The organism is Pseudomonas songnenensis, from assembly GCF_003696315.1.
Classification (GTDB): domain Bacteria; phylum Pseudomonadota; class Gammaproteobacteria; order Pseudomonadales; family Pseudomonadaceae; genus Stutzerimonas; species Stutzerimonas songnenensis.
In genome coordinates, this window is the sequence record NZ_RFFN01000004.1 from 115344 (window position 1) to 345391 (window position 230048).

Genomic DNA, 230048 nt, shown 5'->3' on the forward strand with positions numbered 1-230048 from the left:
GTCGGCCGCATGCCCTGCAGGAAGGTCTCGATGCGCTGCTCGGCTGTCTTGTTGCGATACTTCTTCCAGAAGCGCTGCAGGAACACCGATCCCTCACGGTCGGCGAAGCGGGTCAGGTATTCCTGGCGACGCGGGTCCTTGTCATCGTTCAGCAATTCGGCACTGTTGATGGTTTCATGGGTGCTGTAGCTGACCAGGTCACGCATCAGGCGCACGAACGGCAGGTTGATCGACTCGCGCAGGGACTCGCGCACCGTGGGAATGCGACCATCGTCCTCGCGGCGGAAGTTGCCGAAACGGTGCATGCCGGCGCCGGTGAAGAAGCGTTCGGCAGGGCTGGCCGAATAGCGGCGCTCCAGCGCCGCGTCGAGCATCCGATCCAGGCTGCGGTCGCTGTGCGTGGCCAGGTAATCGATGGCCCAGCGGCTGAGGTTGGCCTTGGCGTCGATCTTGCGCAGCTCGGCCGGGGTGAGGTCCGAGTAGCGCTGATGCAGCTCGGCGATGACTTCAAGGTAGGTCGTCAGCACGCGCAACTTGGCGGTCGAGCCCAGCTCCAGCTTGCTGCCCTCGTTGATGTCGAATGGCTGGTTGGTGTTGTCGGTCTGCACGCGCACGCGGAAGCCTTCTTCGCCACGCTCGAACAGCGTAAAGCTGTAGCGCACATCGGCGGTTTTCTCCGGCGACAGCATGCGGTCGCCGAACAGCCCCACCGTTTCGGCAAATGCGGGATCGGCCAGACGCACCAGGTATTCGCTGATCTGCGCCTGCAGATCGCCCTGCAGCGGGGTGCTGGCGGTCAGATCCAGCCGGTCCAGGTCGTATAGCGGCAGGCCCAGCAACCCGGCCAGGCGCATGCGTGCCACGGTGATGCCCTTGGTGGCGTCCACGGTTTGAATCGCCGAATCGCGATTCGGGCTGCGCGCGACGATACGTTGATTCAGCGCTGCATCGCGCAGGTTCGCATCGATGATGCCGCCGTTGGCCAACAGGCGGATGTGGCTGTCGGTCAGCGCTGCCATTTCCTCGCGGCCGGCGCCCAGGTAGTAGGACGGCCGCCGCTGGGCGATCAGCAGGGACAGCACCTGACGCAGCGCCAGGCCTCGGGCCTGCGGGTCGACATCATCGCCGCTGCGTGGATCGAGCAGGCGATTGAACTCGCGGAAATCGGCGCCGAACCACAGGCGCAGGCCGTCGGCAATGCCGTGCACTTCGCCATGCCCCGGCGCGGCCGACAGTGGCACGCTGTTGAGATAATCGCGCACGATGCGCTGGCGCGTGGCAAGCGTCTGAGGGCCTTCACGGTAGGTACGCACACTGGCGGAAACCATCTGCCGGATCTTCTCCTGCGGGTCGCCGGTGCGACCTTCCGGGGAGTGCCGGTATTTTTCCACCTGCGTGGCCAGGGTGCTGCCGCCAGCCGCCTGGCCGCCCAGGCCGAGACGTTTTTCCAGCTGGCTGATCGCCGCCTTGGTAAAACGCGGCCAGTCCACCGCCGGGTTGGCGTTGGGGCGGTCGGTATCCAGCAGCCCGCGGTCCTCGATGAACAACAGGCTCATCACCACCAGCGGCGGGATGTCCTCGAAGCGCTCGTAGTACTGCCGCGGGTAGCTGTTGGTGTACAGCGGTGCACCGCGGCAATCATTGATCGTCAGCCCGGCCTTGGACTCTTCAGGGTAGGGCGGGAAAAATCCACGGCTTGTGTAATCCAGCAACGCTCGCGAAAAGCGCGCCTGTTCCTCGACGCGGAAGTTGCGCTGCGACAGCTGCTCGATGAAGCGCGGCAGGTCCACGTAACCTAGCCGGCGATCGAACGGGCCGTCTTCGGGAAACTGGATGCGCGGGCTCGGCCCCGGCATGACGGTGTAATCCAGGTCAGCCGCATAGCGACTTAACCAATGGGATTGCCACCGGGAGCTTTCCAGCTCCTGCCAGCCAAGGTAACCGCCGCCAGCGAGCAGTGAAACGCCGACAAGCAGCGCCAACCGGCGCGCCACCTTGCGGCGACCTTTAGCTGTTTTGCGGGATGGTTTAGGGGTGGGGGCGCGCTTGTTACGCCCATCCTGGGATGTCTTGTCGGACCGCCATACTGCGCCCATGTGTGCCTGGCTTCCTAGCAGTTCTCTGCGACAAGCATAGTCGGCGCGCAAGGCTTAAGCGATGCCCGTTTGACGAACGGAACGGCTCAAGAATGCGATTGCTCGGGCTGTGGTTGCCTGCCATTGCCATCGCTCGCTACCGTAGCGCGGGTCAGCAACGAACCGATGGACGCCGGACGATGGCGCAACGCACATGAGCGACAAGGATTGGGTCAGGCGCCCGTACGAACCGGGGCGGCTCGAGCGGCTGGAGGCCTATTTCGCCGGTTACGGATTCGCCCCTCACCGCCACGACACCTATGCCATCGGCTGTACGCTGGCGGGCCTGCATCGTTTCAACTACCGCAAGTGCGCGCGCCACAGCCTGCCGGGCGACACTTTCGTGCTGCATCCGGACGAGCTGCACGACGGCGAGGCCGGCAACGAGGCAGGGTTCCGCTACCGCATCGTCTACATCGAGCCCGCCTTGTTGCAGGGCCCGCTGGGCGGCCAGCCGCTGCCTTTCATTGACGAAGGCGTATCCCGCGATCCGCGCCTGCAACGAGCCGTAGGTAGCCTGCTGCAGTGTCTGGACAGGCCACTCGAGGTGCTGGAGGAGCAGGACGCGCTATACGATCTCGCTCAGGTAATGGCTGCGATCGCCGGGACAAAGGGCCGGCGACGCAGCGTCGATTTCCGCGCGGCCGAGCGGGCCCGGGATTACATCCACGACTTACTGACGCAGCCCATCAGTCTCGCTGAGCTGGAGCGTATCTCAGGCCGCGATCGCTGGAGCCTGTCACGGGACTTTCGGGCACTGTTCGGCACCAGCCCCTATCGCTATCTGACGCTGCGTCGGCTCGATCTGGTCCGCCGCCTGCTGCTAGGAGCAATCTCGCCCAGCGAGGCGGCGCTGATCGCCGGTTTCAACGATCAGAGCCACATGAGCCGCCAGTTCAAACAGGCCTACGGCCTGTCGCCCGGGCATTGGCTGCGGCTGATCCGCCAACCCTGAGCCACATCGCCTGCACGATCGTGCAAGACGCTTCCACGCGGCGCGGCCGAGACTGGACGAAACAGGCTTGTGCAGCGGGGTTTCAGGTGTGACAGGGGCAATTGAGGATTTCGATCGACTGCAGGGGCGCCGTGCGGCGAGTCTGGCTGCCTATAGACGTGCAATGCCGGCCGCGCTTTCGGTCATGCCGGTGGGCATGCTGTTCGGCATATTGGCGGCGCGTTCCGATTGGTCGTGGTGGGAGGTGCTGCTGGTGGGTTTGCTCGGCTTTACCGGCAGTGGTCAGTTTGCCGCTTTGCCGCTCAGCGAGGGCGGTGCAGGCTTTCTCACCCTCCTGCTGGTCACGGCCTCGATCAACAGCCGCTACGTGCCCATGGCGCTCACCACGGTAGACCGCCTGCCGGAACGAGCGCTGGATCGCGCCTGCTGCGCGCACATGCTCGGCGACGAGGCGTACGCCAGCGAGCGCGACGACGATGGGCCCGGCGTGGTGCTGCGCGTGCGCCTGATGATTTTCCTCGCCTGGGTGCTGACCGGCGTGCTGGGCGCGTGGCTGAGCCAAGCGCTACCTGCAGCCTGGCTCGGCGACGATCTGAATCTCGCCTTCCCGGCGAGTGCAGTGTTGCTGTACCTGGCGGTGTCGCAGCTCAGGAGCCGGATCGGTTCATTGCAGCACGATCGGCAGGTTGCATTGATGCGAATCGCGTTCGTTGCAGCAGGGGCAGGCGGGCTGATTCTGCTGCTCGGGCCGGTGTATTTCTGGGTCCCCGGTGTGCTGCTGGCGACCTGGCTGCTGGGCAGGAGCCGGCCATGAACGATGCAGCCCTGGCCGCCCTTGCGGCGCTTTCCACTACCAGCGTGCTGGTGCGCATCGTGCCCGCCTTCGTTCGCCTATCGTTGAGCGAACGGGGGCTGCACCTGGTCGGGCAGGTGATGCCGATGGCGGTTTTCATCAATCTCGCCGTTTATGTCGTCTACAGCGAGATCGGCCGCTCACCCCTGGCGGGCGGGCTGGCGCTGATGATCGTCGCGGTGCTGGCCTTGAAGGGTCGCATCGGGTTGATGGGCAGCACGCTGCTGGCGGCTGCCATCTACTATCTGCTGGGTAGCTACCTGCCCTGAGCGTCTCAGAACCAGCGATCGTTGCGTTTGCGACCACGGGTCAGCGTTGGCAGGATCAGGCCCACCAGCAGCCCGGCGCCGGCGATGCTGCCGCCGTAGACCATGTATTGCATCAGCACTTGCTTGTTCTCGTCGCCCAGGCGCGCCTGGGTGGCGCGCAGCTCCGAGCGGGCTTCGGTCAGTTCGGTTTCGAGGGCGACGCGGCGCGCGTCCAGCTCGTCGATCAGCGCTTTGCGCGAATCCAGGGTTTCCTGCATCCCTTGCACGCGTACCTTCCAGCTGTCGTCGATAGTCTTGAGTTCTTCACTCAGTTCGGCGACCTGCTGTTCGAGCTGCGGCAGGCGTTCGGCCTGGCCGGGTACTTCCTGCAGTTCCTTGCTGGGAATCCAGACGTTGCTGCCGGATTCCGAGCGTACCTGGCTGTAATCGCCCTGGGTGCTGATCAACTCGACCTTCTGTCCCGAGGTCAAGGTGCCGACGATGCGGTAGCCATCGGTAGGGCCGCTGCGCACGAAGGTATTCAGGCTGTCGCTGACCCAGCGGGTGTTGCTGGAGGGTTCCTGAGCATTTACCGGGCCTGCCATGAGCAAGGCGCCAAACACGCCGGCGCCGATGAGCTGGCGCGACCTGGAACGAGCGAGACGGGAGAGCAAGGCAGAAAGATGAAGAGATATGGACATGAAAAGTTCGCGTTATTGGAAGAACGATAAGCCCATGGGTGAGGGCGGTGGGTCGGCGGTATCCGGTGGATGATTGGCGGATACCCGACGGCGGGTACGGGCGGGCGAACCCGCTGGCCGCAACGACGAGCCCAGCGTGCAAACGGCACGAAAAGCATGGCGCTCCATAGCGGCGCATCAGCTGACTGACAGTCTTGCCGGGGGAAAGTTCAGGGTGGGCTGCGCGTGACAACAGGGGCTCATCGCTGGCAAGCGATGCCCACCGTGACGCGGCGAAAAGCTGTGAGGCAGGCAGCATGTGCTAGGCAACCGGTGTCTGGCTTGCAGGCCCGAGGCAACCCGCTGTGCCTCGGCTGGCGCTGGCGCAAGTGCAAAATCTCGACAATTCTGCTCTGATTGCCGGCACATTACGTCAAGGGTATGGGTCCACTCCTACTCAAAACGTCGGAAGAGGGAAGCGGCTCTGGAAAACCTTACTCGAGAGGAGCTGATGGCGGAGGTGGTGCGCCTGCGCGCAGCGCTGGTTGACCGCTCCACGGAAGACACCCAGGTTCGTTATCGACTGGCCACCAACGTCACCAGTGATGCGGTCTGGGATTGGGACCTCGATGCCGATCGGGTGCTTTGGAACGATGCGCTGGAACAGGCGTACGGCCATTCGCTTGCGCATGTCGACAGCTCCGGGCAGTGGTGGCTGGATCATATTCACCCCGCGGATCGTGAGCGCATCCAGCGGTCGATTCATGCCGTGATCGACAGCGACGGCACCACCTGGACCGACGAGTATCGTTTTCGGCGTGTGGATGGCTCCTACGCGGACATCCTTGATCGCGGGCATGTGATCCGCACCGCGCAGGGTCGGGCGGTGCGGATGATCGGTGCGATGCTCGATCTGACGCGCGTTCGGGCCGCCGAGGCGGCGCTGCGTCAGAGCGAGGAGCGCTTCAGCGCCATTCTGGAAACCATCGAAGCAGCCTTCGCGATCGTGCAGGTCAAGTTCGACGCCGATGATCGCCCCGTCGATTATCGGTTCGTCGAGGTCAACCCGGCGTTCGAGCGCCAGGCCGGCGTGGACCTGCGGGGCAAGTGGGTAACCGAGTACGCGCCGGATCTGGAACAGTTCTGGTTCGACACCTATGGTCACGTTGCCAAAACCGGCGAGCCGGCGAACTTCGAGAGTTTCGCGTTGGCCTTCGAGCGCTGGTTCGATGTGCGGGCGGTTCGTGTCGGGGACCCCGCCGACCGAAGAATCGCCATTCTGTTCAACGACGTCACCCAGCGCCGCGACGCGGAAAATCGCCTGCGCATCAGCGAGGCGCTGGCGCGCGAAAACATCCAGCGCGTTCAGTTGGCGTTGGCCGCCGGCGCGATCATTGGCACCTGGAACTGGGACCTGCCGTCCAACCAGTTCACGGTGGACGACGGCTTCGCCCGCGCCTTCGGTCTCGATCCGACCCTCGGCCGTGAGGGGCTGAAGCTCGAGCAGATCATCGCAACGGTGCATCCCGAGGACAGGGAAGGTCTGATCGCTGCCATCGACGAAGTCATCGCCCGGGGCGGTGCTTACGCCCATCAATACAGGGTCCGTCGCGCCGATGGCCGGTACTACTGGATCGAGGCGAACGGTCGCGTCGACCACGCCCCGGACGGCACCGCGCTGAGTTTTCCCGGCGTATTGATCGATGTGGAGGACCGTCGCTCCATCGAAGCCGAGCGGGACCGCGCGACGGCGGCATTGCGCGCGCTCAACGAGACGCTGGAGCAACGTGTCGCCGAGCGCACGGCAGAGCTTATCCAGGCCGAGGAGAAGCTGCGCCAGTCGCAGAAAATGGAAGCGGTCGGCCAGCTGACCGGCGGCCTGGCGCACGACTTCAATAACCTGCTGGCGGGCATCAGCGGTGCGCTTGAATTGATGAGCATGAGGATTGCCCAGGGCCGGTTCAACGACATCGACAAGTACATGCTGTCGGCTCAGGGCGCGGCAAAGCGCGCTGCGGCGCTGACCCACCGCCTGCTCGCATTCTCTCGCCGGCAGACGCTCGATCCGCGCCCGGTCGACGTCAACCTGCTGGTGGAAGGCATGGCCGAGCTGATTCAACGCACGGTCGGGCCGAGCATTCGGCTGGAAACCATCAGCGTGCCGGATCTGTGGCCTGCATCGGTGGACCCCAGTCAGCTGGAAAACGCCATTCTCAACCTCTGCATCAACTCTCGCGATGCGATGCCGGACGGTGGTCGCATCACCATCGAGACGGCCAACCAGTGCCTGGACCCGGATGCGGCGCATGCAAATGATCTGCCGGCTGGCGAATACCTGTCGTTGACTGTCACCGATACAGGCACAGGGATGACGCCCGGTGTTATTGCCAAGGCATTCGATCCGTTCTTCACCACCAAGCCGATCGGAGAGGGCACCGGTCTCGGCCTGTCGATGATCTACGGCTTTGCCAAGCAGTCCGGCGGCCAGGTGCGTATCAGCTCGGAGGTCGGCCGAGGCACGTCGATGTGCATTTATCTGCCACGCCATCTGGGTGAGACGGGCATTGGCGTTGTGGCGCCGGCGCAGGCAGCTGCGGCACTGACCGGCTCCTGCGGGACGATCCTGATCGTCGATGACGAACCCACGGTGCGCCTGCTGCTGATGGATGTGCTCGGGGACCTGGGCTATACGCTGATCGAGGCTTCAGACAGCGTCGCCGGCCTGAAACTGCTGCAGTCGGATGTGAGCATCGACCTGCTGATCACCGATGTCGGCCTGCCTGGCGGAATGAACGGACGGCAGATGGCCGATGCCGGCCGGGAAGTCCGTCCCGGGCTGAAGACGCTGTTCATCACTGGCTATGCGGAAAGCGCGGCGCTGGGCAACAGTTCGCTGGGCGTCGGAATGCAGGTGCTGACCAAGCCGTTCTCGATCGACGTTCTTGCCGCTCGGGTGCTTGAACTGTTGCGGGGCTAGGGCTTTGGAGCAGGACTTCGCAGCCCGGTTGCCGGTTGAACAAACGAATGAATAGGCATAGCCTCCCGCTCCTGTTCGCGGACCGCCGGCCGGTTCGCTTCCATTTCTCGGATCTGTTGGCGCGGGTCGAATGAAATCATTGCTGCACCCAGGCAGGACCGTTGCTCTCGTTTTTCTGTTCGCCATCCTCTGTGGCACAGCGCTGCTCTCATTACCCATTGCCCACGCCAGTGGCGAGACCGGCCCGTTGCTCGCGGCCTTCTTCACCGCCGTCTCGGCGGTCTGCGTCACCGGTCTGGTGGTGGTCGATACGGGCACCTACTGGTCGACCTTCGGCCAGGTCGTGATCATGGCGCTGTTCCAGCTCGGTGGCTTCGGCATGATGACCCTGGCGACGCTGCTGGGCTTGCTGGTCAACCGATCGTTCCGCTTGCGTGCCAAGCTGGTCGCGCAGGCCGAGTCCCATGTGCTGGGGCTGGGTGATATCAGCAGCGTGGCGAAACTGGTGCTGGTCGTCACGCTGGTGATGGAGCTGGTGGTCATGCTGTTGCTGACCCTGCGCCTGCATCTGTCGTACGGCCTTGGCTGGGGCGAGGCCGCCTGGAGCGGCCTGTTCCATGCCGTATCGGCGTTCAACAACGCCGGTTTCTCCATCCACGGCGACGGCCTTGTGCGCTACGCCACCGATGGCTTCATCCTGCTGCCGGTCATGAGCGCCATCATCATCGGCGGCATCGGCTTTCCCGTTCTCAACGATCTGCGCCGGCGGTGGTCGGACCCGCGTCACTGGTCGCTGCACACCAAACTGACGCTGTCGGGGACGGCAGTGCTGCTGGTGGGCGGCTTCATGGCGGTGCTGCTGTTCGAGTGGTCCAATCCGGGCACGCTCGGTCCCATGGCCTGGGCCGACAAGCTTCTTTCGGCGGCCTTCGTTTCGGTATCGGCGCGTACGGCCGGCTTCAATGCGATCGATATCGGCGCGCTGACCCATGAAAGCTGGGCGTTGCACTATTTTCTGATGTTCATCGGCGGCGGCAGCGCCGGTACTGCCGGTGGAGTGAAGGTCGGAACCGTCGCCATCCTGGCGCTGCTGGTGATCGCCGAGATCCGCGGCAGGGCCGATAGCGAGGCATTCGGTCGCCGGGTCGGCAGTTCGGCCCAGCGCCAGGCGATCACCGTGCTGGTGCTGGGGAGCGCCATGGTCGTACTCGGCACACTGGTCATCCTGCGCGATACCGACATCCCTACCGATCAGGTGATCTTCGAAGTCATCTCCGCGTTCGGCACCGTCGGTCTGTCCACCGGTATCACCGCCGATCTGCCGGAGACCAGCCAGCTGATGCTGACGTTGCTCATGTACGTCGGCCGGGTCGGCACCATCACCCTGGCCGCCTCGCTCGCGCTGGGCGAGCACCGCATGCCTTACCGCTATCCGGAGGAACACCCAATTGTTGGCTAAATTGTTGTTTTCAGAGCAATTTTCGTTCTCCAAGGGCGACAGTGTGGTGGTCATCGGACTGGGGCGGTTCGGCAGCTCGGTGGCGCGCTCACTGACGCGCCTTGGCCATGACGTGATGGGTATCGATCAGGCCGCCGAGCCCGTGCATGCCTGGGCCGATCTGCTGACACATGCGGTACAGGCCGATTCCACCAATGTCATGGCCTTGCGTCAGCTCGGCGTTGCCGATTTCGCCCACGCCATCGTCGGCATTGGGTCCGACATGGCAGCGAGCCTGATGACCATCATGGCGCTCACGGAGCTCGGCATCAAAGACATCTGGGTCAAGGCGCTGACCTCAGAGCACGGGCAGATAGCGCTGCGTATCGGCGCGCACCATGTGGTTTATCCCGAGGCTGACATGGGCGAGCGCGTCGCGCACCTGATCACCGGGCGGATGATGGACTTCATCGAGTTCGACGACGGCTTCGCCATCGCCAAGATCCATGCGCCTGAGCGCATCCACAACAGCACCCTCGCTGCCGCCGGGGTGCGCGAGAAGTTCGGCGTGACCGTCGTCGGCCTCAAGCGGGCCAACCAGGATTTCCAGCACGCGACGCCCAGCACCCAGGTGCTGCCCGGCGATCTGCTGATCGTCTCGGGGCCGACCCATGACATCCAGCGTTTCGCCGGCCAGGGGCGCAAGGGAAGCTGAGCTGGTCTCCGTTAGTGCGGCGGTCCGGAGGCGACTACGCTTCTCGGGCGGTCGAGCCACGGCCGTGCGCCCGCTACCCCTGCGCGGCGCTTTCAGCACTGACGGAGGAGACACAAGGTGAACTCGTTAACCGGTGGCTGCCTGTGCGGCAACGTGCGCATCGTGACGGCGGGGCAGCCCTATCGAGTCGGCGTCTGTCACTGCCTGGACTGTCGTAAGCATCACGGCGCGCTGTTCTACGCCGCTGCGGTGTTCCCGCAGGACGCGATAACCATCGAGGGCGAGACGGCCGAATACGCCGGACGGCATTTCTGTCCGCGCTGTGGCTCATCGGTTTTTTCCCGCCTCGCCGATGAAATCGAGGTGCATCTCGGCGCACTGGATGCACCCGACCAACTGACGCCGACCTACGAATGCTGGACCGTGCGCCGCGAAGCCTGGCTGCCCCAGTTTCCGCTCAACCGGCGCTACCCCCACGACCGCGACGATTCCAGTCGCTTCGAGTGACCTTCATTGCCCGCTGGCGATCAGCTGCTGCTCTGTTTTCTGGGTGTTCGGCAGCACGCGGATCGCGATGAACTTGGAGGTTGGCGTATGGCTGCGCGCACCGAAGCTTTCCAGCGGCACCAGCGGGTTGGTTTCCGGGTAGTAGGCGGCGGCCTGGCCGGGCGGGGTGTCGTAGGCGAGCAGGGTGAAGCCGCTAACGCGCCGTTCGATACCGTCGTCCCATAGCGAAACCAGATCGACCTGCTGGCCGGCTTCCAGGCCCAGGCGCTGGATGTCGGCGGGGTTGACGAACACCACCTGGCGCATGCCTTTCACCCCACGATAGCGATCATCCAGGCCATAGAGCGTGGTGTTGTACTGATCGTGGGAGCGCAGCGTCTGCAGGATCAGATCGGCCTCCACGCCGTCATGGCGGGCTTGCTCGGGTAGCAGATCGGCCGGCAACGGTCGCGCCTTGAACTCGGCGCGACCGCTGGCGGTGTTCCATTCGCGCCGGGCAGCGGCATTGCCCAGGTAGAAGCCGCCAGGGCGATGCAGGCGGTGGTCGAAGCCGGCGAAACCCGGGATGGTCGCCGCGATCAGCTCGCGGATTCGTGCGTAGTCCTCCACCAGCCAGAGCCAGTCCACCGGGCGCTTGCCCAGCGTGGCAGCGGCGATACCGGCGACGATGGCGGGCTCCGAACGCATCTGCGTCGACAGCGGCTCGAGCTGGCCCCGGGAGGCGTGGATCATGCTGAACGAGTCTTCCACGGTCACCGCCTGCGGGCCGCAGGCCTGGCGGTCGATGTCGGTGCGGCCGAGGCAGGGCAGGATCAGCGCTTCGCGACCCATGGTCAGGTGGCTGCGGTTGAGCTTGGTGCTGATCTGTACGGTCAGCGCGCAGTTGCGCAGCGCCTGCTGGGTGCGCGGGGTGTCCGGCGTGGCCTGGGCGAAGTTGCCGCCCAGACCGATGAACACCTGCACCTCGCCGGCCAGCATGGCCTGGATGCATTCCACGGTGTTGTGCCCGGGCTGGCGGGGCATCGGCAGGGCGAACTGACGCTCCAGCGCATCCAGTAGCGCGGCCGGCGGGCGTTCGTTGATGCCCATGGTGCGATCACCCTGCACGTTGCTGTGGCCGCGCACCGGGCAGGCACCGGCCCCAGGCTTGCCGAGGTTGCCGCGCAGCATCAGCAGGTTGGCGATCTCCTGGATGGTCGCCACCGAATGATGGTGCTGGGTGATGCCCATGGCCCAGCAGACGATGGTCCGCCCGGCGTCGCGGTAGATCGCGGCGGCCTGGCCGATCGCGGCGCGTTCGAGCCCGGACTGCTGCTCGATCTGCGCCCACGGCGTGGCATCGATCGCTTCCAGATAGGCATCGACGGCATGGGTGTGCTCGGCGATGAAGTCGCGATCGAACACCGCCGGTCCGCCGCTCCCCAGCGCTTCGCGTTCCCATTGCAGCAGGTACTTGGCGATGCCGCGCAGCACGGCCAGATCGCCGCCAAGGTTGGGGCGCAGGTAGAGGCTGTGGGTTGGCGCGTCCTGGTTGGCGAGCATCTCGATGGGCTTCTGCGGGTGCTGGAATCGTTCCAGGCCGCGTTCGCGCAGTGGATTGAAACAGACCACCTGGGCACCGCGCTCCAGCGCCTGGCGCAATGGTTCGAGCATGCGCGGATGGTTGGTGCCGGGGTTCTGGCCGAGGACGAAGATCGCATCGGCGTGATCGAAATCTTCCAGCGTCACCGTGCCCTTGCCGACGCCGATGGATTCGGTCAGGGCGACGCCGCTGGCCTCGTGGCACATGTTCGAGCAGTCGGGAAAATTGTTGGTGCCGAAGCTGCGACCGAACAGCTGGTAGAGATAGGCCGCTTCGTTGCTGGCCCGACCGGACGTATAGAAGGCTGCCTGGTGCGGGCTGGTCAGGCCGTTCAGGTGTCGGGCGATCAGCGCGAACGCATCATCCCAGGTGATCGGCCGATAGCGGTCGCTGGCCGCGTCATAACGCACCGGTTCGGTCAGGCGCCCCTGGTATTCGAGCCAGTAATCGCTCTGCTCACGCAGCTGGCTGACGCTGTGGCGGGCGAAGAAGGCGGCATCCACGCGGCGGCGCGTGGCTTCCCAGTTCACCGCCTTGGCGCCGTTCTCGCAGAACTTCACCGCACCGGCCTCCGGCGAATCGCCCCAGGCGCAACCGGGGCAGTCGAAGCCGCCGTTCTGGTTGGTCTTGAGCATGGCGCGGATGTTCTTCAGCGCATTGCCGCTGCCGAGCCAGGCGCTGGCCACGCTGCGCAGGGCGCCCCATCCGCCAGCCGGGCCGGCGTAGGGTTGGAAACGGGTGGCGGGATGGAAGCGGGACGTGCGGCTCATGGGTGACATCCGTTCTGGTCGGGCAGCGCAGGCGCGGGGCTGTAGACCCGCGGAGCGCTGTGGTGGGGCAGATGAATGAGGTTGAGGTGGTGCTGACGCGCCCACTGCACCGTCAGCTGGGTCGGTGCCGAGAGGCTGACCAGCGTGCCGATGCCGGCGCGCACGGCCTTGTGGATCAGTTCCAGGCTGCAGCGGCTGGTGACCACGACGAAGCCTTCGCTCGGCTTGCGGCGTTGCAGCGTCAGCGCGCCGATCAGCTTGTCCAGCGCGTTATGCCGGCCGATGTCCTCACGGCAAAGGGCGATCTCTCCGTGGCCGTCGACATACAGCGCCGCGTGCAGTGCGCCGCTGTCGCGGGCCAGCAGCTGGGCGTTGGCGATGCGCTGGCGCAGATCGTGGAAATGCCCTTCGGGCGGCAGATCGATTGGCGAAAGTGGTGCGAGCTGCGGCAATGCCTGCTCCAGCGCCTGCACACCGCACAGACCGCAACCGCTGTGGCCGGCCAACTGCCGCCGTTGCTGCTTGATGTGCCAGAACGCCCGCGGGCTCACCTGCACTTCGGCATGCTGCGCGCTGCCATCGCCCCGCAAACGCAGGTCGCGTAGATCATCGATGCGCTCGATCAAGCCGGCGCTCAGGCTGAAGCCGATAACGAAGTCTTCCAGATCCAGCGGTGTCACCATCATCACGGCCTGATTGAGGCCGTTGTAGCCGATGGCCAGGGCGCATTCGTCAGCCAAGGGGGCCGCGCCGAGATCCGGAGCATTGGCGCTTGGGGCGTTGAGGGTGGCGTATTGCATGGCGATGGCCTGCGACAGGTCGACGCAGGGAGCCTAGGAGCGCAGGGAGGGATCGTCCAATCGCTATGTTCGATAGGGTGATCGAGCGTGTCGATCGCCCGTCAGGAGATGGCAGGTCTTTGCCGCTGCAACAGCTCGCGCGCTTCGTTGAAACAGGCTTCGCCCAGCGCGGATCGCAGCGAGCCGCGACGCAGGATCAGCCCCAGCGGCGCGAGGGTACTGGCGTTGTCGATGGGCGTCAGCGTCAGCCCGCTGTCCAGCGCCTCGAGTCCGCTGTCGAGCGGCATGATGGCGCAACACAGACCGGCGCCCACTGCCTGCAGCAGATGGTGCACGGCATCGGTCTGCAGCCGCGGTGCCAGACTCAGGCCACGGCTGCGCAGCGCGTGGTCGATGGACTGGCGAAAGTGCATGCCGCCGGTCAAAAGACCGAGCGGAAGATCGGCCAGGGCCTCCCAGCTCAGCGAAGGCGCATCGAAGCGGAAATGGCGCTCGTCATGCAACAGCCCCATGCGGGTTTCGCCGAGCGGCAGGCTGGTGAAGTGCGCCTCATCCAGCCGTTCCAGGTAGGACAGGCCGAGATCCAGCAGATTGCGATTGAGCCGTTCGAGAATCTGATCGCTGCTCAACGCGAACAACTCGAAGCGCAGGTTCGGATGGCGCTCGCCGAAGGCCTGCACCAATTGCATCGGGTCGAAACCGGCCAGCGGCACCACGCCCAGGCGCAAGGTGCCGACCAGCTGGCCACGGCAGGAGGCGGCTTCGGCCAGCAAGCCGTCCTGAGCGGCGAGCAGGCTGCGCGCCCAGGCCAGGATGCGTTCGCCTTCGGCGGTGAAGCCTTCGAAGCGCTGGCTGCGGATCACCAGTTGCAGGCCGAGTTCGTCTTCCAGGCTGCGCAGGCGCATCGACAGCGTCGGCTGGGTGACATGGCAGCGCGCCGCCGCCTGGCTGAAATGCCGCGTTTCGTCGAGCGCCACGAGAAACTTCAGCTGCTTGATATCCATGCCCGCTCGCCTCGAAGGTAATGCGGACGGCACCTTAGCACGCCGTCAGGGGGCGTCGAACAGTGGCTGCAGCCCGCTGGGCACCACGCCTGTCCAGCGCTTGAAGGCGCGGCGGAAGTTGGTGGTGTCGTTGAAGCCCAGGTGCCGCGCCACAGCCTCGTTACCCAAGCCACAGGCCTGGTAGAGGTAGAGCGCGACGTGCTTGCGAACCAGGTCCAGTTGCTCCTGGAAATGCGTACCGTGCTTGGCCAGCTTGCGCTTGAGCGTCGCCGGGCTCATGGCGAACGCGACGGCGACGCGCTCGAGATTCAGCGGCTCGCGGATGTGCGCTTCCAGGTACTGGTAGAACGCATCGAGAAAGGCGCACGGCCCGTCCAGCGCATCGATCTGTTGCTGGCTGGCCTGCACCGCGACCTGGCCCACGGTGGTCGACGCCTCCGGCCAGGGCTGATGCAGGTATTCGCGCGGCAGGCTGAGCAGGGTCAGCTGGCGGTCGAACTGCAGCGCATCGCCCAGATGCACCCAGTACTGCTCGATGTGCCGCGGCTGCGCATAGGCGAACTGGAAGCGCCAGGGCAACCGCAGACCGGAGCCGCGTTTGCACAGCGCGACGATGGCGGTCAGGTGCGCCTCCACGAGAAACCGCTGGTGCCGCCCGCTGGCGCCGCCATCCAGCCAGTACAGGTGAATCTGGCGCTCATCCAGCAGCAGCCTTGGAGCCAGTAAAGGGCAGAGCAGGGCGCGGAACTGACAGAGGCGCTCGAGCGCCTGCTCGAGATTGCCGGCATTGGCCAGCGCCAGGCTGACCTCGCCGTAATGGCCGGGCAGCAGGCGCTGGCCGAAGAGGAAACTGCTGTCCGCTGCGCCAAGCAGGCGTTCCGCGTTGCCGATCAGGGTCAGCAACTGCGCCGGGCTGACCCGTGCCCGGCCACTGGCGATGTCTTCGTAGAACAGCCCGCTGCCGCGCAGCAGCGTGTGGCTGTCGATGCCGCGCGACAACGCCAGGTCCAGCAGGACCGCCGGCTGGTGATGCGCGGCGATGAAGCGGCTGTCCCACTCGTACCAGCGTAAGGGGCTGTTCATGGTCGTCTCAGGCGCAGCGCGGCAGTGACTGCTTGGCCTTGGCCAGCGCGAGGTTGAGGCGCTTGAGCAGCTGCTCGGCATCGTCGTCGAAGGCCATCACCACCGCGGTACTGGCGCGCAGATGCAGGCGTTCGCCATGCTGGCGCGTCTTGTGGGCGAGGCTGGCCACGGCGGTCTGCAACTCCCCGGCAAGCTGCCGCGCCTGCTGTTCGGCAGTATCCGGCAGGAGCACGACGAAGCGATCGCCGGCCAGACGACAGAGCAGGTCCTGATGGCGAAGGTTGAGCACCAGCAGCTGCGCCACGGCCTGCAGCACCAGATCGCCCTCGGCCTGGCCGTAGCGCTGATTGACCCGGCTGAAGTCGTCCAGGTCGATCGCCAGCAGAGACAGCGGGCGCTGCTCCTCGTCGGCCTGGCGCAGGGTCTGGTCGAGCTGCCGCCGCAGATATTCGGCGGTGCTCAGCGGGGTGAGGTTGTCGAACAGCCGATGTTCGCGAAACAGCCGCTCGCGCTTGTGCATCTGCGCGTTGATGGCGCGTTGTTCCTGGTTCAGGTGGTAGATGCCGAAGGTCAGCAGCAACAGACCCACCGGCATGGGCGCGGTTTCCAGCCAGTTGTCCCAGGCGATGCTGGCGGGGATCTGGATGAATTCGTCGAGCAGGTCCATCCACCAGGAAAAGCAGATGCAGGCCAGGCCCAGTGCGAGCAACCGTGTCACCCGGCCGGCCGGGCGGCTGTGCAGCAGCATGACCAGCCAGGCGAGGGCGAGGGCGGCGCAACCGCCTTCGCCGACGACGTCCATCCAGTCGATCTCGCCCCAGGATTTGACCGTGCCGACGGCGAGCAGCAGCTGCAGGCCGACGTTGGCGGCCAGGGCGAGGCCGAGGAGGGTGAGGGTGTGGAGTTTGAGGAGGGATTTCATGAGGTCTCCGTGGCGGGTTCGCGCCAGTGCGTGAGGGCACGGAAACAGATGGATGTGACGGTTGGATGAATGGGGTGGGGGTTGAATTGGCTCAGGGTTTTTTTTGGTTGGTTGCTGATTGGACGGTTTGCGGGGTGGCTCGGGAATGTGGTTTGTCCTGGTGGGTCAGATCAGTTCTGGACGAGGGGCTTGCTGGCATCGAGTAGATGCCGATTGCCGAGTCGCCTGGTGATTCAGGTTTCGCCCTGCTGGGCGAGTCACTTTCTCTTGCTTGGCCAAGAGAAAGTAACCAAAGAGAAGGCCACCCCGACATCCGGGTTTTGCTTCGCAAAACTCCCCTCCCTCCGGCGTTGCTCCGGGGGCCGTCGCGAAGGGACGTCCCTGTCCCTTCACTCCTCGCTCGGCGTCCTGCCTCGCGTCCCCCTACGCAACGCCTACGCTCGGCCTCCTGACGGGTAGCGAGTCCGAGGTGCCTGATAGATAGGAGGCTTGGTTTGTGTTTTTGAGCGGTTGAAAGAGTCATCAGGCGACTCCAATCGCCCTTCAGAAGGTGAACGGCGGCGTAGGAAGCGAAGGGCCGGATGCAGGGGCAAGCCTTTTTACCTACTTTTTTCCCGGCCGGGCAGGTGCGTCTGGAAAAAGTGACTCGCCCAGCAGGGNTAGCGAGTCCGAGGTGCCTGATAGATAGGAGGCTTGGTTTGTGTTTTTGAGCGGTTGAAAGAGTCATCAGGCGACTCCAATCGCCCTTCAGAAGGTGAACGGCGGCGTAGGAAGCGAAGGGCCGGATGCAGGGGCAAGCCTTTTTACCTACTTTTTTCCCGGCCGGGCAGGTGCGTCTGGAAAAAGTGACTCGCCCAGCAGGGCGAAACAGAAACCGTCGCCCCCTTCGAAATGCGGCTCTGGCGCGCAGCCCGCACTAAAAAACCAGGTCATATCAGCTCAATCCCGCTCGCAAAATCCCCGAAAACCCACTCTTCCAAACCCTCCCAAATTTTCTGTCACAGAACCGCCATATCCCCCACCTACCGTCCGCTGCAGTTCCGGGATCGACCCGGCAAACACCATTCGGGGGAATCGTTCATGAACACATACCGCAGCGGCATCCGCCATGCAGGATTCCGCATCAGCCTGCTGGCCCTGGCTGTCAGCGCCGGTTCGGCCTGGGCCGAGGAGCCGCTGGTCATGGAGCACGTCGAGGTCATCGGCCAGGCCGTCAGCATCGACGAGGCACTGAAGGACCAGCGCAGTTCCGACAGCGTCAAGAGCGTGGTGCATGCCGATGGCATCGGCCAGCTGCCGGACGACAACGCCGCCGAAGCGCTGCAGCGCATTCCGGGCATCTCGGTGGAGCGCGACCAGGGTGAAGGGCGCTTCGTCAGCGTGCGTGGCATCGCGCCGGACCTGAACAGCGTCACCATCAACGGCACCCTGGTACCCTCGCCGGAAAGCAAGCGCCGCGCGGTGGCGCTGGATGTGCTGCCGTCCGAGCTGGTGCAGTCGCTGTCGGTGGTCAAGACGCTTACCCCGGACATGGACGCCAACTCCCTGGGCGGCACCATCGAGGTGGAAAGCCTCTCGGCGTTCGATCATGACGGCCTGTTCTACAGCATCAGCGGCGAAGGCAGCTACGACGAGAATGTCGAGAAGACCAGCCCGAAATTCTCCGGGGCGATCAGCAACCGCTTCAGCCTCGGCGATGGCGTTGACAACTTCGGTGTCGCCGCGGCTGTCAGCTGGCAGGAGCGCAAGTTCGGTTCGGACAACGTCGAAACCGGCGGCAAGTGGGATTTCGCTGACGATGGCGCCCGGTTGCGAGAGTTCGAACAGCGCGATTACGAGATCACCCGCGAGCGCACCGGTTTCGGGCTGAACTTCGACTACAAGCCGGATGACGTCAGCAGCTATTACCTGCGTACGCTGTACAGCCGCTTCAAGGACACCGAAACGCGCAACGCCGCCGGCGTGGAGTTCGAGGACGCCCAGTTGCCCGGCGAAACCGGCGATGCCGAAGGCTGGCGCGAGCTGAAATCGCGCGAGGAAACCCAGACCGTCCAGTCCTATGTATTCGGTGGCGAACGCATGATGGGCCTGTGGACCCTGAGCGGGCAGGTCGGCTACAGCCAGTCCCGCGAGCGCAACCCGGGTGGAATCTCCGGCGCCACCTTCGAAGGTGATTTCGCCGACGCCGGGTTCTCCAGCAGCCGCAAGCCGCGCCTGACGGTGGATTCGGCCTTCTACGATCCGGCTTCCTTCGAGCTGGACGAAGTGGAGTGGGAGAAGAGCGACACCCGCGACCGCGAGAAGAACATCCGCCTGGACCTGGCCCGCGACTACGACATCCAGGGCTACGCGGCGCAGGCCAAGTTCGGCGGCAAGCTCAGCCGCCGGCACAAGGACAACGACAGCGAGGTCTGGGTCTATGACGACTTCGACGATCTGTCCCTGGTCGATTTCCAGGGTGGCAACGTCGACTACGCGCTCGGCCGCTTCGGCCGCGGCATCAGCGCCTCGGCGATCAAGGGTGCGATCGCCGGGCTGGACGCCAGCGAGTTCTACGACGAGGAGGAGTCGCGCATCAATGACTTCGACATGCACGAGGACATCAACGCCGCGTACCTGATGAACACGGTGGACGTTGACCGTTGGCGTGTCATCGCCGGCCTGCGCTACGAGGGCACGCGCTTTCGCGCCAAGGGCACCGGCATGCGCGAGGATGAGTTCGAGTCGATTTCCAGCAGCAACGACTACCATCACTGGCTGCCCGGCCTGCACCTACGCTACCAGCTGACCGACGACACGCTGATCCGCGCCGCCTGGACCAACAGCGTGGTACGCCCGACCTTCGGCCAGCTGGCACCCGGTTTCGTCATCGATGGCGACGACGCCGAGTTCGGTAACCCCGATCTCAAGCCGCTGGAGTCCGTCAACTACGACCTCGGCATCGAGCACTACATGGGCCGCGCCGGCGTGGTATCCGCCTACCTGTTCTACAAGGACATCGACAACTTCATCTACAACACCGACCTGGCCGGCACCGGCCAGTGGGCGGCGTTCGACGAAGCGCTCAGCTTCCAGAACGGCAGCAGCGCCAAGCTCTATGGCCTGGAGCTGGCCTACTCGCAGAAGCTCGACTGGCTGCCGGCGCCGTGGAACGGCCTGTTGCTGGGCGCCAATGCCACCTTCAGCAAGTCCGACGCGGACATCGAGGGGCAGGGCATGCGCCGCAGCATCGACCTGCCGAACCACTCCGATACGGTCGGCAACCTGATGGTTGGCTGGGAAAACGACAAGCTGAACCTGCGCCTGGCCGCCAACTACAAGTCCGACTACCTGTACGAGGTGGCCGGTATCGACGACAAGGCCCACGACCTCTACGTCGACGACCAGCTGTTCGTCGACTTCAAGGCCGGCTACTTCCTCACGCCGAACCTGCAGCTGACCTTCGAGGCGCTGAACCTGACGGACGAGTCCTACTACGTCTACACCGGACACCGCTCCTACAACGCCCAGTACGAAGAGTACGGCCCGACCTACAAGCTCGGCCTGACCCTGACTCACTTCTGACCCCTTGCCGCTCCGGTGCCCGCCGTTCCCCTTTACGGCCGGGCACCGGCCTGCGGCACCTGAATGGATATCGCATGAACGCATTACCCAAAACCCTGCTGCTCGGCCTGTGCATCACCCTGGCCGCCTGCCAGTCCGCCGGTCAGGACGAGGCGCCACAGAGCACGCAGCTGAGCATCTCAACGCCAGCGCAGACGGGCCTCGAATACGCGCAGCTGCTGGCCGGCAATGGCCCCTGGGCGAATGCCGGGCGCGTCCAGCTGGACAAGCAGGGCCTGCGCCTGCTGGACAAGGCCGGCAACACACTGGCCCAGCACAGCGGGCGTTTCGAGGGCCTCGACCATCGCCTCGACCGTCGGGGCCTGCTGCTGGCCACCGTGGAGCGCAAGCGCCAGCAGGCGATGCTGATCGGCCTGGATGACAACCGGACCTGGAGCCAGCCGCTGTATCTGCCGCGCACCGCGTTCGCCATCGAGGGGCTGTGCCTGTACCGCGACAGCGCGCGCAACGACTTCGTATTCCTGCTCGGCGAGGAAGGTGTCGGCGAGCAATGGCTGGTGGGCAGCCAGGGCCGCCTGCTTGATGAGGCACGGCGCGTGCGCGGGCTCAGCCTGCCGCCGCAGAGCACCTTCTGCCAGACCGATGACATGGCCGGGCAGCTCTACGTCAACGAGGAGAACGTCGGCTTCTGGCGCTACCCGGCGGATGCCGAGGCGCCGCTGCAGCGTGAGCCGGTCGATCTGGTCAAGCCGTTCGGCGCGCTGACAAAGGTGGCGGCTGGCATGGCGTTGGTGCCGGGTGGTCTGTTGGCCCTGGATGCCGAGGCGCCGGCGCTACACCTCTATCGCCAGAGCGAATCGGGTTGGCAGGCGGACGGCGTGCTGCCGCTGGAAGGCCTCGATGAGCCGGAACGCATCAGCGCGCGTCGCACCTCCGAAGGAGTCGAACTGCTGCTGGCGGACGAGCAGGGCGTGCATCGCGCCCAGTTGGCGTGGCAGCCACAGGCGCTGCCGCATCCCGAACCCATCATCAGTCTGGCGGCAGCGGTGGAGACCGGCCCGGTGCCCAGTCTGGGTGACGCCGCCGATGACCCGGCGATCTGGGTCCATCCGCGCGATCCTGCGCAGAGTCGCGTGCTCGGTACCGACAAGAAAGGCGGCCTGGTGGTGTACGACCTGGAGGGTCGCCAGCTGCAAAGCCTGACCGTCGGCCGGCTGAACAACGTCGATGTGCGCAGCGGCTTGCGCCTCGGCAGCATGCGCGTGGACCTGGCCGTGGCCAGCAACCGCGATCACAACAGCCTGCACCTGTTCGCCATCGACCGCGCGAGCGGGGTGCTCCGCGATATCGGCCAGATCGCCACGCCGCTGAGCGATATCTACGGCCTGTGCATGTTCCAGAACCGCCAAGGTGTCACCTACGCGATCGCCAACGACAAGGACGGCACCTTCGTCCAGTACCGCCTCGATGGCCAGTCCGGCCAGCTGCAGGGTGAACTGGTACGGCGCTTCAAACTGGACAGCCAGCCCGAGGGCTGCGTCGCCGATGACCGTGGCGAGCGGCTGTTCGTCGGTGAAGAGGACGTCGCGGTCTGGGTGGTCGATGCCCGTGCCGAGGTGCCGGCAGCGCCCCGGAAGGTGATCGGCGTCGGCGGGCCGGTGTACGACGACATCGAAGGCCTGGCGCTCTACCACGGCGAGGGTGGCGATTACCTGGTGATCTCCAGCCAGGGCAACGACAGCTACGTGGTGCTCGATGCCCAGGCGCCGTATGCCGTGCGCGGCGCGTTCCGCATCGGCCTGAATGCCGAGCGCGGTATCGACGGCGCTTCGGAAACCGACGGGCTCGAGGTCACCTCGGCGAATCTCGGCGGCATCTGGAGCCGCGGCATGCTGGTGGTGCAGGACGGCCGCAAGCGCATGCCCGAAGGCACGCAGAACTACAAATACCTGCCCTGGTCAGCCATCGCCGATGCGCTGGGTCTGGATTGACGTCATCGCCCGGTAACCGACCCGCCATCCAATAGCAGCTGCCCGTGCGGGCAGGAGGAAACGATTCATGCAAACGACTCTCGAGCACATGTCCGTCTGGGGCCTGATCAGCGAGGCCAGCCTGGTAGTGCAGGCGGTGATGGTGATCCTGGTGCTGGCTTCGGTCTCCAGCTGGTACCTGATCATCCGCCGCAGCGCCGCGCTGCACCGCAGCGAACGCCTGCTGCGCAGCTTCCAGCAGCGCTTTCGCCAGGGCGGCGATCTCGCCCAGCTCTACCGCGAAGGGCAGCAGCAGCCGCTGCCGGAGGAGGCCGCGTTGCAGCGCATCTTCCTCGCCGGTTACGGCGAGTTCGCCCAACTCCAGCGTGAAGCGGGCATCGCCCCGGATGCGGTCGCCGAGGGCGTGGAGCGCAGCCTGTACGTCGCCATTGCCGAGCAGGAGGAACGCCTGGAGAACGGCCTGCAGTTCCTCGCCACGGTGGGTTCGGTAAGCCCCTACATCGGCCTGTTCGGCACCGTGTGGGGGATCATGAACTCCTTCCTCGGCCTTTCGCAGGTACAGCAGGCCACGCTTTCCACCGTCGCGCCGGGTATCGCCGAGGCGCTGATCGCCACGGCCATCGGCCTGTTCGCGGCGATTCCCGCGGTGATGGCCTACAACCGCTTCGCCGCCCGCGGGCAGACGCTGGTCGGCCGTTACTACGCCTTCGGCAACGAGCTGCAGGCGCGCCTGCATCGGCGCCTGCACGCTGCTTCGCCCAGCGTTGCCGCAGCCGCCTGAGGAGGTCAGCCATGCTAGTCAGGCCACAGCGCAAACACGGGCCCAAGGCGGAAATGAACGTGGTGCCCTACATCGATGTGATGCTGGTGCTGCTGGTGATCTTCATGGTCACCGCGCCGATGCTGGTGCAGGGCGTCAAGATCGAGCTGCCGAAGGTGGCGGCCGAGGCGCTGCCGGTGGAGAACGAGCGGCAGATCCTGACGCTTTCGGTGAAGGCCGACGGCGGCTTCTACTGGAACCTCGGCAGCGAACTGGACGTCGAGAACCAGACCGACAGCGCCGTCGACCTGGCCGAGCTGCAGGCCAAGGTCGGCGCGGTCATTGCCGCGCGGGGCGACACCCAGGTCTATATCCGTGCCGACGAGGCGGCGGACTACGGTCGTGTGGTCGCCGGTATTGCCGAGCTGCAGCGCGGCGGGGTGGTCAACCTGGGTCTGATCACCGAGGCGCCGGCCGCTGCGGGGCAGGAGCGATGATGGCGCTCGGCTTGTCGGCGCCGCCCGCGGCAGTGCTCACACAGCGGCGATGGACCAATGCTGCCGGCGCGGCGCTGACCACGCTGGGCTTGCATGCCGGGCTAATCGCCCTGCTGCTGACCAGCTGGACGCCGACGATGGACGCACCGGTCGCCACTCAGGTGATGCAGACCCAGCTGATCAGCCTGCCATCCCCGGCGCCAGTGCTGCCCGAACCGCCGGTCGCGGAACCGGTCGAAGCGCCGCCGCCCCCCGTTCAGGTCGAAGCACCAGCGCCACAGGTAGAGCAGGCCGACCTGGCCTTCAAGCGCGCCGAACGCGAGCGCGAAGCCGAGCAGCAGCGCAAGCAGCAGATGGAACACCGGCGCGAGGAGCAGGCCCGCCGCGATGAACAGCAGCGCCGGGAGCAGGAGCGCGAGCGTCTGGCCGAGCAGGCACGGCTGGACGCGCAGCGCCGCCAGGCCGAGGCCGAGGCAGCGGCCCGTGCCGAAGCGGCCGAGCGTGCCCGGCAGGCGGCTGCCGCCGACGCAGCCAGCCGCCAGTACCTGCCGATCGCCAAGAAGCCGCCGGTCTATCCGCAGCGCGCGTTGGATTCGGGACTGCAGGGCGCCTGCACGGTGAGTTATACGGTGGACGTCCAGGGACGGGTACGTTCGCCCAAGGTGGTCGGCGACTGCCATCCGCTGTTCATCCGGCCGTCGCTGATCGCGGCCCAGAGCTTCCGATATCAGCCGCGCATCGTCGATGGGCGGGCGGTGGAGGTGCCCAATGTGCAGAACACCTTTCATTACCGCATCGAGTGATGCGGTTCAGTCATTCAGGATTCGTTTCGATGAAACAGGATTTCAGCGATTTTCACGCCAGCATCGCCGCCCATGACGACCAGGCGATCAACCCCAGCCGCAACGCGCCGCTGCAGGATGTCATCGACCGGCGCCGCCGCGGCCTGCTCAAGGGCGGGCTGGGGCTGGCCGGCATCGCCTTTCTCGGCGGCGCAATGGCCGGCGCCCGGGTTGCTGCCGGACCGGCGCGACTGATCGGTTTCCAGGGCATTCCGGCGCAGCTCGACCCGCAGTTCGACCGGGTCGAGGTGGCGCCGGGGTACAGCGCGCGGGTGTTCTTTTCCTGGGGCGACCCGGTGCTGGCCGATGCGCCTCAGTGGCAGGCCGATGCCAGCGACGACTGGCAGGCGCAGCTCAAGCAGGCCGGCGACAACCACGACGGCATGCATTTTTTCCCGTTTCCCGATGCGCCGGACAGCCACGGCCTGCTGGTGATCAATCACGAGTACGTCAACCCGACGCTGCACACCGACGGCATGCGTCTGGAAGAAGGCCGGCGCCCGCTGGAACAGGTGCGCAAGGAGCAGGCGGCCCACGGTCTGAGCGTCATTGAAGTGCGCAAGGATGCCCGGGGCCAGTGGCAGCGGGTGTTGCCGTCGCGCTACAACCGGCGCCTCAGCGCGTTGACGGAGATGGCCATTTCCGGGCCGCTGGCCGGCCATCCGAGCATGAAGACCGCCGCCGACCCGGCTGGCAGGACCGTTCTGGGCACGCTGAACAATTGCTCCAGCGGCTTCACCCCCTGGGGTACCTATCTGATCTGCGAGGAGAACTGGCACAACTACTTCGTCAACCACGATCCGCAGGACCTGGCGGCGCGGGTCTCGCACCAGCGTTACGGCATCGCCGGCAGCGGCTTGAGCAAGCTCTACGGCTGGGAAACCGCCGATCCGCGCTTCGATGCCACGCCGCAGGCTGACCAGCCCCACGGCGGCTATGTCAACGAGCCGCACCGCTTCGGCTGGGTGGTGGAAGTCGATCCGTTCGCCCCTGACAGCGTACCGGTCAAGCGCACCGCGTTCGGCCGTTATTGCCGCGAATGCTCGGTGCTGTCGCTGGGCGAAGATGGCCGCATGGCGTTCTACTCGGGCGACGACACCAAGGGCGAATACGTCTACAAGTTCGTCCCCAGCGGTCGCTTCGTGGCCGGGGCGGACGCCGACAACCGCCGCCTGCTGGATGAGGGCACGCTGTACGTTGCCCGCTTTGACGCCGACGGCAGCGGTGAGTGGCTGGCGCTGGTGCATGGCGAGCACGGCCTGACCGCGGAGAACGGCTTTCCCGGCCAGGCCGAGGTGCTGCTCAATGCCCGCGCTGCCGCCGACCGCGCCGGCGCAACGCCGATGGACCGACCCGAATGGGTGGCGGTGCACCCGCACAGTCGCGAGGTCTACGTGACCCTGACCAACAACGACGGCCGCGGTGCGAAACAACCGCTGGACCGGGCCAACCCGCGCCCGAACAACCTGCACGGGCAGATCCTGCGCTGGCAGGAAGCGGGCGGTGATCCGACCGCCACGCGCTTTGAGTGGGAGGTCTTTCTGCTCGCCGGCGAGCGCAGCGGGGCGCGGGACGCCCAGGGCAATCCGGTGGCGGCCAATCTGGTCGGTACGATCGACGGCGACTGCTTCTCCTCGCCGGATGGTCTGGCATTCGATGCCGCTGGCCGGCTGTGGATCGAGACCGATTTCGACGACGACCAGCCAGCCATGCAGGCCATGGGCACCAACCAGCTGCTCTGTGCCGACCCGGTCACCCGGGAGGTGCGGCGTTTTCTGGTGGGCCCGCGTGGTTGCGAGATCACCGGCATCACCTGGAGCCCGGACTACCGCGCCATGTGGCTGAACGTGCAGCACCCGGGGCTGAGCTTTCCGGCCAGCGACGGCCAATCACGTCCGCGCTCGTCCACCGTGCTGATCACCAAGGACGATGGCAGCGTGATCGGCAGCTGAGGCGCTCGTCAGCACAGCTGCTCGATGGCATCGAGCAGCTCGTCCTGACTGAACGGCTTGGCCAGCCGGTGCAGCGCAAGCGCCGGTGCGGTGGAGGGCAGGTCGGCGTAACCGGAGACCAGCAGGATCGGCAATTGCGGGCGAGTCTCCCGCACCACGGCTGCCAGCTGCGCACCGCTCATCAGCGGCATGGCGTGATCGGTGACCAGGATGTCGACCTGGTTGACCTGCAGCAGATCCAGCGCTTCCCCGGCCGACCGCGCGGTGAGCACCCGGTGTCCGGCCGCTTCCAGGATGCCGGCGGTGCTGAACAGCACCAGCTCGTCGTCGTCCACCGCCAGCAGGGTCAGCGCCTTCGTCGTGCGCCGGGGGCTTTCATCGGGCGCCGGCGCGGAGGCGGGCGCCGACGCAGGCGCGTTTTCCGCCGCCAGGGCCGGTAGCCAGATCTCGGCCGTGGTGCCCGCACCGGGCGAGCTGCGCAGCACCAGCCGGCCGCCGGATTGCTCGGCCAGCCCATGGACCATGGACAGCCCGAGCCCGGTGCCCTTGCCGACCCCCTTGGTGGTGAAGAAGGGCTCGGCCGCACGCTTGAGGGTCGCTTCATCCATGCCGCTGCCGCTGTCGCTGAGGTCCAGGCGCACATAGCGGCCGGCGGGCAGGCCGTTCTGCTCCTCGGGTAGCGTCAGCTCTTCGGCGGCGATGCGGATACGGCCGACGCCGGACATGGCGTCACGCGCATTGGCGGCCAGGTTGAGCAGGGCGGTTTCCAGCTGGTTGGGATCGGTCCTCACCTGCGCCAGTCGGGCCGGCAGCTCGACCTGCAGCTGGATGGTCGGGCCAAGCGAGCTGAGCAGCAGCTCCTTCATGCCCGCGATCAGCTGCGGCAGGTCGATCGGTTTCTTGTGCAGTTCCTGCTTGCGGGCGAAGGTGAGCATGCGCGCGGTGAGCGAAGCGCCGCGTTCGGCACCGGCTCTGGCATTGTCCACCAGGCGCAGCAGCGCGGGGTCGGCGGGCATGCGCCGACGCAACAGGTCGAGGCTGCCGAGCACGGCCATCAGCAGGTTGTTGAAGTCGTGGGCGATACCGCCGGTGAGGTTGCCCAGCGCCTCCATCTTGTGCAGCTGCTGCAGCGCCTGTTCGGCGTTCACCCGTTCGCTGATGTCCAGCGCCTCGGGTACCAGGGCCACGATGCTGCCGTCCTCGCCCGGTACCGGGCGCATGGAGAAATCGAAGACGCGCACGCCCTGCGGCATGTTCAGGGTCATGGTCACGTGCTCGGTGGTGCCGGCCGCTACCCGCCGTGTCATCTCTCGCATCACCTCGGGCATACCCGGTGTCGCGGCGAACCAGGGCGATTCCCAGAACGGCATATAGGCCAGTTCGTTGAAGCGGGCGCTGATGCCGGCCAGGGCCGTGGCGTTCACGTAGAGAATCGCGCCGTCCGGCGCGAGCATCGCCATGTACAGGTGCGAGGTCTCCAGTACCGCGCGGATGTTGGCCTCGCTGCGGGCCAGCGCCGCGGTACGCTCGAGCACCTTGGCTTCCAGCTGTTCGAGGAAGCTCTGCTCGCGCTGGCGCACCGCGGCGGCAGAACGCACCCGTTCGATGTGGGCCCAGGAGCGGTCGGTCACCTCGGTGAGCAGGGCCAGCTCGCAGGCGCTCCAGGCCCGCGGTACGCGGCTGTGAATGGCCATCAGTGCGGTCAGCCGGCCCTCCTTGACCAGCGGCATGCAGATGGTGGCGGCGATATCCAGTTGCTGGAAGGTCGCCGCGTCGGCGGCGGGCAGGCGGGCGAGGTGATCGTCGACGATGAAGGGCTCGCCGGCGCGCAGCTTCTGGACCGCCAGACTGCCGAATGCGGCGAGCCGGTAGTGGCCGACGATGCTCATGCAGCCCGGCGCCGCCCAGTCGCCACGGATGGTAAAGCTGTCCTGGTCGGGCTCCATGTCGGCATAGGCGCAACTGGACAGTCCCAGGTGTTCGCCGAGCATGCGCGTGGTGGTGGCCAGGATGGCATCGGCATCGACGCTGCGCGCCGTTTCCTTGGACAGCGCATCGAGAAAACGCAGGCGCTGCTCGTTCTCGCGCAGCGCCACGTCGGCCTGGGCACGCTCGGTGACATCCTGCCCCTCGACAAAGATGCCGCCGACGTTGCCATTGATATCGGTGACCGGCTGGAAGACGAAATCCAGCACACGGTCTTCTTCCGCGGCGCCGCGGGTGCGCTGCAGGCCGATGTGAATGCCGGAACCGACGAAGGCCTCGCCGCTGCGGTAGACCCGGTCGAGAATCTCGATGAAGCCCTGGCGCTCCACTTCCGGCAACGCATCGCGCACCGGCTTGCCGATGATCTCGCGCTCGCCAACGAGCCGGCAGTAGGCCGGGTTGGCCATTTCGAACACATGCTCGGGGCCGCGCAGCATCGCCATCATTCCCGGCGCCTGCTCGAACATCTCTTGCAGGCGTGCCTGCTGGCCTTGCAGCTCACGCTCGGCCATTACCCGTTCCGTGGTTTCGACGACCAGGGCAATCACGCCGGCCGGCTGCGCCTGATCATCGAACACCGGCGAATAGTCCAGATTCATCCAGGCGCGTTCGGGGCGACCGTTGCGGTACAGCACCAGTTCCTGATCCTTGTACGACAGCGTGCCGCCAGCCAGGCCGACCTTCATCACGTGGTCGTTGAAGTCGGCCACTTCCGGCCAGCCCAGGCGCACGTCCGAGCCCAGCAGCTGCGGATGACGGCTGCCGGCGAACCCGGAGTAGGCGTCGTTGTAGATCATGGTGCCACGCTCGCCCCAGAGCAGGACGATGGGCGTCGGCGAGAGCAGCAGCATCGCCGTGACGGTCTTCAGGCTCTGCGGCCAGTCCCGCAATGGGCCCAGCGGTGTGCTCGACCAATCGAAGCGCCGGATCAGCGCGCTGAGCTCACTGCCATCTGGGAGGAATGCCTGGCTCGAGTGATCAGGCGAGGGGTTGGCTGCTGGGTCCATCAGTAGCGATCCGTATCCGGTGTGGGAGGCAGGGCAGGGTGATCCAGATCAGAACTGGTTCACCTCGGACAGCCGATTGCCCGGGAAGTCTGCCGGCGACGCAGGCGATTTCCACATCCATTCGCTGCTGTTCGTCCTTGCAGCGGCCAGAGTACAGGGAAAAACCCGTACCATATCAACGATATGCAATGCTCACGGTGATTTCCGATGCTTTCTGCCGTTAAGCGCTACAGGTCCCTGGTCGCCGGGGTGCTGAAGCGCTGCTTTCCACGCACCTCGGCCCATCTGCGCGACGAGGACGAACTGTTGTTTCGCCGCTGGGGCCATGGGGCGGACAAGGCGCAGCCGCAGTCGACGAGCAAGCGCAGTGGCAAGGCCCCGGGCAAGGCCAGGGGCGCCAAGGGCAAGGCCAAACCGAAGTCGTCAGCCAGGGCGGACGCCAAGGAAGGTGGCCCCGCCAAACCCCGGCAAGCGGCTGCGCAGGGCATCTACCCGGCGGCCGCGCTGAAGGTGGACGAGGGCCAGGTTCGTGCCATGCGCGCGCGTGTCGAGCAGGCGGTGGCAGCCGGTATCGTCAGCGCGCCGTCGGACGAGCAGTGGGCGATGATCCTGGGGCGCAGCCCGCTGACGCGCATCTTTGCCGGCGCAGGTTCAGGCAAGTCCACCACCTTGCTGCTGCGCGTGGTGTTCATGCTCTGCCACCTGGGCATCGAGCCGGGACGGTTGACGGTGATCTCCTTCACCAATGCCTCCTGTGCGCAGCTGCGCGAGCAGCTGCTGCGGGTCCTGGCGTTCTGGCAGTTCCCGTTGGACGAGCGCCAGGCGCGCCAGTGCGTGCGCACCTTCCACTCGGCCATGGCACAGCTGGCGCGCGAAGTGCTCGGCACGGCGCAGTGGTTCGAGCAGCTGGACGCCAAGGCTGCCGCGGGCGAGGAGCCGGACAACCCGCTGGCGAATGCACGGTTGCGTCCGGCACAACAGCGCCTGCTCAAGCAGGCCTACCAGCGTTGCTACGCCGAGCAGCCGGATTTTCGCGAGCAGGTGCACCGGCTGCTCGATCTGCCCGGGCCGGCGGTCGAACCTGCCAACGGCAGGCGTGCCGCGCCAAAGGCGCCGGAGGAGCCCTTCAGCCTGGCCGGCGAGTTCGCGGCATTGCCGTTGTACGAGGCCTTTCACGTGCAGGCCGGATTCATCGAGAGCATCGGCCTGCGCATCGATCGCCTGCAGCCGTCCCAACTCGAATGCACATCCCGCGAGCGCCAGTTCATCGAGGCACTGATCGCGTTCCACGGCTGTTTCCAGGCGGTGCTGCGCGAGCAAGGCCTGCAGACCTTCAACGCTGCCTTCCAGCAGCTCGGCGAGCGCCTGACCGCCGCTGATGGCGTACCGCCGGCGAGCCTCGAAGCGTTCCAGCACCTGCTGATCGACGAGTTTCAGGACATCTCCCCGCAGATCGTCCAGTGGTTGCAGGCGCTGCATCGGCAGCTGGCCCGCCAGGGTTCGAGCCCGAGCCTGATGGCCATCGGTGACGACTGGCAGTCGATCTACGGCTGGCGCGGCAGTTCGCCGGAGCTGTTCATGGAGTTCGACCGGCACTTCCCGCGGCGTGGCGCCAAGGGCAGCGAAACGCTGCTGCTGGAAACCAACTACCGTTCCATCGAGCCGGTGATTCGCGATGGCGAGGCGGTGCTGGCCGGTGTGCGCTTCAAACAGGCCAAGACCAGTCGGCCGAACCGGCCCACGCAGCCGGGTGACCACGGCGTCCGGCTGGTCACCGGTTTTGAGCTGAACGGCGGGCTGGCACAACTGGTCGCCGAGATAAAGGCGCAATGCGCCCACGTCGTCGAGCGTGGCAGCCGCGAGCGCACCGCGGTGCTGCTGCTCGGCCGACGCAACGCCACGCTGCGCGCCATCCAGGCCGAGCTGGACCGCAAGCTGCCGGTCAGGGCCTATACCATCCATCGCGCCAAGGGGCTGCAGGCGGAGGTCGCCATCATCGTCGACGACTGCCTGCCACCGCAGCCGCACCCGCTGCGCAATGCGCTGTATGCGTACTGCGGGTTCTTTCGCAACAGCTATGACCAGGCGATGGCCGATGAGAGTCTGCGCCTGGCCTATGTGGCGATCACCCGCGGCGTCAGCCGGGTGCTCTGGTACACGCGCAAGGCGCAGGGCGCGACGGCACTGTTGCGCCCGCGCGGCTAGCGCAGCAGCAGGGCAACGACCGTCAGCCCCAGCAGCAGCGACAGGCCTTTCCAGAACAGCAGCGGGTTGCGTTCCAGCAAGGGTGGGCGAGTGCGGTTGAGCAGCGCCGGGTTGGGCTGGCGCAACTCGAAGACGAACTCGGACAGATCGGCATAGCGCCGCCGCGGATCGGGATGCAGCGCCTTGGCCAGCACCTCGTCGACCCAGGCCGGGATCTCGCGCTGGGCGTCGCGTACCGAGCGGTAGTGCAGGCGCTTCTGCGCGGCCAGGGTGCGTGCCTTGCAGACATCGGTGCCATAGGGCAGGCGACCGCTGAGCAGCTGGTAGGCGATCACCGCGAGGGAGAACTGATCCGAACGCGGCGAGCCCGCCTCGCCGAGGAAATACTCCGGCGCGGTGTAGGCGGCGGTGCCGAGCAGCGCCTCCTGCGGGCCCGGGGCCTGTCGGTCGGCGAGCCCGGCGACCCGTGTCGAGCCGAAGTCGATGATCTTCAGCGTGCCGGTGGCGTCGATCAGCAGGTTCTGCGGGCGCAGGTCCTGATGCAGCATTTCCAGGCGGTGAAAGGCGCGCAGGCCGCGGGCAATCTGTTCGACGAAGCCGCGTACGGTGGTCAGGTCCGGCGCCGGGTGGTCGAGCATCCACTGCGCGAGCGTCTGCCCTTCGATGAATTCGCTGATCGTATAGAGGTAGTGCCGCCGGCGTGGCGGCGGGCAGGCCTTGACCACGTGAGGGTTGTCGATGCGCCGGGCGATCCATTCCTCGAGAAGGAAGCGCTCGAGGTAGGCCGGGTCGCCACGCAGGTCCAGCGACGGCGTCTTCAGCACCACCTGCGCGCCGCTGCTCTCGTCGACAGCCAGGTGCACGTGGCTGCGGCTGCTGGCATGCAGCTGGCGAACGATGCGGTAGCCATCGAACTGCATGCGCGGCTCCAGCAGCGGCGGCAGGGCCAGCTCACCGAGCTGGCGCTGCACGTCGTCGGCCGCTTGCTCGGGCAGGCTGTCGATGCGCACCAGCTGCACGGTGAGGTTGTCGTCGCTGCCGTTGGCCAGCGCCTGCTCGACCAGCCGCCGCGCTGCAGCGTCCAGGTCGTCGGCATGGGTCGCAACGATATCGGCCATCACGCGCGGATCGAGGTACTCGTACACGCCGTCGGTGGCGAGCAGGAACAGGTCGCCCGGTGCCAGCGGGAGGCTGCGGTAGTCGATTTCCAGATGCGGGTTGATGCCCAGGGCGCGGCCGAGATAGCTGGTTTCGGCGCTGACACGCACGCGGTGATCCTCGCTCAGCTGTTCGAGGGCGCCGTCACGCAGGCGATGGATGCGCGCATCGCCGATGTGGAACAGGTGCGCGCTGCCGCCCTTGAGCACCAGCGCACTGAAGGTGCAGACATAACCGCGGTCGCGGTCATAGCGGTACGGGCCTTGGCGGGTCTGCGCATGCAGCCAGGAGTTGATTGCTACCAGCACGCGCTGCGCCGACTGTTTCACCGACCAGGCATCGGAGGTGCAGAAGTAGTCGGAGAGAAAGCTCGCCACCGCGGTTTCGCTGGCGATGTGGCTGACCTCGCTGCTGCTGATGCCATCGGCCAGCGCGATGGCGATGCCCTTGCTGGCGAGCTGCACGTCGCTGGGAATGCAGGCGCCGTGAAAGTCCTGATTGAGCGGCTTGCGTCCGGCGTCCGAATGCTGGCCGAGGGAGATGACGAGTTGGCTGGGCATCGTTGATCTGCGCGAAAGCCCCGGACGCGCATGCGCAACCGGGGCTTTCGACCACACTCCCGATCAGTAGACGCTGCGCTTGGGCGCGGTGCGTACGTGGGTGGTGTAGAGCGTGAGGCCGGTGAAGGCCAGGCCGCCTACCAGGTTGCCCAGCGCGGTGGGGATCTCGTTCCAGACCATGTAGTCCATGACCGAGAAGTCGCCGCCCATGATCATCGCCGAGGGGAACAGGAACATGTTCACCACCGAATGCTCGAAGCCCATGAAGAAGAACAGCATGATCGGCATCCACATGGCGATGACCTTGCCGCTGACCGAGGTGGAGATCATCGCGCCGACCACGCCCATCGAGACCATCCAGTTGCACAGCATGCCGCGCAGGAAGATGGTCGCCCAGCCCGCCGCGCCGAACTCGGCGTAGCCCAGGGTGCGGTCCTCGCCGATGTGCGAGATCTTCTCGCCGATCGGTCCCGGTTCGGTGGAAAAGCCCATGGTGAAGACGAAGGCCATCATGAAGGCCACCACCAGCGCGCCGCCGAAGTTGCCGAGAAACACCCAGCCCCAGTTGCGCAGGATGCCGCCCACGGTCACGCCCGGGCGGCGGTCCAGCAGCGCCAGCGGTGTCAGCATGAAAACCCCGGTGAGCAGGTCGAAACCCATCAGGTAGAGCATCACGAAGCCCACCGGAAACAGCATGGCACCTACAAGCGGCGAGCCGGTCTGCACGGTTACCGCGACCGCGAACACCGCGGCGAGGGCCAGGATCGCGCCGGCCATGAAGGCGCGGATCAGGGTGTCGCGGGTGGACATGAAGATCTTCGATTCGCCGGCGTCCACCATCTTGGTGACGAACTCGGAGGGGATGATGTAGGACATGTGGGTCTCTCTGAATGGCAGTAAGGGGCCAGGCCCCGACGGTGGTCGCGGGGCGCTGGCTGAGCGATGTGGGTGGCTGGCGAGTCGGGGGCAGCTTCGCGGCCAAGGCCGCTCCCGCAGGATCGCTGCGGTGTGCAAGGAACGTTGCCCGGGCAACGGGCGGCGATCAGCCCGCGGCGATCTGTACCTCGTCGCCGACCAGGCGCACCGGCCATACCTGCAGGCGCTGCTCCGGGTACTCCAGGCAGCTGCCATCGGCCAGGCGGAAGTGCTGCTTGTACAGCGGCGAGGCGATCACCAGTTCGCCCTTGAGACTGCCGACGATGCCGCGGCCGATGACGTTGGCACCCGACTTGGGGTCGCGGTTCTCGATGGCGAACAGCTGCTCGCCGTCGGCGTTGTCAGGCAGGTGGAACAGCGCTACCTGGGCGCCTTCGTGCCAGGCCACCACACCGGAATTGGCGACCAGATCGGCACGGCTGCACAGTGCCTGCCAGGTCGCCGGCGCGTTGGAACGGGAGTCAAGACGAACGACGTTGGACTGGCTCATCAGAGCACCTCCTGGGTAAGTGGGATCAGGTGAAGTTCGCTGGCGCGCACCGGCCGACGCTGGCCGCGCTCCTTGACGAAGTGGATGTCCGGGTCGGCGCGCCCGTCGTTGACGAAGGTGCGGAAGCGCTTGAGCTTCTCCGGATCGGAGATGGCGTTGGCCCATTCGCACTGGTAGCTGTCGACCACGTGCTGCATCTGGCTCTCCAGCTCGGCGGCGAGGTTCAGGCTGTCGTCGAGGATGACGCCCTTCAGGTAGTCCAGGCCGCCTTCCAGGCTTTCGCGCCAGACCGAGGTGCGCTGCAGCTTGTCGGCGGTGCGCACGTAGAACATCAAGACGCGGTCGATGATGCGGATCAGCGTTTCGTCGTCGAGGTCGGTGGCGAACAGTTCGGCATGCCGCGGGCGCATGCCGCCGTTGCCGCAGATGTAGAGGTTCCAGCCCTTGTCGGTGGCGATCACGCCGATGTCCTTGCTCTGCGCCTCGGCGCATTCGCGGGTACAGCCCGATACGGCGAACTTGATTTTGTGCGGGGCACGCAGGCCCTTGTAGCGGTCCTCCAGGCGCAGCGCCATGCCGACGCTGTCCTGCACGCCGTAACGGCACCAGGTACTGCCGACGCAGGATTTCACCGTGCGCAGGCTCTTGCCGTAGGCGTGACCGGTCTCGAAGCCGGCGGCGATCAGCTCGCCCCAGATGTCCGGCAGTTCGTGCAGCTGAGCGCCGAACAGGTCGATGCGCTGGCCGCCGGTGATCTTGGTGTAGAGGTCGTATTTCTTCGCCACCTGGCCGATGGCGATCAGCCCCTCGGGGGTGATCTCACCACCCGGGATGCGCGGCACCACCGAGTAGGTGCCGTTCTTCTGCATGTTGGCCATGAAGGTGTCGTTGGTGTCCTGCAGCGGAATCAGCGCCGGATCGGTGATCGGCTGGTTCCAGCACGAGGCCAGGATCGAACCCACCGTCGGCTTGCAGATGTCGCAGCCGACATGGCCGCGGCCGTGCTTGGCCAGCAGTTCGGTGAAGCTCTGGATGCCCTCGACGCGGACGATGCCGTAGAGCTCCTGGCGGGTGTAGGCGAAGTGTTCGCAAAGGCTCTTGTCCACCGCCACGCCGCGCGCCGCCAGTTCGGCGTCGAACACCAGCTTGAGCAGCGCGTTGCAGCCGCCGCAGCCGGTGGCCGCCTTGGTCGCGGCCTTGAGTTCGCCGAGGTCGGTGACGCCAGCGTCGACCTGGCAGCACACCGCGCCCTTGCTGACGTTGTGACAGGAGCAGATGGTCGCGCTGGCCGGCAGGGCGTCCGGGCCAAGCGTCGGCGCGCCCTCGGTCTGCGGCAGGATCAGCCCGGACGGATCGGCCGGCAGCTTGATGCCGTTCTGCGCGTACTGCAGCAGGGTGTCGTAGTAGCTGTTGTCACCGACCAGCACCGCGCCGAGCACGGTCTTGCCATCGGCGGAGACGACCAGGCGGCGGTAGCTGGCGCTGGCCTCGTCGATGAAACGGTAGCTCCGGCTGCCTGGGGTCGCGCCATGAGCGTCACCGATGGAGCCGACATCCACGCCGAGCAGCTTGAGCTTGGTCGACATGTCGGCACCGAGGAACGGCGTATGCGCTGCGTCGGCCAGCTGCGCGGCAACGCAGCGGGCCATGCTGTAGCCCGGGGCGACCAGGCCGAACACGCTGCCGTTCCAGCTGGCGCATTCGCCGATGGCGAAGATCGCCGGGTCCGAGGTACGGCAATCACTGTCGACCACCACGCCGCCGCGCGCCGCCAGTTCCAGGCCGCAGTCACGGGCCAGGGCGTCCTGCGGGCGAATGCCGGCGGAAAACACGATCAGGTCGGTTTCGAGAAACTCGCCGTCCTGGAAGACCATGCGGTAGGCGTATTGCTCGCCGACGATGATTTCCTGGGTGGCACGCGACAGGTGCACGCCGACACCCAGCGCCTCGATGCGTGCCTTCAGCGCCGCGCCGCCGGCATCGTCCAGCTGCACAGGCATCAGCCGCGGAGCGAACTCGACCACGTGGGCTTCCAGGCCGAGGGACTTGAGGGCGTTGGCCGCTTCCAGGCCGAGCAGGCCTCCGCCGACCACCACACCGCGGCGTGCGCCGGTTGCGGCCGCGCGGATGTCGTCGAGATCCTCGAGGGTGCGGTAGACCAGCCGCGAGTTGCCTTCGGCACCGGGAATCGGTGGCACGAAGGGGTAGGAGCCGGTGGCCAGGATCAGCTTGTCGTAGGGCTGGCGGCCGTTGCCGGTGACCACTTGCTTGCGCTCGCGGTCGATCTCCAGCACCTGCTCGCCCAGGTGGGCCTGAACGCCGTGGCGGCTGTAGTAGTCGGCTTCGCACATCGCCAACGACTCGGCATCGCGGCCGCCGAAGTACTCGGACAGGTGCACGCGATCGTAGGCGCGCTGGCGCTCCTCACCGAACACGTGCACGTCGTAGCGGGCGAGGGCGTCCTGTTCGATCAGCTGTTCGATGCAGTGATGCCCGACCATGCCGTTGCCGACGATGACCAATGTCTCGTGCTTGAGCGGGGTGACGGTTGAACTCATAGCCTTTCCTCTCGAGCGGCTGCGGCACGCGGCCGGCAAAACGCAAAAAGGCGCCTGGAGCTGGGGTCAGCTCCAGGCGCCTTTGCCTGGTTTCAAAGATGTCGTGGGGGTGATTGGCCTGGCGTCGTTGCCTGGTTCACCCGGTCCCGTGCCTGCTGGCGGGCGGTCGTCGCTGACTGCCTGGGACGTGCTGCCGTGCTGGCAGCTGTTGCAAGGGAGTTAGCAGGTTGCGTGCCAGCTGTCCCGGGGCACCGCTGCAACCCCCGGCCGGCGGGCCCGTGCGGGCTTGTCCGGGGGTGCGAATCGCCGCCGGCCGCGCGAGGCGGTTGAACCACTTCGGTGCGAAATGGGCTGTGCGCTCACTGCTTTGGGGCGATTCGCGCGCGGCGCTCAGCCGCCGAAAGCCTCGCGAACGAGCTGCGGCAAGGCCTGGCCGGCGGGCAGGGCGAGCAGGTGTTCGTGTGCACTCTGCGGCGCCTCGCCCTGTGGGTTGACATGCACCAGCGTGGCGCCGGCGGCCCGCGCCAGATGCGGCACTTCAGCGGCGGGATAGACTACCCCTGAGGTGCCGACCGACAGCAGCAGGTCGCACGCCTGTGCAGCCGCGAAGGCGGCGCGCAACGCATCGCCCGGCAGGCTCTCGCCGAACCAGACCACGCCGGGCCGCAGGCGTCCGCCGCAGTGGCCGCAGCGCGGCGGTTCGAGACGACGTCCGGCTTCGGGTTCGTCCGGTGCGGGCAGCGGCTCGGCTGGCTCACGGGCGCAGGCGAAGCAGCGTGGCCGGTGCAGGCTGCCGTGCAGGTGGATCACCTCGCGGCTGCCGGCGCGTTCGTGCAGGTCGTCGACGTTCTGCGTGATCAGCGTCAGTTGCGGCACATGGCCGGCGAGTTCGGCGATGGCCATGTGCGCGGGGTTCGGCCGGGCCTGGAGAACCTTCATCCGGCGCCACTCGTACCAGCCCCAGACCAGCGCCGGATCGCGACGAAAGGCGTCGGCGGTGGCCAGTTCGCCCGGATCGAAACGCTCCCACAAGCCGGTGAGCGCATCGCGAAAGGTCGGGATGCCGCTCTCGGCGGAGACGCCGGCACCGGTGAACACCACGACATGGCGCGCTGCGCGCAGGGACGAAAGCAGAGAGGCTGGGATCACGGTCGGCTCCGGTTGCTTGGCGACCGGTCATCAATACCACCGCTTTGCCATCGCGCAAAAGCCGTCTGGCTGTTCAGTCGACGGGCCTTTTGCGAGGGGCCGCTACCATCCAGCCGGCTGCGCGCTCCATCTGTCACCTCCTTGACGGGGGTCAACGCCATCGGCGGCGGGTCGCGGATGATGCCGGCTAAAGCGATATTCGATGCCGGGAGGCTCTTATGCTTGGCTCAGTGAACTGGGACGACGCCCTGGTACAACGCTACGGACGCATCGGGCAGCTGCATTGCAGCTACCCGGCTGCCGTCGATTTCAGTGATCGCATCGCGCCGCTGGATCTGCTGCGGGCGCTGCGCGACAGCCGTCGGGCTGGGCGCGCGCTTTCCCTTTCGCTGCAGCAGCCCGGTGGTGCCCGACTGTTGCCAGAAGAAGTTGCGGCCTACCTGGTGCGCCTGGAGCGCGAGATCGAACAGCTCGGCTGCCACGCCGGCCCGCTGCAAGTGGTCGAGCAATTGCACCTGAGCGTCGGCTCCCTGAGCATCGACAACCTGCGGCATCTGCTGGGGCTGCTCAAATCGCGCTTCCATTTCGCCGAACCCGGTGCGGCCAGCTTCACCGCCGAGGTCGAGCTGGCCCATGCCGACTGGCCGCTGATCGGTGCACTGCATGAACTGGGGTTCAATCAGCTCAGCGTCAGCGTGCCGGATCTGCGCGCCGATGACGGTTGCACCGTGGAGTACTTCCGCAGCTCGGCGCGCATCCGTGCAGTGATCGAGGCGGCCCATGCGCTGCACTACCGTTCGGTGAATCTCGATCTCGGCTACGGCAGGTCCTGGCAGACCCCGGCGAGCTTCGCGCGCAAGCTGGCTTCCATCATCGAGTTGGCACCCGATCAGGTAACCATGTTCGATTACCGGGACGTCGCCCCGGCGGGCTCGACCGCCGCAGGACGTCTGGGACTGGCGTCAGCGGCGGATACCCTGGCGATGTACCGGCATGGTGTCGAGCAGCTGAGCGCTGCGGGTTATCGCTATATCGGGCTGGGCAAATTCGTCCTGCCCCATGATGACCTGGCCATGGCTCAGGAGATCGGCGCGCTGCACCACGATATCGTCGGCTACACACTGCATGGCGACTGCGATCACCTCGGTCTTGGCGTCGGCGCCATCAGCCGCGTCGGCGGTCTGTACTCGCAGAACGCCGCTGCGGTGCAGGGTTATCAGCTGGCCCTTGATCAGGGGCAGCTGCCAACTGTCTGCGGCCTGCACGCCGGTCATGTCGATCAACTGCAGCGCTTGCTGTGCGAGCGTCTGCTCTGCACGTTCGAGCTGGATTTCGACGCGCTGGCGCGGCACAGCGGTGTGGATGTGCGGCAACGCTATGCCGGGCACTGGCCAGCGCTGCGGCAATTGCATGTAGACGGCGTGATCGTGCTGAGCGACGACGGCCTGGTGATACCGCCCCACGCCCGGCTGCTGGTGGCCGCGGTGTGTGCAGCATTCGAGCAGCCCAGCGACCTGTACATGGGGCATTCGGTTGGAAGCGGCGGGCGGCGCTGAAGCCTGGCCCGCCTTATCAGTAGCTAGACGGTGAAGCGCCCGCTCAGGCCGCCCAGGCGGCCTGCCAGCTCATGCAGCTGGCGGCCGTCGTGGTCCAGCTGGCTGGCATCGCCGGCGTTGCGTTCGGCAACCTGCTGAACGCTCTGCAGATGGCGGCCCATATCGGCCGAAACGGCGGTCTGTTGGTGGGTTGCCGCTGCAATCATTTCGTTCATCTGGCTGATCGCCTCGATCTCGCTGGCGATGGCGTCCAGCAGGGCAGTGGTCTGCTGGCTGCTGCTGACGCAGCGACCGACACTGTCACGGCTGTTCTGCATCGCATCGGTAGCCTTGCGGCTGCCCTGCTGCAGACGGCTGATGATGCCCTGGATTTCGGTCGTGGAGGCGGCGGTCTTCTGCGCCAGATTGCGCACCTCGTCGGCGACCACGGCGAAGCCGCGGCCCTGCTCGCCGGCCCGTGCGGCCTCGATGGCTGCATTGAGAGCGAGCAGGTTGGTCTGCTCGGCGATGGTGCGGATCACCTCCAGCACCCGGTCGATCTGCTCCGATTGCGCGGCCAGATCCTGCACCAGTCGGTCGGTGCCTTCGATGTGTTCGGCGAGGGTGCCGATCTCGCTGCGCACGCCGCTCACGGCATTACGGCCGTCGCTGGCCTTCTGGCTGGCGCCCTGTGCGGCCTGGGCGGCACGATCAGCGTGGCCGGCGACGTCGTCGATGGCCACGGTCATCTGCTGCATGGCGTCGACCATGTAAGCGGTTTCGTCCAGCTGCCGGCTCGCACCGTCGCGCATCTGCCGTGTGGCTTCGCTGAGGTTGGCTGCAGTGCCGCCCAGGCCGGCGGTGTCACGAACCACCGCGCCGACCAGTTCGCCCAGCTGATCGAGCAGGTGGTTGAAACGCTGGGTGACCGGTCCGCTGGCCTTGCTGCGATAGCTCAGGTCGATGCGTTCGGGATGCGCGGTGATGGCGGCGGCCGCGCCGAGCAATGCCTCGCCTTCGCGAGCCTCGGCGTTGGCGCGGATCGCCAGGTAGATCAGGATTGCGCTTTCCAGGACTACGTAGAACGCGTGCAGGAACACCTCGCCCCAGTTGCCATCGGGTATCAGAAAGACGCCGGCACCCTGTTGCTGCAGTGCGAAAAAGCTCAGGTGATGCACGGCAATGGTCGCTGCCGCGACCACGATTGGCAGCCAGTCGCGGTAGTAAACCAGGAAGGCCAGCAGGGCGAAGATGCCAAAGTGCATTTCCAGCAGGCCGTGTGCCTGGTTGATGTGCAGCGCGGAGAGCACCATGAACGCCGCGCCGATCACGCAGCGCAGCAGGCGCTGGCCGGGTATCAGCATGTGCAGCGTCGTCACCGCGACAGCCGTGAGCCCGCCAATGACGAATGCCTGGGCCCAGTTGCCGTAGAACGCCGCGATCGCGAAGGAATAGACCACCAGAAACCAGATGACACCGAGCATGATGCGATCGGCCTTCAGGTAGTGCGCTTGCAGCGTGACGCTTTCGGTGTTCATGGAATGCTCCGGATGAAGTTACGCATGGCCGTTATCGGTTGCCGTCCGAACCGCTTGATCCGGCATACAGCGGTTTCCGACGAGCGCCCGGTTTAGCCAGCAATAGTTGTGCGGTGCCGATGGCGCGCTCGATGAAGCCGCCTTCGCAGTAGCACAGGTAGAACTCCCAGAGCCGGTAGAAATAGTCGTCATAGCCATGGCGCTCCAGCTCGCTGCGGGCGCGGCGGAAGTTCTCGTGCCACAGGCGCAGGGTGCGTGCGTAGTGCTCGCCAAAGTCCTCCATGTGCAGCAGGTTCATGTCGGTGTCCTGCGAGACAACGTTGAGCATCCGATGCAGTGACGGCAGTGCGCCGCCGGGGAAGATGTAGCGTTGGATGAAGTCGACATTGCGCCGGGCCTGTTCGTAACGCTGGTCGCGGATGGTGATGGCCTGCAGCAGCATCAGACCGTCGTCCTTGAGCAGGCGCGAGCATTGGCGGAAATAGGTCGGCAGGAAATCATGGCCGACCGCTTCGATCATCTCGATGGATACCAGCTTGTCGAACCGGCCCTCGAGATCGCGGTAGTCCTGCAGCAGCAGGGTGATGCGGTCCTGCAGTCCCTGTTCTTCGATGCGCCGCTGGGTGTAGGCGAACTGTTCGCGCGACAGCGTGGTGGTCGTCACCCTGCAGCCGCGATGGGTGGCGGCATAGAGCGCCATGCTGCCCCAGCCGGTGCCGATCTCCAGCAGATGGTCTTCGGGCTGCAGGTCGAGCTTTTCGCAGATCCGCTCGAGCTTGTGCAGCTGGGCCTGCTCCAGATCCTGCCCGGGGCTGGTGAACATCGCCGCCGAGTACATCATGGTCGGGTCGAGAAACTGCTCGAACAGCTCGTTGCCAAGGTCGTAATGCGCGGCGATGTTGCGCTGCGAGCCGCTGCGGGTGTTGCGGTTGAGCCAGTGCAGGGCCTTGATCACCGGCTGGCCGAACAGCGCCAGGCTGCCGCGCTCGATGCTGTCCAGCACATCCAGGTTGGCCACGAACAGGCGGATCACCGCGGTCAGCTCCGGGCTGTGCCAGTAGCCATGGATGTAAGCCTCACCGGCGCCGATCGAGCCGCGGGCGGCGATCAGGCCCCAGGCTGCGCCGTCGACGACATGGATTTCAGCCTGCAATGGACTGGCCAGGTCGCCGAACAGCTGGCACTCGCCGCCGAAACGCAAGGTCAGCTGGCCGTGGCGCAGCTTTTCCAGCTGGCGCAATACCGTGCGGCGCAACAGACCGCTGGCCAGCCCCTTGCTGGCCAGCGGATGGGCTTTGACAGTCAGGCTAGGACTCTTCATGGCGGGCTCCGGATGTGTGAGTGACGGCCAGTCCATAGGGGGCCGTGGCGGGCTGATGGGCGAAGATCGGGGTGCGCTTGAGCAGCAGGCGCAAGGCCTGCCAGTAGATGGCGAGCAGCGTCTTGGCGGTCATCCAGGGGAAGCCGAGCAGGTAGCGATGCACGGAGGCTGCTGTCAGCGCTTCGCGCTCAAGGCCGAGGGTGGCGTCGAACAGCTTGCGCTCGCCCTGCCAGTCCTCCATGTGCACGCCGATGCGCCGGCCGGGTGGGTTGAAGCGCATGCGGTATTCCAGTTCGCCTGGCAGGAACGGCGATACGTGGAAGGTCTTGGCTACCGTGCAGCGCAGGTTGCGATTGCCGGAGGCGGGCAGCACGTAGTGATAGCGCTCGCGCCAGGGTGTGTTGCTGACCTCGCAGAGCACTGCCCGCAGCTGCTCATGCTCGTCGAAGCAGTAGAAGAAACTGACCGGGTTGAAGCACAGGCCCCAGCTGCGTGGCTGGGTCAGCAGGCGCACGGCGCCGGTGACCGGCCGGCCGAGGGCTTCGGATACGCGCTGGCGCACCGCGTCGGCCAGTGCGATGCCGTGGCGCGTGTATTCCGGCAGGTAGTCGCGTTCGCGGAAGGAGAATGGTGCGAAGCGAGCGCGGCCGCTCAACGGCGAGAGTCCGAACACGGCGTCCTGTTCGGCAAGATCCAGGTACAGAAGGCCCATGCGATAGCTGAAGGCGTGGCCGCGCGGCGAAAAGCGCCGGTGCTGGACCCAGCCGCGATACAGGGCGCTGTGTTCGATGGCGTTGCTCACAGCGACTCTCCGAAGGCCGCGGCGACGCGCAGTGCGCTGACTACGCCATCTTCATGGAACCCGTTGCCCCAATAGGCGCCGCAGAAGTAGCTGTGATGCGCGCCGAGCAGTTCGTCGGCGCGGGCATGGGCGGCGATGCCGGCCAGGCTGTACTGCGGGTGGTCATAGGTGAAGCGGGCGAGGATCTGCTCCGGGTCGATGGCCTCCGTCTGGTTGAGGCTGACGCAGAAGGTCTCGGGTGAGTCGATGCCCTGCAGGATGTTCATGTTGTACGTCACTGCGGCGAGCTGCTCGCTCGGGCCGCCGAGGCGATAGTTCCAGCTCGCCCAGGCGCGACGGCGCTTCGGTAGCAGGCGAGTGTCGGTATGCAGGACCACGTCATTGCTGGCGTAACCGAGCGCGCCGAGGATCTCCTGCTCGGCGCGGCTTGGTTCGGCGAGCATGCGCAGCGCCTGGTCGCTGTGGCAGGCGAACACCACCTTGTCGAAGCGCTCGGCGCCTGCCGGGCTGTGCAGGGTCACGCCATGGGCGTCGCGCAGCACCTCGAACACCGGGCAATTGAGGCGAATGTGTTCGCTGAAACCCTTGGTCAGCGGTGAGACGTAGGCGCTGGAGCCGCCCTCGATGACGTACCACTGCGGACGGTCGCTCACCGACAGCAGACCGTGGTTCTTGAAGAAGCGGATGAAGAATTCCAGGGGAAACTCGAGCATGTCGGCCAGCGACATCGACCAGATCGCCGCGCCCATCGGCACGATGTAGTGGTCAATGAAACGCTGGCTGTAGCGACCCAGCTTCAGGTAGTTGCCCAGCGTGACATGCGGGCCGATGCGGCCATTCTGGTAGTCGTCCAGTGCTTCCCGGTTAAAGCGCAGGATGTCGCGAATCATGCCCCAGAACGGCGGCGAGAACAGGTTGCTGCGCTGGGCGAACAGGGTATTGAGATCGTGTCCGTTGTATTCCAGGTCGCTGAACGGATCGCTGACCGAGAAGCTCATCTCGGTCGGCTTGTAACGCACCCCGAGCTGGCCGAGCAGCTTGATGAAATTCGGGTAGGTCCAGTCGTTGAAGACGATGAAACCGGTATCTACCGCATAGTCGCGACCGTGCAAATGGAAATCCACGGTGTGCGTGTGGCCGCCTATCCAGCTGGCCGACTCGAAGACGGTGACCTGGTGCTGGCGCGAAAGCAGGTGGGCACAGGTGAGCCCGGAGATGCCGCTGCCGATGATGGCGATCTTCATGGTTATCCTTCCTTGAGTGACGAGCGCGCCATTCGCCGGCCCAGGGCGAACTGCAGACGCGCAGGCAGAAGTGAGAGCAGACGCAGCGCCCAGATGAATGGCGCAGGGAAATCGATGTGCAGCGGGCGGCTTTCCAAGCGCCGAACGATGTGCCGCGCGGCTCTGTCCGCCGACCAGCGCAGCGGCATGGGAAAGTCGTTACGGCGGGTCAGTGGCGTGTCGACGAAGCCCGGGCTGACCAGGGTTACATCGATGCCTTCGCTGGCCAGATCAAGGCGCAGCGATTCGAGCAGATAGCGCATCGCTGCCTTGGACGCGCCATAGGCGCCGGCACGTGGCAGCGGCAGCCAGGTCACCGAGCTGCCTATGCCGATCAGCTGCGGTCGCACACCCTGGCGCAGCAGGGGCAGCGCTGCCTCGATGCAATAGCCGGCCGCGAGCACGTTGGCCCGCATCACGCGTTCCAGCAGCGCCGCGTCGAACTGGCTGGCGTCGATGTATTCGCAGGTGCCGGCATTGAGGATCACGCAGTCCAGCGCCCCCCACTGCGCTTCGATCGCAGCGCCGATGGCACGTACCTGCTGGCGGTCGGTGAGATCAGCCGGCAGAGCCAGAACCCGACCCGGATAGCGTCGGGCGAAAGCCTGCAGGGGTTCGGCACGGCGTGCCGAGAGCGCCAGACAATGCCCCTCGGCCAGCAGCAGGCGCGCCAGCTCCAGACCGATGCCACTGCTGGCGCCGGTCAGCCAGATTCGCCGTGAGACTTTCATGCAAGCCTCCGCTGCAACCAGCGGATGGCCGAACCGAGCAGCGGCACGTGCTGGTAGAGCAGGGCGCCGGCATCGAAATAGTCGCGGTGGCGTTCGACCTTGCCTTCGGCGTTCCAACGCAGCAGCGAGCAGCCCTCGAGGCTGATCAGGCCGCCGCGATTGAGCCGCGGGTGGCGGTAGCTCATGACCCAGCGCAGATAGCCCTCACCCTCGCTGACCTCGTCATGGCTGATGAACTCGAAGTGCAGGTGTTCGACGTTGGCGTACAGCTCGCTGAAGTAACGCCGCAGCTCGGCCAGGCCGCTGACCTCGTGCAGCGGATCGGTGAAGTGCACGTTGCTGCTGTAGAGCTCGGCCAGCCGATCGAGGTTGCTCGCATCCAGCCGCGCGAACTCCTCGGCGAAACGATGCAGGAAGCTGCTCATGGACGGGCCTCCGACAGGTTGCGGAAGGTGGCGAGCGCCCGGGCACGGCTTGCACCGAGGTCGACGATAGGCGCGGGGTATTCCGTTACGCCGAACAGGCTGCGGTGCGCCGACGGGTTATGAATGTCGCGTTTGTCCAGGTGCTGCAGTTCGGGCAGCCAGCGGCGCAGGAACTGCCCGCTCGGGTCGAAGCGCTGGGACTGGCTGATCGGGTTGAACAGCCGGAAGTAGGGCACCGAGTCGGTGCCGGTCGAGGCGCTCCACTGCCAGCCGCCGTTGTTGGCGGCCAGATCGCCGTCGATCAGATGGCGCATGAACCAGCGCTCGCCTTCACGCCAGTCGATCAGCAGGTTCTTGCTGAGGAACATGGCGACCACCATGCGCAGGCGGTTGTGCATCCAGCCGGTTTCCTGCAGCTGGCGCATGGCGGCATCGACTATCGGAAAGCCGGTGCGGCCCTGTTGCCAGGCTTCGAGTTCGTAAGGTGCGTGGCGCCAGGGCAGGGCGTCGGTCTCGCTGCGGAAGGCGCGGTGCATCGATAAGCGCGGGTGGCCGTCGAGGACATGTTTGTAGAACTCGCGCCAGAGCAGTTCGTTGATCCAGGTAGACGCGCCGGTACTGCCGCTGTCCAGCTCGCCCCGGTTGTAGCCCAGCGCAGCATGCAGGCACTGGCGGATCGAAATGACCCCGGCGGCGAGATAGGGCGATAGCTGGCTGGTACCGGGCTCGGCCGGCAGGTCGCGGCGTTCGTGGTATAGATCCAGATCATCCTCGACGAACAGCGCCAGACGCCGCTGCGCGAACGTCTCGCCAGCGGGCCACAACGCGCGCAGGTAATCGGTTGGCCGCGGGAAACCGACAACGGTGGTGGGGACAGGGTCGCTGGCGATGGGCAGCGGCGCCTGTGCTGCCGGTGTCCGGACGCAGGGTGGCAGGGACACCGCCAGGCGCGAGAGGCACTGCTTGCGAAACTGGCTGAACACCTTGAAGTGCCCGCCGGACTGGGTCAGTACGGTGCCCGGAGCGAACAGCACCTGATCGACATGGCCGCGTACCTGGATACCGCAGGCGTCCAGCATTGCAGCGACGGCCTGATCGCGGCGTCGTTCGTTGACGCCATACTCCTCGTTGTAGTGCAGGCCACGCACATCGAGTTCCTGGCAGAGCTTCAGCAGCGCCGCGGGCACCGATTGCCAGTCGTCGACCTCACGGATCAGCAATGGCACGTTGAGCGCGCGCAGCTGCGCCGACAGCTCGACGAGGTTGCGCAGCCAGAAGTCGACCTTGCAGGGGGCGTCATCATGGGCCAGCCACTGGCCGGGCGTGATCAGGTAGATCGCCACGGTAGGGCCGGCAGCCATGGCCGTTGTCAGGGCGGTGTTATCGCCTGTGCGCAGATCGTTGCGCAACCAGAGCACTTGGTTCATGACGCGCTTCCTTCGCTGCCGGGCAGGAGGCCGGCGTTGTTCAGCTGTTGCAGGGCATCGAACGGGCAATCGGCCAGCAGCAGACCGCGGTGCTGGCGCAGCTCCGGGGCATGGATATGGACGGCCGGGCCGGCAATCAGCAGCGGCGCGGCGCTCTGCTCGAGCAGGCGTGGCAGATGGCGCTGCAGGCAACCGGCCGAAAGGCAATGGCTGGCGTAGAGCAGCAAACCCCGCGGCCAAACACGTTCCACGGCGAGATTCAGCTCGTTCAGCGGCACTGGCCACTCGACGAGCTCAACCGGGCAATCGGTGCTGGAAACCAGCCACGCAGTCAGCCACAGCCCAGGGGAGAAGGCCTCCTCGTCGAGGCTGGCGATCAGTAGGGGGCGGCCGCTCTGCTGGCGGTTGTTGAAATAGATCCGGGTGGCGAGCTTGCTGCGTAGCCACGACTGGAACAGCACCCGCTCCAGAGCCGCGCCGTATTGCCCGCGCCAGCGCTTGTCGAGCGCCTCGAGCAGGGGCTGCAGCAGGTGCTGGCAAAGTGTGCGCGGCGGGTACAGCGCCATGGCACGGTTGAAGGCATCGTCCAGATGGCGTTCGCTGAGGCGGTCGATGGCCTGCAGCAGTTCATCTACCCGTTCGGACCACTGGTTCTGCTGCGGCAGTTCCGGCGGCGTGGTGGTATCCAGAAGCGGCTTGATCTGGCTGACCGCGACACCGCGATTGAGCCAGATGAGGATGTCGCGAATGCGCTGGATATGCCCCGCTTCGTACAGGCGATGGCCCTTGGCGGTGCGCGCCGGGACGATCAGCCCGTACCGGCGCTCCCAGGCACGCAGGGTTACCGCATTGACGCCGGTGAGCCGCGCCACCTCGCGGATCGGCAGCAGGCCGTCGGCGGTCAGCTGCGCAAGGTCCGGTTGTTCGGTCATGGTCAGATTCCGTTGCGCAGGCTGAGGGTTTCGGGGTGCGGTTGCAGATAGGCCTGGCGCGCGATGTAGTGGTCGGGATGCCGGCGGAAATGGTGTTTGAGCAGGGTCAGCGGCACGACCAGCGGGATCACGCCGGCGCGGTACTGGTCGATCAGATGGCGCATTTCGCGACGGTCTTCCGAGCCCAGCGCATCCTTAAGATAGCCACTGAGGTGCAGCAGCACGTTGCAATGCGTGCCGCGGGTGGCGGGCTTCTTCAATGCCTGCATCATCTGGCTGAAATAGTGCGAGGCGAATTCGTCCAGTGAACGCTCGGCGATGTTGGCGACCAGTCGGCCAAGCACGCGGTACTGCAGCGGGTTGCTGGCCATCAGCTGGTATTTGTAGCGCGAGTGGAAATCGACGATGGCACGCCGGGTGATGCCGCCCTGCAGCAGGCGTTGCCAGTCGGCGTAGGCATAGACGCGGGTGAGGAAGTTCTCGCGCAGCACGGCATCGTTCAGCCGTCCGTCCTCCTCAATCGGCAGATCGGGTCGAGCCTGCATCAGTGCCTGCGCGAACACCCCAGTGCCACCGCCCGGCAGGGTATGGCCATTGGAGCCGTAGACCTTGACCCGCTCCATGCCGCAGGACGGCGATTTCTGCATCAGGATGTAGCCGCTGATGTCATGCAGTTGCTCGGCGATCTGCTGGCCGTAGGCGGCGAGGGCGTCGGTAACGTCGAGTTCCGGGCGGACCGTACCGACGGCCCGAGGCGCATCGGTCTCGCCCACCAGGCGGATCGGCTCGCGGGGCGTGCCCAAGCCGATGGCGACCTCGGGACACACCGCTATGAACTCGAAGTGCTGTGCCAGGGTTTCGCTGCACAGGCGCGACTCCTTGTGGCCACCGTTGAAACGCACCGGGTTGCCGAGCAGGCAGGCACTGATTCCGATCTTTGGGGTGGGGAGTGTGGTGTGCATGATGGGAGCCTCATCTTGTACAAAGCGGATTTCTGTACAACTTGGGGCTATCTTAATCTTCATCTTGTACAAGTCAACTTCATATGTACAAGAAGATGAAGTTTTCTTGTACAGTACCGGCAACGGATCGCGGGAACGGCGTCTCTGTGGTGGCCTGTATAGCCATCGACGAGCCGCTGAGTGGCGTGAGGTGCTGGGGCGACGGCTGTTGCGGTCCGTCGTACAGCAGCACGGTCCTGTACAGTGGGCTTTCAATGTATAGGTGTATGCTGTAATCGAAAGCCGTCGACATCGCGCAGCGTGGCAGCGCCAAAGGAGCTCACCATGAACATCTTGCTGACTGGCGGTACCGGATTGATTGGTCGTGCGCTGTGCCGGCATTGGCTGGCTGAAGGGCATCGGCTCTGGGTGTGGAGCCGCGCGCCGCAAACCGTGGCGCAACTGTGCGGTGCGCAGGTGCAGGGTGTCGGCAGCCTGCAGCAGCTGGATGGGGTGACACTGGACGCTGTGGTCAACCTCGCAGGCGCGCCGATTGCCGACCGGCCCTGGACGAAGTCGCGCAAAGCGCTGCTCTGGGACAGTCGCGTCAAGCTCACCGAGCAATTGGTGGAGTGGTTGGGCAAGCGCGAGCAGAAACCGACTCTGCTGATTTCCGGCTCCGCGGTGGGCTGGTATGGCGATGGCGGCGAACACCGCCTGACCGAGGCCGATCAACCGGTCGCCGCGGATTTCGCCAGCCAGCTGTGCAACGCCTGGGAAGAGCGCGCCATGGAGGCGACGGTGCTGGGCATCCGTGTGGTGCTGGTGCGGACCGGGTTGGTGCTGGCGCGCGATGGCGGTTTTCTGCAACGCCTGTTACCGGTGTTCAAGCTTGGATTGGGTGGGCGTCTGGGTAGCGGACGGCAGTGGATGCCGTGGATTCACATCGAAGACCAAATCGCCCTGATTGATTTTCTTCTGCGGCAGCCGGCAGCCAGTGGCCCCTACAATGCCTGCGCACCGGCGCCGGTACGCAACGCCGATTTCACCCGCAGCCTCGCCCGCTGCCTGAACCGCCCGGCGATATTGCCGGCGCCGGCTGCGGTGCTCAAACCTCTGCTCGGCGAACTCGCCGGCTTGTTGCTGGGCGGCCAGCACGTGTTGCCGCAGCGCTTGCAGGAGGAAGGGTTCAGTTTTCGCTTCACCGATCTGGATTCGGCGCTGGCCGATCTGTTGACGCGCCCCTGAAAGGCGCGCCCTTGTGAGAAAATAGCGCGCCTGCCGCTTGAGCCAGGCGCAACCTCAATAAGCAGTCAGGAAAGTTGCATGACAGAGCAGGCGTTGTTGTTGGTCAATCTGGGTTCGCCAGCCTCTACGGAAGTCGCGGATGTGCGCCGTTACCTCAACCAGTTCCTGATGGATCCCTATGTGATCGATCTGCCCTGGCCGCTGCGGCGTCTGCTGGTTTCGCTGATTCTGATCAAGCGCCCCGAGCAGTCCGCGCATGCCTATGCTTCGATCTGGTGGCCGGAAGGCTCGCCGCTGGTGGTGCTGAGTCGCCGCCTGCAGGAGGCGGTGCGGCCGTACTGGACGCAAGGGCCGGTGGAACTGGCGATGCGCTACGGCGAGCCATCCATCGAAACCACGCTGACCCGCCTGGCCGGTCAGGGCATCAGTCAGGTCACGCTGGCACCGCTCTATCCGCAGTTCGCCGACAGCACCACCACCACGGTGATTCAGGAAGCGCGACGGGTCATTCGCGAGCGCGGGCTGAACGTGCAGCTGTCGATCCTGCAGCCGTTCTACGATCAGCCGGAATACCTCGAGGCGCTGGCAGCCAGTGCCAAGCCGCATCTGGAGCAGGATTTCGATCATCTGCTGCTCAGTTTCCACGGCCTGCCCGAGCGGCATCTGCACAAGACCGATCCGACCGGTTCGCATTGCCTCAAGGGCGACGATTGCTGTCAGCGGGCCGAAGGCATGGTGCTTGCGAGCTGCTATCGCGCGCAGTGCATGCGCACCGCCGCCGGTTTCGCCGCGCAGGCGGGTCTGCGCGACGATCAATGGTCGGTTTCATTCCAATCGCGCCTCGGTCGCGCCAAGTGGATCGAGCCCTATACCGAAACCCGCCTGGACGAACTGGCCCAACAGGGCGTCAAGAAGCTGCTGGTCATGTGCCCGGCGTTCGTCGCCGATTGCATCGAGACGCTGGAGGAGATCGGCGATCGCGGGCGTGAGCAGTTCATCGAGGCGGGTGGCCAGGATCTGGTCCTGGTGCCATGCCTGAACACCCACGAAGCCTGGGTGCAGGCGCTGGTCAAGCTCTGCAGTCGCGCACCCCAGGCGCTCTGACCGAGCAGCAGGCCCGCGCGCAGCGGGCTTGTCGGTTCAGGGGCTGAGCGTGGATTGCTCGGCTCTGCTGACCATGACCATCTCTTCAAAGCTGGCCGCTGCCTGCGGGTTGCCGAACAGGTAACCCTGGAAGCGATGGCAACCGTTGGCCAGCAGCATCGTCCGCTGGGCCTCGTTTTCGACGCCTTCGGCAATGACCTCCAGATTCAGTCCTGCCGCCAAAGCACAGGTGGCGCGTACGATCGTCAGGCTGCTGGTGTCCTCGGGCAGGCCGCGGACGAAGGTCTGATCGATCTTCAGCTGATCCAGCGGTAGCTGCTGCAGATAGCTCATCGAGGAATAGCCGGTGCCGAAATCGTCGATGGAGAAGCGGATACCGTGGCGCTTGAGCTGTGTCATGCGGGCAATGGCCTCGGACATGTTGTCCAGCAGCAGGGTTTCGGTGAGTTCCAGCTTGAGTCGGGCCGGGTTGGCGCCGCTGCGCTCCAGCAGGTCGAGCACATTGCCAACGAAGTTGTCCTCGTACAGCAGATGTGCGCTCAGGTTGACCGACAGGGTCAGTCCAGCGAAGGCAGGCTGCTGCGCCCAAAGCGCCAGCTGGGCGCAGGCCTGCTCCAGTACGCGTTGGTCGAGCGCCTGAATCAGTCCGGCGTGCTCGGCCTGGCCAATGAATGCGCCCGGTGTCAGCAATCCGCGCTGCGGATGCTGCCAGCGCACCAGGGCTTCTGCGCCGATGATGCCCTGCGACTGCTCCAGCTGCGCCTGATAGTGCAAGACGAACTCGCCGTTCCTGAGTCCCTGCCGAATCTCGTCTTCAAGGCGCAGGCGTTCCTGCACAGCCTGCTGCATGCGCGGGTCGAAGAAGCGCAGGGCGTTCTTGCCCGCTACCTTGGCTTCGTACATCGACATGTCGGCGCGCTTCATCAGCTCGTCACTGCTGCTGCCGTCCGTGCCGAACAGCACCACGCCGATGCTGGCGCTGCTGTACAGGCCAAGATCGTTCAGTCGATAGGTTTTGCCGAGAGAGCCGAGCAGCTTCACGCCGATGTGTTCGGCCTGCGCTGCGGCCAGCTCCGGGGCGTCACCGAGGTTTTCCAGCATGACCACGAACTCGTCCCCGCCCAGGCGTGCGACCGTGTCGCTGGCGCGTATTTCGCCCTGCAAGCGCTCGGCGGCGATACGCAGCACCTGATCGCCGGTCTGGTGGCCGTGCAGATCGTTGATGTTCTTGAAATTGTCCAGGTCGATGAACATCAGCGCCCCCAACTGCCCGCTGCGGCAGCCAGCCGCCATGGCCTGCTGCAGGCGATCGAGCAGTAGCCGGCGGTTCGGCAGGCCGGTCAGCGGGTCGTAGAACGCCAGGTTGTGAATGCGTTCCTCCGCCGCCTTGCGGTCGGTAATGTCGGTGAATGCGGCCACGTAATGGCTGATATCACCGGTGGTGTTGCGCACCGCACTGATGGTCAACCACTCGGGAAAGATCTCGCCACTCTTGCGCCGGTTCCAGATCTCGCCTTCCCAGACGCCGGTCGCCTCGATACTGGCCCACATCGTGCGGTAGAACTCGGGGCCGTGCTTGCCGGAAGCGAGCAGGGCGGTGGTCTGGCCAACGGCCTCCTCGGCGCTGAAACCGCTGATGCGGCTGAAGGCTCGGTTGACCCGCAGGATTCTGTTCTGCCCGTCGGTTATCAGCATGCCCTGCTGCGACTCGAAGGCGATGGCGGCGATGCGGCGCTCCAGTTCGGTGTTGACCCGATCGGTGATGTCGCGGCTCAGCCAGACCACTGCGCGTTTCTGTCCTTGCGGTTGCTCCAGGGGCAGGGCGCGCCCCTCGAAGATCCTGGGGCCGCCCAGCGTCTGCATGCCGTACTCGATCAGCTGTGGCGTGTCGCTGTTGAGCGTTTGCCGGATGAAGTCGAGGAAGCGACGCTCTTCCGCTTCCGGCATCACGTCGCGCAGGTGCCGACCGAGCAGCAGGCTCGGATCGGCGTAGAGCATGTTGCGATCGGCGCAGATGATATCGAGATAACAACCATCCTCGTCGATCACCAGCAGCAGGTCGGGTATTGCGTGGGTGATGGCACGCAGCCGGGCTTCGCTGAGCCGCAGAGCGCGCTCTACCAGATCGCGCTTGAGCAGATCGTTGAGCAGCAGGCCCAGCGCGGCGGTGGCGAGCGGCAGCGCCAGCAGCATCGGCGGCGCGGCCTCCTTGGCGGCAATGAAGCGCAAGTGGTCAGGCAACAGCGAGATGATCACGCCGAGCACACCGAGGTGCAGCATCGCGCCGAAGCCGAGCAGCTGCCAGAAGCCGATGCGGATCAGGCCCTGTCGGTGCAGGCAGCGGTATGCCAGCCCGAGGACGATCGGCAGCAGGATGTTCGCCAATCCAGGAACTACGCCAATGCCGCCGAGCCACAGGCGGTAACCTGCTGCCAACACGCCGGCCGTGCCGGCCACCACTGGACCGCCGAACAGGCCGGCCATGCTCAGCACCACGGTGCGCGCATCGAGCATGATGCCGCTCTCGCCGAAGCTGGTGCTCATCATGCCGAGGATGCACGCGCTGCCGAACCAGAGCCCGGCCAGGAGTTTCGCGGAGAGCTTGGCGCTCCGATACCATTCGGAGGTGGTAAAAGCCAGCAGCCAGCACAACGCGAGCAGCATGACCGCGTTTTCGACGACGGCGTTGAGAGTCAAGACAGCATCCTAGGGCATCAGCGCGCCCACATCAGGATTTGAGATATGGCAGGTCGCCAGTATCCCATATCGCAACGCGCGAATGCACCGCACTAAGGTAGTGCCTGGCGAAGCCTGCTGCATGCTCGCGCGCCAGGACGGAGCGCGGCGGTGACCATAAGGTGCCCGGCGGGCACCTGGCTCAGCCCTGAGTGCGGGCGAGCTGTGCCTTGAGATCGCGGATTTCCGCTTCCAGTGCTTCGACCCGCTGCAGGGCATCGACCTCGGCGGTGACGTTCTTCTGGATGCCGATGAAGTAGGTCAGCTGGTCGGCTTCGTTGAATACCGGGGTGATCGACAGCTCGTTCCAGAACGGGGTGCCGTCCTTGCGGTAGTTGCGAATGATCTGCCGGCAGGGCTGGTTGCTCTTCACCGCCTCGCGGATCGCCTGGAGTCCTGGCTGGTCGCGGTCCTCGCCCTGCAGGAAGCGGCAGTCGCGGTAGAGAATGTCGTCGACCGCGTAGCCGGTCAGGCGCTCGAAAGCCGGGTTGGCGTAGATCAGGATGTTGTCGTCGCCTTCCTGCTCGGCGACCACGATTCCATCGTTGGAGGCTTCGATAACCAGTTGCAGCAGCTTGGCATTGATCATGTCACGACATCCTGAAGGGGCATGCGGCGCATTCTAGAACAACTTGGCCTGATCAGTGCCTTGCCGTCGTGCGCGAACACCAGCTCATTCGATGCGCTTGCGGAAGAACAGTGTGACCTGACCCACCTCGACGCCGAACTTGCTCATGAACGAGCGGTTGGCCAGGGTGTGTTCGTCGATGAGATACATCCAGTCATCCAGATGTACGTCGTAGACCTTGTCATCCACCGGCAGGCTGAGGACGTAGCGCCAGCGCAGCGCGTTGCCGGCGACTTCGCCGCGGGCTTCGCCCACCACGTCGGCGGCGCTGCCGCGCCAGTGGCCGGGGCGTTCCTCGGTCAGGGTCCAGACCCGCTGCTGGGTGGTGCCATCGCTGTAGCGGAAGTGTTCGTCGAGAATCAGCTTGTCGCCATCCAGACTGCCGTCGATCTCCACATGGAAGCGCTTCACCACCTCACCGGAGCGCTTCTGGAACATGCCCCAGGCATCGACCTTGCCGACGAAATACTTGCGCAGATCGAACTGTGGTTCCTCGTTGCGGTAATGCTCGACGTCGACGGCGGTGCAGCTGAGCAGAAGCAGGCAACACGCCAGTATCAGGGCCTTTTGCATGGTTTGGATTCTCCGCAGGGAAGGGAAGTGAGCAGTCGCGCCGCCACGAGTTTCAGCAGGCAGGGCAGGCCGGCGTAGACCAGTGCGAGGTTCCAGCCGGCCGGGGTGCCCGGTTGGTAGTCGCTTAACGCCAGCAGCGGCAAGGCGAGACCGGCGATGGCCAGCGCCAGCTTGGCCAGAAAGCTCCACAGACCGAAGTAGGCGGCGGTCGAGTCGCGTTCCTCGGCAGGGATGATGTCCGCCAGCAGTGCCGGCGGCAGGGCCAGGTCGGCACCGAGGGCGAGACCGGACATCATGCAGACACCGGCGTAGGCCCAGGCCGAGCCCGGCTCCAGCAGCACCGCCCAGACAAAGGCGGCGCAACCGGTAAGCATGCCGATCCGCCAGCTGCGCCGCTTGCCCAGGCGATCGGCCAGCCTGGTCCAGAACGGCAGGCCCAGGGCGCCGCTGACGAAATACAGGGCCAGGAACAGGCCGGTCAGCTCCGCCAGTTGCAGGCGGTCGGCAATGAAGAACAATGCCAGCGTTGCGGGAATCGCCACTGCCACGGCGTTGATGAAATAGACGCCCGCCAGCCGCCGAAACGCCATGTTGCGCAGCGGCAGGCGCCAGTTCCCGGCGGCGGTGCGTACGATTCGATGTGGTCTGGGTGCGGCGAGCAGGAGAACAGCGGTGCCGATGCACAGCAGCACGGCGAAGGTGATAGCGAAGGTCGCCAGCGCCGCCGCCATGCCGAACTGCGTCGCCAGGATGCTGGGTAGCACGCTGGCCAGGACGACGCCGAAAAGTCCTGCACCTTCACGCCAGGCGGCGACCCGGGTACGGGTGTTCGGTTGGTCGGACAGTCGTGCGCCCCAGGCCAGGTAGGTGATGTTGATCAGGCTGTGCAAGGTGTAGGTGAGCGCCAGCAAGGCACCCAGCCAGATTGCCAGGCCGGGTCTGCCTAAACTGCCGGGCGGTATGAGCAGCGCTGCCATCGCCAGGCTCAGCGCAATGGCTGCAGTTGCCAGCAGGAGTGTCCAGCCGCGCGGCGTATGGCGGTCGATGAGGCGGCCCAGCCAGGGGTCTTGAATGGTGTCCAGCAAACGGGCCAGGAACAGCACGGTGCCGGTCAGCGCCAGGCCGAGGCCCAGATCTGCCGCATAGAAGTTCGGCACCAGCACGTAGATCGGCAGCATGGCCATCGCCAGCGGCAGGCCGAGCACGCCATAGGCTGCCAGCGCCGAGCTTTTCACCGTTGGCCCAGCAGATTGCGCCGCAGTTTCTGGTCGCGGCTACGCGGGTCCAGCCAGATCGCGAAAAAGGCCTCGGCGAATGCAGGGTCGTCGACCTCGTGCTGCAGGCGATCATTGACGTAGAAGCGGCAGCCGCGACCGGGCAGGAAGACACCGGTGATGCGCTCGCCGGGTGTGACGTCGACGAAGGCTTGCTGCATCTCGGCGCGCCACTGGCGCAGCCGCGCCGAGTCGACCGCCTCGCCGGAAAGCCGCTGGATCTCTTCCAGGCTGGTGCGTACGAAGTCTTCGCGGCTGATGGCGCGGTGGTAGGTCAGTTCCAGGGCGAAGGGTGCCTGCGCCTGCAAAGGTGCCTGCTGGCTCCACAGGCGGGCGTCATAGATGCGCAAGCCGAAGAAGCGCAGCTCGCCTTCGCCGACCAGACGTGCCTGGGGCACCGATTCGCGCCAGTTGGCCGCCGCAAGCACCGGCACCAGGCACAGCAGGCCTGCGATGATGACGTTTCGGCGGCTTGACATGGCGGCGCTCAGCGACTGCCAGCGAGGGTGATCGACACGGAATCGGCAAAACGCAGCGCGTGGGGCTTGTCGACTTCCACCTCGGCGTAGCTCACCGCAGGATGCGCCATGACCAGATCGAGGATTTCCTGCGTCATGCGCTCGAGCAGGGCGAAGCGATTCTGCTCCACGTGGCGGATGATCGCCTTGGTGATGGTGCGGTAGTTCAGTGCCTGTTCGATGTCGTTGTCGCGCACTGCCTCGACGGCGGGATAGAGGATGTTCAGGTTGATCAGCACATCCTGGCGGTTAAGGATCTCGTCTTCATTGATGCCTATATAGGTGCGCAGGCGCAGATCCTTCACCCGGATGCGCGCCATGCCCGGCTCCAGTCGCGCCATTACTGCCCCCTCCCGATCAGCTGGAGAAACTCCATCCGCGTGTTGCAGGAGCTGCGGAAGGCACCGAGCATCACCGAGGTGTTCATCACCGAGTTCTGCTTCTCCACGCCGCGCATCATCATGCACATGTGCTTGGCTTCGATGACCACCGCGACGCCGGCCGCGCCGGTGACCTCCTGAATCGCTTCGGCGATCTGGCGGGTCAGGTTTTCCTGGATCTGCAGGCGGCGGGCGAACATGTCGACGATTCGCGCAACCTTGGACAGGCCGAGCACGCGACCGGTGGGGATGTAGGCGACATGCGCCTTACCGATGAAGGGCAGGATGTGGTGCTCGCATAGGGAGTACAGCTCGATGTCCTTGACGATCACCATCTCGTCGTTGTCGGACGCGAACAGTGCGCCATTGACCACTTCTTCCAGGCTGCGGTTGTAGCCACCACACAGATACTGCATGGCCTTCGCGGCCCGCAGCGGTGTGTCGCGCAAACCCTCGCGTTCCGGGTTCTCACCCAAGCCAGAGAGTATTTCGCGGTAATGACCGGGCAGATCGTTCATGTCGGGACCTTCAGTGCGCCTAGCGCTGATATGTGGACGATGGGCTGAACCAGGTCAGCGACCGTATGCAATCCAAAGCTATACGAATAAATAATATTGTACAAGTAATTGTAGAGGAATACGCTGCCATGCCACGCGGCAGACTCAACCGCGGGGGCATATCGGTCGCCCTGGTGTGTGCGCAAGTCGAATTTTGTATAGGTATCAGAAATCGTGAAAAGCAGACTTTCGAAGCTTGGGCTGCGCTTTGCCGTTTGCAGAGGCCGGATAGATCGGGTCGAGTTGCATGGGCTGCGCTGCTGCGGCTACAGCGCCTGGGTAGTGGAGCGCAGCGGCAACCGACGCCAGTTTGCCGTAGGCCAGCGAACGGTCTGGAGCGATCAGGGCAGCTTGAAACGGGTTCTGCAGGCTTGTGGGGTGCGCGAGGTCTACTGGCGGCAGCCGGTCAGCCATGACGAAATGATCGGCCGTCCGCTTGGTATCGAGCCTGAGCGGGGCTTGCGCATTCCGCTGCTGGCGGAGAACTAACGGTGATTCGCGGACTTGCCGGCGCGAGGAGAAGGGTTTTGCGCCGTGTCGCACTCTGTCGTGCAGCGACTGGCGCCGTCCGGGTGCGGCAGCCATTCCAGATGCGGGCGTAATAAAGCGAACAACTGGTAGCCCAGCAGCAGGAGCGGGCGCAGCGGCCGCCAGCCCAACGGAGCGGCCCAGCGGCCATGACCGGCCAGACGCCAGCTCCAGTAGGTTGCATCCACGCCGGTCAGCCAGGCCCCGCTGGCGGTTCGCGCGTGCAGGCGGCGACGTAGCTGCGGCAGATCGCGACCAAGTCCCTCGGTCGAGAAGTCGACGGCGCTGATATCCACCAGCTGCAGCCGGGCAGGGTCAGCGCTGCGTTCCAGCCAGCGAACTTCACGGGCGCACAACGGGCAGGCCCGATCAACGTAGAGCGTCAGTGGCAGATCAGGGGTCATTTCATCGCAACTCGCGTTTGTACAACGTTTGTAGAGGGTATGCTGCGAAACGCTGGGTTACAATCTCGGCATTCTTTTCCAGCGAGCCGCCCCATGACCGACTCTTCCGGCGCTTCGAACCTGTCCTCGAGTGCGTTCGAGCAGCAGGAGCTATTCCCCATCCGCGAAGTTTCCCGCCTCACGGGGGTAAACCCGGTGACTCTGCGTGCCTGGGAACGTCGTTACGGGCTGATTCGCCCGACGCGTACGGATAGCGGCCACCGCCTGTATTCGATGGCGGATGTCGAAGCGGTTCGCAGCATTCTCTCCTGGACCGAACGCGGCGTGGCGGTAAGCAAAGTCGGCAGCATTCTGGCCCGCAGCGCGGCGACCCGCGAAGCCGAAGAGCCAGTCGCGACGGTCAGCGGCGAATGGGGCGAGTGGCAGGGGCAACTGCGCGAAGCGGTGAATGGCTTCGACGAGGTACGCCTGGAGCAGTTGTACGGCCAGGTGTTCTCCACCTATCCACTGGCCGTGGTGTTCCAGGATGTGCTGTTGCCGGTCTGGCAGGAACTGCTGCTGCGGCAGGACGAGTTCGGCGGTACCAGCGAATGGCTGTTCCTCGATGCCTTCTTGCGCGCGCGGGCACTGCAGCGTTTGCAGCTGGCCCGCATGCCTGGCGGCGAGCGCGTTCTGCTCGCGGCGATGCCGGGTCAGTGCCGCGAACTGGAATTGCTGGTCGCAGGGCTGATGTTGAGCGGCGACAGCCTCGCCGTCAGCGTGCTGCCTATCGGCCAGCCTCTGGAGGAGCTGGCGTTGGTCTGCGACAAGATGAAGCCGCAGGGGCTGGTGCTGTTCTCCAACGTGCCCCATGGCGAGGCGCAGCTGCGGCAGCTCAACAAGCTGTCGCTGGGTCTCGATTGCCCCCTGGCGCTTGCCGGCGAGGCAGCCGAACTTGGGCGTGAAGCCCTGGCGGGCACGCCGATCGCGTGTCTGGGCAGCTCTGGCAAGCTGATGCAGCGCCGTCTGCGGCAGTTTCTCGCTGGCCAGCTGGATACCTGATGCGAACGGCTGTCCGGGTACGGGAGTGCAATCCATGACACCAGGCAGCATTCCATCTGACTTGCTTGCGGTGCGTCGGACGTTGGCCAACGGGCTGCGACTGGCCTTCATCCAGTTGCCGGCCGGTAGCCAGGCGGCGGCGCTGGTCCGCGTGCATGCCGGCGCGCACGACGCGCCAGGCGAGTACCCCGGGCTTGCGCACTTCCTCGAACACCTTCTGTTTCTCGGTAGCCGGGCCTACGCCGCGACCGAAAGCCTGATGCCGTTCGTGCAGGGCCATGCCGGACAACTGAACGCATCGACTCGCGAGCGCCACACCGATTTTTTCTTTCAGGTACCTGCCGACGTTTTCGATGAGGCCCTCAAGCGCCTGCTCGATATGCTGGCCCGGCCGCTGCTCGACGAGGCCGCGCAGCTGCGCGAACGCGAGGTGCTGCAGGCGGAATTCCTCGCGCGTGGGCGTGACCGGGAAACGCTGTGCGATGCCGCTATCGGCACGGCCCTGAGCGCCCCGCATCCGTTTTCTGCCTTTCATGCCGGTAATCGCGACACGCTGGTAGTCGAATCTCCTGCCTTTCAGCAGGCGCTCAAGGGCTATCACCAGCGCTTCTATCACGGTGGGCAGATGGAGTTGCTGGTTGCTGCACCGTGCGGGATCGAGCATCTGCTGGAATTGCTGCAGTGCGCCGAATGCCAGCTGCCGGTTGCCCATGCCGTAGCGAGGCAGACCGCGCCGTTGCGGGCCGATGACGGTGTTGCGCTGCATCTGCAGGTGGAGGGTGCGCGGCCTCTTCTGGACCTGGCATTTGCACTGGACGGCCTGCCCGACGAAACCTGCGTGGCGCTGGATGTTCTGGCTTCGTGGCTGGCCTCCCAGGCCAGCGGCAGCCTCTGTAGGGCAATGCGCGAGGCCGGCTGGTGCGAAGCGTTGATGCTTCGCGTGCCGTACTGGTATGACGGGCAGGGCGTCGTCGTTCTGGAACTGCAGCTGACCGAGCAGGGCATGGCGAACCGCGGAGAGATCGTCGCGGCCGTTCGCAGTTGGCTGCGGTACATGACTTCGCAGGCGCCGTGGCCCGAGCTTTGGGACGAGTACGTGCAGATCCGCCAGCGTGGCCTGCTGGGCAAGGAGCCTTTGGCGCTGTTGCGCTACTGGGTCGATCCGGCTGCCTGGACGCCGACGATCGATGCCGAGCGGGTTCATCGAGCGCTGCGGACGTTGGGTACGCAGCTCGATGGGAGCAAGCCGATCATTCTGACGGTGGACGGAGAGGGTGGCGATCGGCGCGGCGATATCACCGCGCCCCATACCGGTTTCGCGTTGAACATGCTGTCGGAACGACTACCCGTCGCAACCAACCAGGCGTGGCAATGGCAGCTGCCTGAACGCAACCCCTGGCTGAGCAGGCAGATGCAGCCGCGGGTATCGCCCGTGGCGTTGCCGGCCTTGTGCTGGCTGGAGCATGGCGGTGATTCGCGTGGACAGGGCGCGCTCTACCTGCGCTGGCGGTTCACGACGGGGCGGCCTCCGGCCGGATTATGGCATGTGCTCTATGTGGCATTGCGGGCGCACACCGTGGCGGCAGCCCAGGCGGGTGTCGAATTGCGCTTCGACGATCTGGGCGGCAGCTGGTGCCTTGCGCTGTTCGGCTATGCCGAGGCACTCCCCCTTGTCCTGCAAGACTTGCTCGACGAGCTGAAACAGCCACCGGTCGCTGCATTCGATGGCGGCCGGCGTTTGTTCGACGAAGCGAAGGTGCCCGGCGCCGATGAGCTACTCATACGACAGCTGCTGCGGCGCTTGCCTGTGCTGGAGTCGTCAGCTGCCGAGGACAACAGGATTCTGGATCGGCGCGCGGTCGAACGAGTCTGGCAGGGGGCGCGATGGGATGCGTTGGCGGTAGGACTTCCCGCCCGCCTGAGCGGACCATTGCAGGACGTGCTTGCCGCGATGCCGGGGCTTGCCGAACCGGCTGCCGAACAGCACACGGAGCGGTTTCCTCGCTACCTGTGGTCGCGCTTCGGTGATCCGGGCGCCGAGAACGCGTTGGTGTTGTTCTGCCCGTTGCCCGTGCGTAGTGCGTCAGTGGAAGCAGCCTGGCGTCTGCTGGCAAGGCTGATGGAGAGCGCCTTCTTCCGGCGTCTGCGCAGCGAGTTGCAGCTTGGCTACGCGGTGTTCTGCGGCTTTCGGCAGCTTGGCGAGCGCGCCGGCATCGTCTTCGCAGTGCAGTCGCCCAGCGCATCTGCCGCCGAGATCCTCGGCCATATCGAAACCTTTCTCGAATCCTTCTCGGCCAGCCTGGAGGTGCCGTCCGACAAGGTGCTGGAGGCCATCTCCGCCGGTGAGTCGCCCAATGGGCTCAGTCACGATCTTCGCCGGCGGGCCGAGGCTGTCTGGCAGGCGCGGTTGGCCGGGTTAGACGCCGAGCATCCGGTAGCGGTGGCTGCCGCGATGTCGACTGGCGATGTCAGCGCTATCAAGGCCCAGCTCCACGCGCTGCGTGCGGCCGATGGCGGATGGCATGTGGTCGCCAATGCCGGTGCCCCTGACGGACGCTGGCAGCAGCGCTGAACGAGCGCGGCTCATCTCGGACAACCATTCCTCATCATCCTCCACCCTTAAGGTTGCCTTGCCCGCGTGGCGGGTCGGCCGTTCGCTGCTTTGGGTGTACGACCTAAGCCTCGTCGCCTGGCCGCATGGATTAGATGCTTTGCGTGCAAGACCGCACCCGCGGCGAAAGTACTAGCCTTTCGCCGCCATCGCAGCGTATGTGCGCTTTGATGGCCTTTCGATAATCGCTCCCGTCACGACTGCTTGTCGTCAATACAGCGGAGAGCGCCATGCACAACAACAAGAAAGCCGTATCAACCCTGCTGCCCCTGGCCCTGGCCAGTGCAATAGCCATGACCGTGAGCCAGTCGGCAGTGGCCGAGATCGTGCTCTATGACCAGAACGACACCACTTTCTCCACCGATGGCTACTTCAACACCTTCTACGTCCACAGCGACGTGGAGCGGGACGGCGAGCAGTTCGATCGCAAGCAGTCGCGGGTGAAGATGGGCTTCCTGCCCAACTGGATCGGCTTCAACTTCGGCAAGCAGGTCGGCGACCTCAAGCTGGGCGGCCGCTCTTCCTTCTGGGTAACGATCAACGACAGTGACACCAACGGCACCGAAACCGGCATCGATGTTCGTCAGTTCTATGCCACTGCTGGCAACGAGCAATGGGGTGAAGTGCTGTTCGGTAAGGACTTCGGCCTGTTCGGTCGTTCCAACATCCTGCTCGACGAACTGCTCAGCGGTTACGGTCAGGTCAGCGATACCCTGGGCCTGGTCGATGGCGGCGGCGTGTCCTTCGGCAACATCGGTACCGGCTACCCGTACCCGTTCCCGACCTCACAGATCACCTACCGCTCGCCGAAGATGAATGGTCTGCGCATCGCTGCGGGCATCATGGACCCGGTGGATACCACCGAAGACACCGATTCCGACATCGACAAGGCCTACCAGGAATCGCCGCGCTTCGAAACCGAGATTACCTACGAGTTCGACCTCGGCGGCACCCAGTTCTACACCTGGATCAACGGCATGCAGCAGAGCTCGGACAACACCGACAGCAGCGTCGAGAAAGTTGACTCGAAAGGCCTGGGCTATGGCGTACAGGCCAAGATGGGCAGCCTGTCGCTGACCGCGTCGGGCTTCCAGGCCGAAGGCATCAACCCGTTCTTCACCAACAACGCCAACAAGGCTTTGCTGCGCGAGGTGGACAGCGACGGCTACCTGCTGCAGGGTTCCTACCGCTTCGGCAAGAACCGCGTGGCGCTGTCCTATGGCAAGACCAAGGATGACGGCAACGGACTGGGCAGTGCAGCTGACTATGAAACCCGCGGCATCGCGCTGTTCCACAGCATCAACGACAACCTGACCCTGGTGGCTGAGCTGAATCAGTTCGAGATCGCTGGCAAGGACGATCCAACGCTCGACGAAGAAACCCGCACCTTTGCAGTAGGTGCGGCGCTGAGCTTCTAAAGCTGACAGGGCGCGAACGACGTCCGAACCGTAGGTCGAGTCGTTCGTTGCAAGGCAGTGGGCCAGTACGTCGAGCGTATCCCGCGCCCTTACGGCGATGCCTGTCATCGCTGATGCGTCAGAAAGGCCGGCTCCCGCAAGGGGCCGGCCTTTGTGCTTTCTGAACGCCGCGAAGCGTAAACGCGCCGTCGGAAAAGCGTGCAGGGGCGGGAATTGTTCAGCGCCTGCGTTGTTTCGTCGCGATGCTACCTAGGCAGGCCTTTACCGGTACTCAAGTAGCATTTTCGGACCATATGCCCTGGCCAAGAATGAGGTCATCCGATTCAGGTGGTGCGGGGTATCGTGCGTGACCGAACAAGAAGGCGAAGTTATCCGCACCGCGATGTCCGAGGCCCGGCTGCCCGAGACGGTGGCACAGGACCTGGCACGCCAGCTGATGCATCCGCATCTGGGCTTTGTGCTGTTCTTCTGTTCGGCGGAGTACGACCTGCCGGCACTGGGCGATGCGCTGCGCCAATACTTCGGTGGCGTGCGTCTGGTCGGTTGTACCTCGGCGGGGGAAATCACCTCGCAGGGCTATGGTCGCAGTTGCGTGACGGCAGTCGGCTTTGACCATCGCAGCTTTTCCATCGCCTGCGAGCTGATCGACGAGATGGATCGCTTCAGCCTGATCGAGGCCCAGCAGCTGGTCGAGCGCCTGGGCAGCGACTGCCGCAGCAACTCGCTGGCGCCGATCAAGGATCACAGCTTTGCGCTGACCCTGCTCGACGGGCTATCCAGTCGTGAGGAGATCGTGCTCTCTGCACTGAGCGCAGCCTTCGGCAGCATTCCGCATTTCGGTGGTTCGGCCGGCGACGACAATCACCTCAGCGATACCTACGTCTATTACGACGGCCGGTTCTACAGCGGCGCGGCCATCGTGGTGCTGATCAATACCTGGCTAGATTTCGAGGTGTTCACCACCCATCACATCCTGCCGCTTGAGGACAAACTGGTGGTGACCCGTGCCGACAGCAACAGCCGTCGGGTCTACGAGCTGAATGCCGAGCCGGCTGCGGAGGAGTACGCACGGCTGATCGGTGTACCGGTCAGCGATCTCGATCACCGTCTGTTTGCGGCTCATCCGCTGGCGGTGCGTATCAACGAGCACTACTACGTGCGCTCGATCCAGAAGGTCAACGAGGACATGAGCCTGACCTTCTATTGCGCCGTGGAGAACGGCATCGTGCTCACCGCCATGGAACCCGGCCCGCTGATGCCGAACCTGGAAGCCCTGTTTCAGCGTCTGGAGCAGCGCCTCGGCCCGCCGCTGCTCACGATTGGCTGCGACTGTTTCCTGCGTCGCCTGGAAATCGAGGCCAACGATACCAGCGAAGAAACCTCGGCTTTTCTCCGACGCCAGCAGGTGATCGGCTTCAACACCTACGGAGAGCAGTTCAATGGCATGCACATCAACCAGACCTTCACCGGTGTCGCCATTGGCCGACCCGGAGGCCGGGCAGGTCGCTGAGCTGCTGGCACGACAGGCCGAACTCGAGCGGGAAAACCTCAAGCTCAAGCGCATCAACGCCGCACTGATCGAGCGCGTCGAATCCAGTGGCGCGGGACGCGATGCCTCCTATGCGGCGTTTCAGCATTCGGTGGAACTGGCCGAGCAGGTCCGCGAGCGTACCGACGCCCTGAACCAGGCGATGGCCGAACTCAAGGGCAGCAACCAGCTGCTCAGCGATGCGCGGCTGCGCGCGGAAACCGCGCACCAGCACCTGGTCGACGCCATCGAGAGCATCTCTGACGCTTTCGTGCTGTTCGACCGCGACCAGCGCATCGTCCTGTTCAACCGTCGTTTCAAGTCCCTGTGGACACGCACGCGCGCGCGCATCAACGCCGGCACCCGGCTGGCAGAAGTGCGGCGGCTGGCTGAAAGCACCGGGCTGATCGTCGAGGAACACCGCGGCAAGGGCGACGAGCCGACGGTGTACCGCCTCAACAGCGGTCGCTGGGTGCAGGTCAGCGAACGGCCGACCCGTGAAGGCGGGCTGGTGATTCTCTACACCGACATCACCGAGGTGAAGGTCAGCGAGACCATGCGCCGCGAGCAGGCCCTTGCGCAGAAGTCGCGGCTATTGCAGCGCGCCGTGGACAACCTGTCCCAGGGCGTGGCGATGGTCAGCGCCGAAGGCGCGCTGGAGTTGTGGAACCGCCGATTCCTCGAACTCTGCGGGTTGGCGCCGATCGAAGCGCACCGGCCGTTCGAGGAGGTCATGGCCGACAGCGAGCTGACCCTGCTCACGCCCAACAGCCGTGACGCCCGCGGCCGGCCGATTCGCGAACTGGAGCAGCGGCTGTTCGATGGGCGCGTGTTGGAAATCCGCACCCATGCGCTGCCAACCGGCGGCTTCGTCAATACCTTCACCGACATCACCGAGCGCTACCGCCATGCCGAGGCGCTGCGCGAGAGCGAGCGCTGGATCCGCCTGATCACCGACCATGTACCGGCGCTGATCGCCTATGTGTCGGCCGACCTCACCTACGAGTTCACCAACAAGGTCTACGAGGAATGGTACCGCTGGCCCAGCGACGGCATGCTCGGCCAGTCGTTGCGCGAGGTCCACAGCGGTGAGCACTGGCGGCAGCTGGAACCGTACATCGACCGGGCACTGTCGGGCGAAAGCGTCAGCTTCGAGATGGCCGAGCGCAACCATGCCGGCCAGCAGCGCTACATGCTGCGCTCCTATGTGCCGAACCGGCAGGCCAATGGCGAAGTCGCCGGCATCTTCGTGCTGATCCAGGACATCACTGATCGCCGGCGCACCGCCGAGGCGCTGCACCAGGCGTATCAGAATCTCGAACAGCGGGTGCGTGAGCGCACCGCCGAACTCACCAGCCTCAACGACCAGCTGCTACGCGAAATCGATGAGCGCAGTCACGTCGAGGCCCGGCTGCGTGAAGCCAAGCGTGAGGCGGAAGTGGCCAACCTGTCGAAGACCAAGTTTCTCGCGGCGGTCAGCCACGATCTGCTGCAACCGCTCAATGCGGCACGGCTTTTCACCAGCGCCTTGCTCGAGCAGCCGGGCGCGCTCAATGGCGGGTTGATCCGCAATATCAGCAATTCACTGGAGGACGTGGAAAATCTGCTCGGCACCTTGGTCGACATTTCCAAGCTGGATGCCGGCGTGATCAAGCCGGATATCGCCCCGTTCGCCGTCAGCGAACTGCTGGAAAACCTCGCCATGGAGTTTCGCCAGATTGCCGGGGCCGAGCAGTTGCAGCTGGACTTCATTCCCTGTTCGGCGCTGGTGCGCAGTGATATCCAGCTGCTTGCGCGCATCCTGCGCAACCTGCTGACCAACGCTATTCGCTACACACCCAAGGGGCGCGTACTGCTGGGCTGTCGCCGGCATCGGCAGAGCTTGTCAATCGAAGTGTGGGATACCGGTGTCGGCATCGCTTCGGACAAGCTCGAGGAGATATTCCATGAGTTCAAGCGCGGGGAGGGCGTACGGCCGAATCAGGATCGCGGCCTCGGCCTAGGCCTTGCCATCGTCGAGAAGATCGCGCGCATCCTCGGGCATCGCATTCGCGTCACGTCCCAGCCGGGGCGCGGCTCCTGCTTCACCATCGACGTGCCGCTAGCCAAGCGTGCGCCCAAGGCACGCCCGGAGCCAAGCACCACCGAATTGGTACTGCAGCGGCTGCAGGGCGCTCGGGTGTGGGTACTGGACAACGACACGGCGATCTGTGCCGGCATGCGCACGCTGCTGGAAGGCTGGGGCTGCAAGGTGATCACCGCACTGTCCGAGGAAGACCTGGCGCGGCAGGTCGACAACTTCCATGCCGAAGCCGACCTGATGATCGCCGATTACCATCTGGACAACGGCCACACTGGCATCGATGTAGTCGCCACCGTCAACGCGCGCCGCGCCAGCCCGCTACCGGCGCTGATGATCACCGCCAATTACAGCAATGAACTCAAGCAACAGGTGCGCGAGCTGGGTCATATGCTGATGCACAAGCCGGTACGGCCGATGAAGTTGAAGACTGCCATGTGCCATATGCTGGAGCACGGCACGGCGGGGTAGCGACACGGAAAGCGGCGGCCGGGTACTCCGGCCGGTCATCAGACGTGCGTGGCAGTGCTGAGATGGCGCGTCCATATTCCACGCCCCGGCAGGCGCTCGCGGTCGTGCGGCCGGTGCAGCCCAAGTGCCGGGCCCTTGGGAATGATGCCGTTGCCGTTGATCTGCCGGTGGCTTGCGTAGTAGTGGCTCTTGATATGGGTAAAGTCCACCGTTTCGGCTATGCCGGGCCACTGATACAGCTCGCGTAGCCAGTTCGACAGGTTCGGATAGTCCTCGATTCGGCGCAGGTTGCACTTGAAGTGGCCGAAGTACACCGCATCGAAGCGCACCGCCGTGGTGAACAGCCGCCAGTCGGCTTCCGTCAGGTACTCCCCGGTCAGGTAGCGCTGTTTACCCAGCCGCCTTTCGACCCACTCCAGCTCGCGAAACAGCTCGTCGAATGCCTCTTCATACGCCTCCTGTGTGGTGGCGAAGCCGGCGCGGTACACGCCGTTGTTGATGGCCGGGTAGATCCGCGCATTGAGCGCATCGATCTCGCCGCGCAGGGGCTCTGGGTAGAAATCCACGGGCGAGCCGGTGATGTCGTCGAAGGCACCGTTGAGAATGCGGATGATCTCGGAGGATTCATTGTTGACGATGCACTGACGCTCGCGATCCCACAACAGCGGCACGGTGACGCGCCCGGAGTAGCCGGAATCATCGCGGGTATAGCGCTGATGCAAATAGTCGAGGTCGTCCAGCGCATCGCCGCTGGAGCCGGTGGCCTTGTCGAACGTCCAGCCATTTTCGGCCATCAGCCAGCTGACTACGGACACGTCGATCAGCTTTTCGAGGCCTTTGAGTTTGCGGTAGATCAGTGTGCGATGCGCCCAGGGGCAGGCGAGAGAGACGTAGAGGTGGTAGCGGCCCGCCTCGGCTGGAAAGGCCGTCTTGCCACCCGGGCCCGGCGAGCCGTCCCGGGTTATCCAGTTGTGACGTTTGGAATGCTCTCGTTCGAATCTGCCGTCGCGGCTTGCGTACCAGCGGTCATGCCACTGGCCATCTATCAGTAATCCCATTTTTTCCTCCTGTTGCGGATAGGAGGCAGTCTAGGAAGCATGGTTCGATTAATGTGACCGAACGGTGGGTTAATCCTATCGCTTAAATCGATGAGTGGCGTGCCTGCCAGTAGCCTTGAGCCCGCTCGAATGCTGCCTCGCGCTCCATCCCCAAGCCGCGCAAGGCAAGCGCCATGGTGGCAATTACCGCCAGCTCGCCGTAAGCGTCTTCATGCGCGCCGGACCAGACCGCGAGCAGCTGTTGCGGATCGAGCTGCGCCGGCTTCACATGGCGGCGCTCGGACAGTGCTGGCCACTCTTCATCCCAGGGCATTCCGTTGGTGGTGCCGTAGAGGTGGGAGATATTGTCCGGGTTCATCTCGATCTCGCCGCCTTCGCCCTTGATGACGATGGCGTGGTCACCGAGCAGGGCGCTGGCCTGGCGATGGGCATCCTGATAGCCGGGGTGGAAGATGCTCTGCAGGCCGCAGCGGGCACCGAGCGGATTGAGCAGGCGCGCCAGCGAGTGCACCGGCGAGCGCAGGCCGAGCAGGTTGCGCATGTCGATCATGCGCTGCAGTACCGGCATCCAGGCACCCAGCGGGATAAACGCGAGATTGCTCTGATCCAGTGCAGCGCCGACCTGTTGCCAGTTCTCGCAGCGGCGGATGCCCAGCAGCTCCAGTTGCTGTTCGGTATATATGCGGCCGGCAGTGTGCGCGCCGCCGCCGTGCAGGAGGATGCGCACGCCGTTGTTTGCCAGGCATTTGGCGGCCAGCAGGTACCAGGGCAGGTGGCGCTTCTTGCCGGCATAGCTCGGCCAGTCGATATCGACTGGAATAGCCGGTGCCTGCACCCTTGCCCGCACTGCCTCGGTGAAACCGGCCAGCTCCTCGGCGCTTTCCTCCTTGTGCCGCAGCAGCATCAGGAAGGCGCCGAGTTGAGCGTCCTCGACCTTGCCGTCGAGCAGCATACCCATGGCATCGCGGGCCTCTTCACGCGTCAGGTCGCGTGCGCCCCGTTTGCCTTTGCCGAGAATGCGCACGAAGGTGGCGAAAGGATGTTCTGCAGGCGTTTCGAGGCTCATAGGCAATTGCTCGGTTTAGGCAGCCCGGCCAGCTTGGCTGCTAGTTTCGCAGGAGTGCCCTTGAACAGGCGGTTGAGGTGCAGGCTGTTGCCTTTCTCCGCGCCGAGTTTGAGCGCGGTGTATTTGATCAACGGGCGCGTGGCTGGGGAGAGCTGGAATTCGGCGTAGAACTCGCGCAGCAGCCGCAGGATCTCCCAGTGGTCGGCTTCCAGTGCCAGCTCTTCACGGTCCGCCAGCGCTTCGGCGACGGCTTCGTTCCAGTCGGCCAGATCGACCAGAAAGCCGTCCTTGTCCAGCGTGATCTCGCGCCCGTCGACTAACAGGCTCATAACCAGCTGTTCACCCGCTGGTAGCGGCAGGTCAGCTCGACGAAGCCGGCATAGTCCAGCAACTGCACCCGCGCGGGCAGCGCACTGAGCGCACGGGCCTGCACGTCCTCGTCCAGCGCGAACACGGCGACCTGTTCCGGCAGGCGCTCAAGTTCGGCGGCAGGTTGTGTCCCTGCCGTCAGGGCGTAGGTTGCGTCGCCGGTCAGCAGCAGGGCGTCGGAATCGGCCAGAAGCGGCAGACAGCTGCTGAAGCGGCTATCGCCAAAAGGCGTGTGGGAAAGCAGATGCAGGGTCGCCATCAGATCGTGATCACATGGTCATAGCGGTTGATCAGGGCACTCAGGCCAGCGTCGTCGAGTACCTCGACGGACAGCGCCAGAGAAGATTCATCCAGGTTGCGCTCGGCCAGGCTGCGGCGTGCGGCGAACAGCGCGTCGACCCCGAACAGCGGCAGCGCCTGCAGATTCGCCGTCAGGTCTTTCTGCTCGACCGAAGCAGCCCGCTGTGAGCCGACGAGCTGAAACACGCCGTCGTCGAGAAACAGCAGCCCCAACGGCAGTTCGAAAGCCCCACCGGCCAGCACGATATCCAGCGCTTCACGCGCCGATGGGCCGGCCCAGGGCGACTGGCGGCTGATGATCAGCATGGAGCGTGCCATCAATGACCTCCGAAGCAGACGAGTCGATCGGCCTGTTGCGCCGCTTCATGCAGTTGTCCGAGGCCCGACAGCTCCCAGCCAGCGGCAAGATTGGCTGCCGGGCGCTGATAGCGCTGCGCCTCGCCGGCATCCAGCACGCCGCGACGGAGGCCGGCGGCGATGCAGACCACGCCGTCCAGCTGGTTGGCGCTGACGAAACGGCTCCATTCGGCCGCCACGTCCAGTTCGTCCTGCGCCGCCACGCTGTTCGCCGAAGCGCTGTGCACGCCGTCCTGATAGAAGAACAGCCTGACGATCTCATGCCCGCCGGCAAGGGTCGCTTCAGCAAAGCGTAGCGCGCGGCGAGCAGCGGGCGAATGGGGCGGGGCGAACAGGGCGATAGCGAATTTCATCGGAGCACCATGGCAGAACAGCCGACATGATACGCCAGCTGCGGGCATGAAAAAGCCCGCCGAAGCGGGCTTGTTCAAGCTGGGGAGCGATCAGTCGTCGCCACCGAAGATGCCCAGCAGCTGCAGCAGGCTGATGAACAGGTTGTACAGCGAAACGAACAGGCCGATGGTGGCCATGATGTAGTTGCGCTCGCCGCCGTGGATGATGGCGCTGGTCTGGAACAGGATGCAGGCCGAGGAGAACAGCACGAAACCTGCGCTGATCGCCAGTTGCAGCCCGGTAATCTGGAAGAAGAAGCCCGCCAGCATGGCGCCGATCAACACGAAGAAGCCCGCGGTGATGAAGCCACTGAGGAAGCTCATGTCCTTGCGGGTGATCAGCACGTAGGCCGACAGGCCGAAGAACACCAGAGCGGTCATCGACAGCGCTGAGCTGATCAGCTCGCCACCGTTGGCCAATCCCAGGTACATGTTGAGGATCGGGCCGAGCGTATAGCCCATGAAGCCGGTCAGGGCGAAGGTGGATACCAGGCCCCATACCGAGTTGCGCAGTTTGGCGGTGAGGAAGAACAGGCCGTAGAAGCCGATCAGCACAACGAAGATGTTCGGGTACGCAGCGTTGGCCTGCATGGCCATGTAGGCAACCAGGCCGCTGAACGCGAGCGTCATGGCCAAGAGCCCGTAGGTGTTGCGCAGGACCTTGCTGACCTCGCGCTGTTCGACCTGCGTGTGGCTAAGCGCGTATTCGTGTTCGTGCATGGCGACACTCCTTGGATGAAATCAAGCCTGAGACGATTTGTCCCGGATCATAGCAGAGGCAAGTGAGATGCCTAGCATCAGTGTTTGACAGTGTATTTCTATCCGGTACTATTGCGCCCGCTTTATCCGGAAGTGTGGCCGAGTGGTTGAAGGCAGCGGTCTTGAAAACCGCCGAAGGGGAGACCCTTCCCAGAGTTCGAATCTCTGCGCTTCCGCCATCTGCAATCCTGAAGGCCCCGTATTCCGGGGCCTTCAGCGTTTCTGGGCCTGGGAGAATATCCACGTAGGGCTTATCGCCTGCATCTGAGCGCCCGCAGCCTTGCCGACCGCCTTGTCATTTTGGCGCCAGTAATCACCTCTCTTTGTCCCCTCGCTGACGCCGGCATCAAGCCCTGTTCTGGTGCGCCTAACCGCAGCGGTGACTGTGGCGGTCGTGTCTGAACAAAAATCGATTATGCCTGTGGCAGAGTTGGCAATTGCCGCAGAGGCCAAGGCGTCAGCCGCTGCTAGAATCCGCCGCCTGACAAATGGAGTTGTCTTTCATGAAACGCTTCAGGCAACCGGAAGCCTTCGCGATGGTGCAGCAGTACTACGCGCCGCTGGTGTTCAGTGCGCGAATGGATTCACCTTCGACGATTCGTGTGATGCTGATAGACGAGACAGCCGGTGAGTCGCTGCTGCTGACTGGTCTGCCATGTCGCATTTCCCTGTCCCAGGCCGACATCACCGGTCTGATCAATACCATCGATCTGGATGCGGCGGCGCTCCGGCCGGCGCTGTTGAGCAAGCTCGAACGCCCGCGGCTACTGGGATAGCCCATCTGTTGTAAGGCCAGGCGCCACCAGCGCCAACAGGCTGCGCGTCATGCATGGCGTCTGTTCCCTGAGTGAGAACAGCTTGGGCGACAGCAGCCAGGTGTGGGTGATGCCCATCAGGCTCGAATAGAGCAGCAAGGCCAGTGATCGCGCCGATCCTTCATCCGCGTGCGCCTTGGCAATCAGTTCTTCCAGCAACTGCACCATGGCACGGGTGAGCTTGCGTTCGCGCTTGAGCGTGCTCGCCATCTGCGCTGTGAGTTCGGTCTTGTTCAGCAGGATCTCGAAGGACTGCCGATACCAGCGTTCTTCCAGCAGCAGGCGAAACCATTCGCCGACGAAGTGCTCCAGCGCCACCTGCGGGCTGCCGGCCAGCTGGCGACTCTGCTCGATCAGCTGCTCCAGCGGCTCTTGGGAGTAGGCCAGCACCGCTTCGTACAGCTCATCCTTGCTCTTGAAGTGCCAGTAGATCGGGCCGCGGCTGAAGCCGGCGGCCTCGGCGATCATCGCCAGCGTGGTGTTCGAATAGCCGTTGCGGCTGAACAGCTCCAGCGCCGCGGCGATGACCTTGAGGCGGGTCTGTTCTGCGTCTTCTTTGGTACGGCGCATGAGGCTCCTCGAAATGCGCGGCGGCCACGCAGCGTGCCGGCAAGGCCCGCTGCGTGGCAAGCCCTCACAGGGCGCCGTCGGCGGCCATCTGCATGTAGGTGGTGTCGAAGCGCAGCTTGAGATTGCCCTGATCACCGAGCGCGCCGGCCGGCATGGCGATACCGACGAAGTCCGCCGAATCGGCACCGTCGCCCAGCAGGCCGTGGTCGAAGGAGAACGTGCGCACGCTGTCCATCGCTTCGTGGGCCGGTTCGCCGGAGATGAAGGCGATCGCTTCGGCTGGCTGATAGAACATATGCGTGCCCTTGAGTTGCGCTTCGTAGCCCGCCTGGTCAGTGCCGGAGGCTGCGCCCAGTTGGGCACGCAGCTCGGCGCCTTGCGGCGTGTCGCTGGCCATGATCGCCATCACCTCGTACCAGGCGCCGGTGACTGCCTTGCCGAAGGCGGGATTGTCGGCCAGCGTCTCGCTATTGACGATCAGCAGGTCCTTGACGTGCCCCGGCACGCTGGCCGAGTCGAAGACCTGATGGGCGTCGGGAGCGGCGGCAACTTCCTGCAGCAGCGGACTCCAGGTCGCCACGTTGCGTACATCGGCCGTGCTGAAGGCAGCGACGATGTCGGCGTCCGAGGTGTTGACCACCTGTACGTCCTTCTCCGACAGGCCCACGCTGTCCAGCGCCTTGGCCAGGATGTAGTGCGACACCGACAGCTCGACCAGGTGCACCTGCTGGCCCTTGATCTGCTTGAGATCGCTGGTGCCCTTCATCACCAGCCCGTCGTTGCCGTTGGAATAGCTGCCGACGATCAGCGCGGTGGTGTCGACGCCACCGGCCGCCGGGATCGACAGCGCATCCATGCTGGTGGCGACCACGCCGTCGAACTGGCCGGCGCTGTACTGGTTGATGGACTCGACGTAGTCGTTGATCTGGCTGATGTTCACCTCGATCCCGTACTTGTCGGCCCACTTCTTCATGATTCCCGACTCGTCGGCGTACTTCCAGGGCATCCAGCCGACGTAGATGGTCCAGGCCAGGTTGAAGGTCTTTTTCTCCTCCGCCTGGGCCAGCGGGGCGAGGGCGGCGAGGGCAATGGCCCCGGCGCAGAGCAGCTTTTTCATCATGGTGCCGTGCATGGCGGTACTCCCGGTTCAGAAGAACTTCAGATAGCGCTGGATTTCCCAGTCGGAAACATGGGTGTGGTAGGCGTTCCATTCGTCGCGCTTGAACTCGACAAAGGCCTGGTACATGGCATCGCCGAACACCTGGCGCGACAGCGGGTCGGCCTCGAAGGCGTCGATGGCTTCGCTGAGGGTGCGCGGCAGGGTCTCGATACCCATCTGCGCGACCTCCCGTTCGCTGTAGTGATACATGTTCTCGCGGTGCGGCTGGCCGGGATCGAGCTTGTCGCGGATGCCCTCCAGACCGGCGGCGAGGATCATCGCGGCACCGAGGTAGGGGTTGCAGCCGATGTCGGCGGCGCGGCATTCGACCCGCGCGCCCTGGGACGGAATGCGCAGCATGTTGGTGCGGTTGTTGTTGCCGTAGCAGCAGAACACCGGCGCCCAGGTCGAGCCGGACATGGCGCCCTTGCGGATCAGCCGCTTGTAGCTGTTGACCGTAGGCGCGATGACCGCGCAGATGGCCTTGGCGTGTTTCAGCACCCCGGCGATGAAGTGATAGGCCAGCGGGGTCACGCCGCAGCCATAGGGGTCTTCGCCATCGACTTCGAACAGGTTCTTGCCGGTCTCGATGTCGGCGAGCGACATGTTGTAGTGCGCGCCGCTGCCGGTGCGGTTGGCCGAGGGCTTGGGCATGAAGGTGGCGAAAGCGCCGTGCTTGCGGGCGATCTCGCCCGCCATCATGCGGAAGAACACGAAGCGGTCGGCCATGCCGAGGGCGTCGGTGTACTTGAAGTCGGTTTCGAACTGGCCGTTGGCGTCCTCGTGGTCGAAGGAGTAGACGCCCCAGCCCATCTCGTTCATCGCCTGCACCAGTTCGTCGACGATGGGCAGGTTGTCCATCAGCAGGCGCGGGTCGTAGCAGGGCTTGGCCATGTCGTCGCGCTCGGAAATGGGCGCGAAGCCGCCATCCGGGGTGTCCTTGAACAGGAAGAACTCGGTCTCGATGCCGAGGTTGAAGGTGTAGCCCAGCGCTGCAGCGGCTTCGGTCTGGCGCTTGAGGATGCCGCGCGAGCAGGCGTCGAAGGGCTGGCCGTCCAGGTAGAGGTCGCTGGCGAACCAGGCGAGATCGCGGTTCCAGCTGCACTGGGTGGCGGTCGCCGGGTCTGGCATCGCGGCCACCTCGTTGTCGCTGATCTCCTGCGGGACGCCGTCCAGCGCCGCACCGGTGTAGAGCTCGGAGCCGCGGAGCATCTGGCCGAGATGGGCGATGGGGACGAACTTGCCCTTGATCACGCCGTGGATGTCGACGTAGCTGGCCATCGCGTACTTCACACCCTTGTCCTGCAACTGCTGTTTCAACTCCTCGACGGAGGAGAGGGGAAAGCTGGTCATCGGCTTGCGCTCCTTGGAATCATGAATGGCGGCCGGGGCCGCTGGCACGATTCCTTCATCCAATATACATGCCAGCGTGTATAGAAACGGGCCGACGCTGGTGCCGCCTGGCGCCCTCTGCGCCACTGCAGGAGTCACGCAGATGATTGAAATAAAAAGGGAAAAGAAATTTTTTGCGCTGGGCGAAATGCGCCTCGAAAATGGCGAACGCCTGCGCAATGCGCGGCTCTGCTATCAGGTAGTGGGCACGCCGAACCGCGCGCGGGACAACCTCGTGCTGATTCCGAGCTACTACGGCGGCACACATTGGGGCAGCCTGCCCCTGCTTGGTGCGGATGGCCCGCTGGCAGGTGGCGATTACTGCGTGGTGCTGACCAACCTGTTCGGCGCAGGCTGGTCGACGTCGCCGAGCAACGCTGCGCCCGGTCAGGGCGCAGCGGACTTCCCGCGGGTCGGCCTGCTGGACAACGTGAGGGCGCAGAAAGCGTTGCTCGATCGGTTGTATGGCGACGACTGGCAGCTCGCCCTGGTCAGCGGCTGGTCCATGGGCGGCATGCAGACGCTGTTCTGGGCAATGGCCTATCCGGAGCGGATGCGCGCCATCCTGCCGTTCTGCTGCACGGCACGCTGCTGGCCGCACAACCGGGTGTTTCTCGAAGGGGTGAAGGCGGCGCTGTGTGCCGACGCGGCCTGGCAGGGCGGTTGCTACGCCACGCCGCCGGAACGCGGGCTGCGTGCCTTTGGCCGCGTCTATGCCGGCTGGGCCTATTCGCAGGCGTTCTATCGTCATGAGCTGTGGCGCGAGCTGGGCTTCGAGAGCCTGGAGGCGCTGCTCGACTACTGGGAACAGGATCATCTGGAGCAGGACGCCAACGACCTGCTCTGCGTGCTGCATACCTGGCAATCGGCCGACCCGGCCCGCAGTTTCGCTGCCGGCTCGCTGGCCGAAGCGCTGGGTCGCATCCGTGCGCGGTCCATCCTGATGCCCGGCAGCAGCGATCTGTATTTCACCGTCGAGGATGCCCGCCACGAGGCCGCGCTGATTCCGGGTGCCGAGTTACGGGTGCTCGAATCGGACTGGGGGCACTGCGCCGGTGGGCCGGGCCGCAGCGCGCCTGCCATGCGTCAGGTGTTCGCGGCAATGGCCGAACTGCTTGGCCGCTAACCTCAGCCGGCCACGGCGCTGAGTCTGGCTAGCTGCTCGAGGTCGGTCTGCATGCCGGAGGTTTCGCGGATGCGGGTGAGGATCTCGCGCTTGAGCTCGGTGAATTCTGGCGCAAGCTTCATGTCCTGATGCCGCTGGGCCGGCAGCGGCACCTCGTAGATCGAATCGATGCGCCCGGGGCGTGGCGCCATCAGCACGATGCGGCTGCCCAGATAGATGGCTTCTTCGACATCGTGGGTGACGAACAGGATGGTGCTCTTTTCCAGCCGGTGCACATGGCGGATCAGGTCGTGCATGACTTCGCGGGTCTGCGCATCCAGCGCACCGAACGGCTCGTCCATCAGCAGCGTCGCGGGTTTGGGCAGCAGGGCGCGGGCAATGGCAACGCGTTGCTTCATGCCGCCGGAGAGCTGGCTGGGGTAGGCATCGGCGAAGCGCGTCAGGCCCATCAGATTGAGCAGGGCATCGGCGCGGCCGGCGGCGGACTCCACGTCTCCATCGTGGCGCACGGTGTCGCCGATCACCTTGAGCTGGCGGCAGAACTTGATGTTCTGCATCACCGTCAGCCAGGGGTAGAGGCTGTAGTGCTGGAAGACCATGGCGCGGTCGACGCCAGGGCCGTCGATGGGCTTGCCGTCGAGCAGGATCTCGCCACGGCTCAACGTTTCCAGCCCGGCGATGATGCGCAGCAGCGTGGATTTGCCGCAGCCCGACGCGCCGACGAAGGTGACGAACTCGTTGGGCTGGATATCCAGGTCGATCGACTGCAGCGCCTGCACCTCACGGCGCTCGCTGACGAAGGTCTTGCCGACCTGGCGTACACGAATCTTGGCATCGGACATGGTCATTTCCTCATCCAGGGAAAGGCGCGGCGGTGCAACCAGCGGAAGGCCTGATCGGTGATCAGGCCGATGAGACCGATCAGCAGGATGCCGGCGAAGATCTTGTCGGTGTGCATGTAGCGCTGCGCCTTGAGAATGGCGTAGCCGAGGCCGGAGTTGGCCGCGACCAGTTCGGCCACCACCAGGTAGGTCCAGGCCCAGCCGCAGGTGATGCGCAGGGTGTCGAGCAGCGCCGGCTTGGCCGAAGGCAGGATCACCAGCTTGACGATTTCGCCCCGATTGGCGCCCATGGTCTGCGCCGCCTCGATCTGCGCCATGGGTACGCGGCGCACGTCTTCGGCGACCATCAGCACCATCTGGAAAAAGGTGCCGATGAAGATGATCAGCACCTTGGAGCCTTCGTCGATGCCGACCCAGAGCATCACCAGCGGAATGAAGGCGACGGCCGGCATGTAGCGAATGAAGTCGGTGAGCGGTTCTAGAAAGGCCTGCACCGGCCGGTACGTGCCGATGTACAGCCCCAGCGGCAGGGCGATCAGCGCCGAGGCGCCGAAGCCCGCCATGACCCGCCAGACGCTGATGCCGATATCCCCCAGCAGCCCCTCGCTGGTCCACCAGCGACCGATGCGCTCAAGCACTGCGCCGGGGCTCGGCATAAACATCGGGTCGGCCAGGCCGAGGGCGGTCCATAGCCACCAGATGGCGAAGGGCAGGCTCAGCCCGGCGCCAGTTAGCAGCCAGGCACTGCGCCGCGAGAGGTCGCCGCGAATGCGCCAGAAACTGCCTTTGCGCACCACCTGCTCTGCGGCCTGTGCAGCGGGCACTGGCGGTTGCGTCTGCTGCGCGACGGTGGCCGTGCTGGGAATGCTGAGCTGTGCGGTCATGCGGGAACCTCCTGCATAGCGGTGGGCACATCCAGTTCGACGCGTTGCCAGCCACCGGCCGCCGGATAACGGCCGAGCGCGGCGAGGTCCGCGGCGGGCAGACTGGCGGGGTCGGCGAAGTTCCAGTAGCTCGACAGCAGGGCGTCGCCGACGCGGCCGGGCAGCGTTGAATGGGTGATCTGCCAGGGCGTGGCGCCGTTGCGATGGCGGCCGAAGGACAGCTCGCAGGCCAGCAACTGTGGCCGCAGCGCGGGGCCGACGGCGGCAAGCTGGTCACGCAGATGGCCTGCGCTGGTCGGCAACAGAATCGGTCGCTCGGCGGCGAACAGGAAGTAATCGCCCGCCACCAGCAGGCAGGCCTGGCGGGCCGGCTGTTTTGCCGCCCTCAACCAAAGGCCCCAGTGGACGCCATCGGATTCGGGCAGGCGCTGCCAGATTTCGTGGTAGCTGCCGTCCAGCCCGTCCTCCAGCAGCCGCTCCGGGGTCTCGAAGCGCATCAGGCCGATATCCGCAGGCCCGCCCGCTGGCTGGAAGTCGATCAGCCGATGCCACTGGCAAATATCGCCGTTGAGCTCGGTGATGCCGGCGAAGCCGGCCTGTTCGCTCAGCGCCAGCTGCTGGGCATGGCTGCAGGTTTCCAGTGATGCGGCCAGCGGCAGTGTTTGTGGCCGTTGCAGGCGGATATCGGCGTGCAGGCTGGCGGTCTGCAGCCAGTAGACCTCACTGGTTTCGTCGCGCAGGCCGGCCGTCGTGGTCAGCAGGCGGCGGCGCCAGACGCCGAGATAGGCATCGGGAACGGTTTTCATGGGTAATGCTCCGCAAATGGCGTGCTTCGGACGCGATCAGGCTTAGGAGTCATGGCGATCCCTCCAGCAGGCTCAACAGCCCATGGCTGTCGATCACGCTGCCGAACAGGCCGCCTTCCACCTCGATCATCGCCAGCGCAGCCGCATGCAGTTGCGGGTCGGACGAGGCGCAGGCGTCGCGGACGGTCAGGCAGTCGAAACCAAGGTCGATGGCCTGTCGCAGGGTCGAGGCCACGCAGACCTCGGTGGTCACGCCGGTCAGGATCAGCCGCTCGATGCCGCGGCGGCGCAGGATCAGTTCGAGATCGGTATGGGCGAAAGCGCTGTAGCCGGGTTTGTCGATCACCGGCTCGCCAGCGCGTGGTTGCAGTTCGTCGATCAGGTCATGGCCGAATTCGCCGCGCACCAGCAGGCGGCCAAGGGGGCCGGGGCTGCCGATGGGGGCGCCGGTCGCTTTGGCACGGCGGCGTTTGGGGGCGGGCAGGTCGGAGAGATCCGGACGATGGCCTTCACGGGTGTGCACGACCAGCATGCCCAGGCTGCGTGTGCGATCCAGTAGTGCCTGGATCGCCGGGATCGGTGCACGCAGGCGGCTGACGTCCATGCCGGCCTGGTCGGCGTAACCGCCCAGCGCGCAGAAGTCGCGCTGCATGTCGATCACCAGCAGCGCCGTGCGCGCGGGGTGCAGGTCTTTCAGGCTCACAGGGCGAACTCCTTGCACACCGCGGCGGCGATGCCTTCGACGATGTCGTGGGCCAGCCGCTGGCCTTTCGCCGCGCTGGAGCCCCTGGCCGAGGACAGCACCCCGGAGGGCGGCACCCATTCGGTACGGGTGGGGTACATGTCGTAGGGCGGGAAGTCGGCCGGGGCGTCGTCGGGAATCTTCTCCAGCGCCACCAGCTGCGGATGGAAGTGCAGCATCAGCGAGGTCTCGATCACCGCAGCATGCTCCAGCGCGAAACCGGGAAAGCCTTCCGGGAAGATGTCGGTCAGGGTCTGCTCGTGGCAGAAGTCCCAGTGCTCCAGGCGCATCACCTCCAGCGCGGCGTCCGGCCCGAGGTCGCGCAGCGCCAGCTGGATGCCCTCGGCGACGAACCACTGGTTCTCGTAATGGCCGAGCACCAGCACCAGGCGGCGCACACCGTGGCGATGGAACTCACGCACGGCGTCGCGCACCAGGGCGCTCAAGGTCGCGCCATCCAGGCTGGTGGTGCCGCAGAAGTGCTGGCCGCCGCCGCATTTCGGTTGCGACTTGTAGCCGTATGACAGCGCCGGTGCGACCAGTCCGCCGACTCGTGCCGCCACGTCGGCACTGATCGCGCTGGCCAGCAGCGCGTCGGTGCCCAGCGGCAGGTGTGGGCCATGCTGCTCCGTGGCGCCGCAGGGCAGAAAGACCACGGCGCCTTCGCGCACGCGGCGTTCGTAATCGACCCAGCTCAGTTGATCCATGTGCACGGTCATGCGCAGGTGCTCCTTGTCGCGATTGAAAGGGGACGTTCCGGCCAGCCGGCGATCAGCGCAGCGGTGGTGATCAGGGCGGCGCCGAGCCATTCGTTCGGGCCGATGGCGTGGGCGCCGAACCAGGCGGACGACAGCACCGCGGCGATCAGCTCGAACACCACCAGCACTGCGGCGCGGCCGGCTTCCAGATGAGTCAGGCCGTACTGCACAGCGGCCATGCTGACCAGCCAGCCGAGGGCGAGCAGGGCGATCTGCCAGCTCAGGGTCAGATCCAGGGGCGGAAGTGGCTGGCGCAGCAGCAGGCAGAACAGCCCACCGAGCAGCGCGCTGCCGACGAAACTGACCAGCGCCTTGCTCGCCAGCGGCACCCGGTCGGCGGCGCGAGTGGCGAGGTTGTTGAGGCTGAAGGCGAGGCCGGCGGAAAGTGCCAGCCAGTCATTCGCGCCTGGCGCGTCCAGGGCTTCGCCCGTGACGCCAAGGGTCAGACCGATGCCGAGCATCGCCAGCCCCAGGGCGAACAGCCGTGTGCCGCTGAGGCGTTCGCCAAGCAGCAGCCAGCCGCCGACCATCGCCCACACCGGCGCCAGGTAGAACAGCAGCATCACCCGCACCACGTTGCCGTCGGCCAGGGCGGTGACCAGTGCCGCGGTGGCCCAGCCGCCGCACAGGCCCATGGTGAGTACCTGGCGATACTGGCTCGCCCACTGGCGGCGCTGCTGCCAGAGCACCGGCAGCGCCAGCAGGCTGAGCAGCGAATAGGTCAGCAACACCAGCGGCATGCCGGCCAGGCCGCGGGCCGCGAAGAACTGCAGCGGCAGCCAGCCCAGCCCCCACATGATGGCGCCGCCGATCAGCATGCCCTGTGGCATCAGGCTGTTCATGCGCCCATCCAGGAGCCGCCGTTGGGCCCGAGCAGCTGTCCGGTGAAATAGCTCGCCTGCGGCGAAAGCAGGAAGACGATGGCCGCCGCGACTTCCTCCGGCGTACCCAGGCGCGCCATGGGGATCGCCAGCTCCTTGGCCATCCACTCGTCGCTCATGTGCTCCGGGCTGACCATCGCCGTGGCGATGGGGCCGGGTGCGACGCCATTGATGCGGATGCCGTCTGCAGCGAATTCGCGGGCCAACGAGCGGGTCAGGCCGATCACCCCGGCCTTGGCCGTGCAGTAGGCGGCGTACTGTTCGCGGCCGAGAAATCCGAGGTCCGAGGCGACATTGACGATGGCGCCGCTGCGCCGCGGCTGCATCTGTGCCAGTGCATGGCGGCAGCAGCGGTAGACGCCGGCGAGATCGACGCCCAGCACCATGGCCCAGTCTGCCTCGCTGGTCTTGAGAAAGGGCTTTTCCAGGATCACCCCGGCGTTGTTGACCAGCAGATCCAGCGGTCCCTGCGCCTCGATGGTCTCGAACATTGCCGCGACCGCAACCGGATCGCTGACATCCGCCTCGATGGCCGAGGCGTCGCCGCCGCTGGCGATGATCTGCTCGAGCACTCGTTCCGCCAGGTCGTGTTGATTGCGATGGTTGATCCAGACCCGCGCGCCTTCGGCGGCCAGCGCGAGTGCGGTGGCACGGCCGATGCCGGTCGCCGCGCCGGTGACCAGAGCGGTCTGCCCGGTAAGGATGGCAGCCATCAGTGCATCACCTCGCCGTGGCTGACCGACAGCGCCTGCCCGGTCAGGGCGGCGGCCAGCGGTGAGCCGAGGAACAGGAAGGTGCCGCCCAGATCGGCCGGTGTCAGCAGCTCCGGAATGGCCTGGTTGGCGAGTATCGCCGCGAGCTCGGCGCTGTCGCTGCGGCCGTTGGCGTCCGCCATCACCTGCAGCGAGCGCATGGCCGCATCGGTGCCGATCCAGCCGGGGCACACCGCGTTCACCCGGATGCGCCGCGGGCCCAGCTCCCAGGCCAGCGAACGGGTCAGGCCGACCACCGCGTGCTTGCTGGCGACATAGGCGGAAAAGCCCGGCACGCCTTTCAGACCCCAGATCGAGGCCTGGTTGATCACGCTGGCGCCGGCGCGCAGGCGTGGCAGCAATGCGCGGGTCAGGCGCTGCATGGAGCCGACGTTGTTCTCCAGCAGGGCCGACCAGCGCTGATCGGCCTCGAAGCTGCACTCGCCCAGCGGCGTGGCGTATTCGACGCCGGCGTTGTTGATCAGCACATCGGCATTGAGGCCGCGGCAGGCGAGGTCATCGGCATACTGCTGCACCGCCTGCCGATCACCCAGGTCCAGTGCGGTGCAGTGCAGCGGCGTCTCGCCAGCGAGTTCGTCGGCGAGCCGGGCGAGGGCGTCGGCGTCACGGTCCAGCAGCTCCAGGGTGGCGCCGGCAGCGGCGAAGCTCTGCGCCAGGCCCCGGCCGATGCCCCCGGCGGCGCCGGTGATGACCACGCAACGGCCGCGGTAATCCAGTGCCTTGTGCATGTCACACCGCCGTCAGGAAGGAGACGCCCACGGCGCCGTAGAAGTTGTCGGCCTTGTGCGGCCCTTCGCTGACCACCCCGTAGTCATCGTCCAGCACGCGGCGTACGCGGTAGCGGTGGAAGCTGCCGAGCAGCTTGCGCATCGGGATGACCTGGTTGTAGGTGCTGCCGTACAGCTCGGCGTGCAGCTTGGGCAGGCGATACCAGGGCGCCACCGGCTTCTCGTGGTGGGCGTTGTGGAAGGAAAAGTTGAGCAGCAGCAGGTTCAGCGCCGGCCAGCGCTCGGAAACCACGTTGCTGTAGGTGTTCTGCTGCTCGTAGCTGCGGTCGCGGCGCTTGTCCTCCGGCAGCTTGCCACCGTCCTCCAGCACGGCGAAGGCCTCGTAGGTGTGCTGATAGGCATCGGCGAAACGCAGCACGCTGAGCATGATCATCCAGGCCACGGCGTAGAGCAGCACGGCCTTCAGCGAGAGCACCGCGAGCCCGGCAAAGAGCAGTGTGCGAATGGCCAACACCGCGGCGACCTTGCCGCGCCGGGCGCGGTGCTTGTCGTTGTCGGTGATGAAGGGCAGGGATATCACATAGAAATGCATGATCAGCTCCACCGCCGGCACATAGGCCCATTCCAGCGCCAGCACCAGCTTCTGGAACCACAGCGGGCGTGCCCTGAGAAAGGCCTTGCTGTCGAAGGTGATCACGTCGGCGCGGTCGACGTGGTGGCGCATGTGCTTCTTGCGCAGGTCCTGGAACTCGGCGTAGCAGCTGCCGCACAGCCAGCTGCAGACATTGCCGGCCCATTCGTTGTGCTTGGGCACGCTGAAGATCGCGCCGTGGGCGAATTCGTGGATCAGGTAGGCGGCGATGATCATGCCGTGGGCCAGCAGCAGCGTGCCCAGTGCGTTCAGCCAGCCGTTACCGGCGAACAGCAGAGCCAGGCCGCCGCCGTAGGCGAGCGCGGTATAGAGGATCGCCAGCGTGTTGGGCAGGCGGCCATCGGCGTAACGGTACAGAGGTTTGGCAGTCATGGTTTTTCTCCAGCACAGGCGGGCGACGGCCCGCCCGGCGTCGGCTTACTGGGCGAGCGCTTCGGTGAATCGGGCGTCGTAGGTCTGGCTGAAATCCGGGATGGTCGGGATCTGCCCGTTGTCCATGAGCAGCTTGGCGATGATCGCGCCGCTGCCATGGAAGGAATGGGTGTCGTCGCCTGGGGTGAAGCTCTTGCCCATCTCCGCAAGGGGGATGTTGTAGGCGCCGGCCATCTGCTCGACGGCTTCTTCGGCGCTGACGCCGAGCACCTCACCGATGATCTTCGCCGACTCCTCGGGGTGCGCCTGCATGTAGGCCAGGCCGTCGAGATAGCCCTGGATCATCGCCTTGATGGCAGCGGGCTTCTTGGCGATCACCGCCTCGTCGAAGACCAGCACGTCGGTGATCAGCCCCGGTGCGTCCTTGGACGAATAGACCACCTTGAATTTGTCGCCGCCGCCCATGGAGAGGATCTGCGAGACGTTGGGCTCGTAGGTCACGCCGACCGGCAGGTTGCCCGAGGCCATGGCGCCGGGGATGCCTTCCGGAGTCATGTTGACGGCGTCGATGTCCTTGTCGCTCATGCCGTTCTGCTGCAGCGCGTAGGCCAGCAGGAAGTCGGAGGGCGACAGCGGGTTGAAGCCGACCTTCTTGCCCTTGAAGTCGGCGATGGACTGGATCGACGCGTCGGCGACGATGGCGTCACCGCCGTTGGAGAAGTCGATGGGCATCACCACCCGGTGCCTCAAGCCCTTGGCGACCGAGGCCACTACCTGGTCGTAGGTGAGCATGCCACCGTCCAGCGCGCGGCTCACCATGGCGGTGGGAATCAGCGCCGGGTCGTTGAAGAACTGCAGGTCCACGTCCAGGCCGTGGGGCTTGAACAGGTCGAGCTTGTCGGCGACATAGAAGGGGCCATAGCCGGCCCAGACCACGGTGCCGATCTTCAGCTTCTCGGCGGCCTGGCTGGCCAGCGGTGAAAACAACGTCGCGACGGCCAGGCCGGCGGCGAGGAGGGTCTTGTTCAGCGAGCGCAGTGTGGACATGGCGTGATTTCCCTACACATTGGAATGACAGGCACGGGATGACATCGCGTCTCCCGGGCTTTTATCCCTCCGTGTAGTCCCGTCCCTGGGACCGGAGAACTCTCGGACCAGCGCCCACTCCCTGTGAGCCGGAACCCTAGTTCTCCTTGAAGTTGCTCCTGATTGTGCCAAGCGTCATGAGTGCCGGAGGCGACTCATCCCGTGCAAGGGTGATAGAGCAGGTTGCGTGCCAGATGCGGTGGCTGGCAGCGAACTCGTGGAGTTTCAATGAGTTGCAGCCAGCGCCGGAGCCAACACGGGTGGCGCGCCCGGCACGGCGCTGCTCATTAATGGGGAGGCTTGCTCCGCGATAGTGCGGATGGCGCAGCTGATGACACCGTTCCGGCCCGACCGCCGCCACGGGCCAGGCAGCGCATGGGGCGGTCAGCCCGTTACGGCTTGGCAGAGGTCAGATCGGCACTGGCGCATCCTCGCGCAGCAGGCCGTCGCGCTTGAGGGTCTGCCAGAACTCGCGGGGCACCTGGGTGTTGAAGTATTCCATGTACTGCCGGGGACGCTCGGGATTGGCCGTGCCCGGGATGACCGAGGCGACCACCGGGTTGGCCAGGCAGAAGTGCAGGGCGGCGGCCCGCAGATCGACGCCGCAGCGCTCGGCAGCGGCCTTGAGCTGCTCCCTGCGCTGGGCGACCTGTGGTGGGATCTGGTCATACTCATAGTGATCGCCACCGGCCAGGACGCCGGAGTTGAACGGCCCTCCAACGACGACGCCAACGTCGCGTGCCTGGCAGGTCGGGAACAGGGTGTCCAGCGCCTCGTCGTGCTCCAGCAGCGAGTAGCGGCCGGCCAGCAGGAACACGTTCGGGTCGCTCTGCTCCAGGGCCAGGCGGCATGGCTCGACCAGGTTGACCCCCAGGCCCCAGCCGCGAATCACGCCTTCATCGCGCAGCTGGGTCAGCGCCTTCGCCGCGCCGTTCATGGCCTGCTGGAAGTACTCGCGCCATTGCGGGCCCCATTGGTCTTCGGAAACGTCGTGGATGAACACCACATCAAGGCGATCGACGCCCATGCGCTCCAGGCTGTCCTCGATGGAGCGGCGTGCGCCGTCGGCCGAATAATCCGGCACACGCTTGTTGGGCAGCTCGTCGACGAAAGGCTTGGCGTTTTCCGGCTGGCCGGCCGGCTGCAGCAGGCGCCCGACCTTGGTGCTCAGGACGTACTCGTCACGCGGCTTGCCACTCAGCATGCGCCCGAAGCGCTGCTCGGCCAGGCCCGCGCCGTAGTGCGGCGACACGTCGTAATAGCGAAAGCCGGCGTCCCAGGCGGCATTGAGGGTGGCGTCGGCGGTTTCTTCGCTGAGCGGATGGAACATGCTGCCCAGCGGTGCGCCGCCGAGACCGATGCGTGGCAGGGTGATACGCATGGAGTCCTCCTTCGGATGCAGATGGTGCCGACCGGAGTCGGCAGTGGCTCTGCATCGGAGGTCGGCCCGGCGCTGGATGTTCCGACAATGCGACGGGATGGCCGCAGTGCAACCCCGTCGCTCCTCGTCTGCCTCAGCTGCGACGCTTCAGATAGGTGCGCCAGCCGCCAAGTTCGGTGATGTCCTGGGCGCCGTCCAGGCCGTAGGGCTCGCAGATGAAGCCTGTTTCCCAGCGGCCGTCGGCGAGCTGCACCTTGCCCAGGCCGAGCGGTGCCGGAATGCCGGTGAGAAAGGAGCCGAGCTCCTGGCTCGGCAGCTCCCAGACTTCAACCTCGACGGCCGCTCCGCCTTCGGCGACGCGAACCATGCCCGGGCGCAGCGGTGGCCCGCCGGCCAGGGCGTAGAGCTTGTAGTCCGGCGAGCTGCGGGTGGTTTCCAGCAGCCGTCCGCCACGCTGCCTGAGCTGCCAGTTCAGCGGCAGGCCGTCCAGGTGCGCTCCGCAGACCACCAGGCGGGCGCGGTCGTTGCGGGCCGGGTTTTGTGGAGGTGGGGTGTCGAGCGCGTTGCCGCCTATCAGCTTCAGCCCTGTCTGATGCTGCAGCGCATCGGCCAGGCTCAGCAGGTACTGGTCGGTGAACACCCGGCCGAACAGCGTCACGCCCCAGGGCAGGCCGTCGTGCATGGTGGCGGCCGGCACCGCGACAGCGGCGTAGTCGAGCATGTTCATGAAGTTGGTGTAGTAGCCCAGGTCCGAATTGCGCTTGACCGGCTCGGCGTGAAGTTCGGCGAGCGTCACTGGGCGCGGGTAGGCGGGCGTCAGCACACAATCGACCTCGGCCATTGTGCGGTCGCAGACGGCCTTGAGTTGCTGCAGGCGGTATTGCGCCTGGAACAGCTGCACGGCGGTTGTACCGGGGGCTTTCTCCAGAACGGCCTTTATTACCGGCAGCACGGCGTCGGGTTGCTGCTCGATCAGCGCGCCCGCCACGCTGTAGCGTTCGGCCACCCAGGGGCCTTCGTAGAGCAGGCGTGCAGCTTCAAGAAGGGGCTCGAAGTCAATCTCCACCGGCTCGCCGCCGAGGGCTTTCAGATGCTCGATTGTGGCGGCGAACAACGCCGGGCTTTCCGCGCAGCCGAGAAATTCCGGGTGCTGGGGTATGCCGAAGCGGAAGGTATTGATCTGGCCGAAGGCCGAGCCGTCATTCCACAGCGGGTTGCTGCGGCTGTACTCGTCGCGTGGATCGAGCCTGGCGGTGAGCGCCAGCAGCTGACTGGCTTCGGCCGCCGTCGCGGTGAAGAAGGTCACGCAGTCCAGCGTACGGCAGGCCGGGACAACGCCGGCGGTGGAGATCAGCCCTTTGCTGGCCTTCAGGCCCACCAGGTTGTTCAGTGCCGCCGGCACCCGGCCGGAACCGGCCGTGTCGGTGCCCAGCGCAAAGGAACAGAGCCCGAGCGCCACGGCCAGCGAGGACCCAGCGCTGGAGCCGCCAGAGGGGTAGTCCGGGTGCACCGAGTTGCGGCATTCGCCATAGGGCGAGCGGGTGCCGTTGAGGCCGGTGGCGAACTGGTCGAGGTTGGTCTTGCCCAGCGGCACCGCGCCGAGGGCGATCAGCTGCTCGACGATCGTCGCGCTGGTTTCGGGCGTGTAGGCGAACGCCGGGCAAGCGGCGGTGGTGGGCACGCCGGCGAGATCGATGTTGTCCTTGATGGCGAAGGGCACGCCGTAGAGCGGCAGCTCGGCGGGCGTCTTGCTCTCCAGCGTGGCCAGGTAGGGCTCAAGTTCCTCGGCGCTCAGCAGGTGGATAAAGGCGTTGAACTCGCCGTTGAGCGCGGCGGCCTTGTCACGCAGGCCGAGGATCAGCTGGCGCGGGGTGATGTCCCCGGCGGTGTAGGCGGCGCTCAGGGTGGCGAGGCGTAGGTCGAATGTCGTGGTCATCTCATGTCCCTCGTAAGGTGAAAACGGCGAAGCCTTTTCCACCGCGATGTTCGTTGCCGGCCCGCTGGGCCGGTGGGTGGATCGATAAAGCGCGATCCACCCTACGGTTGCTTCGGGTGCCGAGGGGCCTCACGCCTCCTCGATCACCACCACCCGCTGGCCGGCGCGGACCGGCGAGCCGGGCTGGGCGCGGACTTCCTTGACCACGCCGGCGACCGGCGCAGTGAGCGGGATTTCCATCTTCATGCTCTCGAGGATCACCAGCACGTCGCCGGCCTCGACCCGCGTGCCCTCGGCCACCGACACCTGCCAGAGGTTGCCGGCGATGTGGCTTTCGATGCCGTGCTGGCCGGTGCCGAGCGGGGCGTCCTCGCCGAGGTCGGCGGCGACTTCCTCGCTCTCGAAGTGCGCCTGGCCCGATTCGATCCAGCGCTGGCGCTCGGCGTCGAAGGCGCCGCGCTGCTGGCGGCGGAAGGCCTCGATGCTGTCGACCTCGGCGGCGAGGAAGTCCTGGTAGTCGGACAGGCGCAGCTCGGTGTGCTCGATCTTCAGCGGGTAGCGGCCCAGCGGGAAGTCGCGGCGGATCCTCAACAGCTCCTCCGCCGAGACCGGGTAGAAGCGGATCTGGTCGAAGAAGCGCAGCAGCCACGGCTGGCCGCCGAACGCCTCGACCGCGCGGTAGCGGTTCCACATCTGCAGGGTGCGGCCGACGAACTGGTAGCCGCCCGGGCCTTCCATGCCGTAGATGCACATGTAGGCGCCGCCGATGCCCACCGAGTTCTCCGCGGTCCAGGTGCGCGCCGGGTTGTACTTGGTGGTGACCAGGCGGTGGCGCGGGTCCAGCGGGGTGGCCACCGGCGCACCGAGGTAGACGTCGCCAAGGCCCATCACCAGGTAGCTGGCGTCGAACACGGTCTGAAACACCGCCTGCAGATTCGGCAGGTCGTTGATGCGGCGGATGAACTCCAGGTTGCTCGGGCACCAGGGCGCGTCCTTGCGCACCGTGGTCATGTACTTCTCGATGGCCAGCTGGCAGGCCGGATCGTCCCAGGACAGCGGCAGGTGGACGATGCGCGAGGGCACTTTCAGATCCTGCGCGGCGCAGACTGCGTCCCACAGGCCGGCGACTGTCTCCAGCAGCACGGCCAGCGGCAGGGTTTCCGGCTGGTAATGCACCTGCAGGGAGCGGATGCCGGGGGTGAGATCGATCACCCCGTCGAGCTGCTTGGCTTCCAGGGCCTGCATCAGCGCATGGCCACGAAAGCGCAGCACGAGGTCCAGCTCCGGCGCGCCGATCTCCAGCAACAGGTGGGTGTCGCCGGAGAGGCGGGCGACCAGGCGGCTGTCCGCTTCACCGATATCCAGCACGATGGGCGACTGCAGCGCCCCCGGCGTGGCGACCACTGCCGCCGGCGTGAGGCTGGCGCACTCGGCATCGGCGGCCTTGGCCAGCTGGCGTGCGGTCAGCACATCCACCGGCACGAAGCGCAGCTTGTCGCCGGCCTTGAGCTGGCCGAGCTGCCACAGATCCGCCTCGATGATGGTCACCGGGCAGACGAAGCCGCCCAGGCTCGGGCCGTCCGGGCCGAGGATCACCGGCATGTCGCCGGTGAAGTCCACCGCGCCGATGGCGTAGGGGTTGTCGTGGATGTTCGACGGGTGCAGGCCGGCCTCGCCGCCGCTCTCGCGCACCCACTCGGGTTTCGGGCCGATCAGGCGCACGCCGGTGCGGCTGGAGTTGAAGTGCACTTCCCAGTCGGTGGCGAAGAAGCGCGCGATGTAGCCCTCGGTGAAGTATTCCGGCGCGCCGTGCGGGCCGTAGATCACCCGCAGCTCGCGCACCGCCGGCAAGGCGCGGCACAGCTCGGCGGCGAGCGTGGCGCCGGCAGACGAGTCGCTCAGCGGCGCCAGGTGCAGCACGTCGCCGGCGCGCAGGGCGCGGCCACCGTGGCCGCCGAACTGGCCGAGGGTGAAGGTGCTCTTGCTGCCCAGATACTCCGGCACCTGCACGCCGCCACGCACGGCCAGGTAGGAGCGGGCACCGGCGCCGGCGATGGTGCCGATGGTCAGGGTGCTGCCGGCCGGGACGAAAATGGCGGTGCACATCGGCTGGGCGACGTCATCGAGCTTCACGGGGATCGCGGCGCCGGTCAGCGCCACCACCGCGTCGGTGTTGAAGCGCAGGATCGGCCCGCTCATGGTGATTTCCAGCCCGGCGGCGTCCTCGGGGTTGCCGAGCAGGGCGTTGCCCAGGCGCAGCGCGCGGCTGTCCATCGGGCCGGACGGCGGCACGCCCACCGCCCAGTAGCCGAGGCGACCGGGGAAGTCCTGCACGGTGGTCTGGGTGCCGGCGCTGATCACCTCGAAGGTGTTGGCCGAATAGCGCAGACCTTCCAGGCAGCGGGTCCAGGGCGTGCCGAGGGCGAAGGGGGCAAAGCCGAGGATCTGGCGCAGGTAGTCGCGGTTGGTTTCCACGCCGTAGAGCAGGGTGTCGCCGAGGGCGGCGTCCAGCGCGACGCGGGCCGCTTCGCGGCTCGGCGCCCAGCTGATGACCTTGGCGATCATCGGGTCGAAATACGGCGGGATCTCGCAGCCGGCTTCGACCCAGGTGTCGATGCGCAGGCTCTTGCCGTCGGCGGCCGGGAAGGCCACGGCGGTCAACAGGCCCGGGCTCGGCTGGAAGTCGCGGCCCGGGTCCTCGGCGTAGACGCGCGCCTGGATCGCGTGGCCGCTCGGCTTGAGATCCTTCACCAGCTCGGCCAACGGCGGCAGGTCGCCGGCGGCCAGCTCGATCATCCAGCGCACCAGATCCACGCCCCAGACCTGCTCGGTGACGCCGTGCTCGACCTGCAGGCGGGTGTTCACCTCGAGGAAGTAGAAACGCTCGGCTTCGGCGTCGTAGACGAACTCGACGGTGCCGGCGCTGCGGTAGCTGACCGCCCTGGCCAGGGTGATTGCCGCCTCGCACAGGGCCTCGGCCATGCCGGTTGGCAGGTTCGGCGCCGGGGTTTCCTCCAGCACCTTCTGGTTGCGCCGCTGCACCGAGCAGTCGCGCACGCCCAAGGCGATGACTTCGCCGGCGCCGTCGCCGAACACCTGCACCTCCAGGTGGCGGGCGCGCTCGATGTATTTCTCGATGAACACGCCCGAATCGCTGAAGTTGTTCTGCCCCAGACGCTTGACCGCGTCGAAGGCCTCGGCGAGTTCCGCCGCCGAGCGGCACACGCGCATGCCGATACCGCCACCGCCTGCGGTGCTTTTCAGCATCACCGGGTAGCCGACCTGCTCGGCTGCGCCGAGGGCATCGGAAAGGCTGTCGAGCAGCTCAGTGCCCTCCAGCATCGGTACGTCGCGTTGTTTGGCCAGGGCACGGGCGGTGTGCTTGAGGCCAAACACCCGCAGCTGTTCCGGCGTCGGACCGACGAAGGCGATGCCGGCGGCCTCGCAGGCTTCGGCAAACGCCGCGTTCTCGGAGAGGAATCCGTAGCCGGGGTGGATGGCTTTCGCACCGGTTTCACGGGCGATGCGGAGAATCTTCTCCACGTCCAGATAAGTCTGCGTGGCCGGGCCTTGGCCCAGGCTGTGGGCCTCGTCGGCCTGCTGCAGATGCAGGCTGGCGGCGTCGGCCTCGGAGTAGACGGCCACGCCGTTCACATTCAGGTTGCGCAGCGTACGCAGGATGCGGCAGGCAATGGCGCCGCGGTTGGCGATGAGCAGTTTGTCGAACATGGTCAGTAACCCTCGAAGGGCTGGCGGGCCGTCCCGCCTTTATTCATCAGTGCCACGGCCGTCCGTGGTTGGGGAGGGTTTCTTCGTTGCCGGTCGCTCGGGTCGCTGCCCGGCGCGCGCCTGCAGCAGCGGCAGCAGGTAGCGACGCAAGAGCGGCATCAGTTCCACACCAGCACCTCGGCGGGCGTCGGGTTCCAGCCGTTGCACGGGTTGTTCAGCTGCGGGCAATTGGAGATCAGCACGATCACGTCCTGCTCGGCCTTCAGCTCCACATACTTGCCTGGCGCGGAGATGCCGTCGGCGAAGGTCAGGCCGCCTTCGGGGGTCACCGGCACGTTCATGAAGAAGTTGATGTTGGCGCCAATGTCGCGCTTGCTCAGGCGACCGTCGTTGAGGCTCGCGCGCAGGAAGTTGTCGCGGCAGCTGTGCATGTAACGCTTGTCCAGCGCGTAGCGCACCACGTTGCTCTCCTGGGCGCAGGCCCCGCCGAGGGTGTCATGGCGGCCGCAGGTGTCGGCGGTGATGGTCAGAAGCGGATTGCCGAGGTTCGAATAGAGCACCGTGCCGGTGGTGAGGTAGACGCGGTTCTGCCGGCGCAGGGTGCGCTGTGGATCGTAGCGCTCGCGCGGGTTTTTCGCGCTGAAGAACAGCGTGTCCACCGCCTGGTTGCCTTCGAGATCGAGCAGGCGCAGGGTCTGTCCGGCCTTGACTTCGAACAGGTACGGTTCGCCGGCCGGGATCACATGGCGGAACGCGGCGGTTTCGGGGTGCAGGCTGCTTTCGGTAAGGCTCATCGCGGCCACCTCCTCAGATGTACAGACGTTCGGTGTTGTGAAAGGCACGGCCGTTTTCCGGGCGCGAGGTGCGGCAGAGCACGCTGATGCCATCGCTCTCGACCTTGTGCCAGCTCAGCTGCACCGGTTTGGGTGCGTACAGCGGATTGGGGTCCAGCGGATGCTGCAGGGCGGTGAGGATCACCAGGGTGTCCATCGGTGCGTACAGTTCCAGGTAGTCGCCGGCCTGGGAGTTGCCGCTATGGAAGGCGAAGGCACCGTCGGCGGTGACGTCCACGCGACTGAACAGATTGAGCACCATGAGCAGGTCCTGCAGGTTCAGGTTCCACTTGCCCATTTCCACCAGCAGGTTGTCGGTGCCATTGCGGAAGAAGCCGTTGCGCAGTTCCTGATAGCGGCCCTGGCCGTACTTCTCCAGGACTTCATCAGCGTTCAGCACACCGCCGAAGCTGTCGTGCCAGCCGCAGGTGTCGGCCGTGATGGCGGCGAGTACGCGCCCCATGTCCGAGTACAGGCAATGCCCCGCGGTGAGCTTTGCGGTGTGCTGGCCCTTGAGGGTATCCGGCAGGTTCAGCCGCTCGCTCTTCTCCTGGGCGTTGAGCAGCATCAGGCTGACGTTGGCGCCGCCTTCGAGATCGGTCAGACGCAGCAGTTGGCCCCGCTTGAGGATGAAGGAGGTGTGGCCGCCGCCAGGAACGGTTTCCTCGTACAGCGTGGGGCGGATCGCGAGTGAAGCACTCATGTCAGGCTCCTTGATAGGCAGTGCGAAAAGAGTCGGCGAGGGCGGTCGGCAGGCCTGCGGACGCACCGGGAGCATGGCGGCCCTCGTGCAGCGGAATGTCGTAGGTCACCCGTGCGCCATAGGCTCCGGGGGCGTGGGGATCTATGCGCGGTTTGTCGAAGACCAGGATGCGGCTGCCGAGGGTGAAGCCTTCCGAGAGGTCATGGGTGACCATGAACACCGTCAGCCGGGTTTCCCGCCACAGCTCCAGCAGCAGCTCATGCATGTCCTTGCGAATGCCGGGGTCGAGGGCGCCGAAGGGCTCGTCCAGCAACAGTACGCGGGGCTTCATCACCAGCGCCTGTGCGATGGCCAGCCGCTGCTGCATGCCGCCGGAGAGCTGTGCCGGGTACTTGTCCAGCGCATGGCCGAGGCCGACCTTGTGCAGCATCTGCGCGGCCTGCTCACGGGCATCGCGCTTGCGGCGTCCGAGCAGACGACCCAGCAGCGGGGCGCGCGGCAGTTCCAGGCCGAGGGCGACGTTGTCCAGCACCGTCAGGTGCGGAAATACCGAGTAGCGCTGAAAAACCACGCCGCGACTGGCGTCCGGTTCGTCTGCCAATGGCTGGCCATCCAGCAGGATCTCGCCACGGCTGGGCGCTTCCTGGCCGAGCAGCAGCCGCAGGAAGGTCGACTTGCCGCAACCGGAGGCACCGACCAGGGTGCAGAACTCGCCTTCGGCGATGTTCAGGTTCAGGCGCTCCAGCACGACCTGATCGCCGTACTGCTGCCAGACGTTCTTGACCTGAATGAAGGAGCCGGGGTTGCCGCCTGCGCGAGTCCCTGGTTGCGTTGTGCCTTGGCTCGACTGCGCGGCCACGGATGCCTTGGCGTTGTTCTCGCTCATGCCTTGGCTCCTTCATACCAGGGGAACAGCAGCTGGGTCAGGCGCCGCAGCGAGAAATCCATGGCCCACGCCAGCAGGGTGATCCAGGCGACGTAGGGCAGGATCACGTCCATGGCCATGTAGCGGCGTACGAGGAAGATGCGGTAGCCGAGCCCGTCCGTGGAGGCAATGGCTTCGGCGGCGATGAGGAACAGCCAGGCCGAGCCGAGCACCAGGCGCAGGCTGATGAGCAGGCGTGGCAGCAGCTGCGGCAACACCAGGCGCAGGATCAGCGTCCAGGTGTTGGCGCCGAGGGTCTGCGCCTTGATCAGCAGTTCGCGGGGGATCTCGCGAGCACGCTGCTCGAGGTCGCGGGCGAGGATCGGGGTGATGCCGATGACGATCAGCATCACCTTGGACAGCTCGCCCAGCCCGAAGACGATGAACAGGATCGGCAGGATCGCCAGCGGTGGCACCATCGACAGCACGGTCAGCAGGGGCGACAGCGGCGCACCGAACAGCGGCAGGGTGCCGGCGGCGACGCCCAGGCAGAGGCCGGCCACGGCGGCGATGGCCAGCCCGCTACCGAGGCGCTTGAGACTCGAGGCGGTGTCCTGCCAGAACAGGTAGTCGCCCGAGCGCTTGTCGGGCGTGAAAGCCAGGCGTTCGACGGTCGCGCTCATCTGGCCGAAGCTGGGCAGGAGCTTGTCGTTGGGGTTGAGCTCCAGGCGCTGGGTGGAGCTGGTCAGGTACAGCGCCAGCAACAGGGCGAAGGGCAGTATGGCCAGAGCAAGCCAGCCGCTGCGGCTCGGCGTTCGATTGATCAGGCGCATGGGCAGGTGCCCCGGTTTGCGACAGCTGCTAGAACGGGCAGGGCGGTGAACGGCAGAGCCGATACGAGCGGGCACATGGCAAACCCTCCAGTGTTTGGGGATGGCGCAGGAGCTGCGTGCGGATCACGCTGTTCTCCCGGGCTTTTATCCCGCCGTGTAACCTCACTGGAGGTCGCCAACTCTCGGACCAGCCACTCGCGAGCGAGTCGGAACCCTAGTCGGCTATTTCGAATTGTCGCAGCAGCTTCGCCTGCAGGATCGACAAAGCAAGAGCGGTGCCAAGGCAGGATTGCCAGGCGTCAGCGGCTTGTTGCGCTGAACCAAGGCTGGCGAGACGCCCTTTCATGGGGCATGAGATGGGGCGCTGCCTGTTTTTCGGGCAGGCCGCGCCGCGTTGTGGTGCACGCGGCGCGGGGCGTACCTCAGAGCCTGAGCTGGCCGATGGCGCGACTGAGGTCGGTGGAGAGGGCGGCGAGTTCGGCGCTGGTGCTGGCGGAGCTGACGGTCTGCTCCACGGTGCGCTCGGTGACGTCGCGAATGCCGGTAACCGAGCGGTTGAGCTCCTCGGCGACCTGGCTCTGCTGCTCGGCGGCCACGGCGATCTGCGTGTTGCTTTCGCGCATCTGCGCCACGGCTTCGGCGATGGCTTCCAGGGCCTGGGCGGCCTCGTGGGCCTCGCGCACGCAATCGTCGGCCTTGAGCGAGCTCTCCTGCATGAATTCCACGGCATCGCGGGTCATCGATTGCAGTCCGGTGATCATCTGGGTGATCTCGTCGGTGGAGTCCTGAACGCGTTTGGCCAGGTTGCGTACCTCGTCGGCCACCACCGCGAAACCGCGACCCTGCTCACCGGCGCGGGCGGCTTCGATCGCCGCGTTGAGCGCCAGCAGGTTGGTCTGCTCGGCGATGCTGTGAATCACGCTGACCACACCGTTGATCTTCTGACTGTCGGCAGCGAGCTGCTCGATCATCTCGCCGGTCTGCTGCACACCCTGGGACAGGCTGGAAATGGACTTCTCCACCCGTCCGACCACCCGATGGCCGTCGCCTGCGAGGCGATCGGCATTCTGCGACAGGTCGCGGGTTTCGCGGGCATGTTCGGCAATCTGATGCACCGTGGCGCTCATCTCGTTGATCGCCGTGGCTGCCTGGTCGGTTTCGCCTTGCTGGCCGCGCATGCCGCTATGCACATCGTTCATGCTCGAGGCCAGCCGGCTGGCGCCCTGATCCAGGCGCGCGGCGGCCTGGGCGACGGTGCTGACGACGCGCTGATAGCCGCCCTGCATCGCATTGAATGCGCCGGCCATCTGGCCGACTTCGTCACGGCTGTCCAGCGGCACGCGGGCCTGCAGGTCGCCGCTGCGCTCGACGTGCAGCATGACGTCCTTGAGCGTGTTCAGGTGGCTGAGCAGGAAACGAATCAGCATCTGCGAGGCGGCGAGCAGACCGAGCATCAGCATGGCAACAGCGGCGGCATAGCTGAAAAAGTGCTGTCCCAGCACCTGCATCACGCTCGGCGTGCGCGCCAGTACCGCAAAGCTGGAGCCATCGGCGCGGGGAACAACCTGCGTTCCGACCACCGGATCATTGGCGAACAGGCGGTCGTGGGCGAGGGCGGTCCAACCTCTGTCAGCGACCGGCTTGCCCTCGATCGAGGCACGCTGGTTTGCCTGGAACAGCAGCAGATCCGGCGCCTGGGGCAGCGCGGCGGAGTCCGGCCAGGTGGCCAGCAGCGCAGCGCGCGCCTGCGCAGCCAGCTGGGCGTCGGCACTGCGGGCGGTTTGTTCCAACTGCACGGCATAGAGCACCAGCAACAAGGCGATGACGAAGGTCACCATGTTGAGTGCCCAGAATTTGTACTTGAGCGACAGATCGCGAATCCAGACGGCCATGACTGCTCTTCTTCTATAGGAGGTTGCCGGAGCGCGGCAAAAGCGCGCGGCGGCGCGACTAACAATTAACGGCCGCCGGCCGCAGAGCTTGAGCAGATTTTGTGAATCAGTCGAGGTCAGGCAGGCTGAAGAACGAGCGGGCGCAGCGGGTCGTGTGTTCGGCCAGTCGATCAGCGCTTTCACCACGATGCTGCGCGACTTCGCGCAGGACTTCCGGCAGATAGGCCGGTTCGTTCTGGCCGCTTTTGGGCTTCGGTCGCAGGCTGCGGGGTAGCAGGTAGGGGGCGTCGCTTTCCAGCATCAGCCGTCCCTCGGGAATTTCTTTCACCAGCGGGTGCAGGTGCGTGCCGCGGCGCTCGTCGCAGATCCAGCCGGTAATGCCGATATGCAAGTCAAGATCGAGATAGCCGTACAGCGCTGCCTTCTCGCCAGTGAAGCAGTGCACCACAGCGGCTTTAAGGTGATCGCGGAACGGTCGCAGGATTGCTGTGAGGCGCTCGCTGGCGTCGCGTTCATGGATGAAGACCGGCAGTTGCAGCTCGACGGCCAGCTGCAACTGTTCTTCCAGCGCTCGCTCCTGCTGCGGGCGGGGTGAGAAATCGCGATTGAAGTCCAGGCCGCATTCGCCAACTGCCCGCACTGCCGGCTCGTTCAGCAGGCCCCGCAGCTGGCTGGCGCTGTCGGTCGACCACTGGCTGGCATCGTGCGGATGCACCCCCGCGGTGCTGAACAGCCGTTGCCCGGATTCATCCAGTTCCCGACAGAGCCCGAGGGCAGCTTCGCTTTCTGCAAGGCTGGTTCCGGTCAGCACCATCTGCACCACGCCTGCTGCCCTGGCACGCTCGACCACGGCGGACGGATTGGCGGCAAACGTTGGATGGGTCAGGTTGACCCCGATGTCGATCAGTTGCATGAAAACCTCGAAAACAATAAATCCATATAAATCAAACAGGTACGAAATATATCTAAACCACTTTTAGAGCCAAAACTGGCGCAAATGCGCGACCTGTGAGAGGCTTTGCCACCTTTGCGGGCAGGGAGCACCGCGTTAGCGTTGTCTGCGTCTTCAGACCGGTGCGTTCTCGATGCCACGATTGCTGCCACTTCTGTTCTGCCTGCTGCTGGCTTTCATGCCGGGGTTGGCGAGCGCGCGCGTGGCCGGGCCGGAGGTCTGGCAATCGACCGACAAGGTACGTGATCTGGCTGAAATTCGCCGCAGTGGTGTACTGCGGGTGCTGGTCAACCAAAGTCGTAACAGCTCCGGTGAGATAAAGGGCGAGGCGATAGGGGTCGAATACGCGCGACTGCGGGCCTTCGAGCAGCACCTGAATCGTGACGCCGCCTCCGGAAAGGCGATCACCCTCAAGATCATTCCCAAAGCCAAGGATCAATTGCTCGGCGCGCTGCAGCGCGGCGAGGGCGATCTGGTCGCGCCCGGCGAACTGCTGCCGCTAGCCGGTATGAAAGGCATCAGTCGCAGTAGGCCGGTGGTTCGCGACGTGTCGCTGGTGCTGGTCGGCCGTCAGGGCGGGCCGCGCTATCAGCGTCTGGAACAGCTGTCCGGGCGCAGCCTTGCCTTGCCGCCGGGCAGCGCCGCGGGACCGGCATTGGCGAGGCTGAACAAACAGCTCATGGAGCGCAAGCTGGCACCCATCGTTGCCGAGTGGGTCGATCCGACGCTGGCTGTCGAAGATGTGCTGGAGATGGTGCAGGCCGGAGTCTACCCGGCGACTGTCGTCGAGCAGACCATTGCGCAGCGCTGGGCCAAGGTCATGCCGAAGCTGCGCATCGAGCAGAACCTGAGTCTTGGCGACAAGGCCAGCATGCACTGGTTCGTGCGCAAGGACGCCAGCATGCTGCGCGCTAGCGCGGACCGGTTTCTAAAGGATTTTGCCTTGCCGGCCAACCAGGATGCAGCCTTCGAGCGCGTCTACCGGCGTCTGTACAAGGTGCAGTATCCCCTTGACCGGCTTGGTCGGCAGCGTCTGGAAAAGGTCCGCCCAACCCTGCAGCGCTACGCCGAGCAGATCGAACTGGATTGGCTGAACCTTGCTGCGCTGGCGTTCAAGGAGTCCACGTTGAACCCGGCTGCGAAGGGGGCTGGCGGCGCGACCGGGCTGATGCAGGTGACGCCCGCTACAGCCCGCGCGATGGGCGTAAGCAACATTCAGCAGTTGGATAACAACGTGCAGGCCAGTGCGAAGTATCTGGCGAACATCCGTCGTAACCACTTCGCCAGCCCGCGGCTGAACGAACGCGAACGCATGGCGTTCATTCTCGCCGCCTACAACCTCGGGCCGCAGCGGGTGCAGAGCATGCGCGCCGAGGCCCGTCGACGGGGCCTCAATCCGGACCAGTGGTTCTTCCAGGTCGAGCGAATCGCCATGGAAACCGTTGGCATGGGCGTGGTGGGTTACGTCAACAGCGTCAACAAGTACTACCTGGCCTACCATCGCGAACGCTATCTGCTGGAGGCTGACCGCAAGACCGCGGCCAACTAGCGCTCCGCGTCACCAGTTCGCCCCTGCTGAGCGACGGCAAGCAGGCGCAGACGCTCGCTGGCATTGAAATGCTGCTCCTCCAATCGCTCGATGGCCGCTTGCCGCTCGACATCGTCCAGGCCGCGACTCGCCTCGATGCTCGCCCGTGCCTGCTGGTAGGCTGTGACGCGTTGCTGCCACTGCTGGCGCTGGCGGTCCAGAGCATCGAGCCTGTCGGCTGCAGCGCTGCCTACCAGCTGTTGGCGTAGCTGCCGGACCTGCTCAGGCCCCGCGCCACTTTGCACAAGCGCATCGGTTTGCTCCCGCAGTTCGGTTTGCAGTTGCGGCACCAACAACTCATGCAGCTCAGCCGGCAGGCTGGCGCGCAGCTGATCGATGGCGCGGCCCTTGGCGTCGCTGTCCAGTCCTTGATCGAAGCGAATCGCCAGGCGCTCCAGGCTGAAACGGTCATAGGCCTCATCGATCGCAAAAAAGGCCTGGTGAACCTCGGGGTCAAGCACCCGTGCGCGCAACGCCTGCACTGCATGCAGGCGTTGACGCAATGCCGACAGGTCCGGTGCGCGGGCATAAGTTTCTTCAAGTTCAAGTAGTTGCTGCTTGTAGCTCAGATATTGGTTGAGAACTGAAAGTGCCTGGCCGCGGGCGGGTTCCGCCAGTTCTGCGGTGATGTGCTGGCGCAATCGCGCGATGCTGTTCTTGAGCGGCTCCTCGCCGATCGCAGCCAGAAAGTAATCGAAAAGCTGGCGCATCTCGGCACCGATGATGAGGTTGCCTGCAGCGTCTACGCGGAGTTGACCATCGACCTGGGTGCCCTGGAATGACGTCGGCAACGTCGCCGAAACCTGCGGCTGCGGTTTGCTCTTCGTTGCTTGGCCGACCGGTGTGACGCTTGCCGAGGGCGCTGAAGCGGTAGGAGCAGGTTGCTCGGCGATCGGGGTCGGTGCGGTGGCGGATCGGCTCAGGATGACAGTCAGGCTCAGCCCAACGGCCAGTACCAACAGAAGGATGTATCTGCTCATGAAAGTGCCCAGCGGTGAAGGCCGGGGATCATCGATCCCGGCCTGGGTACGTGAGTGGATGTACGGCTACAGACCAGCGTTCTTCATTCGATTCGCGTGCTGGCGATAGACGCTGACCGGATCGGTTTCGAACAGGCTGGTCAGCCCCATGAACTGGTTGACCTCGTCCAGGTGATTCATGCGGTAGTTATCGCGAATCACCATGCCCAGATGCGAACTGCAGCGCCCGACCAGACCATCGTTGGGTCCGCTGAATGCCAGTGAGCCGGCACCCATCATGGCGTCACTGATATCCAGTGCATTGGTCAGCGGGCTGGTGCCGCTCCACGAGTAGTAGTGCACGCCATTGACCTTGTAGGCCCCCTCACCGCAGGCCGTCGTTGGAATGCCCTGCGGGAACTTGGCATTGAAGCGGGCGGCACCCTCACTGTTGAGCGATTCCAGTGAGCCCAGCGAATCCTGCGGAGCGCTGCTGGAGCTGCCGGAAAGGAAGTTGATGAACGTGCCCATGGCGTTCACCAGACCGGCGACTATTGCCTCGCCGGAAGACCCTTCGGGAATCTTGCGGATCAGGTCGGCGACGTCCGAGCCTTTGTGCGGGGCGCCGACACTGGTTACCGAGGCAATCAGGTCCGGTCGAACTCCAGCGACATAGCGCACCGTCGGACCGCCGTGACTGTGGCCGATCAGGTTGACCTTCGGTTTGCCGCTGATCGCGACGATCTCCTCCACCTGCGCCAGCAGCTCTTCGCCGCGCAGCTCGGAGGTATTGAGCTGGCTGACTTCCGTCACGTAGACCTGGGCACCGTCCCGGCGCAGTGCTTTCGGGATGCCATACCAGTAGTCGATGCCGAGCAGACTGTCGAACCCGAGCATGCCGTGGGCAAGCACGATCGGATACTTCGTAGCGGTGTAGCCGCTGCCAGAAGCAGCGTAAGCCTGACCGGTAAATGCCAAGGCACTACCGAGACAGAGGGCGAGCAAGGTTTTGTTCTTGTTCATGGACGCACTCTTCGAATGTGAATCGGGCTTTGGGCAGTCCCTTGCCGTTCACCGCGCCGGGGCGCGTACTGCGCCTGGGCTAGCGCAGCATTCGTGCCAGAACCGCAGCGTAGCGCCTCGGGCGCTCTAGCTTGCGAAGTTCGGGAGGAGTGATGTCGCAGTGAGATCAACGCATCGCAATCCGGCTGTTACCAAGCGAAACGCTGCATTGGGTTGGAAGGTGATAGATGCGCTTTTTTTTTGATTTTGCAGAAATTAAACCGCATGATCGCAGCAGATCGTGACTTTATGTTCAAATTTGGACTGATCGGTCATTGGTAGTCGATGGCGACCACGTACCAAAGCCTGGTGCCGGTAGGGGTCTGCACCTGAACCTCCGCATCGAGCGCCTTGCCCACCAGCGCACGCGCGAGCGGGGAGTCGATGCTGATCAGCCCCTGGCGCAGATCCAGTTCATCCGGGCCGACGATTCGATAGCGGGCCTCTTCGCCGTCTTCGTCCTCCAGCGTCACCCATGCGCCGAAATACACCTTGTTCGGGTCGCTAGGGCGCTCGCCGACCACCTTCAACTTTTCCAATCGCTTGGTCAGAAAACGCACGCGACTGTCGATTTCGCGCAGCATCTTCTTGCCGTAGGTGTATTCGGCGTTCTCCGAACGGTCGCCCTGTGCGGCCGCTTCACTGACTGACTGCGTCACCTGCGGTCGTTTGACGTGCCAGAGTTCGTGCAGCTCGGCGCGCAGTCGGGCTTCGCCTTCAGGCGTGATCAGCGGCGTGCCGGCTGGGCGGGGTGGGCGGTAGCGGCTCATGGGCTTCGAGACCTTGCGAAAAGCGCCGATTGTAGCGCTTCAGCTTTCGCGCAGTACGGTCAGCGGGCTGGCATTGAGTGCCCGCCGTGTACCGATCAGCCCGGCGCCGCCCACCAGTAGCGCGCCAATCAGCGGCAATACCAGCAACCAGGGATGCGGCTGCCAGCGCAGGTCGAACGCGTAGTGATAAAGCAGAGCGCTAACCAGCTCGCAACCGAGCGCGGCCAGCAATCCACTGGCGGCGCCCAGCAGGCCGAACTCGGCGCGGCGCGCGCGCAGCAGCAGTCGTCTTTCCGCACCGAGCGCCCGCAGCAGCGCGCCCTGGCGGATGCGTTCATCCAGCGTTGCCTGCAGGCCGGCGAACAGCACTGCCAGCCCGGCGGCCAGCACGAACAGCAGCACGTATTCCACCGCCAGCGATACCTGCGCGAGGATGCTGCGCAACTGAGCCAGCAGCGCCTCGACCTGGAGCAGAGTCACCGACGGGAAAGCGCGGGCCAGCTCCACCAGTTCGCGCTCCTTGCCGGGTGGCAGGTGGAAGCTGGTCATGTAGGTGGCGGGCATCCCCTCGAGCGTGTCTGGCTCGAAAATCATGTAGAAGTTTGGCTGGAAACTGTCCCAGTTGACCTCGCGAAGGCTGGTGACACTGGCTTCGCGGGTCAGCCCGCCGATCGTGAACGAAAGGCGATCACCGAGTTTCAATTGCAGGCTTTCGGCGAGTTCGGCCTCGACGGATACGCCGGGCACGTCAGTCGCTTCCTGCTCGGTCCACCACTGGCCGGCAACCAAGTGGTTGTCCTTCGGCAGGTCGGCCGCCCAGGTCAGGCTCAGATCACGGCGGATCGCCCGTTCGCCTTGGGACTCCTTGCTGACTAATTGGCGGACCGGCTCGCCGTTGATGGAAATCAGCCGGCCCGGCACCACCGGATACAACGGTGCAGCATGGCTGGAAAGTGCAGCGATGCGTTCGGCAAAGGCATCCTTCTCGGCGGGAAGCACGTTGAGCACGAAGTGATTGGGCGCGTCGTCGGGGAGCTGGTCCTGCCAGGTGTCGAGCAGCTCGCCACGTAACAGGGCGATCAATGCCATGGCCAGCAGGATCAGGCCGAAGGCAAGGGCTTGTCCGGCTGCGGCCAACGGATGGCGCAACAGTTGCCCAAGCCCGAGACGCCAGCTCAACGAGGCTCCGGCCAGCAGGCGTCGCATGCCCTTCAGCCCGAGCAGCAGCAAGCCGCCCAGCAGCAGCGTGGCGAGCAGGCCGCCGCCAAGCAGGGCCAGCGTGATCTTCAAATCAAGGCTCAGGCGCCACATGATCAGGCCGAGGGCGAAGATCGCGGTGCCGTAAACCAGCCAGGCGCTTGGCGGTACGGGCAGCATGTCGCGGCGTAGCACGCGGAGCGGTGGCACACGACCCAGGGCAGCCAATGGCGGCAGGGCAAAGCCGGTCAGCGCTACCAGGCCAGTCGCAATGCCCGCTGCAGCAGGCCAGACGCCGCCGGGTGGAATCTCCTGTGCCAGCAGGTCGCGCAGAAGAAAGAACAGTCCGTGCTGCGCTGCCCAGCCAAGCAGGGCGCCCGCCAAGCTGGCCAACAGGCCGAGCATGGCAAGTTGCAGCGTGTACAACAGCAGGGTGTCATGGCGTGACAAGCCCAGGCAGCGCAGCAGTGCGCTGGCATCGAAGCGGCGGGCGGCGAAGCGGGCAGCGGAGAGGGCGACCGCGACCCCGGCCAAGAGGATCGCGGCGAGACTGGCCAGGTTCAGGTAACGCTCGGCCCGGCCAAGCGCACCGCCGATCTGTCGATTGCTGTCATTGGCCGTTTCGATGCGCTGGTGTGCCTGCAATCCGGCCTGGATTGATTGCTGATAGGCGGTCAGCGTCGCCGTCTCGCCGCGCCACAGCTCGCGATAGCGGACACGGCTGCCCGGCTGCACGACACCCGTTGCCGCCAGATCGTCCAGGTGCATCAGCACGCGCGGCGTCAGGCTATAGAAGTCGCCGACGCGATCCGGCTCGTAGGTCAGCACGCGGGTCAGACGCAGCAGCTTGCTGCCGACCTCGATGCTGTCGCCGATCTGCAGATCGAGCGCAGCGAACAGTCGAGCCTCGGCCCAGGCTTCGCCGGGCGCAGGGCCCGGCCCTGGCTGTTCGGCCTCATAGGGTTGAGCGGCGCTGCGCAGTGTGCCTCGCAACGGATAGCTGCTGCTGGCCGCCTTGACACTTGCAAGCTGCAGGTCCTGGTCGGTGGCGATGACGCTGGAAAACTCGACGACCTGTGCGTGATCGAGCCCCAGCTGCTTGCCGTCGTCTATCTGCTCCGGCGAGGCGGGCGCACTGCCGCTCAGTACCATGTCGGCGCCGAGGAATTCGCTGGCGCGCAGCAGCATTGCATCATTCAGGCGCGCGCCGAAATAGCCGATCGCGGTGCTTGCAGCGACCGCCACCACAAGGGCAAAGAACAGCACCCGCAGCTCGCCTGCTCGGGCGTCACGCAACAGCTGGCGATAAGCCAGGGCGAACAGGCGCGCTTTGGGCATGCGCATCATTCGGCTGTCTCGGCAGCAATCTGCCGTCCGCCTTCGAGGCGAATCATCCGATGGCAGCGCTTGGCCAGGCGTTCGTCGTGGGTCACCAGCACCAGCGTGGTGCCGCGTTCACGGTTGAGCTCGAACAGCAGCTCGGTGACGTGCGCACCGGTGTGGGTATCGAGGTTGCCGGTCGGCTCGTCGGCAAACAGCACGTCCGGCTCGGCGGCAAACGCGCGGGCCAATGCGACACGTTGCTGCTCGCCGCCCGAGAGTTGGCGTGGATAGTGAGTCAGACGCTCGCCCAGACCAACCCGGCCCAGCAATTCGGTTGCCCGCTCGCGCGCATCGCGGCGGCCGTCCAGCTCCAGTGGCAGCATGACGTTTTCCAGGGCGTTCAGGCTGTCCAGCAGCTGGAACGACTGGAAGACAAACCCGACGTGCTCGGCGCGCACTCGTGCCCGCTGGTCTTCATCGAGCGCCGCAAGCGCGTGGCCGGCCAGGTGCACCTCGCCAGAGCTGGGCAGATCCAGCCCTGCCAGCAGGCCCAGCAGGGTGGATTTGCCTGAGCCGGAGGTGCCGACGATCGCAAGGCTGTCCCCCTTGGCCAGCTGTAGCGAGAGGTCGGCCAGGATGCTCAGCTCGCCTTCCGCGCTGGGTACCACTTTGTTAAGGTTCCGGGCGTCGAGAATGTTGCCGCTCATGAGGGGATCCGATGCGTAGTTGGCTGAAGTGCGGGGCTCTGGTTCTGCTGTGCTGGGCTCAGGGAGCGCTGGCCGGAACCGTACTGGTGGTCGGCGATAGTATCAGCGCCGCTTTCGGCCTGGAAACCAGCCAGGGCTGGGTGCATCTGCTGCAGGAGCGGCTGAGGGAGGAGGGGAAGGAGTGGCGCGTGGTGAACGCGTCGATCAGCGGCGACACCACGGCTGGCGGGCTCGCGCGGCTTACTCCGTTGCTTGATGAGCACGCACCTGCGGTGGTCGTTCTGGAGCTGGGTGGCAACGATGGCCTGCGCGGACAGTCGCCGGTGCAATTGAAACAGAATCTTGCCGAGATGATTGACCGCAGCCGAGACGCTGGAGCCGAAGTGCTGCTGTTGGGTATGCGTATGCCGCCGAACCTCGGGCAGCGTTACACCCGCGCTTTCGCTGATGCCTTCGACTCGCTCGCCGCGGAGAAGCCAGTGGCTTATGTACCGTTCCTGCTGGAGGGTGTCGGTGGCGTTGCGGGGATGATGCAGGCTGATGGCATTCATCCGACGGCGCAGGCGCAGACTCAGTTGCTGGAGACGGTCTGGCCAGCGCTCGAACCCTTGCTTTGAGGCGTGTGCGCAGCTACTGTCGCGCCCTCGATTGGAGCCTCAGATGTCGCGCTCAGCCAGGACCCTTTACGCTTATCGACTCATCGTGCCGGACGAGCAGTACGACATGTTCGCCTGCCGCGAAAATCGACTGCATCTGGCGTTGCGTCAGCTTGAGCTGAGCGGCAATGCGGACCGTACCCTCTGCGGTGGTCTGCTGCCAGCCCAGCCTCGCTGGAAGGAGCTTGAGCGCGCCACATTGAAGGATCGGCAACTGTGCCCGAGCTGTCGGCAATTGCTGGATGCCCGACGCAAGGGCCTTCCGTCTGCCGTTGCGGCCTGGTAGCTCAATTTTTCACCAGTTCAAGTACAATCGCCTCATTTCCACAGCCCACGTTTCAAGGATCTCTGAATGCCCTCGCGCGCGTTTGCAGTCGCCTCCTGTTTGTCATTCGCTGCTTTGCTTTCGGCAGGCACCAGCGCGGCCCTCGAGCTGCCGTTGCCACCCGAGGGCGAGGACATCGTCGGTCAGATTCAGGTCATCAAGGCCAAGTACGAAGACACCTTCGCAGCCATTGGTGAAACCCATGATCTCGGTTATCTGGAGCTGGTTGCGGCCAATCCGGGCGTCGATCCCTGGTTGCCGGGCGAGGGCACCGACATCATCCTGCCGACCCGCTTCATCCTGCCGCCGGGGCCGCGTGAAGGAATCGTGATCAATATTGCCGAATACCGCCTGTACTACTACCCGCAAGGTAAGAATGTGGTGCATACCTTTCCGCTTGGAATCGGGCGCGAAGGATGGGGCTCGCCAGTCGGCAACACGCGTATCTCAGCGATGACCAGCAACCCGGCCTGGTACCCGCCGCAGTCCATTCGTGACGAGCACGCCGCCGATGGCGATCCGCTGCCGACGGTGGTTCCGCCGGGCCCGGACAACCCCCTGGGACCGTACAAGATGAGCCTCGCGCTTCCCGGTTACCTGATCCATGGCTCGAACAAGAAGTTCGGTATCGGTATGCGCGTGAGCCACGGTTGCTTCCGTATGCTCAACCACAACGTGCTCGAGCTGGCGAAGATGGTGAAAGTCGGAACGCCGGTGCGTATCGTCGACGAGCCGTACAAGTTCGGCGTGAGCGAGGGCAAGGTCTACCTGGAAGCCCATGCACCTCTGGAGGATGGCGAACAGAAGACGCTCACCCTAATGGACAAGCATGCGGTCGTCATCAATACGCTGCTCAAGCGTGACGAAGCGGCCGGTAAGCTGCATCTGGACTGGGAAATGGTCCGCGAGATCATCGCCGGTGAGGATGGCTTGCCGATTCAGATCGCGGAGCAGCGGACAGAAGTGGCCGTCCATGAGGAGCAGTTGTTCTAACTGTTTTTCTGGGTGAAATAAAAAAGCCGACCTTGATGGTCGGCTTTTTTATTTTCTACAAGCTTACTTGCGGCTGGCGCGTTCCAGCATACGCAGAGCACGCTCGTTGGCTTCGTCAGCAGTCTGCTGAGCCTTCTGAGCGGCGGCCAGAGCTTCGTCGGCCTTGCTGTACGCTTCGTCAGCGCGAGCCTGGGCGCGAGCAGCGGCGTCTTCGGTCGCGGTCAGGCGAGCTTCGCTTTCTTTGGTCATGCTGTTGCTGCAACCGGTAGCCAGTACTGCGGCCAGAGCCAGAGCAGAGAATTTCAGAACGTTGTTCATCTTGTTCCCCTTAAGGTGGAAATCCATAAAGCAACTTCCGTTATGGAAAGTTTGCGCGCACATACTACCTATAACTTAGCTTAAGTAAACTGAGCTGGCTGCGGTACTACAGTTTTTTTTTCAAACCGCCTTTGCTTTAGCTCTCATCTCCGCAAGTTGGATAAAAAACATCCAGCGAGCCCGGATTACATGGCGTCCTAGTTGCCAGATCCGCCTGCCAGTCAAAAGTTCCAGCCTCGGCGTGCACAAATAATGCGCAACAGGAGGCTGGTCGAATCGGAGCGAAACAGGTAGAAAAGACACCTGTGTATGTTTGGGTTACGGATAGCGCGATCTGCCGCAGCCCACCGAGAACAAGAAGACAGGGCGATCCTGCTGAGGAGTCGAAATGAGCGACACGGTGCGCGTCCGCCATGATCTGGCTGGTCATCGCTTCGAGGCCGATATCGATGGCCACTGCGCCTACCTGGCGTACATGGACCTGGGCAAGCAAACGCTGGATATATACCGTACCTTCGTGCCTGACGCCCTGCGCGGGCGGGGAATTGCTGCAGTCCTGGCTCAGCATGCGCTCGATTATGCCGAGCAGGAAGGGTACCAGGTCATTCCGTCATGCTCCTATGTCGAGCGCTATATCGAGCGAAACCGGCTGAAGCCGGAAGACACCTGCTCGAAAGCATAAAAAACGCCGCAGAGCGGCGTTTTTTTGTTTCAGCCGCGCTGCCGTTTGGGCAGAACGTCCTTGAGCTTGTCGTGCATGCTCATGACCGCTTTCTCGGTGGTGTCCCAGTCGATACAGGCGTCGGTGATGGACACGCCATACTTCAGATCGCATAGGTCTTTCGGGATCGCCTGGTTGCCCCAGCCAAGGTGGCTTTCGACCATGAGCCCGACGATGGAGTTGTTGCCCTCCAGGATCTGGTTGGCGACGTTGTCCATAACCAGCGGCTGCAGCGCAGGGTCCTTGTTCGAGTTTGCATGGCTGCAATCGATCATGATGTTCGGGCGGATACCCGCCTTGTTCAGTTCCTGCTCGCACAGCGCGACGCTGACCGAATCGTAGTTAGGCTTGCCATTGCCGCCGCGCAGCACCACGTGACCGTAGTTGTTGCCCTTTGTGGTGACGATGGAGACGCCGCCGGACTGGTTGATGCCAAGGAAGCGGTGCGGGCTGGAAACCGACTGCAAGGCGTTGATCGCAACGGTCAGGCTGCCGTCGGTGCCATTCTTGAAGCCAACGGCCGAAGACAAGCCTGAAGCCATCTCGCGGTGCGTCTGTGATTCGGTGGTGCGGGCGCCGATGGCCGACCAGCTGATCAGATCCTGCAGATACTGCGGTGAAATGGGGTCGAGTGCTTCGGTCGCGGTCGGCAGGCCCATCTCAGCCAGGTCGAGCAGCAGCTTGCGGCCGATATGCAGGCCATCCTGGATCTTGAACGAGTCGTCCATGTACGGATCGTTGATCAGGCCTTTCCAGCCAACGGTGGTGCGTGGCTTCTCGAAGTAGACTCGCATGATCAGAAACAGGCTGTCCGATACCTTCTCAGCCAGCACCTTCAGGCGCTCGGCATATTCATGGGCGGCCTTCAGGTCATGGATGGAGCAGGGGCCGATCACCACGAACAGGCGGTGATCCTTGCCATCGAGAATGTCGCGGACCACCTGGCGACCGTGGGAAACGGTTTGCAGTGCGGAGGCGGTCAGCGGAATTTCACGCTTCAGTTGCTCCGGCGTGATCAGGGTCACGTTGGAGGCAACGTTGAGGTCGTCGATCGGTAAATCAGCCATTTGTTACTCGTCAGGAATCACGGGAGCCGTCCGCCAGCGATCCCGGTGCGGCGGAACATAGCCTGAGGGCGCAGCGGGGAAACGGAACCTTAGCGCTAAAGGGCTGGCTCGACAACGAGATTGATGGCCTATTGAGGCGATCGGCACGCTGCGCCTGGAGTAACAGGAGTGGGCGCTGTGCCAGGCATTGCCGGGCTGCTATCGTTCGAGTTTTCAACTGGTTGGCGCCGGGTGCGGCCAACCCATGGATCTGGAGTGCGTATGTCTGCAGCAAGTCCACGTATCGGCATCATTGGTACCGGTGCCATCGGTGGTTTCTACGGCGTGATGCTGGCTCGCGCCGGTTTCGATGTGCATTTTCTGCTGCGCAGTGAGTATGCCGCGGTCCGGGAGCGAGGGCTGCAGGTCAACAGCGCCGTGCATGGTCCACTGCTGCTTGCCCAGCCTCAGGTCTATTGCGACCCGGCGCAGATGCCCGCGTGCGACTGGCTGCTGGTCGGCGCCAAGAGCACCAGCAACGATGCGCTGGGGTCCATCATCGCGCAGCTGGCGGCGCCGGGTTGCAAAGTTGTCGTGCTGCAGAACGGGTTGGATGTGGAGGATGCGATCAGGCCGTACTTACCTGAAAGTGTGCACCTGCTGGGCGGGCTGTGCGCGATCTGTGCTCATCGCTCGGCGCCAGGGGTGGTTGAGCATCAGGCCCTGGGCGGGGTGAACCTCGGCTATCACTCCGGACCCGCGGACGATGATGCGCAAGCACAGCTCGCCCTGCTGAACGAGATGGTTGAAATGTTCCGCCAGGCAGGCGTGGATTCATCCGCCATGCCCAGTCTGGCGCAGGCGCGCTGGATGAAACTGGTGTGGAACGTACCGTTCAATGGCCTCTCGGCACTGCTCGACGCAGGTACTGAGGCGTTGCTCGGCAATGAAGACTCGCGTTCGCAGGTCAAGGCCATCATGCAGGAAGTTTGCGCAACGGCGCAGGCGCTGGGACATGCGATTCCGGAAGATTTCGCCGAAAAGCTCCTGATCGGCACCGCACGCATGCCTGATTACCTACCCAGCATGTACCACGATCGATTCCAGTGCCGTCCGATGGAGCTCGACGCCATCTATGCAGCCCCGCTTGATGCTGCTGATCGCGTGGGTGTGGCCATGCCGAAGACGGAATTGCTGTACCGCACGCTCCGCTTTCTGGAAACGCGCTCCCACGGATGACAAGGACGCAAAATCGGCGTCCGCTGCGCAGCTCGCTTGCTCGCTGAGCCAACCAGACCAAAGGTCGCACAGCAAAAATCAGACGGAAGGCCTATCATCAGAGGCACACCGTTCATATGGTTATAAGTGCGGCAGGCGCAGCGGTGCCTTTGCCTTGAGGGATTTCTATGAAGCTTCAGCAACTGCGTTACATCTGGGAAGTGGCGCACCATGACCTCAACGTTTCGGCAACCGCCCAGAGTCTGTTTACCTCTCAGCCCGGTATCAGCAAGCAGATTCGTCTACTGGAGGACGAGTTGGGCGTCGAGGTCTTTGCCCGTAGCGGCAAGCATCTGACCCGGGTGACGCCCGCTGGGGAGCGCATCATCACAACCGCAGGTGAAATCCTGCGCAAATGTGAAAGCATCAAGCAGATCGCCCAGGAGTTCTCCAACGAAAAGAAGGGCACCCTGAGCATCGCCACCACCCACACCCAGGCGCGCTATGCGTTGCCTCAGGTGATCAGCAGTTTCATCAAGCAATACCCTGACGTTTCCCTGCACATGCACCAGGGTACGCCGATGCAGATTGCCGAAATGGCCGCCGACGGCACGGTTGATTTTGCGATTGCGACCGAGGGACTGGAGCTGTTCGGCGATCTCGTCATGATGCCCTGCTATCGCTGGAACCGCTGCGTGATCGTGCCTCAGGGCCACCCGTTGGCGAAGCTCGACAAGCTCACTCTGGAGGCACTGGCCGAACACCCGATCGTTACCTACGTGTTTGGCTTCACCGGGCGCTCCAAGCTCGACGAGGCATTCGGCCATCGCGGGCTTGTACCGAAGGTCGTGTTCACCGCGGCCGATGCCGACGTGATCAAGACTTACGTGAGGCTCGGGCTCGGTGTGGGCATCGTCGCGCGTATGGCAGTCGATCCCAAGCTGGATGCTGATCTCGTCGTGCTCGATGCCAGTGAGTTGTTTGAATCCAGCGTGACCAAGATCGGCTTCCGTCGCGGCACCTTCCTGCGCGGCTTCATGTGCGACTTCATTCAGCAATTCGCCCCGCATCTGAATCGCGACATGCTGGAGAAGGCCATTCAATGCCGCAACAAGGTGGAGCTGGATGAGTTGTTCGATGGCATGGAACTCCCCACCTATTAATCGCTGACGGCCAGGTCGGGACTACGCGGTCCCGACCTGCGGCAGGTCCATGTCTCGCGCTCGTGATCGACGCAGTCGAACCGTCAGCTCTTGGCGATCAGATTGCCGGCGTGAAGGCCGCATTCCTTGTGGGTTGCTTCCTCCCACCACCAGCGGCCTTCGCGTTCATGCTGGTTGGGCAGTACCGGCCGGGTGCACGGCTCGCAGCCAATGCTGATGAAGCCGCGCTCATGCAGGCTGTTGTAGGGGATCTCCAGCATGCGGATATAGCCCCAGACTTCTTCGCTGGACATTTGCGCGAGCGGGTTGAACTTGTACAGGGTGTTTTCCGGGGTAGAGAACGCAGTATCCACTTCCAGTACAGCAACTTGGCTACGCGTACCAGGGCTTTGATCACGACGCTGGCCGGTAGCCCAGGAGCGGACGGTCGCGAGCTTGCGCCGCAGTGGCTCGATCTTGCGAATGCCACAGCACTCGCCGTGACCGTCGCGGTAGAAGCTGAACAAGCCCTTTTCATTGACCAGTGGCTGCAGCAGTGCCGGGTCCGGCGTCATGATTTCGATAGCGATGCCGTAGTGCTCGCGGACCTGCTCGATGAAGCGGTAGGTTTCACTGTGCAGTCGGCCGGTGTCGAGGGTGAATACCTTGACGTTCTTGTTCAGCTTCCAGGCCATGTCCAGTAGGACCACGTCCTCGGCGCCACTGAAGGAGATCCACAGATCATCGCCGAACAGATCGAAAGCGAGCTTGAGTATGTCTTGGGGAGACTTATCGGCGTAGGCGGCAGCCAACGTGGCGACATCGATGGATTGGCTCATCAGGCGGCTTCCTTATGGTTGCATCGGCGCTTTGGCGCTCTGAGGCGGCGGATGGTAGCAAAAGGTATTTATGCCGCTAAATAACCTTTAGATGTCGTATTCAGCCGTTTCGGGTATAAGCCTTGCGTTGCTTCGGTCGCGCGCTGCCGCTAGAGTGCCGCCTTCAATTTTCTGCATTGAGGAGTGGCCCGTGGAAATAGCCTGTCTCGACCTGGAGGGTGTGCTGGTTCCGGAAATCTGGATCGCCTTTGCCGAGGCCACCGGAATCGAATCGCTCCGGGCCACCACGCGGGACATTCCCGATTACGACGTGCTGATGAAGCAGCGCCTGCGCATTCTCGATGAGCATGGCCTGAAGCTCGCGGATATCCAGAAGGTCATCGCGACCCTGAAGCCGCTGGAAGGCGCATCGGAGTTCGTCGACTGGCTGCGCGAGCGCTTTCAGGTGGTGATTCTCTCCGACACCTTCTATGAGTTCTCGCAACCGCTGATGCGCCAGCTGGGCTTCCCGACGCTGCTCTGCCACCGCCTGATCACCGACGAGACCGATCGCGTCGTGGATTATCAGTTGCGCCAGAAGGACCCCAAGCGTCAATCGGTCATCGCGCTGAAGAGCCTGTATTACCGCGTGATCGCTGCTGGTGATTCGTATAACGACACCACCATGCTCAGCGAAGCCCATGCCGGCATCCTGTTCCATGCGCCGGACAATGTGATCGCCGAATTCCCGCAGTTCCCGGCAGTGCATACCTTCGACGAGCTGAAACAGGAATTCCTCAAGGCGTCGAATCGCAAGCTGTCGTTCTGAGCCGGTGAGGTTGAGCGACTGGCTACGCTGGTCGCTCTAGCTTGGCAGCTGCTCCAGGGTTTGCAGCAGCACCTTCACCTTGTCGATCGATTCTTGGTATTCCGCCTGCCAGTCGGAATCGGCGACGATGCCTCCGCCGCCCCAGCAACTGACTTGTCCGTCCCGGATGAGCAGGGTGCGAATGGCGATGGAGCTGTCCATTTCGCCCCTTACGTCAATGTAGAGCAGCGAGCCGCAGTAGATGGCGCGGCGCGTTGGCTCAAGTTCGTCGATGATTTGCATGGCGCGGATTTTCGGCGCACCGGTGATCGAGCCACCCGGAAAGCTGCCCGCCAGCAGATCGAACGCATCGCGATGATCGGCCAGCTCTCCGGTCACGCAGCTCACCAGATGATGCACGTTGGGGTAGCTTTCCAGGGCGAAGAGCTCCGGCACGCGCACGCTGCCGATCCGACAGCTGCGGCCCAGGTCATTGCGCAACAGATCGACAATCATCAGGTTCTCGGCGCGGTCTTTTTCGCTGGCAAGCAAGGCTTGGGCTTGTTCGGCATCGCTTTGCTTGTCCTCACCACGTGGTCGAGTGCCCTTGATCGGGCGGGTTTCCACGCGGCCCTGGTGCAGGTGCAGAAACCGCTCGGGTGAGAGGCTGGCAATGGCGCCGTCATCCAGGGCGACGAAGCCAGCGAAGGGCGTAGGGCAGGCGTCGCGCAGCGCCCGGTAGGCTGCCCAGGCATCACCCGAGCATTCGGCGCGAAAGCGTTGCGTGAAGTTGACCTGATAGCAGTCGCCGGCCTGGATGTACGCCTGGATGCGCTCGATGCCGTGGCGGTAAGCGTCGATGGTCAGGTCTGCACGGAAACGGTCCGACAGCCGGAACGACGCGCTTTCGCCACTGGCCGCTGAATCGAACAGGCGTATCAGGCGCTCGCGCTCTGGATCGGCCAATGCCGGGTGGAACAGTAGCTGGCTGGCCTGCCGCTGATGGTCAGTGATCAGCGCCCAATCATAGAGGCCGAAGCGAGCCAGAGGCAGGCCGCTGTCGTCTTTGGCTTGCTGTGGAAGAGTCTCCAGGCGCGAGCCGAAGTCGTAGGTCAGAAGGCCGATCAGGCCCCCAGCGAACGGCAGTTCACTGTTGACAGGCAGTTCGGCATCACCGAGTTCGCGCAGCTTCTGGCGCAATCGCTGGAAGAATGCACGCCCCGACTCATTCTCGTCAGGCTCGAGCACGCTCAATGGCCAGGCACTGAGGATGTCGAAGCGTCCTCGCGTGGCCTTCGGTCTGCCTGAGTCGAGCAGGACGGCGCCCGGAGCGTGACGGATACGTTCGAACCAGTAAGCGGGGTCAGCCTTGTAGGGCAGGGGGTGCAACGTGCAGATGGGCATGGGTCGAATCGATGCAAGGGCAGCCCGTGAGGATACGCGGCTGCCCGGTTTGCGTCATTCAGGCATGTGGTGGGACGTGCCCGAACAATTCCTGAGAGAACTTCACGCGCTCTTCGGGCGTTTCCTGAATGCCTTTCTCTTTGAGCTCGGCCAGGCGGTTCTCGACGGCATGCGCTCGGTGGGTCAGGCCGCAATCGTTGGCAATCTGGATGTTCAATCCAGGGCGCGCATTCAGCTCAAGGATCAACGGGCCCTTGTCCTGATCGAGCACCATGTCGACACCGATATAGCCAAGTCCGCATAGCTCGTAGCAGCCGGCGGCGAGCTTCATGAAGCCGTCCCAGTTGGGCAGCTGCACGCCGTCCACCGCATTGGTGGTGTCCGGATGCTTGGTGATCTTGTTGTTCAGCCAGGTGCCACGCAGGGTAATGCCGGTTGCCAGATCCACCCCGACGCCGATGGCGCCCTGGTGCAGGTTGGCCTTGCCACCCGACTGGCGGGTCGGCAGGCGCAGCATGGCCATGATCGGGTAACCCATCAGCACGATGATGCGAATGTCCGGCACGCCTTCATAACTGATGCTCTTGAAGATCGGATCGGGCGTGACGCGGTACTCGATCAGCGCACGGTCGCGGTGGCCACCCAGTGAGTAGAGGCCGGTAAGGATGTTGGAAATCTGATGCTCGATCTCGTCGTGCGACATGATCTTGCCGGAAACCGTCTTGTAGCGACCTTCGAAACGGTCTGCGATCACCAGGATGCCGTCGCCGCCGGCGCCCTGGGCCGGCTTGACGACGAAGTCGGTGTGATCCTTGACGATGTCCTTGAGCTTCTCGATGTCCTTTTCGGTTTCGATGATGCCGTACATCTCCGGCACGTGAATGCCGGCTTCGATCGCGCGTTGCTTGGTGATGATCTTGTCATCGACGATCGGGTACAGATTGCGCTTGTTGTACTTGAGCACGTAGTCCGCGTTGCGGCGGTTGATGCCCATGATCCCCTTGGCTTCCAGGGCTTTCCACGTCTTGATCAGACCGAACATGGCTCAATCCTTCAGAAAGGCTTTGAAGCGGAACAGCTCGGTCAGGCGGTAGCCGCGGTAGCGACCCATCGCCAGCATGAAGCCCACCATGATCAGCAGCACGGCCGGGAAGGTGAAGATGAAGTAGGTCAGCTCCCGGATATTCATCAGCATGAAGGCCAGGCTGGCAGCGATCAGCGTGCCGACCGCGACCTTGAAGGCGTGGCTGCCGCCGCGCTCTTCCCAGGTGATGGACAGGCGTTCGATGGTCATGGTCAGGATCACCATCGGGAACAGCGATACCGACAGTCCGCGTTCGAGGCCGAGCTTGTGGCTGAGCAGGCTGATCACTGCGATCAGCACCACGACGAAGGTCAGCACCACCGACAGGCGCGGCAGCATCTGCAGTTTGAGGTGTTCCAGGTACGAGCGCAGCGACAGGCCGAGCGCGGTGATCAGGGTGAACAGGATGATGCCGAAACCGATCTGGGTTTCGCGGAACGCCAGTGCGATCAGCACCGGGGTGAAGGTGCCGAGGGTCTGCAGGCCGCCGAGGTTGCGCAGAATCAGGATCACCAGCACGCCGATCGGGATCATGATCATGATCTGATAGGTTTGCTGGGTCTGCAGCGGCAAGCCATAGAGGGAGTACTCGAGGAAACCGGCCTCGGTGTTCTCATCGGTCAGCTTGGCCAGGCGAATGGCGTTCATCTCGCTGTTGTTCAGTGTGAAGGTCACCTGCGGGTTGCGCCCGCCCTCCAGGCTGACCAGGGGCTCGTCGCCGGTCCACCAGACCAGGCGGTCATTCGGTAGACCCTGCTCGCCAGTGCCTGGGTTGAAGAACAGCCACTTGTCACCATTGAAGCTGCGCAACCACAGCTCCGGCGTCTGCGGCTGGTCGGCATTCAAGCGGATGGTGTGTACGCGCTCCATCGGCACATGGGCGATGGACAGCAGCAGCTCGATGACGCGGGCCTTGTTCGGGATGGAGGTGTCGCCGCCCAGTAGCAGCTTGACGTTGTCATCGTTGGGGTTGTTGACGCGCTTGATGGCCTCGCTGATGAAGGTCTCGACGTCGGCCGAATGCTGACGGATCGGCGAGAGCAGGGCTTCGGCAGCGATCTTTTCTGCGCCCTCGACCGGAATGCTGTCGCGGAAGATCGGGCCGGTGGCCTTGGTCTGTTCGCCGCTGTAGCGCTTGGTCAAAACCAGGCGGTAATAGAGTGTCTGGTTGCCGCTGGCGCGACGCGCGGACCAGGTCACACGGCGGTTGCCATCGACGCGATTGACGCTGACGCCATAGTTGTTGGAGATGAAGCTCTCGTTGAGGCTGACGAACTCCTGATTCAGCGGCGGCACGTACATCTGCAGCTTCACTGGTTCGCGCGGGCTGGCCTGGAACTCGACCTTGGCGTCGATGTTCCACAAATCATCGGTTTCGTCTTCGGTAACCGGGATGCCCAGTATGAAGATCTGGTAGGCGGTGATCGAAATTCCCAGGGCGACGAGCAGGAAGATCAGGACTTTCAGATGCAGAGTGAGAGCGCGCATGGGTATTACTCGTCAGCGTCAGATTCGTTGAGGCAACCGGGTTTGCCGGCAATAAAGGTGCGACTTGGGTCGACCAGGGCGCCGAAGCGGGTGAGCGCGTCGGAACCGATCAAAAGTGGGTATTGGAAAGCGGTACGGTCCGTGAGGTTCACTTCGATGGTGCGTTTAACCTTTCCCATGCACAGATCGAGCTCGATGACCGGGCGTGCCGTGTAGGTTTTTTCCTCTTCCGGGTCGTAGTCGCCGGCGCGGCGCTTGATCTTGCTGATACGCGCCAGCGGGCGTTCGATGGGATGAGCGTGAGCGCTGTCGACCGCCAGATAGAAGCGTACCCAAGATTCGCCCTTGCGCTTGAATCGCGTGATGTCACGAGCACTAAGTGATGCGGTCTGCGCACCAGTGTCGAGTTTGGCTTCCACTTCCAGACCGAAATCTGGCAGGCCGACGTTCTCGGTCAGGCCGTAGATCGTCTTGTTTCCAGCCAGGCTGGCGGTGGGCAGGGTCAATACGCAGAGCAGCAGGAAGAAGGCTTTAACTCTCATGGAACCTGTTGTCGTGAGGGAAGAGAAGAGGCGGCTGGGTACGGCGCTGATGCGGCAGGCGGGCGTCCACGGCGCGAAAGGCTGGCATTCTAGCATGCGTCTTTCCGCGCTACGCAACGGCGGCCGCGGCCTGGGCGTGGTCCGCAAGCGTCGAGAGTGGCCTCGTACGACTTTAGTAAGGGTGTCGACAATCCAGGGCTTCAAACTGTTGACGGGTTGGCTTGCCGGGCGTAGTTTCGCGCCATCGAAACCTGAATTGTCGACAATCATGCTGGATACCGTTGAACTTCCCCCATCCGTGCAGCAGCTTGACAGCGGAACACTGGCCGAGCACGTGTTCCGCCTGATTCAGGCCGCTATCGTCAAGGGCGAGATCGCACCGGGAAGCAAGATCTCCGAGCCGGAGCTGGCACGTACCTATGGCATCAGCCGCGGGCCGTTGCGTGAGGCGATTCACCGGCTGGAAGGGCAGAAACTGCTGGTTCGCGTGCCGCATGTGGGCGCGCGCGTGGTTTCACTGAGCCATGCCGAGCTGATCGAGCTCTATGAGATTCGTGAGTCACTGGAAGGCATGGCCTGCCGTCTTGCCGCCGAGCGCATGAGCGAGGCAGAGATCGATGATCTGCGACGGGTGCTGAGCACCCATGAACGCGACGAGGCGTTCCAGGCAGGCGTCGGCTATTACCAGCAGGAAGGCGATTTCGACTTTCACTACCGGATCATCCAGGGCAGCGGCAATCGCACGCTGGCCAAGCTGCTCTGCGACGAGCTTTACCAGCTTGTGCGCATGTACCGCATCCAGTTCTCGACCACACCGAACCGGCCGCACCAGGCCTTCGCCGAACACCATCGAATTCTCGACGCCATCGCCGAGCGCGACGGTGAGTTGGCGGAGCTGCTGATGCGGCGGCATATCGCCGCTTCCAAGCGCAATGTCGAGCGCCATTTCAAGGGCGCTCTTGAACAAACACCACACAAAAGGGGTAATGCATGACTCTTCCTTCTGCCGGTCAGCGTTTCCGTGACGCCGTGGCCAGTGAGCATCCGCTGCAGGTCGTCGGCGCGATCAATGCCAACCACGCTCTGCTGGCCAAGCGTGCCGGCTTCAAGGCCATCTACCTGTCCGGTGGTGGTGTCGCGGCGGGTTCCCTCGGGCTGCCGGATCTTGGCATCACCGGTCTGGATGATGTGCTGACGGACGTGCGTCGCATCACCGACGTTTGCGACCTGCCGCTGCTGGTGGATGTTGACACCGGCTTCGGCTCCTCGGCCTTCAACGTGGCCCGCACCGTGAAGTCGATGATCAAGTTCGGCGCCGCGGCGATCCACATCGAGGACCAGGTCGGCGCCAAGCGTTGCGGCCATCGTCCGAACAAGGAGATCGTCTCCCAGCAGGAAATGGTCGATCGCATCAAGGCGGCGGTGGATGCGCGCACCGACGACAGTTTCGTGATCATGGCGCGTACCGATGCGCTGGCGGTGGAAGGTCTGAACTCCGCGCTGGATCGTGCCGCTGCCTGCATCGAGGCGGGTGCCGACATGATCTTCCCCGAGGCGATCACTGAGCTGGCGATGTACAAGACCTTCGCCGATCGGGTGAAGGCGCCCATCCTGGCCAATATCACGGAGTTCGGTGCCACGCCGCTGTACACCACTGAAGAGCTGGCCAGCGTCGACGTTTCCCTGGTGCTCTACCCGCTGTCGGCCTTCCGCGCCATGAACAAGGCGGCGGAAAACGTCTACACCGCGCTGCGCCGTGACGGTACGCAGAAGAATGTGATCGACACCATGCAGACCCGTATGGAGCTCTACGATCGCATCAACTACCACGCGTTCGAGCAGCACCTAGACGCGCTGTTCGCCCAGAAGAAGAACTGACGAGCAGGTCCCGCCGGATTTGCCAGCGGGACCTTTGCGATCCATTTTTCAACGTGATTTTGCAGTATCCAGAACAAATCCAAGAAGGAGATAGCAATGGCTGAAGCAAAAGTACTGAGTGGTGCTGGTCTGCGTGGACAGATCGCCGGACAGACTGCCCTGTGCACCGTCGGCAAGACCGGCGCTGGCTTGACCTACCGCGGTTACGACGTACGCGATCTGGCCGCCGAATGCGATTTCGAGGAAGTTGCCTATCTGCTGTTCTACGGCGAGTTGCCAACTGCCCAGCAACTGGCCGACTACAAGAATCGTCTGAAAACCATGCGTGACCTGCCGCAGGCTCTGAAGGAAGTGCTCGAGCGCATTCCGGTAAATGCCCATCCGATGGATGTCATGCGTACCGGTTCTTCCGTGCTCGGTACCCTGGAGCCGGAAGTCAGCTTCGATCAGCAGCGCGATGTGGCAGAGCGGCTGATGGCCGCTTTCCCGGCGATCATGTGCTACTGGTATCGCTTCACCCACGATGGTGTTCGCATCAACTGCACCAGCGATGAAGACACGCTGGGTGGTCATTTCCTCGCGCTGCTGCATGACAAGAAGCCGAGCGACCTGCACGTCAAGGTGATGAACGTTTCGCTGATCCTCTACGCCGAGCACGAGTTCAACGCCTCGACCTTCACTGCCCGTGTCTGCGCCTCGACCCTGTCCGACCTCTATTCCTGCGTGACCGGTGCCATCGGTTCGCTGCGCGGCCCGCTGCATGGCGGCGCCAACGAAGCGGCGATGGACATGATCGAGCAGTGGAAGAGTCCGGAAGAAGCCCGCGAAGCGATCCTCGGCATGCTCGAGCGCAAGGACAAGATCATGGGCTTCGGCCACGCGATCTACAGCGTCTCCGACCCGCGCAACGAGGTGATCAAGGTCTGGGCCAAGAAGCTCGCCGACGAAGTGGGCGATACCGTGCTCTACCCGGTCTCGGTGGCCGTCGACGAAACCATGTGGGAGCAGAAGAAGCTCTTCCCGAACGCCGACTTCTACCATGCCTCCGCTTATCACTTCATGGGCATCCCCACCAAGCTGTTCACGCCGATCTTCGTCTGCTCGCGCGTTACCGGCTGGGCGTCCCATGTGTTCGAACAACGCAGCAACAACCGGATCATTCGGCCGAGCGCCGAGTACATCGGTCCGGAACAGCGCAAGGTTGTCCCGATCGCCCAGCGCTGATCGGAGCTGGGGGCTCGTTTAACGGGCCCCCAGGCCTTGCCCCTCGAATCATTACTGGATTGAGTTCTTCCGGCATGAATACTGAACACCGCAAACCTTTGCCAGGCACCGGGCTTGACTATTTCGACACCCGTGAGGCGATCGAAGCCATCCAGCCAGGTGCCTACGACAAGCTGCCCTATACCTCCCGCGTACTGGCCGAACAGCTGGTTCGTCGCTGCGAGCCCGAAGCGCTGACCGATTCGCTCAAGCAGATCATCGAGCGCAAGCGCGATCTGGACTTTCCCTGGTATCCGGCGCGCGTGGTCTGCCACGATATCCTCGGTCAGACCGCGCTGGTCGACCTCGCCGGTCTGCGCGATGCGATCGCGGAGCAGGGCGGTGACCCGGCGAAGGTCAACCCGGTTGTTCCGACTCAGCTGATCGTCGACCACTCGCTGGCGGTTGAATTTGCAGGCTTCGATCCCGATGCGTTCGAGAAGAACCGCGCCGTCGAGGAGCGCCGCAACGAGGACCGCTTCCACTTCATCGAGTGGACCAAGACCGCGTTCAAGAACGTCGACGTGATCCCGGCCGGCAACGGCATCATGCACCAGATCAATCTGGAGAAGATGTCGCCGGTGATCCAGGCCCGCGGCGGCGTGGCCTTCCCGGACACCTGTGTCGGTACCGACTCGCACACCCCGCACGTCGATGCGCTGGGCGTGATCGCCATCGGCGTTGGCGGCCTGGAGGCCGAGACCGTGATGCTCGGCCTGCCTTCGATGATGCGCCTGCCCGACATCGTCGGCGTACGTCTGACCGGCAAGCGTCAGCCTGGCATCACCGCCACCGATATCGTCCTCGCGCTGACCGAGTTCCTGCGCAAGGAACGTGTGGTCGGAGCCTGGGTCGAGTTCTTCGGCGAAGGCGCCGACAGCCTGACCATCGGCGATCGCGCGACCATCTCCAACATGTGCCCGGAATACGGCGCCACCGCTTCGATGTTCTACATCGATCAGCAGACCATCGATTACCTCAAGCTGACCGGTCGTGAGCCGGAGCAGGTCGCCCTGGTCGAGCAATACGCCAAGGAAACCGGCCTGTGGGCAACCGCCCTGGAAAGCGCCGAGTACGAGCGCGTGCTCGAGTTCGACCTGTCCAGCGTTGTGCGCAACATGGCTGGCCCGTCCAACCCGCACAAGCGCCTGCCGACTTCGGCGCTGCACGAGCGCGGCATTGCCGACGAAGACAAGCTGGCTGCAGCGCGCGCCGAAGAGGCCGAAGGTCTGCTGCCCGATGGCGCGGTGATCATTGCCGCCATCACCAGCTGCACCAACACCTCCAACCCGCGCAACGTGGTGGCCGCCGGCCTGCTGGCGAAGAAGGCCAACGAGTTGGGCCTGGTGCGCAAGCCTTGGGTGAAGACGTCTTTCGCCCCGGGTTCGAAGGTCGCCAAGCTGTACCTCGAAGAGGCTGGCCTGCTGAGTGAGCTGGAAAAGCTCGGGTTTGGCATCGTTGCCTACGCCTGCACCACCTGCAATGGCATGTCCGGTGCGCTGGATCCGGTGATCCAGCAGGAGATCATCGAGCGTGACCTGTACGCCACCGCGGTCCTCTCCGGTAACCGCAACTTCGATGGCCGTATCCACCCGTACGCCAAGCAGGCCTTCCTCGCCTCGCCGCCACTGGTGGTCGCCTACGCCATCGCCGGTACCGTGCGCTTCGATATCGAACAGGATGTGCTGGGGACCGACAAGAGCGGCAATCCGATCACGTTGAAGGACCTCTGGCCGTCCGACGAGGAGATCGACGCCATCGTCGCGTCCTCGGTCAAGCCCGAGCAGTTCAAGCAGATCTACATTCCGATGTTCGATCTGGGCACCATCGAGGAAGCCAAGAGCCCACTGTACGACTGGCGCCCGATGTCGACCTACATCCGTCGTCCGCCGTACTGGGAAGGCGCGTTGGCTGGCGAGCGTACCCTCAAGGGCATGCGCCCGCTGGCGATCCTGCCGGACAACATCACCACCGATCACCTGTCGCCGTCCAACGCGATCCTGCTGGATTCGGCCGCCGGTGAGTACCTGGCGAAGATGGGCCTGCCGGAGGAAGACTTCAATTCCTACGCCACCCACCGCGGCGACCATCTGACGGCACAGCGGGCAACGTTCGCCAACCCGCAGCTGGTCAACGAGATGGCGGTGGTCGACGGCAAGGTGCAGAAGGGCTCGCTGGCGCGCGTCGAGCCGGAAGGCAAGGTGATGCGCATGTGGGAAGCCATCGAAACCTACATGAACCGCAAGCAGAATCTGATCATCGTGGCCGGTGCCGACTATGGCCAGGGCAGCTCGCGTGACTGGGCAGCCAAGGGCGTGCGCCTGGCCGGTGTGGAGGTGATCGTCGCCGAAGGCTTCGAGCGTATCCACCGCACCAACCTGGTCGGAATGGGCGTGCTGCCGGTCGAGTTCAAGCCGGGCACCACCCGCCTGACCCTTGGCCTGGACGGCACCGAAACCTTCGATATCGAAGGCGAGCTGTCGCCGCGCTGCGATCTGACCCTGGTCATTCACCACAAGAGCGGTGAAGAAACTCGCGTGCCGGTCACCTGCCGTCTCGACACTGCGGCCGAAGTCAGCGTTTACCAGGCCGGTGGCGTGCTGCAGCGTTTCGCCAAGGACTTCCTCGGACAGGCGTAACTACCAATCGCTCGCTCTGCTTCGATACAGGCTCATGTATCGAAGCGGGGCGGCGCTTGCATCTTTCATCTGCGCTGCGGCCAGCTGGTGGCAGCGGTTTCATGAGGACGAGATTTCCATGGCTCATGTATCCCAGGTCAGAATTCCCGCGACCTATATGCGTGGCGGCACCAGCAAGGGTGTGTTCTTCCGGCTGCAGGACCTGCCGGAAAACTGCCAGGTGCCAGGCGTGGCACGCGACAAGCTGTTCATGCGTGTGATCGGCAGCCCCGACCCGTATTCCGCGCATATCGACGGCATGGGTGGCGCCACGTCCAGTACCAGCAAATGCGTCATCCTTTCGAAAAGCAGTCGGCCGGATCACGACGTCGAATACCTCTATGGTCAGGTGTCGATCGACAAGCCCTTCGTCGACTGGAGCGGCAACTGCGGCAACCTGTCGACTGGTGCCGGTGCCTTTGCGCTGCATGCCGGCCTGGTGGATGCGGAGCGCATTCCGCAGAACGGTACCTGTGTAGTGCGGATCTGGCAGGCCAACATCGGCAAGACCATCATTGCCCACGTACCGGTCACCGACGGCCAGGTGCAGGAAACCGGCGACTTCGAGCTGGACGGCGTGACCTTTCCGGCTGCCGAGATCGTGCTCGAATTCCTTGATCCGTCGGATGACGGCGAGGAGGGCGGTTCGATGTTCCCAACCGGCAACCTGGTCGATGAGCTGGAGGTGCCCGGCATCGGTACGCTCAAGGCGACCATGATCAGCGCGGGGATTCCGACGGTGTTTGTCAATGCCGAGGATATCGGCTATCAGGGCACCGAGCTGCGCGAGGACATCAACGGCAATCCTGAGGCGCTGGCGCGTCTGGAAGCGATCCGCGTAGCCGGAGCGCTGCGCATGGGCTTGATCAAGACCGCTGAAGAGGCGCTGACCCGTCAGCACACGCCGAAGGTTGCGTTCGTTTCCCAGCCGAAAAGCTACCGCGCGTCGTCCGGCAAGAACATCGAGGCAGCTGAGGTCGATCTGCTCGTGCGTGCGCTGTCCATGGGCAAGCTGCACCACGCCATGATGGGCACCTGTGCGGTGGCCATCGGCACGGCGGCGGCGGTGCCCGGTACGCTGGTCAATCTCGCAGCGGGTGGTGGCGAGCGTCAGGCCGTGCGCTTCGGGCATCCGTCCGGCACGCTGCGGGTCGGAGCCGAGGCGAAGCAGATCGACGGCCAGTGGACTGTTACGAAAGCGATCATGAGTCGCAGCGCGCGGGTATTGATGGAAGGCTGGGTGCGCGTGCCAGGCGACGCGTTCTGATGCGCTTAAGTTGCCGGAAAGCAAATTCTTCCGGTTGAAAAAACGCAAAAAGTCCGCACCAAGCGGACTTTTTGTTGTCTAGCGAAGCGGCGGTTATTTGAGTCGACGTTCGACGCCCTTTTCCACGAGAATCTTTGCCGAGATTTCTTCGACGGAGAAATGGGTCGAGTTGATGTAGTTGATGTTCTCGCGGCGGAAGAGGTTTTCCACCTCGCGAACTTCGAACTCGCACTGAGCGAAACTGGCGTAACGACTGTTGGGTTTACGCTCGTGGCGAATGGCTGCCAGGCGGTCGGGATCGATGGTCAGGCCGAACAGCTTGTCCTTGTACTCCTTGAGCACGCTGGGCAGCTGCAGACGCTCCATGTCGTCTTCGGTCAATGGGTAGTTGGCAGCGCGGATGCCGTACTGCATCGCCATATACAGGCAGGTAGGCGTCTTGCCGCAGCGGGAAACGCCGACGAGGATCAGATCCGCCTTGTCGTAATAGCGGGTGCGGGCGCCATCGTCGTTATCGAGCGCGAAGTTGACCGCGTCGATACGCTCCATGTAGTTGGCGTTGTGGCTAATGGAGTGGGATTTACCAACGGAATACGAGGAACGTGACATCAGCTCATGTTCCAGCGGAGCAAGGAACGAAGAGAAGATGTCGATCATGAAGCCATTGGATTCGGCCAGAATGTCACGGATTTCCTGGTTCACCAGCGTGTCGAAGATGATCGGCCGGCCACCGTCCTTTTCCGCGGCATTATTGATTTGCTGTACCATGGCCCGCGCTTTTTCCGCGGTGTCTATGTACGGGCGGGTCAGTTTCGTGAAGGTTATGTTCTCGAACTGTGCCAGAAGACTCTGGCCCAGGGTTTCCGCGGTGATGCCTGTGCCGTCCGAAATGAAGAAAGCAGTTCGTTTCATGTGCCTTGGGCCTTAAGTCGAGAACGGTTCCCAGCTATAGTAGGCCCTTCGCCGAGCCCGGTTGGCGGGCATTGTTACTTATTTTGCAGGGTCGGGCCACAGTCGTGCGGCCAGGCTCCGGTTGAGTTTCCAACACTAATGTGGAGAGATCACCTTGGTAGAGTACGTAGTTTCCCTCGATAAGCTCGGCAATCATGACGTTGAGCGTGTAGGGGGCAAGAACGCCTCCCTCGGCGAGATGATCAGCAACCTCGCAGGCGCGGGTGTTTCGGTGCCTGGCGGTTTCGCCACTACGGCCCAGGCCTATCGTGATTTCATGGAGCTCAGCGGTCTCAACGAGCAGATCCATGCGCTTCTCGATGCGCTGGACGTGGATGACGTCAATGCCCTCGCCAAAGCCGGCGCGCAGATTCGCGGCTGGGTCATGGAAGCTGAATTCCCGCCTCAACTGGATGCAGACATCCGCACCGCCTTCGCGGAAATGTCCGGCGGCAATGACAACATGGCGGTCGCGGTGCGCTCCTCGGCTACCGCAGAAGACTTGCCGGATGCCTCGTTCGCCGGTCAACAGGAAACCTTCCTCAACATCCGTGGCGTGGACAATGTGATCCGCGCGACCAAGGAAGTGTTCGCCTCCCTGTTCAATGACCGTGCCATTGCCTACCGCGTGCACCAGGGCTTCGATCACAAGCTGGTCGCCTTGTCTGCCGGTGTGCAACGCATGGTGCGTTCGGAAACCGGCACTGCAGGCGTCATGTTCACGCTGGATACCGAATCCGGCTTCCGTGACGTGGTGTTCATCACCGGTGCCTACGGCCTGGGTGAGACCGTCGTTCAGGGCGCGGTCAATCCGGACGAATTCTACGTGCACAAGCACACGCTGGAAGCCGGTCGCCCGGCCATCCTGCGCCGCAACCTGGGCAGCAAGGCGATCAAGATGGTCTACGGCGCCGAAGCCAGCGCCGGCAAGTCGGTCAAGACGGTCGATGTCGACCAGGCCGATCGCATGCGCTTCTGCCTGACCGACGAAGAAGTGACCAACCTCGCCAAACAGGCCATGACCATCGAGAAGCACTACGGTCGTCCGATGGACATCGAGTGGGCCAAAGATGGCGATGACAATCAGCTCTATATCGTCCAGGCGCGTCCGGAAACCGTTAAGAGCCGCAGCAGCGCCAACGTCATGGAGCGCTACCTGCTGAAGGAGAAGGGCACCGTACTGGTCGAGGGTCGCGCCATCGGCCAGCGTATTGGCGCCGGCCCGGTCAAGGTCATCCACGACGTCAGCGAAATGGACAAGGTCCAGCCGGGCGACGTGCTGGTTTCCGACATGACCGACCCGGATTGGGAACCGGTGATGAAGCGCGCCAGCGCCATCGTCACCAACCGCGGCGGGCGTACCTGTCATGCGGCGATCATTGCCCGCGAACTGGGGATCCCGGCGGTCGTTGGTTGCGGTAACGCCACCGAACTGCTGAAGGACGGCCAGCGCGTCACCGTTTCCTGCGCCGAAGGCGACACCGGCCTGATCTTCGACGGTGAGCTGGGCTTCGACATCCGCCAGAACTCCATCGACGCCATGCCGGAACTGCCGTTCAAGATCATGATGAACGTTGGTAACCCGGACCGCGCCTTCGACTTTGCACACCTGCCGAACGAAGGCGTCGGCCTGGCCCGTCTCGAGTTCATCATCAACCGCATGATCGGCGTGCACCCCAAGGCGCTGCTGAACTTCGATGGCCTGCCGGCCGACGTGAAGAGCAGCGTCGAGAAGCGCATTGCCGGTTACGACGATCCGGTCAACTTCTACGTCGAGAAACTGGTCGAGGGCGTCAGTACCCTGGCCGCGGCGTTTTGGCCGAAGAAGGTCATCGTGCGCCTGTCGGACTTCAAGTCCAACGAGTACGCCAACCTCATCGGCGGCAAGCTGTACGAGCCGGAAGAAGAAAACCCGATGCTGGGCTTCCGCGGTGCCTCACGTTACATCAGTGACTCGTTCCGTGACTGCTTCGAGCTCGAATGCCGTGCGATGAAGAAGGTCCGCGACGTGATGGGCCTGACCAACGTCGAGCTGATGGTGCCTTTCGTCCGCACCCTGGGCGAAGCGTCGCAGGTCATCGATCTGCTGGCGAAGTACGGCCTCAAGCGCGGCGAGAATGGCCTGCGCGTCATCATGATGTGCGAGCTGCCTTCCAACGCTCTGCTGGCGGATGAGTTCCTGGAGTTCTTCGATGGCTTCTCCATTGGCTCGAACGACATGACTCAGCTGACCCTTGGTCTGGACCGTGACTCCGGCATCATTGCCCACTTGTTCGATGAGCGTAACCCGGCGGTGAAGAAGCTGCTCGCCAACGCCATCCAGGCGTGCAACAAGGCCGGCAAGTACATCGGCATCTGTGGTCAGGGCCCATCGGATCACCCAGACCTGGCCAAGTGGCTGATGGAACAGGGCATCGAGAGCGTATCCCTCAACCCGGATTCGGTTCTCGACACCTGGTTCTTCCTCGCCGACCGTGAGATCTGACGGTTGAGTCGGTAACGAAAACGGGGCGTCAGCCCCGTTTTTGTTGGCGCTGCTAACCGCCATTCCAGCGATTTCGTTCCGCCTGGCGCGTCCAGCGGCTAATATGCGCGCCTATATGGCTGTACGCTGGATGTCGCCGTAATTTCCAAGCAGAAGGAGCTTCCCATGCAATACGTCACGCCTGATCTGTGCGACGCCTATCCGGATCTCGTGCAAGTCGTTGAACCGCTGTTCAGCAACTTCGGTGGCCGCGATTCCTTTGGTGGTGAGATCGTGACCATCAAATGCTTCGAGGACAATTCCCTGGTCAAGGATCAGGTTGATGTCGACGGTACCGGCAAGGTGCTGGTGGTCGATGGTGGCGGCTCGCTCCGTCGCGCGTTGCTGGGCGACATGCTTGCAGAGAAAGCGGCACGCAACGGCTGGGAAGGTCTGGTCATCTATGGTTGTGTACGGGATGTCGATGTCCTCGCGCAGACAGAGCTTGGCGTTCAGGCCCTGGCCAGTCATCCGATGAAAACCGACAAGCGTGGCATCGGTGATCTCAATGTGCCGGTGACCTTCTGCGGCGTGACATTCCGCCCGGGCGAGTATGTGTATGCCGACAACAACGGCATCATCGTGTCGCCTGAGCCGCTGTCGATGCCGGAGTAAAAGGCCGCTAAAAACCGGCTGCGTCAGTCATTACCCTTGAGCCCGGCGAAGCCGGGCTTTTCATGAGCAACGACGGAACGGATAAATGCGGGAAACCGAAAACGAGCAGTGCGGGTTGATCCATGCCTTCGTTTTAGATGGCAGCGGTGGCGCACGACAGGTCGGTTACAGCGATCTGGCTGAGCTCCAGCTTGCTGCAGACGAGAGCATCTGGTTGCACTGGGATCGTGGTCAGCCGCAGGCGCATGAGTGGCTGCGTAGGCACAGCCGGCTCAGTCCTTTCGCCTGTGACGTTCTGCTCGAGGAAAACACTCGGCCGCGCATGCTGACGCTTCCACATGAAGAGCTGCTTCTATTCTTGCGCGGGGTGAACCTGAATCCCGACGCAGAGCCGGAGGACATGGTTTCCGTACGCGTCTTCGCCGATCGGCAGCGGGTCATCTCCCTTCGACTGAGGCCGCTGCGCTCAACTGAAGTGGTGATTCGGTTGCTGACGGAGGGAAGGGGGCCGAAGTCGGCGTCCGAGCTTCTTCTCTATCTGGCTGAGGCGATGACGGACCGCGTAGACGACCTGGTCATGCAACTGGGTGAGCGGATCGACGCCGAAGAGGAGGCGCTCGAAAGTAACGAACGCTACACGCCGGAGCACGATTCGATGCTCTCCTTGCGCAGGCAGGCGGCTGGGCTGCGTCGCTTCCTGCTACCCCAGCGAGAGCTGTACGGACAGTTGACGCGTCATCGCCTGAGCTGGTTCGCCGAGGATGATACCGAGTACTGGAATGAGCTCAGCAACCGGCTAACCCGCTATTTGGAAGAGCTCGACATGGTTCGGGAGCGGATTAACCTTGTGCTCGAGTCAGAACACCGCCGGCTCAGCGAGCGAATGAACCGTACCATGTACCTGCTTGCTATCATTACCGGCTTTTTCCTGCCGCTGAGCTTCCTGACAGGGCTGCTCGGGATAAACGTCGGGGGGATCCCCGGCGCCGATTTCCCTTATGGATTCGTCGTGGCCTGTGTGCTGATAGGCGGTGTTGCGCTCCTTCAGTGGTGGATCCTGCGTCGGCTGCGTTGGGTTTGAATGTGACTCCTACCCGGTCACAGGCCGTCTAGCCGACATACTTAGCGAGGTGTGCATGCGCGATCCCTTCGAAGAATCCTTGCGTGACTTGCTCAACAAGCCGTCTGTCCATGACGATGATGCTTGCCTGGGTCGCGTTCTCAAGACGGCCAACCGCCAAGTGGGTGCAGGTGATCTTTTCGCGCTTATCGGGCACTGGCTGCAAGCGTTGATGATGGCCGTCAATGGCGGCAAGGGGCATCTCGCTCCCGTCTCTCGTCGAGAAACCTCCAACTGTTCATTCGATAAGGCTGATTGATCATGGAATTCGATCCCTGGACCCAAAGTCTTCTGGCAGCAATGAGTTCGCTGTGGGCTTCTGTCGCAGGCTTCATCCCCCGGCTTTTCGGCGCCCTGGTCGTCGTGTTGCTTGGCTTTGTGGTGGCCAAACTACTCGATACGTTGCTCTCCAAGGTGCTCGCCAAGGTCGGGTTGGATCGGTTGATGGCGGGGACGGGTCTTACCAAGCTGCTCGGTCGAGCCGGAATACGTATTCCAGTCTCGGCCCTGATTGGCAAGGTGGTGTACTGGTTTGTGCTGCTCATTTTCCTGGTTTCGGCGGCTGAGTCCCTGGGGCTGGAGCGTGTGTCGGCGACGCTGGATATGCTTGCCCTCTACGTGCCCAAGGTATTTGGCGCAGCGCTGATTCTGCTGGCCGGGGTGCTTTTGGCGCAGTTGCTCAGCGGCCTGGTTCGTGGCGCGGCAGAAAGCGTCGGGCTGGACTACGCGAACGGTCTGGCGAGAATGGCACAGGGGCTGGTAATCATCATCAGCATCTCTGTCGCGATCGGGCAGCTAGAGGTCAAGACAGAGCTTCTCAACTACGTTATCGCCATCGTGTTGATTACTGTCGGCCTGGCCGTGGCGTTGGCTTTCGGTCTCGGCAGTCGAGAGCTGGTCGCGCAGATTCTGGCCGGCATTTATGTCCGTGAACTGTACGAGGTGGGGCAGCGTGTCAGCCTTGCTGATCTGGAAGGCCAGATCGAAGAGATTGGAACGGTAAAAACGTTGTTGCTGACCGACGATGGAGAACTGGCTTCGGTCGCCAATAAAGTTCTCCTTGAGCAGAGAGTGGGCAGCCGGTAGCCATGTGATTCTGGTAAAGTACGTCGCCTTTTTCCGGTTTCCATCTATGGCGGCCGTGACTTTGATTGCCGGCTCGAAGCGTCTTGACTAAAACCCCCTCGTCCATATCGCGCTACGACCCTCGCCAGCTCACCGACGAAGAGCTGGTGCAGCACGCCCATGTCGAGCTGTTTCATATAACGCGCGCTTATGAAGAGCTGATGCGTCGTTACCAGCGCACTTTGTTTAATGTGTGTGCGCGTTACTTGGGCAACGAACGAGATGCCGATGATGTCTGTCAGGAGGTGATGCTCAAGGTTCTATATGGCTTGAAGAACTTTGAAGGCAAGTCGAAGTTTAAAACATGGCTATACAGCATCACTTATAACGAATGTATTACTCAATATCGCAAGGAGCGCCGAAAGAGACGTTTGCTTGATGCGCTCAGCCTGGATCCGCTTGAAGAGGCTTCAGATGAAAAAGCCCCGAAAATCGAAGAGAAGACGGGGCTCGACCGTTGGCTGGTACATGTGAATCCGATTGACCGAGAGATATTGGTGTTGCGTTTTGTTGCTGAGCTCGAGTTTCAGGAAATAGCCGATATCATGCACATGGGTCTAAGCGCAACGAAGATGCGCTACAAGCGTGCGCTCGATAAGCTCCGCGAAAAATTTTCCGATACAGCTGAAACTTAATTCCGGAAACTTGTCTTATACCTTGCGAACAGCTTGGGCATACAGACAGCCGGTTTCCTTAGATTGTTCTGATTCTAACCACCAGATGGGGATTTACGGATGAAACTTAAAAACACCTTAGGCGTCGTTATCGGTTCGATGGTTGCCGCCACTTCTCTCAGCGCGCTGGCCCAAGGACAGGGTGCCGTAGAGGTGGAAGCGTTCGGTAAGCACTACTTCACCGATAGCTCGCGTGACGTTCAGCGTGACGGCGAGCTCTACGGCGCTGGCGTGAGCTACTTCCTGACCGACGATGTTTCGCTGGGTCTTTCCTATGGCGAATATCATGACCTGACCTCCAAGGATCCGGTCGGTGCTGATGGCAGCCACAAGAACATCAAGGGCAGCCTGACCTCCCTCGATGCCGCTTACCATTTCGGCGCGCCGGGTGTTGGTCTGCGTCCTTACGTCTCCGCTGGTGTCGCTCACCAGAGCATCGGTCAGGCTGACCGTGGTGGTCGCGATCGCAGCACCTTCGCTAACGTTGGTACCGGCCTGAAGTACTACTTCACCGAGAACTTCTTCGCCAAGGCGAGCGTCGACGGCATGTACAACATCGATGCGGACGAAGCCGAGTGGATGGCTGGCGTTGGTGTCGGTCTGAACTTCGGTGGCGGCGCGCGCCAGGTCGCAGCGGTAGAACCGACTCCAGAGCCGGCACCGGCTCCGATCGTCGACACCGAGCCGGAGCCTGCTCCGGAGCTGGTACGTGTGGAGCTCGACGTGAAGTTCGACTTCGACAAGTCGCGCGTTCGTGAAGAAAGCTACAGCGACATCAAGAACCTCGCTGACTTCATGCAGCAGTACCCGCAGACCAGCACTACCGTTGAAGGTCACACCGACTCGGTTGGTACTGACCAGTACAACCAGCGTCTGTCCGAGCGCCGCGCAGAAGCAGTGCGCAACGTTCTGGTCAATGAGTATGGCGTTGAGGGTGGCCGCGTGAACTCCGTAGGTTACGGTGAGTCCCGCCCAGTTGCTGACAACTCCACCGAGGAAGGTCGTCAGATCAACCGTCGCGTTGAGGCTGAAGTAGAAGCTCAGGTTCAGTAATCCGAGCCAGCTACTCATGGAAAAGCCCGGCTAGCCCGGGCTTTTCTTTGTCTGCAAAAAAGCGCTTTCTTGCTGAGCATCATGCCCTCTTGCAGGGCCTGCTCTAGTGGGCGTGCAGAACAGGGCGAATGCTTCGTCGGTGAATGCGCCGGCCGGCATCGGTTGTAGTCAGTATCGATAGCGCGGCAGCATGGGCTCGCTTTGGCGCTCTGCCTGGTCGGAAATCAACGAAAAACCATGCATAAAAAAACCCCGCCGAAGCGGGGTTTTTTCATTGCCTTAACGCGTCATCAGACTTCGACGACCTTGATCTTGGCCTTCTCCGCAGCATCACGGAATTCGGCGATCTGGTCGAAGGACAGGTAGCGATAGATGTCGGCAGCCATGCTGTCGATGTTCTTCGCGTATTCCATGTACTCCGCCACGGTCGGCAGCTTGCCAATGATGGAGGCTACTGCCGCCAGCTCGGCCGATGCGAGGTAGACGTTGGTGGCGTCGCCCAGGCGGTTCGGGAAGTTACGGGTCGAAGTGGAGACTACCGTCGAGCCGGTCTGAACACGGGCCTGGTTACCCATGCAGAGCGAGCAGCCCGGCATTTCCATGCGCGCACCGGCCTTGCCGTAGATACCGTAGTAGCCTTCTTCGGTCAGCTGGTGAGCGTCCATCTTGGTCGGCGGGGCCAGCCACAGACGGGTAGGGATGCCGCCCTTGACCTTGTCCAGCAGCTTGCCGGCAGCACGGAAGTGACCGATGTTGGTCATGCAGGAACCGATAAAGACTTCGTCGATCTTCTCGCCAGCAACGGTGGACAGCAGCCGGGCATCGTCCGGGTCGTTCGGTGCGCAGAGCACTGGCTCTTTCACTTCGGACAGGTCGATTTCGATCACTGCTGCGTATTCGGCGTCCTTGTCTGCTTCCAGCAGCTTCGGATCGGCCAGCCAGGCTTCCATGGCTTGAGCGCGGCGCTCCAGGGTGCGGGCATCGCCATAGCCTTCGCTGATCATCCAGCGCAGCATGGTGATGTTCGACTTCAGGTACTCGGCGATCGAATCTTCCGGCAGCTTGATGGTGCAGCCAGCAGCCGAACGCTCGGCGGACGCGTCGGACAGCTCGAAAGCTTGCTCGACGGTCAGCTGATTGAGACCTTCGATCTCGAGGATGCGGCCGGAGAAGATGTTCTTCTTGCCCTTCTTCTCGACAGTCAGCAGGCCCTGCTGAATGGCGTAGTAGGGGATGGCATGAACCAGGTCACGCAGGGTGATGCCAGGCTGCATCTGACCCTTGAAGCGCACCAGTACGGATTCCGGCATGTCCAACGGCATCACGCCAGTGGCGGCAGCGAAGGCAACCAGGCCCGAACCGGCCGGGAAGGAAATGCCGATCGGGAAGCGGGTGTGCGAGTCACCACCGGTACCAACGGTATCCGGCAGCAGCATGCGGTTCAGCCAGCTGTGGATGATGCCGTCGCCCGGACGCAGGGACACGCCGCTGCGGTTCATGATGAAGTCCGGCAGGGTGTGGTGGGTGTTGACGTCGATCGGCTTCGGATAGGCAGCGGTGTGGCAGAACGACTGCATGACCAGATCGGCGGAGAAGCCCAGGCAAGCCAGGTCCTTCAGTTCGTCGCGGGTCATCGGGCCGGTGGTGTCCTGGGAGCCGACGGTGGTCATCTTCGGTTCGCAGTAGGTGCCCGGACGTACGCCCTTGCCTTCCGGCAGGCCACAGGCGCGACCGACCATCTTCTGCGCCAGGGTGAAGCCCTTGCCGCTGTCTACCGGCGCTTCCGGCTTCTTGAACAGCGTCGACGGTGCCAGACCCAGCTCGGCGCGGGCCTTCTCGGTCAGGCCGCGACCGATGATCAGCGGGATACGGCCGCCGGCGCGAACTTCGTCCAGCAGGACATCGGTTTTCAGTTCGAAGGTGGTGATGACTTCATCGGTGCCGTGCTTGCAAACCTTGCCAGCGTACGGATAGACGTCGATCACGTCGCCCATGGCCAGGTTGCTGCAATCGAACTCGATCGGCAGGGCGCCGGCATCTTCCATGGTGTTGTAGAAGATCGGAGCGATCTTGGTGCCGAAGCAGAAGCCACCGGCGCGCTTGTTCGGTACGTTCGGGATGTCGTCACCGAAGAACCACAGCACGGAGTTGGTGGCCGACTTGCGCGAGGAACCGGTACCGACCACGTCGCCGACGTAAGCAACCGGGAAGCCCTTGGCCTTCAGTTCTTCCATCTGCTTGATCGGGCCGACCGAGCCCGGTACGTCCGGGTTGATGCCGTCGCGGGCCATTTTCAGCATGGCCAGGGCGTGCAGCGGGATGTCAGGGCGCGACCAGGCATCCGGAGCGGGCGACAGGTCGTCGGTGTTGGTTTCGCCGGTGACCTTGAATACGGACAGGGTAACTTTTTCGGCAACTGCCGGGCGGTTGGTGAACCACTCGCCGTCGGCCCAGGACTGCATCACGGCCTTGGCGTGCTCGTTTCCGGCTTTGGCTTTCTCGGCTACGTCATGGAAAGCATCAAACATCAGCAGGGTGTGCTTCAGCTGCTCGGCGGCAACGGCGCCCAGCTCGGCGCTGTCCAGCAGCTCGACCAGGGTGGCGATGTTGTAGCCGCCCTGCATGGTGCCCAGCAGCTCGACTGCACGCTGCTTGCTCAGCAGCGGCGAGGAGGTTTCGCCTTTGGCCAGGGCGGACAGGAAGCCAGCCTTGACATAGGCGGCCTCGTCGACGCCAGCAGGGACGCGGTTGGTGATCAGATCAACGAGGAATTCTTCTTCGCCGGCCGGCGGGTTCTTCAGCAGCTCGACCAGGCCTGCGGTTTGCTCGGCGTTCAGCGGCTGGGGCACGACGCCCTGGGCGGCACGCTCTTCTACGTGTTTGCGATAGGCTTCAAGCACAGTTTTTACCCTCATCATTGGTCCCTTGGGTGTTTCGGGACGCGCATCCGGAAGCTGTTTTCAAAGTTTTACGCCGGGCGGGCGAAGCCGGATGGGCAGGGGGGAAAGGCAATTCTGCGCATCCGGCAGGCAGCCGGTTCAACTGTGCTCGTGACGCTTTGAAAACAGCTTCGTATGGAATGTGGCGCCAAAAACGGCGGGCCGATACTACTGGAAACAGGCCATAAAGTTAAGTCGGGTGCCAGTGGCGTCCCTATTGCGCGGAGTGGTGCGATCGCTCCTGCGTAAGGCTGCAGCCGCGGCTGGCGCGGGCTCCAGGTGATATGAAGGCGTTCTGATCATTTCGATGGATGACCATGCTAGGACAAAAGTCTAAGATGCTCGCCCCGCCACAACCTCTTTCGCTCATGTCTACACAGCGCATCAAAACTCCCTGCATCGGCCTGTGCTCGACGGTTTATGGCGATATCGTCTGCCGCGGGTGCAAGCGCTTTCATCACGAAGTGGTGAACTGGAATGCCTACGACGAAGAGGAAAAGCGCGCGGTATGGCGGCGGCTGGAGATCCTGTTGGCGCAGGTCATGGCTGCCAAGCTCGAGGTATTCGATGCCCCGCTGTTGCGCCAGCAGCTTGAGAGCAGGCGGATTCGCTTCGTCATAGAGCAGTCGCCGTACTGTTGGGCCTACCAGCTGATTGCACGCGGTGCCCGGGTCATCCAGCAGCTGGAGGCGTATGGCGTTGCGCTATTGCCGGAGTTCCGTGACCGGCCGCTTCCGGAATTGCGCGATGCCATCGACCAAGAGTTCTTTTTGCTCTCCGAGGCGCATTACGAGCGATACATCGCACCACGCTTTCTTCTTGAAGGTATGGATCTCAGGGTTTGAAGCGAAGCCCCGTCAGGGGCTTTGCTCGTGGACTCAGTGGCGGACCAGATCTTCGAGATGGTCGATGATGTCGTCGGGCTTGAGCACCAGCACGTCGCTTTCCAGCGTGTCGAGCACCACTTCGGCAGTATTGCCCATCAGGGCGCCCGAGAAACCGGTGCGAGCGACAGTGCCTATGACAGTGACGACTGCCTTGAGCTGGTGGCAAACCCTGGGAATCAGTGCATCCGCCGGGCCTTCCTCGATATGTAGCTGAGCATCCGGGATATCGAACTCTTCCTGGAACTGCTTGCAAGCGTCACGATACCGCGCTTCGATGGTTTCCTTGAGCTGGAACGCCGGGTCGGCAGCCGAGAGCATTGCAGAGGGGTGAGCGCTGATTACGTGCAGCTTGCCATCAGCGAGGCTGGCGATTTCGAAACCATGATTGACGATCGTCGCGTGCAGGGTGCGGTGCTCCAGATCGGAATTGCCGACGTCTACCGCGGCGAGGATGTTACCCCCGGTCCAAGGATTCGCAGTTTTAACCATGAGTACCGGGCAGGGGCAGTAGCGCAGCAGCTTCCAATCTTCCGGAGTGAGCAGAGCCCGCTTCAGCGGGTTGTCCGGCACGTGCTGCTTGACGACCAATCCACAGCCTTCAGCCTGCTGCACCGTGATGATCGTTTGGTGAATGCTGTCGTGCCACGCTTGTTGCGTACTGACCTGGTGTCCGTCGCTCTCGAGCTGTTCGCGCAGTGCGGCCAGATGAGCGCTGTGATCATGCTTTGCATCGCATGTCAGCAGATGCAGACGGGACTGGCTGACGCTCGAGATCAAGCGGGCGCGTTTCAGTGCCAGCTCTTGTGGCTGGTTCGGGTCAATTACCACGAGGATGCAGCGAATGGCTTGCATGATCGGCTCCATTTCCAGATGCGGGTTGGTCAACTATAGACAAGCCTGGGATGTCAGCCGTGATGTACGTCAAGCAAGGCTGGATGCTCCGCGCGGCATTCGTATAATGCCCGCCCGATGCGGAGCGGTGCCATGCGACCGCGCGCTTATTTTGTTCCTGAATATGCAGGGTTCGACATGCTTCCTGATCTGAATGATTTTCTCGGTTGCGCTACACCCGTGGCTTGGGTGGACGCGGCATTGCGGAATCAGGATGTAATGCTGATCGACCATGGCAACTGCGAAAAAAAGGCTGCGGGGGCGGCGTTCCAGTTGATGTTCCGCTACGTAGACAAGCCCGACCTGCAAAACAAGATGTCGCGCCTGGCCCGGGAGGAGCTGCGGCATTTCGAGCAGGTGCTGGCAATCGTTCGTCGACGCGAAATCCCGCTGCGCAACGTCGGCTCGTCTCGCTATGCGGCTGGCCTGCGCGAGCTGGTGCGCAACCACGAGCCGTATCGGCTGACCGATACCCTGGTGATTGGCGCTTTCATCGAAGCGCGTTCCTGCGAGCGTTTCGCCATGCTGGTTCCGCACCTTGACGAGGAGCTCGGCAAGTTCTATCACGGCCTGCTGAAATCGGAGGCGCGGCATTTCCAGGATTACTTGAAGTTGGCCTATCAGTACGGTGAAGCGGCGGATGTGGATGCCACGATCATCCGGGTGCGTGAGCGTGAGCGCGAACTCATCGAAAGCCCGGATGAAGAGTTCCGCTTTCACAGCGGCGTGCCGCTGAGCGCCTAGCCCAGCTCGAACGACGACTGGTGGAAGCCGCTTTCGTCTACCTGGAGTGCCCACCCCTGTCGGTCCCAGTCGCCCAGCACGATGCGTTGGGCCGGTTGGCCGTTTACTAAGAGCTCATGCGTCGCCGGACGATGGGTGTGGCCATGGATCAGTGTCCGCACGCGATGTTCGGCCAGTACGTGCGGGATCAGTTCGGGGGTGACATCGATGATGTCGGTGGCCTTCATGCGGGTCTGGGTGCGGCTTTCATTGCGCAGTTTGCGCGCGAGTTTCCGGCGTGTGGATAGCGGCAAGTGGCGCAGAACCAACAAGCTGAACGGATTGCGCAGCAAGCGCCGCAGACGCATGTAGCTCTCGTCGCGGGTGCATAGACTGTCGCCGTGCATGAGCAGGACGCGCTCACCGCACAGTTCGACCACGCTGGGGTCGCTCAGCAGCGTGCAGCCGGCCGCGCGGCAGAAGCCATCGCCCAGCATGAAGTCACGATTGCCGTGCATGAGATAGATACGCGTGCCGCGCTCGCTCAGCCGGCGCAGGGCTTCCGCGATCGAGTGCTGGAAAGGCGTCATGGCATCGTCGCCGATCCAGACCTCGAAGAAGTCGCCGAGGATGTACAGCGCTTCAGCCTGGCTGGCACGCGTTTCGAGAAAATGCAGAAACGCCCGGGAAATGTCCGGGCGTTCCTCTTCCAGATGCAGATCCGAGATCAGCAGGATCACTCGCCGTTACTCGACGATTTCCGCTTTCTCGATTACCACATCTTCCACTGGAACGTCCTGATGGCCGGACTTCATGGTGGTCGCCACGGCCTTGATCTTCTCGACTACGTCCATGCCTTCGGTCACTTCGCCGAACACCGCATAGCCCCAGCCTTGAACGGTCGGCGCGCTATGGTCGAGGAAGTCGTTGTCCTTCACGTTGATGAAGAACTGTGCGGAAGCGGAGTGCGGCTCCATGGTGCGAGCCATGGCCAGGGTGCCAGTCTTGTTCGACAGGCCGTTGTTGGCCTCGTTCTTGATCGGCGCGCGAGTGGTTTTTTGTTTCATGCCCGGCTCGAAGCCGCCGCCCTGGATCATGAAGTTGCTGATCACACGGTGAAAAATGGTGCCGTCGTAGTGTCCGCTCTTCACGTATTCCTTGAAGTTCGCGGTGGTTTCCGGGGCCTTGTCTTCGAACAGGTTGACGGTGATGACGCCGTAGTTGGTGTGCAGTTTGATCATCGGGGAGAGATTCCGTTTTCGTTGGGCTGGCCAAGTGCAGGGCAGGCCGCTGCAAGGGGTCGTCGATACCGAATGCCGCCAATGGCTGATGGCAGTGCCGCCTGGGCGCATTGCTCTGTCAGGGGGTTGACGGGTCCGCTATGATAAGCGCTTTGATTTGGCCGGCCTACCCTGAGCCGCACTCGCTGATCGTTAAGGACATCATGAGCAAGCCCGAGACTCCCGCCGCTAGCAACTTTCTCCGCCCGATCGTCCAGGCCGACCTGGACTCCGGCAAGCACGCCAAGATCGTCACCCGCTTCCCGCCCGAGCCCAATGGCTACCTGCATATCGGCCACGCTAAATCGATCTGCCTGAATTTCGGCCTGGCGAAGGAGTTTGGTGGTGAGTGCAACCTGCGCTTCGACGACACCAATCCGGCCAAGGAAGATCAGGAGTACATCGACGCGATCAAGAGCGACGTCGAGTGGCTGGGGTTTCAGTGGGCGGGCGAGGAGCGCTATGCCTCCAACTATTTCGATCAGCTGCACGAGTGGGCGATTCACCTGATCAAGGCAGGCAAGGCTTACGTTTGTGATCTGACTCCCGATCAAGCGCGTGAGTACCGCGGCAGCCTGACCGAACCGGGCAAGAACAGCCCGTTCCGCGAGCGCTCCGTCGAAGAAAACCTCGATCTGTTCGCGCGCATGAAAGCCGGCGAATTCCCGGATGGTGCCCGTGCACTGCGGGCGAAGATCGACATGGCTTCGCCCAACATGAACCTGCGCGATCCGATCCTCTATCGCATTCGTCATGCTCACCACCATCAGACCGGTGACAAGTGGTGCATCTATCCGAGCTACGATTTCACTCATGGGCAGTCGGATGCCATCGAAGGCATCACGCATTCGATCTGCACACTGGAGTTCGAGGATCACCGTCCGTTGTACGAGTGGTTCCTGGCCAACCTGCCGGTGCCAGCGCAGCCGCGTCAGTACGAATTCGCGCGCCTCAATCTGAACTACACCATCACAAGCAAGCGCAAGCTCAAGCAGCTGGTCGATGAGAAGCATGTGAGTGGCTGGGACGATCCACGCATGTCGACGCTTTCGGGCTTTCGTCGTCGCGGTTACACCCCGGCGTCGATCCGTAATTTCTGCGACATGATCGGCGTGAATCGCGCGGGGGGCGTCGTCGACATCGGCATGCTGGAGTTCGCCATCCGCGAAGATCTTGATGCCAATGCAGCCCGTGCAATGTGCGTGCTCAAGCCTCTCAAGGTGGTGATTACCAACTACCCGGAAGGCCAGGTCGAAAACCTCGAGCTGCCGCGCCATCCCAAGCAGGATATGGGCGTACGGGTGCTGCCATTCAGCCGGGAAATCTACATCGATGCGGGCGACTTCGAGGAAGTCCCTCCGGCTGGGTTCAAGCGCCTCATCCCGGGCGGTGAAGTCCGCCTGCGCGGCAGTTACGTGATCCGTGCCGATGAAGCCGTGAAGGATGATCAGGGCAATATCGTCGAGCTGCGCTGCTCCTATGACGAGAACACGCTCGGCAAGAATCCGGAAGGGCGCAAGGTCAAGGGTGTGATTCACTGGGTGCCGGCCGCCGAGAGCGTCGAGTGCGAGGTGCGCCTGTACGATCGCCTGTTCCGTTCCGCCAATCCCGAGAAGGACGAGGAGGGCGGCAGCTTCCTCGACAACATCAACCCCGAGTCGCTCATTGTGCTCAAGGGGTGCCGTGCCGAGCCGTCGCTGGCCAGTGCCGAGCCTGAAGAGCGATTCCAGTTCGAGCGCGAAGGGTACTTCTGTGCCGACATCAAGGACAGCAAACCCGGCGCTCCCGTATTCAATCGCACCGTCACGCTGCGTGACTCCTGGGGTCAATGATGGCGCTGGCGATCTACAATACCCTGAGCAAATCCAAGGAAGCGTTCCGTCCACTGGAAGGCAACAAGGTGCGCATGTACGTCTGCGGTATGACGGTCTATGACTTCTGTCACATCGGGCATGCACGGGTGATGGTGGCGTTCGACGTGGTCACCCGCTGGCTGCGCCACCGCGACTACGACGTCACCTACGTGCGCAACATCACCGACATCGACGACAAGATCATCCGCCGTGCCAGCGAGAACGCTGAGCCGTTCCAGGCGCTGGTCGAGCGCATGATCGCTGCCATGCATGAAGATGAAGCGCGCCTCAACGTGCTGCGTCCGGATCTCGAGCCGCGCGCTACCGACCATATCGCCGGCATGCACACGATGATCCAGACGCTGATCGACAAGGGCTTCGCCTATGCACCAGGCAACGGTGACGTCTACTACCGCGTCGGCAAGTTCGTCGGTTACGGCAAGCTGTCGCGGCGCAAGATCGAAGACCTGAAGATTGGCGCGCGCATCGAGGTTGATGAGGCCAAGGAAGATCCTCTGGATTTCGTGCTGTGGAAGGGCGCCAAACCGGGCGAGCCGAGCTGGGATTCGCCGTGGGGCGCTGGGCGTCCCGGTTGGCATATCGAGTGCTCGGTGATGTCCACCTGCTGCCTGGGCGAGACGTTCGACATCCATGGCGGTGGCCCGGATCTGGTGTTCCCGCACCACGAGAACGAGATCGCGCAGAGCGAGGCCGCGACTGGCAAGCAGTACGCCAATGCCTGGATGCACGCCGGTGCGGTGCGTGTCGATGGCGAGAAGATGTCCAAGAGCCTGGGCAACTTCTTCACCATTCGCGAAGTGCTGGAAAAGTACCATCCGGAGGTGGTGCGCTATCTGTTGGTGTCCAGCCACTACCGCAGCCCGATCAACTACTCCGAAGACAGTTTGCGTGAAGCCAAGAGTGCACTGGAGCGTTTCTACAACGGTCTCAAGGGTTTGCCGGAGGCTCAGCCTGCTGGCGGCGATGAGTTTGTTGCGCGCTTCGCTGCGGCGATGGATGACGACTTCAATTCGCCGGAAGCCTGCGCGGTGCTGTTCGAGATGATTCGTGAGGTGAACCGTCTGCGTGAGTCTGATCTGACCGCCGCGGCGGTGCTGGCTGCGCGTCTCAAGGAGCTGGCGGGCGTACTGGGCGTGCTGCAGCTTGAGCCTGAAGCCTTCCTGCAAGCGGGTGCGGCGGGGAAGGTCGATGCAGCTGAGGTCGAAGCGCTGATCGCTGCGCGCCTGGCAGCCAGGGCGGAAAAGAACTGGGGCGAATCCGATCGCATCCGAGATCAGCTCACCGCGATGGGGGTGGTGCTGGAGGATGGCAAAGGCGGGACAACCTGGCGTCTGGCTGAATAATGCGTCTGGCTGAATAATAAGGCGGCGGAAAAACAAAACGGCACCGAAAGGCGCCGTTTTTTGTTTCAGCGTTGACGGTCAGTCGTGCAGGTGTTCCGCTGCATGCAGCGTATTCTCCAGCAGGCAAGCGCGGGTCATCGGGCCTACGCCGCCCGGGACCGGAGTGATCCAGGCAGCGCGTTCGCTGGCTGGCCCGAACTCCACATCACCCAGCAAACGCCCGTCGGCTTGGCGGTTGATGCCCACGTCGATGACGATCGCGCCGGGCTTGATCCACTCGCCCTTGACCAGCCCAGTGATGCCGGTGGCGACCACTACCAGGTCGGCACGCTGTACATGCTCGGCCAGATTGCGGGTGAAGCGGTGAGTCACGGTAGTGGTGCAGCCGGCGAGCAGCAGTTCCAGCGCCATCGGCCGGCCGACGATATTGGAGGCGCCCACGACTACGGCGTCCAGGCCGTGCAGGTCGACCCCTGTGCTTTCCAGCAGCGTCATGATCCCTTTTGGGGTGCAAGGGCGCAGCAGCGGCATGCGTTGGGCCAGGCGGCCAACGTTGTAGGGGTGAAATCCATCCACGTCCTTGTCCGGACGAATGCGCTCGAGCAATTGCGACGCATCGAGGTGCTTGGGTAGCGGCAGCTGCACGAGAATGCCATCGATGGAGGCATCGTCATTGAGCTGATCGATCAGGGCGAGCAGGTCCTCTTGGCGTGTATCGCTCGGCAGGTCATGGGCGACCGAGTTGAAACCCACCTCCTCGCAATCCTTGCGCTTGTGCGCTACATAGACCTGGGAGGCGGGGTCGCTGCCTACCAGGATCACGGCAAGGCCGGGAGCGCGAAGCCCTTGAGCGCGGCGTTCGGCAACACGACCGGAGATCTGTTGGCGAATGTTGGCAGCAATCGTTTTACCGTCGATCAGTTTTGCGGTCATGACGCTTGGTTAACCATTGGAGAGGACTTGGAAAGGGCGCGTATTCTCGCATGTCGTGGCGATGTGGCAAAGGCGAAGCAGCGACCGGCACCTGTAACTCCTTTATCTAACTGAAATTTTTTTAAATTTGCTGTTGACGACTGTTTGGAGCCTCTATAACATTCGCCCCGCTTGTCGAGCACAGCCTGCTGCTGGGTAAGATGGCTTTCGAAGGGGGAAACTTCTTCAATAGCCGGAGCTTCAAGTCTGCGCTCCGAACAGAATGCAGATAAAGCGCCCGTAGCTCAGCTGGATAGAGCATCCGCCTTCTAAGCGGATGGTCGCAGGTTCGAGTCCTGCCGGGTGCGCCATTACGGGCTCTGGCACAAGCAAATGCAATATGGTGGGCGTAGCTCAGTTGGTAGAGCACAGGATTGTGGCTCCTGGTGTCGAGGGTTCGATCCCCTTCGTCCACCCCATATTCCCGAAAACGCCAGGCGCTGCCTGGCGTTTTCGTTTAGGCCCTGCTTGCGGACGTGGTGAAATTGGTAGACACACCAGATTTAGGTTCTGGCGCCGTAAGGTGTGAGAGTTCGAGTCTCTCCGTCCGCACCATCACATGATTTCGAGACTTTGTGAGAAGAATCGAAAATCTTTAAAAGCCCCGTGTATAGGGGCTTTTTTGTGGCTGCTGTTTGATGCTTGAGGCTGCGGATCCTATCCCGCCGAGGCTTACGTGCTCACTACAGAGTCATGCGTAGGGCGGAATCGATTCATTCTCGTCGCCACAGGCGACTCAGTCGATGCCATGCAGAGCGTTGCAGTTCCGGTGGTTCGGGCCAGTGGGTCTTCTTGCTTTCGCATTGCACGATGCCATTGGTGCCGAGCCTCAGGCGCCAGCGCTGGGCCGATGGAAAATGCCCGTCGGGATTGGTGTGCAACAGCAGCAGGTTGTAGTCGTGCTGTTTCTCGATGGGGTGCGCCTGGACTGAACCTTTGCTGCCATTGCTGGCGGAGTCGTCGTTCTCGGCCTGGACAAACAGCTTGTTGTGGCTCGCCTGAATCATCGAGCAAAGCTGTTCGCAATCCAGTGTGAGCCGCTCCCGGATCTCGTCGTGCTCCAGTGCTGCCTTGTCCAGAGTCAGCTGCACGCGATAGCAGATAATCTGCCGCTCCTCGTTGGTGGCCCATTTGTCGGAGTGTTCCCGAACCAATGGTGGCAGATCGGGCAGCTTGCGGTAGTCGAGCCAGACCCGTTGCTGTGCGAGCACCTTACGGGTGTAGGGCATCAGCAGGCGTATCTTCCAGCGCGGCTTGCCTTTACGCAGTCTGCGGGTGATGGCGGTAATCATGTCGTCGCGCAGCAGATCGCGGACGGCATAGACCATCGCGATCACCAGCAGAAGGGTAAGCGAGAGTTTCTCGCTGGCGTCACGCGCGTTGAACAGGAAGTAGGTGAAGAGCGACATGATCAGCATTGTCGACATCGCCTTGACCAGCTTGTGGGTGCCGGCTCCCAACTCTGTGACCTTTGCGCGCAACAGTACCGGATACTCCAGCAACCGGTGATACAGCGCCATGCGGTTCCATATGCGCGTCGGGGTACCGTGGAAGTCGCTCAGGTACTCACGCTCCTTGCGGTATCTGCGTTCCTGGCGCAGGAACTCCGCCACCGATTGCTTGAGTTCTTCATCGGCGGCTACATAGCCTTCAAGCGTCATGCTTTCCAGCAGGAATTGCTCGGCGTGCCACGAGAAATAGACGTCCATCTGACGGAAGTAGCGCTGCTGGTTGCTCTGCTTCGGGCTGGATTTGCGCAGGCGTTGCGCAAAGTTCTGGCTGAGCCGTAAAGCCCGCGCTACTGGCTCTGCCACAGCGTCGGAGGTGAGCATCTGTTGGCGCAAACGCTCCATCGAAGCCTGGTACTGGAAGAACCAGGAGCCATACATGATTTCATAGTGAGGCGAGAGCAGCACGAAGGATTGGTCAGCCTTGCTGATGCGATCTTTCGATGGCATGCCAAGCAACCCGTAACTGTGCGTCAGCGTGGTAAAGAAAAACTGTTCTTCCGACAGCGTCCAGGCCGACAGGTTGCTCTCGTGCGGGGTGAACAGATACAGCTCGATCTTGTGCCGTCCAGGCTGCTTCAGCGTGCGGGTCAGCTGCAGGCGGAAATCGCCTTTGCGCTTGAGTGAGAACACGGAACCCCCAATGGCAGTAGAACGTGGCCAGCTTACCAAGCTTCGCTAGCAGGTACGCCTGGTTGTCGGGCTTCTGCCTGAGCATGGCTCTGTCGGAAGCCATGCGCCTAGCCCTTTCTGTCCACGCTGTGCGGGGCCCGAGTACAACTGCTCGCCGTATGGGTAAGGTTGCGGGTACACCGAAGCTGGCCGCGCTCTGTGCATTCCCGGCACTGCGCATGCCTGTCACGGCTCACGGCAGCCGATCTATCCAAGGCTCACAACGAAATGATCGGTTGTAGTGTCGGGTTGTATCCAGCCTAGAAGTCATCCTATGATCCAAAGGTAGGATGAATTTAAGGTAAACAGTATGTCTTTGCAGCACACCTCACGCTCTTCGCTTGTAGAGCGGGTAATCGAGCAAATGCGGTCGCAAATCCATGCCGGCGACTGGTCGCCGGGTATGCGAATTCCTACCGAAAGCCAGCTCAGTAACTCCCTGGGTGTTGGCAGAAATACGGTCAGAGAGGCAGTGCGAGCTCTGGTTCATACCGGGGTGCTGGAGGTTCGCCAGGGTGCCGGGACGTTCGTGCTTTCCAGTCGGGACCCGTCTGGGTTGCTCCAGCGCCTGGATCACGCCGCGCTGCATGACCAGCTCGAAGTTAGGCGTGCGCTGGAGGTCGAAGCGGCGCGCCTGGCGGCGTCGCGGCGCACGGAGCAGGACCTGCAGGCGATCCATGACGCTCTCGGAGCACGGGGGACTTGGAGCGATGAGGCCTCACTCGAAGCGTTCGTTGACCGAGATGCAGATTTTCATCTGAGCATCGTTCGCGCCAGCCACAACGCCACGCTGATTGAAATGTATCGGTTCTTCTGGGCCGGCCTGCAAAACACCATTGCCAAGACTGAGGGTGAGCAACAGCTCCCGGAACCCACTTATGCAGCACATGCGGCCGTCTATGAGGCCATAGCCCGAGGTTGCCCCGAGCGGGCCGCCATAGCGGCCAGCGAGCTATTGACTCCGGCGCTCGAAGCGCTGGCCAGCACTCTGGAAACCGATTCTCGTAACACGGACGCAAGGGAGTAGAACCTTCATGGATCATTCGATCACGACGTGGGCAATTCTGCTGGTTGCCGCTTTTCTCGGTGGCGGGCTGAACGCGATTGCCGGTGGTGGCAGTTTCTTCACGTTCCCGGCATTGGTTTTTGCCGGCGTGCCTGCTGTGGCAGCCAATGCTTCAGGGACGCTCGCGCTTCTTCCTGGCTATTTCGCAAGCACCTGGGGCTATCGAGAGGACCTGCGGCCGCCCGCAACGCTGTCGATGGGGACGCTCGTTGCCATTAGTCTGGGCGGGGGTGCGGTAGGCGCGGGGCTGCTGTTGACCACGCCCGATGATGTGTTCCGCGCGATCGTGCCCTGGCTATTGCTCGTCGCGACGCTGCTGTTCGCCTTCGGGCCCTGGTTGCTGCGCAGGTTCAAGCGCGATTCGACCGAGAATGAAGCGAATGCAATGGTGCAGGGTTTCACCCTGGCTGTTGTCAGCGTATATGGCGGCTACTTCAATGGCGGTCTTGGCATCGTGCTGCTCGCTGCGTTCAGCTTGCTCGGCCATCGGGACATGAACTCGATGCAGGGGCTCAAGAATCTGATGTCGTCTGTGCTGACCGCGATCGCGGTGTCGGTATATGCATTCGGCGGTGCCATCCTGTGGCGCGAGGCATTGGTGATGATGCTGGCGGCGACTGTCGGCGGCTATGTCATGGCACGTGTCGGTCGACGGCTTCCTTCGAGCCTCGTTCGCGCCGTTGTGATCGTAACAGCGTCAGTGATGACAGTGCTTTTCTTCCGCAGCTGAGCGGATGATGGTCGTTACGTCGGGCGTTCTCGTTCGTCTTTCGCGAGGGCCACCGACGTACCGGTGCTTTACCCGGGAGGCACAAGTGGCCCTGCACTGAACTGAACCTGAGGCATGCAGGGGCACATGATGTTTGAATAAAGACTTTCGAGACAAACCCGTTTCGCCCTCAAACGAGAGGGCGGGGCACTTACAGATGGCAATTGGTTTTTTAATCAGGGCCAGTTGGGAAGTGTGCGTGTAATGTGCCCGTCACACAGTTGAACGCTAATGCAAGATTTAATGTGGTTTCCCCAAGCTCGTTTCGGTGGTTCAAATTAGCCGTCTTCATTAAAACACCTGAACAGTAGTTGCTATCTAGCCGCTTGCTTTCTTTTTCAGCTGGCAGTTCATCAAGCCTTACCGTCTGTCGGTCAGTTTCCTTCTAAGCTCCGTGGCGCCTGGGTAGCGGGGATTAATTCCAGATCGTCCGTCCTTGCATGCTGACCGCGCCCGGCTTGATTCCAGTCAGGTCCGTTGCGAGCAAGTATTAATCCCTGATCAATTATTCTGAGCTTTCAATAAACTTGTTTTGATTTATTGGCGAGCCTGGACAGTTTTTGTTCCGACGGCTGTTTTACTCGTGACTAGACTGGTGATCGAGATTAACTCGGTGTCAAGAAGGGGCCAGGTATGCGTCATTTATCTAGACTTCTGCTGCTCGCGTTGCTTGTTTTGCCAAGTGTTCTTTTGGCACAGACGAAATCAAGTAGCGATGTAAGCTATCGTCCGGATGTCACCGTTACCTTACGTACCGACATTGCCGACGGCAAACTGGTTTATGTCAGTGAGTCAGGATTGACACGGGGTCAGGTAAATCCCGATTTGCGGGTTCCTGAAGGCGCTGTTGTACAGATCAACCTGATCAATGGTGACGGAGCCGTACACGACATCGCGGTTCCTGAGTTCGAAGCAACCTCCAGCGAGATTTCGGGCAAGGGTGCAGCGACCTCGATCGTCTTTCGCGCAACGAGAAATGGAACCTTCGAGTACTACTGCACGCTACCGGGCCATAAGGCGGCCGGGATGGTCGGCAAGCTGGTCGTGGGCGATGGCCCGGAGGCCGTTGTCGAGCAGGGCAAGGATCTTTCCAAGGACCCGACACAGGTAGGCGAGCCGGTCGGCAGTCGCGAGCCGAAGAGCATCACCCTCGATCTGCGGACCACCGAGGAGGAGGGGCGGCTGAGTGATGGCAGCACCTACAAGTTCTGGACCTTCGACGGCACGGTGCCCGGGCCGATGGTGCGCATTCGCGAGGGCGACACCGTCACGTTGAATCTCAGCAACGAGCCTGACAGTGCGCATATTCATTCCATCGATCTGCATGCGGTGACCGGACCCGGCGGCGGCGCCGCGGTCACTCAGGTTGCGCCTGGGCAGACCCGTTCGTTCACCTTCAAGGCGTTACAGCCAGGCCTCTACGTCTATCACTGCGCCACACCGATGGTTGCGCAGCACATCAGCAACGGCATGTATGGGTTGATTCTGGTCGAGCCCGAGGGCGGGCTACCGAAAGTCGACCACGAGTTCTATGTGATGCAGGGCGAGCTGTACACGGCAAACCCGAGAGGAGCCCGCGGGCTGCATGAGTTCTCGCTGGACATGCTACTGCGCGAGACGCCGCAACATCTGATGTTCAATGGTTCGAAGGACGCTCTCACCAGTATCCATAAGATGGAAGTCAACACCGGTGACAGCGTGCGCATCTTCTTTGGTGTCGGCGGCCCGAACCTGATTTCCAGCTTCCATGTGATTGGTGAAATCTTCGACAAGGTCTTCGATCAGGGGTCGCTCACCAGCCCGCCACTGACGGATGTGCAGACGACCCTCGTGCCGGCCGGCGGCGCCACCATGGTCGAGTTCGTCGCGGACTACCCAGGCAAGTACATCCTGGTGGACCACGCCTTGTCGCGCGCAGAGAAAGGCCTGATGGGTGTGTTGACGGTGAAGGGCGATGCGGACGCTTCGATCTTTTCCAGCCCCGAACCGATTGACCCGCATTCCGGGCACTGAGAGCGGTTTCCCATACTGCAGCTGATGCTGCAAAGGAGAAGGCATGCAGGCTCGAAAGTTATATGGCCCATTGAAGATTCTGAGTGTTGTCGTACTCGCGCTGATGTTTGGCGCAATGCTCTACGCGTTCACGATGACGCTCATTCACTGGACAGGCATCAATGTCTGAGGGCACGCCATGAACAACCGCCAAGCGAGGCTCTTCGCGATTGCCGCAACCGGTGTGGCCACGCTCGTGTTCATCGGGCTGACAGTGGACAGTCACCGGCAGTTTCCAAAACTGACCAATGCCGAGAACATCACCGCGGAGGTCAAACACGGGATGGATGTCTGGCATAAGTACAACTGCATCAACTGCCACACGCTGTTCGGTGAGGGGGCCTACTACGCGCCTGATCTGACCAAGATCACCCAGCACCGCGGTGAGCCTTATCTCAAGGCTTATATGCGCGATCCATCGAAGTTCTATGACGAGAAGATCCATCGTCGCCTGATGCCCAAGCAGGATCTGGCCGAAGATGAAATCAGCGATCTGATCGCTTTTCTCGACTGGGTGAGCAAAGTCGATAACCAGGGCTGGCCACCTCGACCGATCCTGGTCACCGGTAGCTTCGTTCCGGGTGCCGACACTGGTGGTGGGCAGCGTGACGACCTGCCGGCGGGCGCGCGCCCGGTGGATGCTGACGATGACGAGCGTGCGTTGGGCGAGCAGGTGTTTCGCTCTGCCGTGCCTGCGTGCAACGCCTGCCACTCCATCGCGCCCGGGGCCAACATGGCAGGACCGACGCTGGCAGGGCTTGCCACCCGTGCGGCGGAGATCGTGGCATCTCCCGACTACCAGGGCCAGGCCAGCGATGCTCGCGGCTATATTCGCGAGTCCATCGTGGACCCTAGTGCGCACATCATTCCCGGCGCTATGTACTCAGCCGACGGCACGTCATTCATGCCAACGGGTTATGACAAGAGCCTGACGGACGAGCAGATCGATCAGCTGACGGCCTATCTCGAAACACTCAAGTGACACGCGTACGGCCAAGCCTAATTCGGCCCGACCCACGTTCGCTTTAAGGGGAAACTACGATGCGCTATCAGTCCCAATCGGTCGCCTACTGGTACTTCGCCGTCGCGATGGTGCTGTTCGGCCTGCAGCTGGTGTTCGGCCTGCTGTCGGCGACCAAATACATCGGGCCGGACCCGCTGCTGTACATCCTGCCGTTCGACGTGACCAAGGTGATCCACACCAACCTGCTGATCGTATGGGTGCTGACCGGCTTCATGGGCGCGACCTACTGGATGATTCCCGAGGAGTCCCGCGCTGAGCTGCACAGTACCAAGCTCGCCTATGTGCAGTTGGTGCTTTGGACGCTGATGGGTGTTACGGCCATCATCGGCTACCTGTTCCGCTATGGCACCGGCAACAAGCTGCTCGAACAGCCGCTGCCGCACAAGATCGTCATCGTCATCTGCATGCTGATTTTCCTCTACAACATCGGCATGACGATCCGAAAATCGGGGCGCTTCACCACGACCGAGGCGGTGCTGATGATCGGCTTCGTCAGTGCTGCGCTTCTGTATCTGCCGGCATTGCTGCACTACGAGAACTACACGGTTTCGATCTTCTACCGCTGGTGGACGATTCACCTCTGGGTGGAAGGCGTATGGATGATGATCATGGGCGGCTTCCTGGCCTACCTGCTGATCCGCTTGTCCGGTGCGGATCGGGAAGTCATGGAGAAGTGGCTGTATGTGATTGTCGGCCTGGTGTTTATTGCCGGCATCCTCGGCACCGCACACCACTATTACTGGGTCGGCGTACCGACCTACTGGCTGCCGATCGGTGGATTCTTCAGCGCGCTGGAGCCGCTCGCACTCGTCGGCATGGCCGCCTATGCCTACGGCGCCATGCGTCGCTCGGGGCTGGCGCACCCGAATACACTGGCGCTGCACTGGACGATCGGCAGCGCGCTGTTCTCCCTGTTCGGCGCCGGCCTGCTGGGCCTTGCGCACACCTGGCCGAGCGTCAACAAATGGACCCACGGCACCTTGATCACCGCCATGCACGGCCATGCGGCGTTCTATGGGGCCTACGCGATGATTGTCATGGCGATGATCACTTATGCCTTGCCATCGCTGACTGCCGGGCGTCGGGAACAGGGCACTGCGCTAGGCTACTGGGCGTTCTGGCTGCAGATCACCGGCATGTTCGGCATGACGCTGTCGTTCGCCACGGCAGGTATCGCACAGGTCTATCTGGAGCGGATCATGGGCATGGGCTATCTGGATGCACAGCTCAAGATCCAGATCCATTTCGTGATGCTCATCGCCACCGCCTCGCTGTTCACCGTGGGCGTTGCACTGTTTATCTACGACTTCTTCCGCTACACGCCACGCTTCGTCCTGAACGATACGGAGCCTGTGCTGACAGAGACGGAGGTGCGCCCGACGTGACGGTGCCCGAATACCCGCCATCGGCGCAGGCAAGCGAGGAGGCGCCGTTCTACGTTGCGAGCGGTAATGAGGTCGCGATGTTCGAGCGCTGCCATGCGCGCGGCCTGGCGGTCATGCTCAAAGGGCCGACCGGCTGCGGTAAGACCCGCTTCGTCGAGCATATGGCCTGGAAGCTGGGGCGACCGCTGATCACGGTGGCCTGCCACGATGATCTGTCTGCCAGCGATCTGATCGGGCGCTTCCTCATTCGCCATGACGGCACCGTCTGGCAGGACGGTCCTCTGACCCGGGCTGTACGTGAGGGAGCCATCTGCTATCTGGATGAAGTTGTCGAAGCGCGGCAGGACACGGTGGTCGTTCTGCACGCTTTGACCGATCACCGGCGCCTGTTACCGATCGACAAGACCGGTGAGTTGCTGATGGCATCACCAGGCTTTCAGTTGGTGATCTCCTACAACCCGGGCTACCAGCGCATGCTCAAGGACCTCAAGCCAAGCACGCGTCAGCGTTTCGTGGCCATGGATCTGGATTTCCCGGGCGAAGAGGAGGAGGCGAGGATCGTCCAGCGCGAAAGTGGTGTCGATGCACCGACCGCGCGCGCCCTGGTCACGCTGGCGCGCAGGCTGCGAGCGCTGCGTGACCGCGGCTTGGCCGAGGTGCCCAGCACCCGCCTGCTGATCGCCGCAGGCGCACTTTGCGCCGATGGCATAGCAGTTCGGGAAGCTTGCCTGGCGGCAATCGTCTCGCCCCTTTCGGACGACGAAGCGCTGGTCGGGGCGATGCGCGATCTGGTCGACGGAACCTTCATCTAGACCATGGCCGAAGCCGAAGAAGTTCTTACCGACGCTGCGCGGCATGCGACGGTCTTCGCCCAACGCCTTTGGCGCCGCTACAGCCCAGCGCCGGACGCACCGGCAAGTCTGCCCCTTAGCGACGTGGCTGAGCGCCTGGAGTTGCTACTGGCGGCAGTGTTCGGCAACAGCTATCGGCTGCGTATCGCCCAGCCGCCGGCACGACCGACCTTGCTGGCCGACTGGTTCGGCCGAAGTCCCAGGCCGCAGCGACTCGCGGCAGTGCCGGCAACCGATGGCGCGAGTATCTGGCTGCCGCGCACGCTGGATGTCCCTGATCGCGCACTTGCGTCCACTCTCTACAAAGTGATGGCCTTGCAGCAGGCCATGCGTATTCGCCGGGGCTGTGCACTGCCCCAGTGGCGCAGTCTGCCGCCACTGGCTGGGGCGCTGTACCACTTGCTGGAAGCCCATGCGGCCGAGCGCGAGTTGCTGGAGGAAATGCCAGGGCTTGCCGACTCGGCGCAGGTATTGCGGGCCTGCGCACTCGCGCGTCGTCCACCGCTGAGTGCATTCGGTTCGGCACGGCGGCCTTTGGAGGCTCGCGTGCGTGCGCTGTTGGTGGGCGAAGCGGATGGTTTTCCGCAATCGCCTACGCCAGAAACCTCGTGCAAGTGGGCGACTCGATTGGTGGCCGAATGGGCGTTGGAACCTGCTTCTGGAGGACGCGTCGGCCAGGAGCCGCTGTTCGCGGACTGGTGGACCGGAACGTTGCTGGCTCCTGCGATGCGCCAGCAGCATACGGTCGCTGCCCAGGCTTCACTCGACCCCACTCAGCCGGCGCCGCAGAGCGTGCGGCTCGAACGGCGACCCGATATTCGTCAGGCCCGCCCCGATGAGGACGAATCGGAGGAAAGCGGGCCACTGATGATCCAGCTGGACGAGCCCCATCCCCATGCGGAAGACCCGATGGGCTTGCAGCGGCCCATCGATCGGGACGATGCGGATGCCGAGCTGTTCGGTGAAATGCTCGCCGATCTTCCTCAGGCGCGCCTGGTGGCTTCGCCGGGGCGACCCAAGGAGGTGCTGCTGGCTGATGATCCTCCGGATGCTTCGGCTACCGTGCTTGCGCCCGGCATTTCGGCTGCGCAGCGAGGGATTGCCTATCCGGAATGGGACTACCGCACGCAGCATTACCGCGAGCAGAACGCCCTCGTTCAGGTACGCGCGGCTTCGCCGGGTAATCCAGCCTGGGTAGCGGAAACGCTCGAGTCCCATCGAGGATTGCTCGAGGGGATTCGTCGCCGTTTCGAATTGCTGCGCACCCATCGGGCCTGGTTGCGCGGTCAGGTCGATGGAGACGAGCTGGATCTGGATGCCTATGTCGATGCACTGGCGAATCTGCGGGCGGGTAGCGGGCTGACCGACCGTCTGTACCGCAGGCAACGTTGTGCGGAGCGGAACCTGGCCATCCTGCTGCTCATCGATGTCAGCGGGTCGACGGACAGCTGGATTTCCCAGGGACGACGCGTGATAGATGTCGAGCGCGAAGCCCTGTTGCTGGTGAGCATCGCGCTGCAGAGCCTGGCTGCGCCCTACGCGATCCAGGCATTTTCAGGGCAGGGCAGGGAAGCGGTGGCGGTCCGCGATATCAAGACCTTCGAGGAGGCTTATGGCCAGGAGGTGGCGCTACGCATCGCCTCCCTGGAGCCGGAGCATTACACCCGCTGCGGTGCGGCTATCCGTCATGCGAGTGCCAACCTCATGCGCCAACCGGCGACCCGTCGGCTGCTGCTGGTGTTGTCCGATGGCAAGCCCAGCGACAACGATGACTATGAAGGCCGATACGGCGTCGAGGACACTCGCCAGGCGGTTCTGGAAGCTGCGCTGCAAGGCATATCGCCGTTCTGTCTGACCATCGACCGGCAGGCTAGCGCCTACCTGCCGCGGATATTCGGCGCGACCCGCTATGCGCTGTTGCCGCGTCCGGATCTACTGCCTACGGTGCTGCTCGATTGGATGAAGCGGTTGGTGCAGGGTTAGTTATCGGCTGCACGTCCGTGGTTTTCGACCAGGCTGTCGCAAGCAATGATTCTCCGCGCGCGGTTCGGCTTTTGCTCGGCGTGACAGGCAGGGTGACTTATGTCAACCGAGCCACTAGAATGCTTGCCCATTCTGGGGCCGGAACGCCCGGCTTATGTCTGTGCAACGAGGAAAATCCATGCAAGTTTCTGTTGAAAGCACCTCCGCTCTTGAGCGCCGCATGACCATCGGCGTGCCGGTCGAGCGCATCGAGACCGAAGTCAACAAGCGTCTGCAACAGACCGCCAGCCGTGCCAAGATCCCTGGTTTCCGTCCCGGCAAAGTGCCGATGAGCGTTATCCGCCAGCGCTATGAAGAAGCTGCTCGCCAGGAAGCGCTGGGCGACCTGATCCAGTCGACTTTCTACGAAGCCGTTGTCGCCGAGAAGCTGAATCCGGCCGGTGCGCCGTCCGTCGAGCCGAAAGTGTTCGAAAAGGGCAAGGACCTCGAGTATGTCGCGACTTTCGAAGTGTTCCCTGAGTTTGAAGTAGCTGGTTTCGAGGCTATCGAGATCGAGCGCCTGCAGGCTGAAGTGGCCGAAAGCGATGTCGATAACATGCTGGAAATCCTGCGCAAGCAGAACACCCGTTTCGAGAACGTCGAGCGTGCCGCTGAGAATGGCGATCAGCTGACCATCGACTTCGTTGGCAAGATTGACGGCGAAGCCTTCGCCGGCGGCTCCGCCAAGGGTACTCAGCTGGTGCTGGGCTCGGGTCGCATGATCCCTGGCTTTGAAGACGCGCTGGTTGGCGCCAAGGCTGGTGAAGAGCGTGTGATCAATCCGATTTTCCCGGAGGATTACCAGAATCTCGATCTGGCCGGCAAAACCGCCGAGTTCACCGTCACCGTGAACGCCGTGGCCGCTCCGCAGCTGCCTGAGCTCAATGACGAGTTCTTCGCCCAGTTCGGCGTGCAGGAAGGCGGCGTTGAAGGCTTCCGCGCTGAAGTGAAGAAAAACATGGAGCGCGAACTGCGCCAGGCCATCAAGACCAAGGTGAAGAACCAGGTTATGGAAGGGCTGGTAGCTGGCAATCCGATCGAGGTGCCCAAGGCACTGATCGACAATGAAGTGAACCGTCTGCGCGTCCAGGCTGTTCAGCAGTTCGGCGGCAATATCAAGCCTGATCAGTTGCCCGCTGAACTCTTCCAGGAGCAGGCCAAGCGCCGCGTCGTACTTGGCCTGATCGTTGCTGAAGTGGTCAAGCAGAAAGAACTGAAGCCTGATGAGGCTCGTGTTCGCGAGCTGATCGAGGAAATGGCGTCGGCTTATCAGGAGCCCGAGCAGGTGGTTGCCTGGTACTACAAGAACGCCGAACAGTTGAACGAAGTCCGTTCGGTTGTGCTCGAAGAACAAGTTGTAGATACTGTTCTGCAGCAGGCCAAGGTGACTGACAAGTCGGTCTCCTACGAAGAAGCTGTCAAGCCTGCGGAAGCCCCGCAAGCTGCCTGAGTTCTTCACACATTCGAGTGCACAAACATAAGCCAGCCTCGTGCTGGCTTATGTCTTTTACGGCATGACATAGGGAGTATCGTTGGAACATGTCCCGCAATCCTTTTATGCAAGTTCCGGACATTCAGGCTGCCGGCGGCCTGGTCCCGATGGTGATCGAGCAATCCGCACGCGGTGAGCGCGCCTATGACATCTATTCGCGCCTCCTGAAAGAGCGGGTGATCTTCATGGTCGGCCAGGTCGAAGACTACATGGCCAACCTGATCGTCGCGCAGATGCTGTTCCTCGAGGCTGAAAACCCCGAGAAGGACATTCACCTCTACATTAATTCACCGGGTGGCTCGGTGACTGCCGGGATGTCGATCTATGACACCATGCAGTTCATCAAGCCGGACGTGTCGACCATCTGTATCGGCCAGGCGTGCTCCATGGGTGCCCTGCTGCTGACAGGCGGTACTGCTGGTAAGCGTTACTGCCTGCCGCATTCGCGCATGATGATCCACCAGCCATTGGGTGGCTTCCAGGGCCAGGCTTCGGATATCGAGATTCACGCACGTGAAATCCTGACCATCCGTGAGCGCCTGAACAAGGTTCTGGCTCACCATACCGGCCAGCCTATGGATGTGATTGCCCGCGACACCGACCGCGACAACTTCATGAGCGGTGAGGACGCCGTCAAGTACGGCTTGATCGACCAGGTTCTGACCCAGCGTCAGCTCGCCGTCTGATCCCTGCAGCCTGCGATATGTGGCTGTGCCGTGGGCTTGAAAAAGCCCACGATTGCCTTCATCTTGTGTTTCAAGCCTTCCCGATTGGATCGATCGAATGACTGACACCCGCAACGGCGAGGACTCCGGCAAACTGCTCTATTGCTCTTTTTGCGGCAAAAGCCAGCATGAAGTACGCAAGTTGATCGCCGGGCCCTCCGTTTTCATCTGCGACGAGTGCGTCGACCTGTGCAATGACATCATCCGTGAGGAGGTGCAGGAAGCACAGGCCGAGAGCAACGCGCACAAACTGCCTGCGCCCAAGGAGATCAGCGGCATTCTCGACCAGTACGTCATTGGTCAGGAACGTGCGAAGAAAATCCTGGCAGTGGCCGTTTACAACCACTACAAACGCCTGAACCAGCGCGACAAGAAAGAAGAAGTCGAGCTGGGCAAGAGCAACATTCTGCTGATCGGCCCGACCGGCTCCGGCAAGACGCTGCTGGCTGAAACCCTGGCGCGTCTGCTCAACGTTCCATTCACCATCGCCGATGCGACCACGCTCACCGAAGCGGGCTACGTTGGCGAGGACGTCGAGAACATCATCCAAAAGCTGCTGCAGAAGTGTGATTACGATGTAGAAAAGGCGCAGATGGGCATCGTCTACATCGACGAAATCGATAAGATTTCCCGCAAGTCCGATAACCCGTCGATCACTCGTGACGTTTCCGGAGAAGGTGTGCAGCAGGCGCTGCTCAAACTGATCGAGGGCACCGTCGCCTCTGTCCCGCCGCAGGGCGGCCGCAAGCATCCGCAGCAGGAATTTCTGCAGGTAGATACACGCAACATCCTGTTTATCTGTGGTGGTGCGTTTGCCGGGTTGGAGAAAGTCATCCGGGGGCGCTCGACTCAGGGTGGCATCGGCTTCAATGCCGAGGTCCGGAGCAAAGACCCGGGTAAGAAGATCGGTGAAGCGTTGCGCGCCGTGGAGCCAGACGATCTCGTCAAGTTTGGTTTGATTCCGGAGTTCGTCGGTCGTCTTCCAGTAATCGCCACGCTCGACGAGCTCGATGAAGCGGCGCTGATTCAGATTCTCACCGAGCCGAAGAATGCGCTGACCAAGCAGTACGCCAAGCTGTTCGAGTTGGAAGGTGTGGATCTCGAGTTCCGCCCGGATGCGTTGAAGGCGATTGCCAGCCGAGCGCTGGAACGCAAGACCGGTGCGCGCGGTTTGCGCTCGATTCTCGAGGGTGTGCTGCTCGATACCATGTATGAGATTCCTTCGCAGAAGGATGTCAGCAAGGTGGTCATCGATGAGAGCGTGATCGAGGGTACCTCCCAGCCTTTGCTGATATATGAGAACACCGAACCGCCAGCCAAGGCTGCGCCTGAGGCGTGATCGAACAAAGGGGCCTACGGGCCCCTTTGCATTTTGCTTCGCCGCCTTGTTTTTTATGGAGCGCGCCCTCATCTTTGCTGCAAGGGTATAGCCCATCCGTTTACCGCCGAATGGCCGTCGTAGAGCTGAATTATGAAGACAACCATCGAATTGCCCCTTTTGCCGCTGCGCGATGTGGTGGTTTACCCGCACATGGTGATCCCGCTTTTCGTTGGCCGTGAAAAATCCATCGAAGCGCTCGAGTCAGCCATGGCCGGCGACAAGCAGATTCTCCTGCTGGCGCAGAAAAACCCCGCTGATGACGATCCAGGCGAAGACGCGTTGTATCGTGTCGGCACTGTGGCAACCGTGCTGCAGCTTCTCAAGTTGCCCGACGGTACGGTCAAGGTACTGGTCGAGGGCGAGCAGCGCGGCGTGATCGAACGCTTCGTCGAAGTTGACGACCACTGCAGGGCCGAGGTTTCGCTGATCGAAGAAGCGGAAGTCGACGCGCGTGAATCCGAAGTCTTCACCCGTAGTCTGCTGAGCCAGTTCGAGCAGTACGTGCAACTCGGCAAGAAGGTCCCCGCCGAGGTCCTGTCCTCGCTGAGCAGCATCGATGAGCCTGCACGTCTGGTCGACACCATGGCTGCGCACATGGCGCTGAAGATCGAGCAGAAACAGCAGATTCTCGAAATCACCGATTTGGCAGCGCGCGTCGAGCACGTCCTGGCGCTGCTGGACGCAGAGATCGACCTGCTGCAGGTGGAGAAGCGCATTCGCGGCCGCGTGAAGAAGCAGATGGAGCGCAGCCAGCGCGAGTACTACCTGAATGAGCAGATGAAGGCCATTCAGAAAGAGCTCGGCGATATTGATGAAGGTCACAATGAGGTCGATGAGCTGAAAAAGCGCATCGAGAACGCCGGGCTCAGCAAGGATGCCTATGCCAAAGCACAGGCGGAGCTGAACAAGCTGAAGCAGATGTCTCCGATGTCGGCTGAGGCCACGGTTGTCCGCACCTATATCGACTGGCTGGTGAACGTACCGTGGAAGGCTGCCAGCAAGGTACGCCTGGATCTGGCCAAGGCCGAAGAGGTGCTCGACGCCGATCACTACGGCCTGGAAGAGGTCAAGGACCGTATTCTCGAGTATCTCGCCGTTCAGAAGCGTGTGAAGAAGCTCAAGGGGCCGGTGCTCTGCCTGGTCGGGCCGCCCGGTGTCGGCAAGACTTCTCTGGCCGAGTCCATTGCACGCTCGACCAACCGCAAGTTCGTCCGTATGGCGCTCGGTGGTGTGCGCGACGAGGCGGAGATTCGTGGTCACCGTCGCACCTACATCGGCTCCATGCCTGGTCGTTTGATTCAGAAAATGACCAAGGTAGGGGTTCGCAATCCGCTCTTCCTGCTCGACGAGATCGACAAGATGGGCAGCGACATGCGGGGCGATCCGGCTTCGGCGCTGCTCGAGGTGCTCGACCCGGAGCAGAACCACAACTTCAACGATCACTACCTTGAAGTCGACTATGACCTCTCGGATGTGATGTTCCTCTGCACTGCCAACTCGATGAACATCCCCGCGCCGTTGCTCGATCGCATGGAAGTCATTCGGTTGCCGGGTTACACCGAAGACGAGAAGATCAATATCGCCACCCGTTACCTGGCGCCAAAGCAGATCGAGGCCAATGGCCTGAAGAAAACCGAGCTGGAGTTCCAGGAAGCGGCGATTCGCGACATCATCCGCTACTACACTCGCGAAGCGGGCGTGCGCAGCCTGGAGCGTCAGCTGGCCAAGGTATGCCGAAAGGTCGTCAAGGAACACGCGGCAGAGAAGCGTTTCCACGTCGTCGTGGACGCTGATTCGCTGGAGCACTTCCTTGGTGTACGCAAGTTCCGCTACGGGCTTGCTGAGCAACAGGATCAGGTCGGTCAGGTGACTGGCCTGGCCTGGACCCAGGTTGGTGGGGAATTGCTCACCATCGAGGCTGCTGTCGTGCCCGGCAAGGGGCGATTGACCAAGACCGGCTCACTTGGTGAGGTTATGGGTGAATCCATTACAGCGGCGCTCACTGTGGTTCGCAGTCGAGCTACCAGCCTTGGCATAGCCGCAGACTTCCACGAGAAGCAGGACATACATATTCACGTGCCTGAAGGTGCGACGCCTAAAGACGGCCCGAGCGCCGGCATCGGCATGTGTACTGCTTTGGTTTCCGCCCTGACTCAAATTCCGGTGCGCGCCGATGTCGCAATGACGGGTGAAATCACGCTGCGCGGCCAAGTGCTTGCAATTGGTGGACTGAAGGAAAAGCTCCTTGCTGCTCATCGTGGCGGAATCAAGACTGTGATCATTCCGGAAGAAAATCAGCGTGATCTGAAAGAGATTCCTGAAAATATTAAGCAGGACCTGCAGATTAAACCGGTGAAGTGGATTGACGAGGTCCTGCAAATTGCGCTGCAATACGCGCCGGAGCCCTTGCCCGATGCGGCTCCCGAGATTGTTGCAAAGGACGACAAGCGCGAGCCTGATTCCAAGGAGCGAATCAGCACGCATTAGTCTGGACGGCCACGTTGACACACTTCAGGTGCCCTTGTTTAATCGGCCTCTTGTGTCATAGCCATCTAGCACCGCTTTGCTTACACCCGAAAATTAAAGATACGACTCAACAGAAATAAGGGGACTTAGAGTGAACAAGTCGGAACTGATCGATGCTATCGCTGCATCTGCTGATATCCCAAAAGCTGTTGCTGGCCGCGCGCTGGATGCAGTGATCGAATCCGTCACCGGTGCCCTGAAGGCTGGTGACTCCGTTGTACTGGTTGGTTTCGGTACTTTCGCTGTCAAGGAGCGCGCTGCGCGCACCGGTCGCAACCCGCAGACTGGCAAGCCGATCAACATCGCTGCCGCCAAGATCCCGGGCTTCAAAGCTGGCAAGGCTCTGAAAGACGCTGTTAACTAAGCGTGTTTCACTGCAGCCAGTCAGCAGTTAGCTGCGCTGGCTCGGAGCGGTTGTAGAGCAGGCCTGGCCTGCTGCATTCAGGCTTGGGGGAATAAGCCCAACCGCTCCAAAAGCTCCGAGAAGGCGCATCCCTGGATGCGCCTTTCTTTTATCCGGTTCCAACCCGCGTTGCGCAGCCCACCGCGCCGCAGACTCCTGGGGGTCGCATGCTTCAGAACATCAGGGACAATTCACAAGGCTGGATAGCCAAAACCATTATCGGCATCATCGTGGTGCTGCTGGCCTTGACCGGCTTCGAGGCCATCTTCAACGCTTCCAGCAACAGCCAGAATGCCGCTGAGGTCAACGGTGAGGAGATCTCCCGCTACGATCTGGATCAGGCGATGAACATGCAACGCCGCCAGCTGGCGCAACAGTTGGGGCAGGATTTCGATGCCTCGTTGATCGATGATCGTTTGCTGCGCGACGCTGCGCTCGGTTCGCTGATCGATCGCATGCTGCTTTTGCAGGGTGCCAAGAGTGCGAACTTCGCTTTCTCCCGCGAAGCGCTTGATCAATTGATCCTGCAAACTCCCGAGTTCCAGGTGGAAGGCGCGTTCAGTTCTGCGCGTTTCGATCAAGTCATTCAACAGATGGGCTACTCCCGCCTGCAGTTCCGCCAGCTGCTTGAGCAGGAGATGCTGATTGGCCAGCTGCGTGCAGGGATTTCCGGAACCGGCTTCGTCACCGATCAGCAGGTCGAAAATTTTGCACGTCTGGAAATGCAGACCCGTGATTTCGCAATGCTTACCGTGCCTGCCCAGCACGAGACGATTGATGTAAGCGATGAGCAGATCCAGAAATACTACGATGACAACGCTGACCGTTTTCGCACTCCTGAGCAGGTGATCGTCGAGTATGTCGAACTGAAGAAGGAGTCATTCTTCGATCAGGTCGAAGCATCCGACGAGGAATTGCAGGAGCTGTATCAGAAGCAGATTGCCAACTTGGGCGAGCAGCGCCGCGCCGCGCATATTCTCATCGAAACCGGCGGTGAGCTTAGCGATGCTGAGGCCAAGGCCAAGATCGACGAAATAGCTGAACGCGTGAAGGGCGGTGAAGACTTTGCCGTGGTCGCCAAGGAAGCCTCGCAGGATCCAGGCTCTGCCAACGAGGGCGGCGACCTGGGTTTCGCTGGCCCCGGCGTTTATGACCCTGCGTTCGAAGATGCACTTTATGCGTTGAACGAAGGCGAGGTGTCTGCGCCCGTGCAGTCCGAATTTGGCTGGCACATCATCAAGCTGCTGGGCGTTCAGTCACCTGAGGTGCCGTCTTTCGAAAGCATGAAGCCTGAGCTGGTTCGCGAGCTCAAGGCGCAGCAGGTCGAGCAGCGTTTTGTGGAAACCAGTAAGCAACTGGAAGACGCTGCATTCGAGGCGTCTGACCTGACCCAGCCGGCGCAGGATCTCGGCCTGATGGTACAGACCACTGAAGCGTTCGGACGTGACGGTGGCGAGGGCATCACCGCCAATCGTCAGGTTATCCAGGCCGCTTTCAGCGAAGAAGTGCTGGTCGACGGTGCGAATAGCAGCGTCATCGAGCTCGATCCTGATACCTCCATCGCACTACGCGTCAAGGAGCACCTGAAGCCGGCCCCAATCGCGCTGGCGGATGTGCGTGACGATATCGTTCAACAGCTTCAGCGCAGCCTCGCAGCCGAAACGGCTCGCACCCAAGGCGAGCAGCTGCTGGCGGATCTGCGTCAGGGGCAGCAGCCGGATGGTCAATGGCAGTCCGTGGAAGCCGCGACGCGGAATCAGGAAGGTGTTGCGCCGGCGCTGCTGCAGGCGGTGTTCCGCATGCCACGCCCTGAGCAACAGGACAAGCCGAACTATTCCGGTGTTGCCTTGAGCAATGGAGACTACGTCGTGGTGCGCTTGAACGGCGTCAATGAGCCCGAGACTGCGCTTTCGGATGAGGAAAAGCTGAATTTCCGACGCTTCCTGGCGTCACGCGTTGGCCAGCAGGACTTTGCAGCGTTTCGCCAGAAGCTGCAGGCCGAGGCGAAAATCGAAAGATTTTGATCGCGCCTTGATGAGCGATGATCGGCCGGTTGTCTTGGTCGATCATTTTGACAACGCCCCGGCTGGTCCGGGGCGTTGTCGTTTTTGCTGCAGAGTTGAGGCTCAGCGGAGCAGGTGACGGGCCAGCCACGGCCCCTGATGCAGCAGCGCCGTGTGAACCTGCACCAACTCGGCACCGGCATCCATACGCGCTTGCAAATGGCTCGCCGTCTGGATGCCACCCACAGAGATCAATGCCATGCCCGGGCCGCAGAAGCGCCGCAAGCCCTCGATCTGTTCACAAGCTAGTGCCTGTTGTTGCGAGTCCTGCCAGGCGCGGTAGCGCTCGCGCGTCGCTGGTGGTCCTGGGTCGTGTGCGGCTAACAGTCCATCGAATTCGAGATCGAGCAACATGCTGGCGAGCAAAAAAGGAACCTGCTTTGGCAGGCAGCGTAGCTTCGCTATCAGCGGTACTTGGCGCTTGCCTTCCAGATTCAGCTGTTGATGTTCCTCACGCAGGGCGGTGAGGAGGGTGCGCAGCCGCACAGCATGAGAGAGCAGCGGTGCACTGGTCGGGCCGATCAGGTTCAATACCAGATAGTCGGCATGGGGCCAGGCTTTGCGCAGCAGCGCGCAAGTGTCCGCTGCTGATCGTCGCGCATCCAGGGTCAGGTTTATTCCAAGACGCGCCTCGCCGCGAGACATCGGCTCCAGTTGCGCCAATCCATCCGCGGTCAGGCTACCGATCTCGTTGAAGCCGAATCCCAGCGCAGCCACCCGCCGCGCAAGACGTCCGTTGCGATCGTAGCCGGCGGCGATACCTAGCGGGGACGGAAAGCTCAGGCCCATCACCGTAAGGGGCCGGCTCGGCACGGTCCGCGGCAGACGACAGGCGACATCGGCCAGAGTTAGTGACAGCTGCTGTGCCAATGAGCGGCGTAACGCGTGCAGGGTGCGTCTGCTATCCATGCTTACGCTCGAAATCAGTCATGAATTCCACCAGGCGCGCCACTCCGTTCAGAGGCATGGGATTGTAAAGGCTAGCTCGTATACCGCCGATCGCAGCGTGGCCACGCAGGTTGGCCAGGCCGTTACGCTCGGCCAGGGTCAGAAAGGTGTCAGTCAGGCCGGGCTCGGTGAGTTGGAAACAGACATTGATTGGTGATCGGTCTGCGGGGAATTGCGGACATTGGTAGAAGTCGCTGTGGTCAACGCAGCCGTACAGAAGGCGACTTCTTTGCTGAGCCGCGGCAGCCATCGCCGGAACGCCGCCGTTACGTCGTATCCAGCGCAGCATCAGCCCGGTCACGTAGAGGGCGAAGGTTGGCGGAGTGTTGAAGCGGCTCTGCTGCTCGGCCTGCATTGCATAACTGAACGCGGCTGGCAGGCCGGGTGGAGGCGCTCGCAGAAGATCGTTGCGGATGATCACCAGGCACAGCCCGGCCACGCCGAGATTCTTTTGCGCGCTGGCGTAGATCAGACCAAAGCGCTCGAGCGGAAGCGGCCGGGTAAGAAAGTCGGAGGTCATGTCCGCCACCAGCGGCACCTTCAGTTCGGGAAACTCCTGTAATTGCAGGCCGTTACCGGTTTCGTTGCTGGTGATATGGCAATAGCCGGCCTCGGGATCTGGTTGCCAGCACTCGAAGGCCGGTACTGCCGTGAAGTCACGATCCGCGCCGCTGGCGATGACATTGACTGGCGAATGACGGCGGGCCTCGGCGATTGCCTTGCGTGCCCAGTGGCCGCTTTCCAGGTAGTCCGCGCCTTGGCCGGGGTGCAGCAGGTTGAGTGGAAGCAGGCCGAACTGCGCTGAGGCACCGCCTTGCATGAAGAGCAGGCGATAGGTGTCTGGGATCGCCAGTAGTGCGCGTAGATCGGCTTCGGTCTCGGCCATCAGTTGCTTGAACGCCGAACTGGTGAAGGGCTGCTCGAGTACGGAAGCGCCGGAGTTGCGCCAGTTTGGCAACTCGTCGCGGATCTGGCCGAGGACCTCGGCCGGCAGCATCGCCGGGCCCGAGGCGAAGTTGTAGCGCTCAGAAGAAATGCAGGCCATGACCGCCAGCCGCCATGAGAAACAGCAGGGGAAAGGACAGGATGGTGTTGCTGCGCGAGGACAGGAAGGTGATTCGCGAGCAGCGCACACGCTCTTCCAGAGTCGCCGGAACGAAGCCGAGCAGCTTTTTCTGGTGCGGCCACAGCACCAGCCAGAGGTTGAGCAACATGAAAGTGCCAATCCAGGCGCCCAGGCCGATCACTGCCAGCGGACCTTGCAGCAACAGTGCATCGGCCAGCCAGCCACGCTGCCAGAGCATCGCCATGCCGGTCGCCCAAACCACAATCGATGCATAGCGGAAAATGCCGTGTTCACGCCTCATTCTCACTTCCAGATCGCGATTGAGCGTGGCGGTATCGATACCGTTCTGCAGCGGCACGAAGCGTGGGTTCTGGATGAAGTTGGCATAGTTGTGGCCGACCCAGACCAACGCGAACAGCAGGTGCGCGTAGCGGGCCAGTAGATCGAGAGCGGGTAGTTGCATGGCTCAACCCACCAACCAGTAACGCAGTACCAGGTAACATCCAAGCGTTAGCGCGAGACCTGCGCTGACGGTGCCGCCGAATGAGTCATGGGGCAATTTCAAGTTCCACCCCCTGACTGGCCTGTCGGGCGATCAGCGTGCCTTGCGGGCGCGTGGCATCCTGCGCCAGTTCAACGGCCTGACGAATGAGCTGGTGATGTGGGGATTTACTGCAGGCCGGATCGGTGTTGGCTCCGTTGCCGGTCAGCAGCAGCGCCTGGCAGCGGCAGCCGCCAAAATCCTTCTCTTTCTCGTCACAACTGCGGCAGGGCTCGGGCATCCAGGTGTCGCCGCGGTAGAGGTTGAATACCGGCGAGTCGTGCCAGATCTGCTCCAGTCGCTGGTCTCGCACGTTGGGGAAAGTGAGGTTCTTGAAGTTGCTCGCCTGGGAGCAGGGCAGCACGTTGCCGTTTGGCGCGATGGTGACGTGAATCGCGCCCCAGCCGTTCATGCAGGCTTTGGGACGACCTTCGTAATAGTCGGGGATGACGAAGAAGATGGTCAGGCGATCGCCAACACGCTCGCGTGCCTTGTGCACCTCGTGTTCGGCTTTTTGCAGTTCGGCATGGGTCGGCATCAGCGCATCGCGGTTGAGCAGCGCCCAGTTGTAGTACTGCACGTTCGCCAGTTCGAGGTACTCGACGCCCAGCTCGACGGCGAACTCGATGATGTCCGGCACCTGAGCGATGTTCTGCCGGGTGATCGGCACATTGAGCACCATGGGGAAGTCCATAGACTTGATCAGCCGCGCCATGCGCAGTTTGCGCTCCAGGGCATCGACGCCGGCCAGCTGACGTGCCACGTCGCGGTCGGTGGACTGAAAACCGAGCTGGATGTGGCGCAGCCCCGCATCCTTCAGAGCGCGCAGGCGCGCCTCGGTCAGTCCTATGCCGGACGTGATCAGGTTGGTGTAGTAGCCCATGCGATCAGCCTCGGCGACCAGCGTTTCGAGGTCCTTGCGCAGCGTGGGCTCGCCGCCGGAGAAACCGATTTGCATCGCGCCCATGGCGCGGGCCTGGGCCATCACGTCGATCCATTCGGCGGTGCTCAGCTCGTCGTGACGGTAATCGGCGAAGTTGCGTGGGTTGCTGCAGAACACGCACTGCAGTGGGCATTGGTAGGTCAGTTCCAGCAATAGCCAGACCGGGTTGCCGCTGCCATCAAGCCTTAGCTCGGATCCAGCCCTTGCCATGGGATACCTCCAGGAAATTCAGGACGCCGTTGCGAATCGCGTCGATATCGGATGCGTTGTAGCTAAGCGCGAGCTGATCGATCAGCTCGGCGACACTGGTCTTGCCGTCGCAGCGCAGCAGAACCTGGCCGCCGGTGGCGTTCAGCTTGACGATGCCCTCGGGGTAGAGCAGCACGTGAGCCTGCTGCGAGTCCTCCCAGCGAAATAGGAATGGCGGGCGGATCTCGTAGCAGCGGGCGGGTGAAATACTTGTTGTTGTCATGTCCATTTCCTCGCTCGGCCGGCGTGACGGCATAGGCGATCACGCCGGACAGGGGCTCAGCGCACGTAGACGTACGCGGTGACTTCGAAGCCCAGACGCAGGTCGCAGAAGTCCGGATCGATCCACTGCATGGCGTATCTCCTCATCGGTTGTTGTCAGGAAAAGCGATGTCGCACCCCGAAGCTAAGGCGCTTTGCCAGGGTGGCTAATAAGACTTTGGGGGCGGTTTTGCCGGCTTTTGGTCGCGCTTTTCTTGCGTTACAGAAAAATCTGCGCTGGGGGTCGGCGGCCTTGTTCGGCGTCATTTTTGTTATGGGTAGACCGTTTTAGTCTGCCCGGCTTTTTTGCACTCGATTCATGGTGCAAGCTGGGCCGCAACGGCCGGCGCATCGGCCTCTGCGCCTTGGCATCTACTACCAAATGAGGAGTCCTCCGCTGCCATGGGTGCATACCGGAGCGAAGACTGCGCTGCCTAAGATCGGTCCATGTCCTGTGCACTTTCCGGCACAGGCTCCGACAAAGCAGAAGAAGAGAGGCCCATCATGATCTACGCCCAGCCCGGTACCCCAGGCGCCGTCGTATCCTTCAAGCCGCGCTACGGCAACTACATCGGTGGCGAATTCGTCCCGCCGGTCAAAGGCGAGTACTTCGTCAACACCTCGCCGGTGAATGGTGAGGTCATCGCCGAGTTCCCGCGTTCGGGCGCCGAAGACATCGAAAAAGCGCTGGACGCCGCGCATGCTGCCGCTGACGCCTGGGGCAAGACGTCGGTGCAGGACCGCGCACTGATTCTGCTGAAGATCGCCGACCGTATCGAAGCCAACCTGGAAAAGCTTGCAGTCGCCGAAACCTGGGACAACGGCAAGGCCGTTCGTGAAACCCTGAACGCCGACGTACCGCTGGCCGCTGACCACTTCCGCTACTTCGCGGGCTGCATCCGTGCCCAGGAAGGCAGCGCTGCGGAGATCAACGAGCACACCGCGGCCTATCACTTCCATGAGCCGCTGGGCGTCGTCGGCCAGATCATCCCGTGGAACTTCCCGTTGCTGATGGCCGCCTGGAAACTGGCTCCGGCCCTGGCTGCCGGTAACTGCATCGTGCTCAAACCGGCCGAGCAGACCCCGCTGTCGATCATGGTATTCATCGAAGTCGTCGGTGACCTGCTGCCGCCGGGCGTACTGAACATCGTCCAGGGCTTCGGTCGCGAAGCTGGTCAGGCGCTGGCCACCAGCACCCGCATCGCCAAGATCGCCTTTACTGGCTCGACCCCGGTCGGCTCGCACATCATGCGCTGCGCCGCCGAGAACATCATTCCGAGCACCGTGGAGCTGGGTGGCAAGAGCCCGAACATCTTCTTCGAAGACATCATGAATGCAGAGCCTGCGTTCATCGAGAAAGCCGCTGAAGGTCTGGTACTGGCCTTCTTCAACCAGGGTGAGGTCTGCACCTGCCCGTCGCGTGCGCTGATTCAGGAATCGATCTTCGAGCCCTTCATGGAAGTGGTGATGAAGAAGATCAAGGCGATCAAGCGTGGCAACCCGCTGGATACCGACACCATGGTCGGCGCCCAGGCGTCCGAGCAGCAGTTCGACAAGATCCTTTCCTACATGGAAATCGCCCAGCAGGAAGGTGCGCAGATCCTCACCGGCGGCGCCGCCGAGAAGCTCGACGGTGGCCTGGCTTCCGGCTACTACGTGCAGCCGACCCTGATCAAGGGCCACAACAAGATGCGCGTGTTCCAGGAAGAAATCTTCGGACCCGTAGTCGGTGTTGCGACCTTCAAGGACGAGGCTGAAGCGCTGGCGATTGCCAACGACACCGAGTTTGGCCTGGGTGCCGGCGTCTGGACTCGCGATATCAACCGCGCCTATCGCATGGGCCGTGGCATCAAGGCCGGCCGCGTCTGGACCAACTGCTACCACCTGTACCCGGCGCATGCCGCCTTCGGTGGCTACAAGAAGTCCGGCGTCGGTCGCGAGACCCACAAGATGATGCTCGACCACTATCAGCAGACCAAGAACCTGCTGATCAGCTACGACATCAATCCACTCGGATTCTTCTGATGAGGGCCCCGGCGCGTTAGCTCCAGCGCGCCGGCTTATTTTGCTATGCACGTCATGTGCAGGAACCTGCGCCGCTTCTGCTGTAATCCCCCTCGAACCGAGCGCAAGGTTCCTATCGCAACGCGGCTCCGGCCGCGTTTTTTTATGGGCGAAAGGCAACCAGCCATCGCGCTCATCGAACTACCGGTCACCGATACGCCTCCCATCAGCATGCCCCCAATATCGGCTGGATAAGGAGAGCACCATGTCGCAGCTGTTCGAACCCTACACACTGAAGCATCTGAGTCTGCGCAATCGTGCAGCAGTCGCACCCATGACCCGAGTCAGCGCCGAAGCTGAAGGTGCCGCCAACGAGCTGATGCGTGACTACTACGCATCGTTCGCCAAGGGTGGGTTTGCGCTCGTCATCAGCGAAGGCATCTATACCGATACGGCCTTCAGCCAGGGCTACTTCAACCAGCCGGGGCTTGCTACCGACGCGCACCGGGATAGCTGGCGGATAGCCGTCGACGCCGTGCACGACGCTGGAGCCGCTTTCGTTGCCCAACTCATGCACGGGGGCGCGCAGACCCAGGGCAATATCCACCATGCCCGCCATATTGCGCCTTCGGCCGTGCAGCCCAGCGGGTCCCAGCTGACCTTCTACGGCGGCGAGGGTCCTTATGCGACTCCGGCCGAAATGAACGATCAGGAGATTCAGGAGGCCATCCAGGGATTTGCCCAGGCCGCGCGCCGTGCGCGCGAGGCTGGGTTCGACGGCGTCGAACTGCATGGCGCCAATGGCTACCTGCTGCACGAGTTCATCAGCGCCGAATTCAATCAGCGACTTGATCAGTGGGGCGGCGACTACCTGCAGCGCCTGAATATGCCTCTCGCGGTTATTCGCGCCGTGCGCGCCGAGGTTGGTGATGAGTTCGTGGTTGGAATGCGCCTTTCCCAGAGCATGGTGTGCAACGCTCAACTGAAATGGGAGGGTGGAATCGAGGAGGCGCGCCAGCGCTTCCGCGCACTGGCCGATGCCGGGCTCGATTATCTGCATCTGACCGAGCCTGATGCCGCTGCACCGGCGTTTGGCGAGGGGCCGAGTTTCGCTGCCATCGCCAGGAGCTGCGTCTCCATCCCCGTCATTGGTAACGGCGGCATCGTCACCGGCGAGCAGGCAGAGGGCTTGCTCGATCGTGGTGACATGGACCTGGTTGCCGTAGGCAAGGCGGCGCTGGCGAACAATGACTGGCCACAGCGTATCCAGCAGGGATTGGCGCTCAGCAAGTTCGACGGCGCGATGTTCGTTCCCATGGCGACGATTACCAACGAACTTGCCTGGCGAAACGCCAATGATCGGCCCGCGCTGGGTTCGGGTTGACAGCCTCTCGCCACAGGCGTTAGCTGAAAGAGAAACGGTGTAACAACGGACGGCCGTCTGTCGGGCACTACCAAGGCACGGCGCTGTCTCCTTCCAAAGTACCATTCTGCTTCAGGCAGAACAGGGGGCTTAATTGGGCTGTCGGAATCTTCCGGCACCATAAAAAGAGGACCGACCTATGTGGACTAAACCCGCCTTCACCGACATGCGTATTGGTTTCGAAGTCACCATGTACTTCGCAAACCGTTGATCGATCAGCCCCGGCTCCGGCCGGGGCTTTGCTTTTGGGGGCTGTCCATGTTTATCCGAATTCTCGGTTCCGCCGCGGGTGGAGGTTTTCCGCAGTGGAACTGCAACTGCGCCAACTGTGCCGGCCTGCGCGCCGGCACGCTCAACGCCAAGGCGCGTACGCAGTCGTCCATCGCCATCAGCGACAACGGTGTCGACTGGATTCTATGCAACGCGTCGCCGGACATCCGCGCCCAGCTGGAGTCCTTCCCGACCCTGCAGCCGGCCCGTGCGCCACGCGATACCGCCATCGGTGCGATCGTCCTGCTGGACAGCCAGATCGATCACACCACCGGCCTGCTGACGCTGCGCGAAGGCTGCCCGCATGAAGTCTGGTGCACCGAGATGGTCCATCAGGACCTGACCACCGGCTTCCCGCTGTTCAACATGCTGGAACACTGGAACGGCGGCCTGAAATGGAACCCCATCGCCCTGACCGGCAGCTTCAGCATTCCCTGCTGCCCGAACCTGCATATCACGCCGATCCCGTTGCGCAGCTCGGCGCCGCCGTATTCGCCGCATCGTAACGATCCACATCCCGGCGACAACATCGGCCTGCTGATCGAGGATCGAAAAACCGGTGGCACGCTTTTCTATGCGCCGGGGCTGGGCAAGGTCAGCGACGAGTTGCTCGAAACCATGCGCCAGGCCGATTGCCTGCTGGTTGACGGCACCCTGTGGCGCGATGACGAAATGCAGGTGCGCGAAGTCGGCACCAAGCTCGGCAGCGAAATGGGGCATCTGCAGCAGAGCGGCCCGGGCGGCATGATCGAGGTGCTCGATGGCATGCCCGCGGTTCGCAAGATCCTCATTCACATCAACAACACCAATCCGATCCTCGACGAGGATTCCGTCGAGCGCGAAATCCTCGGTGAGCACGGAATCGAAGTCGCCTTCGACGGCATGAACATCGAGCTGTAGCGACGCGCTGCCAAGCGCGGCTACAGGCCGTGAGGCATCACGCGCAAAGAACAACGGAACGAGAAGAAAAAGGAACGACACCGTCATGAACCTGCCAGCCATGAGTCCCGCCGAATTCGAACAGGCGCTGCGCGCCAAAGGCGAGTACTACCACATCCATCACCCGTTCCATCGGGCCATGTATGCCGGCCAGGCGACGCGCGAGCAGATTCAGGGCTGGGTCGCCAATCGCTTTTACTACCAGGTCTGTATCCCGGTGAAGGACGCGGCGATCATGGCCAACTGTCCGGACCGTGATACCCGGCGTGAGTGGATTCAACGCATCATCGACCATGACGGTGCGCCAGGCGAAGAGGGCGGCATCGAGGCGTGGCTGCGGCTGGCCGAAGCGGTCGGCCTGGATCGCGAGCAGGTGTTGTCGCAGGAACTTGTGCTGCCCGGCGTACGCTTCGCGGTGGACGCATATGTCAACTTCGCTCGCCGCGCCAGCTGGCAGGAAGCCGCGAGCAGCTCGCTGACCGAGCTCTTCGCTCCGACCATCCATCAATCCCGTCTGGATAGTTGGCCACAGCACTACCCGTGGATCGATGCATCCGGCTACGACTACTTCCGCAAGCGACTGAAGGAGGCGCGCCGCGACGTCGAGCACGGCCTGCGCATCACGCTGGACCACTACCGCACCCGCGACGCGCAGGAGCGTATGCTGGAAATCCTGCAGTTCAAGCTCGACGTGCTGTGGAGCATGCTCGACGCCATGAGCATGGCCTACGAGCTGGATCGCCCGCCGTACCATACCGTGACCCGCGAGCGGATCTGGCACAAAGGCATCAGCGTCTAGGAGCGCGCGTCCACAGGTGGGCTCAGCCCACCGTCAGCGCGCACAATTGATTTGGCCGGGCTGCCCGCCTGCCTAATGGCGAGACAACGACCATGAGCGATATCCAACTGACCGAGATTCCAGCCTTTCGCCGAGGTTACCGCTTCCAGTGGGAGCCGGCGCAGAACTGTCATGTACTTCTCTACCCGGAAGGCATGATCAAACTCAACGAAAGCGCCGCGGCAGTGCTGACCGAGGTGGATGGAACCCGCAGCGTCGGCGCAATCGTCGCCGACCTGCAGGCCCGCTACCCTGAGGCCGAAGGGATTCAAGAAGATATCGTCGCGTTTCTGGAGGTCGCCGTTGAACGGTTCTGGATCGAGCTTCGCTAAACCCGGCTACGAGCCCGGCCCGCCGCTCTGGCTGCTGGCAGAGCTGACCTATCGCTGTCCGCTGCAGTGCCCGTACTGCTCCAATCCGCTGGACTTCGCCCGCAGTCACGACGAGCTGAGCACCGCCGAGTGGATCGACGTATTTCGCCAGGCGCGCGAAATGGGCGCGGCCCAGCTCGGCTTCTCCGGCGGTGAGCCGCTGGTGCGCCAGGATCTCGCCGAGCTGATCGCCGCAGCGCGCGGGCTCGGCTACTACACCAACCTGATCACCTCAGGCATCGGCCTCACCGAAGAGAAGATCGCCAGCTTCGCCGAGGCTGGCCTGGACCATATCCAGATCAGCTTTCAGGCCGCCGACGAGGAGGTGAACAACCTGCTTGCCGGTTCGCAGAAAGCGTTCGCTCACAAGCTGGAAATGGCCCGTGCGGTGAAGAAGCACGGCTATCCGATGGTGCTCAACTTCGTCACCCATCGGCACAACATCGACAACATCGAGCAGATCATCCGTCTGTGCATCGAGCTCGAGGCCGATTTCGTCGAACTGGCGACCTGCCAGTTCTACGGCTGGGCCGAGCTGAACCGTGCCGGATTGTTGCCAAGCAAGGAGCAGCTGGTGCGCGCCGAGCGCATCACCAACGAGTGGCGCGACAAGCTCGCCGCGGAAAACCATCCGTGCAAGCTGATCTTCGTCACGCCCGATTACTACGAGGAACGCCCGAAGGCCTGCATGAACGGCTGGGGCAATCTGTTCCTTGACATCACCCCGGACGGCACGGCGTTGCCTTGCCACAGTGCGCGGCAATTGCCGGTGGAATTTCCCAACGTGCGCGAGCACAGCATCGAGCACATCTGGCGACACTCCTTCGGCTTCAACAAGTTCCGCGGCTATGACTGGATGCCCGAGCCTTGTCGTAGCTGCGACGAGAAGGAGCGCGACTTCGGTGGCTGCCGTTGCCAGGCTTTCATGCTCACCGGCGACGCGGCCAATGCCGACCCGGTGTGCAGCAAGTCGATGCATCACGACATGATCCTTGCAGCGCGGGCGCAGGCCGAGCATGGCGCCCTGGGGCTCGAGCAGCTGCAACACCGCAACGAAAAGGCCTCCAGGCTGATCCTCAAGGTATGAGTTGCACCACTCCCAGTCCAGGTTCTGACCGCTCGCCCTACGGTTTCTGGCCCAGCGATTGGAGTGCTGAAGCCGCGGCGGTCGCCAGCCGGGACTATGCGGAGCTGCGTGCCGGGCACGGCGGGCTGTACTGGGTCGAATATGACCCGTCTCATGGGCGCTGCACGCTGTGGTTCTGGCAGAGCGGCAGTGCGCACTGCCTGACCCCCGAGGGGTTTTCGGTTCGCAGCCGCGTTTACGAATACGGCGGCGGCGCGTTCTGTCTGACCGCGAAGGGGCTCGCCTTCGTAAACGAGGCGGATCAGCAGATCCATCTGCAGGCGACCGAGCCTACCGGCGGGGCATCACATCCCGTGGCACTGACTGGTCGACCCAACTGTCGATACGGCGATCTGCAGCATGATCACCACGCCGAAGCGATCATCGCGCTGGAAGAGACCCACGGTGCTGATGGCGTCGAGCACCGTCTGGTTGCCCTGGCCCTTGCCGATGGCGCCCGCGAGGTGGTCGTCGAAGGCGCTGATTTTTATTCGTCTGCGGCCCTCAGTCCGGACGGAACACGGCTGGCCTGGATCGAATGGGACAGGCCAGAGCAGCCCTGGACGGCGACGCGTCTGTGCGTCGCCACGCGCATGCCAGATGGGCGTTGGGGTGACAGGTGCGTCCTGGCTGGCGCAGCGGGCGGAGAATCCCTGCAGCAGCCGCGCTTTGCCGCCGATGGTCGATTGCATTGCCTCAGCGACCGTTCGGGCTTCTGGCAGCCATGGGCCGAGGTGGACGGAACACTGGTGAGGCCTTCGAGCCTTGCGCACGCCGGCGCGGATTACGATTGCGCCCCGGCGCCCTGGCAGCTGGGCACCACCAGTTATCTGCCGCTTAGCGACGGCGATCTGCTGTTGACCCACATGGTCGACGGCTATGGCTGGTTGTTCGAGCACGCTAACAACGGCAGCCCGCGCCAACTGGCCACGGAATTCACGCGCTGCCGTCAGCTTGCTGCGAACGACCGCCATGTGTTCTGCATCGCCGGCTCGCCGGAGCGAACTCCTGCTGTACTGGCTATCGAGCGTGCCAGCGGTACGCTGCATATCCTGGCAGGTGGGGCGATGCCGCTGGCGACCGATCAGTTGTCACGTCCACAACCGCTGCGTTTTGCAACCGGAGAAGATGAAGTCGCCCATGCCTTCTTCTATCCGCCGCGCAACGCACATTGCCACGCTGAGGCCGATACATTGCCGCCGCTGGTGGTGTTCGCCCACGGTGGTCCGACGTCGGCGAGCTACCCCGTATTCGATCCGCGCATCCAGTTCTGGACGCAGCGTGGCTTCGCCGTCGTCGACGTCAACTACCGCGGCAGCAGTGGCTTCGGTCGCGCCTATAGGCAGCGCCTGCGCGAGCAATGGGGCGTGGTGGATGTGGAAGATGCGTGCCAGGCGGTTCGAGCACTCGTGGGGCAGGGGGCGGTTGATTCGCGGCGGGTGTTCATCCGCGGTTCCAGCGCTGGCGGCTATACCGCGCTGAGCGCGCTGGCCGCCACCGATCTGTTCCGCGGCGGAGCCAGCCTGTATGGCGTCAGCGATCCGCTGGCCCTGCGTCGGGCGACGCACAAGTTCGAGGGTGACTATCTGGACTGGTTGATCGGCGATCCTCAGCAGGTACCGGAGCGTTTTCGTGAGCGCGCGCCGTTGTACAACGCCGAGCGCATCACCGCTCCTGTCATTTTCCTTCAGGGCGGTCAGGACGCCGTCGTGCTGCCGGAACAGACGGAATCGATGGTGGCGGCTTTGCGCAGCCGTGGTATCACGGTCGACTATCGGCTGTATCCCGACGAGCGCCACGGCTTCCGCCAGGCTGCCAATCTGGCGGATGCGCTGGAGCGGGAATGGCGCTTCTATCAGCGCCTGCTCTAGCTCTTTCCGCCAGACGGGCGCAATCGCCCTCCATTAGGCGCATTGCATTGGCCGAGTAATGCAGTAGGCTTGCGCCAGTTGTTACAAAAAATAAAAAGGCCGCAGTGATGAGCCCGAATATCAGCCTTCAGCGCAAGTTCGTATCCCCTGAAATCATCTTCGGTGCGGGTTGTCGTCATAGCGTCGGCAATTGCGCCGCCAATTTCGGTGCGCGCAAGGTGTTGCTGGTGTCTGACCCAGGCGTGGTTCAGGCCGGGTGGGTGGCCGACGTGCAGGCCAGCCTCGAACGGCAGAACATCGGACATTGCCTGTTCACCGGGGTATCACCAAACCCGCGTTGTGAAGAGGTGATGCTCGGCGCCGAGCTTTACCGTAGCGAAGGCTGCAACGTCATCGTTGCAGTTGGCGGCGGCAGTCCAATGGATTGCGCCAAGGGCATCGGTATCGTCGCAGCCCATGGCCGTCACATTTACGAGTTCGAAGGCGTGGACACGCTGCGCGTGCCCAGCCCGCCATTGATCCTGATCCCGACCACGGCCGGGACATCGGCCGATGTCTCGCAGTTCGTGATCATTTCCAATCAGCAAGAGCGGATGAAGTTCTCCATCGTCAGCAAGGCCGCCGTGCCGGATGTTTCGCTGATCGACCCGGAAACCACCCTGAGCATGGACCCGTTTCTTTCGGCCTGTACGGGCATCGATGCGCTGGTGCATGCCATCGAGGCCTTCGTTTCGACTGGCCACGGCCCGCTGACCGACCCCCATGCCCTGGAAGCCATGCGGCTGATCAATGGCAATCTTGTACAGATGATCGCCAATCCGGCCGATATCGCCCTGCGCGAGCAGATCATGCTTGGCAGCATGCAGGCCGGTCTGGCCTTCTCCAATGCGATTCTTGGCGCGGTACACGCCATGTCCCACAGTCTTGGCGGCTATCTCGACCTGCCGCACGGTGTGTGCAATGCGGTCCTCGTCGAGCACGTGGTCGCGTTCAATTACGATGCCGCGCCGGACCGCTACCGCATGGTTGCCGAAACTCTGGGGATCGACTCCCGCGGGCTGAGCCACCGGCAGGTGCGTGAACGGCTGGTGCAGCACCTGATCGATCTCAAACAGCAGATTGGCTTCAGAGAGACCCTTGGCCTGCACGGCGTGAACCTTTCGGATATTCCGTTCCTCTCCCAGCATGCGATGCAGGATCCGTGCATTCTCACCAATCCACGCTCGTCGACGCAGCGGGACGTCGAGGTCGTCTATGCCGAAGCCCTCTGATGACCAGCATCAGGCGCTGACGCAGCTGCTTGGTTTTGGTAGCCATTCGGCCCGCAAAAGCCATTATCCGGAGCTGGTGGCCCGGCTGGAGGAGCTCGAAGCCGAGCGCAATCGCTACAAATGGCTGTTCGAGCACGCCGTGCACGGCATCTTCCAGGCCAGCCTGCAGGAAGGCATCCGGGCCGCCAATCCGGCACTTGCGCGCATGCTGGGCTACGAAACCCCGGAAGACGCGCTGTGGACCCTGACCGATCTTTCCCATCACCTGTTCATCGGCGGTGAAGAAGAGCTGCGTCAGATTCGTCATACGTTGAGTCAGCAGAACGGGCTGTTTGGCTACGAGACGCGCCTGCGCCGCAAGGATGGCAGCGCCATCTACGTGATCATGAATCTGTTGCTCAAGCCGGACGAAGAGGGGCTGGTCGAGGGCTTCGTCGCCGATGTGACCGAGCGCAAGCTGGCGCAGTTGCGTCTGTTGCAGCTCAACGAAGAGCTGGAGCAGCGCGTCGCCGAACGTACCTGCGAATTGCGCGAGGCTCGTGATGCGGCGGAGGCGGCCAATCTGAGCAAGGACAAATACCTCGCTGCGGCCAGTCACGACCTGCTGCAGCCGCTCAACGCGGCGCGCCTGCTGATCTCGACCCTGCGTGAACGCCAGCTGCCGCAGAGTGAGTTGCATCTGGTCGAGCGGGCGCACCTGGCGCTGGAGGGCGCCGAAGACCTGCTTACCGATCTGCTCGATATTTCCAAGCTCGATCAGGCCGCCATCAAACCCGACATCGATGCCTATTCGCTTGACGACATCCTGCTGCCGCTGATTTCCGAGTTCCAGCCGGTCGCTGCGGCGAAGGGCCTGCAGCTGTCCCATTACCTGCCGCGTTGCGCCATCAGCTGCGATTTCCGCTTGCTGACGCGGATTCTGCGCAACCTGCTAAGCAATGCCTGCCGCTATACCGACGTCGGTGGCGTGCTGCTGGGCGCGCGCAAGCGTGGCGACATGTTGCGTATCGAAGTGTGGGATACCGGCCGAGGCATCCCGGAGCAGGACCTGCATTCGATCTTCCTCGAGTTCAACCAGCTCGGCGTGAGCCGCGCGGCAGAACGCAGCGGCGTTGGATTGGGGCTGGCGATCGTCGACCGGATCGCCAACATGCTGGACTACCGTGTGCTGGTGCGCTCGCGTCCAGGGCGTGGCTCGGTGTTCAGTATCGATGTACCTGTGGCCGCGACTGTACCGCCGCGAAGCGCTGTCACACCGGTGATCGCACCCCAGCTCGGTGACCCCTTGCCCGGCCGGCGCTTGCTGGTGATTGATAACGAAACCAGCATTCTGCACAGCATGGCGGCGTTGCTCGAGCAGTGGGGCTGTACGGTGCTGACCGCGACCGACGAGCAAACCGCCCTTGCGGCGCTGGGCAATGTCGCTCCGGATGCGATTCTTGCGGATTATCACCTTGACCATGGCAGCACTGGCTGGGATGTCGTGCTGGCGCTGCGAGCACGTTTTTCCGCGCGACTGCCGGTGGTGATGATCACCGCCGATCGCAGCGATCAATGCCGCCGCCAGCTGCAAGGTGTCGGCGTGCCGGTGCTGAACAAGCCGGTCAAGCCTGGAAAGATGCGTTCTGTGCTCAGTCATCTGCTGGGCGACGACGGAACGGGTGGGGCGAATGACGTCTGAGACGATCTGGATCAAGTTTCCCGAAGACACCAGGCGGTTAGACTGCTGCCCATGAAAGCCTGTCTGCGTCTGTTTCTCGTCCTGCTGATCAGCGTTGCGCTTCCCGTTACCGGGATGGCGGCACTGCAGCTGAGCGCGGAGCCGTGCCAGATGCAGGATGATTCGCAGGTGTCCGAGCACGTCGGGCATCCGCTCGTGGTGCAGGATGACGACGAACATGCGCACGATGGAAACCCGTTGTGTGAAAGCGGCCACCAGTGCAAGTCCGGCAGCATGCTGCAGTCCACCGTGCTCAAACCGGGTCTCGGCGCATCGGTGCCATTGCTCGTCCTGAGCCATTCCGAGTTTTTTCCTGCCCGCTCCGGCGCCGATGTCTGGCGTCCACCGCGTCACTGATTCCTTCGCTGACCTGACTCGCCCCGCATTCATGCGTTGAGGCGCTGTAAGCATGCCGCTGCGGCATGCAGGAATATCGAGGAATCCACTCCATGAACTTCCAAGTCATAGGGAAGTATCGGCCCGTCGCCGCCTTGGCCTGCATTTGCGCATTCGCCTGGCCTGTCGCCGCTACGGGTCTGACCTTCGACGACGCCCTCAGCCTTGCACAACAGCAAGCACCGTCATTGCGAGCCGAGGCGTCCAGGTTGAACGCAGCGCGCAGCGAGGCCATTGCTGCAGGTGAGCTACCGGACCCGAAGCTGCTGCTCGGCGTGCAGAACCTGCCCGTCGAGGGCGCTGAGCGCTGGAGCCTCACCGACGATGGGATGACCATGCGTATGGTTGGCCTGATGCAAGAGGTACCCAATCGGGACAAGCGCAAGGCGCGTACCGACGTGGCCCACGCCGCGGTCGGACGTGCCGATGCGGCGCGTGAGGTCGAAACCCTCAGGGTGCATCTGGCGGCGGCTCAGGCGTGGATCGCTACCCACTCGGTGGAGCGCAAGATTCAGCTCTTCGATGAGCTGTTCGAGGAAAACCGCCTGCTCGGCGAAGCGATTCGGGCACGTATCGCCGGTGGGCGAGGGCAGCTGACCGACAGCGTCACCGCGAGGCAGCAGGCAGCCCTTCTGGCAGAGCGCCAGGACGAACTGCATCAGCAATATCGCCAGGCCCGCGCGGCGCTGGTGCGCTGGGTTGGCGAGGCTGGCAACCAGCCGCTGCGTGGTGAGTCGCCACAGTGGACGATTGGGCACGACCAGTTGATCCGTCGCGTCGCCAGCCATCCTCAGCTGAGCGCCTATGCACCGATGACCGAAGAGGCCCGGGCACGCATTCGCGAGGCGACCGCCGAGAAGCAGATCGACTGGAGCTGGGAGGTCAGCTACCTCAAGCGCGGTCGCGAGTACGGCGATATGGTCAATCTGCAGTTCAGCTTCGATCTGCCAGTGTTCCAGCGTTCGCGGCAGAACCCGCGGATCGCCGCGCGCTATGCGGAGCTCGACCAGCTGGAGGCAGAGCGAGAAGCCATGGTGCGTGAGTTCGCCGAGCAGCTCGACGTGGAGCTGGCTGAGCTGGAGCGCCTGCAGCGCGCCCAGCAGCGAAACGAAGAGGTGCTGCTGCCTCTTGCGCGGGAAAAGACCGAACTGGCCATGGCTGGCTACCGGGCCGGCACCAATGACCTGGAGGCGGTACTCGGCGCACGCAATGAGCTGATCGAAACCCGCCTGAAACAGATCGACCTGCAAGGACTGGTGGCCACCGCCGCGTCGCGGCTGCACCTCGCCTACGGAGACGCCAAATGAGCCGGAATACGTTTGCAAACCTCAGCTTGGCCGCTCTGACAGCGATGCTCGGTGGCGCTGCCGGTTATTGGCTTGCCAGTCAGGACGAGCACGGTGCAGAGCATCTGGACAAAACTGTAGTGAGCCAGGCCCAGGTGTTGTACTGGTACGACCCGATGGTGCCGCAGCATCGCTTCGATAAACCGGGTAAATCGCCATTCATGGATATGGATCTGGTGCCACGTTATGCCGGCGAGAGTGGCGACGCGGCAGCCATCAGCATCGATGCCGGCATCACGCAGAACCTTGGCGTGCGTCTGGCATCAGTGACGCGCGGGCAGTTGGCCAGCCAGATCGAAGCGGTTGGCGTGCTCGAATACAACGCGCGCGATGTGGCCGTGGTTCAGGCCCGCGCGGGCGGCTTCGTCGAGCGTGTCTACCATCATGCCCCGGGTGATCTGCTCGACAAGGGCGCCCCGCTGGCCGATCTGCTGATTCCCGAATGGTCGGCCGCGCAGGAGGAGTACCTGGCGCTACGCCGTATTGGCGAACCGGCACTGTTGGACGCTGCCCGCCAGCGGCTGCGTCTGGCTGGAATGCCAGCGGCGACCATCAGTCAGCTTGAGCGCAGTGGAAAGGTCAGTGCTTCGATCACCATCGTCACCCCCATTTCCGGCGTACTGCAGGAGCTCGACGTGCGTGAGGGCATGAGCCTGGCGGCCGGTGCGCCGCTGGCGCGGATCAATGGCCTGGACAGCGTCTGGCTGGAAGTTGCCGTGCCGGAGGCGCAGAGCACAGGGATAGGCGTAGGGCAACGAGCTACCGCGCGCCTGCCGGCCATGCCAGGGGAGCGTATCGAAGGCACCATCACTGCCGTGCTGCCGGAGGCCAATGCCGCCAGCCGTACCCTGCGCGTGCGCGTGCAGCTGCCCAATCCGCAAGGCCTGCTGAGGCCCGGGCTGACCGCGCAGGCAACCTTGAATGGCGCAGACAACACTTCGGCTCTGCTGATCCCCAGCGAGGCCGTGATCCGGACCGGTCGGCGCAGCCTGGTGATGCTCGCCGAGGCCGGTGGCCGTTACCGGCCGGTAGAGGTCGTAACGGGCCGCGAGAGCGCAAGCCAGACCGCCGTCGTCGCAGGCCTCGAAGAAGGGCAGCAGGTCGTGGCCTCGGGGCAGTTCCTGCTGGATTCGGAAGCCAGCCTGCGCGGAATCGTGGCGTCGCCGCCTTCCGACGATACGGGGCACGCGCACGATCATGCGCAGGTCGCACCGGCGCTGCATGAATCCGAAGGCCGCGTTCTTGCGCTGGACGAAAACCGGGTGAAGATCGCCCATGGACCGTTCCATACGCTGGGCATGCCGGGCATGACGATGAGCTTCGCGGTGGCCGACACGGCGTTGCTGCACGGTGTCCAGGCGCAAGACCGGATTCGTTTCGCCGTGCGGGAAACCGATCAGGGCTTGTTGATCGAGCGCGTTCAGCTCGTGGAGAAGCAGCCATGATCGCCGCATTGATCCGCTGGTCCGTGCTGAACCGGTTTCTCGTGTTGCTGGCGACCCTGCTGATGACTGCCGTGGGGATCTGGGCGGTACGAACCACGCCAATCGATGCACTGCCAGACCTCTCGGATGTGCAGGTCATCATCCGCACGCCTTATCCGGGACAGGCACCGCAGATCGTCGAGAACCAGGTGACCTACCCGTTGACCACAACGATGCTCTCGGTACCCGGAGCCAAGACTGTGCGAGGCTATTCGTTCTTCGGCGACAGCTTCGTCTATGTGCTGTTCGAGGACGGCACCGACCTGTACTGGGCACGCTCGCGGGTACTGGAGTATCTGAGCCAGGTTCAGAGTCGCCTGCCGGCCAGCGCCAAGCCCTCGCTCGGGCCGGATGCCACCGGTGTCGGCTGGATCTACCAGTACGCGCTGGTCGACCGCAGCGGCAGGCATGATCTCGCTCAGTTGCGCAGCCTGCAGGACTGGTTTCTCAAGTACGAGCTGATCACGCTGCCAAACGTGGCTGAAGTGGCGACCATCGGCGGCATGGTCAAGCAGTACCAGGTGGTGCTCGATCCGTTGAAGATGGCCAGCCTTGCCATAACCCAGGCCCAGGTGATCGAGGCCATCGGTATGGCCAATCAGGAAACCGGCGGCGCCGTACTGGAGCTGGCGGAAACCGAGTACATGGTGCGCGCCTCGGGCTACCTGCAGACCCTTGATGACTTCCGGCAGATTCCTCTGCAGCTCAGCGCCAAGGGCGTGCCGGTTACGCTCGGTGATGTTGCGCATGTGCAGCTCGGCCCTGAGATGCGTCGGGGTATCGCCGAACTCGACGGGGAGGGGGAAACCGTTGGCGGCGTGGTCATCCTGCGCAGCGGCAAGAATGCACGGGAAACGCTTGCCGCCGTGCACGGCAAGCTCGAGGAGCTGAAGCGCAGCCTGCCAACGGGTGTCGAAATCGTCACCACTTACGACCGCAGTCAGCTGATCGATCGCGCGGTGGAAAACCTGAGCGTCAAACTGCTGGAGGAATTTATCGTCGTCGCGCTGGTGTGCGGCATCTTCCTCTGGCACTTGCGCTCGTCGCTGGTGGCCATCGTTTCGCTTCCCATCGGCGTACTGATCGCTTTCGCGGTGATGCGCTACCAGGGCATCAACGCCAACATCATGTCGCTCGGCGGGATCGCCATCGCCATTGGCGCGATGGTTGATGCCGCTGTGGTGATGATCGAGAACGCGCACAAGAAGGCCGAGGCCTGGCGCCACGCCAATCCCGGCAAGGCGCTGGCAGGCGAAGAGCATTGGCGGGTGATGACCAGCGCAGCAGAGGAGGTCGGCCCTGCGCTGTTCTTCTGCCTGCTGATCATTACCCTGTCGTTCATCCCGGTATTCACCCTCGAGGCGCAGGAAGGGCGTCTGTTTGGGCCGCTGGCGTTTACCAAGACCTACGCGATGGCGGCCGCAGCCGGGCTTTCGGTGACGCTGGTACCGGTGCTGATGGGTTACTGGATTCGCGGCAAGTTGCCGGACGAGGCGCGTAACCCACTCAATCGCGGGCTGATCCGGGTCTATCGTCCCGCGTTGGACAGGGTTCTGGAGCACCCGAAGATCACCATTGCGGTCGCCGTGCTGATCCTGGCTACGACGCTATGGCCGATGTCGCGTCTGGGCGGCGAGTTTCTTCCGCCCATGGACGAGGGCGATCTGCTCTACATGCCTTCGGCGCTGCCAGGCCTTTCGGCACAAAAGGCAGCCCAGCTGCTGCAGCAGACCGACCGGATGATCCGCACGGTTCCGGAAGTCGAAACGGTGTTCGGCAAGGCGGGGCGCGCCGAGTCGGCCACCGACCCGGCCCCACTGGAGATGTTCGAGACCACCATCCGTTTCAAGCCGCGCGAGCAGTGGCGCGCTGGCATGACGCCGGAGAAGCTGGTCGATGAGCTGGATCGGGCTGTTCAGGTGCCCGGTCTGACCAATATCTGGATACCGCCGATTCGCAACCGAATCGACATGCTTGCCACCGGCATCAAGAGCCCGATCGGGGTGAAGATAGCCGGCGCCAATCTGGAAGAGATCGATCGTGTCAGCCAGCAGGTGGAAGCCGTTGCCAAGCGCGTTGCGGGTGTCAGCTCGGCGTTTGCCGAGCGCCTGGTCGGCGGGCGTTACATCGATATCGATATCGATCGCCGGGATGCGGCGCGCTACGGCCTCAACATCGCCGATGTGCAATCCATCGTTTCCAGCGCCATCGGCGGCGAAACCGTTGGTGAAACCGTCGAGGGTCTGGCGCGCTACCCAATCAGTGTGCGCTATCCGCGAGAATGGCGGGACACGCCCCAGACACTGGAGGAGTTGCCCATCCTGACGCCGCAGGGCAGCCAGATCACCCTTGGCAGTGTGGCACGGGTACGGGTCAGCGACGGCCCGCCAATGCTGCGTAGCGAGAACGCTCGGCTAGCCGGTTGGGTATACGTGGACGTGCGCGGCCGCGACATCGCTTCGGTCGTTGCCGACCTGCGCGCAGCGATCAGCGCCGATGTTGCCTTGCCCCCCGGCATGAGCCTGAGCTATTCGGGGCAGTTCGAATTTCTCGAGCGTGCCAACGAGCGGCTCAAGCTGGTCGTGCCGGCGACCTTGCTGATCATCTTCGTACTGCTTTACCTGACCTTCAGTCGTCTGGATGAGGCCGTGCTGATCATGCTCACGCTGCCTTTCGCGCTGACCGGTGGGGTCTGGTTCCTTTACCTGATGGGCTTCAACCTCTCGGTGGCCACTGGCGTTGGCTTTATCGCACTGGCCGGCGTCGCCGCGGAGTTCGGCGTAATCATGCTGTTGTATCTGAAGAATGCCTGGGCCGAACGGCAGCGCGACGGGCTGCACGATGAGGCGGCGCTGTGCGATGCCATCCGTGAAGGTGCGGTGCAGCGTGTGCGGCCTAAGGCCATGACTGTCGCGGTGATCGTCGCCGGGTTGCTGCCGATCCTGCTGGGTGCCGGTACCGGTAGCGAGGTGATGAGCCGCATAGCTGCGCCCATGGTCGGCGGGATGCTGAGCGCGCCCCTGCTCTCGCTCTTCGTGATTCCGGCTGTTTATCGCCTGATGCGCAAACCAAGGGGGTGAGCCGCAGGAAACGCTGCGCTGTGTTGTAGGACCTGCGCGCCGCTATGATGAGGCGCATTGTTACAGTGCCCTGGTCGAGCAGGCTCGGCGTGGTGGCAGCAGGGGAGGGAAAGATGAGTTGTGCTGATCATGACTGCGGCTGTGGGCCGGCCGCTGCGAACAAACCAGCAGGCGAGCCGGAGCCCGGTGCCGGGCGCTGGGTCAGCGTGTATCGCGTGCCGAAAATGGATTGCCCCGCCGAAGAGCGGATGATCCGTATGGCGCTCGCCAGCTGCGAGGGTGTCCGCCAACTGGCCTTCGATCTACCCAACAGGACATTGACAGTTGTCCATGACTGCAGCGTCGATCCGCTCAGCGAACGTCTGGTGGCCTTGGGGCTGGGCGCCAGGCTTACGCAGACCCAGGCAGCAGAAACTGCGCCTGGCGTACGTGTCGGCAGCACCCAGGAGCAGGAAGCGGCCACGCTGAAAGTCCTGCTGGCGATCAACGCCATCATGTTCATCTTCGAGCTGGTGGCCGGGCTGGTAGCGCAGTCGACCGGGTTGATTGGCGATTCGCTGGACATGTTTGCCGACGCCGCTGTGTACGGGGTCGCGCTCTATGCGGTCGGCCGGGCTGCACGGTTGCAGATGCGTGCGGCACAGCTGGCCGGTTGGCTGCAGGGGCTGTTGGCGCTCGGCCTGCTGGTGGAGGTCGGCCGGCGCTTTTTCTCGGGCAGCGAGCCGCAATCACTGATGATCATGGCTGTGTCCTGCGTGGCGCTGATCGCCAATGTCGCTTGTCTCCTGCTCATCGCCAGGCACCGCGACGGCGGTGTTCACATGAAGGCCAGCTATATCTTTTCGGCCAACGACGTGCTCATCAATGTCGGCGTGATCGTAGCTGGCGGCCTGGTCGCGTGGACCGGGTCGAACTACCCGGACCTGTTCATCGGTGGCCTGATCGGCCTGGTCGTCCTGCTTGGCGCGAGACGCATTCTGGCGCTGCGCGCGTAGGTGATTCGTTACAGCATCAATAGCAGCAGCGAGTAGCCGAGCGAGCCGAGCAGGAACGCGCCGAATCGACTGTTGCGCTCGCCGGGCAGCTCTTCTTTGAGCACGTTGAGAATGATCGCGCCGGCGATGAACGCGGTGACGGCCGAGACGCCCAGTTCCGATAGCTCGATGGTCGCACCGAAGGCCCAACCGACCAGTGTCGCGCTTGCCAGAATCCAACGCCCGCGACGGGCGAAGAGGCCTTGATGGTCGTGTTGAAGGGCCACGTCATTGACCATGAAATGCAGCGCCATGGCTACGGTGTACCAGACCAGTTCAAGCGTCTGGCCCGGGTCGCGGTTGGCCAGGATATAACCGATCAGCGCGTTGTAGCCGGCGAATGCGCCGACGTGCAGCCAGAACACGCTGGCGTGCGACGGTTCGTTGTCGGAGCGTTCACTACGGTGCTGCTTTATAAGCCGTTCCAGTCCGTAGAAGCAGGCCAGACCAAGCAGGGCCAGCAGATAAGCGTGGTGTTCCAGATAGCGCAGCGGATGGAACCCGCTATCCTCCATCACCTGCTGTCCTTGAGCCAGTTCAGGGAGCAGGTGAATGAACACATAGGCGACGGCAACGCCGCCGGCGGCGGAAAGCCATCGGCTACGTGGCAGCTGGTGCAGCTCGTTTAGCCTTCCGGCCAGCACGTGCGTAGCCGTCAGTGCCAACGCGGCGATAAGCGTGAGCATGGAAAACCCTAGCGGCGGTCATCCGATTGTGACTTTGGCCGTCCAGCGGTGTTCAGTGTGCAGTTCGTCGGCCGGTCGATGTGGACTAATGATCTCGATCAGTTCCCTGTGTCTTGATCGGCCAGGCCGATGATTTTTTTGTTAGAGTTCGCTCCTGAAAAAGCGAGCAGCCAGCCAGCTTTTAATACGGTCAATGAGGTGTCTGCTTGATTAGGGTGCTGGTGGTCGATGACCACGATCTGGTTCGCACGGGCATCAGTCGTATGCTGGCGGACATCTCCGGACTACAGGTAATAGGTCAGGCCGATTCCGGCGAGGACGCGATCCGCAAGGCTCGGGAGCTCAAGCCCGACGTCGTCCTGATGGACGTCAAGATGCCGGGTATCGGAGGCCTCGAGGCGACCCGCAAGCTGCTGCGCAGCTATCCAGATCTCAAGGTCATCGCCGTCACCATCTGTGAGGAAGATCCGTTCCCGACGCGCCTGCTGCAGGCCGGGGCAGCGGGTTATCTGACCAAGGGTGCGGCCCTGGAGGAGATGGTGCAGGCCATTCGCATGGTGTTTGGCGGCCAACGCTACATCAGCCCGCAGATCGCCCAACAGCTGGCGCTCAAGTCGTTCCAGCCGCAACTCAGCGAGTCGCCGTTCGACCTGCTCTCCGAGCGGGAAATCCAGATCGCGCTAATGATCGCCAACTGCCAGAAAGTGCAGAGCATCTCCGACAAGCTCTGTCTCTCGCCGAAAACGGTCAATACCTACCGCTATCGCATCTTCGAAAAACTGTCGATTACCAGTGATGTCGAATTGGCCCTGCTGGCGGTTCGTCACGGGATGGTCGACACCGTCAACTGATGACAGAAACCTTCGACTCATCGGCGTTCCTGGCGGCTTGCAGCGGCCGTCCGGGCGTTTATCGCATGTTCGATGCGCAGGCCAAGCTGCTGTATGTCGGCAAGGCCAAGAACCTCAAGAAGCGCCTGGCCAGCTACTTCCGCAAGACGGGGCAGGCGCCCAAGACCGCAGCCCTGGTGGCCAAGATTGCGCAGGTCGAGACCACCATCACCGCCAACGAAACCGAGGCGCTGCTGCTCGAGCAGACGCTGATCAAGCAGTGGCGGCCGCCGTACAACATCCTGCTGCGTGACGATAAGTCCTATCCCTATGTGTTTCTTTCAGCCGGCGAATTCCCCCGACTGAGCATTCACCGCGGCGCGAAGAAGGAGCCCGGGCGTTACTTCGGGCCTTACCCCAGTGCGGGAGCGATCCGCGAAAGCCTGAGCCTGCTGCAGAAGGCCTTCTTCGTGCGCCAGTGCGAAGACAGTTACTACCGAAACCGCACGCGGCCTTGCCTGCAGTACCAGATCAAGCGCTGCAAGGCGCCCTGTGTGAACCTGGTCGAGCCGGCGGAGTACGCCGAAGACGTACGCCATTCGGTGATGTTCCTCGAAGGGCGCAGCAATGCGCTGGCCGAAGAGCTGTCACGCAACATGGAAAAGGCGGCTGTTAGCCTGGATTTCGAGCGCGCCGCGGAAATTCGCGATCAGATCGGCATTCTGCGCCGGGTGCAGGACCAGCAGAGCATGGAAGGCGGCACCGGCGACGTGGATATCGTCGCCGCAGTGGTGAGCCCGGGCGGCGCCTGCGTGCATCTGATCACCGTGCGCGGCGGCCGCGTGCTGGGCAGCAAGAACTTCTTTCCACAGGTGGCCATCGAGGAAAGCGTCAGCGAGGTGCTGCAAGCCTTTCTGGAACAGTACTACCTGGGCGCTACGGAACGCGACCTGCCGGGCGAGCTGATCGTCAATGCCGTGCACGAGGATTTCGCCACTCTGATCGACGCCATTTCCGAGCTGCGCGACGTAGAACTGACCATCACTCATCGCGTCCGGGGTACGAGAGCACGCTGGCAGCAGCTGGCGTTGACCAATGCCGAGCAGGCGATGGGCGCGCGCCTGGCGAACCGACAGCACCTTTCGGCACGCTTCGAAGCACTGGCCGAGGCACTGGAGCTCGACGAGCAGCCACAACGTCTGGAGTGCTTCGATATCAGCCATTCCAGTGGCGAGGCGACGGTAGCATCCTGCGTGGTGTTTGGCCCGGAAGGCCCACTCAAGTCCGACTATCGCCGCTACAACATCGAAGGCGTTACCGCGGGCGATGACTATGCAGCGATGCATCAGGCGCTGTCCCGGCGCTTTCGCAAGGCGGCGGAAGGCGAGGGCAAGTTGCCGGATATCCTGCTGGTCGACGGTGGCAAGGGCCAGCTCAATATGGCGCGCGAGGTGCTTGAGGAGCTGGCGGTGCCGGAGCTGATCCTGCTCGGCGTGGCCAAGGGGGTCACCCGCAAGCCTGGCCTGGAAACGCTCTACCTCAACGACGCGGCCCACGAATTCACCCTCCCGGCCGACTCACCGGCATTGCACCTGATCCAGCAGGTGCGCGACGAGGCCCACCGTTTTGCCATAACCGGTCACCGTGCCAGACGCGGAAAAGCGCGGCGGACGTCGACGCTGGAGGAGGTTCCCGGCATCGGTCCGAAACGCCGCCGCGAACTGCTTACGCATTTTGGCGGTCTTCAGGAACTGTGCAGAGCGAGCCTGGATGAGATCGCCAAGGCTCCCGGTATCAGCAAAAAGCTCGCCGAGTCGATTTATGCGGCTCTGCACAGTGAGTAAACTGTCCCCGAATTCCGCCGATCAGTGGTACCGATGAATATCCCGAACCTGCTCACCGTTCTACGCGTGCTGCTGATACCCATCTTTATTTTGCTGTTCTATCTCCCGTTCTACTGGAGTTACCTGGCTGCAAGCGCCGTGTTCACGGTGGCGGCGCTGACTGACTGGCTCGACGGCTACCTGGCGCGCCGGCTTGAGCAGAGCACACCGTTCGGTGCCTTTCTCGATCCGGTCGCGGACAAGCTCATGGTGGCGGTGGCCCTGGTGCTGCTGGTCGAGGAGCACTCCAACCTCTGGTTGACGCTGCCGGCCGCTATCATCATCGGTCGGGAGATCGTCGTCTCGGCACTGCGCGAGTGGATGGCCGAACTGGGCGCCCGGGCCCAGGTCGCGGTGTCGAACCTGGGCAAATGGAAGACCGCCGCGCAGATGGTGGCGCTGGTTATCCTGCTTGCCAATCCGCCGCAGCCGACCATCTGGGTAGGCCTGGGCTACGCGCTGTTGATTGTGGCGGCTGGGCTGACGTTGTGGTCGATGATCAATTACCTGATGGCTGCCTGGCCGCACCTGAGCACCACCGAAAAGAAATAAAAACTTTTTTAATCAAAGGGTTGACGGCAGCCTTCGATCGTATAGAATGGCGCCCGTCACCAAGACAGCGCGGGAATAGCTCAGTTGGTAGAGCACGACCTTGCCAAGGTCGGGGTCGCGAGTTCGAGTCTCGTTTCCCGCTCCAGTTTGTAAGATCGCGCCGCAGTAATCATGCGGCGCCTTCGTTTTGAGGCCGGTTGGCAGAGTGGTTATGCAGCGGATTGCAAATCCGTGTACGCCGGTTCGATTCCGACATCGGCCTCCATATTGAAGAGCCCCAAGCAATTCGTTGCTTGGGGCTTTTTCTTTGCGCGACAGAAATTGCGGGACCTTCGGGCTCGACAGCAGGCGGTTCTACAGAGGCTATCTATACTTTCTCAGCGCCTTTTGCGCGGGAGAATAGCCATGCGCCGTCTCACAGCTTTTGCTTTTGCCATCCTCTTCAGCTCGCCGCTGTTGGCGATGCACTGCCCCATGGATATGGCCAAGATCGACGAGCAGCTCAGGACCAATCCGCCCAAGGATACGGCCACGCTGCAGCAGGTTCGGGAGTTGCGCGCCGAGGGCGAGCAGTTGCATCAGGCCGGCAAGCACGCCGATTCGGTAAGGGTACTCGGCAGGGCTCTGTATCTGCTTGGCCTGAAGCCCTGATCAGCGGGCGCGGCGCAAGCCGACCAGCAGCCAGAACAGCAGTCCCAGAATCGGAAAGACAGCGATGCCGATCGCCCAGAGCGCTTTTGCGCCTACGGTTCGGTCGCTTTTGAATACGCTGATGACCGCGAGCAGATTCAGGGCTATCAGGGCCACTGCGGCCGCGATAGCCAGATACGTCATCGAATCGGACACTTCTCATTCTCCTGGCAGCTCACCTTGTGAGGCCGTGAACCAGGCAGAACGGTTCCGTTCGGCAAAGCAATGCCGTGGCGCCGGTGCGACACGGTAGATGCACCGCGTCACTCAGCCAAGCAGTTGTTGGAGCTCATCACTGCTAGGCACCTTGCCTTCCACAACGATTTCTTCGTCTATTGCCAGCGCCGGGGTGCGCATGACGCCCGCGTCGATGATGGCGTTGACGTCGGTGACCTTTTCAACCTCGAAATCGAGCCCAAGACGCCGCGCGGCCGCTTCGGCGTTGGCGGTGAGTTGCTGGCACTTGGCGCAGCCGGATCCATAGACCGTCAGTTTCATCGTCGTTCTCACATCAGTTGGCCATAGAGATAACCGCTGAGCGTGGCCATCACCACCACCAGCGAGCAGTACACAATCGTTTTCTGCGTGCCGAGCACGGTGCGGATGACCAGCATGTTCGGCAGTGACAGGGCGGGACCCGCGAGAAGAATTGCCAGCGCCGGCCCCTTGCCCATTCCGGCGCCTAACAGACCCTCCACAATTGGCACTTCAGTCAGTGTGGAAAAGTACATGAACGCGCCGAGAACCGAGGCGAGCAGGGTGGAGGTGAAACTGTTGTCGCCGACTGCCCATACCACCCATTCGCTGGGAACCAATCCTTCATGGCCGGGCCGACCGAGCAGCATGCCGGCGATCAGCACGCCAGCCAGCAGCAACGGCATGATCTGTTTGGTGAAATCCCAGCTTTGGCCCACCCATTCCTGGCCTGCGGCATTCTCGCGACTGGCCTGCAACATCAGGCCGGCAATGCCGATGACCATGGCGAGTTCCGGCCACTGAGGTTTGAGTAAGGCACTTGCCGCGACCAACGCCCCGGTAACCAGCAACGGCCGCACCGACCATCGCCAGCGGCGTACCAGTAGCGTCGCGAGCAATATGGCGAGTACCGCGGAAATCGGCCATTTCCAACTGAACACAGCCATCCATGCGGCGCTGTCAGCTCTTGCCCAGTTGGCGAAGACCAGGATGCCAATCATCAAGCCGAACAGCGCCACGATGTCAGCGATCGGGTGGCCGTTGTCGTCATCGGTGAAGCCGCGCGCGCCTTTGGCTGCACGTGCCGCCTCCTCATGGCGGTAGAGCAGATGCATGATGGCGCCAATCACCAGGGCAAAAACGATAGCGCCGACGGCTCGGGCAATTCCCAGCTCGGCTCCGAGTACCTTGGCGGTCACCACGATGGCCATCACGTTGATCGCCGGCCCTGAATAGAGAAACGCAATCGCTGCGCCCAGCCCTGCGCCACGCTTGTAGATACCGCCGAACAACGGCAATACGGTGCAGGAACATACTGCGAGAAGCGTACCGGCGACGGATGCCACGCCAAAGGCCACCGGTTTCGGCGAAGCTGGGCCAAGGTGCTTCATCACGGCGCCCTGGCTGATGTAGACGGCCATCGCACCAGCGATGACGAATGCCGGCAACAGGCAGAGGATCACGTGCTCGCGGGCGTACCACTGGGTCAGCCGCAGGCCTTCCAGTACCGCGTTTTCGAAGCGCGGCTGGCCCATCGGCAGGAAGAAGATCAACAGGAACGCGGCGCACATGCCAAGCAGCACCTTCACCTCTGCCGGGTGGCCACGCCAGAAGTTGCCCAGATGCCTTCTTAGCGAAGGCGGGGTGTGGCCGGCTGGTACAGTGGGCTCGTGCGCGGGGCTGTCCATTTCTAGGGTCCTGTCAGACATCTCGTAAGGATGTTAGTCGGCTTGCGCCGAGCCCTGCTGATCAAGGTCAAGTGCTGATGAATGTTTCCCTGGTGGATCAGCGAGCAGGCAGCGCTCGGTTATACCAGTCGCGGCTGCGGTTGATGTTGCGCACCAGCCATAGCATGACCGGCACCTCGATCAGCACGCCGACCACGGTTGCCAGTGCGGCTCCGGAATTGAAGCCGTAGAGCACGATGGCGACGGCGACGGCCAGTTCGAAGAAGTTCGAAGCACCGATCATCGCGGACGGGCCGGCTACATCGTGGCGAACCCGGAAACGGCGATTGAGCCAGTAGCCGAGCCCGGCGATGAACAGGGTCTGCAACAGGATTGGTACGGCGAGCATGGCGATGATCAATGGCTGAGCAACGATCGCCTCGCCCTGAAAGGAGAACAGCAGAACCAGCGTTGCCAGCAGCGCGACGATGGAAAACGGCTGCACCTTCGCCAGTGCCGCTTGGAAGGCCGGTTCGCCACGTTTCATCAGCCGGCCGCGGATGAACTGGGCGATGGCCAGCGGAATGACGATGTACATCACTACTGACAGCAGCAAGGTATCCCAGGGCACCGGAATGGAAGAAACGCCCAGCAGCAGCGCGACGATCGGCGCGAAGGCGAACACCATCACCACGTCGTTCAGCGCAACCTGGGTCAGGGTGAAGTTGGCGTTGCCGTTGCAGAGATTGCTCCACACAAAGACCATCGCGGTGCAGGGAGCGGCGCCAAGCAGAATCAGGCCGGCCATGTAGCTATCGAGTTCGGTAGCCGGTAGCCAGGGTGCGAAGACATGCTTGATGAACAGCCAGCCAAGCAGTGCCATGGTGAATGGCTTGACCGCCCAGTTGACGAACAGCGTGATGCCCATGCTCGCCCGTTGGGCATAGACCTCCCTCAGCGCCGAGAAATCGATCTTCATCAGCATCGGGATGATCATCACCCAGATCAGCAGACCGACCGGGATGTTCACATGGGCGACTTCCAGCGCACCGATGGCCTGCGCAGCATCGGGCAGGCTGAGGCCGAGGAGGGTACCGGCGACGATGCAGAGGAAAACCCAGAGCGTCAGGTAACGCTCGAAAAAGCCGAGTGGGGCGCCGGCGGCTTGCTTGCCGACCACTTCACATTGACTGGACATCGCTAATTACACCTTGTCGGATTGCTTGGATTGATTACTGCAGAGCTAGCGGCGATACCGCGGCAAGGGTCCGCACGACCTGGTCGACAGTGCTTCGTGCTGTGCGGGTAACGCCGATCAGCGTGGCCGAAGCCATGCCGGTCCAGTCGCCGTAACCCACCAGCCAAAGATTGGGCTGCTTCACGGCGCGGGTATCCTCCACCAGAACCTTGCCATCAGCCTCGATGATGCCGAGCCCGCGCAGATGATCCAGCGCCGGGCGAAAGCCGGTGCACCAGATCACCGCGTCGAAATCTTCGCTATGTCCGTCTTCCCATTCGACGCCCGTTGCTGTGAAGTGCGCGAAGGGACGCTCGGCCACCAGTACGCCGCGTTCCCGCGCTTCGCGGACAGGTGGCACCATGACGATGTCACCGAAGCCGCCAGCCGGCTCGTCGATGCTGCGTCCTTCCTGCTGCGCCTTCCAACGCGCGGTGGCGCGCTCGAACAACACGCGGCCATCGACCTCGTCGGGCAGAAACGCGGGTGGCTCCTGGGTGATCCAGACTGTTTCGCTGACTCTGGATACCTCGGCGAGGATCTGCGCACCGGAGTTGCCGCCGCCCACCACCATCACCCGTTTACCTGCAAAAGCGGCCGGATTTCGGTAGTGGGCTGAGTGAATCTGTTGGCCCTGAAAACGCTCCAGGCCTGGGGAAGCCGGAATGAACGGTCTGCTCCAGGTGCCGGTCGCGCTGATGACCGCGCGAGCCAGCCACTGCTGATCGCCAGCCTGCACCAGCCAGAGATCGTCGAGGCGGCTGATCGTATCGACTCTGACCGGTCGCTGAATCGGAAATTGATAGCGGTCTTCGTACCGTCGCAAATAATCGATAACGTCGTTGCGCGTTGGGTTGCCCGGCTCGGTTGGAGTGGGCATCGGCCAGCCGGCAATCGAGCTCCAGGCGGCGGGGGAGAACAATCTCAGCGACTCCCAGGCGTGCAGCCATGCGCCGCCGGGGCCGGGCTGTTCATCCAGCAACAGATAGGACAGCGACGTGCGCCGCAGGAAGTACGCGGTCGTCAGGGCGGACTGTCCTGCACCAATGATGATGACATCGAAAACATTGGGTGCTGGCATCAAGCGACTCCCGCAGAAGGGTGATATTCGTTCGATCAAATATATGTGATATGGAATATACGCTTCTTGCTCCGGTGGAACAAATTCACCTTCTGCCGCGGCCTGAAAGAGGCGGCCGAACCCCAGCGTGCTTTACTTGGTTATACGTTAAGCAATATATTCGCCAAGGCATATCTTGTGGGGAGCTGCTTCATGGCCTACAAATCGCGTGTCCTGTTTGTCTGCGTTGCCAATTCGGCGCGCTCGCAGCTTGCCGAGGCGCTGCTGCGGCACACCGATTCGGAGCGCTTCGAAGCGTTCAGTGCGGGCACCGCACCGACCGAGGTCGATGTGCGCGCCCTGGCGGCGCTCGAGCAACTCGGCGTGCCGGCCGCGGGTTTGCGTAGCAAATCGCTGACGGAACTGGAGGGGCAGCAGTTCGATTTCGTAATCACCCTCTGTGACAAGTCATCGCTGGAGTGCCACGCGCTGCCTGGCGCGGGTGAGTACATCGCCTGGAACTTCGAAGACCCTGCCAGCAGCGACCAGCCGGATGCCTACCGGCACACGCTTCACGAGATACATGAGCGGATCAAGATGTTCGTGTTGGTCAAGAACAAGCGCTGAGAAGATATCAATGGTCGAGCACCTGACACCTACCACTGTATTCAAATGCCTGGCGGACGAGACTCGCGTGCGGATTGCATTGCTGATCGCCCGTGAGGGCGAGCTGTGTGTATGCGAGCTGACCTGCGCGCTGGATGAAAGCCAGCCGAAGATCTCGCGGCATCTGGCGCTGCTGCGCGGCTGCGGAATCCTGGAAGACCGCCGTCAGGGCCAGTGGGTGTATTACCGGCTCCATCCGCATCTGCCTGACTGGGTGACTGACATGCTGCAGCCGATCCTGGCTGCCAACAAGAACTGGCTGAGCGACAACGTGCAGCGCCTCGACAGCATGCGCAACCGACCCGAGCGGGCGACGGTGTGTAGCTGAATCGCTTCGTTCACTCGCCACAACTTTCAGGATTACCCCATGTACGACGACCTGCCCAATATCGACCCCGAACTACTGGACGTGCCCGACCTCGACAAGCTGGCCCTGCCGGCAGGTCCGGAGCACAAACCACGCATCCTGCTGCTCTATGGCTCCAACCGGGAGCGCTCCTACAGTCGTCTGCTGGTGCAGGAAGCTGCGCGTCTGCTGGAGCGTTTCGGTGCCGAGACGCGCATCTTCAATCCATCCGGATTGCCGCTGCCGGACGATGCACCGGACAGCCATCCGAAGGTGCAGGAACTGCGCGAGCTGATGCAGTGGTCGGAGGGCCAGGTGTGGTGCTCGCCGGAACGGCATGGCTCGATGAGCGCGGTATTCAAGGCCCAGATCGACTGGGTGCCGCTGGCCATGGGCGCGCTGCGGCCGACCCAGGGCAAGACGCTGGCGATCATGCAGGTCAGCGGCGGCTCGCAGTCATTCAATGCGCTCAATCAGATGCGCGTGCTGGGTCGCTGGATGCGCATGCTCACCATCCCCAACCAGTCCTCAGTGGCCAAGGCCTATCTCGAGTTCGACGAGGCAGGGCGGATGAAGCCCTCGGCCTATTACGACCGCGTGGTGGATGTGATGGAGGAGCTGATCAAGTTCACCCTGCTGGTACGCGGTCGGGCCGACTATCTGGTCGATCGCTATTCGGAACGCAAGGAGTCGGCCGAAGCGCTGTCCCGTCGCGTCAATCAACGCTCCATCTGACTTCCAGGAATCGCCCGCGTGTCCCATCCCTACGACATCCTCGATGTACCCGGCAGCGCCGGTCAGCTGATCTTCACACCGTGTCCCGGCAGCAAGGGCAGCAGCGTCGACGAGGCGCTGGCGACCCTGCACGCGGCCGGTGCCGACGCGCTGATCACCTTGATGCCCGCCGAAGAGCTGGCCCGCAACGAGGCGACGCAGCTGCCGCAACTCTGCGCCGAGCGCGGCCTTGAATGGTTTCACCTGCCGGTGGCCGACGAGCAGGTGCCGCTGGCGGACTTCGACCAGGCCTGGGAACAGTCGGCGGATCGGATCAATGAACTGCTGGATGCTGGCAAACGCGTCGCCATTCACTGCAAGGGTGGCTCTGGTCGTACCGGACTGATCGCAGCGCGCATCCTGATAGACCGCGACGTGCCGCGTGCAACCGCTATCGCCAGCGTCCAGGCGTTGCGCCCCAAGGCTATCCAGCATCCGGCCCATGTCGGCTGGATCGAACGCTTCGGCGCATGACGGGCTTCGCATGCTGAATACGCTTGGCCTGTTCGTCATTACCGCGATAGCGGAGATCGTCGGCTGCTATCTGCCGTACCTCTGGCTGAAACAGGGCAAGAGTATCTGGTTGCTGCTGCCGGCTGCGCTTTCCCTCGCGCTGTTCGCCTGGCTGCTGTCGCTGCATCCCACCGCCGCCGGGCGCGTGTATGCGGCGTATGGCGGCGTGTATGTCGGCGTGGCGCTGGTCTGGCTGTGGCTGGTCGATGGCGTTCGCCCGACCTGGTGGGACCTGCTTGGCTGCGCCGTGGCGATGCTGGGCATGGCGATCATCATGTTCGCGCCGCGCAATCTCTGATCCATCATTTCAGGAGCGAGTCATCCATGAGCATAAATGTAGGCATCAACGGCTTCGGCCGCATCGGACGTCTGGCACTGCGCGCGGCATGGGATTGGCCGGAGCTGGACTTCGTGCAGATCAACGATCCCGCTGGCGACGCGGCGACCCATGCGCACCTGCTGAACTTCGATTCGGTCCACGGACGTTGGCAGCGCGAAGCGAGCGCCGATGGCGACTGCCTGGTGATCGATGGCCAGCGAATAAAGGTCAGCGCCAACAAGGCGATCAGCGAAACCGACTGGTCGGGCTGCGATCTGGTCATCGAGGCCAGCGGCAAGATGAAGACCGTGGCGATGCTGCAGCAGTATCTGGCGCAAGGCGTCAAACGCGTGGTGGTCAGCGCGCCGGTGAAGGAGCCGGGTGCACTGAACATCGTCATGGGCGTCAACGATGGGCTGTTCGATCCGGTGCAGCATCGCATCGTCACTGCAGCGTCCTGCACCACCAACTGCCTGGCGCCGGTGGTCAAGGTGATCCATGAGCAGCTCGGCATCCGCCACGGTTCGATCACCACCATCCATGACCTGACCAATACCCAGAGCATCCTTGATCAGCCGCACAAGGACCTGCGCCGCGCCCGCGCCTCGGGCATGAGCCTGATTCCCACCACCACCGGCTCGGCCACGGCGATCGCCGAGATATTTCCCGAGCTGCGCGGCAAGCTGAACGGCCATGCCGTGCGCGTGCCACTGGCCAATGCCTCGCTGACCGATTGCGTGTTCGAAGTGGAGCGCGCTACCGATGCCGCTGAGGTGAACCGGCTGCTCAAGGCCGCGGCAGAGGGCGAGCTGAAGGGCATCCTCGGGTATGAGGAACGACCGCTGGTTTCCATCGATTACCGCACCGACCCGCGCTCGTCGATCATCGATGCGCTTTCGACCATGGTCGTCAACGGCACTCAGGTGAAGATCTACGCCTGGTACGACAACGAATGGGGCTACGCCAACCGCACCGTGGAACTGGCGCGCATGGTGGGGCAGGCAGGGTGAGATGCCGCTTAGAGGCGTTCGCTGAGAGCGGTGCGGGTTATGGAAAACGGCAGGGTGGCGGGCTGAAGCCCACCCTACGGCAAATCCGTGACTCGACGCCCCCGACGCTCTTTTCTCGGCATGCCACGCCATAACTCCTCGCCAATCTAGCTGCGCAATACACCTGCTCAATCAATCCGGAACCGACCATGCAAGCCCTTGCCCGACTGTCCCCCGAGGTGCGCCAGTACCTGATCGTCACCGGTAACTACTGGGCGTTCACGCTCACCGATGGCGCGCTGCGCATGCTGGTGGTGCTGCATTTCCATTCGCTGGGCTACACGCCACTGCAGATCGCGGCGCTGTTTCTGTTCTACGAGGTGTTCGGTGTCGTCACCAATCTGATTGGCGGCTATCTCGGCGCTCGACTCGGCCTGAACCGGACGATGAACCTCGGCTTGGCGATGCAGGTGGTGGCACTGCTGATGCTCACCGTACCAGCGGCGTGGCTGACGGTGCCTTGGGTGATGGGTGCGCAGGCGTTGTCCGGTATCGCCAAGGATCTGAACAAGATGTCGGCCAAGAGCTCAATCAAGCTCTTGGTGCCCGACAGCCAGCAGGGCAGGCTGTACAAATGGATAGCCATCCTCACCGGCTCGAAGAATGCCCTCAAGGGCGTGGGATTTTTCCTCGGTGGCGCACTGCTGACGCTGCTGGGATTCGCCGGCGCGGTCCTGGCGATGGCTGCGGTGCTAGCCGTGATCTGGATCAGCAGCCTGGTCCTGTTGAAAAAGGATCTTGGCAAGGCGAAGGCCAAACCGAAGTTCAAGGACATCCTCTCCAAAAGCCAGGCAATCAACGTGCTGTCGGCCGCGCGGCTGTTTCTCTTCGGGGCGCGCGATGTCTGGTTCGTCATCGCGCTACCGGTGTACCTGAGCACTGTCTTCGGCTGGAATTTCTGGATGGTCGGCGGCTTTCTGGCCTGCTGGATCATCGGCTACGGCATCGTCCAGTCGATGGCGCCGGCCATTACCGGCAAGCGCAGCGGCAAGGTACCGGATGGACGTGTGGCCTTCATCTGGGCCGCACTGCTGGCGGCGCTACCCGCGGCAATCGCTGTGGGCCTGACAGCTGGTGCATCGCCCCAATGGGTGCTGATCGGCGGGCTGCTGCTATTCGGTGCGCTGTTCGCGGTGAATTCCTCGCTGCATAGCTACCTGATTGTCAGCTATGCCAAGGAAGACGGCGTTTCGCTGGACGTGGGCTTCTACTACATGTCCAACGCCATGGGTCGCCTGATCGGTACCTTGCTCTCAGGCTGGGTGTTCCAGGCCTATGGGTTACAGGCTTGCCTGTGGGTGTCTTCTCTCTTCGTACTGCTCGCCGCGATTATTTCGCTGCGTCTGCCGCGTCACACGCAATAGCTGATTAGGGAAGGTCGGGCGCGAACGCCCGACCCGTATCGCTCAGTAGGTGTACTGCAGCTGTGCCCAGAGTTTCTCGGTATCCACCGAATAGTCATCCGCGTCGTAGCCGGCGTACTTGACCGTTGCGACCAGCCCTTTGACCAGCGGGATCGCGCGGCTGTAACCGATGTTGATCTCTTCCCCGTACTGCTCGCTGCCGCGTTGGGCGCGGAAATCGTGGTACCAGGCCTGCAGCGTGCCGCCGAAGAGCGGTAGTGTGCCCCCCAGGTAAACGTCCTGCACACCGTCCGCTGGCGTCAGCAGGAAGGTGTCGGCCCAGCCCTGAAAGGCGTGCTTGGTGGCCAGCGGCGTCTGGAAGGCGCGATTGCCTGGCCCCGAGTCGCCGCCCAGTACTTCCACGCCCGCTTTAAGCGTCGCACCCTTGAGGGCATAGCCCAGCTCGGCCAGGTAGTACTCGCTGCTCAGCTCCTGAGGATTGCCGGCGTAGTCCTGCTGGCGCGCATATTCAAGCGCATAGCTGATGCCGTGGAGGGCACCATTCAGACGCAGGCCGGTGGTCTTGCTGGACAGGGTGCCGAGCGCAGCGGCGGGTGCGGTGGCGATGTTGTCCAGTCCCAGCAGATAGCTGTAGGCGGTGGCCGTCAGCTCCGGTGAGTGCGCGTAGCGGGCATTGAACAGATGGCTGTGGCCTTCGATATTGGCCGGGTTGGCGCGATTGTCGAAACGGTTGTCGCCCGGGCCGAAGATCGTGTTGATGTTATCGATGTAGGCGTAAGTCAGCGTCAGCTTGTCGAGCGGTTGCAGCTGGCCCAGCACGCCGTCGTAGGTTTGTTCGTTCTGCCGCCAAGCGACGCCACCTACGAAACGTTGATTGTCCAGATTGATGCGCTGACGGCCGGCAATGGCGCTGCCGAACGCATGGTCGTAGCGCAACAGCGCCTGGTTGATTTCGCTGCCGTCGGGATCGGGTACTGCCGAGTAGTCGGTCTGTCCATTGCGGGTGCTGTTGTAGGCGGCATCACCCAGTCGACTTACGTTGTCTGCTTCGACCAGCGCCGACAGGCCGTACCACTTGCCGGTCTGAAAGCCGACACGGGTGCGCAGCGTCTGCGCATTGGCGTGCTTGAGTGCGTTGTCCTGGTCGATGTGCTCGTAGCGATAGCGCAGATCCAGAATCGGCTTGGCGTCGGTGATCAGGTCGCTGAAGTTCTCCCCGGCGAGGATCGCAGGACTGCAGAACAGCCCGACGCTAAGCAGGCAGGGTGTCAGATGATGTGGACGCAGCTTTCTCATGTGTTGCTCCCTTGGTTGGCATCGGAGCGAACGATAGGCTGCTTACTATTTTTGCCATTGACAGCAGTCAAGGCTGAAAAATGCTCTGCCGTGGGCATTGCAGCCCGTTTCGGGCTGCTTGCGGCTCAGGTGCCGTTTCGCTTAATGCGCAATGGCAGCTTTCAACATGCCGATATCGGTCGCGGCACGCTGGATCAGCGCCGCAGCGTTCGGCCCCGTTTTCTCCTGCCCGCTGCGACGGCCACGACGCCAGTGCGCCATCGGCTGCAGTGCGCTGATATCCGAACGGGTAACCAGTTCTTCGAGTGATCGCTTGCTCATCGTCGCGTCCTCACATCGTCTGTTCGGGGGAGCGTCCATGCGCCATGGGGGAGTCCTTGAGCAAAGGATGCGCGGAGTTTGTTACAGCTGGTTGGCAGTCACGCGCGTGCGGACGAGCGGCGCCGGGCGGGCCTACGGCGAAACCTCGCCGATGGCGCTGACACTGGTAATTCCGGCGTTCCAGATCATCTCGTAATGGGCGGTCTGGACAACAGAGAGCACATTGCGCGGCGTCATGAGCGCCCAGCAATGCTGGCCAGGCTTGCGCACCGAGCGGTAGCGCAGACCTGCAAAGCCGTCCTGCCGGAGCTGGCGACCGAACTGGCGCGCCGCGGAATAGTCATTCGGATCGTAGATCGGGTCGGTCAGCGCGACGGTCGTGGCATCCAGCAGGCCTGCCTCGTCAAACTGGCACGACAATCCGCGAAAGACGAAGCGCTCGAAGTTCAGACCCACCACGCCGGACCAGTACAGCTCCTGGTGATGGCGCACTTCAGCCAGGGCCGTTTCCATGCTGTCGGCCAGGTAGAGCACGCCGTAACTGCCATCGCTGAAACGCGAGCCTGAGGGATTCACATGGGTGAACGGAGCGGTGGCATAGGAGCAGCCGGGAATGCCGAACGGGATCTCGCCGCGGGGAATCAGCTCGAGTCGGCCGGTCTCGTTGTGCAGGCGCGGGTTCGTCAGGGCCTGGAGCTGATAAAGCATGTCGAACTCATCGGCGTCGGCCACGTCATCGAACAGCTCGATGGGCGGAAACTTCGAGTTGACCAACCGATATGCCTGCAGCTTCGCCGACGGCCGAACCGGCAGCCGCTTCGGCACTACCACTGCGCGCCCCGCAGGCTGTCGATCCGCCGGAATGTCTCGTACAGCGAAATCATGTCGCCCTGCGCCATGACCTCCAGCGGTGAACGGCCGTTGAAGAATTCGTTGTGATTGGGCATGCCAGGGAAACCGTAGGTGTTCTCCGGATTATCGAAGATCAGTCGCAGAGCGGCGTGGATATTGAGGATGAAACTGATGCGCTGCATCTGATCCGGATCCAGATTCACCGACCAGTCGGCATTACGTAACTTGGCGCGCGCATGAGTGCTGCGGGAAATACGCAGAATCCGACAGGCCTGTTCGGTCGTGGCCTGCCATTTCTCCAGAATATTCACCGCAGCGCGCAATCCAGTTGTGCATTGATCCTTGGAAAAGGCGGCTACTTGAAGGGTGGCTGACATGGCAGTGGCTCCGACAGTTTGTTTCTGTAGATACAGATTAGCACAAATTTATTCTACAGATTTATAGAGTTGCCGATATTCCCCGCAACTTAACGCCCAACAAACGTGAAAGGCTTGAAGTACGCACAATCGAGCGCAACCGATCTTTGAGCGGCTGATGGGATATAGATGGGATATGTAGGAGGGATATTCGAATGGGATGCGCCGGCGCCAGTTGCTGGAACCACCGGAAGTTTGGTGCCCGGAGCGGGGGTCGAACCCGCATACCCTTTCGGATGAGAGATTTTAAGTCTCTTGCGTATACCAATTTCGCCATCCGGGCGTAGGCTGCGTCGCAGCGCGCCGATGGGGAATCGGCGGCGCAGGACTATAACCAGCCTCCGAGGCCCACGCAACCCGAACGACCGACGTTCAGCCAGCAGAACTGCCAGACAAGGCCCACCACCCGGGCAACAGGCGACGCACCTGCGGACGGCCAAAACGATCGTCGATCAGATGCACGACGCCTTCGTCCTGCTGTGTGCGGATCACTCGGCCGGCGGCCTGCACGACCTTCTGCAAGCCTGGGTAGAGATAGGTGTAGTCATAACCGTGGCCGCGCCCGAACAGCTCGTCGAGCCGTATCTTGAATTGTTCGTTCACCGGGTTGACCTGCGGCAGGCCAAGGGTCGCGACGAAGGCGCCGATCAGGCGCTGGCCGGGCAGGTCGATGCCTTCGGCGAAGGCGCCGCCAAGCACGGCGAAACCGATTCCTTCGCTGTGTTCGGTAAAGCGATCGAGAAAGGCATTGCGCGCCGCTTCCTGCATGCCGCGGGTCTGCTCCCAGAAGGGTACGTCCGGGCATTGCTCGCGCAGCAGCGCGGCGACCTGTTGCAGGTAATCGAAGCTGCTGAAGAAGGCCAGGTAGTTGCCGGGACGCTCGCGGTACTGACGGGCGATCAGTTCGACCACGGCGCCCAGCGAGGCCTGCCGGTGCTGATAACGGGTCGAGACATGCTCGGCCAGGCAGACGCGCAGTTGCCGGCTCTGGAACGGCGACTCGACATCGATCCAGGCGCTGCCGGCAGGCAGGCCCAGCATGTCGGCGTGGAACCTGCGCGGGCTCAGCGTGGCAGAGAACAGCACACTCGAGCGCGCCTGTGCCAGGCGGGGAGCCAGAAAGGGAGCGGGAACCACATTGCGCAGACAAAGGATCGAACGACGGGCCTTGCTGCGAGCAGTCGTAGGCAACAGGCTGATGTCGAACAGCGAGTGTTCACCGAACAGCTCGGCGACACGGCAGAAATGCATGGCGTCGAAATAGGCCCGTTGCAGCTCCGCCTCCAGCCCTGCGGGTTGCTCGCCCAGATAGTCGGTGATGGCGCTGACCGCCTGCTGCAGCGCGCCCAGCAGCTTGAGCGGCAACTCCGGTTGCACCTGATAGTCCGCCAGCTGTTCGCGATGCAGCTCGTTCCAGCAGCGCTGCACGCGCCCCAGCGGCCGCTTCAAGGGCGCTGGGGCCTGGCTGGCGAGGCCGGCGAAGGCGCGCTGATCGAGCTCGGCGCTGTACATGCCACGTGCCCGGTCGATCAGGTTGTGCGCCTCGTCCACCAGCAGGCAGATGCGCCAGTCGTTGGCCAGCGTCAGGCCGTGGAGGAGGGCGCTGCTATCGAAGTAGTAGTTGTAGTCACCGACCACCACGTCCGCCCAGCGTGCCAGCTCCTGGCTGAGGTAATAGGGACAGACCTGATGGGCAAGCGCCACTTCGCGCAGGGCGGCCTGGTCGAGCAGGGCCTGCCCCAGCGCGGCCGCACGCGCCGCGGGCAGACGGTCGTAGAAGCCGCGGGCGAGCGGGCAGGATTCGCCATGACAGGCCTTGTCCGGGTGCTCGCAGGTCTTTTCGCGCGCCACCAGCTCCAGTACCCGCAATCCATGGTTGGCGTTGCGTTGCAGCGTCTGCAGCGCATCCACTGCCAGGCGTCGACCGGACGTCTTGGCGGCGAGAAAGAACAGCTTGTCCAGCCGCTGCCCAGGAAATGCCTTGAGCTGCGGGAACAGGGTGCCAAGCGTCTTGCCGATGCCGGTAGGCGCCTGCGCCATGAGCGTGGTGCCCGTGCAGGCCGCCTTGTACACCGCCTCGGCCAGTTGTCGCTGGCCGGTACGAAAGTCGTCGTGGGGAAAGTGCAGGGCGGAAAGTGCGTGGTCGCGCGCGGCGCGGTGGGCCATTTCCTGTGCGGCCCAGTCGACGAACGCCTGACACTGGGTCTCGAAGAACACGCGCAGCTGCGCTGCGGTGTGGCGCTCGACGAACAGCGTTTCCTTGTGGCTGGTGACGTCGAAATAGACCAGTGCCAGGTCGAGTTCATCGAGCCCGCGTGTCTGACACAGCAGCCAGCCATAGATCTTCGTCTGCGCCCAATGCAACTGGCGATGATTGGCGGGCTGGCGTTCCAGGTCGCCGCGAAAGGTCTTGATCTCTTCCAGGCGATTGCGCGCCGGGTCGTAGCCATCGGCACGGCCGCGCACGCTCAGTTGCCCGTACTGCCCCTCCAGGGCGAGTTCGCGCTCGTAGCCGTCGCCGCGCCTGGCGGTGACCTGGGCGTGCCCGGCGATGCCTTCCAGCGCGGTGGGCGAGGGCGTGAAGCGCAGATCCAGATCGCCAACCTTGGCGGTGAATTCGCAGAGCGCGCGCACCGCGACCCGATAGCTCACGCCATGGCCTCGGCCCACTGGACATGGCAGACCGCAATGGGCAAACCGTGCTGATGGGCGTAGTCGATCCAGCGCTTCTGGTTGTCCTGCAGGCGGTCGCCCGGGCCCTTCACTTCGATCATGCGATAGCGGCGCGCTTCCGGCCACAGCTGGATCAGGTCCGGCAGGCCGGTGCGATTGCCAGTGATGTCCGCCAGGATGCGCTGGAACAGCAGCTTCAGGTGCGCGGCGGGAATGCAGTCCAGCGCCTGCGCCAACAGGTGCTCGTCGAGCAGGCCCCAGGCGACGAACGCGTTATGGATGCCGAGCTTCGCCTGGAAGGTGCGCCAGATGCAGTCACGGTAGTCGTCGCTGTCGAGGCAGGCCAGGCAGGCGGCGAACAGATCGGCGCGGCGCTGGTGGAAGTCCGCGCGGTTCAGGTCGGCCGGCGCCCAGTGGAACGGGTGAAAGAACGCGCCCGGCAACGGCGCGAAGATCGCGTCCCAGCAGAGCAGGCCGAACAGCGAGCCGACCAGGGCGTTCTCCACGTAATACACCGGCGCATCCGGCCTCGTCAGATGCTCGCGCACCGCCTGCTCGACGCTGCAGGCAGGCCTCGGCAGGACCAGGTCGAGCTGTTCCGGCTTGCGGCTGCGTGCACGTTCGGTCGGGATGCTCAGGCTGCGTTGCAGACGTGGCAGGATGCGCTGCAGCTGCTGCACTTCATGTTCGCTTTCCGGCGCGGCCCGGGCCTGAAGCAACAGATCCAGCGCCGCCGCTGGCTGGCCGCCGCGCTCCAATACACGAATCGCCCGCTCACGCGCACCGGGATAGCCGTTGGACGCGTGCACGCGCAAGGCCTCGTCGAGCTCGCCGAGCCGTTCGAACTGCTGGCCGATGCGCAGCAGCAGTTTGCCGCGGCGGCTTTCCAGCCAGGCATTGCCGAACGGCGCGGCCGGTACAGCCGCCAGGATCTCCGCCAGCGGCTCGCCGGCATCGAAGCGCTCGCGACAGCGATGCAGATGCAGGTAGGCGTCCAGCTCGGCACGCGAACTGAACGCTCGTGAGGCGGGGGAAAAGGCCACCTGCTCGTAGCGATAGATGCCGAGATCAGCCAGCACGAACTCCGACCAGTCCTGATGGATATTGCCGAAGAACAGCAGGCGCAGCCGCTCGCAGAGATCGTCGATGCACAGGGTGAACACCGCGTCCTCGGCACCCGCCCACCATGTCGCGAAGGGCTTGGGCAGGTCATGGTCGGCGCGCAGCCTTTCGAACAGCTCGGCCTTGCGCAGGCCGGCCGAGTTCGTGACGCCGAACAGCTGCAGCAGTTCGCCCTTGGTCAGCAGGCCGAACAGCTGTTCCAGCGTCAGCTCACGCTCGGCATCGATCCAGCCCTGCTCGATCAATGGCGCTGCCGCCCGACGTGGACAGCCGATCTCCCCGTAGTGCAGTTTGCTGGCCCGGAACAGCGCGCCCTTACGCATCACCATGCGCACCAGCAATGCCTGGGACGCCTGCGGCAACAGAGCGAAACGCCGGATGAAGGCGCGCTCGGCGTCGTCCAGCAGGTCGCCATGATGCCGGCCCACCCAGACCAGGACCTGCTGAAAATTGTCGAGATAGTAGAAGGGGTTTTCCAGGGCCTGACGCATCGCACATCCGGTAAAACTGGGGCGCGGGCGGCCCGCTCGAAAGCTGGCTATTTATACAGTTCGAGCGGTATTTGGCAATGGCCGGTGATCAGCGCAAGGGGCGGCGTGGGTGCCGCCCCGGACGCGATGGAAGGATCAGACGGTGCGCGAGAAGCGTCCGCGCTGCTCACCACCGAGGTAGGCATCGAAAGCCATGGCGACGTTGCGCATCATCAGCTGCCCCTGCGGTAGCAGAATCAGCGCATCGTCGCGCAGCTCCACCAGACCATCGGCGACCGGCTCGGCCAGTTTGGCCAGCGAGTCGGCGAAATAGCTGCCGAAGTCGATGCCGTGCTTCTGCTCGATCTGCCGGTAATCAATACGCCCATGGCACATCAACGAGACGATCACATCGCGGCGCAGGCGATCGTCGTCGCTCAGCTTGTAACCACGGTGCACCGGCAGCATGCCCTCGTTCAGTCGCGCGTAGTACTGCGAGAGCTCCTTGACGTTCTGGCTGTAGCTGTCGGCGACCTTGCCGATGGAGGAAATTCCCAAGCCGATCAGGTCGCAATCGGCGTGTGTCGAATAACCCTGGAAGTTTCGTTGCAGTGTGCCGTTGGCACGTGCCAGGGCCAGTTCATCTTCCGGCAGGGAGAAGTGATCCATACCGATATAGATGTAGCCGGCGGCAGTCAGGCGCTGGATGGTCAGTTCCAGCAGCTCGAGCTTGCGCTCGGGTGGCGGCATGTCTTCGGGGCGAATCAGCTTCTGCGCCCGTACCAGATCCGGCAGGTGGGCGTAGCTGTAGGCGGCGATGCGGTCCGGGCGGATATCGATGATCTTGCTCAGCGTGGCATCGAAGCTGGCCACGGTCTGCAGGGGCAGGCCGTAGATCAGGTCGACGCTGATCGACTTGAACTGCGCATCGCGGGCAGCCTGTACCAGCTCGCGGGTCTGCTCTTCGGTCTGGATGCGGTTGACGGCGATCTGCACCTGCTCGTCGAAGTCCTGGACACCGAAGCTCAGGCGGTTGAAGCCCAGCTTGCGCAGGCCGTGGATCTGCTCGGGCGTGACAGTGCGCGGGTCGACTTCCAGGGAGAACTCATGGTTGTCGCTGTCATCCATGTTGAACGCCTGATGCAGACTGACCATCAGGTCAGCCAGCTGCTCGCTGGTGAAGTAGGTCGGCGTACCGCCCCCCAGGTGCAGCTGCGTCAGCTTGCGTGAGCGATCGAACAGCTCGCCCTGCATGGCGATCTCACGCTTGAGATACTCGAGATACTCGACCGCGCGATCGGTCTTGTGGGTGATGATCTTGTTGCACGCACAGTAGTAGCAGAGGCTCTTGCAGAACGGGATGTGGATGTACACCGACAGCGGCTTGGGCGGTTGCGCCTGATTGCTGCGTGCAGCGGCGGCGCGGTAGTCGTCCTGGGCGAAGGCCTGGTGAAACTGCGGAGCAGTGGGGTAGGAGGTGTAGCGCGGACCGGGGCGGTCGTATTTCTCGACCAGGGCCCGGTTGAAGCTCGGCAGTTGGTCCATGTTCGTTTTCACCTAAGGGTTGAATTCGGAGTCAGGCGCGGAACGCGGTGTCACCCTCGGGCGTGTCCGGCTCGGGCAGGTCATGGGCGCGGATTATGGACGATTCGGTCCGGCGCGCCGACTGTCTCAGATCAAGAATAGCGCCCCGGTGGCACCCCGAGCCGCACCGTTGGGCGATTCGGGGTGTGGATCGGGCACCGTGCAAGCAGGGCGAGGAACGGCCTTGCCGCTGCGATCAGAGCTTGAACTGGCCGACCAGGCGGTTCAGTTCGGTGGCCAGACGCACCAGCTCATCGCTGATCTCGGAGGTCTGGGTCGCGTCAGTCGAGGTAGTGTCAGCGATGCGACTGATGGTCGAAATGTTGCGATTGATCTCTTCGGCAACTGCGCTTTGCTGTTCTGCGGCCGTGGCGATCTGCGTGTTCATCTCATTGATGGTGCCGACTTCTGTGGCTATCAAACCAAGGCTTTGTGCGGCCTTTTCGACACACTGCGACCCCGAGCGCGCACGCAGTTGCGCTTCCTTCATCGCTTGCACCGCATTGCGTACACCGCTTTGCAGCTGTTCGATCATCGCCTGAATTTCTTCGGTCGATTTCTGCGTACGCGAGGCGAGGGTGCGCACCTCATCGGCCACCACGGCAAAGCCGCGACCTTGCTCGCCGGCGCGCGCCGCTTCGATGGCGGCATTAAGGGCGAGCAGGTTGGTCTGTTCGGCGATGCCGTTGATCACACCGAGCACCATGTCGATGCTGGCACTGTCGCTTTCGACCCGCTGGATGACTTGCGCTGCTTTCTCGATTTCGGCGATCAGTGATTCGATGCCGTCGAGCGCTTCGGTCGCTACCTTCACGCCGGCCTTGGACTCGGTATCGGCTCCGGTGGACGCCGTAGCGGTCTGGTTGGCGTTGCGCGCCACTTCCTGCACCGTTGCACTCATCTCGTTCATCGCCGAGGCGACCATATCGGTCTCGCTGCGCTGTTCATTGACTGCCGCCAGGGTCTTCTCCGCCACATGGGAGACGCGCTCGGAGACGTCGGTCAGCTGATGAGTGACCCCGGCGACGGCTTCCAGGCTGTGACGGAACTTGCCGATCATGCGGTTGAAGGCATCGCCCATGGCGCCGATCTCGTCCTTGGCACCGATCGCCACGCTGCGGCTCAGGTCTTCATCTTCGGCCATCGCATTCATGGTATGCCGCATGGCGTTGATGCGACGGATGATCACGTGGCGCACCGTCATGCACATGACCACCACGCCAATGACCAGCAGCAGCAGCTGGATGGCGCCGCTGATCATGATGTTGCGGTCGACCTCCTGATCCAGTGCCTTGAGGTCATAGCTGATGCGCACCGCACCCATGACCGCGTTTTCGGCGACCTGGTGGCAGGTCAGGCAGTTGGTTCCACGGTAGTCCGCGTGGGCAAGGATCGGATTGATGACGGTAAGCACACGGCCGCCGCTCCGCTTGTTGACTTCGATGATGCCTTCGCCGCTCAACGCTCGACGATCCAGGGCGTCGACGGGAGCCTGGTGGTCGAAGCCCGGACCGAACACCTTGGTGATCTCGTCGCTGCGGATGATGCGGGCGTCGATCACACCCGGCCGGGCGAGGATCTTGTTTCGCAACACCTCGCGCTGCGCCATGGTGCCGGTGAGCATCATGGTGTTGATGCTATCGAAATAGGAGTCGGCGGCATCCTTGGTCTGTTGCTCCACTACCTGCAACACCAAGCGCTTTTCCGTACTGGCGGCTATGAACAGCGAGGCGGACATGATCGCCACCAGCACCAGTACCAGGGCCAGATTGATTTTGGTCTGCACGGACATTTGTCGAGAGGCGGAGCTGTTCATGTTTTTCCTTAGCACTACTTGCCACGCGGAAGGTAGCGGTCACTGCACTCTTGTTTTGTTGGTTTCCCACGACGACGCAGCAACGAGCTGGGCGATCTGAAGTTCGTATCGGCTAACGGCGGGGATTCTTGAAACCCGAACCTGGTAGTAGCCTTGCGCCATTATGGAGCGCGCTATGGTATTGCTTTCCGAGGAAGGTGAACCGCATCGCTCGACCAATGACTGAGCAAATGCAGCTTTCACTGACTCAGGTCATGAGTTCGAGGGCAGGGGAGCGAGCTCTGTTGGCATCTTGCTGTAACCGCGCACTGGTAAAGAACAGAAGCGGCGCCATGCGTCACAGCGGTGCAAAGGGGTATGAGACATAGCGCCGCTTTACAGAATGACAAAGCGATATTAGCGTTGCCGACCCGTCTGGCAGGCGATTCGGAATGACGTCACTGAACGGGCATCTTTTCTGCATTCACCCATTGCGCTCGCTGCGAACCCCTATGGAAAACGATGGTCGTAGGCTCTACGCCGGCAAGACCGGGCAACACCGCAAGGCAGCTGCTGAACCGTCAAGCAGTGCATCGACTGGAACCTTCATCTCAAGGACTCACATGATCAAAAAATGCCTTTTCCCCGCTGCCGGATATGGCACACGTTTTCTCCCCGCAACCAAGGCCATGCCCAAGGAAATGCTGCCGGTGGTGAACAAGCCGCTGATTCAGTACGGGGTTGAAGAGGCACTGGCGGCTGGGCTCAACCAGATCGCGATCGTTACCGGGCGAGGCAAGCGCTCGCTTGAAGACCATTTCGACATCAGCTACGAGCTGGAACACCAGATCCGCAACACCGACAAGGAAAAGTACCTGGTCGGTATTCGCCGGCTGATCGACGAGTGCAGCTTCTCCTATACCCGTCAGGTGGAAATGAAGGGGCTGGGGCATGCGATTCTCAGCGGCCGTCCGTTGATCGGCGACGAGCCGTTCGCCGTGGTGCTGGCGGACGACCTGTGCATCAACCTGGACGGCGATCCCGTGCTGGCGCAGATGGTCAAGCTGTACAACCAGTTCCGTTGCTCGATCGTGGCGATTCAGGAAGTACCGCCGGAAGAGACCAGCAAGTACGGCGTAATCGCCGGCGAGATGATCCGCGATGACATCTACCGCGTGAGTCACATGGTCGAAAAACCCAAGCCCGAAGATGCGCCGTCCAACATGGCGATCATCGGCCGCTACATCCTTACTCCGGACATCTTCGACCTGATCGAGCAGACGGAGCCGGGCAAGGGCGGCGAGATCCAGATCACCGATGCGCTGATGCGTCAGGCTCAGGATGGCTGCGTACTCGCATACAAGTTCAAAGGCCAGCGCTTCGACTGCGGTAGTGCCGAGGGCTACATCGCCGCAACCAACTTCTGCTACGAGCACTTCTACCTTACCGGTAAGGCGTTCTGAACAAACTGGGCCACCTTCGGGTGGCCCAGTCGTTTCAGGGCAGCGGCATGTCTTCTGCGCCCGGGCCCAGCGGCTGGCCGAAACTGAACTCGACATAGTTGCCCGCCGGGTCGCGCAGCCCGCAGTAATAGCCCACCGGATAGGGTTCGTCGCGTGGCTCCCATATAAGACAGCCGGCATCGCGTGCGCGGTCTGCAATCTCATCGACCTCCTCACGACTGGCTAGCGCAAAACCGAAATGACTGTAGTCGTTTGCCGGCAGCGCTCGATCGATGCCGCCAGGCATCATCACGAAAATGAACTCGCGTTCCTTTCCGGGCTCCGCCATCCAGACGATTCGCGAGCCCTTGCCAGGGCGCTCATGAAACACCTGCATGCCGCAGAACTGCTCATAGAAGGTGATACAGGCGTCCAGATCAGGCACATGCAGCGCGAGGTGGGTGAGGGTGGGGCGCATGGGGCACTCCTTCGGTGAACCAGAGCGATTGCGTGGGTTATGCTGTCGCTACAGAAGGAGACAACATTACATGGCTTACGACTTCGATCTATTCGTCATCGGCGCAGGTTCCGGTGGTGTGCGTGCGGCGCGGTTCGCTGCGGGTTTTGGTGCCAGGGTGGCCGTTGCCGAAAGTCGCTATCTGGGTGGCACCTGCGTCAATGTCGGCTGCGTGCCGAAGAAGCTGCTGGTCTACGGTGCACACTACGCTGAGGACATCGGTCAGGCGCAGGGTTACGGATGGACCATCGATGGTGCGACCTTCGACTGGAAAACTCTGATCGCCAACAAGGACCGTGAGATCCAGCGTCTGAACGGCATCTACCGCAGCATCCTGGTGGACAGCGGCGTAACTCTTCTGCAGGCGCATGCGCGACTGGTCGACGCGCATACCGTCGAGGTCGAAGGCAAACGCTATAGCGCCGAGCATATCCTGATCGCCACCGGCGGCTGGCCGCACGTTCCGGAAATCGCTGGTCGCGAATATGCCATTACGTCCAACGAGGCGTTCTATCTCGAATCCCTGCCGCGCCGGGTGCTGGTCGTCGGTGGCGGCTACATCGCCGTTGAATTCGCCTCGATCTTCCATGGCTGCGGTGCGGATACCACGTTGCTATATCGCGGCGAGCTGTTCTTGCGCGGTTTCGATGGCTCGCTTCGCGACCACCTGAAGGACGAGATGATCAAGAAGGGCGTGGACCTGCAATTCAACGCCGACATCGTACATATCGACAAGCAGGCCGATGGCAGCCTGCTCGCGACGCTGGAAGACGGCCGCACCCTGGAGGCGGACTGCATCTTCTACGCGACGGGCCGCCGTCCAATGCTGGACAACCTGGGGCTGGAGCAGGCCGGCGTCGCGCTGGACGCCCGAGGTTTTATCGCCGTCGACGATGAGTACCGCACCTCGGTGTCTTCCATTCTGGCAATCGGTGACGTGATCGGTCGCATCCAGCTGACGCCGGTGGCATTGGCCGAAGGCATGGCGGTCGCGCGCCGGCTGTTCAAGCCCGAGCAATACCGCAAGGTGGACTACGCAACCATCCCCACCGCCGTATTCAGCCTGCCGAACATGGCAACAGTCGGCTTGACCGAAGAGGAGGCGCGCGAGAAGAGCTACCAGGTCACCATCTTCGAAAGTCGCTTCCGACCGATGAAGCTGACCATGACCGATAGCCTGGAGCGCAGTTTGATGAAGCTGGTGGTGGACGCGAAAACCGACCGTGTACTCGGCTGCCATATGGCCGGGCCGGAGGCCGGCGAGATCATACAGGGGCTGGCCGTGGCGCTGAAGGCGGGCGCTACCAAGCAGGTGTTCGACGAAACCATGGGTATCCATCCGACGGCGGCCGAAGAGTTCGTCACCATGCGTACGCCGGCCGCCATCTGAGGACAGGTAGGCGTGCTGCCTTGCGCAGCACGCCGCTCGACTCAGTGATGATGACCGGTTGCGGTATTGCCGGATGCCGGCGCATCGACCTCGATGCTCACCTCGGTAGTAATCTCGGCACCGCTTTCGAACTGCAGGGTCACCGGGAAACTCTCGCCGGCAACTAGGGGCTGCTTCAGTCCGAACAGCATTACGTGGTTCCCGCCCGGCTTGAATTCCACCTTGCCGGCCGCCGGTACCTCCACCGAATCGATCTGCTGCATCTTCATCATGTCGCCCTGGTGCACATGGGTGTGCAGCTCGGTCTTATCTGCCCGCGACGTCTGCGCTCCGATCAGGCGTTGAGGTTGCTGACCGCGATTTTCCAGAACGAAATAGACCGCCCCGGTGGGCGCGGTCGGCGGCATCGCGCGCGACCAAGCCTGGCTGATGGCGAGTTCAGGCGCCGCTTGTACAGCGGTTTGGTGGTCGTGGTTATGTTCCTGCGCAACGGCAGTCAGGCAGAGCGCCGCGACAGAGCCGGCAGCCAGTAAGCGAAGCAGCATGACAAAACTCCAGTTCCATTGAGATTGCGCCATATTACGCCGCTCAAGCCGCAGCGGTACTCGCAAACGCTCTGGCGACTGCTGAGCAGGCTTTAGCAGCCAGCATCGGCGGGTGCGGTGCGTCGATTTGCCACAGGTGCACCAGTCACACTATATTGCGACGCCGCGGTCTATCCACACCTTGGCCGCCTGAGGCGTTGCATCGTTGCGCTGGGTGTTCCGCTCGCCCATGATCCGGCGGCGCTCGATTCGGCGCTCCCATTCTGCAAGTCGAGCAAGCCCCTTGTAGAAACCAGTCTGCACACTTCTTTCACCTCGGTCCTGATGGGGACATACCTCGGTTGTTTTTCGCGATCCCGCGAGACGGCGACGAGTGTTTATATGGATATGGTTTCTATGGGCTCTGGAAAATCGCGGTTTTTTGTATCTTGTCTCGGTGCAGCTGTTCTCGTTTCCATTTTCACCGTTAGCTGGTGGCTACATCCGAACCGTGCAGTCTCCGGCTTTGCAGTAGCCGCTGGTTCCGTTGTTTTGCCGGGCGCCACAACCCCGTTCTACAGCACCCGCTTTGCATCTTCCGATCTCGACGAGTTCGTGCATGCGTCATCAGTGACATCGCTTCCAGATGGCGGGTTGATGGCCGTCTGGTTCGCAGGTTCGCGCGAGGGCGCCGCGGACGTCCAGATCCGTGGAGCACGCTATGACGCTCTGGCGGCGGAGTGGGGTGAAGAACTGGTCCTGGCAACCCGTGAATCGACCCAACAAGCCACCCGCAAGCACATACGCAAACTGGGCAATCCGGTCATCGCCCTGGCTCCAGACAACAGGCTGTGGCTTTTCTATGTGTCCGTATCCATTGGCGGCTGGGCTGGCAGTGCCATCAACACCATGTATTCGGATGACTTTGGCGAAAGCTGGTCAACGCCCAGGCAACTGATCACCACGCCGTTCCTGAACATCAGCACACTGGTGCGCAACGCCCCGGTATTTCATCGCGACGGCACCATTGGTCTACCGGTCTATCACGAGTTCCTCGGCAAGTTCGCCGAGTACCTTTACATCAGCCCAACCGGCGATGTGGTCGGTAAGAGCCGAATCAGCATGGGCACCGATTCGCTGCAGCCCACGGTAGTGCCGATGGACGAGCAGAACGCCATCGCAATGCTGCGTTACGCAGGTGTGACACATCACCGTGTGCTGGCCAGCCGCACCGAGGATGCCGGCAGGACCTGGAGCAAGCCTTTCCCCATTGATCCGGCCAATCCCAACTCGGCACTCGCGGCAGTGGCCACACCGAATCACGGGCTGCTGGTCGCATTGAACGATCTTGAGGACGGCCGCTTCCGCCTTCGCCTGATGGAAACCAACTCCAGCCTCGAACTCTGGAAGCCGGTAATCGATCTGGACGAGTCTCCCGATCCGGAAGGCAATCCGTTCAGCCCGCAGGCCTATCGGGAAATCATCGGCGACAAGTTCCGTCTCTCCAGCGGGCCGCGCCGTCTCTCGCTGGTGGATGAGTTTCTGACGAACCTTGACCAGCGCGTTTGCAAGACACACGGCTGCGACTTCGAATACGAATATCCCTATTTCATCCGGAGTGCCGACGGCCTGTACCACCTGGTTTATTCCTGGAACAACACGTTTATCAAACACGTCAGCTTCAATGATGCCTGGCTAATGGAGCAGCTCTGATGCCTGGACTCTGGCAAGCGCATCTGACCTTTGCGCTATTTGCATTCGTTGTTCTTCCCGGCTTTGGCCTCGGCCGGCTTGCCCAGGGGCTTGTTTTGCTGCTTCTTCTGGCGGTCAGCTTCGTTAGCGTGGATGGGCTTTCCCTTGCTGCGTACATGCGCAGTTTCACCGAGGACGTCGCAATCACGACGCTGGTGGCGCTGGCTTTCTTCGCTGCGCTGCGCATGGGCCTGCTGGACGCGCCCAGTCACAGTGCTCGCGTACAGCTACTGATCGTGATGGCGGCGCTGGCGCTGTTTCTGTATCCGGCAACGATGGGGCTTTCCCACCTGGATCCCTATCAATTGGGCTACGACCCGCGGCCTTTGATTGTGACTGTGGGCGTGCTGGCCTTTGGGCTGCTGCTGCTGAAGAACTGGCAGGGGGTGAGCATGCTCGGTCTTGCCACCCTGGCGTTCAGCCTCGGGCTCAAGCCTTCGCCTAACTATTGGGACTATCTGCTCGACCCGTTCATCGCCTTGTTCAGCTGCGCCGCGTTGATCGGCTATGCAGTCAGGGTAGTCGCACGCAAGGCAACGAAGGCATCGCAACAACTGAATCAGCCGACGAGCCTGTGATGGTCGGGCTGCGCTATTTGACGATTCGAGGAATGGAATGATGGGTTGGGTTCGCTCGCGGCGGTTGCACTACTGGCTCGGTGCGGTCGGGATTCTGTTCCTCACGCTGGCCGTGTTGCGCGGGATCTTCTTCGTTGGCTTCTCGGGTTTCGAGGCCAGCGCGCTAGGTGATGTCGACGCCGTGCCGGAAACGCTGGGCATCGGCCTGCGCTTCGACCTTCGCCTGGCCATCCTGCTGATGCTGCCAATTGCCTTGCTGGCGTGGCTGCCCAAATGGAACCTGACCCGCTCGCGAACCCTTCGTTGGCTTGCGCGCCTTTATCTCGCGCTGGCGCTCGGAGCGGTGCTGCTGGTCTACATCATCGATTTCGGCCATTACGCCTACCTGGGCGTGCGCATCAACGCCACGGTGTTGCGCTTTCTCGAAGATGCACAGATTTCGACCGACATGGTCTGGCAAACCTATCCGGTGGTCTGGATCACCCTCGGCTGGGCTGCCGCCACTGCTCTGGTCTGGTGGCTGCTGCTGCGTATCGAGCGTGTCACGCTGGATCGCCCGGCAAGACCCATCAGCCGCCTTTCGCTGATCTGGGGCAGCGCTTTGATGGTGGCCGCCGTCTTCGTCGCAATTCTGGGCCGCGTCGATAACATCAACCTGGAAAATCCGGTGCCGTTGCGTTGGAGCGATGCGTTCTTCTCCGGCGACAACCAGATTGCCGCGCTCGGCCTTAACCCGGTTATCTTCCTCTACGACACCCTGAAAGTGCCGAACCAGCCATACGATCGAAAGCAGGTCGAGGCTCACTACGATGTCGTCAGCCGCTACCTGAGTGTCGACCAGCCTGATGCGAAATCGCTGAATTTCAGCCGGGAGCAGGGCGCCCAGCCCTATGCACTTGCCGACAAGCGACCAAACGTCGTCTTCGTCATGCTCGAATCGCTGGGAACCAGTGCCGTGGGTGCGTATGGCAACCCGCTGAATCCAACGCCCAACATCGATCGACTGGCCCAGCAGAGCTGGTTCTTCAAGAACTTCTACGTGCCCGTGACGGGCACGGCGAAAACGGTCTGGGCCAGCATCTCCGGCGTGCCCGACGTATCACGTCAGGAAACTGCAACGCGTAACCCACTGATTACCCGCCAGCACAGTCTGATCAACGCGCTGCAGGGGTACGACAAGTACTACATGATCGGCGGCAACTCCGGCTGGGCGAACATGAATGCGCTGATTCGCCAAAGCATCGACGACGTTCAGCTGTACGAAGAGCGCCACTGGAAATCGCCGATGGTCGATGTATGGGGCGTGTCGGATCTGGATCTGTTCAAGGAAAGCGACCGGATATTGCGTGAACAGGGGGAGGGCAGGCCTTTCTTCGCCTACATCCAGACGGCGGGTAACCACCGGCCATTCACCATTCCCAAACAGAACGACGGTTTCGAAGTACGCGATCTGCCGCTAGAGACCGTGCAAGGCGCCGGCTCCCGCAGCCTGGCGCAATACAACGCGGTCCGACTTCTGGACTTCAACATCGGGCGCCTGATGGAAATCGCGCAGGAAGGCGGCTGGTATGACAACACCATCTTCGTGATGTTTGGCGACCACAACACTCGCATCAGCCAGATACCGCACATGCCGCCGGCGTTCGAAAAGCTGGGCCTGGAGAGCAATCATGTCCCATTGTTGATCCACGCCCCGAAGCTCCTGGAGCCACGCGTGATCGAAGAGGCCGTGGGGCTCGCCGACCTGCTGCCGACGGTGCTGGGCATGGCGGGAATGGAATACCGCAATGGCGCGATGGGTCGCGATATCCAGCAGCCGGCACCTGAAGGCGAGCGGGTTGTTCCGCTTGTTCTGCGAGAAGGAACGTTTCCGCTTATCGGCGGTGTTACCAAGGACTTCCTGTTGCAGATGCAGCACGACGGCAGCCAGCCGAGCCTGCATGACATCGCCTCAGCGGAGCCACTGGTCGACGTCGCCGAGCAATACCCTGAAGAGTTCCAGCGGCTGGTCAAGCTGACACGGGGGCTTCACGAGACGTCGCGGCTGATGCTCTATCAGAACGTCAGGAAAGACTGAGGCCGTCGGGGCTGATGGCAAGCGGCGGGATGCCAATGCGCAAGGTCCCGCCGCGGCTCAATAGAGGATCATCACCCAGGTTACCGCCACGATGACAAGAGACAGCAGCTGGGCGGCGCTGCCCATGTCTTTTGCATTCTTGGACAAGGGGTGGAGCTCATAGGAAATTCGGTCGATGGTTGCTTCGATCGCGGAATTCACCAGCTCGATAACCAGCGTCAGCAGCGGCACAATGACCAGTAGCACGCGTTCTATCCGGCTTACCTCGAAGGTGAACGCCAGAGGGATCAGTACGGCGTTCAACAGCAGCAGCTGGCGAAAGGCAGCTTCACCGACTACCGCGGCGCGAATGCCTGCAATGGAATAGCCAAGCGCTCTGAGGATCCTCTTCAGACCTTGATGCCCTTTGAGTGATTGCGCGTTAAGGTCTTCAATGCTGCTCATATCGGTCTTCCTGACGAAGTGGGCAGCAGTATAAACAGCTGCAGGGCTCCAATGGCAGGCGAGCCAATTCGCATCAAACGCGCAGCCCGAGCATTGCGATAGCCGACGATAGCAAATCGGCTGAGCCGAAGGGCAAGCGGAACGTAGCGGTTAACGGTACTTGAGCGCTCACCAAGCAAAGTACGTAAATACGCTATTTAACATAATATAGATTATGCGAAGTAAGACGTTGCATGATGAGGGGCTCTTCTTGTCCCTGGTCAGCCTCCATCCCGCTACAAATGGTGCTGGCTGCTATTTCGCCCCACGAAACGCAGCGCGAAATTCGCTGGGTTTGATACCGGCCTGCTTTCTGAAGAACCGGCTGAAATACGCAGCGTCTCCGTAGCCGAGTTCATGAGCGATCTGCTGGATATCCAGCGCGGTGTACGCGAGTTGTCGTTGTGCTTCGCGCACGATTCGCTCGTTGATCACGGCTGTCGGTGATTCGCCGAGTTCTTCGCGGCAGGCTCGGCCCAGTGTGGCCGGCGTGACGCCTAGTGCTTCGGCGTACAGGGTAAGCGGCCAATGCTGCTTGAACTTCTGGTCAACCAGATCGCGAAACTGCCCAAGCAGTGTCGATCGTCTGCTGTTGGCTGGCCTGACGGGCACTGCCGGCTGTTCCAGACGCGTGATCTTTACCAGCAAGGCGATCAGCAATGCATGTCCGGCAGCCACGTTGCCGCGCTCCTGGCCTTGCGCTTCGCTTTGGATCATCTGAATCAGCGGCCAGATGGGCTCCGTGCCGTCTGTATTCCATGGCAAGGGAATCACCGTCGGACGTTGCATCAATGCCAGCAGATCGCCGGACAGGATGCGTGCCATGGACTCTAATGGGCGCTGCGCCGCGGTGATGACCGGCCCGTCTGTTTCCCCGCTGTAGCGAAAGGCATGCACGGTACGTTGCGGCAGCAAGATCAGGCACGGTGCATGAAACGCCATACGGCTGTTTTCCAATGACACTTCGCCCTCGCCGCTACGAACGTAAACGACCTGCAACAGTGAGTCATGTTGGTGTGGCCTGATCTCACGATGATGCATGTCGCCGCGATCGCTGATCCATTCCAGGTGCAACAGGTCCTGCCAAGCTGGCAGCGCCGCCTGCCCGTACAGGGCGTAATTGGGAATGCGTTTGCTCATGGTGGCCAAGGAGCCGAAGTGACCTCAATGCACTGATTGTCCTGGTGCTTGTTGAATTTGTCACATGCGGCTGTCGTTAAATGTCAGTCCTGTGGCAACAGGTGCTGGCGACGCCCTCTCCTCTCGAGCTGACTTCATCGCTGGACGCTGCGAAGCGCTTTTTCACTGCCTCTGCGCGCTAGCCGCGGGCGCACGGCGTTCAGTTCTCGCTTATTGACTGAGTACTTCGTTGGCCCTGTCCACCTTCAGGCTGCCTGCCTCGTGGCAGCCGCGTTTATTTTGACGCCTGCCGGTCGGCGGCGCCGTTTTGCATGGTCTGTCAGCCTGTCGATCCGTCGCAGCTGCACAGGCCCTTCTGGAGGTTACCCGTGAAAAGACTGAACCTGATCTGGATTGCCGGTCTGGCCCTCAGCGCCCAGTGGGCGTATGCCGATGAACCCAAGTCCTACCAGTACGGCGACAAACTGGACATCGCCAAGGTGGTGTCGATGGAAGTCCCGGCAGGTGGTTGCGAAATCGTGCAGGCCAGGATGATCTACGTGGATTCCAAGGGCGAAACCCACGAAACCACCTACCTGCGTCAGGGTCCGGACTGCATAGACCACTGAAAACGCAGTGTGACCGCCAATCGGTTGCGCCCGCTAAGGCCCTCAGTACCGCTGGGTGATCGACGCGCTATTGCCGGTGCCGTTCTGGATGATGGCAGTGGCGGTCGCCTGCTGATAGTCGAATTGCGTCGTCTGGTTCAGCACCGCAACGTTGCCATCGCCGGTCTGGGTGATTGACGCGGTGCTGTAGGCGGTGTGCTGCACCACATCGATTTCGTTGGCCGAACCGTTCTGAGCGATGTCGAGCACTGGGCCGTCAAAGCTCTGGTTGATGTTGACGCGGTTGTCGTTGCCAACCGAATGGCCTCGGATGATTCCGTCACGGGTCGTCTGCCGTGCGTTCAGTACGTTGCCGCTACCCTCCTGGGCGAACGTGAAACTGCTGAAACCGGCCCATTGCGTAACCTGCGCACGGTTAGCGCTGCCGAGCTGTGTCAGCTCGACCTCGCCGATGTAATACCGCCCACCTTGCTGATTGACCGCTACTTCATTCGACCCGCCGTCCTGATACACCGCGACCGATCCGCCATAGGGCAGGAAACCCTGCTCGATCGTGATCCGGTTGTTGTCGCCGAACTGCTCGGCGATGGCACCGCCGGCCCACTCCTGACTGATCTCGGTCAGGTTGTTCGAGCCAACGGAGCGGCTGTCACTCTGGTTCATGTAGCTCAGCTGTCGGACCCGGTGAACGTTGCCCGCTCCCTCCTGGCGGATGTTCGCCTGTGCGCCATTGCCATCTGTCTGAACAACCTCGGCGAGGTTCTCCGTGCCGAGCTGCACGACAGACGCCGAGTGCCCGAAGTTGGAATCGCCTAGCTGAAAGACGCTCGCCTGGTTGGACCATCCGCTCTGGAGCACGTCAGTCTGATTGCCGAAATTGAACTGGTTCGTCTGCGCCAGGTTGTCGCCGCCGTCCTGCACGACTCGTGAAAGATTGCCATCTCCTTGCTGCATCTGACTTGCTGAGTTCGGACCGTTCTGCTCGAGAACAATCTCGTTGTTATTACCAGTCTGGGTAGTGATGGCCTGAGCCAGGGCCAGCCCCGGCAACGAGCCGAGCAGGATGCTGGCGATCAGCGATTTATGCGCGAACATACGGAACACTCCTTTGACGTATTGTTGTTGGCCGACTTCATGCTGGCCTTCTTGGTGCGTCCCTCGCCTTTGCCTCTCCTGAACAGATCGACTGTTTGCCTGGGGTGACCGTGCGGGTCTCCTATTGGATGCAGCCAGAGCCGTGAACAGACGGATGACGGCGGTTAATGCGTCATGCCCAACCGCTCACGAATTTCATTGGTCAGCCGCTGCCGGGTTTTACCGATGCTGGCCCATGGGTCGTCGTCGCCGAGTTCATGTAGGCGCTCCAGCAGGTTGCGAACGGTCCACAGGTTGGCGCCCTTAAGATCAGCCAGCTCTTCGCGGTGGATGGGCACGGAAACCGGCAGCCCCTCGCGGGCTCGCACCGAATAAGGCGCTACGGTGCTGGCACCGCGGCTGTTGCGCAGGTAATCGATGAAGATGCGCCCGACCCGGTTCTTCGGGCCGCTGACCGCCGAGAAGTGTGATGGCAGGAGTTTCGCCAGGTACCTGGCGATGGCTTGGCTGAAGCTTTTAACCTCCGTCCAATCGTGCACCCGGTCCAGCGGTACGACGATATGCAGGCCCTTGCCCCCGCTGGTCTTGAGAAACGATGCGAGGCCGATCTCGTCGAGCAGCGTCTGAGTCAGCTGGGTCGCTTCGATCATGCGCTTCCACGGCAAGGCCGGGTCCGGGTCGAGGTCCAGCACGAAGCGATCCGGGTGTTCCAGGTCGGGCGCAACGGCGTTCCAGCAGTGCAGCTCGATGGTGCCCATCTGCGCTGCGCCTACCAGCGCCTCGGCGCTGTCGATCACCAGCAGCGCTCCATGCGTCGGATCGAGTGCCGGGTCCAGTTGGGTGATATGCGGAATGGCCAGCTTGTCGGCGTGCTTCTGGAAGAATAGCTCGCCGCTGATGCCTTCCGGCGCGCGGACCAGCGCCAGCGGCCGGTTATGCAGCTGCGGCAGCACCCAGGGCGCGATCTGCGCATAGAAGCGGGCCAGCTCGATCTTGGTGATGCCACTGCTGGGGTCGATGACCCGTTCGGGGTTGGAAATCTTGATCCGGCCGCTGCCGATGGAGTCGGCCTGGCGCCCTGCGCCCGACTTTACCGGACTGGCGACTGGCTTGGCCCGTTCATGGGTAATCGCCTCGGCCGGCTTGTCGGTGCGCAAGCCATGGAACACCGAATGGCGGACCACCCCCTGGCGGGTCATTTCGGCGTAGGCGACTTCGCACATCAGCTCGGGTTTGAGCCACTGCGCGCCGCGCACGTCGGCCGCAGGTGCAGCCTTGGCCAGTGGACTCCTGTCGGTTTCCAGCTTCTTCAGTTGCGTGTGCAGGCTTTTCAGCGTGGCCTGATTGAAACCGGTGCCAACCTTCCCCGCGTAAAGCAGTTTGCCCTTCTCGTCATGCAGCCCGAGCAATAACGCGCCGAAGCCGGTACGGGTCCCCTTGGGCTGGGTGTAGCCAACTATGATGAATTCCTGGCGATTGCTGCACTTTATCTTGACCCAGCTGCTGCTGCGTTTTGACGTGTAGCTGCTGCCGGCGCGCTTGCCTATCAATCCTTCGAGCTTCATCTGGCAGGCGCTTTCGAGAATGCTGTCCGGCTGCTCGGTGAAATCCTCGGAGAAACGCAGCAGCTCGCTGTCACTGCGTCCCAGCACCTCACGCAGGGCCGCGCGGCGCTGCTCCAGGGCCACCTCGCGCAGATCCATGCCGTTCAGGTAGGGCAGATCGAAGAGGTAATAAAGAATGCTGCCGCTGCGCCCGGCTTCGAACGCGTTCTGCAGGGCCTGGAAGTCCGGCGTGCCCTCCTCGTTCGGTACCACCATCTCGCCATCCAGCCAGCCCGATTCGAGCCCGAGCCCCGCAAGCGCCGCGGCCTGCTGTGGCATCTTCGCCGTCCAGTCATGGCCGTTGCGGGTGAACAGTTTGACCTCGCCGGCATCGATGCGCGCGAGCATTCGGTAGCCGTCGAATTTGATCTCGTAGCACCAGTCACCCGCCGGTACTGCATCGACCAGCGTGGCCAGCTGCGGCTTGAAGCTCGCCGGCAACTCGGCCGGAATCGCGCCTTCGAGCGTTACCTCGGCTGTCGGCTTGCGTGCAGCGGGTTTTCTGGGCGGCGTCTTGACCGGCTTGGGCGGTGACTCGGCAACCCCTGCCTTCGCTCCGCGCTTGCGCGGTACCAGCGTGCGGTCGCTGAGCACGCTATCCGGCTCGGCGGCGACGATGTCGTACTCGCCCTCTTCGCGCGCCGCCTCGTCGCGGGACTTGATAAGGAACCACTGTTCCTTCTTCCCATCCATCTGCGTGCGCACCAGATTCCAACTGCCGGCGAGCTTTTCGCCCTCAAGCGCAAACTTGAGCTTGCCCTTGCGATACCCCTCTCGTGGATCGCCCTCGGGTGTCCACACGCCACGATCCCAGACGATCACGTCCCCTGCACCGTAATGTCCCGCCGGAATGCTGCCCTCGAACGTGGCGTATTCCAGCGGATGATCCTCCACATGCACGGCCAGCCGGCGCACGCTCGGGTCGAGGCTGGGGCCCTTGGGGATGGCCCAACTCTTCAGCGTGCCGTCCAGTTCCAGGCGGAAGTCGTAATGCAGACGCGTGGCGTCGTGCTTCTGGATGCAGTACTGCAGCGCCTGGCTCTTGCGCGACTTGGGCCGCGCCTTGCCGGCGGGCTCGGGCGTGGCGGCGAAGTCACGCATGCGTTGGTAGTCTTCGAGCGCCATGGCCGGCCTCCGCGCGACTTCGCTGGTGGCTATTCCAGCTTCCCGGCGTCAGTGGACGTATCGTTGGGGCCGCCCGGGGCCGAGTGCCGGGCAGGGTCCGTCGAGTCCTCGTCACTGTCCGGCTGCGGAGCCACGAGTCGGCCATCTTCGGTCACCGTGCGGCCCTGATGATCCTTGCGGGTTTCGACCTCTTCCTGTGGCGTGGGATTACCCATCGGACTAGGACGTGAACCGGTATCGTCCCTTGGCGTGCCAGCCGGAAACTGGGCCATGCTCGGCGTCGCGAACAGCGCGCTGAGGGTTGCCGCGAGCATCAGTCTTTTCATCTCGAATCTCCGCTGGGCTACGTACTTAATTTGGTCATCCGCCGCTGCTATGAGTTCAGCTAACGGCGTCACAGCCAGAGCGGGCGTTCCGATAAGCGGCACTGTTCAAAGGGCCCTTCGTAGAGCCTTCGCAAGGCTTAATCCGCCGAGTGGACGTATTGCCGCATTTACATCTGGACGGTCACTGCTACGGTTGAAGGACGTCGGGAAACCAGGGATGCGCAGATCATGCAGTGCTGCGCTCAATTCACCTCCTATCTAGGGAGGATTTATGAATACGCGTCTTCCTCTGTTCAAGATCGAAGCCATTCTGCACACCTATTTGCGGCCCTTTCAGTGCGAGTGCCGCGCAGAGCCCGACAGTTCACTTAGCGTGCGCCTTTATCACGAGCCGCCAGACGAAGAACTGACCGTTCTCGGTATCTCCTATGACCAGTGCCGCGACGCGGCGAACCTGGTACGTCTTGCTCAGGAACTTCGCATAGAGATGTGTGCCACGCGCAGCACCTTGCGCGCCGATGCCGAGCTGGCTGACCGCCCTGATTGACTGGCTGGCAGTCAGCGCGGCGTTCTGGCAACACGGCTGCCCGTGGTTTGGCCACGGCCCATGTATTTGAGAAACACATCGTGACCGTAACTGTGCGACTGAACGGGCTTCTGGCGCCCGAAGCGCTGCCAGGCGCGCTCGTGCAGGTAGAACACCACCGTGTTGCATAACGGCTCGATCAGGGCAACCGCACCGCCTATCACGATGCTTCCGGTCAGCGCATAGACGACGATGAACGCCGTGGCGAAATGCAGTACGGCAAAGGTCAGGGTTTTGACTAAAGGGCGTGGTCTCATCGGTAGCTACCACCGCACACATGCCGTGCTGGATGCATGTGCGGGTCTCTATGGGGGCGGGTGAAGCCCGGCCGGACGCCGACCGGGTCTGCAACGGGGCGATCAGCGCTTGGCTTCGACGTTAGGCTCTGCTGCCCGGGTCAGATAGGCCTGCGTCAGTTCCGGCAAGTGCTCGCGCAGCCAATCCGCCATCGCGACCTCCTCGACCAGAATGCGCTCGCAAACCTCCTTGGTCTGCGTATCGCCTACCGCTTCGGCGGCGGCGATCAGGATGGTGTAGGAGGCGATTTCCAGGTTCTCGAAGACGTAACCCATCTGTGCGCCCTTGACGATCTCGTCGTTGACCATCATGCCGCCCATGGCCTGCCCCATCGCCATCATCTTGCCGCCCAGGTCCTTGAGGCCCGAGTAGGACTTGTCGTAGCGCTGCAGGCAGCCTTCGATCAGCCTGGCCTGATTCTGGGTTTCGGTGATGTGCTGGTCGATACGCGCCTTGAGCTCCGGGTAGTGCTCGATGCGGCTGGCCTGCTTGTTCAGCATGGTTTCGGCCTGTGCTTCCATGGCATGGGCGTCGCGCAACCACTCGATGAGGCGTTCGATACGGACATCGTTGCCGGTCTGTGCACTTTGCATTGGATATCTCCACTCAGGTCTGAAAAAACAGGGCCAGAGGATCGGCCCACTTGATTTTGTGAAAGACCCCGCCGGCAAGAGTTCCCCCCACCCGTCCGGCTTGCCATAGCGCCGTAGCAAGCTGAACTTTTGCCTGATGCAGCCTGTCACTGGCCCTGACGAACGCTGACCGGAGCTGCGCTATCGAACTTCCTGCCTTCTTGATGGAATGGGACCAGTACATCAGCCAGCCGGCGTTACGTACGCTGGCGGCCGCGCTGTTCGTGGTACTGGTCCTGAGCCTGTTCGGCCGTCTGCTGACTGCCCTGATGCTGCGTCTGGCCCGAGCGTTCCTGTTTACTCGCGAGTTGTCCGAGCAGCTGGAAAAACCGATTCGGGTGTTGCTGCCGCTGATAGGGCTTCAGGGCGTCTGGACGTCGGCGTCCGATGACCTGCTATTGATCGATGGCGCACGCCACGTCGCTACCCTGCTGATCATCGCCACCCTGACATGGCTGGTGATGCGCCTGCTGCGCGGTCTGCAGCAGTTCATCCTGCTGCGCAATCCGGTAGATGTGGTCGACAACCTGCGCGCCAGGCAGATCCAGACACAATCGCGGGTGCTGCTGCGCACGCTGGCGTTTTTCGTGCTGTTGGTGGGCGCGGCGGCCATGTTGATGACCTTCCCCGGTGCCCGTCAGTTCGGTGCCAGCCTCCTGGCCTCGGCAGGGCTTGCCGGGCTTGCCGTGGGCTTTGCTGCAAGGCCCGTGCTGGCCAACCTGATCGCGGGTGTGCAGATCGCCATGACCCAGCCCATTCGCCTGGACGACGTGGTCATCGTCGAAAACGAGTGGGGA

The 230048-nt window shown here is 63.1% G+C and carries 203 protein-coding genes, 7 tRNA genes, 1 pseudogene and 2 riboswitches (2 of these 213 cut by a window edge); of the genes and pseudogenes, 102 read left to right on the top strand and 109 right to left on the bottom strand.

Translation table 11 applies throughout. The features are described 5' to 3' along the window. A protein-coding gene (locus tag EA798_RS12785) for a transglycosylase domain-containing protein (RefSeq protein WP_244221274.1) crosses the window boundary here: on the bottom strand, positions 1-2096 show its 5' portion. 1024 nt of this gene lie to the left of the window's left edge; 2096 of the gene's 3120 nt are visible here — the first part of the coding sequence; it begins with the start codon at positions 2094-2096; the stop codon falls past the left edge of the window. Positions 2097-2289: 193 nt separating this feature from the next. Between EA798_RS12785 and EA798_RS12790 the strand changes: the two genes are divergently transcribed. The 3 genes from EA798_RS12790 to EA798_RS12800 all read left to right on the top strand — a co-directional run bounded on the left by EA798_RS12790 (position 2290) and on the right by EA798_RS12800 (position 4212). After that, positions 2290-3090 carry an AraC family transcriptional regulator gene (locus EA798_RS12790; RefSeq protein WP_122099196.1) on the top strand — a complete coding sequence of 267 codons (801 nt, stop codon included), beginning with the start codon at positions 2290-2292 and terminating at the stop codon, positions 3088-3090. Positions 3091-3253: 163 nt separating this feature from the next. Next, positions 3254-3904, top strand: coding sequence for an AzlC family ABC transporter permease (locus EA798_RS12795; RefSeq protein ID WP_122099197.1), 651 nt, complete (start codon positions 3254-3256; stop codon positions 3902-3904). Further along, complete coding sequence (locus tag EA798_RS12800; protein ID WP_122099198.1) at positions 3901-4212, top strand: hypothetical protein; 312 nt, start codon at positions 3901-3903, stop codon at positions 4210-4212. The genes EA798_RS12795 and EA798_RS12800 overlap by 4 nt, the downstream gene beginning before the upstream one ends. A 5-nt stretch (positions 4213-4217) precedes the next feature. Here the strand turns inward: EA798_RS12800 and EA798_RS12805 are convergent, their stop codons facing one another. Next, positions 4218-4892, bottom strand: coding sequence for a TIGR04211 family SH3 domain-containing protein (locus EA798_RS12805; RefSeq protein ID WP_106155051.1), 675 nt, complete (start codon positions 4890-4892; stop codon positions 4218-4220). Between the two features lie 490 nt (positions 4893-5382). On the opposite strand from EA798_RS12805, the gene EA798_RS12810 reads away from it, so the two are divergent. The 4 genes from EA798_RS12810 to EA798_RS12825 all read left to right on the top strand — a co-directional run bounded on the left by EA798_RS12810 (position 5383) and on the right by EA798_RS12825 (position 10508). Continuing rightward, entirely contained in the window at positions 5383-7848 is a 2466-nt protein-coding gene (locus tag EA798_RS12810) for a PAS domain-containing protein (RefSeq protein ID WP_122099199.1), read from the top strand. Between the two features lie 130 nt (positions 7849-7978). Continuing rightward, positions 7979-9307: a TrkH family potassium uptake protein gene (locus tag EA798_RS12815; protein ID WP_122099200.1), complete on the top strand. Its 1329-nt coding sequence runs from the start codon at positions 7979-7981 to the stop codon at positions 9305-9307. Next, positions 9297-10001, top strand: a complete 705-nt coding sequence (locus tag EA798_RS12820) for a potassium channel family protein (RefSeq protein WP_122099201.1) — start codon at positions 9297-9299, stop codon at positions 9999-10001. The genes EA798_RS12815 and EA798_RS12820 overlap by 11 nt, the downstream gene beginning before the upstream one ends. A 117-nt stretch (positions 10002-10118) precedes the next feature. After that, a complete protein-coding gene (locus tag EA798_RS12825; protein WP_122099202.1) occupies positions 10119-10508 on the top strand; it encodes a GFA family protein in 390 nt (129 codons plus the stop codon). 3 nt (positions 10509-10511) lie between these two features. On the opposite strand, the gene EA798_RS12830 is transcribed toward EA798_RS12825, so the two are convergent. The 5 genes from EA798_RS12830 to EA798_RS12850 form a co-directional block, all read right to left on the bottom strand. After that, on the bottom strand, positions 10512-12860 hold the full coding sequence (locus EA798_RS12830) for an FdhF/YdeP family oxidoreductase (protein ID WP_122099203.1): 2349 nt from the start codon (positions 12858-12860) through the stop codon (positions 10512-10514). Next, positions 12857-13660: a formate dehydrogenase accessory sulfurtransferase FdhD gene (gene fdhD / locus EA798_RS12835; RefSeq protein WP_122099204.1), complete on the bottom strand. Its 804-nt coding sequence runs from the start codon at positions 13658-13660 to the stop codon at positions 12857-12859. Before fdhD ends, EA798_RS12830 begins: the two co-directional genes overlap by 4 nt. A 101-nt stretch (positions 13661-13761) precedes the next feature. After that, on the bottom strand, positions 13762-14664 hold the full coding sequence (locus EA798_RS12840) for a LysR family transcriptional regulator (protein WP_122099205.1): 903 nt from the start codon (positions 14662-14664) through the stop codon (positions 13762-13764). Positions 14665-14709: 45 nt separating this feature from the next. Then, entirely contained in the window at positions 14710-15747 is a 1038-nt protein-coding gene (locus EA798_RS12845; protein ID WP_106155043.1) for an AraC family transcriptional regulator, read from the bottom strand. Between the two features lie 7 nt (positions 15748-15754). Next, complete coding sequence (locus EA798_RS12850) at positions 15755-16669, bottom strand: GGDEF domain-containing protein (protein ID WP_122099206.1); 915 nt, start codon at positions 16667-16669, stop codon at positions 15755-15757. A gap of 1080 nt (positions 16670-17749) precedes the next feature. Between EA798_RS12850 and EA798_RS12860 the strand changes: the two genes are divergently transcribed. The 6 genes from EA798_RS12860 to EA798_RS12885 all read left to right on the top strand — a co-directional run bounded on the left by EA798_RS12860 (position 17750) and on the right by EA798_RS12885 (position 26275). Next, complete coding sequence (locus tag EA798_RS12860) at positions 17750-20233, top strand: TonB-dependent receptor (RefSeq protein ID WP_122099207.1); 2484 nt, start codon at positions 17750-17752, stop codon at positions 20231-20233. A gap of 74 nt (positions 20234-20307) precedes the next feature. After that, positions 20308-22224 (top strand): phytase, encoded by a 1917-nt coding sequence (locus EA798_RS12865; protein ID WP_122099208.1) that lies wholly within the window; start codon positions 20308-20310, stop codon positions 22222-22224. 67 nt (positions 22225-22291) lie between these two features. Then, a complete protein-coding gene (tolQ, locus tag EA798_RS12870) occupies positions 22292-23005 on the top strand; it encodes a protein TolQ (protein WP_122099209.1) in 714 nt (237 codons plus the stop codon). 11 nt (positions 23006-23016) lie between these two features. Beyond that, positions 23017-23481, top strand: coding sequence for a protein TolR (tolR, locus tag EA798_RS12875; protein ID WP_048329290.1), 465 nt, complete (start codon positions 23017-23019; stop codon positions 23479-23481). After that, positions 23481-24284 carry an energy transducer TonB gene (locus tag EA798_RS12880; RefSeq protein WP_122099210.1) on the top strand — a complete coding sequence of 268 codons (804 nt, stop codon included), beginning with the start codon at positions 23481-23483 and terminating at the stop codon, positions 24282-24284. The genes tolR and EA798_RS12880 overlap by 1 nt, the downstream gene beginning before the upstream one ends. A 29-nt stretch (positions 24285-24313) precedes the next feature. Next, positions 24314-26275 (top strand): PhoX family protein, encoded by a 1962-nt coding sequence (locus EA798_RS12885; RefSeq protein ID WP_122099211.1) that lies wholly within the window; start codon positions 24314-24316, stop codon positions 26273-26275. A gap of 8 nt (positions 26276-26283) precedes the next feature. On the opposite strand, the gene EA798_RS12890 is transcribed toward EA798_RS12885, so the two are convergent. Further along, positions 26284-29268 (bottom strand): PAS domain-containing protein, encoded by a 2985-nt coding sequence (locus tag EA798_RS12890; RefSeq protein WP_122099212.1) that lies wholly within the window; start codon positions 29266-29268, stop codon positions 26284-26286. Positions 29269-29475: 207 nt separating this feature from the next. Between EA798_RS12890 and EA798_RS12895 the strand changes: the two genes are divergently transcribed. Then, a complete protein-coding gene (locus EA798_RS12895; protein WP_122099213.1) occupies positions 29476-31473 on the top strand; it encodes an ATP-dependent helicase in 1998 nt (665 codons plus the stop codon). Here the strand turns inward: EA798_RS12895 and EA798_RS12900 are convergent. The 5 genes from EA798_RS12900 to EA798_RS12920 form a co-directional block, all read right to left on the bottom strand. Beyond that, entirely contained in the window at positions 31470-33191 is a 1722-nt protein-coding gene (locus tag EA798_RS12900) for a bifunctional protein-serine/threonine kinase/phosphatase (RefSeq protein ID WP_122099214.1), read from the bottom strand. The genes EA798_RS12895 and EA798_RS12900 overlap by 4 nt on opposite strands. A gap of 63 nt (positions 33192-33254) precedes the next feature. Beyond that, complete coding sequence (locus tag EA798_RS12905) at positions 33255-34067, bottom strand: formate/nitrite transporter family protein (protein WP_106155032.1); 813 nt, start codon at positions 34065-34067, stop codon at positions 33255-33257. 166 nt (positions 34068-34233) lie between these two features. Further along, positions 34234-34617 (bottom strand): nitrite reductase small subunit NirD, encoded by a 384-nt coding sequence (gene nirD, locus EA798_RS12910; RefSeq protein ID WP_106155031.1) that lies wholly within the window; start codon positions 34615-34617, stop codon positions 34234-34236. Next, positions 34617-37175 carry a nitrite reductase large subunit NirB gene (nirB, locus tag EA798_RS12915; RefSeq protein WP_122099215.1) on the bottom strand — a complete coding sequence of 853 codons (2559 nt, stop codon included), beginning with the start codon at positions 37173-37175 and terminating at the stop codon, positions 34617-34619. The genes nirD and nirB overlap by 1 nt, the downstream gene beginning before the upstream one ends. Positions 37176-37565: 390 nt before the next feature. Further along, complete coding sequence (locus EA798_RS12920) at positions 37566-38324, bottom strand: SIR2 family NAD-dependent protein deacylase (RefSeq protein ID WP_122099216.1); 759 nt, start codon at positions 38322-38324, stop codon at positions 37566-37568. A gap of 218 nt (positions 38325-38542) precedes the next feature. Here EA798_RS12920 and EA798_RS12925 point away from each other — a divergent pair, with 218 nt between their 5' ends. Then, positions 38543-39880 (top strand): oxygen-independent coproporphyrinogen III oxidase, encoded by a 1338-nt coding sequence (locus EA798_RS12925; protein ID WP_122099217.1) that lies wholly within the window; start codon positions 38543-38545, stop codon positions 39878-39880. Positions 39881-39903: 23 nt separating this feature from the next. Here the strand turns inward: EA798_RS12925 and EA798_RS12930 are convergent, their stop codons facing one another. The 9 genes from EA798_RS12930 to EA798_RS12970 are packed head-to-tail and all read right to left on the bottom strand — an operon-like array spanning position 39904 to position 49280. Continuing rightward, positions 39904-41397, bottom strand: a complete 1494-nt coding sequence (locus tag EA798_RS12930) for a methyl-accepting chemotaxis protein (protein WP_106155027.1) — start codon at positions 41395-41397, stop codon at positions 39904-39906. A 31-nt stretch (positions 41398-41428) separates the two neighbouring features. After that, positions 41429-42718, bottom strand: a complete 1290-nt coding sequence (locus EA798_RS12935; protein ID WP_122099218.1) for an SAM-dependent methyltransferase — start codon at positions 42716-42718, stop codon at positions 41429-41431. Continuing rightward, positions 42705-43520, bottom strand: a complete 816-nt coding sequence (locus tag EA798_RS12940; RefSeq protein ID WP_122099219.1) for a DUF1365 domain-containing protein — start codon at positions 43518-43520, stop codon at positions 42705-42707. The genes EA798_RS12935 and EA798_RS12940 overlap by 14 nt, the downstream gene beginning before the upstream one ends. Continuing rightward, a complete protein-coding gene (locus tag EA798_RS12945; protein WP_122099220.1) occupies positions 43517-44764 on the bottom strand; it encodes an NAD(P)/FAD-dependent oxidoreductase in 1248 nt (415 codons plus the stop codon). Before EA798_RS12945 ends, EA798_RS12940 begins: the two co-directional genes overlap by 4 nt. A gap of 2 nt (positions 44765-44766) precedes the next feature. Continuing rightward, the gene (locus EA798_RS12950) at positions 44767-45534 is read right to left on the bottom strand and encodes an SDR family NAD(P)-dependent oxidoreductase (protein ID WP_122099221.1); all 768 of its coding nucleotides are present in this window, start codon (positions 45532-45534) and stop codon (positions 44767-44769) included. Continuing rightward, a complete protein-coding gene (locus EA798_RS12955; RefSeq protein WP_106155022.1) occupies positions 45531-45959 on the bottom strand; it encodes a nuclear transport factor 2 family protein in 429 nt (142 codons plus the stop codon). The genes EA798_RS12950 and EA798_RS12955 overlap by 4 nt, the downstream gene beginning before the upstream one ends. Continuing rightward, on the bottom strand, positions 45956-47386 hold the full coding sequence (phrB, locus tag EA798_RS12960; protein ID WP_122099222.1) for a deoxyribodipyrimidine photo-lyase: 1431 nt from the start codon (positions 47384-47386) through the stop codon (positions 45956-45958). Before phrB ends, EA798_RS12955 begins: the two co-directional genes overlap by 4 nt. Next, complete coding sequence (locus tag EA798_RS12965) at positions 47383-48318, bottom strand: MerR family transcriptional regulator (RefSeq protein ID WP_106155020.1); 936 nt, start codon at positions 48316-48318, stop codon at positions 47383-47385. Before EA798_RS12965 ends, phrB begins: the two co-directional genes overlap by 4 nt. A 2-nt stretch (positions 48319-48320) precedes the next feature. Then, the gene (locus tag EA798_RS12970) at positions 48321-49280 is read right to left on the bottom strand and encodes a YbgA family protein (protein WP_106155019.1); all 960 of its coding nucleotides are present in this window, start codon (positions 49278-49280) and stop codon (positions 48321-48323) included. 324 nt (positions 49281-49604) lie between these two features. Between EA798_RS12970 and EA798_RS12980 the strand changes: the two genes are divergently transcribed. Both EA798_RS12980 and hemH read left to right on the top strand, forming a co-directional pair. Continuing rightward, the gene (locus tag EA798_RS12980) at positions 49605-50507 is read left to right on the top strand and encodes a TIGR01777 family oxidoreductase (RefSeq protein ID WP_106155018.1); all 903 of its coding nucleotides are present in this window, start codon (positions 49605-49607) and stop codon (positions 50505-50507) included. 78 nt (positions 50508-50585) lie between these two features. After that, on the top strand, positions 50586-51611 hold the full coding sequence (gene hemH / locus EA798_RS12985; RefSeq protein WP_122099224.1) for a ferrochelatase: 1026 nt from the start codon (positions 50586-50588) through the stop codon (positions 51609-51611). A gap of 36 nt (positions 51612-51647) precedes the next feature. Here the strand turns inward: hemH and EA798_RS12990 are convergent, their stop codons facing one another. The 7 genes from EA798_RS12990 to folE all read right to left on the bottom strand — a co-directional run bounded on the left by EA798_RS12990 (position 51648) and on the right by folE (position 58238). After that, the gene (locus EA798_RS12990; protein ID WP_122099225.1) at positions 51648-54308 is read right to left on the bottom strand and encodes an EAL domain-containing protein; all 2661 of its coding nucleotides are present in this window, start codon (positions 54306-54308) and stop codon (positions 51648-51650) included. Positions 54309-54489: 181 nt separating this feature from the next. Continuing rightward, positions 54490-54936: a PAS domain-containing protein gene (locus EA798_RS12995; RefSeq protein ID WP_106155015.1), complete on the bottom strand. Its 447-nt coding sequence runs from the start codon at positions 54934-54936 to the stop codon at positions 54490-54492. Positions 54937-55020: 84 nt separating this feature from the next. Next, the gene (locus EA798_RS13000) at positions 55021-55548 is read right to left on the bottom strand and encodes a DUF3833 domain-containing protein (protein ID WP_122099226.1); all 528 of its coding nucleotides are present in this window, start codon (positions 55546-55548) and stop codon (positions 55021-55023) included. Next, positions 55533-56783, bottom strand: coding sequence for an MFS transporter (locus tag EA798_RS13005; RefSeq protein WP_122099227.1), 1251 nt, complete (start codon positions 56781-56783; stop codon positions 55533-55535). Before EA798_RS13005 ends, EA798_RS13000 begins: the two co-directional genes overlap by 16 nt. Further along, complete coding sequence (locus EA798_RS13010; protein WP_122099228.1) at positions 56780-57301, bottom strand: chalcone isomerase family protein; 522 nt, start codon at positions 57299-57301, stop codon at positions 56780-56782. Before EA798_RS13010 ends, EA798_RS13005 begins: the two co-directional genes overlap by 4 nt. An 8-nt stretch (positions 57302-57309) precedes the next feature. Further along, positions 57310-57681: a dihydroneopterin triphosphate 2'-epimerase gene (gene folX / locus EA798_RS13015; protein WP_015277171.1), complete on the bottom strand. Its 372-nt coding sequence runs from the start codon at positions 57679-57681 to the stop codon at positions 57310-57312. After that, on the bottom strand, positions 57681-58238 hold the full coding sequence (gene folE, locus EA798_RS13020; protein ID WP_122099229.1) for a GTP cyclohydrolase I FolE: 558 nt from the start codon (positions 58236-58238) through the stop codon (positions 57681-57683). The genes folX and folE overlap by 1 nt, the downstream gene beginning before the upstream one ends. Before the next feature lie 213 nt (positions 58239-58451). On the opposite strand from folE, the gene EA798_RS13025 reads away from it, so the two are divergent. Next, positions 58452-58766, top strand: a complete 315-nt coding sequence (locus EA798_RS13025; protein WP_207212242.1) for a DUF6482 family protein — start codon at positions 58452-58454, stop codon at positions 58764-58766. Here EA798_RS13025 and EA798_RS13030 read toward each other — a convergent pair. Next, complete coding sequence (locus EA798_RS13030) at positions 58763-59209, bottom strand: thiol-disulfide oxidoreductase DCC family protein (RefSeq protein WP_122099230.1); 447 nt, start codon at positions 59207-59209, stop codon at positions 58763-58765. The genes EA798_RS13025 and EA798_RS13030 overlap by 4 nt on opposite strands. A 93-nt stretch (positions 59210-59302) precedes the next feature. On the opposite strand from EA798_RS13030, the gene EA798_RS13035 reads away from it, so the two are divergent. From EA798_RS13035 to nahK, 5 genes are all read left to right on the top strand, one after another. Further along, complete coding sequence (locus tag EA798_RS13035; protein WP_106155009.1) at positions 59303-60250, top strand: MerR family transcriptional regulator; 948 nt, start codon at positions 59303-59305, stop codon at positions 60248-60250. A 34-nt stretch (positions 60251-60284) separates the two neighbouring features. Further along, entirely contained in the window at positions 60285-62822 is a 2538-nt protein-coding gene (gene pqqF, locus EA798_RS13040; protein ID WP_122099231.1) for a pyrroloquinoline quinone biosynthesis protein PqqF, read from the top strand. Positions 62823-63091: 269 nt separating this feature from the next. Continuing rightward, entirely contained in the window at positions 63092-64279 is a 1188-nt protein-coding gene (locus tag EA798_RS13045; RefSeq protein WP_106155007.1) for a porin, read from the top strand. A gap of 346 nt (positions 64280-64625) precedes the next feature. Next, positions 64626-65789, top strand: coding sequence for a nitric oxide-sensing protein NosP (nosP, locus tag EA798_RS13050; protein WP_106155006.1), 1164 nt, complete (start codon positions 64626-64628; stop codon positions 65787-65789). After that, complete coding sequence (nahK, locus tag EA798_RS13055) at positions 65719-68358, top strand: hybrid sensor histidine kinase/response regulator NahK/ErcS' (RefSeq protein WP_162557719.1); 2640 nt, start codon at positions 65719-65721, stop codon at positions 68356-68358. Before nosP ends, nahK begins: the two co-directional genes overlap by 71 nt. Before the next feature lie 38 nt (positions 68359-68396). On the opposite strand, the gene EA798_RS13060 is transcribed toward nahK, so the two are convergent. From EA798_RS13060 to EA798_RS13090, 7 genes are all read right to left on the bottom strand, one after another. Further along, on the bottom strand, positions 68397-69416 hold the full coding sequence (locus EA798_RS13060; protein WP_122099232.1) for a glutathione S-transferase family protein: 1020 nt from the start codon (positions 69414-69416) through the stop codon (positions 68397-68399). An 82-nt stretch (positions 69417-69498) separates the two neighbouring features. Next, positions 69499-70482 (bottom strand): glycosyl transferase family protein, encoded by a 984-nt coding sequence (locus EA798_RS13065; protein WP_122099233.1) that lies wholly within the window; start codon positions 70480-70482, stop codon positions 69499-69501. Further along, positions 70479-70811: a TusE/DsrC/DsvC family sulfur relay protein gene (locus EA798_RS13070; protein ID WP_122099234.1), complete on the bottom strand. Its 333-nt coding sequence runs from the start codon at positions 70809-70811 to the stop codon at positions 70479-70481. The genes EA798_RS13065 and EA798_RS13070 overlap by 4 nt, the downstream gene beginning before the upstream one ends. Beyond that, entirely contained in the window at positions 70808-71110 is a 303-nt protein-coding gene (gene tusB, locus EA798_RS13075; protein ID WP_122099235.1) for a sulfurtransferase complex subunit TusB, read from the bottom strand. Before tusB ends, EA798_RS13070 begins: the two co-directional genes overlap by 4 nt. Then, positions 71110-71469, bottom strand: coding sequence for a sulfurtransferase complex subunit TusC (gene tusC, locus EA798_RS13080; protein ID WP_122099236.1), 360 nt, complete (start codon positions 71467-71469; stop codon positions 71110-71112). Before tusC ends, tusB begins: the two co-directional genes overlap by 1 nt. Next, positions 71469-71861, bottom strand: coding sequence for a sulfurtransferase complex subunit TusD (gene tusD, locus EA798_RS13085; RefSeq protein ID WP_122099237.1), 393 nt, complete (start codon positions 71859-71861; stop codon positions 71469-71471). The genes tusC and tusD overlap by 1 nt, the downstream gene beginning before the upstream one ends. A gap of 90 nt (positions 71862-71951) precedes the next feature. After that, positions 71952-72620 carry a Bax inhibitor-1/YccA family protein gene (locus EA798_RS13090; RefSeq protein ID WP_038660536.1) on the bottom strand — a complete coding sequence of 223 codons (669 nt, stop codon included), beginning with the start codon at positions 72618-72620 and terminating at the stop codon, positions 71952-71954. 128 nt (positions 72621-72748) lie between these two features. On the opposite strand from EA798_RS13090, the gene EA798_RS13095 reads away from it, so the two are divergent. Together EA798_RS13095 and EA798_RS13100 are read left to right on the top strand one after the other, a co-directional pair. Continuing rightward, positions 72749-72838, top strand: a tRNA-Ser gene (locus EA798_RS13095). A gap of 324 nt (positions 72839-73162) precedes the next feature. Further along, positions 73163-73435, top strand: coding sequence for a DUF1652 domain-containing protein (locus EA798_RS13100; RefSeq protein ID WP_122099238.1), 273 nt, complete (start codon positions 73163-73165; stop codon positions 73433-73435). Here the strand turns inward: EA798_RS13100 and EA798_RS13105 are convergent. The 3 genes from EA798_RS13105 to glnT form a co-directional block, all read right to left on the bottom strand. Next, on the bottom strand, positions 73424-74044 hold the full coding sequence (locus EA798_RS13105) for a TetR family transcriptional regulator (RefSeq protein ID WP_122099239.1): 621 nt from the start codon (positions 74042-74044) through the stop codon (positions 73424-73426). The genes EA798_RS13100 and EA798_RS13105 overlap by 12 nt on opposite strands. A 64-nt stretch (positions 74045-74108) precedes the next feature. Next, positions 74109-75176: a putative urea ABC transporter substrate-binding protein gene (locus tag EA798_RS13110; protein ID WP_122099240.1), complete on the bottom strand. Its 1068-nt coding sequence runs from the start codon at positions 75174-75176 to the stop codon at positions 74109-74111. Positions 75177-75191: 15 nt separating this feature from the next. Next, the gene (gene glnT, locus EA798_RS13115) at positions 75192-76556 is read right to left on the bottom strand and encodes a type III glutamate--ammonia ligase (RefSeq protein ID WP_122099344.1); all 1365 of its coding nucleotides are present in this window, start codon (positions 76554-76556) and stop codon (positions 75192-75194) included. Between the two features lie 142 nt (positions 76557-76698). On the opposite strand from glnT, the gene EA798_RS13120 reads away from it, so the two are divergent. After that, positions 76699-77721, top strand: coding sequence for an alpha/beta fold hydrolase (locus EA798_RS13120; protein WP_122099241.1), 1023 nt, complete (start codon positions 76699-76701; stop codon positions 77719-77721). A gap of 2 nt (positions 77722-77723) precedes the next feature. On the opposite strand, the gene EA798_RS13125 is transcribed toward EA798_RS13120, so the two are convergent. The 19 genes from EA798_RS13125 to EA798_RS13215 all read right to left on the bottom strand — a co-directional run bounded on the left by EA798_RS13125 (position 77724) and on the right by EA798_RS13215 (position 99330). After that, entirely contained in the window at positions 77724-78563 is an 840-nt protein-coding gene (locus EA798_RS13125) for an ABC transporter ATP-binding protein (RefSeq protein WP_208643722.1), read from the bottom strand. Positions 78564-78565: 2 nt separating this feature from the next. Continuing rightward, complete coding sequence (locus tag EA798_RS13130; RefSeq protein ID WP_122099243.1) at positions 78566-79447, bottom strand: ABC transporter permease; 882 nt, start codon at positions 79445-79447, stop codon at positions 78566-78568. Continuing rightward, positions 79444-80253: a hypothetical protein gene (locus tag EA798_RS13135; RefSeq protein ID WP_122099244.1), complete on the bottom strand. Its 810-nt coding sequence runs from the start codon at positions 80251-80253 to the stop codon at positions 79444-79446. The genes EA798_RS13130 and EA798_RS13135 overlap by 4 nt, the downstream gene beginning before the upstream one ends. 49 nt (positions 80254-80302) lie before the next feature. Beyond that, positions 80303-80956 carry a cysteine hydrolase family protein gene (locus tag EA798_RS13140; protein WP_122099245.1) on the bottom strand — a complete coding sequence of 218 codons (654 nt, stop codon included), beginning with the start codon at positions 80954-80956 and terminating at the stop codon, positions 80303-80305. Continuing rightward, on the bottom strand, positions 80953-81714 hold the full coding sequence (locus EA798_RS13145; protein WP_122099246.1) for a creatininase: 762 nt from the start codon (positions 81712-81714) through the stop codon (positions 80953-80955). The genes EA798_RS13140 and EA798_RS13145 overlap by 4 nt, the downstream gene beginning before the upstream one ends. Next, positions 81711-82595, bottom strand: coding sequence for a DMT family transporter (locus EA798_RS13150; RefSeq protein ID WP_122099247.1), 885 nt, complete (start codon positions 82593-82595; stop codon positions 81711-81713). Before EA798_RS13150 ends, EA798_RS13145 begins: the two co-directional genes overlap by 4 nt. Further along, positions 82592-83347 (bottom strand): SDR family NAD(P)-dependent oxidoreductase, encoded by a 756-nt coding sequence (locus tag EA798_RS13155; RefSeq protein WP_122099248.1) that lies wholly within the window; start codon positions 83345-83347, stop codon positions 82592-82594. The genes EA798_RS13150 and EA798_RS13155 overlap by 4 nt, the downstream gene beginning before the upstream one ends. Further along, on the bottom strand, positions 83347-84135 hold the full coding sequence (locus EA798_RS13160; protein ID WP_058064385.1) for an SDR family NAD(P)-dependent oxidoreductase: 789 nt from the start codon (positions 84133-84135) through the stop codon (positions 83347-83349). Before EA798_RS13160 ends, EA798_RS13155 begins: the two co-directional genes overlap by 1 nt. A gap of 1 nt (position 84136) precedes the next feature. Next, complete coding sequence (locus tag EA798_RS13165; protein WP_122099249.1) at positions 84137-85159, bottom strand: fatty acid desaturase family protein; 1023 nt, start codon at positions 85157-85159, stop codon at positions 84137-84139. Positions 85160-85204: 45 nt separating this feature from the next. Further along, positions 85205-86206, bottom strand: a complete 1002-nt coding sequence (locus tag EA798_RS13170; protein ID WP_122099250.1) for an ABC transporter substrate-binding protein — start codon at positions 86204-86206, stop codon at positions 85205-85207. A gap of 48 nt (positions 86207-86254) precedes the next feature. Next, positions 86255-86357: riboswitch (guanidine-I (ykkC/yxkD leader) on the bottom strand. Between the two features lie 297 nt (positions 86358-86654). Further along, positions 86655-87626, bottom strand: a complete 972-nt coding sequence (locus tag EA798_RS13175; protein WP_122099251.1) for an aldo/keto reductase — start codon at positions 87624-87626, stop codon at positions 86655-86657. A gap of 133 nt (positions 87627-87759) precedes the next feature. Then, entirely contained in the window at positions 87760-89562 is a 1803-nt protein-coding gene (gene atzF, locus EA798_RS13180; RefSeq protein WP_122099252.1) for an allophanate hydrolase, read from the bottom strand. A 129-nt stretch (positions 89563-89691) separates the two neighbouring features. Beyond that, on the bottom strand, positions 89692-93291 hold the full coding sequence (gene uca, locus EA798_RS13185; protein ID WP_122099253.1) for an urea carboxylase: 3600 nt from the start codon (positions 93289-93291) through the stop codon (positions 89692-89694). Between the two features lie 158 nt (positions 93292-93449). Beyond that, positions 93450-94085, bottom strand: a complete 636-nt coding sequence (locus EA798_RS13190) for an urea amidolyase associated protein UAAP2 (RefSeq protein WP_017245043.1) — start codon at positions 94083-94085, stop codon at positions 93450-93452. Between the two features lie 13 nt (positions 94086-94098). Further along, entirely contained in the window at positions 94099-94827 is a 729-nt protein-coding gene (locus EA798_RS13195; RefSeq protein ID WP_122099254.1) for an urea amidolyase associated protein UAAP1, read from the bottom strand. 1 nt (position 94828) lies between these two features. Then, a complete protein-coding gene (locus tag EA798_RS13200; protein WP_244221275.1) occupies positions 94829-95713 on the bottom strand; it encodes an ABC transporter ATP-binding protein in 885 nt (294 codons plus the stop codon). Further along, complete coding sequence (locus EA798_RS13205) at positions 95710-96525, bottom strand: ABC transporter permease (protein WP_122099255.1); 816 nt, start codon at positions 96523-96525, stop codon at positions 95710-95712. The genes EA798_RS13200 and EA798_RS13205 overlap by 4 nt, the downstream gene beginning before the upstream one ends. 131 nt (positions 96526-96656) lie before the next feature. Continuing rightward, positions 96657-96754, bottom strand: a riboswitch (guanidine-I (ykkC/yxkD leader). 193 nt (positions 96755-96947) lie between these two features. Further along, positions 96948-98417, bottom strand: a complete 1470-nt coding sequence (locus EA798_RS13210; protein WP_122099256.1) for a methyl-accepting chemotaxis protein — start codon at positions 98415-98417, stop codon at positions 96948-96950. A gap of 106 nt (positions 98418-98523) precedes the next feature. Then, positions 98524-99330, bottom strand: a complete 807-nt coding sequence (locus tag EA798_RS13215) for a TatD family hydrolase (protein WP_122099257.1) — start codon at positions 99328-99330, stop codon at positions 98524-98526. Positions 99331-99502: 172 nt separating this feature from the next. Between EA798_RS13215 and EA798_RS13220 the strand changes: the two genes are divergently transcribed. Continuing rightward, on the top strand, positions 99503-100918 hold the full coding sequence (locus EA798_RS13220) for an MltF family protein (protein ID WP_122099258.1): 1416 nt from the start codon (positions 99503-99505) through the stop codon (positions 100916-100918). On the opposite strand, the gene EA798_RS13225 is transcribed toward EA798_RS13220, so the two are convergent. From EA798_RS13225 to EA798_RS13245, 5 genes are all read right to left on the bottom strand, one after another. Further along, the gene (locus EA798_RS13225; RefSeq protein WP_122099259.1) at positions 100915-101937 is read right to left on the bottom strand and encodes a lipase secretion chaperone; all 1023 of its coding nucleotides are present in this window, start codon (positions 101935-101937) and stop codon (positions 100915-100917) included. The genes EA798_RS13220 and EA798_RS13225 overlap by 4 nt on opposite strands. Positions 101938-102003: 66 nt before the next feature. Beyond that, positions 102004-102939, bottom strand: coding sequence for a triacylglycerol lipase (locus tag EA798_RS13230; RefSeq protein WP_122099260.1), 936 nt, complete (start codon positions 102937-102939; stop codon positions 102004-102006). Between the two features lie 311 nt (positions 102940-103250). Further along, positions 103251-103748 carry a transcription elongation factor GreB gene (greB, locus tag EA798_RS13235; protein WP_122099261.1) on the bottom strand — a complete coding sequence of 166 codons (498 nt, stop codon included), beginning with the start codon at positions 103746-103748 and terminating at the stop codon, positions 103251-103253. Positions 103749-103787: 39 nt separating this feature from the next. After that, positions 103788-106292, bottom strand: a complete 2505-nt coding sequence (locus EA798_RS13240; protein WP_122099262.1) for an ABC transporter permease — start codon at positions 106290-106292, stop codon at positions 103788-103790. Continuing rightward, positions 106289-106975 (bottom strand): ABC transporter ATP-binding protein, encoded by a 687-nt coding sequence (locus EA798_RS13245; protein ID WP_106154972.1) that lies wholly within the window; start codon positions 106973-106975, stop codon positions 106289-106291. The genes EA798_RS13240 and EA798_RS13245 overlap by 4 nt, the downstream gene beginning before the upstream one ends. An 11-nt stretch (positions 106976-106986) precedes the next feature. On the opposite strand from EA798_RS13245, the gene EA798_RS13250 reads away from it, so the two are divergent. From EA798_RS13250 to EA798_RS13260, 3 genes are all read left to right on the top strand, one after another. Beyond that, positions 106987-107592: an arylesterase gene (locus tag EA798_RS13250; protein ID WP_106154971.1), complete on the top strand. Its 606-nt coding sequence runs from the start codon at positions 106987-106989 to the stop codon at positions 107590-107592. A 43-nt stretch (positions 107593-107635) separates the two neighbouring features. Next, on the top strand, positions 107636-107917 hold the full coding sequence (locus EA798_RS13255; RefSeq protein ID WP_122099263.1) for a hypothetical protein: 282 nt from the start codon (positions 107636-107638) through the stop codon (positions 107915-107917). Positions 107918-107983: 66 nt separating this feature from the next. Further along, a complete protein-coding gene (locus EA798_RS13260; protein ID WP_106154969.1) occupies positions 107984-108949 on the top strand; it encodes a L,D-transpeptidase family protein in 966 nt (321 codons plus the stop codon). Between the two features lie 63 nt (positions 108950-109012). On the opposite strand, the gene EA798_RS13265 is transcribed toward EA798_RS13260, so the two are convergent. Continuing rightward, positions 109013-109267, bottom strand: coding sequence for an Lpp/OprI family alanine-zipper lipoprotein (locus EA798_RS13265; protein WP_003294452.1), 255 nt, complete (start codon positions 109265-109267; stop codon positions 109013-109015). Positions 109268-109655: 388 nt separating this feature from the next. Here EA798_RS13265 and EA798_RS13270 point away from each other — a divergent pair, with 388 nt between their 5' ends. Next, positions 109656-109949 (top strand): GNAT family N-acetyltransferase, encoded by a 294-nt coding sequence (locus EA798_RS13270; RefSeq protein WP_122099264.1) that lies wholly within the window; start codon positions 109656-109658, stop codon positions 109947-109949. Positions 109950-109978: 29 nt separating this feature from the next. On the opposite strand, the gene EA798_RS13275 is transcribed toward EA798_RS13270, so the two are convergent. After that, positions 109979-111055 carry a 3-deoxy-7-phosphoheptulonate synthase gene (locus EA798_RS13275; RefSeq protein WP_106154967.1) on the bottom strand — a complete coding sequence of 359 codons (1077 nt, stop codon included), beginning with the start codon at positions 111053-111055 and terminating at the stop codon, positions 109979-109981. 261 nt (positions 111056-111316) lie between these two features. Between EA798_RS13275 and EA798_RS13280 the strand changes: the two genes are divergently transcribed. Both EA798_RS13280 and cysB read left to right on the top strand, forming a co-directional pair. Then, positions 111317-112273 (top strand): putative 2-dehydropantoate 2-reductase, encoded by a 957-nt coding sequence (locus EA798_RS13280; protein ID WP_122099265.1) that lies wholly within the window; start codon positions 111317-111319, stop codon positions 112271-112273. 167 nt (positions 112274-112440) lie between these two features. After that, positions 112441-113415 carry an HTH-type transcriptional regulator CysB gene (cysB, locus tag EA798_RS13285; protein ID WP_122099266.1) on the top strand — a complete coding sequence of 325 codons (975 nt, stop codon included), beginning with the start codon at positions 112441-112443 and terminating at the stop codon, positions 113413-113415. Between the two features lie 83 nt (positions 113416-113498). On the opposite strand, the gene EA798_RS13290 is transcribed toward cysB, so the two are convergent. Next, positions 113499-114233: a phosphoadenylyl-sulfate reductase gene (locus tag EA798_RS13290; protein WP_106154964.1), complete on the bottom strand. Its 735-nt coding sequence runs from the start codon at positions 114231-114233 to the stop codon at positions 113499-113501. Between the two features lie 190 nt (positions 114234-114423). Here EA798_RS13290 and thrH point away from each other — a divergent pair, with 190 nt between their 5' ends. Continuing rightward, complete coding sequence (gene thrH, locus EA798_RS13295) at positions 114424-115041, top strand: bifunctional phosphoserine phosphatase/homoserine phosphotransferase ThrH (RefSeq protein WP_106154963.1); 618 nt, start codon at positions 114424-114426, stop codon at positions 115039-115041. A 36-nt stretch (positions 115042-115077) separates the two neighbouring features. Here the strand turns inward: thrH and pabB are convergent, their stop codons facing one another. From pabB to rloA, 4 genes are read right to left on the bottom strand one after another with little or no spacing between them, the layout of a single operon-like run. Further along, positions 115078-116424: an aminodeoxychorismate synthase component I gene (gene pabB / locus EA798_RS13300; RefSeq protein ID WP_122099267.1), complete on the bottom strand. Its 1347-nt coding sequence runs from the start codon at positions 116422-116424 to the stop codon at positions 115078-115080. Positions 116425-116482: 58 nt separating this feature from the next. Continuing rightward, a complete protein-coding gene (locus EA798_RS13305; RefSeq protein WP_106154961.1) occupies positions 116483-117466 on the bottom strand; it encodes an alpha-L-glutamate ligase-like protein in 984 nt (327 codons plus the stop codon). A 3-nt stretch (positions 117467-117469) separates the two neighbouring features. Then, a complete protein-coding gene (rloB, locus tag EA798_RS13310) occupies positions 117470-118996 on the bottom strand; it encodes an osmotic stress tolerance membrane protein RloB (protein WP_122099268.1) in 1527 nt (508 codons plus the stop codon). Positions 118997-119001: 5 nt separating this feature from the next. Then, positions 119002-119538: a retropepsin-like aspartic peptidase RloA gene (gene rloA, locus EA798_RS13315; RefSeq protein ID WP_106154959.1), complete on the bottom strand. Its 537-nt coding sequence runs from the start codon at positions 119536-119538 to the stop codon at positions 119002-119004. 268 nt (positions 119539-119806) lie between these two features. Here rloA and EA798_RS13320 point away from each other — a divergent pair, with 268 nt between their 5' ends. The 5 genes from EA798_RS13320 to prpF all read left to right on the top strand — a co-directional run bounded on the left by EA798_RS13320 (position 119807) and on the right by prpF (position 126624). Then, complete coding sequence (locus EA798_RS13320) at positions 119807-120532, top strand: GntR family transcriptional regulator (RefSeq protein ID WP_106154958.1); 726 nt, start codon at positions 119807-119809, stop codon at positions 120530-120532. Next, complete coding sequence (prpB, locus tag EA798_RS13325) at positions 120529-121416, top strand: methylisocitrate lyase (RefSeq protein WP_106154957.1); 888 nt, start codon at positions 120529-120531, stop codon at positions 121414-121416. Before EA798_RS13320 ends, prpB begins: the two co-directional genes overlap by 4 nt. A gap of 96 nt (positions 121417-121512) precedes the next feature. Further along, positions 121513-122640: a bifunctional 2-methylcitrate synthase/citrate synthase gene (prpC, locus tag EA798_RS13330; RefSeq protein ID WP_122099269.1), complete on the top strand. Its 1128-nt coding sequence runs from the start codon at positions 121513-121515 to the stop codon at positions 122638-122640. Between the two features lie 74 nt (positions 122641-122714). Beyond that, positions 122715-125318: a Fe/S-dependent 2-methylisocitrate dehydratase AcnD gene (gene acnD, locus EA798_RS13335; protein ID WP_106154955.1), complete on the top strand. Its 2604-nt coding sequence runs from the start codon at positions 122715-122717 to the stop codon at positions 125316-125318. 118 nt (positions 125319-125436) lie between these two features. Then, complete coding sequence (gene prpF, locus EA798_RS13340) at positions 125437-126624, top strand: 2-methylaconitate cis-trans isomerase PrpF (protein WP_122099270.1); 1188 nt, start codon at positions 125437-125439, stop codon at positions 126622-126624. A gap of 93 nt (positions 126625-126717) precedes the next feature. Here the strand turns inward: prpF and ppsR are convergent, their stop codons facing one another. After that, positions 126718-127536: a posphoenolpyruvate synthetase regulatory kinase/phosphorylase PpsR gene (gene ppsR, locus EA798_RS13345; protein ID WP_015277106.1), complete on the bottom strand. Its 819-nt coding sequence runs from the start codon at positions 127534-127536 to the stop codon at positions 126718-126720. A 154-nt stretch (positions 127537-127690) separates the two neighbouring features. On the opposite strand from ppsR, the gene ppsA reads away from it, so the two are divergent. The 7 genes from ppsA to EA798_RS13385 all read left to right on the top strand — a co-directional run bounded on the left by ppsA (position 127691) and on the right by EA798_RS13385 (position 134686). Further along, a complete protein-coding gene (ppsA, locus tag EA798_RS13355; RefSeq protein ID WP_106154953.1) occupies positions 127691-130060 on the top strand; it encodes a phosphoenolpyruvate synthase in 2370 nt (789 codons plus the stop codon). Between the two features lie 165 nt (positions 130061-130225). Continuing rightward, positions 130226-130714 (top strand): ribonuclease E activity regulator RraA, encoded by a 489-nt coding sequence (gene rraA, locus EA798_RS13360; protein WP_014820312.1) that lies wholly within the window; start codon positions 130226-130228, stop codon positions 130712-130714. Between the two features lie 85 nt (positions 130715-130799). Then, positions 130800-131795, top strand: a complete 996-nt coding sequence (locus tag EA798_RS13365) for a zinc transporter ZntB (RefSeq protein ID WP_122099271.1) — start codon at positions 130800-130802, stop codon at positions 131793-131795. A 55-nt stretch (positions 131796-131850) separates the two neighbouring features. Further along, positions 131851-132093, top strand: a complete 243-nt coding sequence (locus tag EA798_RS13370; protein ID WP_122099272.1) for a CrfX protein — start codon at positions 131851-131853, stop codon at positions 132091-132093. A 2-nt stretch (positions 132094-132095) separates the two neighbouring features. Then, on the top strand, positions 132096-132920 hold the full coding sequence (locus EA798_RS13375; protein ID WP_106154950.1) for a mechanosensitive ion channel family protein: 825 nt from the start codon (positions 132096-132098) through the stop codon (positions 132918-132920). An 83-nt stretch (positions 132921-133003) separates the two neighbouring features. Further along, complete coding sequence (gene sigX, locus EA798_RS13380; protein ID WP_013982740.1) at positions 133004-133594, top strand: RNA polymerase sigma factor SigX; 591 nt, start codon at positions 133004-133006, stop codon at positions 133592-133594. A 99-nt stretch (positions 133595-133693) separates the two neighbouring features. After that, positions 133694-134686, top strand: coding sequence for an OmpA family protein (locus tag EA798_RS13385; RefSeq protein ID WP_122099273.1), 993 nt, complete (start codon positions 133694-133696; stop codon positions 134684-134686). Positions 134687-134976: 290 nt separating this feature from the next. Here EA798_RS13385 and acnB read toward each other — a convergent pair whose 3' ends face one another. Next, positions 134977-137586 carry a bifunctional aconitate hydratase 2/2-methylisocitrate dehydratase gene (acnB, locus tag EA798_RS13390; protein WP_106154948.1) on the bottom strand — a complete coding sequence of 870 codons (2610 nt, stop codon included), beginning with the start codon at positions 137584-137586 and terminating at the stop codon, positions 134977-134979. A gap of 407 nt (positions 137587-137993) precedes the next feature. Here acnB and EA798_RS13395 point away from each other — a divergent pair, with 407 nt between their 5' ends. Beyond that, a complete protein-coding gene (locus EA798_RS13395; protein WP_106154947.1) occupies positions 137994-138470 on the top strand; it encodes a DUF1289 domain-containing protein in 477 nt (158 codons plus the stop codon). Positions 138471-138503: 33 nt separating this feature from the next. Here EA798_RS13395 and EA798_RS13400 read toward each other — a convergent pair whose 3' ends face one another. Next, positions 138504-139364: a universal stress protein gene (locus tag EA798_RS13400; protein WP_122099346.1), complete on the bottom strand. Its 861-nt coding sequence runs from the start codon at positions 139362-139364 to the stop codon at positions 138504-138506. Positions 139365-139541: 177 nt separating this feature from the next. Between EA798_RS13400 and EA798_RS13405 the strand changes: the two genes are divergently transcribed. Beyond that, the gene (locus EA798_RS13405; protein WP_122099347.1) at positions 139542-140147 is read left to right on the top strand and encodes a MiaE family protein; all 606 of its coding nucleotides are present in this window, start codon (positions 139542-139544) and stop codon (positions 140145-140147) included. Here EA798_RS13405 and lpxH read toward each other — a convergent pair. Continuing rightward, positions 140144-140866, bottom strand: coding sequence for a UDP-2,3-diacylglucosamine diphosphatase (gene lpxH / locus EA798_RS13410; RefSeq protein WP_122099274.1), 723 nt, complete (start codon positions 140864-140866; stop codon positions 140144-140146). The two genes, EA798_RS13405 and lpxH, sit on opposite strands and share 4 nt — an antisense overlap. A gap of 6 nt (positions 140867-140872) precedes the next feature. Continuing rightward, positions 140873-141367, bottom strand: a complete 495-nt coding sequence (locus tag EA798_RS13415; RefSeq protein WP_015277094.1) for a peptidylprolyl isomerase — start codon at positions 141365-141367, stop codon at positions 140873-140875. 203 nt (positions 141368-141570) lie between these two features. On the opposite strand from EA798_RS13415, the gene EA798_RS13420 reads away from it, so the two are divergent. Then, positions 141571-143238 carry a glutamine--tRNA ligase/YqeY domain fusion protein gene (locus EA798_RS13420; RefSeq protein WP_122099348.1) on the top strand — a complete coding sequence of 556 codons (1668 nt, stop codon included), beginning with the start codon at positions 141571-141573 and terminating at the stop codon, positions 143236-143238. Next, positions 143238-144623: a cysteine--tRNA ligase gene (gene cysS / locus EA798_RS13425; protein ID WP_122099349.1), complete on the top strand. Its 1386-nt coding sequence runs from the start codon at positions 143238-143240 to the stop codon at positions 144621-144623. The genes EA798_RS13420 and cysS overlap by 1 nt, the downstream gene beginning before the upstream one ends. Positions 144624-144701: 78 nt before the next feature. Here cysS and folD read toward each other — a convergent pair whose 3' ends face one another. Then, positions 144702-145556, bottom strand: coding sequence for a bifunctional methylenetetrahydrofolate dehydrogenase/methenyltetrahydrofolate cyclohydrolase FolD (gene folD / locus EA798_RS13430; protein ID WP_106154944.1), 855 nt, complete (start codon positions 145554-145556; stop codon positions 144702-144704). Positions 145557-145829: 273 nt separating this feature from the next. Between folD and EA798_RS13435 the strand changes: the two genes are divergently transcribed. The 3 genes from EA798_RS13435 to EA798_RS13445 all read left to right on the top strand — a co-directional run bounded on the left by EA798_RS13435 (position 145830) and on the right by EA798_RS13445 (position 146150). After that, a tRNA-Arg gene (locus EA798_RS13435) sits at positions 145830-145906 on the top strand. A gap of 32 nt (positions 145907-145938) precedes the next feature. Beyond that, a tRNA-His gene (locus EA798_RS13440) sits at positions 145939-146014 on the top strand. A 51-nt stretch (positions 146015-146065) separates the two neighbouring features. Further along, a tRNA-Leu gene (locus EA798_RS13445) sits at positions 146066-146150 on the top strand. 158 nt (positions 146151-146308) lie between these two features. Here the strand turns inward: EA798_RS13445 and EA798_RS13450 are convergent. Next, positions 146309-147736 (bottom strand): hypothetical protein, encoded by a 1428-nt coding sequence (locus EA798_RS13450; protein WP_122099275.1) that lies wholly within the window; start codon positions 147734-147736, stop codon positions 146309-146311. 349 nt (positions 147737-148085) lie between these two features. Between EA798_RS13450 and EA798_RS13455 the strand changes: the two genes are divergently transcribed. From EA798_RS13455 to EA798_RS13515, 13 genes are all read left to right on the top strand, one after another. After that, on the top strand, positions 148086-148802 hold the full coding sequence (locus EA798_RS13455; protein ID WP_106154942.1) for a FadR/GntR family transcriptional regulator: 717 nt from the start codon (positions 148086-148088) through the stop codon (positions 148800-148802). Between the two features lie 7 nt (positions 148803-148809). Next, positions 148810-149571, top strand: coding sequence for a sulfite exporter TauE/SafE family protein (locus EA798_RS13460; protein WP_122099276.1), 762 nt, complete (start codon positions 148810-148812; stop codon positions 149569-149571). A gap of 672 nt (positions 149572-150243) precedes the next feature. Further along, positions 150244-151623: a copper-containing nitrite reductase gene (gene nirK / locus EA798_RS13465; protein WP_239060843.1), complete on the top strand. Its 1380-nt coding sequence runs from the start codon at positions 150244-150246 to the stop codon at positions 151621-151623. 178 nt (positions 151624-151801) lie between these two features. Beyond that, a complete protein-coding gene (locus EA798_RS13470) occupies positions 151802-152644 on the top strand; it encodes a c-type cytochrome (protein ID WP_058064500.1) in 843 nt (280 codons plus the stop codon). Positions 152645-152703: 59 nt separating this feature from the next. Continuing rightward, positions 152704-154071 (top strand): cbb3-type cytochrome c oxidase subunit I, encoded by a 1368-nt coding sequence (locus EA798_RS13475; RefSeq protein WP_122099277.1) that lies wholly within the window; start codon positions 152704-152706, stop codon positions 154069-154071. Next, the gene (locus EA798_RS13480; RefSeq protein WP_106154938.1) at positions 154068-154883 is read left to right on the top strand and encodes a CbbQ/NirQ/NorQ/GpvN family protein; all 816 of its coding nucleotides are present in this window, start codon (positions 154068-154070) and stop codon (positions 154881-154883) included. The genes EA798_RS13475 and EA798_RS13480 overlap by 4 nt, the downstream gene beginning before the upstream one ends. Positions 154884-154886: 3 nt before the next feature. Then, a complete protein-coding gene (locus EA798_RS13485; RefSeq protein WP_122099278.1) occupies positions 154887-156905 on the top strand; it encodes a nitric oxide reductase activation protein NorD in 2019 nt (672 codons plus the stop codon). A gap of 178 nt (positions 156906-157083) precedes the next feature. Further along, complete coding sequence (gene tig / locus EA798_RS13490) at positions 157084-158394, top strand: trigger factor (RefSeq protein WP_122099279.1); 1311 nt, start codon at positions 157084-157086, stop codon at positions 158392-158394. A gap of 89 nt (positions 158395-158483) precedes the next feature. Next, positions 158484-159122 (top strand): ATP-dependent Clp endopeptidase proteolytic subunit ClpP, encoded by a 639-nt coding sequence (gene clpP / locus EA798_RS13495; RefSeq protein WP_015277080.1) that lies wholly within the window; start codon positions 158484-158486, stop codon positions 159120-159122. 97 nt (positions 159123-159219) lie between these two features. Further along, the gene (gene clpX / locus EA798_RS13500) at positions 159220-160500 is read left to right on the top strand and encodes an ATP-dependent Clp protease ATP-binding subunit ClpX (RefSeq protein ID WP_122099280.1); all 1281 of its coding nucleotides are present in this window, start codon (positions 159220-159222) and stop codon (positions 160498-160500) included. 132 nt (positions 160501-160632) lie between these two features. After that, on the top strand, positions 160633-163029 hold the full coding sequence (gene lon / locus EA798_RS13505) for an endopeptidase La (protein WP_122099281.1): 2397 nt from the start codon (positions 160633-160635) through the stop codon (positions 163027-163029). A gap of 130 nt (positions 163030-163159) precedes the next feature. Beyond that, positions 163160-163432: a nucleoid-associated protein HU-beta gene (gene hupB / locus EA798_RS13510; protein ID WP_003282502.1), complete on the top strand. Its 273-nt coding sequence runs from the start codon at positions 163160-163162 to the stop codon at positions 163430-163432. Between the two features lie 206 nt (positions 163433-163638). Then, entirely contained in the window at positions 163639-165495 is a 1857-nt protein-coding gene (locus EA798_RS13515; protein ID WP_106154933.1) for a SurA N-terminal domain-containing protein, read from the top strand. A gap of 102 nt (positions 165496-165597) precedes the next feature. On the opposite strand, the gene EA798_RS13520 is transcribed toward EA798_RS13515, so the two are convergent. The 6 genes from EA798_RS13520 to pqqA (EA798_RS13545) all read right to left on the bottom strand — a co-directional run bounded on the left by EA798_RS13520 (position 165598) and on the right by pqqA (EA798_RS13545) (position 169650). Next, positions 165598-166443, bottom strand: coding sequence for a dihydroorotate dehydrogenase (locus tag EA798_RS13520; protein ID WP_122099282.1), 846 nt, complete (start codon positions 166441-166443; stop codon positions 165598-165600). Continuing rightward, the gene (serC, locus tag EA798_RS13525; protein ID WP_122099283.1) at positions 166436-167527 is read right to left on the bottom strand and encodes a 3-phosphoserine/phosphohydroxythreonine transaminase; all 1092 of its coding nucleotides are present in this window, start codon (positions 167525-167527) and stop codon (positions 166436-166438) included. The genes EA798_RS13520 and serC overlap by 8 nt, the downstream gene beginning before the upstream one ends. Continuing rightward, positions 167508-168011, bottom strand: coding sequence for a urate hydroxylase PuuD (locus tag EA798_RS13530; protein WP_102819661.1), 504 nt, complete (start codon positions 168009-168011; stop codon positions 167508-167510). The genes serC and EA798_RS13530 overlap by 20 nt, the downstream gene beginning before the upstream one ends. Positions 168012-168096: 85 nt before the next feature. Continuing rightward, on the bottom strand, positions 168097-169242 hold the full coding sequence (pqqE, locus tag EA798_RS13535; RefSeq protein WP_122099284.1) for a pyrroloquinoline quinone biosynthesis protein PqqE: 1146 nt from the start codon (positions 169240-169242) through the stop codon (positions 168097-168099). Next, positions 169211-169504 carry a pyrroloquinoline quinone biosynthesis peptide chaperone PqqD gene (gene pqqD / locus EA798_RS13540; protein WP_122099285.1) on the bottom strand — a complete coding sequence of 98 codons (294 nt, stop codon included), beginning with the start codon at positions 169502-169504 and terminating at the stop codon, positions 169211-169213. The genes pqqE (EA798_RS13535) and pqqD (EA798_RS13540) overlap by 32 nt, the downstream gene beginning before the upstream one ends. A 56-nt stretch (positions 169505-169560) precedes the next feature. Further along, entirely contained in the window at positions 169561-169650 is a 90-nt protein-coding gene (pqqA, locus tag EA798_RS13545; protein ID WP_015277071.1) for a pyrroloquinoline quinone precursor peptide PqqA, read from the bottom strand. A gap of 396 nt (positions 169651-170046) precedes the next feature. Here pqqA (EA798_RS13545) and exaC point away from each other — a divergent pair, with 396 nt between their 5' ends. From exaC to EA798_RS13620, 15 genes are all read left to right on the top strand, one after another. Continuing rightward, the gene (gene exaC / locus EA798_RS13550; protein ID WP_106154927.1) at positions 170047-171567 is read left to right on the top strand and encodes an acetaldehyde dehydrogenase ExaC; all 1521 of its coding nucleotides are present in this window, start codon (positions 170047-170049) and stop codon (positions 171565-171567) included. A 244-nt stretch (positions 171568-171811) separates the two neighbouring features. Continuing rightward, positions 171812-172930 carry an oxidoreductase gene (locus tag EA798_RS13555; protein ID WP_122099286.1) on the top strand — a complete coding sequence of 373 codons (1119 nt, stop codon included), beginning with the start codon at positions 171812-171814 and terminating at the stop codon, positions 172928-172930. Positions 172931-173108: 178 nt separating this feature from the next. Further along, complete coding sequence (gene pqqA, locus EA798_RS13560) at positions 173109-173180, top strand: pyrroloquinoline quinone precursor peptide PqqA (RefSeq protein WP_003284930.1); 72 nt, start codon at positions 173109-173111, stop codon at positions 173178-173180. A 47-nt stretch (positions 173181-173227) separates the two neighbouring features. Continuing rightward, complete coding sequence (gene pqqB, locus EA798_RS13565; protein WP_122099287.1) at positions 173228-174139, top strand: pyrroloquinoline quinone biosynthesis protein PqqB; 912 nt, start codon at positions 173228-173230, stop codon at positions 174137-174139. An 85-nt stretch (positions 174140-174224) separates the two neighbouring features. Next, positions 174225-174977, top strand: coding sequence for a pyrroloquinoline-quinone synthase PqqC (pqqC, locus tag EA798_RS13570; protein ID WP_015277067.1), 753 nt, complete (start codon positions 174225-174227; stop codon positions 174975-174977). A gap of 92 nt (positions 174978-175069) precedes the next feature. Continuing rightward, a complete protein-coding gene (gene pqqD / locus EA798_RS13575; protein WP_106154924.1) occupies positions 175070-175348 on the top strand; it encodes a pyrroloquinoline quinone biosynthesis peptide chaperone PqqD in 279 nt (92 codons plus the stop codon). Beyond that, positions 175320-176474 carry a pyrroloquinoline quinone biosynthesis protein PqqE gene (pqqE, locus tag EA798_RS13580; RefSeq protein ID WP_122099288.1) on the top strand — a complete coding sequence of 385 codons (1155 nt, stop codon included), beginning with the start codon at positions 175320-175322 and terminating at the stop codon, positions 176472-176474. The genes pqqD (EA798_RS13575) and pqqE (EA798_RS13580) overlap by 29 nt, the downstream gene beginning before the upstream one ends. Next, positions 176471-178384 (top strand): alpha/beta hydrolase family protein, encoded by a 1914-nt coding sequence (locus EA798_RS13585; RefSeq protein WP_122099289.1) that lies wholly within the window; start codon positions 176471-176473, stop codon positions 178382-178384. The genes pqqE (EA798_RS13580) and EA798_RS13585 overlap by 4 nt, the downstream gene beginning before the upstream one ends. 107 nt (positions 178385-178491) lie before the next feature. Further along, on the top strand, positions 178492-179655 hold the full coding sequence (gene ercA, locus EA798_RS13590) for an alcohol dehydrogenase-like regulatory protein ErcA (protein ID WP_106154921.1): 1164 nt from the start codon (positions 178492-178494) through the stop codon (positions 179653-179655). Then, positions 179639-181336: a PAS domain-containing hybrid sensor histidine kinase/response regulator gene (locus EA798_RS13595; protein ID WP_122099290.1), complete on the top strand. Its 1698-nt coding sequence runs from the start codon at positions 179639-179641 to the stop codon at positions 181334-181336. Before ercA ends, EA798_RS13595 begins: the two co-directional genes overlap by 17 nt. A 51-nt stretch (positions 181337-181387) precedes the next feature. After that, positions 181388-181732, top strand: a complete 345-nt coding sequence (locus EA798_RS13600; RefSeq protein ID WP_122099291.1) for a hypothetical protein — start codon at positions 181388-181390, stop codon at positions 181730-181732. 92 nt (positions 181733-181824) lie between these two features. Continuing rightward, on the top strand, positions 181825-183078 hold the full coding sequence (locus tag EA798_RS13605; protein ID WP_122099292.1) for a TolC family protein: 1254 nt from the start codon (positions 181825-181827) through the stop codon (positions 183076-183078). Continuing rightward, on the top strand, positions 183075-184562 hold the full coding sequence (locus tag EA798_RS13610) for an efflux RND transporter periplasmic adaptor subunit (RefSeq protein ID WP_122099293.1): 1488 nt from the start codon (positions 183075-183077) through the stop codon (positions 184560-184562). Before EA798_RS13605 ends, EA798_RS13610 begins: the two co-directional genes overlap by 4 nt. Continuing rightward, positions 184559-187681 carry an efflux RND transporter permease subunit gene (locus EA798_RS13615; protein ID WP_122099294.1) on the top strand — a complete coding sequence of 1041 codons (3123 nt, stop codon included), beginning with the start codon at positions 184559-184561 and terminating at the stop codon, positions 187679-187681. The genes EA798_RS13610 and EA798_RS13615 overlap by 4 nt, the downstream gene beginning before the upstream one ends. A 113-nt stretch (positions 187682-187794) precedes the next feature. Then, the gene (locus tag EA798_RS13620; RefSeq protein ID WP_122099295.1) at positions 187795-188676 is read left to right on the top strand and encodes a cation efflux transmembrane domain-containing protein; all 882 of its coding nucleotides are present in this window, start codon (positions 187795-187797) and stop codon (positions 188674-188676) included. Positions 188677-188684: 8 nt separating this feature from the next. Here the strand turns inward: EA798_RS13620 and EA798_RS13625 are convergent, their stop codons facing one another. After that, on the bottom strand, positions 188685-189401 hold the full coding sequence (locus EA798_RS13625) for a hypothetical protein (protein ID WP_122099296.1): 717 nt from the start codon (positions 189399-189401) through the stop codon (positions 188685-188687). 206 nt (positions 189402-189607) lie between these two features. Here EA798_RS13625 and gacA point away from each other — a divergent pair, with 206 nt between their 5' ends. The 6 genes from gacA (at position 189608) to EA798_RS13655 (ending at position 193317) form a co-directional block, all read left to right on the top strand. Next, the gene (gacA, locus tag EA798_RS13630; protein ID WP_003284948.1) at positions 189608-190252 is read left to right on the top strand and encodes a response regulator transcription factor GacA; all 645 of its coding nucleotides are present in this window, start codon (positions 189608-189610) and stop codon (positions 190250-190252) included. After that, entirely contained in the window at positions 190252-192075 is a 1824-nt protein-coding gene (gene uvrC / locus EA798_RS13635; protein WP_122099297.1) for an excinuclease ABC subunit UvrC, read from the top strand. The genes gacA and uvrC overlap by 1 nt, the downstream gene beginning before the upstream one ends. 33 nt (positions 192076-192108) lie before the next feature. Continuing rightward, entirely contained in the window at positions 192109-192666 is a 558-nt protein-coding gene (gene pgsA / locus EA798_RS13640; RefSeq protein WP_106154912.1) for a CDP-diacylglycerol--glycerol-3-phosphate 3-phosphatidyltransferase, read from the top strand. 69 nt (positions 192667-192735) lie between these two features. After that, a tRNA-Gly gene (locus EA798_RS13645) sits at positions 192736-192811 on the top strand. A 46-nt stretch (positions 192812-192857) separates the two neighbouring features. Then, a tRNA-Cys gene (locus EA798_RS13650) sits at positions 192858-192931 on the top strand. A gap of 140 nt (positions 192932-193071) precedes the next feature. Next, entirely contained in the window at positions 193072-193317 is a 246-nt protein-coding gene (locus EA798_RS13655) for a hypothetical protein (RefSeq protein ID WP_122099350.1), read from the top strand. Here EA798_RS13655 and EA798_RS13660 read toward each other — a convergent pair whose 3' ends face one another. The 5 genes from EA798_RS13660 to EA798_RS13680 all read right to left on the bottom strand — a co-directional run bounded on the left by EA798_RS13660 (position 193318) and on the right by EA798_RS13680 (position 197536). Beyond that, positions 193318-193500 (bottom strand): PLDc N-terminal domain-containing protein, encoded by a 183-nt coding sequence (locus EA798_RS13660; protein WP_204156840.1) that lies wholly within the window; start codon positions 193498-193500, stop codon positions 193318-193320. It abuts the gene before it with no gap. Positions 193501-193623: 123 nt separating this feature from the next. Beyond that, positions 193624-193854 carry a thioredoxin family protein gene (locus tag EA798_RS13665; protein ID WP_003284956.1) on the bottom strand — a complete coding sequence of 77 codons (231 nt, stop codon included), beginning with the start codon at positions 193852-193854 and terminating at the stop codon, positions 193624-193626. An 8-nt stretch (positions 193855-193862) separates the two neighbouring features. Further along, entirely contained in the window at positions 193863-195239 is a 1377-nt protein-coding gene (locus tag EA798_RS13670) for a permease (protein ID WP_122099298.1), read from the bottom strand. Positions 195240-195336: 97 nt separating this feature from the next. Next, the gene (gene arsB / locus EA798_RS13675; protein ID WP_122099299.1) at positions 195337-196416 is read right to left on the bottom strand and encodes an ACR3 family arsenite efflux transporter; all 1080 of its coding nucleotides are present in this window, start codon (positions 196414-196416) and stop codon (positions 195337-195339) included. 34 nt (positions 196417-196450) lie between these two features. Next, on the bottom strand, positions 196451-197536 hold the full coding sequence (locus EA798_RS13680; protein WP_122099300.1) for an ArsO family NAD(P)H-dependent flavin-containing monooxygenase: 1086 nt from the start codon (positions 197534-197536) through the stop codon (positions 196451-196453). Positions 197537-197728: 192 nt separating this feature from the next. On the opposite strand from EA798_RS13680, the gene EA798_RS13685 reads away from it, so the two are divergent. The 7 genes from EA798_RS13685 (at position 197729) to arsJ (ending at position 202546) form a co-directional block, all read left to right on the top strand. Then, positions 197729-198142, top strand: a complete 414-nt coding sequence (locus EA798_RS13685; protein ID WP_122099301.1) for an arsenate reductase ArsC — start codon at positions 197729-197731, stop codon at positions 198140-198142. A 10-nt stretch (positions 198143-198152) separates the two neighbouring features. After that, complete coding sequence (locus EA798_RS13690) at positions 198153-198509, top strand: metalloregulator ArsR/SmtB family transcription factor (RefSeq protein WP_106154905.1); 357 nt, start codon at positions 198153-198155, stop codon at positions 198507-198509. A 39-nt stretch (positions 198510-198548) separates the two neighbouring features. Then, positions 198549-199262, top strand: coding sequence for an arsenical resistance protein ArsH (gene arsH / locus EA798_RS13695; RefSeq protein ID WP_122099302.1), 714 nt, complete (start codon positions 198549-198551; stop codon positions 199260-199262). An 18-nt stretch (positions 199263-199280) separates the two neighbouring features. Beyond that, entirely contained in the window at positions 199281-199775 is a 495-nt protein-coding gene (locus EA798_RS13700; protein ID WP_122099303.1) for a cyclin-dependent kinase inhibitor 3 family protein, read from the top strand. Between the two features lie 10 nt (positions 199776-199785). Further along, positions 199786-200112, top strand: coding sequence for a YnfA family protein (locus EA798_RS13705; RefSeq protein ID WP_122099304.1), 327 nt, complete (start codon positions 199786-199788; stop codon positions 200110-200112). A 26-nt stretch (positions 200113-200138) separates the two neighbouring features. Then, positions 200139-201143: an ArsJ-associated glyceraldehyde-3-phosphate dehydrogenase gene (locus tag EA798_RS13710; protein ID WP_122099305.1), complete on the top strand. Its 1005-nt coding sequence runs from the start codon at positions 200139-200141 to the stop codon at positions 201141-201143. Positions 201144-201331: 188 nt separating this feature from the next. Then, on the top strand, positions 201332-202546 hold the full coding sequence (arsJ, locus tag EA798_RS13715) for an organoarsenical effux MFS transporter ArsJ (RefSeq protein WP_122099306.1): 1215 nt from the start codon (positions 201332-201334) through the stop codon (positions 202544-202546). A gap of 42 nt (positions 202547-202588) precedes the next feature. On the opposite strand, the gene EA798_RS13720 is transcribed toward arsJ, so the two are convergent. From EA798_RS13720 to EA798_RS20985, 10 genes and pseudogenes are all read right to left on the bottom strand, one after another. Further along, entirely contained in the window at positions 202589-203842 is a 1254-nt protein-coding gene (locus tag EA798_RS13720; RefSeq protein WP_122099307.1) for an alginate export family protein, read from the bottom strand. Positions 203843-203983: 141 nt separating this feature from the next. After that, positions 203984-204163, bottom strand: coding sequence for a hypothetical protein (locus EA798_RS13725; protein ID WP_013982782.1), 180 nt, complete (start codon positions 204161-204163; stop codon positions 203984-203986). Between the two features lie 132 nt (positions 204164-204295). After that, positions 204296-204988 (bottom strand): RES family NAD+ phosphorylase, encoded by a 693-nt coding sequence (locus EA798_RS13730; RefSeq protein WP_061373597.1) that lies wholly within the window; start codon positions 204986-204988, stop codon positions 204296-204298. Then, a complete protein-coding gene (locus EA798_RS13735) occupies positions 204988-205392 on the bottom strand; it encodes an antitoxin Xre-like helix-turn-helix domain-containing protein (RefSeq protein WP_106154899.1) in 405 nt (134 codons plus the stop codon). The genes EA798_RS13730 and EA798_RS13735 overlap by 1 nt, the downstream gene beginning before the upstream one ends. A 235-nt stretch (positions 205393-205627) precedes the next feature. After that, a tRNA-Leu gene (locus EA798_RS13740) sits at positions 205628-205714 on the bottom strand. Positions 205715-205803: 89 nt separating this feature from the next. Then, complete coding sequence (locus EA798_RS13745; protein ID WP_122099308.1) at positions 205804-208083, bottom strand: ATP-dependent DNA helicase; 2280 nt, start codon at positions 208081-208083, stop codon at positions 205804-205806. Then, positions 208080-209717: a VRR-NUC domain-containing protein gene (locus EA798_RS13750; RefSeq protein ID WP_122099309.1), complete on the bottom strand. Its 1638-nt coding sequence runs from the start codon at positions 209715-209717 to the stop codon at positions 208080-208082. The genes EA798_RS13745 and EA798_RS13750 overlap by 4 nt, the downstream gene beginning before the upstream one ends. 135 nt (positions 209718-209852) lie before the next feature. Further along, a complete protein-coding gene (hemN, locus tag EA798_RS13755; protein WP_122099310.1) occupies positions 209853-211241 on the bottom strand; it encodes an oxygen-independent coproporphyrinogen III oxidase in 1389 nt (462 codons plus the stop codon). 235 nt (positions 211242-211476) lie between these two features. Beyond that, the gene (locus tag EA798_RS20980; RefSeq protein WP_376780554.1) at positions 211477-212361 is read right to left on the bottom strand and encodes a methyl-accepting chemotaxis protein; all 885 of its coding nucleotides are present in this window, start codon (positions 212359-212361) and stop codon (positions 211477-211479) included. Beyond that, a pseudogene (locus EA798_RS20985) lies at positions 212341-213096 on the bottom strand (HAMP domain-containing protein); the annotation flags it as partial. The pseudogene EA798_RS20985 and the gene EA798_RS20980, both read right to left, overlap by 21 nt. A 602-nt stretch (positions 213097-213698) precedes the next feature. Between EA798_RS20985 and galU the strand changes: the two are divergent. Further along, positions 213699-214538, top strand: coding sequence for a UTP--glucose-1-phosphate uridylyltransferase GalU (galU, locus tag EA798_RS13765; RefSeq protein WP_015277032.1), 840 nt, complete (start codon positions 213699-213701; stop codon positions 214536-214538). Positions 214539-214572: 34 nt separating this feature from the next. On the opposite strand, the gene EA798_RS13770 is transcribed toward galU, so the two are convergent. Further along, positions 214573-214995 carry a VOC family protein gene (locus EA798_RS13770; RefSeq protein ID WP_122099311.1) on the bottom strand — a complete coding sequence of 141 codons (423 nt, stop codon included), beginning with the start codon at positions 214993-214995 and terminating at the stop codon, positions 214573-214575. Positions 214996-215065: 70 nt separating this feature from the next. Between EA798_RS13770 and gorA the strand changes: the two genes are divergently transcribed. Then, positions 215066-216424 (top strand): glutathione-disulfide reductase, encoded by a 1359-nt coding sequence (gene gorA / locus EA798_RS13775; protein WP_122099312.1) that lies wholly within the window; start codon positions 215066-215068, stop codon positions 216422-216424. 41 nt (positions 216425-216465) lie between these two features. On the opposite strand, the gene EA798_RS13780 is transcribed toward gorA, so the two are convergent. Continuing rightward, positions 216466-216969 carry a copper chaperone PCu(A)C gene (locus EA798_RS13780; protein WP_122099313.1) on the bottom strand — a complete coding sequence of 168 codons (504 nt, stop codon included), beginning with the start codon at positions 216967-216969 and terminating at the stop codon, positions 216466-216468. 381 nt (positions 216970-217350) lie between these two features. Between EA798_RS13780 and EA798_RS13785 the strand changes: the two genes are divergently transcribed. The 3 genes from EA798_RS13785 to EA798_RS13795 are packed head-to-tail and all read left to right on the top strand — an operon-like array spanning position 217351 to position 221355. Continuing rightward, positions 217351-218661 (top strand): sialidase family protein, encoded by a 1311-nt coding sequence (locus tag EA798_RS13785; protein ID WP_420849551.1) that lies wholly within the window; start codon positions 217351-217353, stop codon positions 218659-218661. Then, positions 218661-219278 carry a hypothetical protein gene (locus EA798_RS13790; RefSeq protein WP_122099314.1) on the top strand — a complete coding sequence of 206 codons (618 nt, stop codon included), beginning with the start codon at positions 218661-218663 and terminating at the stop codon, positions 219276-219278. Before EA798_RS13785 ends, EA798_RS13790 begins: the two co-directional genes overlap by 1 nt. A 40-nt stretch (positions 219279-219318) precedes the next feature. After that, positions 219319-221355, top strand: a complete 2037-nt coding sequence (locus EA798_RS13795) for an LTA synthase family protein (protein ID WP_122099315.1) — start codon at positions 219319-219321, stop codon at positions 221353-221355. A 57-nt stretch (positions 221356-221412) separates the two neighbouring features. Here EA798_RS13795 and EA798_RS13800 read toward each other — a convergent pair whose 3' ends face one another. Continuing rightward, on the bottom strand, positions 221413-221799 hold the full coding sequence (locus EA798_RS13800; protein WP_106154888.1) for a diacylglycerol kinase: 387 nt from the start codon (positions 221797-221799) through the stop codon (positions 221413-221415). Between the two features lie 294 nt (positions 221800-222093). Continuing rightward, positions 222094-222978 (bottom strand): helix-turn-helix domain-containing protein, encoded by an 885-nt coding sequence (locus EA798_RS13805; RefSeq protein ID WP_122099316.1) that lies wholly within the window; start codon positions 222976-222978, stop codon positions 222094-222096. A 368-nt stretch (positions 222979-223346) separates the two neighbouring features. Here EA798_RS13805 and EA798_RS13810 point away from each other — a divergent pair, with 368 nt between their 5' ends. After that, positions 223347-223586, top strand: a complete 240-nt coding sequence (locus tag EA798_RS13810; protein ID WP_122099317.1) for a DUF2790 domain-containing protein — start codon at positions 223347-223349, stop codon at positions 223584-223586. Positions 223587-223628: 42 nt separating this feature from the next. On the opposite strand, the gene EA798_RS13815 is transcribed toward EA798_RS13810, so the two are convergent. The 3 genes from EA798_RS13815 to EA798_RS13825 all read right to left on the bottom strand — a co-directional run bounded on the left by EA798_RS13815 (position 223629) and on the right by EA798_RS13825 (position 227736). Further along, entirely contained in the window at positions 223629-224681 is a 1053-nt protein-coding gene (locus EA798_RS13815; protein WP_122099318.1) for a hypothetical protein, read from the bottom strand. Positions 224682-224845: 164 nt separating this feature from the next. Continuing rightward, positions 224846-227410 (bottom strand): DNA ligase D, encoded by a 2565-nt coding sequence (gene ligD / locus EA798_RS13820; protein WP_122099319.1) that lies wholly within the window; start codon positions 227408-227410, stop codon positions 224846-224848. A gap of 29 nt (positions 227411-227439) precedes the next feature. After that, the gene (locus tag EA798_RS13825; RefSeq protein ID WP_106158710.1) at positions 227440-227736 is read right to left on the bottom strand and encodes a hypothetical protein; all 297 of its coding nucleotides are present in this window, start codon (positions 227734-227736) and stop codon (positions 227440-227442) included. 271 nt (positions 227737-228007) lie between these two features. Between EA798_RS13825 and EA798_RS13830 the strand changes: the two genes are divergently transcribed. Then, positions 228008-228283 carry a DUF1652 domain-containing protein gene (locus EA798_RS13830; RefSeq protein ID WP_106158709.1) on the top strand — a complete coding sequence of 92 codons (276 nt, stop codon included), beginning with the start codon at positions 228008-228010 and terminating at the stop codon, positions 228281-228283. 11 nt (positions 228284-228294) lie between these two features. Here EA798_RS13830 and EA798_RS13835 read toward each other — a convergent pair whose 3' ends face one another. Both EA798_RS13835 and EA798_RS13840 read right to left on the bottom strand, forming a co-directional pair. After that, the gene (locus tag EA798_RS13835; RefSeq protein ID WP_122099320.1) at positions 228295-228579 is read right to left on the bottom strand and encodes a DUF2061 domain-containing protein; all 285 of its coding nucleotides are present in this window, start codon (positions 228577-228579) and stop codon (positions 228295-228297) included. A gap of 102 nt (positions 228580-228681) precedes the next feature. Then, positions 228682-229212 carry a ferritin-like domain-containing protein gene (locus EA798_RS13840; protein WP_122099321.1) on the bottom strand — a complete coding sequence of 177 codons (531 nt, stop codon included), beginning with the start codon at positions 229210-229212 and terminating at the stop codon, positions 228682-228684. A gap of 203 nt (positions 229213-229415) precedes the next feature. On the opposite strand from EA798_RS13840, the gene EA798_RS13845 reads away from it, so the two are divergent. After that, a protein-coding gene (locus EA798_RS13845) for a mechanosensitive ion channel family protein (protein ID WP_122099322.1) crosses the window boundary here: on the top strand, positions 229416-230048 show its 5' portion. 480 nt of this gene lie beyond the right edge of the window; only the first 633 of its 1113 coding nucleotides appear in the window; its start codon is at positions 229416-229418; its stop codon lies beyond the right edge, outside the window.

Coding starts and splice junctions, on each gene's coding strand:
- EA798_RS12965 (WP_106155020.1), bottom strand. CDS start 48,318: ATGACCGAACAACCGGACCTTGCGCAGCTGACCGCCGACGGCCTGCTG.
- arsH (WP_122099302.1), top strand. CDS start 198,549: ATGTACGACGACCTGCCCAATATCGACCCCGAACTACTGGACGTGCCC.
- EA798_RS13270 (WP_122099264.1), top strand. CDS start 109,656: ATGAGCGACACGGTGCGCGTCCGCCATGATCTGGCTGGTCATCGCTTC.
- EA798_RS13305 (WP_106154961.1), bottom strand. CDS start 117,466: ATGTTCGGTCTGATCAAGACGTGGAAAGCCCTGGAAGCCAAGGGGATC.
- EA798_RS13750 (WP_122099309.1), bottom strand. CDS start 209,717: ATGCGTCAGGCCCTGGAAAACCCCTTCTACTATCTCGACAATTTTCAG.
- serC (WP_122099283.1), bottom strand. CDS start 167,527: ATGGCCTGCATTTCTTCTGAGCGCTACAACTTCGCCTCGGGCCCGGCG.
- EA798_RS13265 (WP_003294452.1), bottom strand. CDS start 109,267: ATGAACAACGTTCTGAAATTCTCTGCTCTGGCTCTGGCCGCAGTACTG.
- EA798_RS13680 (WP_122099300.1), bottom strand. CDS start 197,536: ATGCCAGCACCCAATGTTTTCGATGTCATCATCATTGGTGCAGGACAG.
- EA798_RS12815 (WP_122099200.1), top strand. CDS start 7,979: ATGAAATCATTGCTGCACCCAGGCAGGACCGTTGCTCTCGTTTTTCTG.
- ligD (WP_122099319.1), bottom strand. CDS start 227,410: ATGGCGCTCGAAGACTACCAACGCATGCGTGACTTCGCCGCCACGCCC.
- EA798_RS13255 (WP_122099263.1), top strand. CDS start 107,636: ATGTCGCGCTCAGCCAGGACCCTTTACGCTTATCGACTCATCGTGCCG.
- EA798_RS12890 (WP_122099212.1), bottom strand. CDS start 29,268: ATGGACCCAGCAGCCAACCCCTCGCCTGATCACTCGAGCCAGGCATTC.
- galU (WP_015277032.1), top strand. CDS start 213,699: ATGATCAAAAAATGCCTTTTCCCCGCTGCCGGATATGGCACACGTTTT.
- phrB (WP_122099222.1), bottom strand. CDS start 47,386: ATGAACCAAGTGCTCTGGTTGCGCAACGATCTGCGCACAGGCGATAAC.
- EA798_RS13240 (WP_122099262.1), bottom strand. CDS start 106,292: ATGATGCGCATGCCCAAAGCGCGCCTGTTCGCCCTGGCTTATCGCCAG.
- EA798_RS13825 (WP_106158710.1), bottom strand. CDS start 227,736: ATGAAAAGACTGATGCTCGCGGCAACCCTCAGCGCGCTGTTCGCGACG.
- EA798_RS13395 (WP_106154947.1), top strand. CDS start 137,994: ATGTCTACACAGCGCATCAAAACTCCCTGCATCGGCCTGTGCTCGACG.
- cysS (WP_122099349.1), top strand. CDS start 143,238: ATGGCGCTGGCGATCTACAATACCCTGAGCAAATCCAAGGAAGCGTTC.
- tolR (WP_048329290.1), top strand. CDS start 23,017: ATGCTAGTCAGGCCACAGCGCAAACACGGGCCCAAGGCGGAAATGAAC.
- EA798_RS13275 (WP_106154967.1), bottom strand. CDS start 111,055: ATGGCTGATTTACCGATCGACGACCTCAACGTTGCCTCCAACGTGACC.
- EA798_RS12850 (WP_122099206.1), bottom strand. CDS start 16,669: ATGAAATCCCTCCTCAAACTCCACACCCTCACCCTCCTCGGCCTCGCC.
- EA798_RS13010 (WP_122099228.1), bottom strand. CDS start 57,301: ATGTCAAGCCGCCGAAACGTCATCATCGCAGGCCTGCTGTGCCTGGTG.
- pqqB (WP_122099287.1), top strand. CDS start 173,228: ATGTTTATCCGAATTCTCGGTTCCGCCGCGGGTGGAGGTTTTCCGCAG.
- pqqF (WP_122099231.1), top strand. CDS start 60,285: ATGACACCAGGCAGCATTCCATCTGACTTGCTTGCGGTGCGTCGGACG.
- EA798_RS12895 (WP_122099213.1), top strand. CDS start 29,476: ATGCTTTCTGCCGTTAAGCGCTACAGGTCCCTGGTCGCCGGGGTGCTG.
- EA798_RS13170 (WP_122099250.1), bottom strand. CDS start 86,206: ATGTCCACACTGCGCTCGCTGAACAAGACCCTCCTCGCCGCCGGCCTG.
- EA798_RS13605 (WP_122099292.1), top strand. CDS start 181,825: ATGAACTTCCAAGTCATAGGGAAGTATCGGCCCGTCGCCGCCTTGGCC.
- EA798_RS12845 (WP_106155043.1), bottom strand. CDS start 15,747: ATGAACAGCCCCTTACGCTGGTACGAGTGGGACAGCCGCTTCATCGCC.
- folX (WP_015277171.1), bottom strand. CDS start 57,681: ATGGCGCGACTGGAGCCGGGCATGGCGCGCATCCGGGTGAAGGATCTG.
- greB (WP_122099261.1), bottom strand. CDS start 103,748: ATGAGCCGCTACCGCCCACCCCGCCCAGCCGGCACGCCGCTGATCACG.
- EA798_RS12980 (WP_106155018.1), top strand. CDS start 49,605: ATGAACATCTTGCTGACTGGCGGTACCGGATTGATTGGTCGTGCGCTG.
- ercA (WP_106154921.1), top strand. CDS start 178,492: ATGAGCCCGAATATCAGCCTTCAGCGCAAGTTCGTATCCCCTGAAATC.
- tolQ (WP_122099209.1), top strand. CDS start 22,292: ATGCAAACGACTCTCGAGCACATGTCCGTCTGGGGCCTGATCAGCGAG.
- EA798_RS13210 (WP_122099256.1), bottom strand. CDS start 98,417: ATGGCCGTCTGGATTCGCGATCTGTCGCTCAAGTACAAATTCTGGGCA.
- EA798_RS20980 (WP_376780554.1), bottom strand. CDS start 212,361: ATGGGCGATGCCTTCAACCGCATGATCGGCAAGTTCCGTCACAGCCTG.
- ppsR (WP_015277106.1), bottom strand. CDS start 127,536: ATGAAACGAACTGCTTTCTTCATTTCGGACGGCACAGGCATCACCGCG.
- prpF (WP_122099270.1), top strand. CDS start 125,437: ATGGCTCATGTATCCCAGGTCAGAATTCCCGCGACCTATATGCGTGGC.
- EA798_RS13245 (WP_106154972.1), bottom strand. CDS start 106,975: ATGAGCGGCAACATTCTCGACGCCCGGAACCTTAACAAAGTGGTACCC.
- EA798_RS13785 (WP_420849551.1), top strand. CDS start 217,351: ATGGATATGGTTTCTATGGGCTCTGGAAAATCGCGGTTTTTTGTATCT.
- exaC (WP_106154927.1), top strand. CDS start 170,047: ATGATCTACGCCCAGCCCGGTACCCCAGGCGCCGTCGTATCCTTCAAG.
- acnD (WP_106154955.1), top strand. CDS start 122,715: ATGAATACTGAACACCGCAAACCTTTGCCAGGCACCGGGCTTGACTAT.
- nirB (WP_122099215.1), bottom strand. CDS start 37,175: ATGAGTTCAACCGTCACCCCGCTCAAGCACGAGACATTGGTCATCGTC.
- EA798_RS13770 (WP_122099311.1), bottom strand. CDS start 214,995: ATGCGCCCCACCCTCACCCACCTCGCGCTGCATGTGCCTGATCTGGAC.
- EA798_RS12905 (WP_106155032.1), bottom strand. CDS start 34,067: ATGTCCTACATCATCCCCTCCGAGTTCGTCACCAAGATGGTGGACGCC.
- EA798_RS13225 (WP_122099259.1), bottom strand. CDS start 101,937: ATGAGCAGATACATCCTTCTGTTGGTACTGGCCGTTGGGCTGAGCCTG.
- EA798_RS13160 (WP_058064385.1), bottom strand. CDS start 84,135: ATGCACAAGGCACTGGATTACCGCGGCCGTTGCGTGGTCATCACCGGC.
- rloA (WP_106154959.1), bottom strand. CDS start 119,538: ATGAGAGTTAAAGCCTTCTTCCTGCTGCTCTGCGTATTGACCCTGCCC.
- EA798_RS12970 (WP_106155019.1), bottom strand. CDS start 49,280: ATGCACACCACACTCCCCACCCCAAAGATCGGAATCAGTGCCTGCCTG.
- EA798_RS13120 (WP_122099241.1), top strand. CDS start 76,699: ATGATTGAAATAAAAAGGGAAAAGAAATTTTTTGCGCTGGGCGAAATG.
- EA798_RS13685 (WP_122099301.1), top strand. CDS start 197,729: ATGGCCTACAAATCGCGTGTCCTGTTTGTCTGCGTTGCCAATTCGGCG.
- EA798_RS13415 (WP_015277094.1), bottom strand. CDS start 141,367: ATGATCAAACTGCACACCAACTACGGCGTCATCACCGTCAACCTGTTC.
- tusD (WP_122099237.1), bottom strand. CDS start 71,861: ATGAAATTCGCTATCGCCCTGTTCGCCCCGCCCCATTCGCCCGCTGCT.
- pqqE (WP_122099284.1), bottom strand. CDS start 169,242: ATGGCAAGGGCTGGATCCGAGCTAAGGCTTGATGGCAGCGGCAACCCG.
- EA798_RS13035 (WP_106155009.1), top strand. CDS start 59,303: ATGACCGACTCTTCCGGCGCTTCGAACCTGTCCTCGAGTGCGTTCGAG.
- EA798_RS13485 (WP_122099278.1), top strand. CDS start 154,887: ATGGCCGAAGCCGAAGAAGTTCTTACCGACGCTGCGCGGCATGCGACG.
- clpX (WP_122099280.1), top strand. CDS start 159,220: ATGACTGACACCCGCAACGGCGAGGACTCCGGCAAACTGCTCTATTGC.
- EA798_RS13600 (WP_122099291.1), top strand. CDS start 181,388: ATGAAAGCCTGTCTGCGTCTGTTTCTCGTCCTGCTGATCAGCGTTGCG.
- EA798_RS12945 (WP_122099220.1), bottom strand. CDS start 44,764: ATGAAGATCGCCATCATCGGCAGCGGCATCTCCGGGCTCACCTGTGCC.
- tusC (WP_122099236.1), bottom strand. CDS start 71,469: ATGGCACGCTCCATGCTGATCATCAGCCGCCAGTCGCCCTGGGCCGGC.
- uca (WP_122099253.1), bottom strand. CDS start 93,291: ATGTTCGACAAACTGCTCATCGCCAACCGCGGCGCCATTGCCTGCCGC.
- tig (WP_122099279.1), top strand. CDS start 157,084: ATGCAAGTTTCTGTTGAAAGCACCTCCGCTCTTGAGCGCCGCATGACC.
- EA798_RS13720 (WP_122099307.1), bottom strand. CDS start 203,842: ATGAGAAAGCTGCGTCCACATCATCTGACACCCTGCCTGCTTAGCGTC.
- EA798_RS12795 (WP_122099197.1), top strand. CDS start 3,254: ATGCCGGCCGCGCTTTCGGTCATGCCGGTGGGCATGCTGTTCGGCATA.
- EA798_RS13595 (WP_122099290.1), top strand. CDS start 179,639: ATGCCGAAGCCCTCTGATGACCAGCATCAGGCGCTGACGCAGCTGCTT.
- EA798_RS12805 (WP_106155051.1), bottom strand. CDS start 4,892: ATGTCCATATCTCTTCATCTTTCTGCCTTGCTCTCCCGTCTCGCTCGT.
- pqqD (WP_122099285.1), bottom strand. CDS start 169,504: ATGACAACAACAAGTATTTCACCCGCCCGCTGCTACGAGATCCGCCCG.
- folD (WP_106154944.1), bottom strand. CDS start 145,556: ATGACCGCAAAACTGATCGACGGTAAAACGATTGCTGCCAACATTCGC.
- EA798_RS13620 (WP_122099295.1), top strand. CDS start 187,795: ATGAGTTGTGCTGATCATGACTGCGGCTGTGGGCCGGCCGCTGCGAAC.
- EA798_RS13470 (WP_058064500.1), top strand. CDS start 151,802: ATGAACAACCGCCAAGCGAGGCTCTTCGCGATTGCCGCAACCGGTGTG.
- EA798_RS13420 (WP_122099348.1), top strand. CDS start 141,571: ATGAGCAAGCCCGAGACTCCCGCCGCTAGCAACTTTCTCCGCCCGATC.
- uvrC (WP_122099297.1), top strand. CDS start 190,252: ATGACAGAAACCTTCGACTCATCGGCGTTCCTGGCGGCTTGCAGCGGC.
- EA798_RS13280 (WP_122099265.1), top strand. CDS start 111,317: ATGTCTGCAGCAAGTCCACGTATCGGCATCATTGGTACCGGTGCCATC.
- EA798_RS13155 (WP_122099248.1), bottom strand. CDS start 83,347: ATGGCTGCCATCCTTACCGGGCAGACCGCTCTGGTCACCGGCGCGGCG.
- EA798_RS13655 (WP_122099350.1), top strand. CDS start 193,072: ATGCGCCGTCTCACAGCTTTTGCTTTTGCCATCCTCTTCAGCTCGCCG.
- EA798_RS12950 (WP_122099221.1), bottom strand. CDS start 45,534: ATGAAAGTCTCACGGCGAATCTGGCTGACCGGCGCCAGCAGTGGCATC.
- EA798_RS13105 (WP_122099239.1), bottom strand. CDS start 74,044: ATGCGCCGTACCAAAGAAGACGCAGAACAGACCCGCCTCAAGGTCATC.
- EA798_RS13230 (WP_122099260.1), bottom strand. CDS start 102,939: ATGAACAAGAACAAAACCTTGCTCGCCCTCTGTCTCGGTAGTGCCTTG.
- EA798_RS13200 (WP_244221275.1), bottom strand. CDS start 95,713: ATGAGCGAGAACAACGCCAAGGCATCCGTGGCCGCGCAGTCGAGCCAA.
- EA798_RS12830 (WP_122099203.1), bottom strand. CDS start 12,860: ATGAGCCGCACGTCCCGCTTCCATCCCGCCACCCGTTTCCAACCCTAC.
- EA798_RS13405 (WP_122099347.1), top strand. CDS start 139,542: ATGCTTCCTGATCTGAATGATTTTCTCGGTTGCGCTACACCCGTGGCT.
- EA798_RS12900 (WP_122099214.1), bottom strand. CDS start 33,191: ATGCCCAGCCAACTCGTCATCTCCCTCGGCCAGCATTCGGACGCCGGA.
- prpB (WP_106154957.1), top strand. CDS start 120,529: ATGACTCTTCCTTCTGCCGGTCAGCGTTTCCGTGACGCCGTGGCCAGT.
- prpC (WP_122099269.1), top strand. CDS start 121,513: ATGGCTGAAGCAAAAGTACTGAGTGGTGCTGGTCTGCGTGGACAGATC.
- EA798_RS12810 (WP_122099199.1), top strand. CDS start 5,383: ATGGCGGAGGTGGTGCGCCTGCGCGCAGCGCTGGTTGACCGCTCCACG.
- EA798_RS12840 (WP_122099205.1), bottom strand. CDS start 14,664: ATGGATATCAAGCAGCTGAAGTTTCTCGTGGCGCTCGACGAAACGCGG.
- EA798_RS12885 (WP_122099211.1), top strand. CDS start 24,314: ATGAAACAGGATTTCAGCGATTTTCACGCCAGCATCGCCGCCCATGAC.
- nirK (WP_239060843.1), top strand. CDS start 150,244: ATGCGTCATTTATCTAGACTTCTGCTGCTCGCGTTGCTTGTTTTGCCA.
- nirD (WP_106155031.1), bottom strand. CDS start 34,617: ATGAGCCAGTCCAACGTCGTTCGTCTTGACTCCCGTTCCAACGCGCCG.
- EA798_RS12935 (WP_122099218.1), bottom strand. CDS start 42,718: ATGAAGAGTCCTAGCCTGACTGTCAAAGCCCATCCGCTGGCCAGCAAG.
- EA798_RS13835 (WP_122099320.1), bottom strand. CDS start 228,579: ATGAGACCACGCCCTTTAGTCAAAACCCTGACCTTTGCCGTACTGCAT.
- EA798_RS13475 (WP_122099277.1), top strand. CDS start 152,704: ATGCGCTATCAGTCCCAATCGGTCGCCTACTGGTACTTCGCCGTCGCG.
- EA798_RS13150 (WP_122099247.1), bottom strand. CDS start 82,595: ATGAACAGCCTGATGCCACAGGGCATGCTGATCGGCGGCGCCATCATG.
- folE (WP_122099229.1), bottom strand. CDS start 58,238: ATGAACGATCTGCCCGGTCATTACCGCGAAATACTCTCTGGCTTGGGT.
- EA798_RS13400 (WP_122099346.1), bottom strand. CDS start 139,364: ATGCAAGCCATTCGCTGCATCCTCGTGGTAATTGACCCGAACCAGCCA.
- EA798_RS13195 (WP_122099254.1), bottom strand. CDS start 94,827: ATGAGTGCTTCACTCGCGATCCGCCCCACGCTGTACGAGGAAACCGTT.
- glnT (WP_122099344.1), bottom strand. CDS start 76,556: ATGACCAGCTTTCCCCTCTCCTCCGTCGAGGAGTTGAAACAGCAGTTG.
- EA798_RS13625 (WP_122099296.1), bottom strand. CDS start 189,401: ATGCTCACGCTTATCGCCGCGTTGGCACTGACGGCTACGCACGTGCTG.
- arsB (WP_122099299.1), bottom strand. CDS start 196,416: ATGTCCAGTCAATGTGAAGTGGTCGGCAAGCAAGCCGCCGGCGCCCCA.
- tusB (WP_122099235.1), bottom strand. CDS start 71,110: ATGGCGACCCTGCATCTGCTTTCCCACACGCCTTTTGGCGATAGCCGC.
- pqqC (WP_015277067.1), top strand. CDS start 174,225: ATGAACCTGCCAGCCATGAGTCCCGCCGAATTCGAACAGGCGCTGCGC.
- arsJ (WP_122099306.1), top strand. CDS start 201,332: ATGCAAGCCCTTGCCCGACTGTCCCCCGAGGTGCGCCAGTACCTGATC.
- EA798_RS13385 (WP_122099273.1), top strand. CDS start 133,694: ATGAAACTTAAAAACACCTTAGGCGTCGTTATCGGTTCGATGGTTGCC.
- EA798_RS13790 (WP_122099314.1), top strand. CDS start 218,661: ATGCCTGGACTCTGGCAAGCGCATCTGACCTTTGCGCTATTTGCATTC.
- EA798_RS13165 (WP_122099249.1), bottom strand. CDS start 85,159: ATGACTGCCAAACCTCTGTACCGTTACGCCGATGGCCGCCTGCCCAAC.
- EA798_RS13260 (WP_106154969.1), top strand. CDS start 107,984: ATGCCCTCGCGCGCGTTTGCAGTCGCCTCCTGTTTGTCATTCGCTGCT.
- EA798_RS13690 (WP_106154905.1), top strand. CDS start 198,153: ATGGTCGAGCACCTGACACCTACCACTGTATTCAAATGCCTGGCGGAC.
- EA798_RS13190 (WP_017245043.1), bottom strand. CDS start 94,085: ATGAGCCTTACCGAAAGCAGCCTGCACCCCGAAACCGCCGCGTTCCGC.
- lon (WP_122099281.1), top strand. CDS start 160,633: ATGAAGACAACCATCGAATTGCCCCTTTTGCCGCTGCGCGATGTGGTG.
- EA798_RS13175 (WP_122099251.1), bottom strand. CDS start 87,626: ATGCGTATCACCCTGCCACGCATCGGTCTCGGCGGCGCACCGCTGGGC.
- EA798_RS13795 (WP_122099315.1), top strand. CDS start 219,319: ATGGGTTGGGTTCGCTCGCGGCGGTTGCACTACTGGCTCGGTGCGGTC.
- EA798_RS13370 (WP_122099272.1), top strand. CDS start 131,851: ATGCGCGATCCCTTCGAAGAATCCTTGCGTGACTTGCTCAACAAGCCG.
- EA798_RS13125 (WP_208643722.1), bottom strand. CDS start 78,563: ATGTCCGATGCCAAGATTCGTGTACGCCAGGTCGGCAAGACCTTCGTC.
- nahK (WP_162557719.1), top strand. CDS start 65,719: ATGGCATGCACATCAACCAGACCTTCACCGGTGTCGCCATTGGCCGAC.
- EA798_RS12955 (WP_106155022.1), bottom strand. CDS start 45,959: ATGAGCAGCTTCCTGCATCGTTTCGCCGAGGAGTTCGCGCGGCTGGAT.
- EA798_RS13515 (WP_106154933.1), top strand. CDS start 163,639: ATGCTTCAGAACATCAGGGACAATTCACAAGGCTGGATAGCCAAAACC.
- EA798_RS13555 (WP_122099286.1), top strand. CDS start 171,812: ATGTCGCAGCTGTTCGAACCCTACACACTGAAGCATCTGAGTCTGCGC.
- rloB (WP_122099268.1), bottom strand. CDS start 118,996: ATGCGCGCTCTCACTCTGCATCTGAAAGTCCTGATCTTCCTGCTCGTC.
- EA798_RS13455 (WP_106154942.1), top strand. CDS start 148,086: ATGTCTTTGCAGCACACCTCACGCTCTTCGCTTGTAGAGCGGGTAATC.
- EA798_RS13090 (WP_038660536.1), bottom strand. CDS start 72,620: ATGCACGAACACGAATACGCGCTTAGCCACACGCAGGTCGAACAGCGC.
- EA798_RS13610 (WP_122099293.1), top strand. CDS start 183,075: ATGAGCCGGAATACGTTTGCAAACCTCAGCTTGGCCGCTCTGACAGCG.
- EA798_RS13830 (WP_106158709.1), top strand. CDS start 228,008: ATGAATACGCGTCTTCCTCTGTTCAAGATCGAAGCCATTCTGCACACC.
- EA798_RS13030 (WP_122099230.1), bottom strand. CDS start 59,209: ATGACCCCTGATCTGCCACTGACGCTCTACGTTGATCGGGCCTGCCCG.
- EA798_RS13060 (WP_122099232.1), bottom strand. CDS start 69,416: ATGGGATTACTGATAGATGGCCAGTGGCATGACCGCTGGTACGCAAGC.
- EA798_RS13220 (WP_122099258.1), top strand. CDS start 99,503: ATGCCACGATTGCTGCCACTTCTGTTCTGCCTGCTGCTGGCTTTCATG.
- EA798_RS13145 (WP_122099246.1), bottom strand. CDS start 81,714: ATGACCGTGCACATGGATCAACTGAGCTGGGTCGATTACGAACGCCGC.
- hemN (WP_122099310.1), bottom strand. CDS start 211,241: ATGGACCAACTGCCGAGCTTCAACCGGGCCCTGGTCGAGAAATACGAC.
- EA798_RS13290 (WP_106154964.1), bottom strand. CDS start 114,233: ATGAGCCAATCCATCGATGTCGCCACGTTGGCTGCCGCCTACGCCGAT.
- fdhD (WP_122099204.1), bottom strand. CDS start 13,660: ATGCAATACGCCACCCTCAACGCCCCAAGCGCCAATGCTCCGGATCTC.
- pqqA (WP_015277071.1), bottom strand. CDS start 169,650: ATGAGGAGATACGCCATGCAGTGGATCGATCCGGACTTCTGCGACCTG.
- EA798_RS13840 (WP_122099321.1), bottom strand. CDS start 229,212: ATGCAAAGTGCACAGACCGGCAACGATGTCCGTATCGAACGCCTCATC.
- EA798_RS13530 (WP_102819661.1), bottom strand. CDS start 168,011: ATGCAACTACCCGCTCTCGATCTACTGGCCCGCTACGCGCACCTGCTG.
- EA798_RS13800 (WP_106154888.1), bottom strand. CDS start 221,799: ATGAGCAGCATTGAAGACCTTAACGCGCAATCACTCAAAGGGCATCAA.
- EA798_RS13705 (WP_122099304.1), top strand. CDS start 199,786: ATGCTGAATACGCTTGGCCTGTTCGTCATTACCGCGATAGCGGAGATC.
- EA798_RS13320 (WP_106154958.1), top strand. CDS start 119,807: ATGCTGGATACCGTTGAACTTCCCCCATCCGTGCAGCAGCTTGACAGC.
- EA798_RS12880 (WP_122099210.1), top strand. CDS start 23,481: ATGGCGCTCGGCTTGTCGGCGCCGCCCGCGGCAGTGCTCACACAGCGG.
- atzF (WP_122099252.1), bottom strand. CDS start 89,562: ATGACCACGACATTCGACCTACGCCTCGCCACCCTGAGCGCCGCCTAC.
- cysB (WP_122099266.1), top strand. CDS start 112,441: ATGAAGCTTCAGCAACTGCGTTACATCTGGGAAGTGGCGCACCATGAC.
- EA798_RS13365 (WP_122099271.1), top strand. CDS start 130,800: ATGCGGGAAACCGAAAACGAGCAGTGCGGGTTGATCCATGCCTTCGTT.
- hemH (WP_122099224.1), top strand. CDS start 50,586: ATGACAGAGCAGGCGTTGTTGTTGGTCAATCTGGGTTCGCCAGCCTCT.
- EA798_RS12925 (WP_122099217.1), top strand. CDS start 38,543: ATGCTTGGCTCAGTGAACTGGGACGACGCCCTGGTACAACGCTACGGA.
- EA798_RS13070 (WP_122099234.1), bottom strand. CDS start 70,811: ATGAGCCTGTTAGTCGACGGGCGCGAGATCACGCTGGACAAGGACGGC.
- EA798_RS13735 (WP_106154899.1), bottom strand. CDS start 205,392: ATGTCAGCCACCCTTCAAGTAGCCGCCTTTTCCAAGGATCAATGCACA.
- pabB (WP_122099267.1), bottom strand. CDS start 116,424: ATGCCCATCTGCACGTTGCACCCCCTGCCCTACAAGGCTGACCCCGCT.
- EA798_RS13375 (WP_106154950.1), top strand. CDS start 132,096: ATGGAATTCGATCCCTGGACCCAAAGTCTTCTGGCAGCAATGAGTTCG.
- EA798_RS13250 (WP_106154971.1), top strand. CDS start 106,987: ATGCGTAGTTGGCTGAAGTGCGGGGCTCTGGTTCTGCTGTGCTGGGCT.
- EA798_RS12790 (WP_122099196.1), top strand. CDS start 2,290: ATGAGCGACAAGGATTGGGTCAGGCGCCCGTACGAACCGGGGCGGCTC.
- EA798_RS13585 (WP_122099289.1), top strand. CDS start 176,471: ATGAGTTGCACCACTCCCAGTCCAGGTTCTGACCGCTCGCCCTACGGT.
- EA798_RS13710 (WP_122099305.1), top strand. CDS start 200,139: ATGAGCATAAATGTAGGCATCAACGGCTTCGGCCGCATCGGACGTCTG.
- rraA (WP_014820312.1), top strand. CDS start 130,226: ATGCAATACGTCACGCCTGATCTGTGCGACGCCTATCCGGATCTCGTG.
- EA798_RS12800 (WP_122099198.1), top strand. CDS start 3,901: ATGAACGATGCAGCCCTGGCCGCCCTTGCGGCGCTTTCCACTACCAGC.
- EA798_RS13780 (WP_122099313.1), bottom strand. CDS start 216,969: ATGCTGCTTCGCTTACTGGCTGCCGGCTCTGTCGCGGCGCTCTGCCTG.
- EA798_RS13130 (WP_122099243.1), bottom strand. CDS start 79,447: ATGACCGCACAGCTCAGCATTCCCAGCACGGCCACCGTCGCGCAGCAG.
- EA798_RS12860 (WP_122099207.1), top strand. CDS start 17,750: ATGAACACATACCGCAGCGGCATCCGCCATGCAGGATTCCGCATCAGC.
- EA798_RS13805 (WP_122099316.1), bottom strand. CDS start 222,978: ATGAGCAAACGCATTCCCAATTACGCCCTGTACGGGCAGGCGGCGCTG.
- EA798_RS13045 (WP_106155007.1), top strand. CDS start 63,092: ATGCACAACAACAAGAAAGCCGTATCAACCCTGCTGCCCCTGGCCCTG.
- EA798_RS13520 (WP_122099282.1), bottom strand. CDS start 166,443: ATGGATAGCAGACGCACCCTGCACGCGTTACGCCGCTCATTGGCACAG.
- EA798_RS13100 (WP_122099238.1), top strand. CDS start 73,163: ATGAAACGCTTCAGGCAACCGGAAGCCTTCGCGATGGTGCAGCAGTAC.
- EA798_RS13815 (WP_122099318.1), bottom strand. CDS start 224,681: ATGTTCGCGCATAAATCGCTGATCGCCAGCATCCTGCTCGGCTCGTTG.
- EA798_RS13135 (WP_122099244.1), bottom strand. CDS start 80,253: ATGAAAACCGTTCCCGATGCCTATCTCGGCGTCTGGCGCCGCCGCCTG.
- clpP (WP_015277080.1), top strand. CDS start 158,484: ATGTCCCGCAATCCTTTTATGCAAGTTCCGGACATTCAGGCTGCCGGC.
- EA798_RS13670 (WP_122099298.1), bottom strand. CDS start 195,239: ATGGACAGCCCCGCGCACGAGCCCACTGTACCAGCCGGCCACACCCCG.
- gorA (WP_122099312.1), top strand. CDS start 215,066: ATGGCTTACGACTTCGATCTATTCGTCATCGGCGCAGGTTCCGGTGGT.
- EA798_RS13725 (WP_013982782.1), bottom strand. CDS start 204,163: ATGAGCAAGCGATCACTCGAAGAACTGGTTACCCGTTCGGATATCAGC.
- EA798_RS13660 (WP_204156840.1), bottom strand. CDS start 193,500: ATGACGTATCTGGCTATCGCGGCCGCAGTGGCCCTGATAGCCCTGAAT.
- EA798_RS13110 (WP_122099240.1), bottom strand. CDS start 75,176: ATGCACGGCACCATGATGAAAAAGCTGCTCTGCGCCGGGGCCATTGCC.
- EA798_RS12995 (WP_106155015.1), bottom strand. CDS start 54,936: ATGATCAATGCCAAGCTGCTGCAACTGGTTATCGAAGCCTCCAACGAT.
- EA798_RS13615 (WP_122099294.1), top strand. CDS start 184,559: ATGATCGCCGCATTGATCCGCTGGTCCGTGCTGAACCGGTTTCTCGTG.
- EA798_RS13460 (WP_122099276.1), top strand. CDS start 148,810: ATGGATCATTCGATCACGACGTGGGCAATTCTGCTGGTTGCCGCTTTT.
- EA798_RS13205 (WP_122099255.1), bottom strand. CDS start 96,525: ATGCGCCTGATCAATCGAACGCCGAGCCGCAGCGGCTGGCTTGCTCTG.
- pqqD (WP_106154924.1), top strand. CDS start 175,070: ATGAGCGATATCCAACTGACCGAGATTCCAGCCTTTCGCCGAGGTTAC.
- EA798_RS12865 (WP_122099208.1), top strand. CDS start 20,308: ATGAACGCATTACCCAAAACCCTGCTGCTCGGCCTGTGCATCACCCTG.
- EA798_RS13215 (WP_122099257.1), bottom strand. CDS start 99,330: ATGCAACTGATCGACATCGGGGTCAACCTGACCCATCCAACGTTTGCC.
- EA798_RS12930 (WP_106155027.1), bottom strand. CDS start 41,397: ATGAACACCGAAAGCGTCACGCTGCAAGCGCACTACCTGAAGGCCGAT.
- EA798_RS13665 (WP_003284956.1), bottom strand. CDS start 193,854: ATGAAACTGACGGTCTATGGATCCGGCTGCGCCAAGTGCCAGCAACTC.
- EA798_RS13065 (WP_122099233.1), bottom strand. CDS start 70,482: ATGAGCCTCGAAACGCCTGCAGAACATCCTTTCGCCACCTTCGTGCGC.
- pgsA (WP_106154912.1), top strand. CDS start 192,109: ATGAATATCCCGAACCTGCTCACCGTTCTACGCGTGCTGCTGATACCC.
- EA798_RS13000 (WP_122099226.1), bottom strand. CDS start 55,548: ATGCAAAAGGCCCTGATACTGGCGTGTTGCCTGCTTCTGCTCAGCTGC.